The sequence below is a fragment of the Streptomyces sp. BK340 genome (assembly GCF_007827595.1).
In the GTDB taxonomy this organism is placed as follows: Bacteria; Actinomycetota; Actinomycetes; order Streptomycetales; family Streptomycetaceae; genus Streptomyces.
Genome location: NZ_VISR01000018.1, coordinates 1 through 205277, shown reverse-complemented (window position 1 = coordinate 205277; position 205277 = coordinate 1). Strand labels below are relative to the sequence as shown.

The window sequence follows — 205277 nt, the reverse complement described above, 5'->3', positions numbered from 1 at the left end:
ACCGACGAGGCCGTCCTGCCCACCGAACTCACCGCATAGCCTCAAAACGAGATCGCCGAGTGGCCGTCGATACACCACTCCAGCGGACGTGACCCGAAGACCCGCCGCCTCGCACGCGGTGCCCACTCGAGCACCCCTGAAGCACTCGCACCACCGGCCTGCCCGTCTTGGGGCCCTGCTATCCGCCCGCGCTGTGCGACCGGCGGTGCCGCGAGTGTGAGGCGGCGCTTCGGAGCGCCCGAACATCCTTGCTGCTGAGTCCTCGTGGCTCCCGCCTCCGAGTACTCGGACGGTTCAGCAGTCTGAGCCTTGGACGGAAACGTTGTGGGGAGCGGATAAGGCCTCCTTGGCGCCGGTGGACATCCGCGAGTGGGGCCAAGTGCGGCCGGACGCCTTTGGACGAGGTAACACGGGGTGTCATGACGGAACCCTTCGCACATCTCTGATCAGGCAAAATGGCGCCACTGATCACGAGGCGGAACGAGCCATCAAGAACCCTCACGGTCTCGTAATGCGTAGGTCTCGCTACCTGGCGTATACGGATCCGCTCCACAACACGAGATGGTCTCAGGACAGTCCCGGTCGGGCGTGAGCCGACCGGTGCCCAACGCCGCTGAAGGGCGTTTGGCCGGGGACATCCCGGGGACTTTTCACCGCCTAAGCAGGAAGGGCCCTGACAGTGCTGAAAGAAGCGAACGCACTGGGCAGAGCCTGTTTCCTCAGCACTCGATGATGTTGACGGCCAGCCCGCCCCGGGCCGTCTCCTTGTACTTCACGCTCATGTCCGCGCCGGTGTCCTTCATGGTCTTGATGACCTTGTCCAGGGACACCTTGTGGGAGCCGTCGCCGCGCATCGCCATCTTCGCGGCCGTGACCGCCTTCACCGCGGCCATGCCGTTGCGCTCGATGCAGGGGATCTGGACCAGGCCGCCGACGGGGTCGCAGGTGAGGCCGAGGTTGTGCTCCATGCCGATCTCGGCCGCGTTCTCGACCTGCTCCGGGCTGCCGCCGAGGACCTCGGCGAGGGCACCGGCAGCCATCGAGCAGGCGGAGCCGACCTCGCCCTGGCAGCCGACCTCGGCGCCGGAGATGGAGGCGTTCTCCTTGAAGAGCATGCCGATCGCACCGGCGGCCAGGAGAAAGCGGACCACGCCGTCCTCGTCGGCGCCGGGCACGAAGTTGATGTAGTAGTGCAGGACCGCCGGGATGATGCCGGCCGCGCCGTTCGTGGGGGCCGTGACCACGCGGCCGCCCGCCGCGTTCTCCTCGTTCACCGCCATCGCGTAGAGCGTGAGCCACTCCATGGCGTGCGCCAGCGGGTCGCCCTCGGCGCGCAACTGGCGGGCCGTGACGGACGCGCGGCGGCGGACCTTCAGACCGCCGGGCAGGATGCCCTCGCGGGACATGCCGCGCTGCACGCACTCGCGCATCACGCGCCAGATCTCCAGCAGGCCGGTCCGGATCTCCTCCTCCGTGCGCCAGGCCCGCTCGTTCTCCAGCATCAGCGAGGAGATCGACAGACCCGTCTCCTTCGTGAGGCGGAGCAGCTCGTCGCCGGTGCGGAAGGGGTACTTCAGGACGGTGTCGTCCAGCACGATGCGGTCCGCGCCGACCGCGTCCTCGTCCACGACGAAGCCGCCGCCGACCGAGTAGTACGTCTTGGAGAGCAGTTCCGTGCCCGCGGCGTCGTACGCCCACAACGTCATGCCGTTGGCGTGGTACGGGAGCGCCTTGCGCCGGTGCAGCTTCAGGTCGGCGTCGAAGTCGAACGCGATCTCGTGCTCGCCGAGCAGGTTCAGCCGCTTGGTCGCCTTGATGTCCTCCACCCGCTGGTCCGCGGTCTCCACGTCCACGGTGCGCGGCGAGGCGCCCTCCAGGCCGAGCAGCACCGCCTTGGGCGTGCCGTGGCCGTGGCCGGTCGCGCCGAGTGAGCCGTACAGCTCGGAGCGTATCGACGTGACGGATTCCAGCACTTCTTCGTTGCGCAGTCGCCGGGCGAACATGCGCGCCGCACGCATCGGGCCGACCGTGTGGGAGCTGGACGGGCCGATGCCGATCGAGAACAGGTCGAAGACCGAGATGGCCACGGGGAACTCCTCAATACGGGGGGTGTTGCTCAGGGTGTGGTGCGGGGTGGGCACCGCCCGGCACCGCGCGCGTCTTCTGTGTCCAGTGTGCGCGGTGCCGGGGTACTTCGGACTTACTTGTTCAGACCGGGGTACAGCGGGTGCTTGTCGGCCAGGGCCTTGACCCGGGCCTTCAGGGCCTCCGCCTCGGCCTCGCCGAAGGGGGAAGGCGCCTTCAGTGCCTCGGCGATCACGTCCGCGACCTCGGCGAAGTCCTCGGCCGTGAAGCCGCGGGTCGCCAGGGCGGGCGTGCCGATCCGCAGACCCGACGTGACCATCGGGGGGCGCGGGTCGTTCGGGACGGCGTTGCGGTTGACCGTGATGCCGACCTCGTGGAGGCGGTCCTCGGCCTGCTGGCCGTCCAGCTCGGACTCGCGCAGGTCCACCAGGATCAGGTGCACGTCGGTGCCGCCGGACAGGACGTTCACACCGGCCTGGCGGGCGTCGGCCGCGGTCAGCCGCTCGGCGAGGATCCGCGCGCCCTCCACCGTACGGCGCTGGCGCTCCTTGAACTCCTCCGAGGCGGCGACCTTGAAGGAGACCGCCTTGGCCGCGATCACGTGCTCCAGGGGGCCGCCCTGGAAGCCCGGGAAGACGGACGAGTTCAGCTTCTTCGCGAAGGCCTGCTTCGCGAGGATGATGCCTCCGCGCGGGCCGCCGAGCGTCTTGTGGGTCGTGGAGGTGACCACGTCCGCGTACTCGACCGGGTTCGGGTGGAGACCGGCGGCGACCAGGCCCGCGAAGTGCGCCATGTCGACCCACAGGTAGGCCTCGACCTCGTCGGCGATCCGGCGGAACTCGGCGAAGTCCAGCTGACGCGGGTACGCCGACCAGCCCGCGATGATCACCTTGGGGCGGTGCTCCTTGGCCAGGCGCTCGACCTCGGCCATGTCGACCAGACCGGTCTCGACGTCCACGTGGTACGCGACCACGTTGAACTGCTTGCCGGAGAAGTTCAGCCGCATCCCGTGGGTCAGGTGGCCGCCGTGCGCCAGGTCCAGGCCGAGGATGGTGTCCCCGGGCTGGGCCAGCGCGAACAGGGCCGCCTGGTTCGCGGAGGCGCCGGAGTGGGGCTGCACGTTGGCGTACTCGGCGCCGAACAGCTCCTTGATCCGGTCGATGGCGATCTGCTCGGCGACGTCGACGTGCTCGCAGCCGCCGTAGTACCGGCGGCCCGGGTAGCCCTCGGCGTACTTGTTGGTGAGGACCGAGCCCTGGGCCTCCATCACCGCGAGCGGTGCGAAGTTCTCGGAGGCGATCATCTCCAGGGTCGACTGCTGGCGGTTCAGCTCGGCGTCGACCGCCGCGGCGATCTCCGGGTCCAGCTCGTGCAGGGACGTGTTCAGGACAGTCATACGGCTACGACTCCTCAGCCGGCGGTGAAGGCGGTGTACTCGTCGGCGGAGAGCAGCTCGGCCGGCTCGTCCGTGATGCGTACCTTGAACAGCCAGCCGCCCTCGAAGGGGGCCGAGTTCACCAGCGACGGGTCGTCGACGACGTCCTGGTTGACCGCGGTGATCTCACCGGTCACGGGGGCGTACAGGTCGCTGACCGACTTGGTCGACTCCAGCTCACCGCAGGACTCGCCCGCGGACACCGTGTCACCGACCTCCGGGAGCTGGACGAAGACGACATCGCCGAGCGCGTTGGCCGCGTGCTCCGTGATGCCGACCGTCGACACGCCGTCCTCGGCGGCCGACAGCCACTCGTGCTCCTTGCTGTAGCGCAGCTGCTGGGGGTTGCTCATGGCCTGAATTCTCCTGTACGCGCGGGAGTGCTGATGAATGGGGGACTGCTGGGACTGCTGAGGAGCAGTGAATGTGCGCAGCGTCACGTCCTCGGGACGGACCGCGCTCAGTGTCTACTTCTGGCGCTTGTAGAACGGCAGCGCCACGACCTCGTACGGCTCGTGGCTCCCGCGGATGTCCACACCGACGCCGTCGGTGCCCGGCGCAGCGTGCGCCGCGTCGACGTACGCGATGGCGATGGGCTTGCCCAGGGTGGGGGAGGGGGCGCCGGAGGTCACCTCGCCGACCACCTCGCCGCCCACGACGACGGAGTACCCGGCGCGCGGCACGCGGCGGCCCTCGGCGATCAGGCCGACGAGCACCCGGGGCGGGTTCTGCTCGGCCTTGGCGGCGGCCTCGGTGAGCGCCTCGCGGCCCACGAAGTCGCCCTCCTTCTCGAACTTGACCACCCGGCCGAGCCCGGCGTCGAACGGGGTCAGGGAGGTGGTCAGCTCGTGCCCGTACAGCGGCATGCCCGCCTCCAGGCGCAGCGTGTCCCGGCAGGACAGGCCGCAGGGCACCAGGCCGACGCCCTCGCCGGCCTCGGTCAGCGCCTGCCACAGCTCCACGGCGTGCTCGGGCTTCACGAACAGCTCGAAGCCGTCCTCGCCGGTGTAGCCGGTGCGGGCGATCAGTGCGGGGACGCCGGCCACCGTGCCGGGCAGGCCCGCGTAGTACTTCAGACCGTCGAGGTCGGCGTCCGTGAGGGACTTCAGGATGCCGGGGGACTCGGGGCCCTGGACCGCGATCAGCGCGTACGCGTCACGGTCGTCGCGGACCTCGGCGTCGAAGCCCTCGGCGCGCTCGGTCAGCGCGTCCAGCACCACCTGGGCGTTGGAGGCGTTGGCGACGACCATGTACTCGGTCTCGGCGAGGCGGTAGACGATCAGGTCGTCCAGGATGCCGCCGTCGGCCTGGCAGATCATGGTGTAGCGGGCGCGGCCGACACCGACGGAGGCGATGTTGCCGACCAGGGCGAAGTTCAGCAGGGCCGCCGCCTCGGCGCCGGTCACGGTGATCTCGCCCATGTGGGACAGGTCGAAGAGGCCGGCCCTGGTACGCACGGCCACGTGCTCGTCGCGCTCGGAGCCGTAGCGCAGGGGCATGTCCCAGCCCGCGAAGTCGGTCATCGTCGCACCGAGCGAGCGGTGGAGGGCATCCAGCGCGGTGTGACGGAGTTCGGTACTGCTCATCGGTCGGTCGTCTCCCAAGGCATGACTGGCGAGGTCGTTCCTCCCCATCTGTCATCGGAACCTGAGAGGTTCGCCGAGACCGCCACAGGGACGACCACGGCTTGCACCTTGGGTGGAGCCACTGACACAGCGGCCCGCTTTTCAGATGTGCCTCGCCCGCGCGGTAACGGGGCCTGAGAGATTCAAGGGAGGGACTTGCTCCTTCGGCGTCCCAGCGAAGGCTGCTGGGAACTCTCCCGCGCGGATTCAAGCGGCCGGTATGCAGTTGGCGGGCACATCATTGCACGCCTCGCCCCCACCCGTCAGGGCCCGCATCTGTAACCGGACTGTGGCAGTACGCGCACCGAACCACTGGGCGCGGCGCATTACCTTCTCTTTACGCGTGATGGGCATGGGATTACCAAGCACACAGGGGAGGACGATCACGGTGAACAGGACCTCGGCCTACGCCACCACCACCGGCATCGCGGTGCCCGGGCAGCCCTCCGCCCCGGCCCGCGAGCGCTGCGCCGACCGCCCGGCCCCGGTCGTCCGTGACCTGCGCGACCGCGGGGGCCGCAGCCCGCACGCCCTGCTCTTCGGGCCCGGCGACCTGGTGGTGATCACCGGCCTGCCCGGCAGCGGCAAGTCCACGCTGATGCACCGCGCGGTCCCCGGCCACCGCATCGACTCCCAGGACGCCCGCGACCGCTGGGACGCCCGCATGCCCCGCTTCCTTCCCTACGCGCTCTACCGCCCGCTGGTACGCCTCGCCCACTACGCCGGACTGCGCCGCGCCCTGCGCACCGGCGAGGGAGTCGTCGTGCACGACTGCGGCACCCAGTCCTGGGTGCGCTCCTGGCTGGCCCGCGAGGCCCGCCGCCGCGGCGGCACCCTGCACCTGCTCCTTCTCGACGTCACCCCCGGCACGGCCCGTCAGGGCCAGCGCGAGCGCGGCCGCGGCGTGTCCCGGTACGCCTTCGGCCGCCACCGCCGTACGACCGCCCGGCTGCTGCGCGCGGTGGAGCGCGGCGAGCTGCCCGCCGGCTGCGGCTCCGCGGTGGTGCTGGACCGGGACGCGGCGGACGTCCTGCACCGCATAGCCTTCACCGGCTGATCGGACCGGTCGCCGTCACAGGCACCCGCTAGCCTTTTGCTCCACAGCATGGTTCCCAGCAGGCGGTAGGCAGATGGACTTCCCGGCGGACATTCCCGCGGACTTCCCGGCACAGACGCACCCCCACCCGCACGGCGGTTGGCCCGGCAACGAGCTGGAGGAGGTGCTCTCGGCCTCCCTCGGCATACCCTCCGCGGGCGGCCGGATCATCGAGGTGCTGGGCCGGAGCTTCCTCTGGATCCCCCTGCCGAACGGCGGCGGCCCGCAGAGCGGCCCCCTGGACCTGCCCACGATGGAGATCGAGGGCCAGGTGTACGTCCCGGTCTTCAGCTCCGAGGAGCAGCTCCGCCAGGCGGCCGGCCCCCACATGTCGTACACCATCGCCCCGGCGGTGGAGTTCGCCCGCGGCCTGCCCCCGCAGGTCGGCATCGCCGTCAACCCCGACGGCGTGGTCGGCATCCCGCTGCCGCCCGAGGCGGTGGCCGAGCTGTGCCGCGCGGGCCGCACCCCGCTCGACGGCCCCGGTTCCGGCGGCCGGGTCCGTCTCTTCGAGCCCGACTGGCAGGACGACCCGGTCGACTTCCTGGCCGCCGCCTCCGCGGAGTTCACCGCGACCGGCGTGGTCGTCACCGCCCGCCGCTGCCTCGCCGCCATCGAGACGGCCGACCCCGTCATGTTCGTGGGCGTGGAACTCTCCCAGTGGGAAGGCGATCTGCGCGCCCTCCCCCTGGACGCCCTCGGCAAGGCCCTCGGCAAAGTCCCGGTCAAGTGGCCCGTCAACCTGGTCCTCCTCGACGTGGCCCAGGACCCGGTGGCCGACTGGCTCCGGGCGAACGTGCGCCCGTTCTACCAGTCCGGGCACTAGAAGCCGACGCAGGGGCAGCCGACCCAGGGGCGCGGGGCCGTGTCCGTTTTGCGGCTCCGCCGCGGACCGCGAGAACCCACCACGCACCCGCACCCGCGAACGGACACAAGGCCCCGAGCTACTGGGCGCTTAAGCTGTCTCCAAAAGCGGAGCACTCCACAAGAAGGGCAAGACAGGTGAGCGCGAGCCCAAGCGGCAGCGTCGAGCACATGCTGCGCCAGGTCACCCCCGGGCGCTACGACGCCTACGAGGCACTGCTGCGCGCCCTCGCCACCCCCTCCTCCGGCCAGATCTGGATGCTCCTGTGGCACGGCCAGGCCGGCTCGCCCGACGCCCAGTACGGAAACATGGAGGTCGACGGCTTCAGCTACGCCCCCTGTGTGACCTCCGCCCAGGAGCTCTCGGCGAGCGGCTGGAACCGCTCCTACGAGGTGGTCGACGGACTGGACGTGGCCCGCACCCTCTATCCCGACCACTTCGGGCTCTGGCTCAACCCGCACGCCCAGGGCGGCGGCGTCGGCATCCCCTGGCTGGACCTGCGGCGCATCGCCACCGGCCTGGACCGTCAGCCGGCCGGCCCCCTGCGGCTGTCCGAACCCGGCATCGAGATCTCGCAGTTCTACGCCCTGCTCGCGCAGAACGCCCACCGCACCCCGGCCCTGCGCTCCCTGCGCCGCGCCTGGGTGCAGCCCGCGCTCGGGGCGCCCTACCTCGCCATCGGCCTGGACGTGTACGACACCTCGCCGGCCGCGGTGGACTCGGTGCGCGCGATGATGCAGCAGTCGGTCGGCGCGGTCCCGGACGGGCTGCCGGTGTCCACGGTCGCCATGACCGACGACTACGACCCGGTCGTGATCTGGATGCGGGCCAACGCCCGCCCGTTCTACGACCGTGAGGCCCACGCGGCCGCCCCGCAGCCCCAGCCGCAGTCCCCGGCTGCCGGCTACGGATATCCGCCCGTGCACGGCGCCTACTGAGCGCCGCCACCCCGCCCCACCGGGGCGTTTTCTGTCCTTCGGGATGCCCGTCGCCTACGTCGGGCGTCCCGGCCCGAGCGTGTGCGCGACGGGTCGAGGGCGACGACTGACTGGTCATCGGGTGTGGTGAGCGCGTTCGCGGGTCGGTTCCGTAGGTTCGGATAACGGAACCCCCATGGCCGCATCACGGTTATGCATACTTTCGCCTTGGACTCTGGCGGGTGATCGCGGCCACGCTGAAGACTCCCCACTCAAGACACGAGGTGCTCACCTCGTGGTCGAGTGCAAGTCGATAAAGCCGCAAACCTTCGCGGCAGACGTGGGCCGGGCAACAACCGGCTAGAGGGGTCGGGTTCACAGTGACCGCACCGATCGAGACCACCGGAGCCGAGGCCGAGACCCCGCCCGAGGCTGTGCTCGCCGGGGTCAAGAAGGCTCAGATCGAAGGGCGTTCTCTCACACAGATCGCCTGGACCCGTTTCAAGCGGGACAAACTGGCCGTGGCGGGCGGTGTCATCGTCATCCTGCTCGTGCTGATGGCGGTGCTCGCGAAGCCGATCGAGTGGGCTTTCGGGCTGGACCCCAACCAGTTCCACCAGGACCTCATCGACCCGGCTCTGCTGGCCCCCAAGGGCAGCTGGGGCGGCATGAGCTGGGACCACCCGCTGGGCGTCGAGCCGCAGTACGGCCGTGACATGCTCTCCCGCATCATCGAGGGCTCCTGGGTCTCGCTGCTGGTCGCCGGCGGAGCCACGCTGCTGTCCGTGATCATCGGTACCGTGCTCGGCGTCGTCGCCGGCTACTACGGCGGCTGGGTCGACAGCGTCATCAGCCGGCTGATGGACACCTTCCTGGCCTTCCCGCTGCTGCTGTTCGCCATCGCCATCTCGGCCTCTGTGCAGGACGGTTTCTTCGGGTTCAACGGTCTGTCGCTGCGCATCGGCGTGCTGATCTTCGTGATCGGCTTCTTCAGCTGGCCGTACATCGGCCGTATCGTGCGCGCCCAGACGATGAGCCTCGCACGGCGCGAGTTCGTGGAGGCCGCCACCAGCCTGGGCGCCCGCGGCCCGTACATCCTGTTCCGCGAGCTGCTCCCCAACCTCGTCGCGCCGATCCTCGTCTACTCGACGCTGATCATCCCGACGAACATCCTCTTCGAGGCCGCGCTGAGCTTCCTCGGAGTCGGTATCGCTCCGCCGCAGGCTTCTTGGGGCGGAATGCTCAGCAATGCAGTGGATCTCTACACAGCAGATCCGCAGTTCATGTTCGTGCCCGGACTGGCGATCTTCATCACCGTCCTGGCATTCAACCTGCTGGGTGACGGGCTGCGTGACGCGCTCGACCCTCGCAGCAAGTGATCCAACGATCGAGGGGGCATTCCTCACGTGAAGACGAGAAGGGTTACCGCCGCCGTGGCGACGGTCCTGGCGGTCTCGCTCGGCGCTGCCGCGTGCGGCGGCGGTAAAGACAGCAACGACAACAGCGGTGGTGGCGCCGGCTCGAAGGACGCGGCGCTGAACTCCATCGTCAACGCGTCGAGCAAGAAGGGGGGGACGGTCAATCTTGAGGACTCCGACGTTCCGGACTCCCTGGACCCGGGCAACACGTACTACGGCTTCGTGCAGAACTTCTCGCGTCTGTACGCCCGTACGCTCGTCACCTTCAAGCCGGCTGCTGGCAAGGACGGCCTGACCGTCGTCCCCGACCTCGCCGACTCCCTCGGCAAGGCCAGCGCCGACGCCAAGACGTGGACGTACCACCTGCGTTCGGGCCTGAAGTTCGACGACGGCACGCCGATCACGTCCAAGGACGTGAAGTACGCGGTCGAGCGCTCCAACTTCGCGCCGGAGGCCCTGTCCAACGGCCCCACGTACTTCAAGGCGTACCTGAAGGGCGGCGACAAGTACAAGGGCCCCTACAAGGACAAGAAGGGGATCGACTCGATCGAGACCCCGGACGACCAGACGATCGTCTTCCACCTGGCCAAGCCCTTCGCCGACTTCGACTACCTGGCGACCTTCTCCCAGACGGCCCCCGTGCCGCAGGCGAAGGACGACGGCGCGAAGTACGTCCAGCACATCGTGTCCTCCGGCCCCTACAAGTTCGCCTCGTACGAGGAGGGCGCCAGCGCCTCCCTCGTCCGCAACCCGAACTGGGACCCGAAGACGGACCCGATCCGCAAGGCGCTGCCGGACAAGATCAACGTCAAGTTCAAGGTCAACCCGGTCACGGTCGACAACGACCTGCTCGCCGACAAGATCACGGCGGACATCACCGGCGCCGGTGTGCAGCCGCAGACCCAGCCGAAGGTCCTGAGCGGCAAGTACGCCAAGCAGACGGACAACTCGTACGCGGGTGCCACGGGCTACATGGCCCTGAACCAGCACGTCGCCCCGTTCGACAACGCCCACTGCCGCAAGGCCGTCCAGTGGGCCCTCGACAAGCAGTCGGTCATCGACGCCATGGGCGGTGCGCCCAAGGGCGACGTGGCCACCACGCTGCTGCCGCCGTCGGTCAACGGCTACACCAAGTTCGACACCTACGCCACGCCGGGTCACAAGGGTGACGCGGCCAAGGCCAAGGACGAGCTGAAGCAGTGCGGCAAGCCGAGCGGCTTCTCCACCGTGCTGACGGCCCGCGCCGACCGCCCCGCCGAGGTCGCGGCCGCCACGGCCATCCAGAACTCGCTCAAGGGCGTCGGCATCAAGGTCGACATCAAGCAGTTCCCCTCCGGTAAGTACTTCTCCAACTTCGCCGGTGTCCCGAGCTACGTCCACTCGCACAAGCTCGGCATGATGATGATGGCGTGGGGCGCCGACTGGCCGACCGGCTACGGCTTCCTGGACCAGATCATCGACGGTTCGGCCATCAAGCCCTCGGGCGGCAACAACCTGATGGAGCTGAACGACCCGAAGATCAACAAGGCTCTGTCGGACGCCATCTCCAACACCGACTCCGCGGCCCGCACCAAGGCCTGGGGCGACATCGACAAGATGGTCCTGGACAACGCCTCGGTCGTCCCGCTGATCTACCGCAAGAACCTGCTGATCAGGCCTACGTCCGCGACCAACGTCACGGTCACGCAGGCGTACCTCGGCATGTACGACTACACGCTGCTGGGCTCCTCCAAGTAACAGCAGGCCGGATACCCCTGAAAGGCAGGTGAAGGCACCGGGCGGCCGGGACGGACACACTCCGTCCCGGCCCCCCGGAGCCGGACAGCTGTGGCTGCGTACATCATCCGACGCGTCTTCGGCGCTTTGGTGCTGCTGCTGGTGGTCAGCGCAGTCACCTTCGCAATCTTCTTCCTGGTCCCCCGCCTGGGCGGCCAGACGGCCACCCAGCTGGCCACCCAGTACGTCGGCAAGGACGCCAACCCCGAGTCCATCGCCGCGATCAAGAAGAACCTGGGCTTCGACCAGCCCATCTACATCCAGTACTGGGACTACCTCAAGGGCCTGTTCGTAGGCGCGGACTACAAGTTCGGTCCCGACGCCACGCACTGCAGCGCCCCCTGCTTCGGGTACTCCTTCAAGAGTCACGTCGAGGTGTGGCCGCAGCTCACGCAGCGCATCCCGGTCTCCTTCTCGCTGGCCGTCGGCGCGGCCGTGATCTGGCTGATCTTCGGTGTCACCACCGGTGTCATCTCCGCACTGCGCAAGGGCAAGCCGGTCGACCGCATCTCGATGTTCATCGCGCTCGCCGGCGTCTCGCTCCCGATCTTCTTCACCGGACAGGTCATCAACGTCCTGTTCATCTACCAGTGGCCCATCTGGGACAGCACCGACTACGTGCCCTTCACCCAGAACCCGGGTGAGTGGGCCTGGCACCTGTTCCTGCCCTGGGTCAGCCTCGCGTTCCTCTTCTCCGCCACCTACGCCCGGCTCACCCGGGCGGGCATGCTCGAGACGATGAGCGAGGACTACATCCGGACGGCCCGGGCCAAGGGTCTGCGGGAGAGCACGGTCGTCACCAAGCACGGCCTGCGCGCGACCCTCACCCCGATCGTCACCATCTTCGGCATCGACTTCGGCACCCTCATCGGCACCGCGGTGCTCACCGAGACGGTCTTCTCCCTGCAGGGCATCGGCGCATACTCGATCCAGGCCATCAAGGACAACGACCTGCCCATCGTGATGGCCGTGACCCTGGTCGCCGCCTTCTTCATCGTCTTCTCCAATCTGGTCGTCGACCTGGTGTACGCAGCCATCGACCCCCGCGTGAGGTACTCGTGAGCAAGCTCGAAAAGGCGGCACTGGGCGAACCGGCCACGGACGTCGCCGCCCCTTCCGATGCCGACGACGCGTTCCTCTCCGTTCGCGATCTGCGCATCCACTTCAACACCGACGACGGCCTGGTCAAGTCGGTGGACGGCGTCAGCTTCGACGTGCGGCGGGGCCAGACCCTGGGCATCGTGGGCGAGTCGGGCTCCGGCAAGTCCGTGACGTCCCTCGGCCTCATGGGTCTGCACCGCGCGGCGAACGCCAAGGTCTCCGGCGAGGTGTGGCTGGACGGCCAGGAGCTGATCGGCGCCGACCCGGACGAGGTGCGCCGGCTGCGCGGCCGCAAGATGGCGATGATCTTCCAGGACCCGCTGTCCGCGATGCACCCGTACTACAAGGTCGGGACGCAGATCGTCGAGGCCTACCGGGTCCACAACAAGGTCAGCAAGAAGGTGGCCCGCACGCGCGCCATCGAGATGCTCGACCGGGTCGGCATCCCCGAGCCCGCCAAGCGCATCGACGGCTACCCGCACGAGTTCTCCGGCGGTATGCGCCAGCGCGCCATGATCGCGATGGCGCTGGTCAACAACCCCGAACTGCTCATCGCGGACGAGCCGACCACCGCCCTCGACGTCACCGTCCAGGCGCAGATCCTCGACCTGATCCGGGACCTGCAGAAGGAGTTCGGCTCCGCGGTCATCATGATCACGCACGACCTCGGCGTGGTCGCCGAGATCGCCGACGACGTCCTGGTGATGTACGGCGGCCGGTGCGTGGAGCGCGGACCGGTCGGGGAGATCTTCGACCAGCCGCAGCACCCGTACACCTGGGGCCTGCTCGGCTCGATGCCGCGCATCGACCGTGAGACGGCCGAACGGCTCACCCCGGTCAAGGGCCAGCCGCCGAGCCTCATCAACGTCCCCTCGGGTTGTGCCTTCCACCCGCGCTGCCCGTACGCGGACCTTCCCAAGGGGAACGTCACCCGCACGGTGCGCCCCGAGCTGCAGCAGGTGGAGGGCGGCCACTGGTCCGCCTGTCACCTCTCGGCCGAGGACCGCACGCGGATCTGGACCGAAGAGATTGCGCCGAAGCTGTGAGTGAGACGAACAAGACAGACAACGTCGAGGACGCCGCCGGAAAGGCCGCGATCCCGCAGCAGGCGTCGGCTCCCGAGGACGGTTCCGACGAGCGTGAGGTGCTGCTCCGGGTCAAGGGCCTGACGAAGCACTTCCCGATCAAGAAGGGCCTCCTGCAGCGCCAGGTCGGCGCCGTGAAGGCCGTCGACGGCATCGACTTCGAGGTGCGCAAGGGCGAGACCCTGGGCGTCGTCGGCGAGTCGGGCTGCGGCAAGTCGACCATGGGCCGGGTCATCACCCGGCTCCAGGACCCGACCAGCGGCACGATCGAGTTCGAGGGCCGGGACATCACGCGGCTGAGCACCGGGAAGATGCGCCCGATGCGCCGCGACGTCCAGATGATCTTCCAGGACCCGTACGGCTCCCTGAACCCCCGGCACACCATCGGCTCGATCGTCTCGGCGCCCTTCCGGCTCCAGGGCGTCGAGCCCGAGGGCGGGGTGAAGAAGGAGGTCCAGCGGCTCCTGGAGCTGGTCGGCCTCAACCCCGAGCACTACAACCGCTATCCGCACGAGTTCTCCGGCGGTCAGCGCCAGCGCATCGGCATCGCCCGCGCGCTCGCCCTGAAGCCGAAGCTGGTCGTCGCCGATGAGCCGGTGTCCGCGCTGGACGTGTCGATCCAGGCCCAGGTCGTCAACCTCATGGACGACCTCCAGGAGGAGCTGGGCCTGACCTACGTGATCATCGCGCACGACCTGTCCGTCGTCCGGCACGTCTCGGACCGGATCGCGGTGATGTACCTCGGCAAGATCGTCGAGCTGGCCGACCGCAACTCGCTGTACGAGGCGCCGATGCACCCGTACACCAAGGCGCTGATGTCGGCCGTGCCGGTTCCCGACCCGAAGCGGCGGGGCACCAAGAGCGAGCGCATCCTGCTGCGCGGTGACGTCCCGTCGCCGATCGCGCCGCCCTCCGGCTGCCGTTTCCACACCCGGTGCTGGAAGGCGACGCAGATCTGCAAGACGACCGAGCCGCAGCTGCTGGAGCTGAAGCCCGGTCAGCGGGTCGCCTGCCACCACCCGGAGAACTTCGCCGACCAGGCCCCCCAGGACACGGTCCTGCTCTCGGCGGCGAAGGAGGCCTCCGAGCTGGTCGGTGAAGCGGTCCTGGAGGAGTCGGCGGAGACGTCGGCGGCGGTCGCCGCCGAGGTCGCGGCGGCCGAGGCCGAAGAGACCGAGGAGGCGCCGGCCTCGGCCGAGGAGGCGCCGGCCGAGGCCGAGCCGTCCGGGGCCGAGGCTGAGTCCGAGGCCGCTGAGGAGCCCGCGTCGGAGGAGTCGGAGTCCGCTGGCGAATCCGAGGCCGCGGCCCCCAAGTCCCAGGAGTCAACCGACAAGTAGCACATGACAACTGGGCAAAGTCATGTACATGCATGAACGGGAGAGTGCAGAGTCGTCCGTGTCCGTCCACCGACAGGCACACGCTCGAAAGGGACGACCATGGCACTCTCCCGTTCGGCACGCTTAGGGACCCTCGCCACCGCGGCGGCCTCCTTCCTGGTCATCGCCGCCGCTCCAGCCCCCACCGCGGGCGCACCCGGCATCGGCGACCCCTACTTCCCACAGCTCGGCAACGGCGGCTTCGACGCCCGCCACTACGACCTGGACATCGCCTACGACCCGGGCACCGGCCGCCTGGACGGCCGTACGACCCTCACCGCGCGCGCCACCCAGGACCTCTCCTCCTTCGACCTCGACCTGCAGCAGCTGGAGATCACGAAGGTCGAGGTCGACGGCAGACGCGCGCAGTTCACACGCGACGGCGACGAGGTCACCGTCACCCCGCGCCGAGCCCTCGCCGAGGGCCGCGAGTTCACCGTGTCCGTCACCTACGGCGGCATACCCGAGCCGCTCGGCGGCCCCATCGTCTTCGGCTCGAAGTACGGCTGGATGAAGACCGCCGACGGCGTCTTCGTCGCCTGTGAGCCCAACGCCGCCTCCACCTGGTTCCCGTCCAGCGACCACCCCGCCGACAAGGCCACCTACGACATCCGGATCAAGTCGCCCCAGGGCCTGACCGGCGTCTCCAACGGGCGGCTCGTGTCGACGTACGACCGGGGCGACTCGACGTACACGCACTGGCGCGAGAGCCGGCCCATGGCCACCTACCTCGCCACCGCCACCATCGGGAAGTTCGACGTGCAGACCGGCCGCACCCCGGGCGGCACCCCGATCTACGTCGCCATCGACCCCGTCCTGAAGAACAGCAACAACGTCGACGTGTACGCCGTCACGGCCGCCGCCACCGACTACTGGTCGCAGGTCTTCGGGCCGTACCCCTTCGAGGAGACCGGCGCGATCGTCGACGACATGCCCGAGGCGGGGTTCTCGCTGGAGGTGCAGAGCAAGCCCGCCTACTCGGCCGTGCGCAACGAGACGACCATCGTGCACGAGCTGGCCCACCAGTGGTTCGGCGACTCGGTGAGCGTGGACCGGTGGAAGGACATCTGGCTCAACGAGGGCTTCGCCACCTACGCCCAGTGGCTGTGGGCGGAGCACCAGGGCACCCGCTCGGCCCACGACTCCTTCCTCGCCGCGTACAACGCCCGCCCCGCCGACGCGGCCTTCTGGCAGATCAAGGTGGCCGACCCGCAGCGCGACACGATGTTCGCCTCCGCCGTGTACCAGCGCGGCGCGATGACCCTGCAGGCGCTGCGGGAGCGGATCGGCGACAAGGCGTTCTTCCGGCTGCTGCCCGCCTGGACCCGGCTCCACCGGTACGGCAACGCGGACACGGCCGACTTCGTCCGCCTCGCCGAGCGGATCAGTGGGCAGCAGCTGGACGATCTCTTCGACACCTGGCTGTTCACGACAGGCAAGCCGACCCTCTAGGCCTGGCTTTGTAAGGTTCACGCCCTCTGACAGGTAAGAATGTCAGGGTGCAGCTGCAGCAACTCTTCAGTCCCTCCGTCCAGCACACGCTCGATGTCATCGGCATCTTCGTGTTCGCGATCTCCGGCGCCCTGCTGGCCGTCCGGAAGAACTTCGACGTGTTCGGCATCGCCGTGCTCGCCGAGGTCACCGCGCTGGGCGGAGGGCTGTTCCGCGACGTGGTCATCGGGGCCGTGCCCCCGGCCGCCTTCACGGACCTCGGGTACTTCTTCACCCCGCTCTTCGCCGCGCTCGTGGTCTTCTTCCTGCATCCGCACGTGGAGCGCATCCAGTCGGCGGTGCTCGTCTTCGACGCGGCCGGCCTCGGTCTGTTCTCGGTCTCCGGTACGACGAAGGCGTACTCCTACGGCCTCAACCTGACCGCGTCCGCGACCCTGGGCCTCGCCACCGCGGTCGGCGGTGGCGTGCTCAGGGACGTGCTCGCCAACGAGGTTCCCTCGCTGCTGCGCTGGGACCGCGACCTGTACGCGGTCCCGGCGATCGTCGGCTCCAGCATGGTGGTGCTGTGCATCCACTACGACGTCCTGACCTCGTTCACCAGCGGGCTCGCGGTGGTCACCGCTTTCGTGCTGCGCCTGCTGGCGATGAGGTACCACTGGCGAGCGCCGCGCGCGTGGAACCGTCGCTCGACGGTGTCGGAGGAGTAGACCCGGCGGACCGGCCGGTCCCGGTGAGGGACCGGTCCGCGCCCCTGGCGCGGTTCTGGCCCATCTCCAGGGTCAGCCAGCGGAACACCGTGGTGACCTGCGGCCGCCACAGCGCCATGGTGTGCCCGCCCGCGCTGCGCGGCAGGAACACCACGTGCACGGTCGTCGGAGCCTTGGCGACGGACTCCAGTGCCACGCCCGCCTGGTAGCCGTCGCCGGACTCGCCGGAGAAGTACAGCGCGATCCGGGGTGGTGCGGCCGCCTTCTTGAGAAGCAGGTAAGGATTGTTCTCGGCGCGCAGCGTGGGGTTCTGGGCGGCGAGGGAGTTGCGCTCGCCTATCGGGTCGTTGTAGCCCGACATGCTCACCGCGGCCCGGTACCGGTCCGGGTGCGCCACGGCCAGCTTGACCGCGCAGTGCGCGCCCGCCGAGTACCCGGCCACCGCCCAGCCCTGCGGGGCCGGCTGGGCCCGGAAGTTGTCCGTGACCATCTTCGGCACGTCGATGCTGAGCCAGCTGTCGGCGTTGACCTGGCCGGGGATGTTCGCGCAGCCCGTGTCCACACCGGCCAGCAGGTTGGTGCGCGGGGCGACCAGGATGAAGGGCGCCACCTGGCCGCTCCTCATCAGCGGCAGCAGCTGCTCGTGCGTCTTCATCGACCCGAACCAGGCCTTCGCCGAGCCGGGGTAGCCCGGCAGCAGCTCCACGACCGGGAACTTCTTGTTGCGGTAGGCCGGCTCGTTGTACTGGGGCGGCAGCCAGACGTAGACCTCTGCGTTCACGCCGGAGACCCGGCCCTTGAGCTGGGTGACGCGCACCCCGCCGGCCGCGCGCATGCCCGGGCCGTCGGCCCGCGTGAAGTTCTGCCTGACCTTGGGCAACCGTTTCAGCGCTATGCCGCCGGTACCGTCCCGGCCGAGGTCGGCGGCCTGCTGGACGTGATTGCCGGTGCCGAGCAGGTCGGCCCAGTTGTCGTACAGGTTGTTCTGGTTGTTGACCAGTACGAACACCAGCGTGACGGCCGTGCCCTGGGCGAACAGCAGCATCAGCACCCGGGCGGCGGCGCGCAGGGCCCTCGGCCCCCGCATCCTCGACCACAGGACGAGCGGCAATATGACGGCGACCACGGAGAGCACGATGGTCGTGTAGAGGAACGGAGTCCCGGTGAGGCTCATGTCCCCATAGAGGGGAATCGGGGGCCCGGGGTTGTGGACGTGTCGGGACACTTACCTAGAAATTGCCGGAACCTCACCCGGCAGGGGGGCCTCACCCCATCCTGCCATCCGCCCGGCGGGATCATGTCACCTGTCCGCAACATACAAAGCTACCGCTTAGTAATTTCCTGTTGTACGGTTCAGTCATGCCAGAAGCAGCTTCCGCACCCGCTCTCGGCTTCGCTCGAGCGGGGGGACCCTCATCGTCGCGGGCCGTGATCGGCGACAGCGAGTTCGACCGCGACACCGCGGTCACCCGGCGCGAGCCCGGGGTCTACGACATCGACCTCTCCGCCGGCTGGACCATCATCAACGCCGTCAACGGCGGCTATCTGCTGGCCGTGCTCGGCCGGGCCCTCGCGGACGCCCTCCCGCACCCGGACCCCTTCACCATCTCGGCGCACTACCTGACCGCGTCCCAGCCGGGCCCGGCGGTCGTCCGCACCGAGCCGGTCCGCACCGGCCGCACCCTCTCCACCGGCCAGGCCTCGCTCTTCCAGTACGACGACCAGGGCAACGAGGTCGAGCGCATCCGCGTCCTCGCCTCCTACGGCGACCTCGCCGCCCTCCCCGACGACGTCCGTACGACGGCGATCCCGCCCGCGATGCCGCCCATGGAGCAGTGCTTCGGCCCGGACGACTCCCCGGCTCCGGTCCCGGGCAGCTCGGCCATCGCCGACCGGCTGATGCTCAAGCTGGACCCCGCCACCCTCGGCTGGGCGCTGGGCGCGCCCTCCGGCAAGGGTGAGATGCGAGCCTGGTTCGGCCTCGCCGACGGCCGTGACGCCGACCCGCTCTCGCTGCTCCTCGCGGTGGACGCCCTTCCGCCCACCGCCTTCGAGATCGGCATCAAGGGCTGGGTGCCCACGGTCGAACTCACCGTCCACGTCCGCCACCGCCCGGCCCCCGGCCCGCTGCGTGTGTCGATCACCACGCGCAACCTGGCCGGCGGCTTCCTGGAGGAGGACGCGGAGGTCTGGGACAGCCAGGACCGCCTGGTCGCCCAGTCCCGCCAGCTCGCCCGAGCCCGGCTCACCTGACCGGGACGGCCCGGTCAGGCCCGGTCGAGGGGCCGGCGGCCCATCCAGGCCGCCAGCTGCTCGTAGACGCCCGCACCCTCGGCTGCCCGGTGGCGGGCGTCGAAGGGGGTGTTCTCGTCGCGCGGACGGGAGTCGGGCAGTACCTGGCGGGCGGTGGCCAGCGCGAACTCGGCCAGCTCCGGGTCGAGTTCCGCGGGGTGGCCGAGGGCCTCGGAGAGGTCCCAGGTGTGGGTCACGATCTCCATGACGTAGCCGGAGAGCGCCGCGTGGCCGGGGACCTCGCCCCAGGGCACGCGCACCGGGCTCGTCATCCGCTCGTCAGCCTCCCAGGCCTTCAGGACACGGACGCGCACCTCGTCGTAGGCGGCCGCCCAGCCGTCGTCCGCGACGCCGTCGGCGAACGGGTGCATCGCGAGCCCGTCGCCGCCCTCGCCGACCACGGCGATCCGCCGGGTGCCGCCGACGATGTGGCTCAGCAGGGCCCGTACGTCGAACTCGGTACAGGGCGTGGGGCCGTCGAGCTGATCGGGACGCACCGTCTTGATGAGCGCGGCCGCCTGCTCGGTGGCGCGGGTGTAGACGGGGCGCGGGTCGATGGTGTTCATGGGATGCCTCTCCGTAGGTCGGTGCAGTGAGGTTCCCTCGATAACCTGACAGTTTCCGTCAGGTTTTTTCGGGTCGGGATTTTGTCGGGTCCCGCGGCTGCCGCCGGTCGGCCGCCGGCCGCCTCAAGCCCCGGCCGGTGCCGACGAGAGGGCTCCCCGTACGGTCCGGCACCGCCGCCGTGAATTGCTCCGGCCGCCCGCCCGGCGGGATCCTGTCGGCGTGAAGTCCGACCGGCTGCTGTCGATCCTGCTGCTCCTGCAGACCCGGGGCCGCGTCCCCGCGCACGAACTCGCCGACCGGCTGGAGGTGTCGGTCCGCACCATCTACCGGGACGTCGAGGCCCTGTCGGCCTCCGGCGTCCCCGTGTACGCCGAGCGCGGCCGGCACGGCGGCATCGAACTCCTCGCCGGTTTCCGCACGGACGTCACCGGCCTCACCGCGGACGAGTCCCGCGCCCTGTTCATCCTCGCCGCCCAGGGCGCCCACGCCGCACTCGGCCTCGACGCGGCACTCGGCTCGGCCCTGCGCAAGGTGATGGCCGCTCTGCCCGCGCCGCACCGGCCCGCCGCCGAGGTCACCAGCCGCCGCATCCTGGTCGACGCCACCCGCTGGCGCAGCGGCCCGCAGCGGGCCGTCGACCTGGAGGTGCTCCAGGATGCGGTGTTCTGCGACCGGCGGCTCAGGCTGCGCTACCGGCACAGCGGGGAGCGGGAGCCGCGGACGTACACCGTGGACCCGTACGGCCTGGTCGCCAAGGCCGGGGTCTGGTACCTGGTCGCCGACCGGCGCGGCGCACCCCGGCTGTTCCGCGCCGACCGGGTGCGCTCGGCACGCCTGCTGGACGACCCGGTGCGGCGCCGGCCCGGTGTCGAACTCGCCGATGTCTGGGAGGTGCTGCGCCGGCAGGTGGAGGAGCGCCCGGAGGACGGGATCGACGTCACGGTACGGATCCGACGCGAGCGGCTCGACATGTTCCAGCGCATGGCCGCCGGGCAGCTGACCGGACTCCCCGACGACGACGGGGAGAGCGACTGGGTCACCGCGCTGCTGTCGTACCCGGTGCTGCGCGCCGTGCGCCAACTGCTCGCGTTCTCCGACCAGGTGGAGATACTCGACCCGCCCGAGGCGCGCGCGGAGCTGCTGCGGGCGGTCCGCTCTGTCACGGCCGTGTACCAGGGGGCGGACCGGGGCGAGGAGTGAAATCCCAGGTGAGTGGCGGTACTTGGGGTGTGCTTTACCCGGTTGACAGGCGTCGGACAGGGCGGCCCCAAGAACGCCCCAGCCGCCGTTGGTTGAGTGCCCGCCTCAGGATTCCCTCATCTTCCGCGGAGCTGACTCTCATGAAGCGTGCACGCCTCGTCCCCGCCGCAGCCCTGCTGGCGCTGTCCCCGCTGCTGCTCACCGCGTGCGGCTCGGGCGACTCCTCGTCGACCAGCGGCGACCCCGGCGGGCAGTCCTGCCAGGCGCCGTCCGGCATGCCGACCGGCGGCACGGGCCGCCGGCCGAGCGGGGCACCGTCCGGCGCACCTTCGGGTGCCTCCACGGCCGGGCCGACCGGGTCGCCGTCGGCCCCGCCGAGCGGTGCGCCCTCGGGCATGCCGAGCGGCGCCCCAGGCGGTGGCCAGGGCGCTCCCGGGGGCGGGCAGGGCGGCGGCTGCGGCGGTCCCGGCGGTGGTCGGGCCGCAGGGCAGGGCGGGGCACAGGCCGGGGGACAGGCTCAGCAGGGCTGATCGACGGGGTCGTGCGGCAGTACGGCCGGCCGGCGGCAGGGGGGCGGTGCGCTCGGCGGGACGGGCGCACCGCCCCCCTGCGCGTGTGCCGCGGCCGGTGGCCGGTCAGTCCAGCCAGTGCCGGCGGCCGATGCTGATGAGCCGCATCTGCCGGATGGCGAGCTGGGCGACGCGCTCCCGCTCGTCCGTGGATCCCTCCAGGGTCTCCAGGAAGAGCGACGCGGTGATGAGCATCTGATCGACGTAGAGATGCGCGAGCATCAGCACGTCGTCGTCGCTCCAGCCTTCGGCCTGCGGGTCCTTGGCCAGCTCGGCCTTCACCTCCTCGGCGAACCGGGCCAGTTGGGACTGGATGGCCTCGCGCACGGGCTGCACCCCGCCGTGCCGCTCGCGGGCGATGAAACGGACGTGGGCGGGATGGGCGTCCACGTGGTGCGCGATCAACTCGATCGCGCGCGTGATGCGCTCCTCGCTGTCGCCCGCCGTGGACACCGTCGTCCGCACCATCGGGTGCAGGCTGCCCAGAGCCTCGTCGACCAGGGCGACGCCGAGGTCGGCGGTGGAGCGGAAGTGCCGGTAAAAGGCGGTCGGGGCGACACCGACGGCGCGGGTGACCTCGCGCAGACCGAGGCTGCTCAGGCTCTGCTCCTCCAGCAGCGCGAGCGCCGCGTCCAGGAAAGCCTGCCGGGTCTTCTGCTTCTGGGCCTGCCGGATGCCGAGGGTGTGACTCATGTCATCCAGTTAACAACTGTTCTCTGGAATTTTAAAGCCGCCGGAGGCGCTAGACTCAAAGTCAGTGAACAACTGTTACTACAACTGTTCACCGAAACTTCACAGGAGCCAGACCCAAGGCATCTCGGAGGGGGGATCTGATCCCATGTTGTTCCTCGTCGTCGCACTCATGCTGCTCGGCGTCGTACTGGGCACCGTCGCTCACGTACCGCTGACCGTCACCGTCACCGCGGCCGCTTTCATCGCCGCCTGGCTCGCCGTCTTCGCGATCCGCGAGCGCCACAGCCGCCGCCGCGGCACCTCGGTCGACTGACCTTCCGGAACGATTTCCAGGAGCTGAGCACCATGCAACTCACTGCACCGGCCACCGGCCGCACCGACACCCGCCCGCAGGCGCGGGACGCCGACGGGATGGCCGTGGCGTCCTTCATCCTCGGCCTTCTCGGCCTGCTCGTCCTCAACCTCTTCCTCGGCCCGATCGCCATCGCCCTGGCCGCGGTCGCCCTCTGGCGCGGCACGACCCGACGCGGCCGCGCCTACCTGGGCCTGACCCTGGGCATCGCGGACCTGGCAGTCCTGGCGATCGCCATGGAGATGTCCCACACGGTGTCCTGGAGCCTCTGAGCCCGACCGGCAACACCCGAAGAAGCCAGGGCCCCGAGGACGACGGGGCACTGCCGCACAGCAGCGCAGGTCGTCGCGCCGTCGACCGCCGTGGCGAATCACCGCGAGCCGCTGTATCGCCGACCTCGTGGCGACGCATCGCCGCACCATCGACCGCATCGCCGTCCCCGGTACCGCCGACCGCCGCAGCGAGGCACCCGCCGCACCGCCGCACCGCCGACTGCGCTGGGGCGACCCACCACCGACCGCCGGACTTCCGGCCGCTGTGGGGTGACGTATCGCCGACTGCCGGACTTCTGGCTGCCGTGTCGCCGACCGTCGTGGCCACGCACTGTCGACCGCCGACCGTTGTACCGCCGACCTCGTGGCGACGCATCGCCGACCGCTGTGCCGTCGGCCGCCGTGGCGACGATCGCCGTCCGCCGGACCCCCGGCCGCCATGTCGCCGACCGCCGTGGGCAGACGTTCCGCGGGGCGGAACGGGTGGGCACGGCCGACAGTGCCGGGCATGCCATCACCGACGCCAGGTGCAGCCCACGCCAGGTGCACCCGCAGCCCACGCGAGCCGCACCCGCAGCCGACGTAGGCCGCACTTGCAGCCCAGGCGCCGCGCCCGCAGCCGGTATGAGCCGAACCCGCAACCGACATGAGCCGAGCCCGAAGCCGAGGCGAGCCGCGCTCGTCCCCCCCGCAAGGCGCCGCACGGCACTCCGTGGGCAAGCCCCACCGCAAGGGCTCGTAGAATCGGGCTCACCATGGCTTACCTCGACCACGCCGCCACGACACCGATGCTCCCGGAGGCGGCAGAGGCCCTGACCGCCCAGCTGAGCATCACCGGCAACGCGTCCTCCCTGCACGCCTCCGGCCGCCGGGCCCGCCGCACGGTCGAGGAGTCCCGCGAAACCCTTGCCGAAGCACTGGGCGCCCGCCCCAGCGAGGTGGTCCTCACCTCGGGCGGCACCGAGGCCGACAACCTCGCGGTGAAGGGCCTGTACTGGTCCCGCCGCCAGGCCGACCCGGCCCGCACCCGCGTCCTGGCCAGCCCCGTCGAGCACCACGCCGTACTCGACGCCGTGCACTGGCTCGGCGAACACGAGGGCGCCACCGTCGAGTACCTCCCCGTCGACTCCTACGGCCGCGTCCACCCCGAGGCCCTGCGCGAGGCCATCGCCCGCAACCCCGAGGACGTCGCCCTGGCCACCGTGATGTGGGCCAACAACGAGATCGGCACCATCCTGCCGGTCCGTGAACTCGCCGACGTCGCGGGCGAGTTCGGCATCCCCCTGCATGCCGACGCGGTCCAGGCCTTCGGGCAGCTCCCGGTCGACTTCGGCACCTCCGGCCTCGCCGCGATGACGGTGTCGGCCCACAAGATCGGCGGCCCGTACGGCATCGGGGCGCTGCTTCTCGGCCGCGAGCACACCCCCGTACCCGTCCTGCACGGTGGCGGCCAGGAACGCCACGTCCGCTCCGGCACCCTCGACGTCCCCGCCGTCGCCTCGTTCGCGGTGGCCGCCCGCGTCGCCGCCGGGCAACAGGAGCGGTTCGCCCGCGAGATCGGCGCCCTGCGGGACCGGCTGGTCGACGCCGTCCGCGCGGCGGTGCCGGACGCCATCCTCGGCGGCGACCCGGCACCCGGGGGCCGCCTCCCGGCCAACGCCCACTTCACCTTCCCGGGCTGCGAGGGCGACTCCCTGCTGCTCCTGCTGGACGCCCAGGGCATCGAGTGCTCCACCGGCTCCGCCTGCACCGCGGGCGTCGCCCAGCCCAGCCACGTCCTGCTGGCCACCGGCACCGACCCGGACCTGGCCCGCGGCACCCTGCGCTTCTCCCTCGGCCACACCTCCACGGACGCCGACGTCGACGCCCTCGCCAAGGCGATCGGGCCGGCCGTGGAGCGGGCCCGCGCGGCGGGGCTGACGTAGCGGCGGCGCAGCCGGTGCGGGCCCGGCGTGACGCCTCAGGCCCGCGCCCGCCGGACCAACCCCAGGTAGCGGTCCCAGTCCCAGTGGCGCCCGGGGTCCGTGTGGTCCGTCCCCGGCACCTCCACGTGCCCGATGACGTGCTCCCGGTCGACGGGTATGCCGTAACGCCCGCATATCGCCGCCGTCAGCCGCGCAGAGGCCGCGTACATCGCGTCCGTGAAGGAGGAGGGGTCCTCCACGAAGCCCTCGTGCTCGATGCCGACGCTGCGCTCGTTGTACTCCCGGTTGCCCGCGTGGAAGGCCACGTCCAGCTCCCGGATCAGCTGGGTGATCCGGCCGTCCTCGCGCACGATGTAGTGCGCCGCCGCACCGTGCGCGGGGTCCTGGAAGACCTGCACCGCCGACGAGTACCCGCCCTGGGTGACATGGATGACCACCCGGTCGATGCGGTAGTCGTCCGGCCGGTCCGCCCGCCGGTAGTTCGCCGCCGAGGCCGGCACCCAGCGCGCGCCCCGGAAGTCGACGGCCCCGGCCACCCGCCGCTTCTCCACCCCGGGCAGCCGCCACCACAGCCGGGACAGCTCGTCCCGGGCCAGCACGGCCGTACCCACGGCGGCCGCGGCCCCGCCGATGAGCAGGGCACGCCGCCCCAGCCGCCGGTCCCCGTCCTTCGCCGGCACCCCGGTCGTCTCCTCAGGCGTCACCCCCATGTGATCGTCAACGGATATCCGGCGGCCGCGGTTCCCGCGCCCCGTACTCTGGAAGGGCTATGACTGACACCCCGCAGCGCCCCCGCCCCCTCCGCGTCCTCGCCGCCATGTCCGGTGGGGTCGACTCCGCCGTCGCCGCCGCGCGGGCCGCGGAAGCCGGCCACGACGTCACCGGCGTCCATCTCGCGCTCTCCGCGAACCCCCAGTCCTTCCGCACCGGCGCGCGGGGCTGCTGCACCATCGAGGACTCGCGCGACGCCCGCCGCGCCGCCGACGTCATCGGCATCCCGTTCTACGTCTGGGACCTCGCCGACCGCTTCCGCGAGGACGTCGTCGAGGACTTCATCGCCGAGTACGAGGCCGGCCGCACCCCGAACCCCTGCCTGCGCTGCAACGAGAAGATCAAGTTCGCCGCGCTGCTGGACAAGGCGCTGGCCCTCGGTTTCGACGCCGTCTGCACCGGCCACTACGCGCAGGTGATCGTCAAGGAGGACGGCTCCCGCGAGCTGCACCGCGCCTCCGACATGGCCAAGGACCAGTCGTACGTCCTCGGCGTCCTGGACGAGAAGCAGCTCGCCCACGCGCTGTTCCCGCTCGGCGACACGGTCACCACCAAGGAGGAGATCCGCGCGGAGGCCGAGCGCCGGGGCCTGGCGGTCGCCAAGAAGCCCGACTCGCACGACATCTGCTTCATCGCCGACGGCGACACCCAGGGCTTCCTGGCCCAGCGGCTCGGCAAGGCCGAGGGCGACATCGTCGACGAGTCCGGCGCCAAGGTGGGCACGCACGAGGGCGCGTACGGCTTCACGATCGGCCAGCGCAAGGGGCTGCGCATCGGCAACCCGGCCGCCGACGGCAAGCCGCGCTACGTCCTCGACATCTCCCCGGTGAACAACACCGTGACCGTGGGCCCGGCCGCCGCCCTGGACGTCACCGCGCTGACGGCGATCAAGCCGCGCTGGTGCGGCGGCGCCCCGTCCGGCCCCGGCACCTACACCGCCCAGCTCCGTGCCCACGGCGGCGAGACCGAGGTCACCGCGGAACTCGTCGACGGCGAACTGCGCGTCAGCTTCACCGAGCCGGTCCGGGGCGTCGCCCCGGGCCAGGCGATCGTCCTGTACGACGGCACGCGCGTCGTCGGCTCGGCGACGATCGCGTCGACCGTACGGGCCGCGGCAGCGGCGGTCTGAGCGGCCCGCTCACCGGGTGAGGAACTCGGCCAGCACCGGGCCGAGGACCGCCGGTTCCACCATGTGGGTCTGCCCCTCCAGCACCTGGTACGTGCTCTGGGGCAGCGCCTGCGCGAGCGCGCGGTTCGCTTCGAGCATCCACGCGGGGCTCGCCCCGCCCGCGGCCACGAGGACCGGCACGGAGATCCCGGACAGCCGCTCGCGCGGCAGCAGGCCGTCGCCCATGACCGCGTCGTCGTACGCCAGGCTCGGTGCGACGGCCTCCATGCCGGCCCACATGGGCGACTGACGCGCGCCCCGGATCATCTCCTCGCCCAGGCCCGTCAGCCGCAGGAACAGCTCCACCGCGTCCCCGCGCCGGCCCTCGGCGAGCGCCTGGTTCAGGTTCTCCTTGTACGCGGCCTCCCGCTCGGCGCCGCCGTCCAGGAAGTCCGCGAACGGCACCTCGTACACGGCGGCCTGACGCACCGGCAGGCCGCTCGCCGCCGCCTCCAGCACCAGCGCACCACCCGAGGAGACCCCGAACAGCGCCTGCGCACCGCCCACCGCCTCGATCAGCGCGGCCAGGTCCTCGACCTCGCGCTGCACCGCGTACGGCGTGGTGTCACCGCTCTCGCCGCGGCCCCTGCGGTCGTAGACGACGGCCGTGCAGCGGTCCGCCAGACGGTGCGCCAGGGGCGTCACGGTGCCGCCTGTGGACATCGCGCCGCTCACCAGGATCACCGTCGGCCCCTGGCCGATCACTCCGTACGCGAGGGAGGTGCCGTCGCGGGAAGTCGTCATCTTGTCCATGCCGGTGCAGACTGCCGTACGGCACGGATTTCAGCGGTCACGACACGTCGGCCTCGTAGAAGCAGTAGTGGTCCCTGATCTCCGCCACGCCGGGCTTCGGGTCCGGGTACGCCCACACCAGGTCGGGCGCGTCCGGCAGCGACCAGTAGGACGCGGTGCCCTTGAAGGGGCAGACGGTGTGGGTGTCGGAGGGCGTGAGCAGGTCGAGGCGGACGTCCTCGGCGGGAATGTAGTACCGCACCGGTGAGCCGGTCTCGCGCAGTACGAGGGGACGGTCGGTCTCCGCGAGCACCTGGTCGCCGTGCACCACGCGCACGTGCTGTCCGCCCTTTTCGATGGTGATCGTGTGTCCTGTGGTCATGTCCGAACAGCGCGCGCGGGCCCGTACTTCTTCCCGCGTACGGTGGGGGACATGAACATCTGCGTCTTCCTCTCCGCCGCCGACCTCGACGAGCGCTACACGGGCCCCGCGCGCGACTTCGCGAAGCTGCTCGGCAAGGGCGGGCACACCCTGGTCTGGGGCGGATCCGACGTCGGCCTGATGAAGGTGGTCGCCGACGGGGTGCACGAGGCGGGCGGCAGGCTGGTGGGCGTGTCCGTGGAGTTCCTGGCGGCGAAGGCGCGGCCCGGCGTGGACGAGATGGTCATCGCCGCCGACCTCGCCGAACGCAAGAAGCTGCTTCTGGAGAAGGCCGACGCCGTGGTGATCATGGTGGGCGGCACCGGGACGCTCGACGAGGCCACCGAGATCCTGGAGCTGAAGAAGCACGGCCGCACCGAGAAGCCGGTGGTGCTGCTGAACACGGCCGGTTTCTACGACGGCCTCCAGCTGCAGTTCCGCCGCATGGAGGACGAGGGTTTCCTGCCCCGCCCGCTGTCCGAGCTGGTCTTCTTCGCCGAGGAGCCGGCCGCCGCACTGGCCTACCTGGAAGCTGTGACATCAGCGGCTGCCGCCGCGGGTCCGCACTCCGGATGATGCGAACATGGCGGGCATGGCTACACATGTGATCACCGGGGCCGGTTCCGGCATCGGCGCGGCCGTCGCCCGCCGTCTGCACGCGCGCGGGGACGAGATCGTCCTGCACGCGCGCGACGCAGGCCGCGCGAAGGAGCTGGCCGCCGAGTACCCCGGGGCGCGCACCCTGGTGGGCGACCTGGCCGACCCCGACAAGCTCTCCTGGGCGTTCTCCCACCAGACGCTCCCGGACCGGGTCGACTCGCTGCTGCACATCGCCGGCGTCGTGGACCTCGGCGAGGTCGGCGAGCTGACCCCCAAGACCTGGCGCCACCAGCTCAACGTCAACCTGGTCTCCCCGGCCGAGCTGACCCGGCACTTCCTGCCCCAGCTCCGCGCCGCCCGCGGCCATGTGATCTTCGTCAACTCCGGTGCCGGCCTGAGCGCCCACGCCGGCTGGTCCGCGTACGCCGCCTCCAAACACGGTCTGAAGGCCCTGGCCGACTCCCTGCGCCATGAGGAGCACGGCAACGGCGTCCGTGTGACCTCCGTCTACCCCGGCCGCACGGCCAGCCCCATGCAGGCGAAGGTCCACCAGCAGGAGGGCAAGGACTACGACCCCGCCCGGTGGATCGACCCCGAGTCGGTCGCGACGACGATCCTGATGGCCCTGGACCTGCCGGGGGACGCGGAGGTCAACGACCTGACGGTGCGACCGGGGCGGTGACAGGGGATGACGGCGGGAGGACCTCGCCCCCCGCCACCCCTGCTCTCGCTTCCCGGCTGACCTGGCCCGATGCTGCGGCCACTTCTCGGCCTACCGAGTCGGGTGGTGGGCGGGCACAGGCAGGGGGTCCGGGGGGCGGAGCCCCCTCGTGCGTCGGACGGCTTACGCTTCCGGGGTGAGCGAGACCAGCCATTTCACCTTCAGCTCCGCCACCGGCATCGGGTCCATGCCCGGAGGGGACGCGCGGGAGGCCGCCAAGACCGTCACCGGCAGTGTCGAGGACTTTCCGTTCCTGGCCGAGCTGCCCGCCCGAGGCCCCGGCGCCGACATGATCGGACGGACCGCCGGCATGCTGGTCGAGCTGTACGCGCGCGTGGAGCCCAGCGGCTGGCGGATCGGTGACCGGCCGGGCCGCGACACCAAGCGGGCCCGGTCCTGGCTGGGGGAAGACCTCGACGCCCTGGAGGAGTTCACCCAGGGCTACGAGGGCGACCTCAAGGTCCAGGCGGTCGGACCGTGGACGCTGGCCGCCGCCCTGGAACTGAGGAACGGCGAGTCCGCCCTGTCCGACCCCGGCGCCTGCCGCGACCTCGCCGGCTCGCTGGCGGAGGGCCTGCGGCTGCACCTCGGCGAGATGCGGCGCCGCGTCCCCGGTGCCCGGCTGGTCCTCCAGCTGGACGAGCCCTCCCTCACCGCCGTGCTGCGCGGACAGGTCCGCACCGCCAGCGGCTACCGCACGCACCGGGCCGTGGACCGGCAGGTCGTGGAGGCCACCCTGCGGGACGTCATCGGGGTGCACGAGGGCGGACCCGTCGTCGTCCACTCCTGTGCGCCCGACGTCCCGTTCGCCCTGCTGCGCCGGGCCGGAGCCGACGCGCTCTCCTTCGACTTCTCGCTCCTCACCGAACGTGACGACGACGCCATCGGCGAGGCCGTGGAAGGCGGTACACGGTTGTTCGCCGGTGTCGTCCCGGGCACGGACGGCCCATTGTCAGACCCTGCCGGTAGCGTCATGGGTGTCAGGACGTTGTGGCGCAGGCTGGGGCTGCATCCGGGGTTGCTCGCGGAGGCGGTCACGGTCACCCCGGCGTGCGGTCTCGCGGGCGCTTCCCCCGCCTGGGCACGCCAGGTGCTCGCCCACTGCGTCCGAGCGGCGAGATCACTCGCGGACAACCCAGAGTAACGGGAGGACCACACGGTGGCCGGCGACAAGCAAGCGGAGACGACGACGGTGCCCGCAGAGGCCCGCGAGAAGCACGCCCTGCTCGCGGAGCAGGTCGAGGAGCACCGCTTCCGGTACTACGTGAAGGACGCTCCCGTCGTCAGCGACGCGGAATTCGACCAGCTCCTCAAGACGCTCGAGGCGCTGGAGGAGCAGTACCCGGAGCTGCGCACGCCGGACTCGCCGACCCAGAAGGTCGCGGGGTCGTACGAGACGGAGTTCACGGCGGTCGAGCACCGCCAGCGGATGCTCTCCCTGGACAACACCTTCAACGACGAGGAACTGGCCGCCTGGGCCGACCGCATCGCCAGGGAGCTGGGCGACCAGGAGTACCACTTCCTGTGCGAGCTGAAGGTGGACGGCCTCGCCGTCAACCTCACCTACGAGCGCGGCCGTCTCACGCGCGCCGCCACCCGCGGCGACGGCCGCACCGGCGAGGACATCACCCCGAACGTCCGCACGATCGCGGAGATCCCGGACCGCCTCCGGGGCGACGACGTCCCCGACCTCGTGGAGATCCGCGGCGAGGTCTACTTCCCGATGGAGAAGTTCGAGGAGCTGAACGCCAGGCTGGTCGCCGCTGGCGACAAGCCGTTCGCCAATCCCCGCAACGCCGCCGCCGGTTCGCTGCGCCAGAAGGACCCGCGGGTCACCGCCACCCGCCCGCTGCACATGGTCGTCCACGGCATCGGCGCCCTGGAGGGCTTCACGGGCATGACCCGTCTCTCCCAGGCCTACGACCTGCTCAAGACCTGGGGCCTGCCCACCTCCACGCACAACCGGGTGGTCGACGACCTGGACGGCGTACGGGAGTTCATCGCCCACTACGACGGCGAGAACCGCCACTCCGTGGAGCACGAGATCGACGGCGCCGTCATCAAGCTGGACGAGATCCGGCTCCAGGGCCGACTCGGGTCCACCGCCCGGGCCCCGCGCTGGGCGATCGCGTACAAGTACGCGCCGGAAGAGGTCAACACCAAGCTCATCGACATCAAGGTGGGCGTCGGCCGCACCGGCCGCGTCACGCCGTACGCGCAGGTCGAGCCGGTCACGGTCGCGGGCAGCGAGGTCGAGTTCGCCACCCTGCACAACCAGGAGGTCGTCAAGGCCAAGGGCGTGCTCATCGGCGACACCGTGGTGATCCGCAAGGCCGGTGACGTCATCCCGGAGATCCTCGGTCCGGTGGTCGACCTGCGGGACGGCGCCGAGCGGGAGTTCGTGATGCCGAGCGAGTGCCCCGAGTGCGGGACGCCGCTGCGGCCCATGAAGGAGGGCGACATCGACCTCCGCTGCCCCAACGCGCGTACCTGCCCGGCCCAGTTGCGCGAGCGCGTCTCCTACCTCGCGGGCCGTGAGTGCCTGGACATCGAGAACTTCGGTGCGGTGGCCGCCGCAGCGCTGACCCGCCCGCTGGAGCCGGCCGACCCGCCCCTGGTGGACGAGGGCGACCTGTTCGACCTGACGGTGGATAAGCTGCTGCCCATCAAGGCCTACGTCCTCGACCCGGACAGCGGCCTGCCCAAGCGTGACCCCAAGACGGGCGAGGAGAAGGTCGTCACGGTCTTCGCCAACCAGAAGGGCGAGCCGAAGAAGAACACCCTCGCACTGCTGGAGAACATCGAGGCGGCCAAGGCCCGCCCGCTGGCCCGCTTCCTGAACGGACTGTCCATCCGGCACGTCGGCCCGGTGGCGGCGCAGGCCCTCGCGCGCGAGTTCCGCTCCATCGACCGCATCGAACAGGCCACCGAGCAGGAGCTGGCCACCACCGACGGCGTCGGTCCCATCATCGCCGCCGCCCTCAAGGAGTGGTTCGCCGAGGACTGGCACCGCGAGATCGTCCGCAAGTGGAAGGCGGCCGGAGTCCCGCTGGAGGACGAAACGTCCGGCGAGGACGAGGGGCCGCGCCCGCTGGAGGGTCTCACCGTCGTCGTGACCGGCACGCTGGAGAACTTCACCCGGGACGGCGCCAAGGAGGCGCTGCAGAGCCGCGGTGCGAAGGTGACCGGTTCGGTTTCGAAGAAGACCTCGTTCGTCGTGGTGGGCGACAACCCGGGATCGAAGTACGACAAGGCCATGCAGCTCAAGGTTCCGGTTCTGAACGAGGACGGTTTCGGCGTCCTGTTGGAGCAGGGTCCCGAGGCGGCGACGGAAGTCGCGCTTCCGACCGGGGAGTAGCGGTTGAAGGCCACCCGTTCGGCGCATATCAGTTGCATACGGGTGGCCCGGGCTCATTCGGGCAACCGTCGACGACCGCTGCCCGAGGAAGCCTTCCGCGGCCTACTGTTGAGGTGTGCACCTGCCGTGCCCAGCTGCGGCTGGGGCATCCCCCTGCCCGTGAAGGGCACGAGGAAGGTTTCTTCGACGCGGAGCCGCTGATGGTTGTCGGGCATCGGGCCGCGTGGCGTGTGCACCGCCGGCTGTGAGAGGGACGGGAATGGAACCGACCGAGAGCGCCGCCCCGGACTCACGGCTGCGCCTGCGCCGCCGTGCGGTCGCCTGGCGGGGGATCCGGTGGACCGGGTGGGGCGCCGAGCGCACGGGCACTCGGGCGCGTCCGGCCGGACCGGGCACCGCGACCGAGGCACACGCACCGGTTCCGCCGGCCATCGAGGCCGCCCCCGTGCTGCCCGGCACCGACCCCGAACGGCATCTGTCCTGGCCCGCGTTGCCCGCGGGCCTCGTGGCGGCCGCCGGATTCGCCCTGGGCGCGGGCTTCTACGGTGCCTTCAGCGGCAACCACGCCCTCTTCCCGGGCGGCACGCTCGGCTGGTCGCTGGCCGTGCTCACCGGCACCATCGTCGGCCACCTCGTGATGCTCGGCCGCGCCCGCTGGTGGGGCGGCACGGGCTCCGGCGCGGCCCTCACCCTCGCCGTCCTGCTGCTGTACGGCTGGGTGCCCGCCGGGATGGTCAGCCTCACCGTCGTCGTCCTGGTCGGCATAGCCAGGCGGAACCGCTGGCGGCAGGGCGTGCTGCACGGCGCCGTGGACATCCTCGGGATCAGCGCCGGCGCCCTGGTGCTCGGCTCGTTCGGGCGCGTACCGACGGTCGAGGATCCCTGGAGCCCGGACAGCTGGAGCATCACCACCGTGCCCGAGGTGGTGCTCGTCGCCGCCGCCTATCTCCTGGTCAGCCGTGGCCTGCTGTGGTACCTGCACGCGCCGCGCGGCGGCGGACTGCCCACCGTCGCCCGTACCGCCCTGGTCAGGCAGGGCCTGGTCGCCGTCGCGCTGCTCGGCATCGCCCCGCTGGTGTGCGTGGTCGCCGACGCCCAGCCGATCCTGCTGCCGCTGTTCGCCATCCCGCTGATAGCCCTCGACTCCACGCTGTGGATGGCCCGGGCCCGGGCCGAGGAGCAGCTCCGCGACCCGCTGACCGGACTGCCCAACCGGCAGTGGCTGCTGGAGCGGATCTGGACCGCCCTCGACGACGCCGAGCGCATCGGCGCCCGCACCGCCCTCATGCTGATCGACCTCGATCGTTTCCGGTCGGTGAACGACACCCTCGGTCATCTCGCCGGTGACCGGCTGCTGCTGCAGATAGCCGACCGGCTGCGGATCGCCCTCCCGCGCGGCGCGGAGGCGGCCCGGCTCGGCGGTGACGAGTTCGCCGTCTTACTGCCCGTCGCCGACTCCACCACGTCGGCCACGCGGGTCGCCCGCGGCCTCGTCGCCGCCCTCAGCTCCCCGCTCGACCTCGACGGGCTCACCCTCGTCCTGGAGGCCAGCGCGGGCGTCGCCGTCTTCCCGGACCACGCGCTGGACGCCGAGGGGCTGCTGCGGAGGGCGGACGTGGCGATGTACCAGGCGAAGCGGGACCGTACGGGCGTCGAGGTCTACGAGTCCAAGCGCGACTCCAACACCCCGGACCGGCTGGGCCTGCTGGGCGATCTGCGCCGGGCGCTGGACGCGCAGGAGGTGCAGTTGCACTACCAGCCGAAGGTCCGCTTCGACGGACAGGTCGCCGGCCTCGAGGCCCTGGTGCGGTGGGTGCATCCCGAGCGCGGGAAGGTGCCGCCGGACGAGTTCATAGCGATAGCCGAGTCCTCGGGGCTGATGCCCCATCTGACGGAGTACGTGCTGGAGACCGCGCTCGCGCAGGTCGCCCGCTGGCGGGCCCAGGGGCTGCGGGTGCCGGTGGCCGTGAACGTCTCCCCGCGCGACGTCCACACGCCCGGCTTCGCGGGCTCCGTCGCCGCCCGGCTGGCCCGGCACGGAGTGCCCGCGGGAGCGCTCCAGCTGGAGATAACCGAGCACGTGCTGCTGGAGGACCCGCAGCGGGCCGCCGACACGCTCGCCGGGCTCACGGGGCACGGCGTGAAGATGTCCCTGGACGACTTCGGCACCGGGTACTCCTCACTGGTGCATCTGCGGCGGCTGCCCGTGAGCGAGCTGAAGATCGACCGGTCCTTCGTGGCCCGGCTGGCCGTGGACACGGAGGACGCGGAGATCGTGCGCTGCACGGTCGACCTGGCGCACTCGCTGGGGCTGCTGGTCGTCGCCGAGGGGGTGGAGGACGACGAGACCTGGGAGCGGCTGCGGGATCTCGGGTGTGACGCGGTGCAGGGGTGGCTGGTAGCCGCGGCGATGCCTCCGGACGAGACGACGGCCTGGCTGCGGGCGCGTGGGTCCCGCGGGTGGCAGCGGCCGCGTGCCGCGCTTCCGGCAGCCGAATAACTTCTCCCACCCGCCTGTCCGTCACAGCCCGGTCGCGCGGTGCCGTCTCCCGTGGGGCCGACCGCCGTCGGCGGCTGCCGGTGCTCCGCCGCCCGCGAAGCGGCCGATCAGCAATGCCAACCGCCTTTCGTGCGCGTGCTCCGGCAGCCGGCCACTGCGCATCGGCGTCGCCGGCCCGTGCAGCCCCGTCCAGAACGTCTCCGTCAGCAGGTCGGGGTCGTCGCCCTCGGCCGCGATCGGCTGCACGGCGGCGAACAGCTCGCCGAACGCCGCCCGCACCGGCTCCGGCGCCTCCTCCGTGGCGAACGGCAGGTTCACGAGGGGGGTGCACATCGCGGCGTAGAGGGCCGACCGGCGCCGCGCGAAGGACATGTACGTCTCCGCCACCGCCGCCGGCGACTCCCGCACGCCCCGTGCCTCGGCGCGCGCCGAGGCCGGCTCGGCCGCCAGGTCCGCGCAGCCCTGCACCACGACCGCCGCCGCGATCGCGCTCTTGCCCTTGAAGTGGCTGTAGAGGACCGGCTGGCTGTACTCGATCTCGGCGGCCAGCCGTCGTGTGGTCACCGCGTCCCAGCCCTCCGCCTCCGCCAGTTCCCGTGCGGCCGTCATGATCAGCCGCTCGCGTTCCGCTCGTTCGCGCTCCCGGCGCGTCTGGATCGGCATGGCCGTGATTCTAGCGCCGCTAGCACTTCTGTCGACGCTCTGGTAGCTTCACTCTTGTCCCTAGCGCTGCTAGCAAGGAGAAGGCACGTGACCGTCACCGCATACACCCTGGCCGTCGTGCTCGACCTGTTCTGCGTCTTCCTCGGATATCGATTCCTGTTCCAGCCCGCCTCCGCCGCGGCCGGCTACGGCGCCCCCGCCCGGCCGGACGGCGACGCCGGCCCCTACCTCACGATCAAGGGCATGCGGGACGGCACCTTCGGACTCGTCGGCCTTGCGCTGCTGGCCTTCGCCGGGGCGCAGGCCGAGGCCTGGTTCATGGTCTGCGTGGCCCTTGTCCCGCTCAGCGACACGCTGATAGTCCTGCGCAGCGGCGGTACGAAGGCCGTCGCCTTCGGGATCCACTTCGCCACCGCGGTCGTTGTACTGATCAGCGCCGTGCTGCTCTTCCTCGTCTGACCACGGCACCATCGTCACCAGGGGGTTTCCGGATGTCGCTGTTCGTTCCGAAGTTCGACGAGTCCGTGATCGTCCGAGACGCCGAGGCCGAGGTCGTCGGCCGAGCGCCCACCACCGTGCGCCTGCTGGCCGACAGCAGCCGGACCGGCGGCGCGCTGTCCACCCAGCGCGTCACCCTCACGGCGGGCGCCGACGGTGCCAGGCCGCACTGGCACGACAACTCCGCCGAGATGTTCTTCCTGCTGGACGGCGCCGCCGACATCCTCTCCGGCGAGGACGTCGTCACCGCCGGCCCGGGCGACCTCGTCATCGTCCCGCCCGGCAAGCCGCACGCCTTCGCCGCCGTACCCGGCGCCGACGCCGACCTGCTCATCGTCATCACACCGGGCGTCGAGCGCTTCGAGTACTTCCGCCACCTGCAGCGCATAGCCCTCGGCGAGGTCCCTCCGGAGAGCCTCCTGGACGTGCAGGAGCTGTACGACAACCACTTCCTGAAGAGTGAGATCTGGGACGCGAGGCGGCGCTGACGGAGTGCTCTCGGAGGGGCCCCGGCAAACCGTTTCACGGGCACCGGGGCCCGCCCCATAGGATTGGGCCCTAACCACACACACTCACCCCAGAGGATCGCTGCATGCCTGGCATCACGCGCGAGGAGGTCGCCCACCTCGCCCGGCTGGCGCGTCTGGAGCTGAAGCCCGAAGAACTCGACCACTTCGCAGGCCAGCTCGACGACATCATCGGCGCGGTCGCCCGCGTCAGCGAGGTCGCCGACCAAGACGTACCGCCGACCTCGCACCCGCTCCCGCTGACGAACGTCATGCGGCCGGACGAGGTCCGTCCCTCGCTCACCCCCGAGCAGGCGCTCTCCGGCGCCCCGGCCCAGGAGCAGCAGCGTTTCAAGGTGCCGCAGATCCTGGGGGAGGACTGACCATGACGGACAGCATCATCAAGCTCACCGCGGCCCGGACCGCCGAGAAGATCGCCTCCGGCGAGCTGACGGCCGTCGAGGTCACCGAGGCCCACCTGGCCCGCATCGAGGCGGTGGACGAGAAGGTCCACGCCTTCCTGCACGTCGACCGTGAGGGCGCGCTCGCGCAGGCCCGCGCCGTCGACGAGAAGCGGGCCCGCGGCGAGAAGCTCGGCCCGCTGGCCGGCGTCCCGCTCGCACTCAAGGACATCTTCACCACCGAGGGCGTGCCGACGACCGTCGGCTCGAAGATCCTCGAGGGCTGGATCCCGCCGTACGACGCGACGCTCACCAAGCGGCTGAAGGCCGCCGACGTCGTCATCCTCGGCAAGACCAACATGGACGAGTTCGCCATGGGCTCCTCCACCGAGAACAGCGCCTACGGCCCGACCGGCAACCCCTGGGACCTCACCAAGATCCCCGGCGGCTCCGGCGGCGGCTCCAGCGCCGCTCTCGCCTCCTTCCAGGCCCCGCTGGCCATCGGCACCGACACCGGCGGCTCCATCCGCCAGCCGGCCGCCGTCACCGGCACCGTCGGCGTGAAGCCGACGTACGGCGCGGTCTCCCGCTTCGGCATGGTGGCCTTCTCGTCCTCCCTGGACCAGGGCGGCCCCTGCGCCCGTACGGTCCTGGACGCGGCCCTGCTGCACGAGGTCATCGCCGGGCACGACCCGCTCGACTCCACCTCCATCGACGCCCCCGTCCCGCCGGTGGTCGAGGCCGCGCGCAACGGCAGCGTCGAGGGCATGCGGGTCGGCGTGGTCAAGCAGTTCCGCGGCGAGGGCTACCAGGCCGGCGTCATCCAGCGCTTCGACGAGTCGGTCGCGCTGCTCAAGGAGCTGGGCGCCGAGATCGTCGAGCTGGACTGCCCGTCCTTCGACCTCGCGCTGTCGGCGTACTACCTGATCGCCCCGTCCGAGTGCTCCTCCAACCTCGCCCGCTTCGACGGCCTGCGCTACGGCCTGCGGACCGGCGACGACGGCAGCCACTCGGCCGAGGAGGTCACCTCCCTCACCCGGGAGGCGGGCTTCGGCCCCGAGGTCAAGCGCCGCATCATGCTCGGCACGTACGCGCTGTCGAGCGGCTACTACGACGCCTACTACGGCTCGGCGCAGAAGGTTCGCACGCTCATCACGCGCGACTTCGAGAAGGCCTTCGAGCAGGTCGACGTGATCGTCTCCCCGACGACCCCGACCACCGCCTTCGCGATCGGCGAGCGCGCCGACGACCCGATGGCGATGTACCTCGCGGACCTGTGCACCATCCCGACCAACCTGGCGGGCAACGCGGCAATGTCGCTGCCCTGCGGTCTCGCCCCGGAGGACAACCTCCCGGTCGGCCTGCAGATCATCGCCCCGGCGCTGAAGGACGACCGTCTTTACAAGGTCGGCGCCGCCGTCGAGGCCGCCTTCGTGGAAAAGTGGGGGCACCCGTTGCTCGAGGAGGCTCCGTCGCTGTGAGTGCACTGAACAAGGCCAAGGGCTTCAAGAAGTCGAAGTCCGGCACGTACCTGTCGATGGCCGGGACCGCGTTCGGCGCGTTCGGTGTGGCCAAGCAGATCAAGAAGGCGCGCGCCGAGCACGACACGCTGCGGCTGATCGACGCCACCGTGTCCGCCGTCGCGATCGTCACCGGCCTCGCCATCCTCTACCGCGAGCTGAAGCGGCTGGGCGACGACGACGTCCTGCTGGGCTGAGAGGGAAGTTTTCACCGTGACCACCACGACCGACCTGGTGTCGTACGAGGACGCGCTGGCGTCGTACGACCCCGTCATGGGCCTCGAGGTCCATGTCGAACTCGGCACCAAGACCAAGATGTTCTGCGGGTGTTCGACCGAGCTGGGCGCCGAGCCCAACTCGCAGACCTGCCCGACCTGCCTCGGCCTGCCCGGCGCGCTCCCGGTCGTCAACGCGACCGGCGTCGAGTCCGCGATCAAGATCGGTCTCGCGCTCCACTGCGAGATCGCCGAGTGGTGCCGCTTCGCCCGGAAGAACTACTTCTATCCGGACATGCCGAAGAACTTCCAGACCTCCCAGTACGACGAGCCCATCGCCTTCAACGGCTACCTCGACGTGCAGCTGGAGGACGGCGAGTCCTTCCGCGTGGAGATCGAGCGCGCCCACATGGAGGAGGACACCGGCAAGTCGACGCACGTCGGCGGTGCCACGGGCCGTATCCACGGCGCCCAGCACTCCCTCCTCGACTACAACCGCGCGGGCATCCCGCTCATCGAGATCGTCACCAAGCCGATCGTCGGTGCCGGCGACCGTGCCCCCGAGGTGGCGAAGGCGTACGTCCGTGAGCTGCGCGAGGTCATCCGTGCCCTCGGCGTCTCCGAGGCCCGCATGGAGATGGGCCAGATGCGCTGCGACGTCAACCTGTCGCTGATGCCCAAGGGCAGCGAGAAGTTCGGCACGCGCTCCGAGACGAAGAACGTCAACTCGCTGCGCTCCGTGGAGCGTGCGGCCCGGTTCGAGATCATGCGCCACGCGGCCGTGCTCTCCTCCGGCGGCACGATCGTCCAGGAGACCCGCCACTTCCACGAGGACACCGGGTCGACGACCTCGGGCCGAGTGAAGGAGGAGGCCGAGGACTACCGGTACTTCCCGGAGCCCGACCTCGTCCCGGTGGCGCCCTCGCGCGAGTGGGTCGAGGAGATCCGCGCCGCGCTGCCGGAGATGCCGCTGGCCCGCCGCACCCGCCTGCTGGCGGAGTGGGGCATCTCGGCCACCGACATGCAGGCGATCCTGAACGCCGGCGCGCTGGACCCGATCGTCGCCACGATCGAGGCCGGTGCCGACGCGGCCTCCGCCCGCAAGTGGTGGATGGGCGAACTGGCGCGCAGCGCCAACGAGTCGGGCAAGTCGCTGGACGAGCTGCCCATCACGCCGGCGCAGGTCGCCCGGGTCACCGAGCTGGTCAGCTCCGGCGACCTGAACGACAAGCTGGCCCGCCAGGTCATCGAGGGCGTCCTCGCGGGCGAGGGCACCCCGGACGAGGTCGTCGACAAGCGCGGCCTGAAGGTCGTCTCCGACGACTCGGCCCTCGGCACGGCCGTCGACGAGGCCATCGCCGGCAACCCGGGCATCGCGGACAAGATCCGCGGTGGCAAGGTGGCCGCGGCCGGCGCCCTGGTCGGCGCGGTCATGAAGGCGACCCGGGGTCAGGCCGACGCGGCCCGCGTCAAGGAACTGATCCTGGAGAGGCTGGGCGTCAGCGAGGGCTGACGTTCGTTCACTCCCTGGGGGGACACACCGGAACCGGCGTGTCCCCCCAGGCATGTGTCTACGGGCGGCGCCCGACGACCCGTACGAACCCGAGGGCGCGCCCCTGGTCCGCGCGGAGCATCTCCGCGCACCGGCCGGCCATCCGGACGTGGAAGTCGTCCGTGCTCTCCTCCGCGACCACCTCGCACCACAGCAGCCAGTCCCGCCAGCCGTGCGGCTGCCAGTCGGCCGCCTCGACCTCGACGGCCCCGCTGCGGGTCCAGTGGCGCCGCCACCAGCCGGGGGAGTGGAAGCACCAGAAGTCGGGCTCCCACCAGGGCTTCAGGTGCTCCGGCGGCTCGGTGCCCGTCGGCTCCTCCCGAAGTGCCGGCACGACGACGCCGATCCGCCCGCCCGGCTTCAGCAGCCGGGTCAGCGTGGGCAGGTACAGATCGTCGGTGCCGAAGTACTGGTAGGCGTCGACGGACACGATCGCGTCGAAGCCGCCCTCGCCGAACGGCAGGGCGTGGGCCTCGGCGTGCACGGGCAGCACGCGGTCGGCCACGCCCGCCTCGGCGATGCGTACGGCGTTCTCGTCGGGCTTCACCCACAGGTCGGCGGCGGTGACCTGGACGCCGTACTCCCTGGCCAGGAAGACGGAGGTCATCGCGCGGCCGCAGCCGAGGTCGAGCACCCGGGCGCCGGGCCGCAGTTGGTCCAGCCCGAGCGTGGGTGCCAGCCACTCCAGCAGCCACAGCGCGTGCGGACCCATCTGGTTCTCGATGGCCCAGCGGGCGTCGTAACGGCTGCTGCGGGGACGGCGGGGGTGGGTGAGGCGGCTGGTGAGTTCGTCCGGTGTGTTCGCTGTCTCGGTCACAAGCGACCATGGGTAGCAGCCGGGGGCACAGCCCCGCATCAGGTTTCCCGGGCCGGACGCGCTACGCTCGCCCGCCATGAGTGGACGCACCGATTCCGACACCGCTACCGACGCCGAACCCGTCATATCCGACGTGGAGGAGCCGGCGGACGACGTCTCGGACGCCCGCCGGGCCCGCTGGATCGCCTCCGGCACCGGTGTGCTGCTGTGTCTGGCCGGGCTGGCCGCCGCGGTGTTGCGGCTCACCGGCTCCGCCCCGGCCCTCGTACCGGCCGCGTACGCCCTCGGCGCCGCCGTCTGCGCCTTCGCCGCGGTCCTCGGTGCCAGGGGCCGTACCCGCCGTGCGCTGTGGCTGCTGATCCTGGGGACGATGGTCATGGCACTGGGCGACCAGTTCGACTGAGACGTCGCGCGCAGCGGCGTCGCGAAGCGCGCCAAGGTACCCGCAGGGACGACAGAGTTCACCTGATTGTCCTGTGACGTCCCTCCCACTCCTGTGAATAAACCCACGAACGCGGCAAACGATCACTTTCGCCTGCAAGAGTGTCCCGCGTTGCTCATTCGTTCTTTGCGGGCTGTTCAGTTTATGGACGATGGTTCCCTGCCAAAGATCCACAAATCGTCCCCCGGGAGCACGTCCGTGGCAGCCCTCGCGCGGTGGTGTGTCCGCCACCGCCTGATCACCGTCCTGCTGTGGCTGCTCGCCTTCGGCGGGGTCAGTGCGGCCGCCGCCGCGGCCGGTTCTGCGTACTCGAACGACTACGAGGTCCCCGGCACCGAGTCGGGACGCGCCACGCGGCTGCTCGAGGAGGGCTTCCCGGGCCTGGGCGGCGACAGCGACACCGTCGTGTGGCACACCACCGACGGCACCGTCCGCTCGCACGCCGTACGGCGGACCATGACGCGCACCCTCGACCGGATCGCCGACCTGCCGGGAGTGGCCTCCGTGTCCGGGCCGTACGGCCGTCACGGCGCCCACCGGATCAGCGCCGACGGACACACGGCCTACGGCACCGTCACCTTCGCCCAGCAGGCCGAGCACATCGGCAAGTCCGAGGCCGAGGCGGTCGTGCGCACCGCCAGGGCCGCCGAACGGGACGGGCTGCGGGTGGAGCTGGGCGGCAGCGCCATCGGGCTCACCGAGTCCGCGCGCGGGCACACGGCCGAGGTGGTCGGCGTGGCGGTCGCGGCCGTGGTGCTGTTCCTCGCCTTCGGCTCGCTCGCCGCCTCGCTGCTCCCGATCGCCACCGCGCTGGTCGGCGTCGGCACGGCGTACGCCGGCATCGGGCTGCTCGGACACGCCATGACCGTCGCCGACTTCGCGCCCATGCTCGGCCTGCTGATCGGGCTCGGCGTCGGCATCGACTACGCGCTGTTCATCGTGACCAGGCACCGGCGCGGTCTGAAACGCGGTCTGAGCGTCACCGAGGCCGCCACGAACGCCGTGGCCACCACCGGACGCGCGGTCGTGTTCGCGGGTGCGACCGTGTGCATCGCCCTGCTGGGCATGCTGATACTGCGCCTGGGCTTCCTCGACGGGGTGGCCGTCGCCGCGTCGCTGACCGTCGTCCTCACCGTCGCGGCCTCAGTCACCCTGCTGCCCGCCCTGCTGGCCTGTATCGGACCGCGCGCGCTCAGCCGCCGTGAGCGGCGCCGGCTGGCCCGGCGCGGGCCGCGGCCCGAGCTGCCCACCGGTCTCGCCGCCCGCTGGTCCGCGTTCGTGGAGCGCCGGCCCAAGCTGCTCGGCTCCCTCGCCGTCGCCGTCATCGCCCTGCTCGCGCTGCCCACGCTCTCCCTCCACCTCGGCACCTCCGACCAGGGCGACGACCCCCGTTCGTCCACCACACGGCAGGCCTACGACCTCCTCGCGCAGGGCTTCGGCCCCGGCGTGAACGGTCCGCTGACCCTGGTGACCCGGGTGGACGGCGGCGACGACAAGCTCGTCCTGGACGGCCTCGACACCACCCTGCGCTCCACCCGGGGCGTCGCCCAGGTCACCCCGGTGACGTACGACTCCGGCGGCGACACCGCCTACCTCACCGTGGTCCCCGACTCCGCGCCCCAGTCGCAGCGCACCAGCGACCTCGTCGACCGGCTGCGCACCGAGGTGCTCCCGCGCGCGGAGACCGGAACCTCGCTCGACGTGCACGTCGGCGGAGTGACGGCGAGCTACGACGACTTCGCTGATGTGATCGTGGGCAAACTGCCGTTGTTCATCGGCGTGGTGATCGGGCTCGGCTGTCTGCTGCTGCTGGTCGCCTTCCGTTCGCTCGGCATCCCGCTGAAGGCCGCCGCGATGAACATCGCCGCCGTGGCCGCCGCCTTCGGCATCGTCGTCGCCGTCTTCCAGTGGGGCTGGGGCAGCGAACCGCTCGGTCTCGGCCGGGAGGGCCCCATCGAGCCGTTCCTGCCCGTGATCATGGTCTCGGTGCTGTTCGGGCTGTCCATGGACTACCAGGTCTTCCTGGTCAGCCGGATGTACGAGGAGTGGCTGGAGACCGGTGACAACCGGCGGGCCGTGCGCGTCGGACTCGCCGAGACCAGCCGGGTGATCAACTCGGCCGCGGTCATCATGATCTCGGTCTTCCTCGCCTTCGTGCTCAGCGGGGACCGCGTGATCGCCATGTTCGGCATCGCGCTCGCCTCCGCCGTGGCCCTCGACGCCTTCGTCCTGCGCACCCTGCTCGTGCCCGCCCTGATGCACCTGCTCGGTGCCGCCAACTGGTGGCTGCCCGGCTGGCTGGAGCGCAGGCTGCCGCGTATCAGCATCGAGCCGCCCGAGTGCCGTGCCGCGCATGAGAGGCTCAGCAGGGTGTCCATGGAGGAACTGCGGGAGGAGCAGCAGCGCGATGTACGCGACATCCCTGGGTGAGGACGGCGCCGAACTGCGCCCCCTGGAGGTCTGGCACGCCGAGGAGGTCCTCGCGAACATCGACCGGGGGCGGGAGTACATAGGCCGGCACATCGGTCTGGCGGACGCGGTGTCCGACCTGGCGGGTGCCAGGTCCTGGGTGAAGTCGTACGCCGACAAGCGCGCCGCCGACGCGGGCAGCCTGCACGGGATCTGGCTGGACGGAAAGCTCGTCGGCGGCTTGCTGTTCCGCGTCTGGGACACCCCGGGCGGGGTCTGCGAGGCCGGCTGCTGGCTGGAACCGGCGGCGGCCGGGCGCGGCCTCGTCACGCGCGGCATGCGGGTGCTGCTGGACTGGGCGTTCGACGAGCGCGGCATGCACCGCGTGGAGTGGTACGCCTCCGCCGCCAACGAGGGCAGCCTCAACGTGGCCAGGCGCCTCGGCATGAGCCGCGAGGGCGTCCTGCGGGAGAACTACCCGCACCGGGGCGTGCGCGCGAACACCGAGCTCTGGGCGGTGCTGGCCCCGGAGTGGCGGGCCGCACGCGCGCGTGGCGCGCACGACGATCATTAAGAGACCTCTCAGACTGCGTCCGTACGGTGCCGGGCATGGCAACGAAGACTGAGGACCTCACCAAGACCGACGACGAGCAGGCACCGCAGGAGACGGCCGCGGCTGCCGAGGCGGTGGCCGGGACGGACACCGCGGAACCGGACGGGCAGCTGACCGGCGAGAGCACCGACGAGAGCACCGGGGAAGACACCGGGGAGGGCGGGGAGCCCGAGCCGGCGCCTCAGGAGAAGACCCCCGCCGGGGTCGGCCAGGGCGCCGGTGCCGTCGTCTCCGCCGCACTGGGCCTGGTCTCGCTCAGCGGCGGCTGGATCGGCACGGTCGCGGCCGCCCGCGAGACCCTCGTCGGCCAGCTCCGGACCTCGTCCTCGGCGAGCGTCGCCAAGCAGGTCAAGGAGGTCTACGGCGACGCCTGGCACACCACCGCCCTGTGGGCCGGCCTGTTCGCGCTGGCCGCGCTGATCACCGGCGTGGTCGTGCTCGCCCGGCCCGCGTTCGGCGTCCCCGGCCGCCCGCAGGCCGCCTGGATCAAGTCGGTCGCCTGGGCGGGTGTCTCGCTCGGCGTCATCGGCCTGCTCCTGGCCATCCTGAAGTACTCCGACGCGCTGCTCGCCCTGCCCTCGACGGGCTGAGAAACCGCAGGTCCCAAGGGGCCTTAGGGAATCCGTAGGTACCTTACGGAGTCTCTGAGGCCCCTTACGCGCGTCAACGGCCACCCGCGCGCGCGAAGATGCGGAACTCTCCCGATGTGGCGCACCCCCCTGGGAGACGAAGGTGGAGACATCGCAGAAAGCGAAGCACGAAACCACCTCTCCCGAAGGACAGATCATGTACGAGTACGAACTCCACCGGGTGCGTTCCACCGAGCTGCTGCGGGCGGCCGCACAGGAGCGCCTCGCCCGCGAGGTCCGGCGCTCCCGTCGCACCGCCCGCCGCGAGGAGGCCGCACTGCACAGCACCGCGGATGCCGAGACCCATACCGACCGTCGTCGCAGGCACCGGCTCGCGCGCACCGCGTGAGCGCGGGCAGGGTGGAGGGCGGCCGCACGGGGGTCGGCCGTCCTCCGCCCCAGATTCGTACGACGATCGCACCGGAGCTGTGGAAAACGGGTGCACCGCCGTCCGGACCTCGTGCGATGCTCGGGCCCGTGGAGACCAGGTCCGTGAGTCCCGTGTTCGTCGGCCGCACCGACGAGTTGGACACCTTGAACGACGCGCTCGCCCGTGCCGCCGCGGGCGAGCCGCAGGCGCTGCTGCTCGGCGGAGAGGCGGGGGTCGGCAAGACCCGCCTCGTCGAGGAGTTCGCCGCGGCCGCCTGCCGCCGTGCCGCCGTCGTCGCCGTCGGCGGCTGTGTGGAGATCGGCGCCGACGGACTGCCCTTCGCCCCCTTCTCCACCGCGCTGCGCGCCCTGCGCGAAGCCCTGCCCGAGGAGTTCGCCGCCGCCGGCGCCGGACAGGAGGAGGAACTGGCCCGGCTGCTGCCCGAGCTGGGCGAGGCCACCTCCAGCCGCCACGACGAGCAGGGCATGGCCCGCCTGTTCGAACTCACCGCCCGGCTGCTGGAGCGGGTCGCCGCCGCGCACACCGTCGTGCTCGTCCTGGAGGACCTGCACTGGGCCGACGCCTCCACCCGCCACCTCCTCGCCTATCTCTTCCGCACCCTGCGCGCCGGCCGCCTCCTCGTCCTCGCCACCTACCGCGCCGACGACATCCACCGCCGCCACCCGCTGCGCCCCCTGCTCGCCGAACTCGACCGGCTGCGCACCGTCCGCCGCATCGAACTCGCCCGCTTCACCCGCGAGGAGGTCGGCCGCCAGATCGCCGGCATCCGCGCCGCCGAACCCGATCCCGCCCAGGTCGACGAGATCTTCGAGCGGTCCGACGGCAACGCCTTCTTCGTCGAGGAACTCGCCGTCGCCGCCATCGAGGGCTGCTGCACCGGGCTCACGGACTCCCTGCGCGACCTGCTCCTGGTCCGGGTCGAGGCGCTGCCCGAGAGCGCCCAGGGGGTCGCCCGGATCGTCGCCGAGGGCGGCTCCACCGTCGAGTACCGGCTGCTCGCCGCCGTGGCCCGGCTGGTCGAGGACGACCTCATCGAGGCGCTGCGGGCCGCCGTCGGCGCCAACATCCTCACCGCCACCCCCGGCGGCGACGGCTACCGCTTCCGGCACTCCCTGGTCCGCGAGGCCGTCGCCGACGACCTGCTCCCCGGCGAACGCTCCCGGCTCAACCGGCGCTACGCCGAGGCCGTCGAGACCGACCCCACGCTCGTCCCCGCCGACGCCCGCGTGATGCGCCTGGCCAGCTACTGGTACCACGCCCACGACGCCGCCCGGGCCCTGCCCGCCGTCCTGGACGCCTCCGTCGTGGCCCGCCGCCGGCACGCCTACACCGAGCAACTGCGGCTCCTGGAGCGGGCGATGGAGCTGTGGGACGCCGCCCCCGAGGAGGTCCGTGCCGCCCTGCGCCCGGTCGACTACACCGACGTCTACCCGCCGTGCGGCTGCGACCCGGCCACCACCCCGCTGCGCTATCTCGACCTGATGGCGGAGGCGGCGGTCGCCGGCCGTTTCTGCGGGGAGCGCGAACGCGCCCTGAAGATCGCCAAGAAGGCCCTGCGGCTCCTCCAGGACGAGCACGACCCGCTGCGCGCGGCCTGGTTCTGGGTGCAGCGGTCCCGGCTGGTCCAGGCCCTGGCCCGGGGCGACGGCTGGCAGGAACTCGCCAATGCCCAGGACCTGGTGCGCGGCCTGCCGCCCTCGGAGGTGCACGCCGACGTGCTGGCCAACGTGGCCAGCTGGTCCATGCTCCATCAGCCCGGCTCCGAGGCCTTCGCCGCCGCCGAGCGGGCCGTGGAGTACGCGCGGATGGTGGACGCCCGTGAGATCGAGCTCAACGCGCAGCTGACCCTCGGCGCCCTCATGGTCGACTCGGGTGACGTCGAGACCGGACTGGCGGAGATGGCCCGGGTCAAGCAGGCTGCGCTCCAGGAGGGCGTGGCCCACGTCGTGGGCCGGGCGTATGTGAACCTGCCTTCCGAGCTGGATTCGGTCGGCCGCTCCCGGGAAGCCGTGCCGATCCTGCGCGAGGGGCTCGTCTTCGCCCGCAGGTTCGGCCTGCTGGACTCCGAGGCGTGGATCTACGGCAACCTTTCCGACTCGCTGTACGCGCTGGGCAAGTGGGACGAGGCCGCCGAAGCCGCCGCGGGCGCCCTCGGTTCCGCGGCCAGCGCCAAACCCCGGGGCGCCGGCGCCCTGCGCCTCGCCCACATCGCCCTCGCCCGGGGCGACGCCGCCGAGGCCGCCCGCCAGCTGTCCATCGCGCTCACCCACTACGGTTCCCACGATCCGATGCCCCAGGTGCTGCTGCCCGTGGGCCGCATCACCATCGGCGTCGCCGCCGAGGAGGGCCGGCTCCTCGACGCCCGCGTCGAGCTGGACCGCGCCCTGGCGGCGGGCTTCCCACCAGGCACCCAGCGCTACGGCTGGCCCCTGCTGCTGGCCGCCGCCACCACCGAGGCCGACGGCCGCGCCCTGCCCGCGGCGGCCGACGGCCGCGCCGCCGTCCTCGACAAGCTCGCCGAAGCCGCACGGAAGCTCACCACCGGAGCACCCGTCTGGGACGCCTACGAGCGCTGGACACGCGCCGAACTGCACCGCGCCCGTGGCACCGACACCGCCGCGGTCTGGTCGGACGTGGTCACCGACTTCGAGTGCCTGGACCGCCCCTACGACCTGGCCCGGGTCCGCCGCCGACTCGCCCAGGCCCTGCTCGAAGAGGCCGCCGGGGACGACGAGCGCCACCGCGCCACGGAACTGCTCCGTCTGGCCGGTGCCGTGGCCGGCCACCTCGGCGCCCGCCCGCTCGCCGACGCCGTCGGCCGCCTCGCCCAGCGCGCCCGCCTCACCCTCGGCCACACGCCCCCCGGGGCCCTCGACCCCGCCGAGAGCCTCGGCCTCACCAGCCGCGAGCGGGACGTCCTGCGCCTGGTCTCGGCCGGCCGCACCAACCGTCAGATAGCCGAGGAACTCTTCATCTCCCCGAAGACCGCGAGCGTCCACGTCTCCAACATCCTGTCCAAGCTCGGCGTCGCGGGCCGGGGCGAGGCTGCGGCCGTGGCGCACCGGCTGGGGCTGTTCCCGGCCGAACCGCTCACCGCGGAAGCGCCGGGCTGACCGTACGCTGGAGGAAACCGGCAAGGGGGAGAAGCCGTGTTCAACGCCTTCGAGGAACTGTTCGCACCCAGTCGCAAGCACACCCATGACGAAGAGAAGCGCCTGGAGCTGACCCGGGAGGACGTCGGGGACAACGATCCGAGCCGGGGACCCATAGACCTCGCCTCGGGGAAGGTCGTCGTCCGCGGGTCCAAGCCGCCCTCCCCGGAAGCCGAGGCGGAGGACGACGAGTGACCCACGGATGAGCCGGGAGGCTACTTCACCTCCACCTCCAGCACCCGGTCGTCGCCCTTCTTCGGCGTCCCCCGCCCGTCCGTGTTGCTCGTGACCAGCCACACCTTGTCGCCGCCCGCCGCGACCACCGTGCGCAGACGGCCGTACTCGCCGGTGAGGAAGGCCTGGGGAGCCGCCGCGGCCCCGGTGCCCCGCAGGGGGACGCGCCACAGGCGCCGGCCCTTGAGGGCGGCCGTCCAGATGACGCCGTCGACGTAGGCGATCCCACTGGGGGAGGCCTCGTCGGTGTGCCACTGGGCGATCGGGTCGTGGAAGCCGGCCCGTGACGACCTGCCCTCCGCCTGAGGCCAGCCGTAGTTGTCGCCCGGCTTGATCGCGTTCAGCTCGTCCCAGGTGTCCTGGCCGAACTCCGAGGCGAACAGGCGCTGCCTGGAGTCCCAGGCCAGACCCTGGACGTTCCGGTGGCCGTACGAGTACACGGGGGAGCCGGGGAACGGGTCGCCCGGGGCCGGCTCGCCCTCGGGGGTCAGCCGCAGGATCTTGCCGCCCAGGGACTTCTTGTCCTGGGCCAGACCGCGGTTGCCGCTCTCGCCGGTGCCCGCGTAGAGCATCCCGTCGGGGCCGAAGGCGATCCTTCCGCCGTTGTGGATGATTCCCTTGGGGATGCCCTTGAAGATCGTGTCGGGGGCGCCGAGCTGCTCGCCGGCCGGCTTCTGCTCGTCGTACAGCATCCGGACGATGCGGTTGTCCGAGGCCGAGGTGAAGTAGGCGTAGATCATGTGGTCCGAGGCGTAGTCGGGCGACAGGGCGATGCCCAGCAGGCCGCCCTCCCCCGCCGGGGAGACCCCGGAGACCTTGCCCAGCTCGGTCTTCCGGCCCGTCCTCTCGTCGATCCGGGTGATCGTGCCCTCGTCACGGGAGGAGACCAGCAGCCCGCCGCCGGGCAGCGGAGCCAGACCCCACGGCGTCTTCAGCCCCTCGGCCACCGTGCGCAGCACCCGCACCGAGCCCTTGGCCGGAGCGGCCGACTCCGTGGCCCGGGCGGAGGAGGCGGCGGCCCCCGGTGAGGTCGCGCTCCCGCTGCCGTTCGGCCCGCCGCCACCACCGTCGGAGGAGCAGCCCGCCGTGAGCAGGAGCGCGGTCGCGGCCAACACGGCCGTCACGACTCGACGTTGCACGATCATGGTCCCTTCGGGGCGGTGATCCAGCGGCAGCTGCTCCCATCTCACCACTGCGGGCCCCGCCAGGGCGCTCAGTCCCAGGAACCCCGTGCGGCCGGCAGCCGGGACACCTCCGCCAGGTCCTGCGCGGTCAGCCGCAGCGCGGCCGCCGCCGCGTTCTCCTCGGCCCAGCGCTCCTGCTTGGTGCCGGGCAGCGCGATCACCTGGCCTCCCTGGGCGAGCACCCAGGCCAGTGCCACCTGCGCCGCGGTGACGCCCTCGCCGTGCCGGCGGGCGACACGGCGCAGTCCGGCGACGATCGGCTGGTTGGCCGCCATCATCTCGGCCGTGAAGCGGGGGTGGCGGGCGCGCAGGTCGTCCGGTTCGAAGCCCTCGCCCGGGGTGAGGGTGCCGGTCAGGAAGCCGTTGCCCAGCGGCATCGCCGCCAGGAAGCCCACACCCCGCGCCGCGCACCACGGCAGCAGCCCGTCCAGCGCCTCCGGCGACCACACCGACAGCTCCGCCTGCACCGCGCTCACCGGGAAGACCTGCTGCATCCGCTGGAGCTGGCGCAGCGTCGGGTCGTACAGCCGGGACCCGGAGCGGCGCCCGCCGCGCGCACCCACCGCGCACACACCCAGCGCCCGTACCTTCCCCGCCTGCACCAGCTCGGCCATCGCGCCCCACGTCTCCTCGACCGGGACCTCGGGATCCGCGCGGTGCAGCTGGTAGAGGTCGATCACGTCCGTCTGCAGGCGCCGCAGCGAGGCGTCGCAGGCCCGCCGCACATATCCCGGGCGGCCGTTGGCCACGATGTGCTGCTCGCCCACGAGCAGCCCGACCTTCGTCGACACGAAGGCGTCCTCGCGCCGCTCCTTCAGCACCCGACCCAGCAGCAGCTCATTGGTGAACGGGCCGTACATGTCCGCCGTGTCCAGGAGGGTCGAGCCCAGATCCAACGCCCGGTGAACAGCTCTGAGCGATGCGTCGCCCCGCTGCCGGGATCCGTTGTACGCCCAGCTCATCGGCATGCACCCGAGTCCGACGGCCCCCACCGCGAGCGCCCCCGCGCCGATCGTCCTGCGCTCCACCTGCTCGTGAACCTCCCTGTGCCGGACCCCAACCTAACCTCTGCACACCTGTACGACTGACATAGCCTCCTGGCATGAGTGCAGACGTGTGGCTTCCCGTCCCGCCGGACGAGATCGAAGGGCTTCCCGAGGGGCTCCGGTACCTGTTCTGGGACGGGGGCGAGAACGGCGACCAGGGGTTTCCGGGCGACCCCGCGGACTGTGTCGTGTACGTGGTGCCGTACATGAAGCGGTGGCCGGTCAAGGTGCGCCCCCTGGAACATCTGACCGGTGTTCAGGTCATCCAGACGCTCACCGCGGGCGTGGACGACGTCACCGCCCGGCTGTCGGCGATCGTGCCCGGCGTACAGCTGTGCAACGCGCGCGGTGTGCACGAGGCGAGCACGGCGGAACTCGCGCTGACCCTGACCCTGGCCTCCCTGCGCGGCATCCCCGGGTTCGTCCGGGCGCAGCAGGAGGAGCGCTGGCAGAGCGCGTTCCACCCCGCCCTCGCGGACAAGAGCGTCCTCATCGTCGGGTACGGCGCCATCGGCTCGGCCGTGGAGGACCGGCTCGTGCCCTTTGAAGTAGCGCGGGTGGCGCGCGTCGCGCGCTCCAGGCGCACCACGGCGCGCGGTCTGGTGCACCCGCTCACCGAATTGCCCTCACTGCTTCCGGAAGCCGATGTCGTGATCCTCTGCACGCCCTTGACGGCGGAGACCCAGGGTCTGGTGGACGCGGAATTCCTGGCCCGCATGAAGGACGGAGCGCTGCTCGTCAATGTCGCCCGGGGAGGGGTCGTCGACACCAAGGCGCTGCTCACGGAGCTGGAGAACGGGCGCATCACGGCGGCCCTCGACGTGACCGACCCGGAGCCGCTGCCGCCCGGACACCCCTTGTGGCAGGCGCCCGGCGTGCTCATCAGCCCCCATGTGGGCGGGCCCACGTCGGCCTTCCTGCCACGCGCGAAGCGGCTGCTCGTGGACCAGTTGAACCGTTTCGTGAACCAGGAGCCCCTGCGGAACGTGATCCTCACAACAGGGGCGTAATCCGCTTCCGGTACCCTCCGCAATCTTCCGGACGCAGACCGTGCCGGCATGTCCGTTGATCGTCACGGAGCGTAGAGAAGCTATGTCCCTGAGTGACGATACTGGTGTATCGTCCCGACAGGGGCTGCGCCGGGGACGTACGGCGCCGGGGACGGACATTTCAGATTTGTGAGGGGGGCGACGGGCGATGCACGGCCTATGGACGAACGATCCGACGCGGCGGAGCCGCCGACGGCGACCCTGGCGCACGGCGGCGCGCAGACGCGGCCACCACATGAGCCATCACAGCCACCACCGCAGGCCGGGCGGCCGCAGGAGGAATGCGCACCGGGACCCACGGGGCCCGGGAGCGGCGCGGACCGGGAGGCCCCGGTGAACGCGCCGCCCTCCGTGACGACCACCCTCGACGGCGCGCTGCGCACACCGCACCCGCCGGGGGCCTCGCTGCCGCCCCGCCGGCCGGCCGCCGGTGACGGGAGGCGGCTGGTCCTTCAGCTCGCCCTCGCCCTGGTCTGCGGCGCCTATGTCATCGGCTCCATGTTCGACTGGGGTTCGGGCAAACTCGCGCTGATCATGGGCGACTTCGGGCTGACCGCCGCGGCGGGCACCGCCGCAGTTTCCTGTTTCTTCTACGCACGCAGCCCGCGGGTCCGATTCCGCCCCGCCTGGCTGCTGTTCGCGCTCTCGTCGGCGATGGCCGCCCTGGGCAACGCCGTCTGGGGGTGGTACGAGGTGGTCCTCGGACGACCCGTGCCCAGCCCCAGCTACGCCGACCTGTTCTTCCTGTGCTTCGCGCCGCCCGCCATCGTGGGCCTGCTGGTCCTCGCCAAACGGCCGGTCACACGGGCGGGCTGGATCTGCCTGGCGCTGGACGCCTGGCTGATCGGCGGCTCCCTGCTCACCCTGTCGTGGAGCCTCGCGCTCGCCCAGGCGGCCCGGTTCGACGGCCCGAGCGTCGCGCACACCGCGCTGTCCCTGGCGTACCCGCTGCTCGACATCGCGCTCGTCAGCATGGTCCTCGCCCTGCACTTCCGCCGCACCCCCGGCAACCGCACGGCGGTGAACACCGCGATCGGCGCGCTCGCCCTGACCGTGATGTGCGACGCGCTGTTCACCTCGCCGCTGCTGCACAGCAGCTACCACTCCGGACAGCTGCTGGACGCGGGCTGGTTCGCCGGTTCGCTGCTGCTCGCCTACGCCCCCTGGGCCGCCCCCCGGCGCCCCGGAGCGCAGGACGGCGAACGGCACGTGCCGGACGGGCACACGCGCGTCGTCCACGAGCACGTGCCCGGCCAGCGCGGCACCGGCCACCCCCACGTGCCCGCGCCGGGCGGCGAGCACACCCGGTACCCGGCCGGCCGGCCGCTCACCGGCTCCCTCGCCGCGCTCACGCCGTACCTCGCCGCCGCGGTCTGCACCCTGGGCATCCTGTACAACGTCCTCAACGGCCGCCGGCCCGACCACGTCGTGCTGATCACCGCGGGCGGCGTCGTGCTGGCGCTCGTCATGCGCCAGGGCATCATGCTGCTGGACAACATCTCCCTCACCCAGGAACTGGCGCAGAAGGAGAACCACTTCCGCTCCCTGGTGCAGGGCTCCAGCGACGTCATCATGATCGCCGCGCCCAACGGCATCCTCCGGTACGTCTCCCCGGCCGCCGCCGGGGTCTACGGACGGCCCGCCGAGGATCTGGTGGGCACCGAACTGGCGGCCCTGATCCACGCGGAGGACCTGGGCTGCGTGGTGCACGAGGTGCGCCGCTTCCTCGCCGCCAGCCCGCTGGAGGAACCCACCACACGCATCGAGTGCCGCTTCCGCTCGGGCGAGGGCGGCTGGCTCAACGTCGAGTCGACCGTCAACCGGCATCACGGCGGCCTGATCTTCAACAGCCGGGACGTGACCGAACGGGTACGGCTGCAGGCCCAGTTGCAGCACAACGCCGAGCACGACCCGCTCACCGACCTGCCCAATCGCGCGCTGTTCACCAGGCGCGTCCAGCAGGCCGTGTCCGGCCGCCGGGCCACCGACCGGGGCGCCGCCCTGAGGGGCACGGCCGTGCTCTTCATCGACCTGGACGGCTTCAAGGCCGTCAACGACACGATCGGGCACCAGGCGGGGGACGAGCTGCTCGTCCAGGCCGCCCGCAGGCTCCAGGACGCGGTCCGGCACGGGGACACCGCGTCCCGGCTGGGCGGCGACGAGTTCGCGGCCCTGATCGTCGGGGACGGCACCCGTGACCGTGCCGCCCGGGAGCGGAACATCCTGGAGCTCGCCGACCGCCTCAGGGTGACCCTCTCCCAGCCGTACGCGATCGACGGCAACGATGTCCGTGTCAACGCCTCCATCGGGGTCGCCTTCGCCGAACCAGGCCTCGGCGCGGGCGAGCTGCTGCGCAACGCCGACCTCGCGATGTACCGCGCGAAGTCGGCCGGAAAGGGCCGTGTCGAGCTGTACAAACCGCAGATGCAGCAGGACGTCGTACGCAAGGCGGAGCTGGCCACCCGGCTGCGCGCCGCGCTGCACGACGGCGAGTTCGCGCTACTGCACCAGCCGGTGGTCTGTCTGGAGAACGGCCGGATCACATCGGTCTCCGCGCAGGCGCGCTGGCGTTCCTCCCAGGGGGTGCTGTTCACCCCGGCCGAGTTCCTGCGGGTGGCCGAGGACGGCGACAAGACCGCCGAGCTGGAGCGCTGGATCCTGGAGGAGGCCGTGGAGCAGGCGGCCGAGCGGGCCGCCACCGGGAGCGTGGTGCCGGTGGCCGTCCGGACGAGCGCCCGGCGGCTGCTGGACCGCTCGACACCGCTCGGCCCCCTGGAGGCGCTGCTGACCCGGCACGGGCTGCCGCCCGGCGCGCTGGTCATCGAGCTGTCCGACACCGACCCCAGGACCTCGCTGGACGAGCTGGAGCGGCGCCTGGCCGCGCTCAGCCGGCTCGGGGTGCGGATCGCGCTCGACGGCTTCGGCAGCGGCTACGCGGCGATCACGGCCCTCAGAAGGCTCCCCGTCGACATCCTCAAACTCGACCGCAGCCTGGTCGACGGTGTAGTGGAGTCCGCGCGGCTGCACAAGATCACCAGCGGGCTGCTGCGCATCGCCGGCGATCTCGGGCTGCAGTCCGTCGCCGAGGGCGTCGACCTGCCGGAGCAGGTGGTCGCGCTGCGCGCGATGGGCTGCACCCATGGGCAGGGCATGGCCTTCGCGGGACCGCTGGACGAGTACCGGCTGCGCCGGGCGCTCGGATCAGGCCATTATCCCGTTCCGCACGCCCCGGCCGAGCCGGCGTTCGCGGGCGGGGGAGCGGGGGTGTACACCGGAGGTGTGTCCGCCGTCTTCGGAGGTGGCAGTGCCCTTCGCTCACATAATGAGACTCCCGTCCCACCCACTTGACACGTGGTGCGCGTCGGGGGGAGGGTCAGTGCCATGCGCACCCGAATTCTCGTACTTGGACAGCGCGTCGGCTGAGCTGGGAACGACCGGAGGACGATCCGGAATCCCCAGCGACCACACCGGCGCGCTCCCCTCGCTTGCCCTACGGCACGAGGGGTTTTTTGTTGCACAGGCACCTGTCGTACCGCAGTCGTACATCGTACAAACCTCGCAAAAACCCTCAGCATCGAGAAGAGAATGCCGATGACCGAGCAGGCCACCGGGGCCCATCCGCAGCCGCGGCCCCGATCCGGAGGACAGCAGTCCGCCCCCGTCGAGCACGTCACGGGTGCGCAGTCCCTCATCCGCTCCCTCGAGGAGGTCGGCGCTGAGACGGTATTCGGCATTCCCGGCGGCGCGATCCTGCCGGCGTACGACCCGCTGATGGACTCCACCCGGGTGCGCCACGTCCTGGTCCGCCATGAGCAGGGCGCCGGCCACGCGGCCACCGGTTACGCGCAGGCCACCGGCAAGGTCGGCGTCTGCATGGCGACCAGCGGCCCCGGCGCCACCAACCTGGTCACGCCGATCGCCGACGCGCACATGGACTCGGTGCCGCTGGTCGCGATCACCGGCCAGGTCGCCTCGAAGTCGATCGGCACGGACGCCTTCCAGGAGGCGGACATCGTCGGCATCACCATGCCGATCACCAAGCACAACTTCCTCGTCACCAAGGCCGAGGACATCCCGCAGGTCATCGCGCAGGCGTTCCACATCGCCTCCACCGGCCGCCCGGGCCCGGTCCTGGTCGACATCGCCAAGGACGCACTCCAGGCGAAGACCACCTTCTCCTGGCCGCCCACCATGGACCTGCCCGGCTACCGCCCGGTGACCAAGCCGCACGCCAAGCAGATCCGCGAGGCCGCCAAGCTGATCACCGCCGCCAAGCGGCCCGTCCTCTACGTCGGCGGCGGCGTCATCAAGGCGCAGGCCACCGCCGAGCTGAAGGTCCTCGCCGAACTCACCGGAGCGCCCGTCACCACCACCCTGATGGCGCTCGGCGCATTCCCCGACAGCCACCCGCTGCACGTGGGAATGCCGGGCATGCACGGTGCGGTCACCGCCGTCACCGCGCTGCAGAAGGCCGACCTGATCGTCGCCCTCGGAGCCCGCTTCGACGACCGCGTCACCGGCAAGCTGGACAGTTTCGCCCCGTACGCCAAGATCGTCCACGCCGACATCGACCCGGCCGAGATCGGCAAGAACCGCGCCGCCGACGTGCCGATCGTCGGCGACGCCCGCGAGGTCATCGCCGACCTGGTCCAGGCCGTGCAGAAGGAGCACAGCGAGGGCCACAAGGGCGACTACACCGCCTGGTGGAGCGACCTCAACCGCTGGCGCGAGACGTACCCGCTCGGCTACGACCAGCCCGAGGACGGCTCCCTGGCCCCGCAGCAGGTCATCGAGCGCATCGGGCAGCTCGCCCCGGAGGGCACGATCTTCGCCGCGGGCGTCGGCCAGCACCAGATGTGGTCCGCGCACTTCGTCCAGTACGAGAAGCCCGCCACCTGGCTGAACTCCGGTGGCGCGGGCACGATGGGCTACGCGGTCCCGGCCGCCATGGGCGCCAAGGCCGGCCGGCCGGACCGTACGGTCTGGGCGATCGACGGCGACGGCTGCTTCCAGATGACCAATCAGGAACTGACCACCTGCGCCCTGAACAACATCCCGATCAAGGTCGCCATCATCAACAACGGCGCCCTCGGGATGGTCCGCCAGTGGCAGACCCTCTTCTACAACCAGCGCTACTCCAACACCGTGCTGCACTCCGGCCCGGAGGCCACCGGCAAGGAGCCGAGCGCCGGCACCCGCGTCCCCGACTTCGTGAAGCTGTCCGAGGCCATGGGGTGTTACGCGATCCGCTGCGAGCGCCCCGAGGACCTGGACAAGGTCATCGAAGAGGCGAACTCCATCAACGACCGTCCGGTCGTCATCGACTTCATCGTCCACGAGGACGCGATGGTCTGGCCGATGGTCGCCGCCGGCACCTCCAACGACGAGATCCTGGCCGCCCGGGACGTCCGCCCCGACTTCGGCGACAACGAAGACGACTGAGCGAGAGAGACGCAGAAGAAAATGTCCAAGCACACGCTCTCCGTCCTGGTGGAGAACAAGCCGGGCATCCTGGCCCGGATCGCCGCCCTCTTCTCCCGCCGCGGCTTCAACATCGACTCCCTCGCCGTCGGCGTCACCGAGCACGCCGACATCTCCCGCATCACGATCGTGGTGAGCGTCGAAGCCCTGCCGCTGGAGCAGGTCACCAAGCAGCTCAACAAGCTCGTCGAAGTCCTGAAGATCGTCGAACTGGAGCCGGGTTCGGCCGTTCAGCGCGAACTCGTTCTGGTGAAGGTGCGCGCCGACAACGAGACCCGCTCCCAGATCGTGGAGATCGTCCAGCTGTTCCGCGCCAAGACCGTCGACGTCTCCCCGGAGGCCGTCACCATCGAGGCCACCGGGTCCAGCGACAAGCTGTCCGCCATGCTCAAGATGCTGGAGCCGTTCGGCATCAAGGAGCTGGTGCAGTCCGGCACGATCGCGATCGGCCGCGGCGCCCGTTCGATCACGGACCGCTCGCTGCGCGCCCTCGACCGATCCGCGTAAGGCTGGATACGGGCGGTCGGCGCATCGCCGGTCGCCCGTATGCCGAGACCCCGAGACTTTCCGTCCGCTCACCGGCATACGGTGGGACGCACAACCTGCACACCAAGGAGAGAACCCAAAGTGGCCGAGCTGTTCTACGACGCTGACGCCGACCTGTCCATCATCCAGGGCCGCAAGGTCGCGGTCATCGGCTACGGCAGCCAGGGCCACGCGCACGCCCTGTCGCTGCGCGACTCCGGTGTCGACGTCCGTGTCGGTCTGCACGAGGGCTCCAAGTCCAAGGCCAAGGCCGAGGAGCAGGGCCTGCGCGTGGTGAGCCCGGCCGAGGCCGCCGCCGAGGCCGACGTCATCATGATCCTCATCCCGGACCCGATCCAGGCCCAGGTCTACGAGGAGTCCATCGCCCCGAACCTGAAGGACGGCGACGCGCTGTTCTTCGCCCACGGCTTCAACATCCGCTTCGGCTTCATCAAGCCCCCGGCCGGCGTCGACGTCGCCCTGGTCGCCCCGAAGGGCCCGGGCCACCTGGTCCGCCGCCAGTACGAGGAGGGCCGCGGCGTTCCGGCGATCGCCGCCGTCGAGCAGGACGCCACGGGCAACGCCTTCCCGCTGGCCCTGTCGTACGCCAAGGCCATCGGCGGCACCCGCGCCGGTGTCATCAAGACGACCTTCACCGAGGAGACCGAGACCGACCTGTTCGGCGAGCAGGCCGTGCTGTGCGGCGGCACCTCCGCCCTGGTCAAGGCCGGCTTCGAGACCCTGGTCGAGGCGGGCTACCAGCCGGAGATCGCCTACTTCGAGTGCCTCCACGAGCTGAAGCTGATCGTCGACCTCATGTACGAGGGCGGCCTGGAGAAGATGCGCTGGTCCGTCTCCGAGACCGCCGAGTGGGGCGACTACGTCACCGGCCCGCGCATCATCACCGACGCCACCAAGGCCGAGATGAAGCAGGTCCTCGCCGAGATCCAGGACGGCACCTTCGCCCAGACCTGGATGGACGAGTACCACGGCGGTCTGAAGAAGTACAACGAGTACAAGCAGCAGGACGCCGAGCACCTGCTGGAGACCACCGGCAAGCAGCTCCGCAAGCTGATGAGCTGGGTGAACGAGGAGGCGTAAGCCTCACGTCAGGGGGTCGGGGCAGACTGCTCCGGCCCCCTTTGTCCACCCCGTCCAGCCACGGACGGGTGATCCTTCCGCAGAGGCGCAAGACGCCCTCCGGCACGCCACTACACTGCTGCACAACATACGCGTCAGGCCCACAGCGTCGTGCGTCTTCCGCGGCTAAGCGACACCGAGGAATTGCAGGCACGCCCCGCGCCGCCCGGCACGCACTCTCGCCGCACCGGCCAAAGGGCCTGGTAGCTCCGCTACGAGGACCTTCGCCCGGCACGCCGAGAGCACGCACCGAACGACGCGGGAACGCACCCGCCCTTCCCCGGTGCCACTCCCCTCCACCGCCAGCGGCCGTCGGGACGGCCGTCCGCATTGGACTTGTGAGGACTCACGTGAGCTCGAAACCCGTCGTACTCATCGCTGAAGAGCTGTCGCCCGCGACCGTCGACGCGCTCGGCCCCGACTTCGAGATCCGGCACTGCAACGGCGCCGACCGAGCCGAGCTGCTCCCCGCCATCGCCGACGTCGACGCGATCCTGATCCGTTCCGCCACCAAGGTCGACGCCGAGGCCATCGCCGCCGCGAAGAAGCTCAAGGTCGTCGCGCGCGCCGGCGTCGGCCTGGACAACGTCGACGTCTCCGCCTCCACCAAGGCCGGCGTGATGGTCGTCAACGCCCCGACCTCCAACATCGTCACCGCCGCCGAGCTGGCCTGTGGTCTGCTGCTCGCCACCGCGCGCAACATCCCGCAGGCGAACGCCGCGCTGAAGGTCGGCGAGTGGAAGCGCAGCAAGTACACGGGTGTCGAGCTGGCCGAGAAGACGCTGGGTGTCGTGGGCCTGGGCCGCATCGGTGCCCTCGTCGCGCAGCGCATGTCCGCCTTCGGCATGAAGGTCGTCGCCTACGACCCCTACGTGCAGCCCGCGCGCGCCGCGCAGATGGGCGTCAAGGTGCTGTCCCTGGACGAGCTGCTCGAGGTCTCCGACTTCATCACCGTCCACCTGCCCAAGACCCCCGAGACCCTCGGCCTGATCGGTGACGAGGCGCTGCGCAAGGTCAAGCCGAGCGTGCGCATCGTCAACGCGGCCCGCGGCGGCATCGTCGACGAGGAGGCGCTGTACTCGGCGCTCAAGGAGGGCCGCGTCGCGGGCGCGGGGCTGGACGTGTACGCCAAGGAGCCCTGCACGGATTCCCCGCTGTTCGAGTTCGACCAGGTCGTGGCCACCCCGCACCTCGGCGCCTCGACCGACGAGGCCCAGGAGAAGGCCGGTATCGCCGTCGCCAAGTCGGTGCGCCTCGCGCTCGCCGGTGAGCTGGTGCCGGACGCGGTGAACGTCCAGGGCGGTGTCATCGCCGAGGACGTCAAGCCGGGTCTGCCGCTCGCCGAGCGCCTCGGCCGCATCTTCACCGCGCTCGCGGGCGAGGTCGCGGTCCGTCTCGACGTCGAGGTCTACGGCGAGATCACCCAGCACGACGTGAAGGTGCTGGAGCTGTCCGCGCTCAAGGGCGTCTTCGAGGACGTCGTCGACGAGACGGTGTCGTACGTCAACGCGCCGCTGTTCGCGCAGGAGCGTGGCGTCGAGGTGCGGCTGACCACCAGCTCCGAGTCCGCCGACCACCGCAACGTGGTGACCGTGCGCGGCACGCTCGGCAGCGGCGAGGAGGTGTCGGTCTCCGGCACGCTGGCCGGCCCGAAGCACGTGCAGAAGATCGTCGCGGTCGGCGACTTCGACGTCGACCTCGCGCTCGCCGACCACATGGTCGTCCTGCGCTACGAGGACCGCCCGGGTGTCGTCGGCACCGTCGGCCGCATCCTCGGCGAGGCGGGCATCAACATCGCCGGCATGCAGGTCGCCCGCGCGGCGGTCGGCGGAGAGGCGCTGGCCGTGCTGACCGTGGACGACACGGTGGGCACCGCGGTTCTGGCCGAGGTCGCGTCGGAGATCGGGGCGACGTCCGCCCGCTCGGTGAACCTGGTCTGAGTCTCCGTCGCACAAAGCGCCGGGCGGGCTGAGGAGTTCTCAGCCCGCCCGGCGCTGTCGTGCCTGGGAGGGTCCCCGTTCCTACGGGCCCCGGTCGCCCGGGGGTGTGAGGCTCAGGCCGCGGTCCGAGGAGCCGTGACGCTCTCCGGTGCCGGAGTCTCCCGGACGTGGATCCGGCGCAGGGTGGCCGCCGCCCCGACGGCCGCGAGAGCCAGCAGCACCGCCCCCGCGATCGCCGCGCTGTGCATGCCGGTGGTGAACGCCTCCCGGGCCGCCGTCGCCAGGGCGTCACCCGTGCGCCCCGGCAGCCGGCCGGCGACCGCGAGCGCGCCGCCCAGGGTCTCGTGGGCCTCGGCCGGCGCCGAGGACGGCATCTCGTGGCGGTAGACCGCCGTACCGATGGAGCCGAGGACCGCCATGCCCAGCGCGCCGCCGAACTCCGTTCCCGTCTCCAGCAGCGAGGAGGCGGCGCCCGCCTGCTCCACCGGGGCCGCGCCCATGGCCAGGTCGGTCATCTGCGACATCACCATGACGATGCCGGAGGCCAGGACGCCGCAGGCGGCGAGGACGAGCCAGAGGGAGTCCGTGCCGGTCAGGGCCAGCATGCCGTAGCCCGCCGCGGCGATCGCGAAGCCCGCGGTGACCACGTAGGCGCGGTTGACGCCCTTCTGGACCAGGGCGGTCGCGATCGGGGCCGCCATGCCGATCGGCACCGAGGGCAGCAGCGACCACAGGGCCGCCTCCAGCGCGCTCTTGTCGAGCACCGACTGCAGGTACTGCGTGGTGAAGAACGCGGAACCCATCATCGCGAGCGCGGAGACGAGGTTCAGGACCACCGCGGGGGCGAAGCCCCGGCCGCGGAACAGGGCCGGCGAGATCATCGGCGAGGCCGCCGTGCGCTGGCGGTGGACGAAGAGGGCCGCGAAGAGCAGGCCGACGGTGACCGAGACGACGTACTGCGGGTGCCAGCCCTCGGACGGGATCTCCTTGAGGCCGTAGATCACGGGGAGCACAGCCGCCATCGACAGCGGCACGCTCACGAAGTCGAAGCGGCCGGGCTCCGGGTTCTTCGACTCCGGCAGCAGGATCGGGCCGAGGACCAGCAGCAGGACCATCGCGGGCAGGTTGACCAGGAAGACCGAGCCCCACCAGAAGTACTGGACCAGCACTCCGCTCAGCACGGAGCCCAGCGCGATGCCGCCGGTCATGACGCCGGACCAGATACCGATCGCCTTCGCCCGCTGTCCGGGGTCGGTGAACATCGTGCGGACCAGCGCCATGGTCGACGGCATGAGGGTCGCGCCGCCGATACCGAGGACCGCGCGGGCCGCGATCAGGGTCTCGGCGCTGTTCGCGTAGGCCGCGACGAGGGACGCGGTCCCGAAGGCGGCCGCGCCGAGCAGGAGCAGTCGGCGGCGGCCGATGCGGTCGCCCAGCGAGCCCATCGTCATCAGCAGACCGGCCAGGACGAAGCCGTAGATGTCGAAGATCCACAGCTGCTGGGTGCCGCTCGGCTCCAGGTCGGCGCTGATCGAGGGGATCGCGAAGTAGAGGACCGAGACGTCCATGGAGACCAGCAGCAGCGGCAGCATCAGCACGCTGAGCGCGGTCCATTCGCGCCGGCCGGCGCGTCCGGTGGGGGAGTCGGTGCTCGTCGAGTTCGTCATGCCGATGACTGTACAAGCGTCTTAAACGCTTGTCTAGAACGCTTGTATAAGTCGTGCGTCTAGGACGGTTGTATGAATCTTCGGTAGGGTGGTCCGCATGGGACATCGTGAGGATCTGCTCGAAGGCGCCAAGCGCTGCCTGCTGGAGAAGGGCTTCCTGCGCACGACCGCGCGGGACATCGTCAAGGAGTCGGGCACCAACCTGGCGTCGATCGGCTACCACTACGGGTCGAAGGACGCGCTGCTGGTGCAGGCGTACGTCTCGCTGATCGAGGGTGTGGGGGAGAGCTTCGACCCCGGTCTGGGCGGCGAGGTGACGCAGCCCCCGGGATCGCTGGAGCGGTTCCACGAGGTGTGGGCGAGCATCATCCGGGCGGTTCCCGGGTCGCGGGCGATCTGGCTGCTGAGCTTCGAACTCATCCTCCAGGGCGACCGGATCCCGCAGGTGCGCAAGCTGCTGTCCGAGGCGCAGGAGGAGGGCCGCTCGGGCCTCGTGTCCCTGTTCAGCGGGGTTCCGGAGTCCGACCTCGACAAGGAGACCGTCGAGAGCGAGGGCCGCTTCTACCAGACCCTCCTCAACGGCCTGATGGTCCAGTGGCTCTTCGACCCGGACTCGGCGACCACCGCGGAGCAGCTCACGGAGGGGCTGCGGCGGACGATCGCGGGTGCCGCGACGAGCTGACCCTGCCGTCCCGCGGCTGCGGCACCCGGTCCGCGAAGTGCCGTACGACGGCCGGGCCGGGGCAGCCGCCCGGCGCCGGCGGCTACAGCCGGGACCTCTTCAGCGCCATGTGCAGCAGCAGCCGGTCCTCGCCGTCGTCCAGGTCCAGGCCCGTCAGCTGTTCCACGCGGGACAGGCGGTAGTAGAGGGTCTGGCGGTGGATGCCCAGCTCCGCCGCGGCGCGGCCGGCCTGGCCCGCTCGGTCCAGGTAGACCTCGGCCGTGCGGGCCAGGTCCTGGTGGGCGGGGGAGAGGAGGGGTGCGACGGCCGGGTCGTGGGTGGCCTCCGCGGGCAGCGCGGTCAGCAGGCGGTACGGGCCGATGCCCCGCCACTCGGCCACGGGCCCGAACCTCGGCTCGGCCAGTGCGGCGCGGGCGGCGGCGGAGGCCTCCTGCCAGACCGTGCCCAGTTCGGCGAGTCCGCCGCGGGGTTCGCCGACACCGGCCGCGGCCCTGCCCCCGCCCGACCGCGTTCCCTCCGCCTCCTTCAGCAGCCGGGAGGCCGCCGTCAGCGCGGGTGCCGCCACATCGGTCGAGCGCAGCCGCACCAGGACCGCGAGGCTCTGACCGGCCGTCCCCCACGGCACCGTGCACAGGGCCGTGGCGTGCGGGACCGTACGCGGTGACGGGGCCTGCTCCGGGTCGGCCGAGGGCCACGGCGCGATGCAGACCACCGTGTGGGGGGCGTCGGCGCGGGTCCCGAGGGCGGTGCGGAGTTCCATCACCGCCGAGTCCCGCTGCCACCCGCTCTCCGCGGTCAGCACGGCCCGCAGCTCCCGGCCCAGACCGGCTCCCGCCTGCGCCTCGTCGGCGAGCAGGGCGCCGATCCGGCCCGTCACCTGCATGGCGGCGGTCAGCTGCGCGTCCGTCGGACCCGGGTCGTAGTCCAGCAGCCAGACATAGCCGAGGACGACACCTCGATGGCGTACCGGCAGACAGATGCGGCCGCGGTAGACGCCGGCCTCCGGGGTCGGCGGGATCCGCACCGGCCCCGTCGCGCGCGTGATGCCGAAGCCCTCGAACCACGCCCGCACCGTCGCCGTGGAGCGCCGGGTCAGGATCGAGCGGGTGCGCACCGGGTCCAGCGCCGAGGGATCCAGGTCGCCCTCACTGTCGTACGCGCCGAAGGCGATCAGCTCGAAGTCCCGGTTCTCCAGGGTCGCGGGCGCCCCCAGCAGTTCCGAGATCTCGTCCACCAGCTCCTGATAATCGCCCACGCTTCCAAAGGATGCTGCATCCGCTGCCACGCAGGCATCTTCGCGCATTTCCGCGCCGCCTTCATACATATGTCTGAGATCCGGTGCACGGATGCGTGACAGCTGTCGATGGCCGACGATCGAAGAGATCCTTAGGTTTCACGGTGGTTCTCCGTGCCGTACCCGAATCGTCGGGTGGCGGCCGTTTGGTGCTTGTCTGTGGAGGTGCCCCGTGCTGGGTCCCGTGATTCTCGCCGCGTCGCGCAGCGACCGGATGCGACGCCTTATCTCGGCGGCCCCGGTGACCAAGCAGGTCGTCGACCGCTTCATCCCGGGCGAGACCGTCGACGACATCGTCCCGATCATCAGCGACCTGACGGCCAAGGGCCTGGAGCTGACGATGGACGTCGTCGGCGAGGACATCACCACCCCCGAGCAGGCCACCGCCGCCCGGGACGCCTATCTGCTGCTGATCGACCGGCTGCGCGAGCTGGAGCTCGGCGAGAAGGTCGAGATGTCGGTCAAGCTGTCGATGTTCGGGCAGGCCCTGGAGGGCGGCCACGAGCTGGCGCTCGCCAACGTCCGCCCCGTCGTCGTGGCCGCCGCGGCCATCGGTACGACCGTCACGCTCGACGCCGAGGACCACACCACCCTGGACTCGATGTTCGCCATCCACGAGGAGCTGCGGAAGGACTTCCCGCAGACCGGCTGCGTCATCCAGGCCTACCTCTTCCGCACCGAGGCCGACGCCCGTCGCCTCGCCGAGGCCGGCAGCCGTGTCCGCCTCGTGAAGGGCGCCTACAAGGAGCCCGCCGAGGTCGCCTACCAGCAGAAGCACGAGATCGACAAGGCCTACGTGCGCATCCTGAAGACGCTGATGGAGGGCGAGGGCTACCCGATGATCGGGTCCCACGACCCGCGCCTCATAGCCATCGCGCAGGAGCTGGCGCACCAGGCCGGGCGCAAACTGGACGAGTACGAGTTCCAGATGCTCTACGGCATCCGCGGCGACGAGCACCTGCGGCTGGCCGCCGAGGGCCACCGCATGCGCGTCTACACCGCCTACGGCACCGACTGGTACGGCTACTTCATGCGCCGTCTCGCGGAGAAGCCGGCCAACCTGCGCTTCTTCCTCCGGTCGATGGTCAGCAAGGGCTAGCCCGAACACCCGCTCACGTACAAGGAGTTACGGATCTCATGGACGCTGTGACCCAGGTCCCCACCCCCGTCAACGAGCCGGTGCACGGCTACGCCCCCGGCTCGCCCGAGCGCGCCCGTCTGGAGGTCAAGCTCAAGGAGCTGGCCGAGAACCCGATCGACCTGCCGATGACCATCGGCGGCGAGCGGCGGATGGGCGGCGGCGAGACCATCCAGGTGGTCCAGCCGCACAACCACAAGGCCGTCATCGGCACCCTGCGCAACGCCACCCAGCAGGACGCCCAGGACGCCGTCGACGCGGCCCTGGCCGCCGCGCCGGCCTGGCGTGCGATGTCCTTCGACGACCGCGCGGCGATCATCCTGCGCGCCGCCGAGCTGCTGTCCGGCCCCTGGCGCGAGACCATCGCCGCCTCCACCATGCTCGGCCAGTCCAAGACCGCCCAGCAGGCCGAGATCGACACCCCCTGCGAGCTGGTCGACTTCTGGCGCTTCAACGTCCACTACGCCCGCCAGATCCTCGCCGAGCAGCCCCCGGCGAACTCCCCGGGCGTGTGGAACCGCATGGACCACCGCCCGCTGGAGGGCTTCGTCTACGCGATCACGCCCTTCAACTTCAGCGCCATCGCGGGCAACCTGCCCACCGCGCCCGCGCTGATGGGCAACGTGGTCGTGTGGAAGCCGTCGCCCACCCAGACCCACGCCGCCGTGCTCCTCATGCAGCTGCTGGAGGAGGCCGGTCTGCCCAAGGGCGTCATCAACCTCGTCACCGGTGACGGCATCGAGGTCTCCAAGGTCGCCCTGGTCCACCGCGACCTCGCCGGCATCCACTTCACCGGCTCGACCAAGACCTTCCAGTACCTGTGGAAGACGGTCGGCAACAACATCGAGAAGTACCGCTCCTACCCGCGTCTGGTCGGCGAGACCGGCGGCAAGGACTTCCTCGTCGCCCACCCGAGCGCGGACCGTGCCGTCCTGAAGACCGCCCTCACCCGCGGTGCCTTCGAGTACCAGGGCCAGAAGTGCAGCGCGACCTCCCGCGCCTACATCCCGGCCTCCATCTGGAACTCGGGCTTCAAGGAGGAGTTCGCGGCCGAGGTCGACTACCTGACCATGGGTGACGTCACCGACCTGTCGAACTTCATCGGCGCCGTGATCGACGACCGTGCCTTCGCCAAGAACAAGGCCGCGATCGACCGCGCCAAGGAGGACCCGACCTGCACGATCGTCGCGGGCGGCACCTACGACGACTCGGTCGGCTACTTCGTCCGCCCGACGGTCATCGAGTCCACCGACCCGGAGAACGAGATCTTCCGCACCGAGTACTTCGGTCCGGTCCTCGGCATCCACGTCTACGAGGACGACAAGTACGACGAGATGCTGGAGCAGATGGAGTCGGTCTCCGACTACGCCCTGACCGGCTCGGTCATCTCCAACGACCGCGCGGCCGCCGCGTACACGATGGAGAAGCTGCGCTACGCGGCCGGCAACTTCTACATCAACGACAAGTCGACCGGCGCCGTCGTCGGCCAGCAGCCCTTCGGCGGCGGCCGTGCCTCCGGCACCAACGACAAGGCCGGTGCCCCGCAGAACCTGATGCGCTGGACCCTGACCCGCGCCATCAAGGAGACGCTGGTCGCGCCGACCGACTACACGTACCCGCACATGGGCTGATCCTCAGCCCCCCGAACGACGGGCCGGGAAACCTGACATCCGAGCAGGCTTCCCGGCCCGTTTCCAATTCCCCCGTCCCGCCTCCCCGCCCCGTCACACTGGACACATGACGGTCATGACGGACGACGGAGTACGGCTGTGGGCCCGGCGGTCGGGCGGTGCGGGCGATCCACTGGTCCTGTGCCACGGCGGGCCGGGCCTGTGGGACATGTTCGGTGACGTGGCCGGGCTGCTCGCGGACGTGACCCCGGTGATCCGCTGGGACCAGCGCGGCTGCGGGCGGTCGGAGCGCTGCGACGGTCCGTGGACGAGCGAGCGGTTCGTCGCGGACCTGGACGCCGTACGACGGCACTTCGGGCTGGAGCGGATGGCTCTGCTCGGCCACTCCTGGGGTGCGCAGCTGGCGCTGAGCTACGCCCTGGCGCATCCGGACCGGGTGGGCTCGCTGGTGTACGTCGCGGGCACGGGCATCGGCCCGGACTCCGACTGGTACGGCGCCTACCACCACACCTTCCTCAACCGCCTCGCCGACCACCCCGAACGCCTGGCCCGCTGGCGGGAGCTGACGGCCCGCGCGCAGCGCACGGAGGAGGAGGAGCGGGAGCGCGCGGTCCTGCAGTGGTCCGTGGAGTTCGAGGACCGGGACGGGGCCCTGGAGCCCGCCGGGCGCATGGCCGAGCCGTGGTTCGGGATCAACTCCGAGTCCAACACGGTGCTGGGCGAGGAGCGCAAGCGCCTCTGGGGCACCCCGGAGCTGTACACCGCCTGCCAGAAGCTCGACGTGCCGGTGCTGATCATCGACGGCGCCCGGGACATCCGGCCGCGCGCGGCCGTCGACTCCCTCGCCGAGGCCCTGCCCCACGCCCGGCGGGTGATCCTCCCGGACGCCGGGCACCTGCCGTGGGCGGAGGACCCGAACGGCTTCCGGGAGACGCTCAGGCAGTGGCGGCAGCGGGCAGATGCCGGCCGAGAAAGTCCCGCATGAGCGCGGCGATCTGGTCCGCGTGCGTCTCCAGGGCGAAGTGCCCGGCCGGCAGGAGATGCACCTCGGCCCTCGGCAGGTCCCGCTGGAAGGCGAGCGCGCCCGCGGGCACGAAGATCGCGTCGTGCGCGCCCCAGGCGGCGAGCAGTGGCACCTGGCTGGTGCGGAAGTACTCGTGGAAGGCCGGGTACAGGGTGATGTTGGAGCCGTAGTCGGAGATCAGGTCGAGCTGGATCTCCGACTGACCGGGCCGGGCCATCCGTGCCGTGTCGTGCTCGTACGCGTCGGGGCTGACCAGTGACGGGTCCGGCACCCCGTGCACGTACTGCCACTTGATCCCCTCCGGGCTGATCAGCTCCCGGACCGGCTCCTCGGTCAGCGGCGTCCGCTCCGCGATCAGCGCGAGCACCGGCGCCCAGGCCTGCTCGCCGAGCCCCTCCTCGTAGGCGTTGCCGTTCTGCGTGACGATCGCCGTCACGCGCTCGGGGTGGGCGAGGGCCAGGCGCAGGCCGATCGGGGCGCCGTAGTCCTGGATGTACAGGGCGAACTCCTTCAGCCCCAGTTGCTCGGTGAACTCCCCGGTGATCGCGGCCAGCTCGTCGAAGCGGTACGTGAACTCCGTGGCCGCCGGCGCGGCCGACCGGCCGAAGCCGATGTGGTCGGGGGCGATCACCCGGTAGTGGTCGGCGAGCAGCGGGATCAGCTCGCGGAACATGTGCGAGCTGCTCGGGAAGCCGTGCAGGAGCAGCAGGACCGGTGCGTCTTCCGGGCCCGCCTCGCGGTAGTACACGTCGAGGCCGCGGACGGTGACGGTGCGGTGGTGAACCTGGTGAATCGACATGACAGCAGTGCATCACGCCTCCATCTAACCAGTCAAGAGACTTTTAGCGGTTAGATGCGATCCTTGCTCCATGACCCTTCGCCTGCGTACCGCCCACACGGCCGACCTCGACCCCGCCGACCTCCGCGCCGCCCGCGCCCTCCTGGACGAGGCCTTCGACGGGGACTTCGCCGACCAGGACTGGGACCACGGCCTCGGCGGCATGCACGCCCTCGTCCACGACACTGCCGGTCTCGCCGCGCACGGCTCGGTCGTGATGCGCCGGATACGGCACCAGGGGCGCTGGCTGCGCGCCGGATACGTGGAGGCGGTCGCCGTACGGGCCGACGTACGCCGCACCGGGCTCGGCGGGCGGGTGATGGCCGAGCTGGAACGGATCGTCGACCGGGCCTACGACCTCGGAGCGCTCTCCGCGAGCGAGGACGGCGCCCCGCTGTACACCGCCCGCGGCTGGCAGCGGTGGAGCGGTCACGTCTGCGCCCTCTCGCCGGACGGCATCGTCCGTCTGCCGGAGGAGGAAGGGGGCCTCCACGTCAGGCCCGGGCTCGCCGGCTCCCTGGACCCGGCCCATGCGCTCGTCCTCGACTGGCGTGACGGGGACGTCGCCTGACGGCACGTCACGCCTTGCGGACCAGGATCTTCCCCGTGTTGCCGCCCCGCAGCATCAGCAGGAACGCCTCCACGATCAGCTCGAACCCGTCCACCACCGTCTCGTCGGCCGCGAGCGCCCCGCTGCGCAGATGCGGTACGGCGAAGTCGTACAGCTCTTCCTGCACATCCCGGTAGCCGCTCACCAGGAAGCCCTCGATGCGCAGACTCTTCTCCACGACGTCCGAGTGGTTGAAGACGACCGGTGGTGCGTCCGGGGTGTTGTACCTGCTGATCGTGCCGACCCGCACCACCCGGCCTCGCTCCCGCAGGGCGTCGATCGCCGCGCCGAGGTGGTCGCCGCCGACGTTGTCGACGAACAGGTCGATGCCGTCCGGGGCGGCCGCCGCGAGGAGTTCGGCGACGGGGGCGCGGTGGTAGTCGAAGGCGGCGTCGTAACCGACCTCCTCCGTCAGGTACTTGACCTTCTCCGCCGATCCCGCGCTGCCGATCAGCCGGCCCGCGCCCAGCAGCCGGGCGAAGCGGCCGGTGGCCGTGCCGACCCCGCCCGCCGCGCCGGAGACGAACACGTCGGCGCCCGGACGCAGTTGCGCGATCCGGGTGAGACCGACATAGGCGGTCAGGCCCGTGCCGCCCAGCACGCTCAGGTACGCCGACAGCGGTACGCCCGCGTGGTGGGGCAGCCGCCTGACCTCCTCGGGGCGGACCACGGAGTGGGTGCGCCAGCCCTGCCGGTGGAAGACGATCTCCCCCTCGGGGAGCGCCGGGGTGCGGGAGGCGACGACCCGGCCGAGGGTGCGGCCCTCCAGCGGTGCGTTCAACTCGAAGTCCCCGTCCATCATTTCGCGGTGGTAGGGATCCACGGACCAGTACAGGTTCTCCAGCAGGGCCGTGCCCGGAGCCGGCTCGGGCACGGGGGACTCGACGAAGCGGAAGTGGTCTGCGGTCGGGAAGCCGGCCGGACGGGCGGTCTGCTGCACGGTGAGTGCGATCTCGGTCATGCCAGGGACCGTAGGAAGGAATGCCGGGGCCGGGCAGAGGGTTGCGCTCATGGAACGCGGTGATCCATGAACCGCCCTCATAGACGCAGGTGGGAGCCCCGAGTGACAGCAGCCGACCTTACCCCGCAGGAGCTGAGGATCCTCGTCGCCGTCGCCGACGAGGGCGGCTTCTCGGCCGCGGCCGGCCGGCTCGGGGCCACCCAGTCCGCCGTCTCCCACGCCGTGCGCGGCATCGAGCGCAAGCTGGGCGTCGTCCTCTTCGAGCGCGGCCGGTTCGGCGCCCGGCCGACGCCCGGCGGGGAGCGGGCGGCGGCCCACGCCCGGCGCGTGCTGCGGATGCTCCGGGCGCTGGCCGCCGACGCCCGGGGCGCGGGCACCGCCGAGGCCACCGGTGCACTGCGCGTCGCCGCCTTCCGCAGCGCCGCCCTGCATCTGCTGCCGCCGGCCCTGGAGCGGCTCGCCGAACGGCACCCGGGCATCGAGGTGACCGTCACCGTCGTACGGGAACTGGGCCCCGGCACCGCGGGCGCCGTCGCCGAAGGGCGGGCCGACCTCGGGATCGCCACCCTCGGCGGCTCGCCCCTGCCCGCCGGGCTGGTCGGCGACGTGCTGCTGGAGGAGCCGTACTCCCTGGTCCACCCCGCGGGACACCCGGCGCCGCGCACCCTCCCGCTGGTCGACTGGATGGAGAACTGCGGCTCCTACACCCGCGACTGGTGGGCCGCCCAGGACTGGATCCCGGCCGCGACCGTGCGCGCCGAGGACGACGGGGCGGTGCTGTCGATGGTGGGCAGCGGTCTCGGCATGGCCATCATGCCCGCGCTCTCCCTCACCGGGGCCCCGCCCGCGGTGGCCGTCACCGACCTCGGACCCGAGCGGCCGTCCCGCTCCGTCGGCTACGTCACCACCCCGGAACTGGCCGCCACCTCCGCCGTTCGGGCGCTCGTCCGGGAGCTGCGCTCACTCCATCCGCGGACGACAAAAGCGCAGGTCGCAGCGGTGTGACCCAGTCCACCGTCTCAGATAGTAGGAAGTCCGAGTAATTGTGCAGACAGGTTCGGCCGGCTCCCTTACTTTTGTAGGAGCCGAACGTCTCGCTCGATCAAGCGAATGGCGGTCGTGAGCCGGGCCCCGTGCAGGCAACCCCTGCGGCACCGCTCCCCGCCCATCCGGCGTCTCGCAACCCCTCTTGCCGCACTCCGGTTTGCCGAAGGAGTCGATTTCCATGGCCGAGACGACCGTCCGCCGCCGAGTCCGCCACGTGTCCCGCACGAGCGAGTCCGAGCGCCAGAACGCCGCCGCCGCCCTCCAGCGTGCCCTCGACCGCCGCGACAACGGCGGCGAGACCGGCCACTGAGCCGCCTGGGCCGCCGAAGCCGCCGGTGAGCCGTCACTGATCCGGGAGCCGCACCCTCCCCCGCTCTCGGCTTCGCTCGAGCGGGGGGGGACCCCCATGGTGCGGCGCGGCCTCACGGCCGCGCCGCACCTCGGATCTCATCCGCCGCGCCGCACCTCGAAGTGGTCGATCCGCCGTCCGTCCTCGGCCAGCGCCGACACCGTGAGCCGCGGTGACGGGCCCGGCCGTGCCTCCACCGCGAGCAGCGAGAAGCCGGTGTAGCGCACCCGCGACCACTGGGCCGTCTCCCCCGCGTGCTCCTTGTCCTTGGTCCAGTGGAAGGTCTGCACGGCGTCGTGCCGGGTGACATGACCCTCGTAGCTGTCCTTGACGCCCGAGGGGAAGGAGTACAGGTCCCTGCCCCCGCCGCCCGCGGTGACGTACACGATCCCGTCCCGCGTCGGATCGGTCGACGCGCCGATCGGCACGGACCTGCCGACCTCGCCGCCCTTGATCGCGTCCGTCCGCTCGTACACGTGGTTGTGCCCGTTGACCACCAGGTCCACCTGGTGCTTCGCGAACAGCGGCAGCCACTCCTTGCGGACACCGCCGTCGGAGGCGTGCTGGGACGTCGAGTAGGCGCAGTGGTGGAAGAAGACGACGAGGAAGTCCACGCCCTTCGTCGCGCGCAGCTCGCCCAGCGTCGCGTCCAGCCACTTGGTCTGCCGGCCGCCGCTGTGCCCGAAGTTGGCCGGGATCTCGTACGACACGTCGTTGGCGTCCAGCGCGACGAAGCCGGCGTTGCCGTAGGTGAACGCGTAGGCGCCCGGCGTCCCGTGCGGGTCGAAGCCGCTGTCCGGCAGGGAGAACCGGGCCAGCTGTCCGCCGTAGCCGTCCGGTGAGTACCAGGCCTCCATGTCGTGGTTGCCGGTGGTCACCATCCACGGCACCGACTTGGCGACCGGGTCGTTCTGCTTCAGGAACTGGTCCCAGAACGTGGGGTCGTAGCCGTCCGAGGTCTGTCCGGCGCCGTTGACGTCCGCGTAGCAGATGTCGCCCGCGTGCAGGTGGAAGGCGGGGTTCTGGCGCCCCACGAGGTGGTCGTTGGCGTTCGCGGCCTGCCCCACGCCCTGGTCGCCGAAGGCCGTGAACACGAAGCGCTCCGGGGTCGCGGGCGCCGTGCGGAAGGAGGCGAGGCCGCTGCGGTGGGCGGGAGCGGCCGGGTCCCAGCCGTCGTGGCCGACGCCGTAGTAGTACGTCGTGCCGGGCTTGAGGCCGTCCAGGGCCGCGTGCAGGTAGTACTGCTCGACCGCGGGCCGCACGCCCTGCACCCCGGGGGTGTGCAGGTTGCGCACCTCGGCCTCGATCCGGCGGCCGAGGTCGTCGGGGCGCAGCCCGACGCGCACGTACGGCCGTTTCACCGCGAGCGGCACCTGCCAGGAGACCCGCATCTGTGTCTTCGGGTCGGCACCGAAGGCCAGATGGCGACCGAACGGGCGGACCACCGAACCGGACACCCGCGAGGCGGCCGGGGCCGGGTGCGCCGCGGCACCGGAGCCGGAGGAGCAGGCGGTCAGCAGGCCGCCCGCGACCGCACCCGCCGTCACCAGGGTGCGGCGGCGGACCATTCGGGTGCGCAGGTACTCGTACTGTTCGGCCATGCTCATCCGCTCCGCGAGCGGGCGCGGGATACCGAAGTCGGGGACGGGGGGTCCGGGGGGTGTCCCCCTGGAAAGGGCAGCCATGACAGGGAAGATTCCACCGGGGACCAACACCCGTGCCACACAGGGGTGAACGACAGCCGACGGGAGGACACCTGCAACCCATACGGGTGTCCGTATGACGGACAGGGCATGTCATCACCTGGGACGAGGAGTAGGGTGCCGGCATGTCTCGCAGCATCAATCTCGCAGTGATCCCCGGTGACGGCATCGGCCAGGAGGTCGTGGCCGAGGGTCTCAAGGTCCTCTCCGCCGTCCTGCCGCAGGATGTGAAGCTGGAGACCAAGGAGTACGACTTCGGCGCCAAGCGTTACCACGCCACCGGTGAGACCCTCACCGACGCCGACCTCGCCGCCCTCAAGCAGCACGACGTCATCCTGCTCGGCGCGATCGGCGACCCGAGCGTCCCGTCCGGCGTCCTGGAGCGCGGCTTCCTGCTCAAGCTCCGCTTCGCCTTCGACCACCACGTCAACCTGCGCCCGTCGAAGCTGCTCCCCGGTGTCGCGACCCCGCTGGCCGGCCAGCCGGAGATCGACTTCGTCGTCGTCCGCGAGGGCACCGAGGGCCCCTACACGGGCAACGGCGGCACCATCCGCAAGGGCACCGAGCACGAGGTGGCCACCGAGGTCTCCGTCAACACGGCCTTCGGTGTCGAGCGTGTGGTCCGCGACGCCTTCGCCCGTGCCCAGGCCCGCCCGCGCAAGAAGCTCACGCTGGTCCACAAGAACAACGTGCTGACCTTCGCCGGGCACCTGTGGACCAACATCTTCAACAAGGTCGCCGCGGAGTTCCCCGAGGTCGAGACCGACTACATCCACGTCGACGCGGCGACCATCTACCTGGTCACCCAGCCCGAGCGGTTCGACGTGATCGTCACCGACAACCTGTTCGGCGACATCATCACCGACCTCGCCGCGGCCGTCTCCGGCGGCATCGGTGTGGCCGCCTCCGGCAACATCAACCCGAGCCGCGAGTTCCCGTCCATGTTCGAGCCGGTCCACGGCTCGGCCCCGGACATCGCCGGCCAGGGCAAGGCCGACCCCACCGCCACGGTCCTGTCCGTCGCCCTGCTGCTGCGCCACCTCGGCTACGACGCCGAGGCCGACCGCATCGACACCGCGGTCGCCGCCGACCTCACCGAACGCGTCGGCAAGCCCGCCCGCAGTACGTCGGAGATCGGTGACGCGCTTGCCGTACGAGTAGCCGGCTGACGCCCAGCGCTACATCGAGCCGCCGGGTCGCATCAGCACCCGGCGGCTTTTCCTATGCGGTCGCCGGGTGCCACCATCAACCCCTGGGCCGCATTCACCCCGATTCCTTCCGACCACGGCCCCGCGCGATAATCGAACGCGGAGCCGCGGTATGAGGGAAAGCTCGGACGTCCTAACACCGGCGCAAGCCGGTGACGGGAGTGAGCGCGGCTCGTTCACTACAACCGGTGAAGGACACCCACTCATGACGACGCCCACGATCGAGCTCAAGCCCTCCGCCCATCCGCTCGCCGCCGCGGAGCGCGAGGCGATCCTGGCCAGCCCCGGATTCGGCCGCCACTTCACCGACCACATGGTGACGATCAAGTGGACCGAGGGCCGCGGCTGGCACGACGGCCAGCTCGTTCCGTACGCGCCGATCCCCCTCGACCCGGCCACCAACGTCCTGCACTACGCCCAGGAGATCTTCGAAGGCCTGAAGGCCTACCGCCAGCCCGACGGCTCGGTCGCCACCTTCCGCCCCGACCAGAACGCCAAGCGCTTCCAGCGCTCCGCCAAGCGCCTCGCCATGCCCGAGCTGCCGGTCGAGACGTTCGTCGAGGCCTGTGACGCCCTGGTCCGGCAGGACCAGGACTGGGTGCCCGCGCACGGCGGCGAGGAGTCCCTCTACCTGCGTCCGTTCATGATCGCCACCGAGGTCGGTCTCGGCGTCAAGCCGGCCAACGAGTACCTGTTCATCGTCATCGCCTCCCCGGCCGGCGCGTACTTCCCGGGCGGCGTGAAGCCGGTCTCCATCTGGGCGTCCGAGGACCGCGTCCGCGCCGTCCCCGGCGGCATGGGCGACGCGAAGACCGGCGGCAACTACGCGGCCTCCCTGCTCGCCCAGGCCGAGGCCGCCGCCCAGGGCTGCGACCAGGTCTGCTACCTCGACGCGGTCGAGCACAAGTGGGTCGAGGAGCTCGGCGGCATGAACCTGTACTTCGTGTACGGCGACAGGATCGTCACGCCCACGCTGACCGGCTCCATCCTGGAGGGCGTCACCCGTGACTCCCTGCTGGCCGTCGCCCGCGACCTCGGCTACGAGTCCGAGGAGGGCCGCGTCTCCATCGAGCAGTGGCAGGCCGACTCGGAGAACGGCACCCTCACCGAGGTCTTCGCCTGCGGCACCGCGGCCGTCATCACGCCGGTCGGCACGGTGAAGCGTGCCTCTGCCGAGTGGAAGCAGGGTGGCGGAGAGCCGGGTGAGGTGACTCTCCGCCTGCGCCAGGCCCTCCTCGACATCCAGCGCGGCAAGTCCGAGGACAAGCACGGCTGGATGCATCGCATCGGCTGATGGCCCGGCGGGAACCGACGCGATCGGCCGTCGTTCGTCTCTTGCGTCGTTGTGGCTGGTCGCGCAGTTCCCCGCGCCCCTTTGGGGCGCTGACGCTCAGCTCCTTGCGGACGTGCTCAGGGCCGCCGTGGACTCCACGATGTCCGCGGCGGCCCCCTTGTGTTCCGGGCGGGACGTCAGCAGCAGGTACACCAGTCCGCCGACCGCGCCCGACAGCAGGAAGCTGCAGTCCACCCCGCCGGTGAGCCGCAGCAGCGGGCCCTCGTACGACGGCAGGGACACCGCGAGCAGGCCGACCGCCGCGCCGGCCGCCCAGGACACGGCGGCCCGGACGTTCCAGCCGGCCCGGTACCAGTAGATACCGCCCCGCGAGCGGCGGTTGAAGACCTGCAGGGCGTCGGCGTCGTACACGCCGCGGCAGCGGACGAAGCCGATCAGGGTGATGACCGCCCACGGGGTGCCGATGGCGGTGAGCAGCAGGACGAAGGACGTCATCGCCGACTGCGCGTTCCAGGCGTAGTGGCCGACGAAGACACAGGCCGTGGCCACGACGGCGACCGTGTAGGTGGCGCGGGCACGGGAGGCGCGGGGCAGGATCGCGTCCAGGTCGAGGCCCATCGAGTACAGCATCAGGCCCGCGTTGCCGACCGAGCCCGCGGAGGCGGACAGCAGCAGCGGGACCAGGTACCAGGTGGGAGAGGCGGACACCAGGGGCCCGGCGTAGTCGGTGGCCGCGCGGGCCGCGTACGCCGTGAAGGTGCCGAACAGCTGGGGCACCAGGAGCCCCAGGATCAGGCCGAGCCAGGTGGCGTGCAGGACGCGGCGGCCGGAGTGGCGGACCGGGGAGATGTAGCGCGTGTAGTCGCCAAGCAGGGTGATGAAGGCGATCGGTCCGGACAGGCCCGCCGCGACGGCCGCCAGGAGCCAGGTCGGCCAGAAGGAGCCCAGCAGATAGCCGCCCGCCCCGGGCAGGGCCGTGGTCGTGAAGTGCGGGGCGTAGGCGAAGATCCCGAGGGCCAGCAGGGCGGTCATGCCGAAGGCCAGCACCCGGGACATGGCGAGCAGCACCCGGTAGCCGTAGACCGCGCCCGCGACCGTGGCCGCGGCGAGCACCGCGTAGACGACGGCGTACGACGCCCCGTCCGCGGGCAGCCCGAACAGCCTGCCGAGCACGCTCACCATCACGTCGCCGCCGATCCACACGGTCAGGGCGGTGTAGCCGAGGGCCAGCAGCAGGCCGACGACCGAGCCGACCAGCCGGCCGCGCACACCGAACTGGGCGCCGGAGGAGGTCGAGAGGTTGGTCGCGGTGCGCAGGGAGACCAGCGCCAGCGGGGCCGTGAACACCGTGCCGATCACCGTGCCCGCCACCACCGAGCTCACCGACGCCCACCAGCCGAGCCCGAAGGACGGCGGCAGCCAGCCGAAGATGATCACTCCGAGGCAGAGGTTGGACCCGAGCAGGATCGAGACCAGGTCCCGTGGACCGCTGGTCCGTTCCTCGTCCGGGATGGTGTCGACTCCGTGCTGTTCGATCGGCATGGCTGGGTCTCCTTCGACTGCCGCCTCTTTGGGTTTGAGCGACGTTCAATGTGACGTGAACAGTGGCCGCCGGTCAATGCTTCAGTTTCCTGAATAGTGTGTTTAGAGTGTTGCTCAAACATGTGGATGGCAAGGAGGTGCCGCGTCGTGAGACTGACCCCCACGGAACGTGACCGGCTGCTGCTCTTCGGAGCCGCGGAGCTGGCCCGGGCCCGCCGGGCACGGGGTCTCAGGCTCAACGTGCCGGAGGCCACCGCGCTGATCGCGGACACCGTCTGCGAAGCCGCGCGGGACGGCAGGCGGCTCGCTGAGGCCATCGAGGCCGCCCGGTCGGTCCTCGGTCCCGAGGACGTGCTGCCGGGCGTCGCCGACGTCGTCACCGAGGTGATGGTCGAAGCCGTCTTCGACGACGGCTCCCGGCTCGCGGTGGTCTCCGACCCGATCGGCAACGGTGCCGGAGCCGAGGGTCCGGGCGCGCTGCTGCCGGGCCCCCTGCACGCGGAGCCCGAGCCCGCCGTCCGGCTGACGGTCACCAACACCGCGACCGTGCCGGTCTCCGTCACCTCCCACTTCCACTTCTTCGAGGCCAACCCGCGGCTGGACTTCGTACGCGAGCGGGCCTACGGCATGCGGCTCGCCGTGCCCGCCGGGTCCTCCGTGCGGTTCGGGCCCGGGGAGAGCGCCGAGGTCGGGCTGGTCCCGATCGGCGGCGAGCGGATCGCGATCGGCTTCGCCGGTCTGGTCGACGGGCCGCTGGACGCGCCCGGAGCCAGGGAAGAAGCCCTGCGCAGGGCCGCTGCCTGCGGCTATCTGGGAGTCGCGCCGGAAGGAGGCGAGCGATGAGCCGCTCGAAGGGACGCGAGATCGACGAGTCGATCCACATCGACCCGCACGCCTACGCGGCCACCCACGGCCCCCGCGCCGGTGACCGTGTCCGGCTCGGCGACTCGGGCCTGGTGATCCGGGTCGAGTCCGACTCGCAGAAGTACGGCGACGAGTTCCTCGCCGGCTTCGGCAAGACCGCCCGCGACGGGCTGCACCTGAAGGCCGCCGCCGTCCGCGAGACCTGCGACGTCGTGATCAGCAACGTCGTCGTGATCGACGCGGCGCAGGGCATCCGCAAGGTGTCCATCGGCATCCGCGAGGGCCGTATCTGCGGGATCGGGCGGGCCGGCAACCCGGACACCCTCGACGGGGTCGACGTCGTCGTCGGCACGGGTACGTCCATCGTGTCCGGCGAGGGGCTCATCGCCACCGCCGGTGCCGTCGACACCCATGTCCACCTGCTGTCGCCGCGGATCATGGAGGCCTCCCTCGCCTCCGGCGTGACCACGGTCATCGGCCAGGAGTTCGGCCCGGTGTGGGGCGTCGGCGTCAATTCGCCCTGGGCGCTCAAGCACGCCTTCAACGCCTTCGACGCCTGGCCGGTCAACATCGGCTTCCTGGGCCGGGGTTCGTCCTCGCACGGCGCTCCGCTGGTCGAGGCCCTCGCCGAGGGCGGTGCCTCCGGTTTCAAGGTGCACGAGGACATGGGCGCCCACACCCGCGCGCTCGACACGGCCCTGCGGGTCGCCGAGGAGCACGACGTCCAGGTCGCCCTGCACAGTGACGGGCTGAACGAGTGCCTGTCGGTGGAGGACACCCTGAAGGTGCTGGAGGGCCGGACCATCCACGCCTTCCACATCGAGGGCTGCGGCGGCGGACACGTGCCCAACGTCCTGAAGATGGCCGGCGTCCCGAACGTCATCGGCTCCTCCACCAATCCGACCCTGCCCTTCGGCCGGGACGCGGTCGCCGAGCACTACGGCATGATCGTCTCCGTCCACGACCTGAAGACCGACCTGCCCGGCGACGCCGCCATGGCCCGCGACCGCATCCGGGCCGGCACGATGGGCGCCGAGGACGTGCTGCACGACCTGGGCGCGATCGGCATCACCTCGTCCGACGCGCAGGGCATGGGCCGCGCGGGGGAGACGGTCCGCCGTACCTTCGCCATGGCCGGGAAGATGAAGGCCGAGCTGGGCCCGCTGGAGGGCGACGGCGAGGGCGACGACAACGCCCGCGTCCTGCGCTACCTGGCCAAGCTCACCATCAACCCCGCCATCGCGCACGGCCTCTCCCACGAGGTCGGCTCGATCGAGGTCGGCAAGCTCGCCGACATCGTGCTGTGGCGCCCGGAGTACTTCGGCGCCAAGCCGCAGCTGGTCCTCAAGTCCGGCTTCCCGGCGTACGGCGTGGTCGGCGACCCCAACGCGGCCACCGACACCTGCGAACCCCTCGTCCTGGGCCCGCAGTTCGGTGCGCACGGCGGTACCCCTGCGGACATCTCGGTCGCGTTCGTCGCACAGGCCGCCCTCGACCAGGGCAACGACCGGATGCCCACCCGGCGCCGCCGGGTCGCCGTACGGGGCACCCGGGGCATCGGCCCCGCCGACCTGCGGCTGAACGCCCGCATCGGAGCGGTCGACGTCGACCGGCGCACCGGCCTGGTCACCCTCGACGGCGACCCGCTGCGCTCCGAGCCCGCCGACTCCGTCTCCCTCAACCGCCTCTACTTCCTGTAAGGACCCGCGACATGACCACCCCCGCAGCCGACGGTTTCCGCATGCCCGCCGAGTGGACCCCGCACGAGCGCACCTGGATGGCGTGGCCGGGCCCCAACCCCACCTTCGACGACCCGGACGACCTCCGTCTCTCCCGCATGGCCTGGGCCGCGGTGGCCCGCACCGTCCTCCGCTTCGAGCCGGTGACGGTCGTGTGCGGCCCCGGCGAGGCGGCGGAAGCGCGCGTGCTGCTCGGCCCCGGCGTCGACACGGTCGAGCGCGAACTGGACGACGCCTGGATGCGGGACATCGGCCCCACCTTCCTCACCAACGGCAAGGGCGAACTGGCCGCCGTGGACTGGACGTTCAATGGCTGGGGCGCCCAGGACTGGGCCCGTTGGGAGCACGACTCGAAGATCGGCGCGTACGTCTCGGACCTCGCGGGCGCGAAGACGTACGCCTCGAAGCTGGTCAACGAGGGCGGCGCGATCCATGTCGACGGCGAGGGCACCGTGCTGCTCACCGAGACCGTGCAGCTCGGCCCCGAGCGCAACCCGGACTGGACGAAGGAGCAGGTCGAGGCGGAGATCCACGCCCACCTCGGCACCAGCAAGGCGATCTGGCTGCCCCGCGGCCTGACCGGCGACTACCCTCCCCCAAGCTCTCGGCTTCGCTCGACCAGGGGGTACCCCCATCCCGGCTTCGGCACCCTCGGCCACGTCGACATCGTCGCGGCCTTCGCCCGCCCCGGTGTCGTCGTCGCCCACCACCAGCCGGACCCGGCCCACCCCGACCACGAGGTCACCAAGGAGGTCATCGGCCTCCTGAAGTCGGCGACCGACGCGCGCGGCCGCAGGCTGGAGGTGGTCGAGGTGCCCGCCCCGACCGCCCTGGAGGCCGACGGCCACTGGGCCGACTACTCCTACATCAACCACTACCTCTGCAACGGCGGGGTCGTGCTGTGCGGCTTCGACGACCCGCGCGACGAGATCGCAGCCGGGATCTTCCGCCGTCTCTTCCCCGAGCGGACGGTCACCCTGGTGGACGCCCGTACGATCTTCTCCGGTGGTGGTGGCATCCACTGCATCACCCAGCAGCAGCCGAAGGTCTGACACACACAGGAGCAGCAGATGGCCGGTGCGGCCCGTGCGCGCAGGAACGCGCCGCCGCGCGAGGAGGTTCTCGTCGCCGCCATGGACATGATCGCCGAGCGCGGTCTGGAGAAGCTCACCATGGCGGGGCTCGGCCGTGAGGTCGGGATGAGCAGCGGCCATCTGCTGTACTACTTCCGCTCCAAGGACGAGCTGCTGCTGCGGACCCTGGAGTGGAGCGAGGGCAGGCTCGGCGCCGAGCGCAGCCGCCTGCTCACCCGCCCCGGCACCGCCCGGGAGCGCCTGGAGGCGTACGTCGAGCTGTACGTCCCCGACGGCCACCGCGACCCGCACTGGACGCTCTGGCTGGAGGTCTGGAACCGCTCGCAGAACGCCGATGACGACGCCCGCGAGCGGCAGGCCGCCATCGAGGGCGCCTGGCACCGCGACCTGGTCGCGCTGCTCGCCGAGGGCGTCTCGCGCGGCGAGTTCCGCCCGGTCGACGCCGACCGCTTCGCCGCCCGGCTGCGCGCCCTGCTGGACGGCTTCTCCATCCATGTCGCCATCGGTCTGCGCGGCACGGGACGGGAACAAGTGATCTCCCATGTGCGGGAGTTCCTCGCGGAGACACTCCTCACGCCGGACACCTGACGACCGCATCCTGAGACGGTCCGTGAGCCGGGGGCGGGGCTGTGCCAGACTTCCTCCGTGCTCTCGTTCGCCATGATTATTGGCAGCAGGCGCGCCGGTCCGCTGTGACCACCACGTACGACCAGGTACGGGTGGCCACCGTCGTCCTCGACCCGCGCGCAGACCTCTCGCACCCGCGAGGGGTTTTTTGGTTTTCCGGCCCACCTTCAGCCGGGAGCGGAGCGCGAGGGACTATTGGGGGGACGGTGGAGCCGGTCATTCCGGTAAGACCGAAGATCCACAATCAGGAGCCTTGAGACCATGACCGAGACGGCAACCAGCGAGCTCGACGACTCGTTCCACGTCTTCGACACCACGCTGCGCGACGGCGCGCAGCGCGAGGGCATCAACCTCACCGTCGCGGACAAGCTCGCCATCGCACGGCACCTGGACGACTTCGGCGTGGGCTTCATCGAGGGCGGCTGGCCCGGCGCGAACCCGCGGGACACCGAGTTCTTCGCCCGCGCCCGGCAGGAGATCGACTTCCGGCACGCCCAGCTGGTCGCCTTCGGCGCCACCCGCCGCGCCGGTGCCAGGGCCGCCGACGACCCGCAGGTCAACGCGCTCCTCGACTCGGGTGCCCCGGTGATCACGCTGGTCGCCAAGTCGCACGACCGGCACGTGGAGCTGGCGCTGCGCACCACGCTGGACGAGAACCTGGAGATGGTCCGGGACACCGTGTCCTACCTGCGTGAGCAGGGCCGCCGGGTGTTCGTCGACTGCGAGCACTTCTTCGACGGCTACCGCGCGAACCCGGAGTACGCGAAGGCGGTCGTACGCACCGCGTCGGAGGCCGGAGCCGACGTCGTCATCCTCTGCGACACCAACGGCGGCATGCTCCCCGCCCAGGTCCAGGCGGTCGTCGCCACGGTCCTCGCCGACACCGGCGCCCGGCTCGGCATCCACGCCCAGGACGACACCGGCTGCGCCGTCGCCAACACCCTGGCCGCGGTGGACGCCGGCGCGACCCACGTCCAGTGCACGGCCAACGGCTACGGCGAGCGCGTCGGCAACGCCAACCTCTTCCCGGTGGTCGCGGCCCTGGAGCTGAAGTACGGCAAGAAGGTGCTGCCCGACGGCCACCTGCGCGAGATGACGCGCATCTCGCACGCCATCGCCGAGGTCGTGAACCTCACCCCGTCGACCCACCAGCCCTACGTCGGCGTCTCCGCCTTCGCGCACAAGGCGGGCCTGCACGCCTCCGCGATCAAGGTCGACCCGGACCTGTACCAGCACATCGACCCCGAGCAGGTCGGCAACACGATGCGGATGCTGGTCTCCGACATGGCGGGCCGCGCCTCCATCGAGCTGAAGGGCAAGGAGCTCGGCATCGACCTGGGCGGCGACCGTGAACTGGTCGGCCGGGTGGTCGAGCGGGTCAAGGAGCGCGAGCTCAAGGGCTACACCTACGAGGCCGCGGACGCCTCCTTCGAGCTGCTGCTGCGCGCCGAGGTCGAGGGCAGGCCCCTGAAGTACTTCGACGTCGAGTCCTGGCGGGCCATCGTCGAGGACCGCCCCGACGGCACCCACGCCAACGAGGCCACGGTCAAGCTGTGGGCCAAGAGCGAGCGGATCGTCGCCACCGCGGAGGGCAACGGCCCGGTCAACGCCCTGGACCGGGCGCTGCGCGTCGCCCTGGAGAAGATCTACCCGCAGCTCGCCAAGCTGGAGCTGGTGGACTACAAGGTCCGCATCCTGGAGGGCAAGCACGGCACGTCCTCCACCACCCGCGTGTTGATCTCCACCTCCGACGGCACGGGCGAGTGGTCCACGGTCGGCGTGGCGGACAACGTCATCGCCGCCTCCTGGCAGGCCCTGGAGGACGCCTGCGCCTACGGCCTGCTGCGGGCCGGCGTCCAGCCGGCGGAGTGACCCGGGTCAGGGGGCACGCCACACGTTGTCGAAGGCGTCCTCCTCGATGCGCCGCCGCTGCCGCACGGCCTCCAGCTCCGTCAGCGCGTCGTTGACGGCCGCGAGGACGGTCACCACCGCGTCGCCGGGCAGGTCCTCCGGAGCCTGTTCCGGCGCGCCCTCGGGGATCCCCAGGGCGGCCGCGAGACCGACGAGGACGGGCTCGCGGGAGGTCCAGCGGTCGGAGGCGTGCCGTCGCTCCGGCGAGTCGGCCGGGGCGCCGGACGGTGTGTCGTCCCCGCTCCGCCAGGGCAGCCAGTGGTGCCGGGCCCCGGCGGCCGGCCGCCCCCGCCCCTGCAGATCGTCCGCGTAGGCGGCGGCCAGACCGCGCCCGCGGCGCCACAGCCAGTCCTCCACGGACTCGTACGGCGTCTGCCGGGTGAGCGCGGCCTCCGCCGCGTCCAGCAGCCGGTCACCCGTGGCCGGCTGCAGGCCGGGCACGATGCGCACGTCGTCCAGGGTGACGGCCTCGGCGTCGATCAGATCGACCAGCTCGGCTCCCGCCAGGGCGAGCGAGAGGTCCCCCTGTTCGACGGGCCGGCCGGACGGGACGTCCAGAGCGACGATCAACAGGTCCCGCGCTGTGCTCATGCCGTCCTCCAGGTCGGAAACGTCAGGCGTGGCCCCGGGACGATCGGGTCCGGCTCCCCGCCCGTCTTCATCGTCCCCCACCCGCTGGGCGCCCGCTCCTCAGCACGAGTCCCGGGCGAGTCTCTCGAACGCCCCCGGGCTCATGGCCCGGCCGTCGGCCCAGACCTGCCCGGGCCCGAGCCGCTCGATCCGCTCTCCGGTGAAGGTCACGATCGCGTTGTACGAGTCGCCGGTCACGTAGTGCCCGAAGCCCAGCACGTACCGATGGCCGGGCAGGAGCCGCTGCGCGCCGCGGTGCCGCGCCTTCCAGCGCCCGGGCGGTGCGAACAGGGGGAACTCGGCAGCCCCGTGCAGCCCCTCCTTCCGCACGTCCCACCCGGTGGTGACGGGCCCCGCACCGCCTCCCCGTGCCCGCCCGTCGAGGTAGGGCCCCTGATAGCCGTCGTCACCACACGGCCGGAACAGCGCGTACGCCACCCCGTCCGCCCCGACCCGCACCCCGGCGAGCGGCAGATCGACCGCCGCGCAGCCGCTGAGCACAAGCACCCCGCCCACGACACCGAAAACGCCGGCCGCCCGTCGCCTCAGTACGTCCCCGCGTCTCACGTCCCGCCCCCCTCCGAGGGCGGGACGCGACCCGCCCTACTGCAAGTGCCACTTCTGGTTGGCGGCCCCGGTGCACGACCAGATCTGCGCCCTCGCCCCGTTCGCCGACGAGTCGTCCGTCACGTCCAGGCACTTGTTCGCCGCCGTGTTCACCACATCACCGGTGGAGGGGTTGTACGACCACTGCTGGGCACCGGTTCCGTTGCAGTCGTACAACTGCACCTTGGCCCCGTCCGCCGCCGAACCCGAGGTCACGTCAAGACACTTGCCGAGCGCCCGGACCGAACCGTCGGTCTGCACGGTCCACTGCTGCGCGCCGCTGCCGTTGCAGTCGTAGAGCTGGACGGCCGTGCCGTCGGCGCTGGAACCGCCCGCCACGTCGAGGCACTTGCCGGCCAGACCCACGAAGGCCCCCGACCGGCCGCCGCCGCCCGACTGGGTGCCGGACCAGGTGAAGGTCGCCGAGGTGTGGCCCGGGAGCGAGTAAGTGGCGTGCTGGGAGCCCCAGTCGATCGTCACGGTCCGGGCGGAGGAGGCGTCGTTGTACGCGATCAGCGCCTTGCTGCCGTCAGGGTTGCGCCACGCCACGTTCGGCACCGCGGTCGACGCCGTGGACGCGATCCGCTGGGCGCCCGGGCGGACGAACTTCGTCAGGTGGCCCATGTCGTAGTACTCGACCGTGTAGTCGACCGTCCCGCTCGCGCCGTCCCCGTTGTGCACGGTGACCAGACCGGTGCAGGTGCCGCAACCCCCGTTGTGCGGACCCATGTTCTGGTCCACCGCGAGCGACCACTTGGTCACCGACTTCGCCCAGTTGCGCGTGTAGTCGATGATGTCGGACATGTCCTCGCGCTGCTGGTCGGCGATCCAGGTGCCACCGGAGTGCTCGGTGCCGAAGGCGTCCAGCGTCGGGTACTGGTTGTGCACCGAGGTCTGCTCGCCGATGTCACCGCCGTAGCCGTGCCAGGCGATCCCGCCGAAGTTGGGGTGGTTGCGGACCGCCGCGTCGTCCACCGTTCGGGCCGCGTAGGAGTCGTAGACGTCCCAGTTCCAGTCGTGCGCCAGCACCTTCGTCGACAGGCCCGCCGCCTGCAGCTTCGGCAGCAGCTCGGTCTTGGTGAAGTAGGCGAGACCGCTCGCGTTCCAGCTCATCGACGGGTAGCCCGAACAGCAGGTCGGCTCGTTCTGCGCGGTGACGTACGAGACGTCGACTCCCTGGTCCCGGTACGCCTGGAGGTACTTCACGAAGTAGGAGGCGTACGCCCCGTAGTCCTCCGCCTTCAGCCAGCCCCCGCTCAGCGAGCCGCTGTCCTTCATCCAGGCCGGCGCGGTCCACGGCGAGGCCATCACGGTCAGGGAGGGGTTGAGCTGCAGTGCCTGCCTCGTCAGCGGGAGGACGTCCGCGAGATCGTGCGCGATCGAGAACTCGGACAGCGACGGGTCCGTCTGGCCGGCCGGTACGTCGTCGTACGTGTAGCCGTACCGGGCCAGGTCCGAGGCGCCCATCGGATTGCGCAGGAACGACAGCCCGATCCCGTCCGACGGCGAGAACAGCTTGCGCATGGTCGCGTCCCGCGTGCTCTGCGACAGCGCCCCGCTGCTGTTCATCAGCCAGGCCGCGGTGTCCGTGAAGGACGCTCCGCCGCCGGTGAAGGTCTGGTAGCGGGTGTTCTCGTCGACGGTGATGTTCTCACCGCCGCCGCCGGTCCCGGACTGGAAGGCGAACGGCGTCTGCGCCTGGAGCCCGCGCACGACGTGCCGTCCGGCGGAGTCGTCGGTCGTGGTGAGCCAGGCCGTGACCTGCTCGCCGGAGGCGTGCGCGGAGGTGGTGGCCGCGGTGAGGCCGGCCGTGGAGAGCAGTCCGGCCAGCAGCAGCCGGACCGCGCGGGGGGATCTCCTCATGGGGCGTCGCCCTTCCCGAATGTCTGACGTGACGTCTTGACGGGTCTGTGGGCCGTTAGTTAACTCACGGCATGATCTAAGTCCTGAGTGAACCACGAGAGTCGAGGATGGTCTATGCCAAGAACCGCCCTGCTCGTGTCCGCCGCGTTGCTCGCAGCTCTGCTCTCGCCGGCCGTGTCCCACGCGGCCGCCGACCCCGCACCCGTCCCCGTCGACCGCTTCGAGGGCGAGGTCCCCTTCGCCTCCCAGCCCGCCGAGGGCATCTTCACCTGGGGGAGCGACACGGACGACCCGCCGGCCCTGCAACTGACCGCCCGCTCCGACGCCCCCGAAGGTGCCGAGGTCCTCACCGGCAGCTACGACATCAGCGGCTACGGCGGCTTCACCCACGACTTCGCCGCGACCGGACCCGCCCACGACTGGTCCGCCCACAAGGGCATCCGTTTCTGGTGGGACGGCCAGGGCAACGGGAAGAAGATCGCCTTCGAGATCAAGGACGGCGGTGCGAACGGCGAGGCCTCCGAGCTGTGGACGACCTCGTTCACCGACGACCGGACCGGCTGGAGACAGGTCGAGATCCCCTTCACCGACTTCGTCTACCGCACGGACTACCAGCCCGTCGGCGGCATCGACCACGTCCTCGGGCTGACCGGGATGTGGGGGTACGCCGTCACGCTCCCGCCAGGGGTCAAGGGCCGGTTCGCCATGGACGACGTCGAGCTGTACGGCAGGGCCGATCAGTCCCTGCGGGCGAGCGTCACCACGGACTCCGCCGTGTACCCCGTCGAGGAGGGCGGCACGGCGGCCGTCAAGGTCACCGTCGCCACCACCGGCTCCGCGCCGATCGACGACCCGGTGAGCGTCACCTACGAGACCGCCGGCGGCACCGCCGAGCCCGGCAAGGACTACACCCCGGTCTCCGGCACGCTCACCTTCCCGGCCGGCACCGCCTCCGGCACCTCGACGACCATCGAGGTGCCCACCCTCCGGGACAAGTCCGCAGAGCCCGCCGAGACCGTCCCCCTCAAGCTCACGGTGACCGGCGCCAAGGCACCCGCCGAGACGCCGCAGGTCGTCGTCGACGCCCACGGACTGCCGTACCTGGACGCGAAGTTGCCGGTCCGCAAGCGCGTCGCCGATCTCGTGTCCCGCATGTCCCTGGCGGAGAAGGCCGGCCAGATGACCCAGGCCGAGCGCGGGGCAGTCGGGGGCGGCGGCGACATCGCGACGTACGCCCTCGGGTCGCTCCTCTCCGGCGGCGGCTCGACGCCCACGCCCAACACCCCCGGGGCGTGGGCGAAGATGATCGACGCCTTCCAGCTGCGGGCCCGGGCGACCCGCTTCCAGATCCCGCTGATCTACGGCGTCGACGCGGTCCACGGCCACAACAACCTGTCCGGAGCCACGGTGATGCCGCACAACATAGGCATCGGCGCCACCCGTGACCCCCGGCTCGCCGAGCGGGCGGGCGCGGTGACCGCCGCCGAGGTGCGGGCCACCGGCATCCCCTGGGACTTCGCACCCTGCCTGTGCGTGAGCCGCGACGAACGCTGGGGCCGTTCCTACGAGTCCTTCGGTGAGGACCCGGCGCTGGTCCAGTCCATGGAGACCGTCATCCAGGGCCTCCAGGGCCGCGCGAACGGCAGGGACCTGAGCCGGAACGACAAGGTCCTCGCCACCGCCAAGCACTTCGTCGGTGACGGCGGCACCGAGTACGGCTCCTCGACCACCGGGACGTACAAGATCGACCAGGGCGTCACCAAGGTCACCCGGCAGCAGCTGGAAGCCGTCCATCTGGCCCCGTTCCGGACCGCCGTCGACCGGGGCGTCGGCACGGTCATGCCGTCGTACTCCTCCCTGGACGTGCTCGGCGACGGGCAGGGCCCGGTGAAGATGCACGCCCGGGCCGACATGATCAACGGAGTGCTCAAGGACCGCATGGGCTTCGACGGCTTCGTCATCAGCGACTGGAACGCCATCGACCAGCTCCCCGGCGACTACGCGTCGCACGTCCGCACCTCGGTCGACGCCGGCCTGGACATGATGATGGTGCCGTACGCGTACAAGGACTTCACCGCCACGCTGATCGACGAGGTGAAGGCAGGCCGGATCAGCGAGCGGCGGATCGACGACGCCGTCTCCCGCATCCTGACCCAGAAGTTCAGGCTGGGCCTGTTCGAGCACCCCTACGCCGACACCGCCGGTGCCGCCGCGATCGGCTCCCCGGAACACCGGGCCGTGGCCCGCCGGGCCGCCGCCGAGTCCCAGGTGCTGCTGAAGAACGCCGGCGGGCTGCTGCCCCTGAAGAAGAGCGAGAAGGTGTACGTCGCCGGGTCCAACGCCGACGACATCGGCAACCAGTCCGGCGGCTGGACCCTCACCTGGCAGGGCTCCTCCGGGAACATCACCAAGGGCACGACCGTCCTCCAGGGCATGCGCGAGGCCGGCGGGAACGTCACCTACTCCAAGGACGCCTCCGCACCGACCGACGGCTACGACGCCGGCGTGGTCGTCGTCGGCGAGACCCCGTACGCCGAGGGCGTCGGCGACGTCGGCAACGGCCACTCCCTGCAGCTGTCCGCCGCCGACCGGGCAGCGGTGGACAAGGTGTGCGCGGCCATGAAGTGCGCGGTGCTGATCGTCTCCGGGCGCCCGCAGCTGATCGGTGACCGGCTCGACGGGATCGACGCGCTCGTGGCCTCCTGGCTGCCGGGCACGGAGGGCGAGGGCGTCGCCGACGTCCTCTACGGCAGGCTCCCCTTCACCGGACAGCTCCCGGTCACCTGGCCCAGGTCCGAGTCCCAGCTGCCGATCAACGTCGGCGACACGTCGTACGACCCGCAGTTTCCCTACGGCTGGGGCCTGACCACGCTCACCCGGGTCCCGCAGGGCGGCACCGCCACCCTGCGCGCGCTCGCCGTCGCGGCGACGGCGGCCGAGCGGGCGGGTGCCGGCCGGACCGGACGCGAGCTGGTCGCCCGGGCACGGCTGCTGGTGCAGCAGAAGGTGGGACAGCGGATCACCCAGGCCGTGGCGAAGCCCTTCGCCGACGCGGACCATCTGCTGCTGACCGGCAGGTACGGAAAGGCGGTGCAGAAGCTGACGGAGGCGTACCGGGCCGCGTGAGCCCGAGGGATGCCCAATTTTGGGAGGCTTCGGGTAGCTTCGAAGGATGAAGGCCGTCCTGCGGACCCGAAGCCTCCCAGCGCTGCTGCTGGCCGTCCTCACCCTGGTGATCGTGACCGCGCTGACCCCTGGCGCGATGGCGGCCACCAGCATCAACACCATCGCCGAGGCCCTCCGCAAGAGCCCGGTCTACGTCGACCCGGCGGCCTCCGCCCAGCTGTCCGCCACCGACGCAGGCGCACTCGCCAAACAGATCAAGGGCGCGAACAAACCCCTGTTCATCGCGGTCCTGCCGGCCGGCTACCCCACTCGGAACCTCTTCTCCGGCCTGCGCACCGCCACCGGTGTCACGGGCCTGTACGCCATCCGTCTCGGCGACCGCTTCGACGCCCGCGCCGACTCCTCGGTGCTCCCGCGCAGCGCCGTGCAGAACCTCGTCGCCAGCGTCCAGGGCGAGGACGCCAGGACCCAGCTCACCGACTTCACCGACCGTGCCCTGGCCAACATGGGCGGCCACGCCCCGGCGTCCTGGGGCTCCTCCGGCAGGAGCGGCGGGGTGTCCACCACGGCACTGGTCACCACGGCCGCGGTCCTGGTGGCCGGCGGCGCGGGCGCCTTCGCCCTGGTCCGCCGCAACCGCCGCCGCCGCGCCGAGGAGCAGCGGGCCGCCCTGGACCGCCTGCGGGTCGTCGTCGACGAGGACATCACCGCCTTCGGCGAGGAACTCGACCGGCTGGACTTCCATCCGGCCGAGGCGGGCGCCGACGACGCCATGCGCGGCGACTACGAACGGGCCCTGGACGCCTACGACAAGGCCAAGCAGTACATGGCCGACGCCCGAAGACCAGAGGACGTCCGCGCGGTCACCGAGGCCCTGGAGGACGGCCGCTTCTCCCTGGCCCAACTGGCCGCCCGCCGCGAGGGACGCCCCCTCCCGGAGCGCCGTCCGCCCTGCTTCTTCGACCCGCGGCACGGCCCCTCGGTCACCGATGCCGCCTGGACCCCGCCCGGCGGGGCACCCCGCGAGGTCCCGGTCTGCGCGGCCGACGCCACTCGTCTGGCCGACGGCCGCGACCCCGTGATCCGCGAGGTCGACACCGACTACGGCCGCCGCCCCTACTGGGACGCGGGCCCGGCCTACGGCCCCTGGGCGGGCGGCTACTTCGGCGGCGGCATCCTCCCCGGTCTGCTCGTCGGCACCCTGCTCGGCAGCGTGATGGCCACACCGTCGTACGCGGCCGACTACGGCACCGGGTACGGCGACTTCGGCGGCGCGGACTTCGGCGGCGGCTACGAAGGCGGCGACGTGTCCGGCGCGGACTTCGACCCCGGCGACTTCGGCGGCGGCTTCGGCGACGGCGGGGGCTTCGACGGTGGAGGGGGCGGGGGAGGGGACTTCGGCGGGGGCTTCTGAGCGCGTCAGCCGTGCCGCGCGGACACGTCCATCGTGCCCAGCCGGTCCATCACCGTCGCGGCCAGCGCCAGCACCCCGCGCTCCGTCTCGCCCAGCGCCCCGAGCGCCTCGGCCAGCCAGGCGTCCCGCTCGGCCATGTCCCGCTCCAGCGCCCGCCGCCCCGGGTCGGTGAGCGTGAGCACGGCCTGACGCCGGTCGGCCGTGCCCGTCTCCCGCGCGATCAGCCCATCGGCCTCCAGTTCGGCGAAGACCCGGGTGAGCGACTGCGGCCGCTGCCGCTCCTCCGCCGCGATCTCGCCGGGCGTGGCCGACCCGCGCCGGTGCAGGTGCCCGAGCACCGCGAGCCGGTTGGGGCTGAGGCCGCCGTCCCCGCGTTCCTGCCGGAGCCGCCGGTTCAGCCGGACGACGGCACGCCGGAGGACGGCGGCCTCGGAAAGGTGATCCGTGACGGCGCTCATCGGCGTACTGGCGTGGGCGAGCGTGTGGCTGGTGCAGACGGCCGCCGACCGGTACGGCCCCTGGCCGGCCGAGGCCGCTCCGGACATCCCGCACCGGCCCTCCCGGCTGCGCCCTCGCCCCAGTACCCGGATGGCCGTACAGATGGCGGCGGGGGTGGCCGCGTCCTTCGCGCTCGGCCGGCTGCTCCACGACGACCACTGGCCGTGGCTGGTCCTGACGGCGCACGTCGTCCCAAGCGGCAACCGGGGCCGGACCGACGTGCTGCGCAAGGGAGTCGAGCGCTTCCTGGGTGCCTGCGCCGGCACCCTGCTCGCCACGGGCGTGGCGGCGGCCGGCATCACGGGTCACACGGCGATGGTCGTGCTGTTCGCCGTACTGGCCCTGGCCCTGTGGCTGCGCCCACTCGCCTACGCCTGCTGGGCGGCGGGAATGACCACGGCCCTCTCCCTGCTCCTCGGCTGCTTCGGCCAGGACGCGCAGAGCCTGCTGCCCACGCGTCTGGCCGCGATCGCCGTCGGCGCGGTGCTGTCCGTCGGGGCGTCCTGGTTCCTGCTGCCGGTTCAGCGGAAGCCGTGGCGTCGGCGCACGGCCTGACGGGACGCGTAACGCTCACCGGCGGCGTGCCACCAGGCGGGCGGGGAGGGCCCGTCGACGACGGAGGTCGGCTGAGCGGGATGCAGCCCGAGCCGCCACAGTGCCCCGGCGTCCACGTTCACACCGTGCGTGCCGTGCCAGTGCCCGTCCTCGTCCATGCGGCACATGAGGTCGACCCGTATCTCCTCCTGCGCGAACGGCATCCAGTCGATGCCGCGCTCACGCAGTCAACCGAGCAGGAACCGGCCCGGGTTGGGATGCCCCGGCAGGTTCTCGAACGAGGCTATGTGGACCCATTCGGCTTCAGCGGGCGATGCCGTCAAGGAACTCGCTCCAAGTGGTGGGGGAGAGGGTGAGGATGGGGCCGTCCGTGGTTTTGGAGTCGCGGACGTGGATGGCGGAGGGACGGGTGGCGACCTCGACACAGTCGCCGCCCTCGTTGCTGCTGTAGCTGGACTTGAACCATGCCAATGCTGCGTTGTTCATGACTCTCCAAGCAGTCCGTTCAAGAGGCGCACGCTCTCGTCGGGTGAGAGGGCCTGTGACCGCAGCATTCCATACTTGTGGTGATAGTCGCTGACCTCGTCGGGGTCGTCGACCAGGAAGCTGGCGCGCTGCACCTCCAGGTAGACCAGCCGCTCGTGCTCGGGAGTTTCCAGCAGTGTCATGGGCCCCGCAAGTCCCGCGTGCGGCATGCGGTCCATGGGCATGATCTGCACGCTCATGTGAACGGGCTCGGTGTACTCCAGGATCTGCCGGACCTGCTCCCGCATGACCTCAGGGCCGCCGACCTGGCGCCGCAGGATGCTCTCTTCCAGGACGAAGTGGCCGACGGGCGGCCGATCGCGCTGCCAGATCAACTGGCGTTCCATGCGGGCGTTCACCCACTGCTGGGCCGTCTCGCTTCCCAGTGCGGGATAGCGTGAATCGAAGGCGGCGAGACAGTACTCCTTGGTCTGAAGCAGTCCCGGCACCATCTGGGTCTGGTACGAGTAGACGCTCACCGCTTCTTGCTCGTGATCGACGAGACCCTGAGCGAACTGAACAATCCGCTCCCTGATGGGCAGCTTGGCCACGAGCACCGCCAACACCCCACCGGTCCCCAGAAGTTCATCGAACTGCTGTGCCCGATCCGGCTGAAGCGCCAACCTTCCCTGCTCGATCGACCCCACCGTGTCCACATGGATGGCCGCCAGCTCGGCGAACTGTTCCTGCGTGAACCTCGCCTGTTTCCGGCAGTGCGCCAGCACCGCCCCGACCGCCTGCCACGAACCGACCTTCTTGGGCTTCTTCGCCAGGTGCATGCGTGTCCCTTTCCCCCGTGCGCACCCGAAGTCCTCGTAGTGGAGTCGTAGTAATCAGGACTACGACTTCACTCACTGAACGACTGTAGTGACGCATGGTGACACTGGCCTCATGGACGCAGAACCCCAACACCCCCACATCCGCCAGGTGTTCTACCGCCGGGACCGCAGGTCGGTACGGCACGCAAGAGAGTTCGCCCACGAGGCGCTGACGGGCTGGGCCATCGCTGAGCGCAGCGACGACGTACTGCTCTGCGTGAGCGAGTTGGCCACCAACGCCCTCCTCCACGGCGTCCCCGTGGGTCGCGGCTTCGTCCTCCGCCTGACCCTGCACACCGACGGCGCCCTTCGCGTGGAGGTGCATGACAGCGGCCCGGGCGAAGTCCGCGCACCGGACGTGTCCCCGGAGTCGGAACACGGCCGAGGGCTGCTCCTTGTCGCCGCCGTCGCGGACAAGTGGGGCGTGGGAGAGCGGAACCCGGGCAAGATCGTGTGGTGTGAGTTCAGGGTGCGGGAGTAACTACAGCTGGGCGTTCCGACGGGCTTTTGCGGCCTCTTCGGAGGCCTGGGCCCGCTCGTATGCCTCGGCGCTGGCGATCCAGGCTGCACGCGCCTCGAGACGTTTGCCCTGCTGCTCATGGAGAAGTGCGATGTTCCAGCGAACCCTGCCCACGTCGAACCACTCACCGAGGGCTTCGTATGCTGTCTCGCATCTGAGGAGTCCCTCTGCGGCCAGTTCGAACTCCTGGAGGTCGGTGAGGAGCGAGCCGACCTGGCTCCAGGCCGTGGCTTCTCCGTGCCGATCGCCTTGTTCTGCGAAGAGTTCGGCTGCGTTCATGTAGGCGTTGGCAGCGGCGTCGAAATCGAGACCTTCCTTCAGCGTCGCCCCTAAATTGAGCCACGCCGTTGCCTCGCGCTGCCGATCCCCCAGTCGGGCGTATGCCTGCTGGGCACTCCCGAGCGCCCGACCGGCTTCCTCGAAGCGATGTAGCTCTGTGAGGGGCATACCCAGGTTGTTCCAGGCCATCGCCTCTCGGTGGTGGTCACCCAGCCGGGAGAACAACTTCCGAGCGTGGCTGTGCATCTGCGCGGCAATGCTGAACTGCCCCCACCGGTGCATGCAACGGCCCAGGTTGGACCAGCCAGTTGCCTGGCCGCTCAGGTCTTCGAGTGAGTAGGCCAGACGCAGGGCCTTGGTGTGAGCGATGGCGGCTTCACGATACTGACGCAATTCATGTCGGTGGTTTCCCGAAGCGCTCAAGGCGAACATCTCCAGGACTTGATCCCGGTCCCGCCTTGCCGCGGCCAGCAGGGCATCGAAGACGAGCGCGCCGTCAGTGAAATGCCGTTGTACATGCAGGTACCTGTCGATACAGACACCCAGGGCTGTGGCGATTCTGCTGTGCTCTGCCTGCTCTGCCCACAACGCAGCATGCACGAGGGAGGCGTGTTCGGCGTCCAGCCATGTCAGCGCTGCTTCCCGATTCGCGAAGAGATCGGGGGTGTTCTCCACCAGTTGGCCGTGGAGCTGCCGGTCGGCGGAGGCCGCCAGCAGGAAGAGACGCCGCAGCAGCCGGGTCCTGCCCTCCGTGGCCTCCTCGACGAGGGACTGCTCGCTGGTGCTGATCGAGGAGGCGTAGGCGCGCAGCAGGTCGTGCATGTCCCATCGGTCACCGTCGGGCGAGGGGGTGATCAGGGAGGCCGCCACCAGATCGTCCAGCCCCTGCAGCAATTCCTCCGAAGGTACGTTGCTCATGGCGAGCGCGGTTTCGAATCCGAAGTCCGAGGTGGGGGTCTGGGCGAGCAACCGGAACAGCCTGCCCTGCTCCGGGCCCAGGCGCTGATAAGTGACCTCGAACACCGGGCGCAGGGCGAGCTGCGTGCCGTACTGGTCCTGGCCCGGTGCCGCCAGCATGCGCACGCGGTCGGCCGCTGCCTGGAGTTCGTCGGCCAGCATGGAGATGGGGCGTGGCCTGCGCCGATGGAGCAGTGCCGCGGCGATGAGCAGGGCCAGGGGCAGGCAACCGCACAGTGCGACGAGGCGTCGTACGGAATCGGGCTCGTCGCGGACCCGGGAGTCGGACGGGTTCCTGGCGCGCAGAGACTGCTCGACCAGACCGACCGCTTCGTCCGGAGAGAGTGCACCGAGCTGGATCGAGCGTGCGGTGAGTGAGTCGAGCGAGTCTCTGGTGGTCACCAGCACGCGATGCCTCGTGCTGCCAGGCAACAGCGGGGTCACCTGTGCAGCCGTCGAGACATTGTCCAGGACGATCAACACCGATTCGTGCGTGTCGAGCACGGAGCGGTAGAGGGCGTACCGCTCCTCCGATACGGCAGGCAGATGCTCGTCTCGAACTCCGAAGGCGCGGAGGAATGACAGCGCCACCTCCTCGGGGGCTGCCGGGGCGTCGTCGTATCCACGCATGTTGACGAACAACGTTCCGCCCGGGAAGCGGGCGCGGACGGCATGGGCGGCGTGCAGGGCCAGTGCCGTCTTGCCCACGCCGCCGAGCCCACCGACGGCGCAGATCAGCACGGCCCCATGACTATCGGATGTGGTGGGGTCGAGTGCCTTCAACAGGTCTTCGACGTACTCGTCCCGGCCGGTGAAGGTTGCCGGCGGTGCTGGTAGCGCGGATGTGGCAGTGGGCGTCGAAGCCGGGATGTGGTGGTGGTGCTCCACCTTCCCCGTCACACGCTCGTGGAACGTACTGCCACGAAAGTCGACGTGGTCCTGACTCTCCACCGGATTCCCCATCGCGTCCTGCCAGCCTCAGCGCCGCTCACCCATCCTGGTCCACTGCGCATGACGAGCGGGACGGAACGCCCAGAAAGAGGTGGGATCAGGGCATGGGGATGGCCGACCTGGAACGACTCCGTCACGTCACAGCCGTGCTCGCCGGACGCGCAGGCTCCGAGCACGCTGAGCGCCCGCCCTCTCTTTTCGGGGGGAGTGGAGGGCGGGCGCGCTCAGGGTGCGGAGGTCTCGGGGGCGGCTGAACCGCCGGAGGCTCACGCGTTCTTGATCGCCGAGATGTCGAAGTTCAGCTTGATCTTGTCGGAGACCAGGAAGCCGCCGGTCTCCAGCGCCGCGTTCCAGGTCAGGCCCCACTCGGAGCGCAGGATCTCGGTCTTGCCCTCGAAGCCGACGCGCTCGTTGCCGAACGGGTCCTTCGCGGCGCCGTTGAACTCCAGGTCGATGGTGATCGGCTTGGTCACGCCGAGGATGGAGAGGTCGCCGGTGATGCGGTAGTCGTCGCCGCCCAGGGCCTCGGCCTTGGTGGAGCGGAAGGTCATCGTCGGGAACTCGTCGGTCTTGAAGAAGTCCGAGGACTTCAGGTGGCCGTCACGGTCGGCGTTGCCGGTCTCGATGCTCTCCATCCGGACGTCGATCGTGGCGGTGGACTTGGCGGGGTCGGCGCCGTCCAGGTGCAGGGTGCCCGTGAAGTCCAGGAAGCTGCCCTTGACGTTGGTGACCATCGCGTGGCGGGCCACGAAGCCGATCGTGGTGTGCGCGGGGTCGAGCGAGTAGTCACCGGTCAGCGCGACCAGGTCGGGGTTGACGGTGGCGGGCGCCGAGGCGGGGGCGGGGGTGCTTTCCTTGCGACCGAAGAGGCCCATGACGTGCTCCTTGGGGACGGGCGCGGTCGGTGGAGCCGATACCGCGAGCTTTCTGTTTAACGTTCAACGAACCTGACCACACCGACGGTAGACCCATTCCGTTCAGTTTTCAACATCCTCCGTAGCGTGTTTTCACGGTAACCGGGAGTCACCGCGTTCGCCCTCTGGTGGACCCGCGCGGTGCTCGGGCACCATCGGCGTGCACCACCTGCACAGCCGCCCCACAGGAAGCACGGCCATCCGCAGGAAGGGTCCCCATGAAGGTCCGCTCCGTCCTGACCGCGCTCGCCCTCGTCGTCGCCCCCGGTGCCGCCGTCGTCGGCACCGCCACCGACGCCTTCGCCGTCACCAAGATCAGCCACGCGACCGCCACCCAGATGTTCCGTGACGCCGGCATCACCTGGTCCTCCTCGGGCAACTGCTCCGACCGCAACAACCCCACCTGTACGTCCTTCGAGCAGCTCAACCTCGCCACCGCGCAGGGTGCCCAGACCCTCAAGCGGGCCAGCGGCTGCGGCCTCGACATCACCGGCGGCACCGAGACCGGCCACGCCTCCGGCACCTACTCCCACTGGAACGGCTACAAGCTCGACTACGGCAAGAACACCTGCGTCACGTCGTACATCAAGGGCAATTTCACCTACATCGGTCTGCGCGGGGACGGCGCCCCGCAGTACCGGTCCGGCTCCGGAAACATCTACGCCGACGAGGGCAGCCACTGGGACGTCCTCTACTACAACTGCGGCGGCTGCTGAGCAGGGGCGGTGACCACCGGCATGGGTACGACCGGACCGACGCGGCGCGCCCTGCTGCTGGCCGCCGCCCTCGCCGCCGGCCTGGTGCCCCGGGCCCACGCGGCACCCGCCGCCGACCCCTACGACGCCCTTCGCCGCCGCTGGCTCGACATCGCCCTCGGCACCGGTTACGACCCGGCCGCCGAGCCGTACGCCTCCCGGCTCGCCCAACTCGGGTCACTGGCCCAGGACTTCCGGGGCAGCATGGCCCCTGCCCCGGGCTCCCTCTGGCCCGGCCACCCCTTCGACCCGCCCGCAGGCATCACCTTCAGCTACGGCCGGCTGTGGACCATGGCCCAGGCCTACGTCCAGCCCGGCACCGGCTCCACCGGCGACGACACCCTCCTCGCCGACGTGCTGCGCGGACTGGACCACCTCTCCGCCACCGTCTACAACCCGGCCACCAGCCGCTACGGCAACTGGTGGGAATGGCAGATCGGCAGCCCCCGGCTCCTCATGGACCTCACGGCCGCCCTGTACGACCACCTCGGCGAGACCCGGGTCGCGGCCGCCTGTGCCGCCGTCGGCCACTTCGTCCCCGACGCGACGCTCGGCGACTACTCCGGCACCTCCACCGGCGCCAACCGCGTCGACCTGTGCCGCTCCGTCGCCCTGCGCGGCATCCTCGGCCGGTCCGGCGACCGTGTCGCGCTCGCCCGGGACGCCCTCTCGCCGGTCTTCCCGTACGTCACCCGGGGCGACGGCCTCTATGCCGACGGCTCCTTCGTCCAGCACACCTGGGTCGCCTACGCCGGGACGTACGGCCAGGTGCTGCTCGACGGCCTGGGGCGGCTGTTCACGCTGCTCGCCGGGTCGCCGTGGGAGGTCACGGACCCCGCCCGGCAGCACGTCCTGGACGGCGTCGAGCACGCCTACGCCCCGCTGATCCACGACGGGTTGGTGATGGACTGTGTCAACGGCCGTGCCATCAGCCGGGGTTATCTGCTCAGTGACGACCTGCGCATCATGCGCAGCGACCATTTCCACGGCCAGGCCCTGATCGCGGCCATCACCCTGCTCGCGGGCGGCGCGAGCGAGGCGGAGCGGGAGCGGTGGCACGGCCGGATCAAGGGCTGGATCCAACGGGACACCGTCACCCCGATCCTGACGGCAGGCCAATTCGAGGTGGCCGACCTCGCCCGGCTGCACGCCGTAGCCGACGCGGCCGTACCCGCGAGCCCGGAACCCGTCGGGCACCGGCTCTTTCCGGCCATGGACCGGGCCGTCCACCGCCGCCCCCGCTTCACCGCGGCACTCTCCATGGCCTCCGACCGCATCGCGCACTACGAGTGCGGCAACGGCGAGAACCCGCGCGGCTGGCACACCGGTGCCGGGATGCTCTCCTGGTGGCCGGCCGGGCGCGGAGACCGGTCCGATCGGTCCGACCGGGCCGCTCAGTACACAGACTGGTTCTGGCCGACCGTGGACTGGTACCGCCTGCCCGGCACGACCGTGTCGACCCGGCGCCTGGCCGACCGCGCCGGCGGCGAGTGGGGTGCCCCCAGGCCGGACGTCCGCTGGGTCGGCGGCGTGACCGACGGCGAGTACGCGGCCGTCGGCCAGCACCTCAAGGGGCTCGGGTCGACGCTCCAGGCCCGCAAGTCCTGGTTCTTCCTCGACGCCGCCGTGGTCTGCCTGGGCGCCGGGATCACCTGCGCCGACGGCACCCCAGTGGAGACGGTCGTGGACAACCGCAATCTCGGCGAGAACGGCACCCAGACCTTCGTGCGCGGCCCCGGCTGGGCCCATCTGGAGGGTCACGGCGGCTGGATCCTGCCCTGCGGCGGCGAGCTGCGCACTCTGCGCGAGGACCGCACCGGCTCCTGGTCCGACATCAACACCACCAGTACGGCCGAGCGGCGCACCCGCCGCTGGCAGACCCTCTGGCTCGATCACGGCACCGACCCGGCCGACGCCACGTACGCCTACGTCCTGCTGCCGGGCGCCTCCCGCGACGAGGTCGCCGCCCGGGCCGCCGACCGTCACTGGCTGTGCGTCCTCGCCAACGACGCCCGCCGCCAGGCCGTGGCCGTGCCCGCGCTCGGCCTGACCGCCGTGAACCTGTGGGAAGCCGGTACGGTGGGCGGTCTGACCGTCTCCGCGGGCGCGAGCGTGCTCGTCCGGCGCCGGGGCGGGACCGCTACCCTCTGTGTCAGCGAGCCGCCCCGCACGGGCGCTCCGCTGGAGATCGTCTGGGACCACCCCGTGCGCTCGGTCGTCCGGGCGGACGACACCGTGGAAATCCTCTCGACGGTCCCCCGTCCGAGGCTCCGTGTCACTCCAGGGATGGCATGCTCCACACACGAATGTGAGCTGGCTCTCAGGTGACACCTTTGTGGCTTCCCCACAACGCCGACGCCCTCTGAGCAGTCGGAACGGCTGCATGCCGCTCGGGTTCTGTTTGGTGGCACCAGGAAAACGGGCTGGAGACTGTACGGAGTCGACGGCTCGCTTTCCTTGGTGTCCTTCGTAAGGTCGCTACATGACCGTTTTGGAAGAGACGACGGGTGAGCCGACCGGCGAGCCGACGGACGCGCGCGGACGGGTCGCCGAGCTGCACGAGATCCGTGCGCAGGCCGTGGCAGGCCCCAGCGAGAAGGCGACCGAGGCGCAGCACGCCAAGGGCAAGCTGACGGCGCGGGAGCGCATCGAGCTGCTCCTCGACCCGGGGTCCTTCCAGGAGGTCGAGCAGCTGCGCCGGCACCGGGCGACCGGTTTCGGCCTGGAGGCGAAGAAGCCGTACACCGACGGTGTCATCACCGGCTGGGGCACGGTCGAGGGCCGCACGGTCTTCGTGTACGCCCATGACTTCCGGATCTTCGGCGGTGCGCTGGGCGAGGCCCACGCCACCAAGATCCACAAGATCATGGACATGGCCATCGCGGCCGGTGCGCCGCTGGTCTCCCTGAACGACGGCGCGGGCGCCCGTATCCAGGAGGGCGTCTCGGCCCTCGCCGGCTACGGCGGCATCTTCCAGCGCAACACGAAGGCCTCGGGTGTCATCCCGCAGATCTCCGTGATGCTGGGCCCGTGCGCGGGCGGCGCCGCCTACTCCCCGGCGCTGACGGACTTCGTGTTCATGGTCCGCGAGACCTCCCAGATGTTCATCACCGGCCCGGACGTGGTCAAGGCGGTGACGGGCGAGGAGATCACCCAGAACGGCCTGGGCGGCGCGGACGTGCACGCCGAGACGAGCGGTGTCTGCCACTTCGCGTACGACGACGAGGAGACCTGCATCGCCGAGGTGCGCTACCTCCTCTCGCTGCTCCCGCAGAACAACCGAGAGAACCCGCCGCGCGTGGAGTCCGGCGACCCGGTGGACCGCCGCAGCGACGTCCTGCTCGACCTGGTCCCGGCGGACGGCAACCGGCCGTACGACATGGCCAAGGTCATCGAGGAGATCGTCGACGACGGCGAGTACCTGGAGGTCCACGAGCGCTGGGCGCGGAACATCATCTGCGCGCTGGCCCGGCTGGACGGCCAGGTCGTCGGCATCATCGCCAACCAGCCCCAGGTCCTGGCCGGCGTCCTGGACATCGAGGCCAGCGAAAAAGCTGCGCGCTTTGTCCAGATGTGTGACGCTTTCAATGTCCCGATCGTGACCTTCCTGGACGTACCGGGGTTCCTGCCCGGTGTCGACCAGGAGCACGGCGGAATCATCCGTCACGGCGCGAAGCTGCTGTACGCCTACTGCAACGCGACCGTGCCGAGGATTTCGCTCATCCTGCGCAAGGCGTACGGAGGTGCCTACATCGTCATGGACTCCCAGTCGATCGGCGCCGACCTCACCTACGCCTGGCCCACCAACGAGATCGCCGTGATGGGCGCGGAGGGCGCGGCCAACGTCATCTTCCGCCGTCAGATCGCCGACGCCGAGGACCCCGAGGCCATGCGGCAGAAGATGGTCAAGGAGTACAAGGCCGAGCTGATGCACCCGTACTACGCGGCCGAGCGCGGCCTCGTGGACGACGTCATCGACCCCGCCGAGACCCGCGAGGTCCTGGTCAAGTCCCTGGCGATGCTGCAGTCCAAGCACGCCGACCTGCCCTCCCGCAAGCACGGCAACCCCCCGCAGTAACCGAGCGGACCCGTCGCGGCAACCCCGCGGACCTCTCTCTCACGGAGACTGACATCCATGAACACGCCTGACATCCGCGTCGAGAAGGGCCACGCCGAGCCCGAGGAAGTCGCCGCCATCACGGCCGTCCTCCTGGCCCGTGCGGCCGCCCAGCCGGCGGCTTCGTCCCAGACCCACCGAGGCCGTGCGAAGGCCGGCTGGCGCCGCCTGGAGCGCGAGCCCGGCTTCCGGGCGCCGCACAGCTGGCACTGAGTTTCTGCGCGTGGCCTGGGCCCCGCCTCTCCTCCGGGAGAGGCGGGGCCCAGGTGCGTTCCGGACACACCGGTGCGCCCGGCCCGCACGGAGAAGTACGCACAGGGAAGTACGCACACGACAAAGGCCCCTGTCCCTCGCGAGGAGGAACAGGGGCCGAAGTCTGTGGTGCCGAGCGGCAGTCCTAGCGAAGGCGCGCCATGAGCGCGTGCTCCACGAGGGTGATCAGCGCCGACTTGGCGTCCGCGCGGTGGCGGGCGTCGGTCGTGATGATCGGGGTGTCGGGGCCGATCTGCAGCGCCTCGCGGACCTCGTCCGGGTTGTACGGCTGGTTGCCGTCGAAGCCGTTGAGGGCGATGACGAAGGGCAGGCCCGAGTTCTCGAAGTAGTCGACCGCGGGGAAGCAGTCGGCGAGGCGGCGGGTGTCGACCAGGACGATCGCGCCGATGGCGCCGCGCACCAGGTCGTCCCACATGAACCAGAAGCGGTCCTGACCGGGCGTACCGAAGAGGTACAGGATCAGGTCCTGGTCCAGGGTGATACGGCCGAAGTCCATGGCGACCGTGGTGGTCGTCTTGTCTCCGGTGTGGGTGAGGTCGTCGATGCCTGCCGAAGCGGACGTCATGACGGCCTCTGTGCGCAGCGGGTTGATCTCCGAGACGGCGCCGACGAACGTGGTCTTGCCCACGCCGAAGCCGCCCGCCACCACGATCTTCGCGGAGGTGGTGGAGCGGGAAGGACCGCCGCTAGAGCTTGCGAAGTCCACTGAGCACCCTTTCGAGCAGTGTCACGTCTGGCTGGCCACCGGCGTTCTCGTCGCCGCCGGGCTGATGGATGGCGACCAGGCCCGCCTCCGCCAAGTCGGCGACGAGGATCCTGGCCACGCCGAGGGGAATCGACAGCAGGGCCGAGACCTCGGCCACCGACTTGATCTCCCGGCACAGGTTGCAGATCCGCTGATGCTCGGGCAGCTGGCCCTGCATCTGGTGCGGCTGCGCGGTGGTGTGCACCAGTGCCTCGATGGCGAGCTGGTAGCGCGGGCGGGTCCGGCCGCCGGTCATGGCGTACGGACGCACCAGGGGGTTGTTGGAAGCCGAGGCCGGCGCCGGCTCGGGGCGGCGCTGGGGCTGTACCGGCTGGATACGCGGGGCCGGCGGCTGGTCGTACGGCGACGGACCGGGTCCCTGCGGCGCGTACGGCTGCCGGTGGCTCGGGGCGGAGGGGAAGTTGTACCGGTTCGCGGAACCGTCGCCCTGGCCCTGGGCAGGGCCGTACGACCAGTTGCCGTTATTCGAACCGCCTGGGGGTGTTGCCACTTTCTCTCCTCCTCCGACCGTGCCGGGCACCCATCCCTGTGGAGCCGCGTCCCGAAACCTTACGGCCCCGGGACGCGTATACGCACCGTTCGTCTGTTAGTTGAGAAGGCTTCCCTGGAGTTCTGCACGGAGATCCGGGGTGAGGACCGTGCCCGCGCGGTCCACCAGAAGGGCCATCTCGTACCCGATGAGGCCGATGTCCGCCTCCGGGTGGGCCAGAACGGCCAGTGACGAACCGTCGGATACGGACATGATGAACAGGAATCCCCGCTCCATCTCCACAACCGTCTGGTTCACTGCGCCCCCTTCGAAGATCCGGGAGGCGCCTGCCGTCAGGGACGTCAGACCGGAGGCGACAGCCGCAAGCTGGTCGGCGCGGTCGCGGGGGAAGCCTTCGGACATCGCCAGAAGGAGTCCGTCGGCGGAGACCACCACCGTGTGGGACACCCCCGGGGTGTTGTCCACGAAGTTGGTGATCAACCAGTTCAGGTTCTGTGCCGCCTGGCTCATCGGGCTCACACTAACGCTCCTGGTTGTAGGTGCTGTCAGGACCGAAGCCCTGGCCGTTCGTTTCACTGCCTGCGCTGCGTCCGCGCTGGACGCCCCTACGCAGGTTGCTCAGCCTGCCCCGGACGTCCTCCGGGGCGCGGGAGACCTGTGGGCCTCCCTGAGGGGTGCTCTCGGCGGTGCCCTCGACCAGGTTGGCCTTGGGTACCCGCCGCGGCAGACCGGAGGAGGTGACCCCGCCCGCCTTGGGCTTCCGGAGCTGTGAGGCCTGCTGCCAGCGCTCGTCGTTCGCCGAACGCCAGCCGCTGTCGCCGCTCTGCCCCGGGGAGTTGCCCGGTGTGGGAGCCGGCGCTTCCTGCTGCACGCGTGCCGTGCCGTTTGCGGCGCTCGAACCGTTGGAGCCGCTCGGGACGGATCCGCGGCGGGGCAGCCCGGCGTCGGTCAGCGAGTGGGAGGCGGGAGTGGCCGTTCCCGGACGGTCGAAGCCTACGCGGTTCCGCTCATCTGCGTCACCGGCCTGCGCGGATTCCGTTTCCGGAGCGTACTGGGCCTGATAGCCGTTCTGGTAACCGTCCTGCTGCGGCCAGTCGTCCTGGTAGGACTGGCTCTCGTAGGAGCCGAACCCGTCGGAGGCGGAGGCGTGCGCGGGCGCGTGCTCTTCCTGAGCGGGCTCCGAATACGCGGGCTCGGGGTAGCCGCCGCCGTTCTGGGCGAAGCCGTCGCGCTGCGGCAGACCACCGTTCGGAGCGTAGTACTGCTCGTCGTACGGCTTCTCGTACGAGGTGTGCTGCTGCTCCTCGTACGTCTGCTCCTGGTACGGCTGCTGCGGCTGCTCCGGGTACGACGACTGCCCGGTGTACCCCGTGCCGCTGCCGTCGAAGCCCTGCTGCGCGTCGAACTCGTCCCGGTACGCGGACTGCTCGGCGGTTTCCTGCGGCTGCTCGTTCTGGACTTCCAGGGCCGCCCGGCGCCCCTCACGCATCAGGGAGCGGCCGACGGGGTCGAGACCGCGGATGTCGTCGGGGACCTCGGTGTAGGCGCTGTCGTCGAAGCCCAGCTCGGCGGCGGTGCGCATGGGCGCCACCTGGCCGAAGCTCTCACCCTGGAAGTTCTGCTCGGGGATGATCTGGGAGACCGTGAACTCCTCGCGGTCCAGCGGCGTCTCGCCGCCACCACCGTGCGTGATCGCGTCCGGCAGCATGACCAGGGAGGTGGTACCCGCCTGCTCGCCCGAGGGGCGCAGCTGGACGCGGATGCCGTGCCGGTCGGACAGCCGGCCGACCACGAAGAGGCCCATGCGCTGGGAGATCGCGGCGTCCACGGTCGGCGGGTTGGCCAGCTTGTGGTTGATGTCCGCGAAGTCCTCGGCGGTGAGGCCGATGCCCTTGTCATGGATCTCGATCATCACGCGGCCGTCGGGGAGACGGGTCGCGGTGACGCGGACCTTGGTCTGCGGGGAGGAGAACGTCGTGGCGTTCTCCAGCAGCTCGGCGAGCAGGTGCACGAGGTCGGTCACGGCACGGCCGTGGATCTCGGCCTCGGGGACACCGGACAGCTCGATGCGCTCGTACTGCTCCACCTCGGAGGAGGCGGCGCGCAGGACGTCGACCAGCGGGACCGGCTGGTCCCAGCGGCGGCCCGGCTCCTCGCCGGCGAGGACCAGGAGGTTCTCGCCGTTGCGGCGCATACGGGTCGCGAGGTGGTCCAGGCGGAAGAGGTTCTCCAGCTGGTCCGGGTCGGCCTCGTTGTTCTCCAGGTCGGTGATCAGGGTCAGCTGGCCCTCGATCAGCGACTGGTTGCGGCGCGACAGGTTGGTGAAGATCGCGTTGATGTTGCCCCGCAGCAGGGCCTGCTCGGCGGCGAGCCGGACGGCCTCGCGGTGGACCTGGTCGAAGGCCCGGGCGACCTCGCCGATCTCGTCCGTCGAGTTGATCGGGATCGGTGCGACGCGGGTGTCGACCCGGCCGGGGTCGGTGCGCGAGAGCTGGTCGACCAGCATCGGCAGGCGCTGCTCGGCGATACCGAAGGCCGCGTTGCGCAGCTGGCGCATCGAGCGGCTCATCTGGCGGGCGACGGTACCGGCCAGGATGAACGCCAGGAGCAGGGCGACGACGACCACGGCGCCGGTGATGATCGCGGAGGTCTTGGCGTCGTCGGCGATGCTCGACGCCTCGTTCACGGCCTTGTCGGCCATGTCCGACTCGATCGTGCGGTAGGCGTTGAACTTGAGGGTGTTGACCGCCCACCAGTTCGGCGCGCTGATGCCGTTCTGAGCGAGCTGCTGGCGCGCGGCGGGAGCCGTGGAGTCCAGCGTGGCGAGCGCCGAGACCATCTTCTTCGAGTCCGGCGGGACCACGTAGTTCGGGTCCTTGGCCTTGGCCTGCTGAGCCATGCTCGCGGCCTTGGTCTGGATGTCCTTCTTCAGCTGGTCGAGCTTGTCCGCGTCGGCCTGGGTGCCACCGCCCTCGTACTCCTCGACGGCGATGCCCTCGAGGTAGGCGTACGACAGCAGGGCCACACGCTGGCTCGCCAGGTTCGGGGCGTCCGGACCCGGCTTCTCCAGGATGTGCATGCCGATGGAGCGCTCCAGCGACAGTGCCGCCTTGGTGAGCGAGATGGCGTAGACGGTACGGCCGTAGGAGGTGATGTTTCCGGTGCCGAGACCCAGCTCGTTGGCGAACTCCATGAGCGGGTGGGCGACCTTGACGTAGCCCTCCTCGGTCTGCACACCGGTGAACTTGGAGGTGTACGCACCGGCGCGCAGCGTCTGCAGGAAGGGCTCGGCCTGGCGGAACAGCGTCAGCCGGCGCTTGAGGCCGGACTTGTCCGGCATGTCCTGCGCCGCGTCGGTGAAGGCCTGGGCGGCGCGGTCCGTGGCGGCGCGGGCCTGCTTGACGGTGAGCTTGTCCTCGGGGGTCTGGCTCTTGCCCTTCAGCAGGGGCGTGGCCGTGATGTCCCGCTCGTTGTAGAGGGCGTCGGCGTAGGACAACGAGGCCCGGACCAGACGGGCGGTGTTCTCCGCGTCCTGAGCGTCCTGCCAGGTGTCGATCGAGTTCTTCACCTGGAAGCCGCCCATGACGAGACCCACCGCCACGGGTATGAGCAGAATCGCGTTCAGCCTGGTCGGCACGCGCCAGTTGCGCGGGGAGAAGCGGCCGCCGCTCTTCGCGGGAGTGGCCGCCGGCTCCGAGCCGGGCACAGGGGTGGGCGCCGCAGCGCGCGGCGGCGGGGTGAAGTTGCCCCGCGCCGACGGCTCGGGACCGTTCTTGCTTCGCCTCACTCGACCAACAACCTCTCGGCGGTCGGCACCTTCGTCGTGCCGCAGTCTCTCAGAGCCCCGTTCGTCATCGACCACTAGGTACGTCTTTGACTATTGGGCAGTTCAGGCATTCCAGCACGTGGACCAGCGCACTTCCAAACAGTGGAAACCCCGGACGGTGCGCTTGTAAGCCCTAGATAAATCGGTCATAAAGAGCGAGCCCCGCCAAAAGGCGGGGCCTTTGTGAGCGCAGCGGTACCGCTCGACCGCGTCGCGTGGTGATACCGGGGGATTCCTCTGCCGAACTGTTATGAACAGCGGAGCCGACCGTGTCAAAGGCCACAGTCGGCTCCGATGGCTTTACGGCAACTGCCGTACGGCACGTTGCACTTGGGTGCTACCGCAGGCGGGCCATCAGGGCGTGCTCCACGAGCGTGATCAGCGCACTCTTGGCGTCCGCGCGGTGGCGGGCGTCGGTCGTGATGATCGGCGCGTCCGGCCCGATCTGCAGGGCTTCCCGCACCTCGTCGGGCGTGTACGGCTGATGGCCGTCGAAGCCGTTGAGGGCGATGACGAACGGCAGACCGCTGTTCTCGAAGTAGTCCACGGCCGGGAAGCAGTCCGCGAGGCGCCGGGTGTCCACGAGCACCACCGCGCCGATGGCGCCGCGCACCAGGTCGTCCCACATGAACCAGAAGCGGTCCTGACCGGGCGTACCGAAGAGGTACAGGATCAGGTCCTGGTCCAGGGTGATACGGCCGAAGTCCATGGCCACCGTGGTGGTGGTCTTGTCCCCGGTGTGGGTCAGGTCGTCGATGCCCGCCGAGGCGGACGTCATGACGGCCTCCGTGCGCAGCGGGTTGATCTCCGAGACGGCGCCGACGAACGTGGTCTTGCCCACGCCGAAGCCGCCCGCCACCACGATCTTCGCCGAGGTGGTGGCCCGGCCCGCGTCAGAGCTTGCGAAGTCCACTGAGCACCCTTTCGAGCAGCGTCACGTCCGGAGCGCCGCCGTTGTTCTCGTCGCCACCCGGCTGGTGAATGGCGACCAGGCCGGCCTCGGCGAGGTCGGCCACCAGGATCCGGGCCACGCCGAGCGGCATGGCCAGCAGCGCCGACACCTCCGCGACCGACTTGACCTCACGGCACAGGTGGCAGATGCGCTGGTGCTCCGGGAGCAGCCCCATGAGCGCTGCCGGGTCGGCCGTGGTGCTGATCAGCGCCTCGATGGCGAGCTGGTAGCGCGGCCGGGTCCGGCCGCCGGTCATCGCGTACGGACGTACCAGCGGCTGGTCGCCCTCATCCCCGTACGGCTCCGCGTACGGATCATGAGAGGCGGTGGGCGGGGTCATGAATCCTCCGGGCGGGACAGCAAGTCGGTCAGTCAAGCCGTCTTATGGGGCCGGTGGGGGGATTGTGACGGCCGGACGGTGTTTTCGTGAGGTGGGTGGTGCCGGGGCGGGTCAGTGGAGCAGACTGCCCTGAAGTTCGGCGCGCAGGTCCGGGGTGAGTACCGCACCCGCGCGGTCGACGAGCAGCGCCATCTCGTAGCCGACAAGGCCGATGTCGCACTCCGGGTGGGCCAGGACCGCGAGGGACGACCCGTCGGAGACCGACATCAGGAAGAGGAAGCCGCGCTCCATCTCGACGACCGTCTGTGCCACGTTGCCGCCCTCGAAGATCCGGGACGCCCCGGCCGTGAGGGAGGTCAACCCGGAGGCGACGGCCGCGAGCTGGTCGGCGCGGTCCCGCGGGAAACCTTCGGACATCGCCAGCAGAAGGCCGTCGGCGGAGACCACCACTGTGTGCGACACCCCGGGGGTGTTGTCCACGAAGTTGGTGATCAACCAGTTCAGGTTCTGTGCCGCCTGGCTCATCGGACTCAACTAACGCTCCTGCTGGTGAGTGGGGTTCGGGTAGCTGCCGGTCTGGCCGTTGCCGACCTGACGACCCTGTGCGATACCCCGACGGAGATTGGTCAGCCGGCCGCGTACGTCGTCAGGCGCACGCGAGACCTGCGGACCGGCTTGGTGCTGTTGCTGCTGAGCCGTGCCCGGGACGAGGTTCGCCCGGGGCACCCGGCGCGGCAGGCCGGAGGTGGTGATGCCACCCGCCGCGGGCTGCCGGACGCGCTCCGCCTGCCGAACGAGTTCGTCGTTGGGCGAGGTGCGCCAGGAGCCGGTGGCGGGAGAGCGCTGCGGAGCGGGCGCGGGCGCCTGCTGCTGCGGTGCCGGGGACGGAGCCGGGGGATTCTCCGGCTGCCGCTCCGGCTGGGTGCCGTGGAACCAGTTGGTTTCCAGCGTGTCGTACAGCGGGGTACGGCCGTCGACCGGACCGGTGGCCGGCGGCAGCGCCTCCGGCTCACGGCGGGCCGGACGCTGCTGCGGGGCCGGCGGGCGCGAGGCGCCGCGGTTGCCCTGCTGGGGCTGCTCGAACTGGCCGGTGCTCGCCGGGCTCTGGCCCGGGCGGCCGGGCAGCGCGTGCTGGCCGGTGGAGCCGGTGTCGTAGGCCTGCGGGGCCGGGAACTGGCCGGTGCTCTGCGGGTCCTGCTGCCCGGTCGCCGACGTGCCGTACACATCGGGGCGGACGAACCCGTTGCTGTCCTGCTGGCCGTACTGGCCGTTGCCCTGCTGGCCGTACTGGCCATTGCCCTGCTGGGTGCCGGGATGCTGGAACTGGCCCGTCGAGCTGCTCGTGCCGTTCAGGTCCGGGCGCGGGAACTGGCCCGTGGAGCCGTTGGCGGCGAAGTCCGGTCGCGGGAACTGGCCCGTGGCGGCCGGTCCCTGAGCGTCGATGCGGGGCATCTCGGCGGTCGCGCCCGGGCCCTGCCGGTCGTCGACGCGCGGTATGCGCGAGGTCTGCGCCGGGTCCCGCTCGTCATGGCCGCGCGGGGTGTCCAGCGAGGCGCGTGACAGCGGGGCCTGGGCGTTGTCGCTCCAGTCCTGGTTGCGCGAGGGCGGGTTGCTGCCGGGCAGCTCGGCCCGCGGACCGCCGCGCGGCGGCAGCTGCGGCTGACGGCCCTGGTCGGCAGCGCCCGCGCCACCGCGCGGCTGCGCCGGACCACGACCACCGAAGGCGTCCTGCTGCGATCCGCCGAGGCCACCGGACTGCAGGCCCTGCGTGGCACCCGGACCGCCGAAGCCGCCCGCACCCGCACCGGCCGGCGCCTGCCGGCCCTGCTGCGGGGCGCCCGGGCCCTGCGGACCACGCGCACCACCCGGCGCACCGGGACGGCCGCCCTGGCCGGTGCCGGGCAGCGCGGCCCGGGGACCCTGGGCGGAGCCGACCTGGCCACGCGGGGACGGACCGGCGCCGAGCAGGCCGCCGCCGGACGGGGCACCACCGAGGGCACCGCCCGAGCCGTTGCCGCCGTTGTTGCGGCGGGCGGCGGCAGCGCCGGCCGCCGCCTGCGCGGCGGCCGGACCACCGGTCGGCGCGGGGGCGCCGGGCTTGCCCGCGGGCTTCTTGCCGCCCTGGGCGACGTCGACGGGCAGCATGACCAGCGCGGTCGTACCACCGGAGTCGGAGGGGCGCAGCTGGATGCGGATGCCGTGGCGCTGGGACAGCCGGCCGACCACGAACAGACCCATGCGGCGGGACACCGAGACGTCCACGGTGGGCGGCGAGGCGAGCCGCTCGTTGATCGCCGCGAGGTCCTCGGGGGAGAGGCCGATACCGGTGTCGTGGATCTCGATCAGCACCCGGCCGTCGGGCAGGGCGTGACCGGTGACCTTGACCTTGGTCTGCGGCGAGGAGAAGGAGGTGGCGTTCTCGAGCAGCTCGGCGAGGAGGTGCACGAGGTCGTTGACGACGCGGCCGGCGACCTCGGTGGTCGGGACCGCGGCCAGCTCGATGCGCTCGTACTGCTCCACCTCGGACGCGGCGGCGCGGAGCACGTCGACCAGCGGGACCGGGCGGGTCCAGCGGCGGCCGGGCTCTTCACCGGCGAGAACGAGGAGGTTTTCACCGTTACGGCGCATACGCGTCGCGAGGTGGTCGAGCTTGAAGAGGGAGGACAGCTGGTCCGGGTCGGCCTCGCGGGACTCCAGTTCGGAGATGAGCGAGAGCTGACGCTGGATGAGGCCCTGGGAGCGGCGCGAGAGGTTGGTGAACATCGCGTTGACGTTGCCCCGCAGAAGAGCCTGCTCGGCGGCGAGGCGGACCGCCTCGCGGTGCACGTCGTCGAAGGCCGCGGCCACCTGGCCGATCTCGTCCCGGGAGTGCACACCGACCGACTCCACGGACGTGTCGACGTCCTGCGGGTCGGACTCGGACAGCTGCTTGACCAGCTCGGGCAGGCGGTCCTGGGCGACCTTGGTGGCGGTCTCCTGCAGACGGCGCAGCGAGCGGATCATGGAGCGGGCCACGACGAACGCGCCGACGAGCGAGATGCCGAGGACGATCAGGATCAGCGCACCGGAGTTGATCGCGTCGCGCTCGGAGGCGCTGCGCAGCTCGCGGGCCTTCTGCTCCATGTCCTCGAGCAGCGTGTGCTCGATCTTCTTCATCTGATCGATCTTGGTGGTGCTGTCGTCCACCCAGTCGCGGTACGAGCGGGGCGGCAGACCGTCCAGGCCGGTGGGGGACTCGAAGGTCCGCTTGGCGTAGAGGTCGGCGCCCTGGATCGTCGGGTTGTTCTCCTCGATCGGCTTCAGCAGCTCGTCCGGGTTCTGGCTGCTGTAGATCTTCCGGAAGATCGCGATCTCGGAGTTCTCGCTCTCGTACGCCGACTGGCCGTAGAGGCGGTCGTTCGAGGAGAGCGTTCCCTTGGTGTTGCCACTGGTGGTCAGCGCCGCGGCGATGACGGCACGCTGCACGGAGGCGTACTCCTTGGCGCTGGAGAAGGCCGCCAGGGCGCGGGTGCGCGTGATCATCTCGGGGTTGCTGGACGCCTCGGCCATGGCCTGGGAGAGGTCGACCAGCTGGGTGATCAGCCGGTGGTACGACTCGACGGTCTGCGTCGAGTTGCCCTTCGCCTGGTAGGCGGACCGGCGGATCTTGGCCAGGTCGTCCAGCTGGTTGGCGAGGCTCACCAGGGTGTCGCGGACGCCCTGGAGGTTGCCGCTCTTGCTCGCCGCGTCGATCTCCTCGGAGGCGTTGAGGAAGTTCTCGCGGGCCCGGTCGGTCTTGTCCTGGAAGCCCTTGATCTGGTAGTCGGTCGACTTCAGGCCGTGGGACAGGGGGCCGGCCGACTGGTCGCGCTCGTCCTGGAGCGCCTGGGCCAGCTCGGTGGCCTGCTTGGTCATCTCCGTCAGCAGCTTCATGTTGTCGAGCTGCTGGATGTCGGTGATGTTCTGGTCGATGCGCAGCGCACCCAGCGAGGTCGCTGCCACCACGGGGAGCGCGAGCAGCGAGACCAGACGCGTGGAGATGCGCCAGTTGCGCAGGGCCACGCGTGAACCGGGGCCCGTCGGCCCCTGGGTGGACTTCACGGTCGGGGTGGGGTTCCCGGTCTTCGTGGGGCCCGCCGAGGAGGACGCGCCGGGGCGCCCGGGGCGCTCACCGCTGTCTCCGGACGGGGCCGGGCCCGGGATCTGGGCGTGCTGGGGCGTGGAGCCGCGGTCGGTCCCGCCGTGCGCCTCCGGCTCCGCCGAAGCGCTGCCATCCCTCTTGAAACGTCCCTGCACTAGCGTCGCAACCTCTGGACCAGGCGCCCCTCCGCTTGAACGGACGGACACGGTGTCGGCGTATTGGAGAACGCCCTGAATGCGCTCTCCGAGTGGTCTGGAGTGACCGGCGCAGGTTCCCCCCTATCTGGCCGCCACTCGGCGCTGCGTTGCGCCCCTGCGCGCCGGCTCGATCCCGCGGCGGTCCGTGGAATTCCAGCACAGTGCCGGATCTCCAACAAGAGCCGTGTCCCGAGCTGTGACCTACGTGACGGGCTGTGAGGCCTGGGTTACCAACTGTGGAGCGCGATCCAGGCCAAAGCGGGCGTATGCGCGCGAGTCGCCCCCTGGTGTCACGTGTCCCAGTCGCCATGATCAGGAGCGGAATGACAGCTTCAGGGGGTCAATGTCCGTTTCGGTGGGGCGGGTTGTCGGCCGGAATTGACCGGTTTGCCCCTGGATTCGTGAGCAAACTCACATGCAGATCATGGGGAGTTCATGTCTGAGGCGGGGAATCGCATGTTTAGCCTGGCGCTTTACATGACAGGCGACTCTGCCAACTCCGACACGAGGCCACAGGACGTACAACGGTGAAGACGACGATGATGTTCCGCAACATAGCCAACCCGCGGCGCACGACTCTGGCGCACCTCGAGGACGCCGACGAACTGCAGACGCCCGAGCTGCCGGAGCACTCCGTCGACCTCCCTGCCCAGACGGCGAATCCGAGGCGCACGGTTCTCATGGAGATCCCGGTGACCGCGGGGGTCGCGGCCGGCGAGTAGCCGAGCGGGCACCGCACACGCACATCGAGCGCGGCCCGGAAGATCGTCGCAGGTACGACGATCTTCCGGGCCGCGCTCGTCCCCGGTGTCCGTCGCCTTCCCGAACGCGGGAGGCCCGACCGGTTAACCTGGGGCGTCAGTACGCCGGTACTCAGTGAGGGGCGCAGGATCCCGTGCGCATCGCCAGGTTCTCCATCGACGGGAACGTAGCCTTCGGCGCGGTCGAGGGCGAGAAGCAGGACGAACTCGTCCTCGACATCATCAAGGGCATCCCGTTCGCGGACTACGAGCTGTCCGGGACGAAGGTGCCGCTGAGCAAGGTCAGACTGCTCCCGCCGGTCCTCCCCAACAAGGTCGTGGCGTTCGGCCGCAACTACGCCGACCACGCCAAGGAGCTGGGCAACGAGGTGCCCGAGGCGCCGTTCGCCTTCTTCAAGCCGTCCACCTCGGTGATCGGCCCCGGGGACGAGATCCAGTACCCGTCCTTCTCGCAGGAGCTGCACCACGAGGCCGAGCTGGCCGTCGTCATCGGCCGCATGTGCCGCGAGGTGCCGCGCGAGCGGGTCAAGGACGTGATCTTCGGCTACACCTGCGCCAACGACGTCACCGCCCGCGACGTGCAGAAGCGCGAGAAGCAGTGGGCCCGGGCCAAGGGGTTCGACACCTCCTGCCCGCTCGGCCCCTGGGTGGAGACGGGCCTGGACCTCGACCGCGCGAACGACCTGACGGTCCAGCTCACGGTCAACGGCGAACAGCGTCAGCTGGGCCGTACGAGCGAGATGATCCACTCCATCGAGGACCTGATCGTCAACATCTCCGAGGCCATGACCCTGCTGCCCGGCGACGTCATCCTCACCGGCACCCCCGCGGGGGTCGGCCCCCTGAACGTCGGCGACGAGGTCGCCGTCACCATCGAAGGCATCGGCACTCTCACCAACAAGGTTGTCAAGCGTGGCTAGCGCACCAGTTCGCGTCCGATTCTGCCCCTCGCCCACCGGTAACCCCCACGTGGGCCTGGTCCGCACCGCCCTGTTCAACTGGGCGTTCGCCCGGCACCACCAGGGCACCCTGGTCTTCCGCATCGAGGACACCGACGTGGCCCGCGACTCGGAGGAGTCGTACAACCAGCTGCTGGACGCGATGCGCTGGCTGGGCTTCGACTGGGACGAGGGCCCCGAGGTCGGCGGCCCGCACGCGCCGTACCGCCAGTCGCAGCGCATGGACCTCTACAAGGACGTCGCTCAGCAGCTCCTCGACGCCGGCCACGCCTACCACTGCTACTGCTCCCAGGAGGAGCTGGACACCCGCCGCGAGGCCGCCCGCGCCGCCGGCAAGCCGTCCGGCTACGACGGCCACTGCCGCGACCTGAGCGCCGAGCAGGTCGAGCAGTACAAGGCCCAGGGCCGCACCCCGATCGTCCGCTTCCGGATGCCCGACGAGACGATCACCTTCACGGACCTGGTCCGCGGCGAGCTGACCTTCACCCCGGAGAACGTCCCGGACTACGGCATCGTGCGCGCCAACGGCGCCCCGCTGTACACGCTGGTCAACCCGGTCGACGACGCCCTGATGGAGATCACCCACGTCCTGCGCGGCGAGGACCTGCTCTCCTCCACCCCCCGCCAGATCGCCCTCTACAAGGCGCTGACCGAGCTGGGCATCGCCAAGCGGACCCCGGACTTCGGCCACCTGCCGTACGTGATGGGCGAGGGCAACAAGAAGCTCTCCAAGCGCGACCCGGAGTCGTCCCTCAACCTCTACCGCGACCGCGGCTTCCTCCCCGAGGGCCTGCTCAACTATCTGTCGCTGCTCGGCTGGTCGCTCTCGGCCGACAAGGACATCTTCGGCATCGACGAGATGGTCGCCGCCTTCGACATCGCCGACGTGAACCCCAACCCGGCGCGCTTCGACCTCAAGAAGTGCGAGGCGATCAACGCCGACCACATCCGCATGCTGGATGTGAAGGAGTTCACGGAGCGCTGCCGCACCTGGCTGAAGGCGCCGTTCGCCCCCTGGGCGCCGGAGGACTTCGACGAGGCCAAGTGGCAGGCGATCGCCCCGCACGCCCAGACCCGGCTGAAGGTGCTCTCCGAGATCACCGACAACGTCGACTTCCTCTTCCTCGCCGAGCCGGTCTTCGACGAGGCGAGCTGGACGAAGGCGATGAAGGAGGGCTCGGACGCCCTGCTGCGCACGGCCCGCGAGAAGCTGGAGCCGGCGGACTGGACGTCGGCCGAGGCCCTCAAGGAGGCCGTCCTGGCCGCCGGCGAGGCCCACGGCCTCAAGCTCGGCAAGGCCCAGGCCCCGGTCCGCGTGGCCGTCACCGGGCGCACGGTCGGCCTGCCCCTGTTCGAGTCCCTCCAGGTCCTCGGCAAGGAGAAGACGCTGGCCCGCATCGACGCGGCGCTGGCCAAGCTCTCCGCGTAGCGACGTGTTCACGGAACACGGCTGAGACAGGGCGGCGTCCGGTTCGGGCGCCGCCCTTCGCACGTCCAACGAGCGGACTCCTCCGGAGGGATGGCGGCGACCCCGGACGGCGGCGCGCTCGCCACCGCCGGACCGTCCAGCTTCGACTGGAACGTCCACCGCATCACCCCCACCGCGGACGGCGGGACCGCCACCGAGAAGGTGGCCCGGATCCAGGCCGACCCGATCCGGGTGGAGGGGTTGGCCCTCGCAGGGGGGGTGAGCTGTTCCTGGACGGCCGGCAGGGGACCGGCCACCGGCTCTGCGGCTTCGCGCTGGACGCTGCCGGGCGGCCGGCCGGACCGCAGACCCGGCGCAGCCCCGGCCTGGCCGGGTCCGACCTGCCTCACGGGTGACTCGGCCTGCCCCCAGCCGGAAGCCCTCGGCGACGGACGTGTCGCCCACCTGTTCACCGACTCCGCCGGCCACGAGTACGTGATCGAGACCGGCCTCGACACCGGCTCCCTGCCGAGCGTGCCGACGGGCGACGCCCGCGGCCGCATCGCCGGTGGCACCGGCAGCTACGTGCTCTACAACGGCGGTACGCCCGGCGTGCAGAAGATCGCCGACTTCCCGAGCGGCGCCACGTCCGGCACGGTCGCGCTCAGCCGCCACCGCACCACCGCCGCCGTCCGGGGGCAGAACCTGTGGACGCCCGGCAGCGCCAAGGGGTCGGTCACCGGCTGCGATCTGCGGAGCCCTGACCGGCACGATGACCCTCCGCTGACGGCGCGCGAAAGGCACGGTCGCTGTCATGACGATCAGAGCTGTCGTATGGGACGTGGACGACACCCTCTTCGACGCGGCATCCGTCGGGGGATAACCCCCGAACCCCCAGCCGTCTGGCGGTACGGTCGCTGTCATGACGATCAGAGCTGTCGTATGGGACGTGGACGACACCCTCTTCGACGCGGCATCCGTCGGGGGATAACCCCCGAACCCCCAGCCGTCTGGCGGTACGGTCGCTGTCATGACGATCAGAGCTGTCGTGTGGGACGTGGACGACACCCTCTTCGACTACACGACCGCGGACCGCGAGGGGATGCGGGCCCATCTGGTGGCGGAGGGCCTGCTCTCCGGGTACGGCAGTCCGGAGCAGGCGCTCGTGCGGTGGCGGCAGGTCACCGATCAGCAGTGGGCGCGGTTCTCGGCGGGGGAGGTGTCCTTCGAGGGGCAGCGGCGCGACCGGGTACGGGTCTTCCTGGAGCAGGAGCTGTCCGACGCCGAGGCCGACGTCTGGTTCCGGCGTTACATCGCTCACTACGAGGCCGCCTGGAGTCTGTTCCCGGACGTGCTGCCCACCCTGGACGCCCTCGCCGCCAGCCACCGGCACGGGGTGCTGTCCAACTCCAGCCTCACGGTCCAGGAGCACAAGCTGCGCACCCTCGGCGTGCGCGACCGCTTCGAGAGCTTGCTGTGCGCCGCCGAGCTGGGCGTCTCCAAGCCGGAGGCCGGCGCGTTCCTCGCGGCCTGCGCGGCCCTCGGCCTGCCCCCGCACGAGGTGGCGTACGTCGGCGATCACCCGGAGATCGACGGGCGGGGCGCGGCCGAGGCCGGGCTGCTGTCCGTCTGGATCGACCGCGGCGGGGTCTACGCGCAGGGTCCGGACACCGTGGCCGCACACCGGATCTCGACCCTCGCCGAACTCCCCGCGCTCGTCCGCGCGGATACCCGTTTTGGAGCCCCGTCCACCTTCGGGTAATGTTCTTCCTGCGCCGAGGGGAGCAGGCCGAAAGGCCGGAGCCCCGAGGAGCACGCTAGAACGAGAACCCCGCAGGGGGTTGAGTTCCAGTGGCCTATGGTGTAATTGGCAGCACGACTGATTCTGGTTCAGTTAGTCTTGGTTCGAGTCCAGGTAGGCCAGCTCGCAGAGCTCATCTGCAAAGCCCCCGTTGTGTAGCGGCCTAGCACGCTGCCCTCTCAAGGCAGTAGCGCCGGTTCGAATCCGGTCGGGGGTACTGATCTCGATCAACTCGAGATCGCTAGGGCCCCCGTTGTGTAGCGGCCTAGCACGCCGCCCTCTCAAGGCGGTAGCGCCGGTTCGAATCCGGTCGGGGGTACTGACTGGTCTAAACCATCATTGGTCTATGGTGTAATTGGCAGCACGACTGATTCTGGTTCAGTTAGTCTTGGTTCGAGTCCAGGTAGACCAGCTCGGGCCTGCGGAAACGCAGAGTCCACGCCCCCGTTGTGTAGCGGCCTAGCACGCCGCCCTCTCAAGGCGGTAGCGCCGGTTCGAATCCGGTCGGGGGTACAAGAGGAAGGCCCTTCGCTTCGGCGGAGGGCCTTCGTCGTGCCCGGCGCCGGCTACTCCAGGCCGTACCGCCGGATCGACTCCTCCTCCTGGGCCATCCGGTGCAGTGCCTGCTTCACCGGCTCGTTGAGGATCGCCCCCAGGATCGCGAACTCGACCTGCTCCGGCTCCGACGGATACGTCTCCATGTTGTCCAGGTCGAGGACGGCCGTCCGGTACATCAACTCGGCGTACGGCGCGAGCAGTTCCGCCCCCCACTCGTAGCCGAGCCGGCGGAACGCGGCCACCGCCACCACCAGCGAGCGGTACGCGGGGGAGACGGTCGTGAGCTGCTTGGCGTTCTCCCAGCCGAGCTCGTCCAGGAGCTTGTCGACCTCCTGGTGCGCGGCCCGGACGTACTCGTCGTCCTCGTCCGGCTCGGGCACCTGCGGCAGCGCCCACAGCGCCGCGCCCAGGCGGATCGACCGGCCGAGGGAGTCGTCGTCCACGTGCCCGAGCACCTCGCGCACCTTCGTCACCGGCACCCGGCCGACCTGGATCATCGCCCGCACCAGCCGCAGCCGGCGCAGATGCTCCTCGTCGTACTCGGCCGTCGTCGTGTTGACCTGGCGGCCCGGCGGCAACAGCCCCTCGCGCAGGTAGTACTTGATCGTCGCGGTGGACACACCGCTGCGCTCGCTCAGCTCGGCCAGCCGCATCTCTTGCGCTCCTTCTCGGATAACGGCACTATCCAAGCATCACTACTTGGATAGCTTTGCTCACCAATGAGGGGGCAGTGTCATGGTGACCCGTACGACTGCCGGCGCGGAGGGCGACGTCGTCGTCCTGCTGATCGGCATGCGCATCAACCGCTTCTGGGCGGTGCACCTGTGGCTGCCGGTGATGCTCGGGATGCTCCGCATGCTGCGGGACCTGCGGAAGGAACCCGAGCGGGGTCTGCTCAGTCATGTCCTGCTGACGGCCTCGCCGCGGACGTACTACGTCGTGCAGTACTGGGAGTCCAAGGACAAGCTGTACGCCTACGCGACGGCGTCGGACGCCTTCCACCACAAGGCCTGGGCGCGCCTCAACCGCAAGGAGCGGGCCGGGAAGCTGCGCGGGCAGGTCGGCATCTGGCACGAGTCGTACGTCGTGCCCGAGGGGTCGTACGAGGCGATCTACGGCGACATGCCCGCGTTCGGGCTGGCCGCGGCGCACGGGCAGATCCCGCTGGAGCAGCGGGGCCGGTACGCGAAGGACCGGCTCGCCCACCGCACGCAGCGGGCACCGGTGGCCGAGAAGTCCGGCTGAACAGGGTGATCGGAGGATCGAGGAGGGCCTGCCGCGGCGTTGGGGCGGGCCCTCCTCGGTGTTCCCGGAAGGCTGCCGCTCAGCCCGAGCGGCGCAGGGCCTCCGACAGGCGGCCCGCCGCGTCGATGACCGCCTGGGCGTGCATGCGGCCCGGGTGCCGCGTCAGGCGCTCGATGGGACCGGAGACGGACACCGCGGCCACCACGCGGTTGGAGGGGCCGCGCACCGGCGCCGAGACGGACGCCACGCCCGGCTCGCGCTCGCCGATGGACTGGGCCCAGCCGCGACGTCGTACGCCCGACAGGGCCGTCGCCGTGAAGCGGGCCCCCTGGAGGCCGCGGTGCAGGCGCTCGGGCTCCTCCCAGGCCATCAGGATCTGAGCCGAGGAGCCCGCCTTCATGGTCAGCGTGGAGCCGACCGGGACCGTGTCCCGCAGGCCGGACAGGCGTTCCGCCGCGGCCACACAGATCCGCATGTCGCCCTGGCGTCGGTAGAGCTGTGCGCTCTCGCCGGTGACATCGCGGAGGTGGGTGAGCACGGGGCCCGCCGTCGCGAGCAGGCGGTCCTCGCCGGCCGCCGCAGCCAGTTCCGCGAGGCGCGGGCCGAGGATGAACCGGCCCTGCATGTCGCGTGCCACCATGCGGTGGTGTTCCAGGGCCACGGCCAGGCGGTGGGCCGTGGGTCTTGCCAGTCCGGTGGCTCCGACCAGACCCGCGAGGGTGGCCGGACCGGACTCCAGAGCGCTCAGGACGAGGGCCGCCTTGTCCAGAACGCCGACGCCGCTACTGTTGTCCATGCAACGATACTCACGTCTCACTCTGTGAAACGCAAGTTCAATTTTCCGTGGAACGCGCCACCCTGGAATCACACAGCGGCCCGCAGACCAACGGGCCTGGCGGTGGACGCCCGGAATCACCACTTCAGGGGCCTCTGAAAAGGCACAGTCGCCGCTGCCTCAAGATCTCTAGTTGGGCCGGTGGACGTTTGCCGGCCGGAGGGAAAGCGATGGGTAGGACACTCGCGGAGAAGGTCTGGGACGACCACGTCGTCCGGCGCGCCGAGGGCGAGCCCGACCTCCTCTACATCGATCTGCACCTGCTGCACGAGGTGACCAGCCCGCAGGCCTTCGACGGTCTGCGTCAGAACGGTCGCCAGGTGCGCCGTCTCGACCTCACCATCGCGACCGAGGACCACAACACCCCGACCCTCGACATCGACAAGCCCATCGCCGACCCGGTCTCCCGCGCTCAGCTGGAGACGCTGCGCAAGAACTGCGCCGAGTTCGGGGTGCGCCTGCACCCTCTGGGCGACGTCGAGCAGGGTGTCGTGCACGTCGTGGGTCCGCAGCTGGGTCTGACCCAGCCCGGCACGACGGTCGTCTGCGGTGACTCGCACACCTCCACGCACGGTGCCTTCGGCGCGCTGGCGTTCGGCATCGGCACCTCCCAGGTGGAGCACGTGCTGGCCACCCAGACGCTGCCGCTGGCCCGCCCGAAGACCATGGCCATCACGGTCGAGGGCGAGCTGCCCGAAGGCGTCACCGCCAAGGACCTGATCCTCGCGATCATCGCCAGGATCGGTACCGGCGGCGGCCAGGGCTACATCCTGGAGTACCGCGGCTCCGCCATCGAGAAGCTCTCGATGGAGGCCCGGATGACCGTCTGCAACATGTCGATCGAGGCCGGTGCCCGCGCGGGCATGATCGCCCCCGACGAGACCACCTTCGAGTACCTCAAGGGCCGTCCGCACGCCCCCGAGGGCGCCGACTGGGACGCCGCGGTCGAGTACTGGAAGACCCTGAGGACGGACGAGGACGCGGTCTTCGACGCCGAGGTCGTCATCAAGGCCGAGGAACTGTCGCCGTTCGTCACCTGGGGCACCAACCCCGGCCAGGGCGCGCCGCTTTCGTCGTCCGTCCCCGACCCGGCTTCGTACGAAGACGCTTCGGAGCGCCTGGCCGCCGAAAAGGCCCTGGAGTACATGGGGTTGGAGGCCGGTCAGCCGCTGCGTTCCATCAAGGTGGACACCGTCTTCGTAGGCTCCTGCACCAACGGCCGCATCGAGGACCTGCGCGCCGCCGCGGACCTGCTGCGCGGTCGTAAAGTCGCCGACGGCGTACGGATGCTGGTCGTCCCGGGCTCCGCGCGGGTCGGTCTGCAGGCCGTCTCCGAGGGCCTGGACGTGGTCTTCAAGGAGGCCGGCGCCGAATGGCGGCACGCGGGCTGCTCGATGTGCCTCGGCATGAACCCCGACCAGCTGGCCCCGGGTGAGCGCTCCGCGTCCACCTCCAACCGCAACTTCGAGGGCCGGCAGGGCAAGGGCGGTCGCACCCACCTGGTGTCGCCGCAGGTCGCGGCCTCGACCGCCGTCCTGGGCCACCTGGGCTCGCCCGCCGACCTGTCCGACGCCCCTGCGCCCGCTGGAGTCTGAGAACCATGGAAGCCTTCACCACCCACACCGGCCGGGCCGTCCCGCTGCGCCGCAGCAACGTCGACACCGACCAGATCATCCCTGCTCACTGGCTCAAGAAGGTGACCCGGGACGGCTTCGAGGACGGGCTCTTCGAGGCCTGGCGCAAGGACGAGTCCTTCATCCTCAACCGGCCCGAGCGACAGGGCGCCACCGTCCTGGTCGCCGGCCCCGACTTCGGCACCGGCTCCTCCCGTGAGCACGCCGTCTGGGCGCTGCAGAACTACGGCTTCAAGACCGTGATCTCCTCCCGCTTCGCGGACATCTTCCGGGGCAACTCGCTGAAGAACGGCCTGCTCACCGTGGTTCTCGACCAGAAGGTCGTGGACGCGCTGTGGGAGCTGACCGAGCGGGACTCGCAGGCCGAGATCACCGTCGACCTGGAGGCCCGTGAGGTGCGCGCCGAGGGCGTCACCGCCTCCTTCGAGCTGGACGAGAACTCCCGCTGGCGGTTGCTGAACGGCCTGGACGACATCTCCATCACCCTCCAGAACGAGGGCGACATCGCCGCCTACGAGGCCAAGCGGCCGGGCTACAAGCCGCGCACGCTCCAGATCTGATCCGGATCCCCGCCCGGGTCGAGATCCGGCCACCTCAACACCCTCTCCGTACCCCCGATCGCCCCGATCGGGGGTACGGGCGTTTCTGCTCTCGAACGGCTCCGCACGTTCTCGCAGGTCCGGTCAACTCCCCACGTTACGAAGGCTGTTGCCTGGGTACGCGAGTGCTGTGAACGCGGCTTTGGCAAGTGCCCGGAAGGCCGTTTGAGGCGGCAGTTACACCCTGCGCAGGCGACAACTCGCCCCAGATGGCACAATCTGTGCATGGAACGTGACGGCCAACTCGAGCTCTATGCGGCAGTCGCGGACCAGCTGAAGGAAGCGCACACAAGAGTGCGCGCACTGCAAGTCCCGGAGGGCGTACGGATGGCGCTGAACCGGAAGCTGCTGGTCATTACGGCCGCGGCCAAGCACGACATCGCCGATGCGGCAAGGCGGCTCGAGCGGTTCACCAAGGACCTCGACGAGGGTCGGATCCCCGACGAGGACCGCTGAACAGCCCGGGACAACCGAGTCCGTTGCGGCACAAGGGTGATAAGCCCGTTTCGTGTTTGATTTGCGGTATATATCTGCCTAACGTGCGAAAAAGCTTGAACACTTTCGTTCTGGCGATGTCTCCGAAGGGGAAGACGTGAACAAGGCGCAGCTCGTAGAAGCGATTGCCGACAAGATGGGCGGCCGCCAGCAGGCCGCCGATGCTGTCGATCATGTCCTGGACGCCATCGTCCGCGCGGTCGTCGCGGGCGAGCGGGTCTCGGTCACCGGCTTCGGGTCCTTCGAGAAGGTGGACCGCCCCGCCCGCTACGCCCGTAACCCCCAGACGGGCGAGCGGGTTCGGGTCAAGAAGACATCCGTGCCGCGCTTCCGCGCGGGCCAGGGCTTCAAGGACCTGGTCAGCGGCTCGAAGAAGCTCCCGCGCGGCGGCGAGGTCGCCGTCAAGAAGGCGCCCAAGGGCAGCCTGACCGGCGGCGCTGCCGCCACGGTCAAGAAGGCCGCGGCCAAGAAGACCACCAAGGCGGCCGCGAAGAAGGTCACCGCCAAGAAGGCGGCGCCCGCGAAGAAGGTCACGGCGAAGAAGGTCACGGCGAAGAAGACCACCGCCAAGAAGACGACGGCCGCCGCGAAGAAGACCACGGCGAAGGCCGCCGCGAAGAAGACGACGGCCAAGAAGGCCCCGGCGAAGAAGGTCACCGCCAAGAAGGCCCCGGCCAAGAAGTCGACGGCCCGCAAGACCACCGCGAAGAAGGCCACTGCCCGCAAGGCGTCGTAAGTCGCCAGGGCATTCACGCGCCGGGCCGGACTCCCCTGGGGAGCCCGGCCCGCGGCGTTCTCGGGAGCCTCAGAGCGTCTGCAGGGTCACCAGCGTGATCCGCAGGCCGTCCCCGGAACCCTCCGTCTCGATCCGCACCCGCTGCCCGGGGCGCAGCAGCCGCAGCCCGCCCGCGTCGAAGGCCGCCGCGTCGAAGGGGACCGGGGTGCCGTCGTCGAGGAGCACCTGTCCGGCGCGGGTTTCGGGGTCGTACGTGTATGCGGTCGCCTGCATGACGGCCAGCGTAGTGCCTATGGCGGATCGCCGTCGGGCTGGAGGCCGTCCGTCGACCGCGGGCTCGTCGTGGCTGGTCGCGCGGTTCCCGGCGCCCCTGGGGAGTCGCGGTCCCGCCGGTTGCACGGTTGCCGCAGGCGAGCGGAACCCGCCCCCACCAGGCCCCCCGTACCGGGCACCTCACGCCCCCGGAATCAATAACCCTGCCGACGCCGCCGCCGTGTGCCTGCCCACGCCCAGGGCCAGCGCCGCGCGCAGGTCCTCACCGGTGTCCACGTCCTGGCGTACCGAATCGACCTCGGTGAGGTCGAGTTCCCGCGCGCCCGAGGTGCGGTGGCGGGCCCGGGAATCCGTGCCGAAAGCGGGCCGCAATTCCTGGTCGGGGGTCGCGGCCAGCAGCGTGGTGCCGAGGGCGGCGGCGTCCGCGAGAAAGGCGCGCGGGAATTCGGCCGCGGCACTCAGCACCCGGGACAATTCCAGCGGGCGCAGAGCCGGAAGATCGGCGTTCAGGGCCGCCACCGCGGCACCGGGTCGCATTTCCCTTACGGTGGCCGCCCCGTGCGCCAGAGCGGCGTTCAGGCCGCTTGCCGGTGCGTCCGGGACGATCCGGGCGCCCAGTGCCGCCAGCTCCCGGCCGGCCAGCGCGTCGTCCGTGACGACCACCACATCCGAGACCGCCGGACACGCCAGCGCCGCGGACACCGTGTCCTGCGCGAACGCGAGGGCCAGCCCGGGGCGCACCTCGTCGCCGGCGGTGTCGGAGAGCCTGCTCTTGGCCCGCGCCAGAGGCTTCAGGGGGATGACCAAGGTCCAGTGCACCGGCGTACCGCCCCTCTCTTGTCGCGTTCATTGTCCCCCGTGGCATCCGGCACTCCGGGATCGGGGAGGGGCGCGAAGCGCCTGGGAAGGGCGGTGGTCGGTGACAGGCGGGCGTACGGTGTTCTCGACAGACCGGCGGCCTGGGGCGACACTTGTGCGGCCCCCGGGCCCCGAGCAAGTCCTAGAGGAAGGTGTCCGCGTGTCCCGCCGCAGAATCGGGTTCTGGTACCGCTTCGCAGCGGTCCTCTGCAAACCGCCGCTGGTGGTTCTGATCAAGCGGGACTGGCATGGAATGGAACACATTCCGGCCGACGGCGGATTTATCACCGCGGTCAACCACAATTCCCACGTGGATCCCTTCGCGTACGCGCACTATCAGTACAACACCGGACGGGTTCCGCGTTTCCTGGCGAAGAGCGGACTTTTCAAGAAGGGATTCGTCGGCGCCGCGATGCGCGGCACCGGGCAGATCCCGGTCTACCGCGAGAGCACGGACGCGCTCAGTGCCTTCCGGGCCGCCATCGAGGCCGTGGAGCGCGGCGAGTGCGTCGCGTTCTACCCCGAGGGAACCCTGACCCGCGACCCGGACGGCTGGCCGATGACCGCCAAGACCGGTGCCGCCCGGGTGGCACTGCAGACCAAGTGCCCGGTGATCCCCGTCGCCCAGTGGGGCTGCAACGAACTGCTGCCGCCCTACGCCAAGAAGCCCCACCTCCTCCCGCGCAAGACCCACCACGTCCTCGCGGGCCCGCCGGTGGACCTCTCGCGCTTCTACGACCAGGAGATGACCCCGGAACTCCTCAAGGAGGCCACCGAGGTCATCATGGCCGCCATCACCCGCCAGCTGGAGGAGATCCGCGGCGAGAAGGCCCCCGCGACGCCGTACGACCCGCGCCGGGAGCGGCTGGAGCAGCGGCGCCGCACCCATGCGCAGGTGAAGCCGCAGGCGCAGGAGAACACGCAGGACAAGCAGACAGAAGGGCACGGCAAGTGAGCAAGCCTGTCCGGGCCGCCGTCATGGGTACCGGCTCGTGGGGCACCGCCTTCGGCATGGTCCTCGCCGACGCGGGCTGCGAGGTCACCCTGTGGGCCCGCCGTCCCGAGCTGGCCGAGGCGGTCAACTCGACGCGGACCAACCCCGACTACCTGCCAGGTGTCGAACTCCCGGAGAACCTGCGCGCCACCGCGGACGCCGCAGAGGCCCTGCGGGACGCGGACTTCACCGTCCTCGCCGTGCCCTCCCAGACCCTGCGCGCCAACCTCGCCGAGTGGACCCCGCTGCTCGCGCCCGGCACCGTGCTCGTCTCCCTGATGAAGGGCGTCGAACTCGGCTCCACCATGCGCATGAGCGAGGTCATCGACGACGTCGCCAAGGTCGGCGCCGACCGCATCGCCGTGGTCACCGGCCCCAACCTGGCCCGGGAGATCGCCGCCCGCATGCCGGCCGCCGCCGTGGTCGCCTGCACCGACGAGACGGTCGCCCAGCGGCTCCAGGCCGCCTGCCACACGCCGTACTTCCGGCCGTACACCAACACCGACGTGGTCGGCTGCGAACTCGGCGGCGCGGTCAAGAACGTCATCGGCCTCGCGGTCGGCATCGCCGACGGCATGGGCCTGGGCGACAACGCCAAGGGCTCGCTCATCACCCGCGGCCTCGCCGAGACCACCCGGCTCGGCATGGCGCTCGGCGCCGACCCGCTGACCTTCTCCGGCCTCGCGGGCCTCGGTGACCTGGTGGCCACCTGCTCCTCGCCGCTGTCCCGCAACCACACCTTCGGCACCAATCTCGGCAAGGGCATGACCCTCGAGGAGACCATCGCGGTCACCAAGCAGACCGCCGAGGGCGTCAAGTCCTGCGAGTCCGTGGCCGATCTGGCCCGCAGGCACGGTGTGGAGATGCCGATCGCCGAGACGGTCGTGGACATCGTGCACGAGGGCAAGCCGCCGGTGGTCGCCCTGAAGGAGCTGATGTCGCGCAGCGCGAAGCCCGAGCGACGCTGAGCGAACCCCCTGAGTCGACGCTGTATCGGGGCTCTACCAACGGGTACTCTCAACGCGATATGAGCACCGAGAACCTCCCCCAGAGCCCTGAGCAGCCGTCCCGCAAGCCTCGCGTGGCCGTCGTGTTCGGCGGGCGCAGCTCCGAACACGGGATCTCCGTGGTCACCGCCGGCGCCGTCCTCAAGGCCATCGACCGGACGAAGTACGACGTCCTGCCGATCGGTATCACCGCGGACGGCCGCTGGGCCCTGACGGCGGACGAGCCGGAGCGGATGGCCATCACCGACCGCCGTACCCCCAATGTGGCGGAACTGGCGGAGTCGGACGAGGGCGGCGTGGTGCTCCCCGTCGACCCCGCCAGCCGCGAGGTCGTCTACAGCGAGCCCGGTTCCGTGCCCAAGGCCCTCGGCGAGGTCGACGTGGTCTTCCCGGTGCTGCACGGCCCGTACGGCGAGGACGGCACCCTCCAGGGCCTTCTGGAGCTCTCCGGGATCCCGTACGTGGGCGCGGGTGTGCTCGCCTCGGCCGTCGGCCAGGACAAGGAGTACATGAAGCGGGTGTTCACCTCCTTCGGGCTCAAGGTCGGCCCGTACGTGGTGATCCGGCCGCGCGAGTGGGCGCAGGACGAGTCCGCGGCCCGCAAGAAGATCGTCGACTTCGCCGGCGAGCACGGCTGGCCGCTGTTCGTGAAGCCCGCGCGCGCGGGTTCGTCGATCGGCATCACCAAGGTCGACGACCTCTCCGGCCTGGACGAGGCGATCGCCGAGGCGCAGCGGCACGACCCGAAGATCCTGGTGGAGGCCGCGCTGCGCGGCCGCGAGATCGAGTGCGGCGTCCTGGAGTTCGAGGACGGGCCGCGCGCCTCCGTCCCGGCCGAGATCCCGCCGCCGGACGCGCACGCGTACTACGACTTCGAGGCCAAGTACATCGACTCCACGCCCGGCATCGTCCCGGCGCCGCTCACCGACGAGGAGACCGCCGAGGTGCGGCGTCTCGCGGTCGAGGCGTTCGACGCGGCCTCCTGCGAGGGTCTGGTCCGCGCGGACTTCTTCCTCACCGAGGACGGCGAGTTCGTGATCAACGAGATCAACACCATGCCCGGCTTCACGCCCATCTCGATGTACCCGCAGATGTGGCAGGCCACCGGCATCGGCTACCCGGAGCTGGTGGACCGCCTGGTGCAGGCCGCGCTGCGCCGCTCGACCGGGCTGCGCTGACCCGCACCACCGCTGTCATCGCATGGAGGCGATCCCCTCGGGGATCGCCTTCTTCACGGCCGAAGCGAGTCCGGTGAGCACCGGAGTGGCGTCCGGCCCGGACATCCCCTCGGGCAGGCTCACCTGCACATAGGCCACGCGGCTCGCGGTGGTGAACCGCCAGGTGCCGTCGCCCTGCTTCTCCATCAGCCAGTCGACGCCGTCCACCCCGCCGGCCACTGCGTCCCGGTCCCCGCCCTCGGCCACCTTCGGGTCGACCATCTTCGGCGGCCGTGCGACACCGCAGCGCAGTATGATCGCCGGGCTTCCCCAGCCCGCCGTGTAGGCGGACCGGGGCTCGGGGTCGTGACGTCCCCGTCCGTCCAGCTTCTCGGGCAGCACCCGGTGCAGATCCCGGCACACCTTCGCCGTCTTCGCGTCGGGGCTGGGAACCGCCACCGTGGCGCTGTCGTCTGCGCTTGAGCAGCCCGCGGCCGCGATCAGCAGCGCGGGCGCGAGCAGGCCGAGAGGCCGGTGACGGAAGATGTTCACCGGCCAAGCGTAGACGGGGGCTACAGATGCACGACCGGGCAGGTCAGGGTGCGGGTGATGCCGTCCACTTGCTGGACCTTCGCGACCACCATGCGACCGAGGTCGTCGACGGTGTCTGCCTGAGCGCGCACGATGACGTCGTACGGACCCGTCACGTCCTCGGCCTGGATCACTCCAGGGATCTTGGTGATCGTCTCGGCGACGGTCGACGCCTTGCCGACCTCCGTCTGGATCAGGATGTACGCCTGTACCACGGAACCTCCAGGGCGGCCACGAGGATCATGTGGGGAAAAGGAACGCCACGGTATCGCGTCGCCGCTCCTCGCGGGGAGACCTGCGGGAACCGGGCTTGCGCGCCAGGGTGCAGGCACGACAGAAGTTGACGGTCACCTCGACCGTATCGGGGACACTGATGACGCGCGACCGGGCACATGGCAAGGGACAGAAGGGGAGCAAGGGTCATGAAGGGCACTGTCGGTGAGCTAGGGGAGTTCGGGCTCATCAGGGAGCTCACCTCCCGTCTCACCACCACCCCGGCGGTCCGGATCGGCCCCGGCGACGACGCCGCGGTGATCGCCGCGCCCGACCGCCGGGTGGTGGCGAGCACCGACATCCTGCTGGAGGGGCGGCACTTCCGCCGCGACTGGTCCACGGCCTACGACGTCGGCCGCAAGGCCGCGGCGCAGAACCTCGCGGACATCGCCGCGATGGGCGCCGTCCCGACCGCGCTGCTGCTCGGCCTGGTCGTCCCGGCCGAACTCCCGGTCACCTGGCCCAGCGAGCTGATGGACGGACTGCGCGACGAGTGCCAGGTCGCCGGGGCCTCCGTGGTCGGCGGTGACGTCGTACGCGGGGACACGATCACGGTGTCGATCACCGCGCTCGGCGATCTGCGCAACCAGGAGCCGGTGACCCGCGCCGGAGCCCAGCCCGGCGACCTCGTGGCCGTCACGGGCTGGCTGGGCTGGTCAGCGGCCGGCTATGCGGTGCTCTCCCGCGGCTTCCGCTCCCCGCGCGCCTTCGTCGAGGCCCACCGCCGCCCCGAGCCGCCGTACCACGCGGGTCCGGCCGCCGCCGCGCTCGGCGCGACCGCGATGTGCGACGTGAGCGACGGACTGATCGCCGACCTCGGGCACATCGCCGAGGCCAGCAAGGTCCGTATCGACATCCGCTCCGGGGCGATCGACATTCCCACGCAGATGAACGACATCGGGCAGGCCGTGGGCGTGGACCCGCTGCAGTGGGTGCTGACCGGGGGAGAGGACCACGCGATCGTGGCCACCTTCCCGCCGGACGCCAAGCTGCCGGCCCGCTGGAAGGTCATCGGCGAGGTCCTCAACCCCTCGGCGCTGCCCCAGGTGACGGTCGACGGGGCGCCCTGGACCAGCAAGGGCGGCTGGGACCACTTCGGGGACATAGAGTCGTGATTCCCCGGGTTCTCACGGTGGCCGGCTCCGACTCCGGCGGCGGCGCGGGCATCCAGGCCGACCTGAAGACCATGCTGGCGCTCGGCGTGCACGGGATGAGCGTGATCACGGCCGTGACCGCGCAGAACTCCGTGGGGGTGCAGGGCGCCTGGGAGCTGCCGGCTCAGGCCGTGCGGGCCCAGTACCGCAGTGTCGTGGACGACATCGGCGTACAGGCCGTGAAGACCGGGATGCTGGCCTCGGCCGAACTGGTCGAGGCGGTCGCCGAATTGATCTCCGGCACGAACGCGCCGGCCGTGGTGGACCCGGTCGGCGTCTCCAAGCACGGCGACCCGCTGCTGGCCGCCTCCGCGCTGGACTCGGTCCGCACGAAGCTCCTCCCGGCGGCGACCGTGGCGACGCCGAACCTCGACGAGGTGGCCCAACTCACGGGGGTCCACGTCGAGTCCGAGGACGACATGCGACGCGCCGCGGCGGCCGTGCTGGAGTACGGGCCGCGGTGGGTGCTGATCAAGGGCGGTCATCTGTCCGCGGACGCGGGGCGGACGGGCCGGAACGAGGCAGTGGACCTGCTGACGGACGGCTCCGCGGAGCACTGGCTGCGAGCACCCCGCCACGACAACCGGCACACGCACGGCACGGGCTGCACACTCGCCTCGGCGGTCGCCTCGGGACTGGCGAAGGGGCTGGCCGTGCCGGAGGCGGTCACGGCGGCCAAGGAGTACGTCACCGGGGCGATCGCCGCCGGGTTCGCGCTGGGAGCGGGGATCGGGCCGGTGGATCACGGGTGGCGGTTCAGGAACTGAGCCGTTCAAGGACTGAGTCGTTCGGCGCCCGGGCGGTTCAGGAACGGAAGCGGGCGCGGGTACGGCAAAAAGCCGGTCCACCCTCAGGTGGACCGGCTCTGTGCAGCGGACCAGGCAGTGGCCGCGCGCGGATGGGGTCCCCCAGCCCGAGCGAACTCGAGAGTGGGGGATGTAGCGTCAGCGCGAGACCTTGCCGGCCTTGATGCACGAGGTGCAAGCGTTCACGCGCTTCGGCGTCCCGCCGACCACGGTACGCACACGCTGGATGTTCGGGTTCCAGCGACGGGACGTACGGCGGTGCGAAAACGAGATGTTGTTGCCGAAGCCCGGCCCCTTGCCGCAGACGTCGCAGTTGGCAGCCACGGGTCACTCCAAAGACTTCAGATGCACTTACGGATAATCCCGGCTTGCCGGGATCGAGATCGTAGGATCAGAGATCTTGGTGGCGTTGCCAGGGGAACGGCCCGATGTGGATCGGGCAACCGGAGCAGCATACAACGACTGCGCCAGCACAACGAAACTACCATGGCAGCTCAGGGGCCCGCTCCCGGCCCTCTTCCGGAGCACACCACTGCGGGGTCTACGCTGCGTCCACGTCCAGCGAGTCAGGGAGGCGCAGGTGGCGCAGGTGCCGCAGACATTCTTCGATGCTCTCGCGGTGCGCGCCTGGTGCGGTCTGGCGCTGGGGGCGCTGGGACGGGCGCGCGAGGAGATCGACGCGATCAATGTCTATCCCGTGGCCGACGGGGACACCGGGACCAACCTCTACCTGACCCTGGAGTCGGCGGCGACCGCCGTGGAAGCCGTGTTCGCCGGGTACGGGACGGGGACGCAGGAGCCCTCGCTCGCGGACGCCGTGCACGCGATGGCCCACGGCGCGCTCATCGGGGCTCAGGGCAACTCCGGGACGATCCTCGCCCAGCTGCTGCGCGGCATGGCCCAGGTCCTTGCCGAGGCGAAGTCCGGTGACGGGTCCCGCATCGACGGCGCGGGGCTGCGGCTCGCCCTGCGGCAGGCCGCCGACTCCGCCCGCGAGGCCGTGGCCCACCCGGTCGAGGGCACCGTGCTGACGGTCGCCTCGGCCGCGGCGGACGCCGCCGAGGGAGCCGAGGGCGACTGCGGGACGGTCGCGAGGGCCGCCTACGAGGGCGCCAGGGCGGCCCTGGCGGCGACTCCGGGGCAGCTGGCCGTGCTGGAGCGGGCCGGGGTGGTCGACGCGGGCGGCCGGGGGCTCGTGGCCGTGCTGGGGGCGCTGGTGGAGGCGTGCACGGGGGAGCCGGTGCGCGAGGCCCCCAAGGCACCGGAGGCCGTCCCCGTGGCCGCGGCCGTCTCCGACGCACCCGCGCGCGCGGGTGCCGTCTGCGCGGCGGACCTGTGCGCCGAGGGCGCCGAGGACGGCGGACCGGCCTACGAGGTGATCTATCTCCTGGAGGCCGGCGACGAGGCCGTGGCCCGGCTGCGGGAGCGGCTCGACCCCCTCGGGGACTCCCTCGTCGTGGTCGGCGGCGACGGGCTGTGGAACGTCCACGTGCACGTCGACGACGCGGGCGCCGCCGTGGAGGCGGGCGTCGAGGCCGGCCGGCCGTACCGGATCCGGATCACGCACTTCGGGCTCGGCGACGTGCACACCGGCGGCGAGCGGCCGCCGCGGGAGCGGGCCCAGCGGGCGGTCGTCGCCGTCGTGCCCGGTGAGGGCCTGGCGGGCCTGTACAGCGAGGCCGGCGCCACCGCCGTCCTCGCGCGCCCCGGGGAGCCGCCCGCCAGCGGGGAGCTGGTGCAGGCCGTACGGCGGGCCCACGCGCGCGAGGTCGTGCTGCTGCCCAACGATGCCGAGCTGCGGCACACGGCCGCCGCGGCCGCCGAGCAGGCCCGCACCGAGGGCATCCGGGTCGCTCTGATCCCGACCCGCTCGGCCGTGCAGGGCATCGCCGCGCTCGCCGTGCACGAGCCGGAGCGCCGCTTCGACGAGGACGTCGTCCAGATGACCTCGGCGGCGGGCGCCACCCGGTACGCCGAGGTCGTCGTCGCGGAACGGCAGTCCTGGACGACGGCCGGCATCTGCCAGGCCGGGGACGTCCTGGGCCTGATCGACGGGGACGTGGCGGTGATCGGGCCGGACGTCACCGCCACCGCCGAGACCGTCCTGGACCGCATGCTCCAGGCCGGCGGCGAGCTGGTCACCCTCGTCGTGGGCGACGAGGCGCCCGAGAGCGTCGCCGACCGCCTGGAGGCACGCGTGCGCGATGCCTACCTCGCGGTGGACACGGTGGTGTACCGGGGCGGCCGGCAGGGGGCGCTGCTGCTCATCGGCGTGGAGTGATCCGGCCGCGGGTCAGTCCCCGGCCCGGTCCAGCCGGAGCATCCGCGCAGCCTCCGCCCGCCGCTCCTGCACGGTCTCGTCCGTGTCGTCCGCGCCTTCACAGGCCGCGAGCACGACGCGCGCGCGTGCCACCGCCTCGGCGCGGCGGCCGAGCTCGGCCGCCAGCCGGCCCGCGGCCAGCTCGGCACCGGTACGGCCGTGCAGCCCCTGCGCGCCGAGCGTGCCGAACACCGCCGACGCGCGGTCCAGCTGGGCCACCGCGGCCTCGTACGCGTCCTGGATCACCCCGGCTTCCCCTTCGTCCTCCTCGGCCGCCGAGCGGGCCAGCAGGTCGCCGAACTGGCGGTGGGTGTTGCCGAGTTCCGCGGAGAGCTGCTCCCGGACCGCCGGGTCCGCCGCGCTCTCCCGCGCGCGCTCGCAGGCGAGCACCGCCTCCGTCATCAGCTCCCGCGCACCCTCCGCCCCGGCCTCGCCGCGCAGCGCCAGCCAGCCGCGGGCGCGCAGCGAGCGGACGAGGAAGTGCGGGTTGCCGAGCGAGCGCCACAGCTCGCCCGCGCGTGCGTAGGCCTGATCGGCCTCCTCCAGCAGCCCGGCGTTGCTCAGGGACTCCGCGGCGAGATGGGCGAGCGTGGCGTGGTCCTGCTGCTCGGGCCAGTCCCGGGCGATCTCGGCGGCCCGCAGCCGGTGTCCGGCCGCCTCCCGGTGCTCACCCAGCTCGCTCAGGCAGTCCCCGAGCCACCACCGCGCCTGTACGACGGCCCCGTCGCCGTGCGTCTCGGCGGACAGGTCGGGCAGTACCGACTCCAGCACCTCGGCGGCCTCGGCGCACCGCCCCCGGCGCAGCAGGAAGCCGCCCAGCTGGTGCCGCGCCCAGGCGCCCAGCGTGGCGCTCTCGCCCGCCTCGTCGGCCCAGTGCGCTGCCTCCAGGGCCTGCTCGGCCGCCTCCACGACCTCGTCCCGGAGGCCGAGCACCTCGGCGAGCTGGAGATGCAGCTGGGCCCGCCCGGCGGGCTCCACGTACGGCCCCCCGTGCTCCAGGGCGGCCCGCAGCGCCCGCTCGGCCCCGGCCGCGTCGCCGAGCTGATGCGCCAGCGCCGCGATCTGCACCTCGTACTCCACCGCGAACCACGGCAGCCCGGCGCCCACGTACTCGGCGGCGGCCTGCCGGAACAGGTCCGCCGTCCGCTCGACGTCACCGGACTCCCCGGCCAGCTCGGCCAGCATCGTCCGTGCCTCGGCGGCCCGCGCGGCCAGGCGTATGTCGTCGCCCGCCCGCCCGTCCACGAGCGCCAGCACCTCGAGCACGGCCCGCTCCGCCGCGGCCCGGACCTCCCGGCCCGCCGTGCCCTCGGTGCCCTCGTGCACCCTCCGCATCAGGATGCGCGCCCGGCTCATCACCACCGACGCCGTCTGCCGCACTCCGGTGGCGTCCTCGGCGTACAGCGCGAGGGCCTCGTCGTACAGCGCGGCGACCGTGGCCAGGGCCTCGTCCACCTCGCCCGTCAGCGCGCGGAAGTACGCCCCGCGCGCGCGTGCCGCCAGGGCCTCGCCGGGGTCGCCCGCCTCCGCGTACAGCGCGGCGGCCCGTTCGAACAGGGCGATGCCCTCGGGGCCCTGGGCCATCGCCTCGTGGTCGGCTATCTCGGCGCGGTCCCGGGCGTCCAGCGCGGTCCCCTCGGCGGCCCGTGCGACCGCCGCCCAGGCCTCCAGGGCGTGCGGCTGCAGGGTGTCCGACGCCCGGCGTGCCTCGGTGAGCAGGGCGGACAGGTCCGGCTGCCCGGGAACCGCGGACTCCTCGGGCGCCGGTGGCGGGACCACGGGCCGCGGCGTGGTGCGCGCCGTGCGCACGCCCAGCGGCAGCCGGTCCACCAGCGGGCGCTGGGCCATGCGCGCGCGGACGCGGTCGCCGACGTACGACGTGCCGTTGCGCTCGTCGAACCGCCCGGCCAGTTCCAGTGCCTCCGCGCGCGCGTGGGCGGCCAGTTCCCGCGCCGTCCAGGACCGTCCGGCGGGCCCCGGTACCTGCCGCTCGCCGAACCCCAGCTCGGTCAGCCGGTCCGTCAGCAGCGTCACCACGGCCATGAAGTCCAGCCGGCTGCGCGGCTGCCCGGTGTCCGTGAAGTACGCCGGCCGCTGCGCGAGAAGCTCCAGACCGCGCGCCTCGTTGCCGGTGAGCGCACAGAACTCCACGTGGTCCGCGTAGGCGCCCCGCATGCTCTCCATGGGGCGTACGAGGCGGAAGCCCCGCAGATGGTGGGCGCGGGCCTCGTCCGGGCGGCCCAGGCGCAGCAGGGGAGCCAGCGAGGAGGCGAGGACCGTGTGCGGCTCGTGGGCGCAGCTGTACTCGCCCTCCAGCACCGGCCGCCACAGACCCAGTGCGTCCTCGTCCCGGCCGCGCCTGACCTGCCAGGTGCCCTGCCCGTGCAGCTCGCAGGCGTGGCAGTCGGCCATCCGGTCCCGGTCCGCGGCCAGCCAGGCCCCGTACGCCCGCTCCGCGCGCTCCAGGTCGCCCACGTGCGCCGCGACACTGAACTCGGCGCTGCGCACCGCCCGTTCGGAGTGACCGGCGAGGCGGTAGCGGCGCTCCATCTCGCCGAGCCACTTCTCGATCGAGGCGAGCGGGATGTGCGGCTGGTCCAGCATCCCCGCCGTCACCCACTTGAAGACCCAGTGCAGCGAGTGCGCCTCGTACTCGTCGAAGTCCTCGGGCCGTTCGTCCCACAGGCGCAGCAGCCGCGCGAACGGGACGAACATCCGGTCCTTCTCGGAGCTGTAGTTGTAGACCTTCAGCTGGTGCCCGAGCGCCTCGATCACGGCGAGCGGGATGTTCAGCCGCTCGGCCTCGGCGAGCAGCTGTTCCGCGCGCGCGTTGCGCGCGGGACCCTCCGGCTGCTCGGAGTTCTCCGCAATCGCCCGGCGCAGCGCGTCGAAGTCGGTGCCTCCGTCGATCTCACCCATCAGCGACCGTTCTCCCCGTGTGTGGCCCACTCCAGGAGGCCGATGAACGCCCGGTTGAGCAGCGCCGAGTCGGCGGGCCTCAGCGGCCGCTGCGCCATCAGCAGCGCCTGCCCGTACAGCGACTCGGTGGCGGTGCCGATCAGCTCCGGGTCCCGCAGCGAACTGATCCTGCGGATCAGCGGGTTGAGATGGTTGAGCACCAGACGCGCGCGCGGAGCGCTGCCGCGCAGCGAGCCCAGGATGCCCGCCCACAGGTCGTCGGCCTGCTCCTCGGCCTCGGCCCGCGCCTGCTCGTGCCGGGCCGCCCGGTCGTCCAGGTGCAGCGCGGGCACGGACAGCGGGTGGAACGCGCGCAGCACGACGTCACAGCCCAGCGGGTCGAGCTTCGCGCGCGCGGCCGCCAGGAAGCCGGACAGCGCCAGCTCCTCGGCCGGGTCCACCGCGTCGAGGTGCGCGGTCACGGTGTCCGCGTCCAGCTCGGCGACCACCGTCCCCGGCCGCACCGACGGCAGCGCCTCGACCAGCTCGCTGTCGTACGTGTAACCGCCGTTGACCACCCCGACGCCCTGCGCCGAGGCGATCGGCGCCACCTGCCGGTACTCCTCGACCGTCCGCGTGAAGTGCACCACCGGGTGCCGCTGCGCGAACTCCTCCAGGGACAGCTGCCCGTCGGTCGTCTCGAACGGCAGCCACGGCAGCATCGTGCGCAGCATGTCGCCGTCGTGCCGGGCCAGCGACTTCACCCCCAGGTGGTGCACGGCGAGGAACGCGGCCAGCCGCTCCGGATCGCCTGCCGCGAGCCCCGTGAGCCAGGACCGGATCCGCTCGCCGAGCGCCTCCCGCACCGCCGCCAGCGTCTCGTCCTCGTACAGCGACTCGCGCGAGGCCGTGGGCCGCAGGCTGTCGGTGTCCAGGACGCAGCGCACGAAGAACGCCCAGTCGGGCAGCAGCTGTTCGGCCCGCTCGGTCAGCAGCATGCCCTTCAGGTGCACGCGGTGGGTGGCCCGCTGGGCCGGGCTGACCGCCGACGGCAGCACGTACGCCACCCCGCGGATCCCGGCCAGCGGCACATCCAGATCGATCGAGTCCAGCGGGGTGAAACCGAAGAGTTCGTGGCAGTGCCGGGCCAGCGCCACCTTTCGCGTCGCGGGACTCGGATAGGCGCGGTCCCAGGGCGCCGGGAGGTCCGTGACCGCCTCCTCGCCCACCCGGACGTCGTACGGCAGCAGCGAGCCGAAGTCCCGGGCGAGGGCGCGGACCCGCTCGGGCGCCAGCCACTCGGCCGCGCCGGCCCGGGCCACCAGGTGCACGGTGGTGCCCGGCTCGGGCCGCTCGGCGTCGGGCAGCGTCCGCACGGTGTACGAGCCGTCGTCGCCGGCCGTCCACTCCACGGGCGGGGCCTCGGGCGTACGGGCGCTGCGGCTGACCACCCGGATCCGCTCGGCGACCACGAAACAGGCCAGCAGGCCGATGCCGAACTGGCCGAGGAAGCCGGACCGGGCCGCCTCCAGACCGTCCGCCCGCTTGGAGCTGCGGCCGATCGTCGCCAGCAGGCTGTGCACGTCCGACTCGGTCAGCCCGATGCCGCTGTCCTCCACCCGCAGGGCGCCGTCCGCGGCGTGCAGGCGCACCCGGGCCGGGGCATCCGGATCCTCGGCCCGGCGGGCGGTGATCGCGTCCACCGCGTTCTGCAGCAGCTCGCGCAGGTAGACCTTGGGGCTGGAGTAGAGGTGATGGGAGAGCAGGTCCACCAGACCACGCAGGTCGACCTGGAACGTGTGAGGTGACTGGGATACCTGGGATGACTGTGAGGTCTGGGAGTCCATCGTCGCAGCGCCGGTGGGGGGAGCCTGCCTTCGGCGCGGGGTCGGGCGGTCCCGGATGGGGCGGTGACCGCGGGGGATGGCCGGAGCGCGTCATCCTAGGCCCGGAACAGCACCCCTGACCAGCGCTTCCGGGGACGTATCCGGCACGAGGGCGTGGACCCGAGGGGGCACGTCTTCGGCATTGTCAGTGCCGTGGTGTGCAATGGATCTCGTGCCCGCACTGGAAGAACCACTGAAGAAGGTGCTCGGCCCCGCCACCGCGAAGGTGATGGCCGAGCACCTCGGCCTGCAGACCGTCGGCGACCTGCTGCACCACTACCCGCGCAGATACGAGGAGCGCGGCCAGCTCACACACCTCGCCGACCTCCCCATGGACGAACACGTCACGGTGGTCGCCCAGGTCGCCGACGCCCGCCTGCACTCCTTCGCCTCCGCCAAGGCCCCGCGCGGCAAGGGCCAGCGCCTGGAGGTCACCATCACGGACGGCAGCGGCCGGCTGCAACTGGTCTTCTTCGGCAACGGCGTTCACAAGCCCCACAAGGAGCTGCTGCCGGGCACCCGCGCGCTGTTCGCGGGCAAGGTCTCCGTCTTCAACCGCCGTCTCCAACTCGCCCACCCCGCCTACGAGCTGCTGCGCGGCGAGGGCGACGAGACCGTCGAGACCTGGGCCGGCGCCCTGATCCCCATCTATCCGGCGACCGCCAAGCTGGAGTCCTGGAAGATCGGCAAGGCCGTCCAGACGGTGCTGCCCAGCGCCCAGGAGGCCCTCGACCCGCTGCCGCCCGCCCTGCGGGAGGGCCGGGGCCTGGTCGCCCTCCCCGAGGCCCTGCTCAAGATCCACCGCCCGCACACCAAGGCCGACATCGCCGACGCCCGCGCCCGGCTGAAGTGGGACGAGGCCTTCGTCCTCCAGGTCGCCCTGGCCCGCCGCCGCCACGCCGACGCCCAGCTCCCGGCCGTGCCGCGCAGACCGAAGCCCGACGGCATCCTCACGGCCTTCGACGACCGGCTGCCCTTCACCCTCACCGAGGGCCAGCAGAAGGTCTCCAGGGAGATCTTCGACGATCTGGCGACGGAGCATCCGATGCACCGGCTGCTCCAGGGAGAAGTCGGCTCCGGAAAGGCACAGCCGCTGGACTCGCTTGTGCTGACACCGTCGGGTTTCCGGCGGATGGGCGACATGCAGGTGGGGGACGAGGTCGTCGTGCCCGCCGGAGAGATCGCCCTCGTCGATGGAGTCTTTCCGCAAGGCGAGCGAGATGTGTGGCGCATCGTGCTGTCCGATGACAGCGCCGTGGAATGCGACGATGAACACCTCTGGATCGTCGGCACGAGTTGTGCCCGGCATCGCGGTCAGCCGCCCAAGGTGATGACCACACGGGAAATCCGTCACGACCTGTTCAACGCCAACGGATCGTCGAAGTGGTACCTCCCGGCGGCGACTCCCGTGGACCTGGGCGACGACTCCGCACTTCCCCTCGACCCCTATCTGTTCGGGCTCCTGCTCGGTGACGGCTCATTCCGGCACAACCTGCGGATTTCCACCATCGACACGGAGATCCGTGACGCGGTGGGAGCTTCTGTGGGGCCTGAATGTCAGCTCGTTCCGGTAACTGGTTCCCGATGTGACTACACGATTCAGCTGACTCAGCGGTCGGGTGGAGTCCGCAATCCCGTCATTCAGATCCTGCGCGACCTGGGACTGTGGGGCCGGACTTCGCACGGCAAGTTCATCCCCGAGGAATTCAAGAACACATCGATCAAGAACCGTCTCGCTCTCCTTCAGGGCCTCCTGGACGCCGACGGCACCGTTGACGCAAACGGCATGAGTATTTCCCTGTGCTCGGCCTCGGCGAAGCTGGCGGAGGACGTCGCCTGGCTTGTGCGGTCGCTGGGCGGCCGGGCGCGCATTCTGCCCAAGAAGTCCGCCTTCAACGTCTCTGTTGCACTGCCGGACGACTACGCCCCCTTCAGGCTCACCCGCAAGGCAGAGCGCGTCGGCCCGCGGCCGAAGTACAACAGTTTCCGGCGGGGGATCCGAGCGGTCGAGTACGTGGGGCGCAAGCCGGTCCAGTGCATCAGCGTCGCGCACCCCAGCCATGCCTATGTCACCGACCACTTCGCGGTGACGCACAACACGATGGTGGCCCTCCGTGCCATGCTCGCCGTCGTGGACGCGGGCGGGCAGGCCGCCATGCTCGCGCCCACCGAGGTCCTCGCCCAGCAGCACCACCGGTCGGTCGTCGAGATGATGGGCGAGCTGGCCGAGGGCGGCATGCTGGGCGGCGCCGAGCACGCCACCAAGGTCGTGCTCCTCACCGGCTCCATGGGGGCCGCCGCACGCCGTCAGGCGCTGCTCGATCTCGTCACCGCGGACGCCGGGATCGTGATCGGCACACACGCCCTGATCGAGGACAAGGTGCAGTTCCACGACCTCGGCCTGGTCGTCGTCGACGAACAGCACCGCTTCGGCGTGGAACAGCGCGACGCCCTGCGCGGCAAGGGCAAGCAGCCCCCGCATCTGCTGGTCATGACGGCCACCCCCATCCCGCGCACGGTCGCGATGACCGTCTTCGGCGACCTGGAGACCTCCGTCCTGGACCAGCTCCCGGCCGGCCGCTCCCCGATCGCCACCCATGTGGTCCCCGCCGCCGACAAGCCGCACTTCCTGGCCCGCGCCTGGGAGCGGGTGCGCGAGGAGGTGGAGAACGGGCATCAGGCGTACGTCGTCTGCCCCCGGATCGGCGACGACATCGACGAGGCGGCAGACTCGAAGAAGGTGAAGAAGTCCCCGGAGGACGAGGCCGAGAAGCGCCCGCCCCTGGCCGTCCTCGACGTGGCCGACCACCTGGCCAAGGGCCCCCTCCAGGGCCTCGGGGTGGAGGTCCTGCACGGCCGCATGCACCCCGACGACAAGGACGCGGTCATGCGCCGCTTCGCCGCGGGCGAGACCGACGTCCTGGTGGCCACCACGGTCATCGAGGTCGGCGTGAACGTCCCCAACGCCACCGCCATGGTGATCATGGACGCCGACCGCTTCGGCGTCTCCCAGCTCCACCAGCTCCGCGGCCGCGTGGGCCGGGGCTCGGCCCCTGGCCTGTGCCTGCTGGTCACCGAGATGCCCGAGGCCAGCGCCGCCCGCCAGCGCCTGAACGCCGTGGCCTCCACCCTCGACGGCTTCGAACTCTCCCGCATCGACCTGGAACAGCGCCGCGAGGGCGACGTCCTCGGCCAGGCCCAGTCGGGCGCCCGCACCAGCCTCCGCGTCCTGGCGGTCATCGAGGACGAGGAGGTCATCGCCGAGGCGAGGGGAGAGGCGGCGGCAGTCGTGGCCGCAGACCCGGAGCTGACCGGCCTCCCCGCCCTGCGCACGGCCCTGGACGCCCTTCTGGACGAGGAGCGGGAGCAGTACCTGGAAAAGGGCTAGAGGCGAGCACTCAGGGGCGCGGGCCGTATCGGTGTGGGGGTCCGCCGCGGGGCGCGATCAGCCCCCACGGACCGTCAGCGCCCGACGGCGACAGGGCTCCACCCTCTTTCGCCTGCCAGACTGAACCGTAAAGAAGCCCATACAGAAGGACCCCCAATGACCCGCGTGATCGCCGGCGCAGCCGGCGGACGCCGCCTGGCCGTCCCGCCAGGGACAGGCACCCGGCCGACATCAGACCGCGCACGCGAGGGCCTCTTCTCCACCTGGCAGTCCCTCCTCGGCGGCCCCCTGGACGGCGAACGGGTCCTCGACCTCTACGCCGGCTCCGGCGCCGTGGGCCTGGAGGCGCTGTCCCGGGGCGCGAGTCACACCCTCCTGGTCGAGGCGGACGCCCGCGCAGCGAAGATCGTCCGCGAGAACGTGAAGAACCTGGGCCTTCCCGGCGCAGAGGTGAGGGCGGGCAAAGCGGAACAGATCATCAGGACCGCACCCCCGGCGGAGCCGTACGACCTCGTCTTCCTGGACCCCCCGTACGCCGTCGGGGACGACGATCTTCGGGAGATTCTGCTCACACTCCGCTCGGAGGGCTGGCTCGCAGGGGAAGCCCTCGTCACCGTGGAGCGCAGCACCAGAGGCGGTGAATTCCACTGGCCGGACGGCTTCGAGGCCCTCCGGTCCCGTCGCTACGGCGAGGGAACGTTTTGGTACGGTCGCGCCGCCTCTACGTGCGAAGACGCACGATGACCGGACCGGAGAGCGAGGGATCACAAGTGCGCCGCGCCGTCTGTCCCGGGTCGTTCGACCCGATCACCAACGGACACCTCGACATCATCGCCCGCGCTTCCCGTCTGTATGACGAGGTCTACGTCGCGGTGATGATCAACAAGTCCAAGAAGGGCCTGTTCGAGATCGACGAGCGGATCGAGCTGATCCGCGAGGTCACGGCCGAGTACGGCAACGTGATCGTCGAGTCCTTCCACGGCCTCCTCGTCGACTACTGCAAGCAGCGCGACATCCCGGCCATCGTCAAGGGCCTGCGTGCGGTCAGCGACTTCGACTACGAGCTCCAGATGGCCCAGATGAACATCGGCCTCACGGGAGTCGAGACGCTGTTCGTGCCGACCAACCCGACCTACAGCTTCCTGTCCTCCTCGCTCGTCAAGGAGGTCGCGGCCTGGGGCGGAGACGTCTCCCACCTGGTGCCGCCCCCCGTCCTCGAGGCCCTCAACGCGCGTCTGCGCAAGGACTGAACGGGCTACAGTCGTCCCGTCCGTCTCCAACACAGCTGTAGAGAGTGGCGAGCACAGGTGGACGTCCAGAAGAAGCTCGACGAGATCGTCTCCATGGTCTCCGGCGCCCGGTCCATGCCCATGTCGGCGTCATGCGTGGTCAATCGCGCCGAGCTGCTCGCGATGCTCGAAGAGGTGCGCCAGGCCCTGCCCGGCTCCCTCGCCCAGGCACAGGAGCTGATCGGCGACCGCGAGCAGATGGTCGAGCAGGCTCGCCAGGAGGCCGAGCGGATCATCGGGAACGCGCACGCCGAACGCGGCTCGCTGATCTCCGACACCGAGATCGCCCGGCGCTCCCAGGCCGAGGGCGACCGGATCCTCGCCGAGGCCCGCACGGAGGCCGAGGAGGTCCGCGCCGAGGCCGACGACTACGTCGACTCCAAGCTCGCCAACTTCGAGGTCGTCCTCACCAAGACCCTCGGCTCGGTCGGCCGCGGCCGCGAGAAACTGCTCGGCACCGGGCCCGGCCTGGACGAGAACGGCTACGAGGACGAGGACGCCCCCGAGCGCAGCCAGGACCCCGAGACCCTGCGCCACAACGCGGACGCCTACGTCGACGCCAAGCTGGGCGCCTTCGAGGCGGTCCTCGCCAAGACCCTGGAGGCCGTCGGCCGCGGCCGGCAGAAGCTGCACGGCCGGATCGCCACGGACGACCTCGGCGCGCTCGCCGACGACAACACGACGTTCCAGCACTCCAGCGACGCCGACTACCTCGCCGACCTCGCGGCCCTCGCCGACACCCCGGCCGAGCGCCCGGCCCAGCCCCAGCCGGCCCAGCCCGTCCAGCCGCCGCAGCCGTCGTACGAGCCGCAGCCGGCCTACGGCTACCAGCAGCAGCCGGACCCGTACGCGGGCTTCCCGCAGCAGCCCGACTACGCCCAGCAGGACCCGTACGGCTACCAGCAGGCCGATCCCTACGCCGCCGCCTCCGGCTACGCTCCGGCGGACGGCGCCCCCTACCAGGGCTACGACGCCCAGCAGGCCGCCTACGAGCCTCAGCAGCACCCCCAGTCGCAGCAGGGCTACGCTCTCGACGAGACGAGCCTCTTCGACACGAGCATGATCAGTGCGGAGCAGCTGCGCGCCTACGAGCAGGGCCGGGGCCTGTAGGGTCTGTCCGCCGGACCATGGCGAGGCACCGGATTGGGCCCTGAGCGAAAGGTCCAGTATCCTGGCTCTTCGGTCGCGCGTACGTCCGCGATCGACGCTGCCCGAGAACACCGACGGGTGGCGTCCCTCCGAGTTCGAAGATCGAAAGCAGGAATGGCTTCCAACGCCCGCCTCGACCACCGCAACCCCCTCGTGTTCGACACGCACGAGCTGGGTCGGCGTCCTGGCGCGCTGCAGCGCCTGACCCGCGAGATCGACGCTCCCGCGGATCTCGGTATCCCGGGAGTCATCGGAGTGCCGGAAGGCGCCCCGCTGGAACTCGAACTCCGACTCGAGTCGGTCATGGAAGGGGTGCTCGTCACAGGCACCGCCCGTGCACAGGCCGAGGGGGAGTGCGTAAGGTGTCTGGAGCCGGTCGGGCTGGAGCTCGAAGCGGACTTCCAGGAGCTGTTCTCGTACCCTGACGCCGACGACCGGGGCCGTGTGATCGCGGAACCGGGCGACGACGCCGAGGACGACGAGGACAGGTTCTTCCTCGAGGACGGACTTTTCGACCTCGAACCTCTGCTGCGCGATGCGGTGGTGCTCGCACTGCCGATGCAGCCGGTGTGCCAGGACGACTGCCCCGGTCTGTGCTCCGAGTGCGGAGCGCGGCTCGTGGACGACCCGGACCACCACCACGACGCCGTCGACATCCGTTGGGCGGCTTTGCAGGGACTCGCCGGTTCACTCGGAGACGGCGAGAAGGACGAGATGAGCGGCGGCGCGCTTCCTTCAGCGCACGCCGACGAGAAGCAGGAGAAGTAGCCGTGGCTGTTCCGAAGCGGAAGATGTCGCGCAGCAACACGCGCCACCGCCGGTCGCAGTGGAAGGCTGCGGTCCCCACCCTGGTTGCGTGCGAGCGCTGCCACGAGCCCAAGCAGCAGCACATTGCGTGCCCGTCTTGCGGCACCTACAACAAGCGCCAGGTCCTCGAAGTCTGAGCGGGCTGGTGAGAGGCACTGTGTCCAGTCCCAAGAAGGCGGAAGACGCCAAGGCGGACGCACCCGCCAAGAAGAAGGCGGACAACACGGCCTCGTCCCACACGCTTCTGGAAGGGCGGCTCGGCTACCAGCTCGAGTCCGCCCTTCTGGTGCGTGCGCTGACCCACCGTTCCTACGCGTACGAGAACGGCGGTCTGCCGACGAACGAGCGGCTGGAGTTCCTCGGGGACTCCGTGCTCGGCCTCGTCGTCACGGACACGCTGTACCGCATCCACCCCGACCTGCCGGAGGGCCAGCTGGCCAAGCTCCGGGCCGCGGTGGTCAACTCGCGTGCGCTGGCGGAAGTGGGCCGCGGCCTCGACCTGGGCGCCTTCATCCGGCTCGGCCGGGGTGAAGAGGGCACGGGCGGCCGGGACAAGGCGTCCATTCTCGCCGACACCCTTGAAGCGGTGATCGGCGCGGTCTATCTCGATCAGGGCCTCGACGCGGCGTCCGAGCTGGTTCACCGGCTCTTCGACCCGCTGATCGAGAAGTCCTCGAACCTCGGAGCCGGCCTGGACTGGAAGACCAGTCTCCAGGAGCTCACCGCGATCGAGGGGCTCGGCGTGCCCGAGTACCTGGTCACGGAGACCGGCCCCGACCACGAGAAGACCTTCACTGCTGCTGCCCGCGTCGGAGGCGTCTCGTACGGCACCGGCACCGGCCGCAGCAAGAAGGAGGCGGAGCAGCAGGCCGCCGAGTCCGCCTGGCGGTCCATCCGGGCCGCGGCGGACGAGCGTGCCAAGGAGGCTGCGAAGGACGACGCGTCGTCCACCACCGCCTGACGTACAAGAGCACAGCACCGAGCGCCCGTCCGAAGCCTGTCTCCGGGCGGGCGCTCGGTTCGTCCACTGTCCGTACGGGGGGTCCAGATGCCCGAGTTGCCCGAGGTCGAGGTCGTCCGGCGGGGTCTTGCGCGGTGGGTCGCCCATCGCACCGTCGCCGATGTCGAGGTGCTTCACCCGCGCGCCGTGCGCCGGCACATCGCGGGCGGTGACGACTTCGCGCACCGCCTCAAGGGCCAGCACATCGGCACCCCCAGCCGGCGCGGCAAGTATCTGTGGCTGCCGCTGGAGGAGACGAACCAGTCCGTCCTGGCCCACCTCGGCATGAGCGGCCAGTTGCTGGTGCAGCCGCACGAGGCACCGGACGAGAAGCATCTGCGCATCCGCGTCCGCTTCGCCGACTCCCTGGGCACCGAGCTGCGCTTCGTGGACCAGCGCACCTTCGGCGGCCTCTCGCTGCACGACAACACCCCCGAGGGACTGCCCGACGTCATCGCGCACATCGCCCGAGACCCCCTCGACCCGCTGTTCGACGACGAGGCCTTCCATCTGGCCCTGCGGCGCAAGCGGACCACCATCAAGCGGGCCCTGCTGGACCAGTCGCTGATCAGCGGCGTCGGGAACATCTACGCGGACGAGGCCCTGTGGCGCGCCCGCATCCACTACGAGCGCCCCACGGCCAACTTCACCCGCCCGGTCACGACGGAACTGCTCGGCCACGTCCGCGACGTGATGAACGCGGCCCTCGCCGTCGGCGGCACCAGCTTCGACAGCCTGTACGTCAACGTCAACGGCGAGTCGGGCTACTTCGACCGGTCCCTGGACGCGTACGGCCGTGAGGGCCTGCCCTGCAAACGATGCGGCACCCCCATGCGCCGCCGCCCCTGGATGAACCGGTCCAGCTACTTCTGCCCGAAGTGCCAGCGGCCCCCGCGCACGGGCTGAACGAAACCCGGTGTCGCTGCCCGACGGCGGCGACGAGGACTGAATCCCGGTCGGGCTACGACGGCTGCCGGGTGTCGTACGCCTCGCGGGCCGCGAGGACGTCGTCCATCGAGCCCTCCACACAGTGGATGAGGGCGAGCAGCCGCTCGGCGACCCGGTGGCCCAGGGGCGTCAGGTAGTAGTCCACGCGGGGCGGGTTGGTCGGCTGGGCCTCACGGTGCACCAGGCCGTCGCGCTCCAGCGCGTGCAGGGTCTGGGACAGCATCTTCTCGCTCACGCCGTCGACGCGGCGGCGCAGCTCGTTGAAGCGCAGCGAGCCCTCTTGCAGCGCGCCGAGCGTCAGGCCGCCCCAGCGGCCCGTGACGTGCTCCAGCGTGCCGCGCGACGGGCAGGCCTTGGCGAACACGTTGTACGCGAGGTCGTCCTGCTCCTGGGTCATGCCTGTCATGGAGCAAGCGTACGCGAGCGCAGCGCTAACCACCAGGTTGCACTATCTGGAAGTTAGTGCTTTCCTGTGGTTACCGCTTATGAACTGCCTGTTCGGGCTGTTCGAGCGCTTGGCTTGCCTAAGAGGAGCAATCATCGTGACCACCCCCGTTGTGTCCATCGCTTACCACTCCGGCTACGGCCACACCGCCGTGCTCGCCGAGGCCGTCCGCGCCGGTGCCGCCGAGGCCGGTGCCGAGGTGCACCTGATCAAGGTGGACGAGATCACCGACGAGCAGTGGGAGACCCTGGACCGTTCCGACGCGATCGTCTTCGGTTCGCCCACCTACATGGGTACCGCCTCCGGCGCCTTCCACGTCTTCGCCGAGGCGTCCTCCAAGCGCTGGTTCGGCCAGGACTGGAAGGACAAGCTGGCGGCCGGCTTCACCAACTCCGGCTCCAAGAGCGGCGACAAGCTGCACACCCTGCAGTTCTTCCAGATCCTCGCGGCCCAGCACGGCATGAACTGGGTCAACCTCGGCCTGCACCCGGGCTGGAACAACAGCGAGGGCTCCGAGCACGACCTCAACCGCCTCGGCGTCTTCGCGGGCGCGGCCGCCCAGACCAACGTGGACGAGGGCCCCGAGGGCGTGCACAAGGCCGACGTGGCCACGGCCGAGCACCTGGGTCGCCGGGTGACGGAGACGGCGAAGGTGTTCGCACTGGGCCGCGCCGCCGCGTAAGGGCTCGGCGCAGTAGCCGAAGAAATGCAGGGCCGGGGCTCTGACCTGCGGCCGTGCCATCGATCAACGCTGCGACCTGCGACTTGGCTGTCGGTGGTTGTCAGCGTTGGTCGTCGTTGGCGGCTGGGGCCGCTCAGCCGACGACATACTGGCCGTGCCGGTCGTCTCGTCCCTGGGTTCGCCGACATCCGGCGCGGGGCCGGCCCGGCAGGATGCGCGCGTTGATCTCGCCTCCATCACCGAAATACACCTGCTTCGGGTACGACATGTACCCCATCCCCTCAGGCGCTCCCGAGATCGGAGCCAGAGGCCGCGCCCACCTCTCCCTCCTCTGCACGGAATCCGGGGTGTGCCATTCAGGGGGCGGCCGGGGTGGGTCGGCGATCATCGGCCGTGGCGTGTTCCGCCGTGCCGGCGGTGGCTTGATCCGGGTTCTCGGGCTCCGGCGGTCTGCGGATGTCGAGAACGTGCCACCGGCTCCGTCCCGGGGGCGTCATCGGCCACCACCGGCCGCACGAGGGCGAAGGAGAAGCCGGCATGGCGATTCAGCGGATGGACAACGTCGGCATCGTCGTCGAGGACATGGAGGCCGCCATCGCGTTCTTCGTGGAACTCGGTATGGAACTGGAGGGCAGGGCGGAGGTCGAGGGCCCCTTCGCGGACCAGTGCACCGGACTCGACGGCGTCCGCTGTGACATCGCGATGGTCCGGACCCCGGACGGTCACGGCCGGCTCGAGCTGGCGAAGTACCGCAGCCCCGCGGTGATCAGCGCGGGGCCGCGCGACCGGCCGCACAACATTCTGGGCACGCACCGCGTCATGTTCGCCGTCGACGACATCGAGGACACCGTTGCCCGCCTGCGCCCTCACGGTGCCGAACTCGTCGGCGAGATCGCCCGGTTCGAGGACAGCTTTCTGCTCTGCTACCTCCGCGGCCCGGAGGGCATCATCGTCGGCCTGGCCGAGCAGCTGCGCTGAGAAAGGTTTCTCAGTAGCCGAAGTCCTGCGTCCACCAGGGGCCGTCCGACCCGAAGTGCACGCCGACTCCGAGGGTCTTGAAGTCGCAGTTCAGGATGTTGGCGCGGTGGCCGGGGCTGTCCATCCAGGCCTGCATCACGGCCGCCGCGTCCGCCTGGCCGCGGGCTATGTTCTCGCCGCCGAGGCCGGTGATGCCCGCCTTCGCGGCCCGGTCCCACGGGGTGGCCCCGTCCGGGTCCGTGTGGTCGAAGAAGTCGCGTGCGGCCATGTCGCCGCTGAACGCCTCGGCCAGCCCGGTCAGCGAGGAGTTCGCCGCCAGCGCGCTGCACCCGACCTTCGCCCGCTCCTCGTTGACGAGCTTCAGCACCTCCGCCTCGGCGGCGGCCTGGGCCGACACCGTCACGGGCGCGGAGGACGCCGTCGGCGCCTTGGGCTCCTTGTGCGAGGGGGTGTGCTGCGGCTTGCCGGCCGGCTTCGGCTTCTTCGACGGCTTCTTCGTCGGGGCGGCGGAGGCCGAGGCGGACTCGGTGGCGGAGGCCGACGCGGACGGGGTCGGCGACGTCGAGGGCGCGGTGCCACGGCCGGCGGGCGCGCCGCCGACCGGGCTGTCCGCGCTGCCCGAGGTGCCGCCCTGCTCGGTGGTGGTGTTGCTGGGGGAGTCCGCGGCCTGTACCCGCTCGCCGCCGGTGGTGTGCGAGCCGCCGCCGAGCTGGTAGTGCTGCAGCCCCGGCACCGCACCCGTGGTCACCGCGACCGTGCCGAGGGCGACGGCGGCGGAGACTCCGAGCAGTCCCGTGCGCACCGGCTTCGCGACCCTCTTGCGGTGCCGGTGGCCCTGGGGCGGACCGCCGGCCGGGGTGAACCCGCTGCCGCCGGCGGCGTCCCACGACGGTTCGCCGTACAGATAGGCCGTGCTCCTGGCGTTGGCCTCGGCGTAAGCCTCCGGGTTCAGGTACGGCGCGATACCCATGGGGGCGCGGTCGCCCGCGTACGAGTTCAGCGGGTCTTCGCCGCCCGTGACGGGGCGGTTCGGGTGGATGACCCCCGTGGCGCGGCCCGGGGCGGCGTGGCCGGCGGCGGAGCGTCGGTGGCGTCCCATGTCCTTGCCCTCTTCTCGTCTCGCGGGGTCGACCCGGTGCCCGGCGCCGCAAGTGGCGATTGACCTCCGGTCAACCCAACTCACTCGATCTAGTGAGTTTCATATGAGATTCATTGGGTCGGGACGGTACCCCATACGGGTGGGACGGGAAGTGTTCCGAGTGACTTTGGCCCGTTAGGTTGCACTCATGAGCGAGGATGTTCGACTGGTTGCCTGGGTCCGTGGACGCGTCCAAGGTGTGGGTTTTCGCTGGTTCACCCGGGCCAAGGCGCTGGAGATCGGCGGCCTGAGTGGTTTTGCTCTCAATCTGGGCGACGGCCGCGTCCAGGTGGTCGCGGAAGGGCCGCGCCCGGGTTGCGAGGGGCTGCTGGACTGGCTGGGGGGCGGCGACACGCCCGGACACGTGGACGGTGTCACCGAGATCTGGGACACACCCCGCGGCGGCTACGACGGCTTCGCCATCCGCTGACCCGATTCTGTAAAGCCCCGCAGGCCGGCCCGCGGCGATCTGCCCCGGGCACATGCCCGAAGCAGAAATGAGCTGGTGGTTGCCAAGAAGGGCGAGGCGTGGCAGGCTCCCCCGGTACAGCTGATCGTCACGCCCTGAGGGCCCCGCAGGAGCAGCAGCGCCGCCGTTCGAAGGCCGCGCGCCCCGGGTTTGCCCGCCAATGCAGGGCGTGATCGTGTTGACCGTCAAACTTTTTGGTGAGACGCTGAAAGCCCCGCGCACCTTAGCTGTTTGGCATGTAAGAACGGCAGAGCAACACTCGAGTGTGTCAAGCACCGCGGGTGCGAATCCCTCACGACCCACACCGCATCGGTCGGTCACTCAGTGTGGAGGACCATCCATCATGGCAAAGGCGCTTCTCGGTTACGTCGGCGGCTCCGACCCTCGACTCCTCGCCGAGATGCGACGGCTGCAGCAGCGTGTCCAGGACCTGGAGTCCGAGCTCGGACGCATCCAGGCGGAGAACGACGCGCTGACGGCTGCCGCCTCTCAGGACAGGATCATGGAGAGCATCGACGCACACCAGGCGGAGCCTGCGCTCACCTGATCGCTGCATCAGCTCCACAACAGCAGTCGCAGCGGTTGGGCTGCCCGTAATCAACCGCACAGTTGTCAGACGACTGAGACCCGGTCGTCAGAGTTGCAAGGGACGCTTCGGCGTCCCTTCTTTCTTGCTCTTTCTCTCCCCCGCGCATCCTTTCACTGTCTTTAACGTCTGGTGTGCCCTGCATGTTCATTGGCGAAACCGTGGGGTTGCGAGTGTTCGTGGAGTGAGATAGCGGCGGAAGGTAGAGTCCAGCGGCGTGCACCTCAAGGCCCTGACCCTCCGTGGCTTCAAGTCGTTCGCCTCGGCGACCACGCTCCGGTTCGAACCGGGTATCACGTGTGTCGTCGGCCCGAACGGCTCGGGCAAGTCCAATGTCGTGGACGCGCTCAGCTGGGTCATGGGCGAGCAGGGCGCCAAGTCGCTGCGCGGCGGCAAGATGGAGGACGTCATCTTCGCCGGCACCACCGGCCGTCCGCCGCTGGGCCGCGCCGAGGTGTCCCTGACCATCGACAACTCCGACGGGGCGCTGCCCATCGAGTACGCCGAGGTCACCATCACGCGGATCATGTTCCGCAACGGCGGCAGCGAGTACCAGATCAACGGCGACACCTGCCGTCTCCTGGACATCCAGGACCTCCTCTCCGACTCCGGCATCGGCCGCGAGATGCACGTCATCGTCGGCCAGGGCCAGCTCGACTCCGTCCTGCACGCGGACCCGATGGGCCGCCGCGCCTTCATCGAGGAGGCCGCGGGTGTGCTCAAGCACCGCAAGCGCAAGGAGAAGGCGCTGCGGAAGCTGGACGCGATGCAGGCCAACCTCGCGCGCGTCCAGGACCTCACCGACGAACTGCGCCGCCAGCTCAAGCCGCTCGGCCGCCAGGCCGCGGTGGCCCGCAGGGCCGCCGTCATCCAGGCCGACCTCCGCGACGCGCGTCTGCGGCTGCTCGCCGACGACCTCGTACGACTGCGCGAGGCCCTGAAGACCGAGATCGCCGACGAGGCGGCCCTGAAGGAGCGCAAGGAAGCCGCCGAGCAGGAGCTGAGGAAGGCGCTCCAGCGGGAGGCCCTGCTGGAGGACGAGGTACGGCAGCTCACGCCGCGCCTCCAGCGCGCCCAGCAGACCTGGTACGAGCTCTCCCAGCTGGCCGAGCGGGTGCGCGGCACGATCTCGCTGGCCGACGCGCGGGTGAAGAGTGCCACCTCCGCACCCCCCGAGGAGCGGCGCGGCCGCGACCCCGAGGACATGGAGCGCGAGGCCGCCCGCATCCGCGAGCAGGAGGCCGAGCTGGAGGCGGCCCTGGAAGCGGCCGAGCGGGCCCTGGAGGACACGGTCGCGCACCGCGCCGAACTGGAGCGGGAACTGGCCGTCGAGGAGCGGCGCCTGAAGGACGTGGCCCGCGCGATCGCCGACCGCCGTGAGGGTCTGGCCCGGCTCAACGGCCAGGTCAACGCGGCCCGTTCGCGAGCCGCCGCCGCCCAGTCCGAGATCGACCGTCTGGCCGCCGCCCGCGACGAGGCACAGGAGCGTGCCGTCGCCGCCCAGGAGGAGTACGAGGCCCTCAAGGCCGAGGTCGACGGCCTCGACGCCGGCGACGCGGACCTCGCCGAGCAGCACGAGGCGGCGAAGCGGCAGCTCGCCGAGGCCGAGTCCGCGTCGAGCGCGGCTCGCGAGGCGGCCACCGCGGCCGAACGCAGGCGCGCCGCGACCCAGGCCCGCCACGAGGCGCTGGCGCTGGGCCTCAGGCGCAAGGACGGCACCGGGATACTGCTGGGCGCCCGGGACCGCCTGGCCGGACTCCTGGGCCCGGCAGCGGAACTGCTGACGGTGACCCCGGGCTACGAGGTTCCCCTGGCCGCGGCCTTCGGTGCGGCGGCCGACGCCATCGCCGTGACGACACCGGCGTCCGCGGCCGAGGCGATCCGGCTCCTGCGCAAACAGGACGGCGGCCGCGCGGCGCTGCTGCTGGCGGGGGCGCCGGAGGGCAGCGCTTCGAGCGAGCACGGCCCGGATGGCGTCACCCCGGGCAGCCCCGGCCCCGAGGGACACCCCTTCGCCGCCGACCTGGTCCGCGGCCCCGCCGAACTCATGCCCGCCGTACGCCGCCTGCTGCGCGGCATCGTCGTCGTGGGCACGCTCGAGGACGCCGAGGACCTCGTCTACGCCCACCCCGGGCTGACCGCCGTCACCGCCGAGGGCGACCTGCTCGGCGCGCACTTCGCGCACGGCGGATCGGCCGGGGCACCCAGTCTGCTGGAGGTACAGGCCTCCGTGGACGAGGCCGCCGCGGAGCTGGAAGAGCTGGCGGTGCGGTGCGAGCAGCTGGGCGAGGCGCAGCAAGCGGCGGCCGCGCGGCGCACCGAGGCCGCCGCGCTCGTGGAGGAGCTGGGGGAGCGGCGCAGGGCCGCCGACCGGGAGAAGTCGGCCGTGGCCCAGCAGCTGGGGCGGCTCGCGGGGCAGGCGCGCGGTGCGGCCGGGGAGGCCGAGCGGTCCACGGCGGCTGCGGCACGCGCGCAGGAGGCGCTCGACAAGGCCGTACAGGACGCCGAGGAACTGGCCGAACGGCTGGCCGTCGCCGAGGAGATGCCGGTCGAGGAGGAGCCGGACACCTCGGTGCGGGACCGGCTCGCAGCCGACGGCGCCAACGCGCGGCAGACCGAGATGGAGGCCCGGCTCCAGGTCCGTACCCACGAGGAGCGGGTGAAGGGGCTCGCCGGGCGGGCCGATTCGCTGGACCGCGCAGCCCGCGCGGAGCGCGAGGCACGCGTGCGTGCCGAGCAGCGGCGGGCGAGGCTGCGGCACGAGGCGGCCGTCGCGGAGGCCGTCGCCTCCGGTGCACGCCAGCTGCTCGCGCATGTCGAGGTGTCCGTGGCCCGTGCCGAGCAGGAGCGGGCCGCGGCCGAGGCCGCCAAGGCCGCGCGGGAGCGGGAGCTGACCGCCGCGCGTACCGCCGGCCGCGACCTCAAGGCCGAGCTCGACAAGCTCACCGACTTCGTCCACCGCGGCGAGGTCCTCGGCGCCGAGAAGCGGCTGCGGATCGAGCAGCTGGAGACCAGGGCGCTGGAGGAGCTGGGCGTGGAGCCCGCGGGGCTCATGTCCGAGTACGGCCCCCATCAGCTCGTACCGCCGTCCCCGCCCGCCGAGGGCGAGGAGCTGCCGGAGGACCCCGAGCACCCGCGCAACCGGCCGAGGCCGTTCGTGCGCGGTGAGCAGGAGAAGCGGCTCAAGGCCGCCGAGCGCGCCTACCAGCAGCTCGGCAAGGTGAACCCGCTCGCCCTGGAGGAGTTCGCCGCGCTGGAGGAGCGCCACAAGTTCCTCAGTGAGCAGCTGGAAGACCTGAAGAAGACCCGCGCCGACCTGCTCCAGGTGGTGAAGGAGGTCGATGAGCGCGTCGAGCAGGTCTTCACCGAGGCCTACCGGGACACCGCCCGCGAGTTCGAGGGCGTCTTCAGCCGGCTGTTCCCGGGCGGTGAGGGCCGGCTGATCCTGACCGACCCCGACAACATGCTCACCACGGGCGTCGACGTCGAGGCCCGCCCGCCGGGCAAGAAGGTCAAGCGGCTCTCCCTGCTGTCGGGCGGCGAGCGGTCGCTGACCGCGGTGGCGATGCTGGTGTCGATCTTCAAGGCCCGGCCGAGCCCGTTCTACGTCATGGACGAGGTCGAGGCCGCCCTGGACGACACCAACCTCCAGCGGCTGATCCGGATCATGCAGGAGCTGCAGGAGTCCTCGCAGCTGATCGTGATCACGCACCAGAAGCGCACGATGGAGGTCGCCGACGCGCTCTACGGCGTGTCCATGCAGGGCGACGGCGTGTCGAAGGTCATCTCTCAGCGCCTCCGTTAGACAAGCCCCTCAAGATCAACTGACTCTATGTTCACTTCTTGAACACAGGGCTCCTCAGGGCTCTCTCAAAACTCACAGCAATTGAACTATTGACTTCGAAACTTGAAGGCATAGTCTCTGCAACGTTGCTTTTACCTTCAGGTGTCACCACCTGAGAGGGCTCACCCCCCCACCCGGCAGCGTTGCCGTGGCCCGAGGAGTTTTTCCGTGACCAGCACAGCGCAGGCACCTCAGCAAGGAGCCAGGACGGCTCACCCCGAGCATCTCGGGCACGTCATCTTCATCGCGGCGGCGGCCGCGATGGGCGGCTTCCTGTTCGGTTACGACAGCTCCGTGATCAACGGCGCCGTCGAGGCCATCCGCGACCGCTACGGCATCGGCTCCGCGGCCCTCGCCCAGGTCATCGCCATCGCCCTGATCGGCTGTGCCGTCGGCGCCGCGACCGCCGGCCGCATCGCCGACCGGATCGGCCGTATCCGCGTGATGCAGATCGCCGCCCTGCTGTTCACGGTCAGCGCCGTCGGCTCGGCCCTGCCCTTCTCGCTGTGGGACTTCGCCCTCTGGCGCGTCGTCGGCGGCTTCGCCATCGGTATGGCCTCGGTCATCGGCCCCGCCTACATAGCCGAGGTCGCCCCGCCGGCGTACCGCGGCCGCCTCGGCTCCTTCCAGCAGGCCGCGATCGTCATCGGCATCGCCATCTCGCAGCTGGTCAACTGGGGCCTGCTCAACGCCGCCGGCGGCGACCAGCGCGGCAAGCTGATGGGCTTGGAGGCCTGGCAGGTCATGCTCGGTGTGATGGTCGTACCGGCCGTGCTGTACGGCCTGCTCTCCTTCGCGATCCCCGAGTCCCCGCGCTTCCTCATCTCCGTCGGCAAGCGTGACCGCGCCCGCGAGATCCTCGCCGAGGTCGAGGGTGAGCACCGCGACCTGGACGCCCGTGTCGCCGAGATCGAGCAGGCGATGAACAGCGAGCACAAGTCCACCTTCAAGGACCTGCTCGGCGGTGGCTTCTTCTTCAAGCCGATCGTCTGGATCGGCATCGGCCTCTCGGTCTTCCAGCAGTTCGTCGGCATCAACGTCGCGTTCTACTACTCCTCGACGCTGTGGCAGTCGGTCGGTGTCGACCCGACGGACTCGTTCTTCTACTCCTTCACTACGTCGATCATCAACATCGTCGGCACCGTGATCGCGATGATCTTCGTGGACCGCGTCGGCCGCAGGCCGCTCGCGCTCATCGGCTCGGTCGGCATGGCCGTCGGCCTCGCCCTGGAGGCCTGGGCGTTCTCCCACCACCTGGTCGACGGCAAGCTGCCCGCGACGCAGGGCTGGATCGCCCTGGTCGCCGCCCACGTCTTCGTCCTCTTCTTCGCCCTGTCCTGGGGTGTGGTCGTCTGGGTCATGCTCGGCGAGATGTTCCCGAACAAGATCCGCGCCGCCGCCCTGGGTGTGGCAGCCGCCGCGCAGTGGATCGCCAACTGGGCCATCACCGCGAGCTTCCCGTCGCTGGCCGACTGGAACCTGGCCGGCACCTACGTGATCTACACGGTCTTCGCCGCGCTCTCCATCCCGTTCGTCCTGAAGTTCGTCAAGGAGACGAAGGGCAAGGCGCTGGAGGAGATGGGCTAGGGGGTTTCGTTCGGATCAGGTCGGATCAGGCCGCGGTGTCCGGTGCGGTGCATCGCAAGGCGGAGGATCACCCGCGTACTGGGCGTACTCGGGTGGTCCGACAACGCGGCGAGGTGCCGTGCCGGGCGTCGCGGACCCGGGCTGATCCGAAGGAAACCCCCTAGGCCCCACAGTCCCGAGGAGACGGGCCAAGTCCCCGCTGCCCGGCTCCTCGTACCGTCCGTCGCCCCCGCTCGGCCACTGCCCGAGCGGGGGCGACGGTGTCATGTCCGCACGTCCTCGGCCGGCACGGGCAGGAAGCGCGGGCCGAGCGACCGCACGAACGGGGAACCCCCGCGCCGTCGTACGCCACGACTCGAAGCCGCCGGACCGACCGCGCCGGACCACCGCTTGTCGCCCGGAGCTCAGCCCCCCAACTCCGGAAGCACCCGCTCGGCGAACAACCGCAGGCTGCGCCACCCCTCCTCCACCGGCATCCCGCCCGCCAGCGGATGCAGGACGAGACTGTCCAGACCCTGCGCCACGCACTGCTCCGGCGTGAGGATCCGGTACACACCCTCGGCGCGCAGCTCCTCGACCGTCGTGGCCGCCGACCGCACCGCCGAGCGGATGTCGCCGGACTGCCAGGAGGCGTAGGTGCGGGCCTCGTGCAGGAAGTGCCCGCCGTACTCGGACCACGCGCGGTCCGGGTCCTCGGCGAGGTGCAGCAGCGGGGTCTCGGCCGCCGGCATCATCGTCCAGCCCTCGGTGCCGAACACGGTGAGCTGCTCCTTGTAGTACGCCTCCAGCTCCGGCAGATGCGCGCTCGGGAAGAACGGCAGACCGAGCCGGGCGGCCCGGCGGGCGGCGGCCTTCGAGGAGCCGCCGACCAGCAGCAGGGGGTGCGGATCGGTGTACGGGCGCGGGGTGAGCCGTACCGTACGGCCCCGGTACGTGAACTCCTCGCCAGTCCACGCCTTCAGCAGGGTCTCCAGCAACTCGTCCTGCAGCCGGCCGCGCCGCTTCCAGTCCACGTCGAACAGGGCGTACTCCTCGGGCCGGTAGCCGATCCCGGCCACCGTCACCAGCCTTCCGCCGCTGAGCAGATCCAGTACGGCGATCTCCTCGGCCAGCCGCAGCGGATCGTGCAGCGGGCCGATCACCGCAGACACCGTCACCGCGATGTTCCGGGTCGCCCCGAACACCGCGCCCGCGAAGGCGAACGGCGACGGCAGCCAGTTGTTGTCGGCGCCGTGGTGCTCCTCGGTCTGGACGGTGGTGATCCCGTGCTCGTCCGCGTACGCGGCCATCTCCAGGGCGGCCCGGTAGCGGGCGGCGAGGGAGGCGGGGGCGGCGCCGGGAGCGACGAGGTTGAAACGCACGACCGTGACGGGCATGGGAAGTCCCCCTCCGGTACTGCTCGGTGGAGGGGGACGTTAGCTGACGGAGCGTCAGACGGCCAGAGTCTCGGCCTTCTCGGCCTCCACGGTCGCCTCCGCCGTCCGCGGTGTGACCACGGCCGGCTTCGGCAGGGCCAGGTACAGCAGGCCGGAGATCACGATCGTGGCGACCCAGCCGAGGCCGTACTCGCCGATGACGTTGTTCTTCGCCAGCGGGCCGGTGAACCAGTCCGAGGTGGTGAACATCAGGCCCGCCGCCAGGCCGGTCGCCCAGGCGGCCACCGCGGCCGGGGAGAAACCGCCCCGGTACCAGTAGGCGCTGGTGCGGGTGGTGTCCGTCATGGCCGCGCCGTCGTACTCGGTCCGGCGGAGCATGTCCGCGCCGAACACGCCGACCCATGCGGAGAACGCCACCGCGAGCAGGGAGAGGAAGGCGATGAAGGAACCCAGGAAGCTGGTCGCCACCAGCATCAGCACCCCGCCGAAGACCAGCGAGATCACCGCGTTGACCGAGACCGCCCAGTGCCGGGGCACCTTGATGCCGAGGGTCTGCGCGGTGAAGCCCGCCGAGTACATCGACATGGAGTTGATCAGCAGCATGCCGATCAGCGCGATCAGCAGGTACGGCACCGCGATCCAGGTCGGCAGGATCTCGCCGAGGAAGGAGACGGGGTCGGAGGCCGAGGCCAGGTCGGGGGTGGAGACCGCCATCACCGCGCCCATCAGCACCATCGGCAGCACGACGATGCCGGCGCCGCCCACCGCCGTGCCCACGATCGCCTTCGACGACGCCGTGCGCGGCAGGTAGCGGGTGAAGTCGGGTGCCGACGGGATCCAGCTGACGCCGCCCGCCGCGATCATGCCGATACCGGTGATCACCGCGGCCGTGGGACCGGCGCTGTGGTCCATCACCTTCGACCAGTCGGTGTTCACGGCCAGGTACACCAGCACCAGCACCGAGAAGACGCCGAAGAAGTAGGTCGCGTACTTGTTGCACTTCTGGACGGCGTTGATGCCCAGCCCGGAGATCGCGAAGGTGGTGACCACGAACGCCAGCAGCATCACCATGTCCAGCACGCTGTTGGCCTTGATGCCGAACCCGATGTCCAGGATGGTGAGCATCGCGTAGGCGCCGGTCACCGCGTTGATCGTCTCCCAGCCCCAGCGGGCGACCCAGATCAGCGAACCGGGCAGCAGATTGCCGCGCTGCCCGAACACCGCGCGCGACAGCGCCATGCCCGGCGCCCCGCCGCGCTTGCCCGCGATGCCGATCAGCCCGACCAGCCCGTACGAGACGACCGGCGCCGCGACCGCGACGACGAGCGCCTGCCAGATGTTCAGGTGGTACGCCACCACCAGGCTCGCGCCCATGGTGAGCAGCAGCACGCTGATGTTGGCGCCGACCCAGGTCGGGAACAGCTCCCGGGTTCTCGCGGTGCGCTCGTGGTCGGGTACCTGCTCGATGCCACGGGTCTCGAGAGCGCCTTCGGTCTCGGCTGTCTTGCTCATGAAAGACGGTGCCCTAGGGGTGGGGGGACTGGGGACGTGGGGACTCTACGCGCGTTGATAGAGTCGGTGCCATCGTACTTTGATCTGAGTCATGCCTGAAAGGGGCCTTTGTCCCTCGGAGGAAGCGACAAGCAGGGGTTCGTCGTAACCCATGGCTGATACTGGACGGGTTATGGAAACCGTCATCCTTGCTGTAGTCATCGCCGTGGTCGTGCTCGGCGCGCTCGGCGGGCTCATCGTCGGCAGCCGGCGCAGGAAGCCGCTGCCCCCGCCACCGCCCGCCGCGCCCGACATCACCGCGCCACCGGCCGAGCCGCACGTCGGCGACGAGGCCGAGACGCCGCGCGACGAACCGCGCCGGACGATCGAGGAGGTGGATCTCCCCGGCGGCTCGGCACCGGTCGCCGTGGAGGAGCCCCCCACTGTCGAGGCTCCCGAGATCGAGATCCCGGAGCCCACCGCCGGGCGGCTGGTCCGCCTGCGCACCCGCCTGTCCCGCTCGCAGAACGCCCTCGGCAAGGGCCTGCTCACGCTGCTGTCCCGCGAGCACCTCGACGAGGACACCTGGGAGGAGGTCGAGGACACGCTGCTCACCGCCGATGTCGGCGTGCAGCCCACGCAGGAGCTGGTCGAGCGGCTGCGCGAGCGCGTGAAGGTGCTCGGCACCCGCACCCCCGAGGAGCTGCGCGGCCTGCTGCGCGAAGAGCTGCTCAAGCTCGTCGGCACCGACGTCGACCGCACGGTCAAGACCGAGCCCGAGGACCGCAAGCCCGGCATCGTGATGGTCGTCGGTGTCAACGGCACCGGCAAGACCACCACCACCGGCAAACTCGCCCGCGTCCTGGTCGCCGACGGCCGTACCGTCGTCCTCGGCGCCGCCGACACCTTCCGTGCCGCCGCCGCCGACCAGCTGCAGACCTGGGGCGAGCGCGTCGGCGCGTACACCGTGCGCGGGCCGGAGGCCGGTGACCCCGCCTCCGTCGCCTTCGACGCGGTCAAGGAGGGCAAGGAGATGGGGGTCGACGTCGTCCTCATCGACACCGCAGGTCGCCTGCACACCAAGACCGGCCTCATGGACGAGCTGGGCAAGGTCAAGCGCGTGGTCGAGAAGCACGCGCCGCTGGACGAGGTGCTGCTCGTCCTCGACGCCACCACCGGCCAGAACGGTCTGGTGCAGGCCCGGGTGTTCGCCGAGGTCGTCGACATCACCGGCATCGTGCTGACCAAGCTGGACGGCACGGCCAAGGGCGGCATCGTGGTCGCGGTCCAGCGCGAGCTGGGTGTGCCGGTCAAGCTGATCGGCCTCGGCGAGGGCGCCGACGACCTGGCGCCGTTCGAGCCGGAGGCGTTCGTGGATGCCCTCATCGGTGACTGACCGCAGGGGGTGAAAATACCCCCGGCGCAAAGAAGCGCCCGCTCCCAAGGTGCAGTTGGGGACGGGCGCTTCGCCTTGTACGGCTCGCTAGGCCCGCGCCCGCGACCGGTGCGCCACATACGCCAGCGTGCCCAGCAGCAGCCGTGCCGCCGGTGGCCGGGTCGCCGAGTCCAGGGCCGGCGGGCGCAGCCAGCGCACCGGGCCGAGGCCGCCCCGGTCGGAGGGCGGGGCGGTGATGTACGTGCCCGGGCCGAGGCCGCGCAGGTCCAGGGCGGACGGGTCGTCCCAGCCCATGCGGTAGAGCAGCTGGGGCAGCTCGGCCGCGGCACCGGGAGCGACGAAGAAGTGGGCGCGGCCGTCCGGGGTCGCGGCGACCGGGCCGAGCGGAAGGCCCATGCGTTCGAGACGGACCAGGGCGCGGCGCCCGGCGGGCTCGGCGACCTCGACGACGTCGAACGCACGGCCGACGGGCAGCATCACGGACGCGCCCGGGAACTCGGCCCAGGCCTTGAACGCCTCGTCGAGCGTGGCCCCGGCCGGCACCTGCGGCGCGAAGTCCAGCGGGTGTGCGCCCGGCGCCGGACAGTCCGGGTGCCCGCAGGAGCAGGTGCCCGCCGCGGCTCGTGCGCCCGGCACCACGTCCCAGCCCCACAGTCCGGTGAACTCGGCGACGGCGGTGCACTCCGACGTGCGGCCGCGTCGACGCGCGCCGGAGCGGATCTCGCGAATGCCGCCGATCGTGAAGCCCATGCCCCCTCCAACGGGTCCAGCGCGCCGGTGGTTACGACACGGAGCGAGACGGAAGCGGAACGTGACGCTACGGCTCCGACTTCCCTCACCCCTGCGAGGCCAAGGCGGCGCTTTGTAGCGTCGCGGGGGGTGCATGGGAGTTCGCGCGCCCCTGTGTGCACCACTCCGCCCACTTCCGGCCGTCCTATGTCAAGTGAATCGCGAGGAGGCCATCGTGAGTTCATTCGAAGGGGTGGCGAATGGTGGCGTTTCAGGGATCGCCATGGCTGGGACGGTGATCGTAGGATTACTGTGAGTGCGCGAGTCCTGGGGGCATATGCATCCGTGGGTATGCCGGAGGCGAGTCGTCAGCTCGTTCGAAGGGTGAGAACCGGCGGACGAGAGGCCGTATTTACCGGCATTCTGATAGGGCTTGGCGCATTCGGCGACAAGTGGTCTCAGGGATGGGGGCGTTCCAGTGGGCGGCAACGGCGGTAGCGAGATGAACGCTGACAAGCGCCCCAACGAGCTGCTCGGTTCGTGGTTCGTGCGCAGCGGCTGGTCCAAGGGCGAGCTGGCCCGTCAGGTGAACCGCAGAGCACGCCAGTTGGGTGCCAACCACATCTCCACCGACACCTCACGGGTGCGCCGCTGGCTGGACGGGGAGAACCCGCGCGAGCCGATCCCGCGGATCCTCTCCGAGCTGTTCTCGGAGCGCTTCGGCTGTGTCGTCTCCATCGAGGACCTCGGTCTGCGCGCCGCACGTCAGTCACCCTCCGCGTCCGGCGTCGACCTGCCCTGGACGGGTCCGCAGACGGTGGCCCTCCTCAGCGAGTTCTCGCGCAGCGACCTGATGCTCGCGCGGCGCGGCTTCCTCGGGACCTCGCTGGCCCTGTCCGCGGGCCCGTCCCTCATCGAGCCCATGCAGCGCTGGCTCGTGCCTGCCCCTTCCTCGCCGGTCCCGTCCGATGCCGACTTCGAGCCCGTCTTCGAGTCCCGCAGGCCCGGCCGGCTGTCCAAGCCCGAGCTGGACCTGCTGGAGTCCACCACCCGGATGTTCCGCCAGTGGGACGCCCAGTGCGGCGGCGGCCTGCGCCGCAAGGCGGTCGTGGGTCAGCTGCACGAGGTCACCGACCTCCTCCAGGAACCCCAGCCCGAGGCCACGGCCCGCAAGCTCTTCAAGGTCGCCGCCGAGCTGGCCGAGCTGGCCGGCTGGATGTCGTACGACGTCGGGCTCCAGCCCACCGCGCAGAAGTACTTCGTCCTCGCCCTGCACGCCGCCAAGGAGGCCGGCGACAAGCCGCTCGGCTCCTACATCCTCTCCAGCATGAGCCGCCAGATGATCCATCTCGGCCGGCCCGACGACGCCCTGGAGCTGATCCACCTCGCCCAGTACGGCAGCCGCGACTGCGCGAGCCCGCGCACCCAGGCGATGCTGTATGCGATGGAGGCCCGCGCCTACGCCAACATGGGCCAGCCCGGCAAGTGCAAGCGGGCGGTCCGGATGGCCGAGGACACCTTCACCGAGGCCGACGAGTGGGACGAGCCCGACCCCGACTGGATCCGCTTCTTCTCCAAGGCCGAGCTGTACGGGGAGAACTCCCACTCCTTCCGCGACCTCGCCTACGTCGCCGGCCGCAGCCCCACCTATGCCTCGCTGGCCGAGCCGCTGATGCAGCAGGCGGTGGACCGGTTCGCCAAGGACAGCGAGCACCAGCGGTCCTACGCGCTGAACCTGATCGGCATGGCCACCGTGCACCTGCTCCGGCGCGAGCCCGAGCGCAGCACGGAGTTCGCCTCGCAGGCCATGGACATCGCCAAGAAGGTCCGTTCGGAGCGGGTGAACACTCGTATTCGAAAGACGGTCGACACGGCCGTGCGCGACTTCGGTGATCTCAGCGCCGTCGTCGACCTCACCGACCAGCTCGCCGTCGACCTCCCGGAGACCGCCGAGGCCGTCTGACACCGCAGGACACGCATGCCCCGGCCGCGGCCGGTCCTCCCGAACTGCCCGACTCGGCTCCCCCATGCCAGGTCATCGGAAGGCCCGCCGCGGCCGGCCCTTTTCCGCCGGAAGGATCTCCCGGAGAAGGTTGCGCCACGATAACGATCCCGCGGCCGGACATCTTGCACTTCATCTATGCGTAACACGCCAGGCACCTTCGTCACCCCGGCGAAACAACGAGGGGCTTCCACCGAAACCGCGCTGCGCCAATCTCGTGGCGCATAACCGGCCCACCCCTCAATTGCCCGGACCGCTCAGGCACCGCCCGCACGGGGCCGTACCAACCGACGAGGAGACGCCGATGGCACCAGCCATCACGCTTGCCGCGGAGGCACCCAAGCTGTCGTCCGCGAACACAGGCTTCATGCTCATCTGTTCCGCCCTGGTGCTGCTCATGACCCCGGGCCTGGCCTTCTTCTACGGAGGCATGGTCCGCGTCAAGAGCACCCTCAACATGCTGATGATGAGCTTCATCAGCATGGGCATCGTCACCATTCTGTGGGTGCTCTACGGCTTCTCCCTCGCCTTCGGCACGAACAACAGCCTCATCGGCTGGAACTCCGACTGGTTCGGGCTCAGCAACATCGGACTGACCCAGCTGTGGGACGGCTACAGCATCCCGATCTTCGTCTTCATGGTCTTCCAGATGATGTTCGCGATCATCACGCCGGCCCTGATAAGCGGCGCCCTCGCGGACCGCGTCAAGTTCTCGGCCTGGTCGCTCTTCATCGCCCTGTGGCTCACCCTCGTCTACGTACCGGTCGCCCACTGGGTCTGGGGCGCCGACGGCTGGGCCTACAAGCTCGGCGTGATCGACTTCGCCGGTGGTACGGCGGTCCACATCAACGCGGGTGCCGGGGCGCTCGGCGTGATCCTGGTCATCGGCAAGCGCGTCGGCTTCAAGAAGGACCCGATGCGCCCGCACAGCCTCCCGCTGGTCATGCTCGGTGCCGGTCTGCTGTGGTTCGGCTGGTTCGGCTTCAACGCCGGCTCGTGGCTCGGCAACGACGACGGCGTCGGCGCGCTGATGTTCGTCAACACGCAGGTCGCGACGGCCGCCGCCATGCTGGCCTGGCTCGCCTACGAGAAGATCCGGCACGGCGCGTTCACCACGCTGGGTGCTGCCTCCGGCGCGGTCGCCGGTCTGGTCGCGATCACTCCGTCCGGTGGCGCGGTCTCCCCCCTCGGTGCGATCGCCGTCGGCGCCATCGCCGGTGTCGCCTGCGCCGCGGCCGTCGGTCTGAAGTTCAGGTTCGGCTACGACGACTCGCTCGACGTCGTCGGTGTCCACATGGTCGGCGGCATCCTCGGCTCCCTGCTGATCGGCTTCTTCGCCACCGGCAAGGGCCAGTCCACCGCGACCGGTGTCTTCTACGGCGACCACAGCTGGACCCAGCTGTGGAAGCAGTGCGCCGGTGTCGGCGCGGTCCTCGCCTACTCCCTGATCGTCTCCGCGGTCCTCGCCTTCCTCCTCGACAAGACCATCGGAATGCGGGTCACCGAGGACGAGGAGATCTCGGGCATCGACCAGGCGGAGCACGCCGAGACCGCGTACGACTTCAGCGGGGCCGGCGGCGGTGTCATCGGATCCGCACACGCCCCGGCCATGGCCGCCGCGCAGACCAAGAAGGTGGACGCATGAAGCTCATCACCGCCGTCGTCAAGCCCCACCGGCTGGACGAGATCAAGGAGGCCCTGCAGGCCTTCGGCGTCCACGGGCTGACGGTCACCGAGGCAAGCGGTTACGGTCGTCAGCGGGGTCACACCGAGGTCTACCGCGGTGCGGAGTACACCGTCGACCTGGTCCCCAAGATCCGCATCGAGGTGCTGGCCGAGGACGACGACGCCGAGCAGCTGATCGAGGTCGTCGTCAAGGCGGCCCGCACCGGCAAGATCGGTGACGGCAAGGTCTGGTCCCAGCCGGTCGAGACGGCCGTACGAGTCCGTACCGGCGAGCGCGGCCCGGACGCGCTCTGACACGACACAAGACAGGAGTCGCTGGGTGACGGGTACGGATGTGCGGAACGAAGCGGATGACTCGGGACCCAGCGGCTACGCGGCGGCCCGGCTGCGCCTCCTCACCGAGGGGGCGCGGTCCGGGCCGCCGCGCCGTGCCGCCCTCGCCGAACTGACCGACGGCTGGCTCGCCGGGCTCTTCACGGCGGCGGCCGGAGCGGACGAGGAAGCGGAGCAGCGTTCACCGAAGGGCGGCGGCGGGCGACGGGAGGGCCTGAAGGGCATCTCGCTCGTCGCTGTCGGCGGTTACGGCCGCGGCGAGCTTTCCCCGCGCAGCGATCTCGACCTCCTCCTGCTGCACGACGGGAGCGACCCCGGTGCGGTCGCCGCCCTGGCCGACCGCCTCTGGTACCCCGTCTGGGACCTCGGCCTCGCCCTCGACCACTCCGTGCGCACGCCCGCGGAGGCCCGCAAGACGGCCGGGGAGGATTTGAAAGTCCAACTCGGCCTCCTGGACGCCCGTCACCTTGCCGGCGACCTCGGCTTCACCGCCGCACTGCGCACGGCCGTCCTGGCCGACTGGCGCAACCAGGCGCCCAAGCGCCTGCCCGAGCTCCAGGAACTCTGTGCCGACCGCGCCGAGCGCCAGGGCGAGCTGCAGTACCTCCTGGAGCCCGACCTCAAGGAGGCCCGCGGCGGCCTCAGGGACGCCACCGCCCTGCGCGCCGTGGCCGCCTCCTGGCTGGCCGACGCCCCGCGTGAGGGCCTCGCCGAGGCACGCCGGCGCCTGCTCGACGTCCGGGACGCCCTGCACCTGGCCACCGGCCGGGCCACCGACCGGCTCGCACTGCAGGAACAGGACCAGGTCGCGGCCGAGCTGGGCCTGCTGGACGCCGACACCCTGCTGCGGCAGGTCTACGAATCGGCGCGCGTGATCTCGTACGCCAGCGACGTCACCTGGCGCGAAGTGGGGCGTGTGCTGCGCTCGCGCGCCGTCCGCCCGCGTCTGCGCGCCATGCTGGGCGGCGGCAAACCGGTCGCCGAACGCTCCCCGCTGGCCGAAGGGGTGGTGGAACAGGACGGCGAGGTGGTGCTCGCCCGGACCGCACGCCCCGAACGCGACCCCGTGCTCCCGCTGCGCGCCGCGGCCGCCGCCGCGCAGGCCGGACTTCCGCTCTCCCTGCACGCCGTACGACGCATGGCCGCCACCGCGCGCCCCCTGCCCACGCCCTGGCCCGCCGAGGCCCGCGAACAGCTGGTGACCCTGCTCGGCTCCGGCCGCCCCACCGTCGACGTCTGGGAGGCCCTGGAGGCGGAGGGCCTGATCAGCCACCTCCTGCCGGACTGGGAGCGGGTCCGCTGCCGCCCGCAGCGCAACGCCGTCCACATCTGGACCGTGGACCGGCACCTGATCGAGACGGCGGTCCGCGCCTCCGAGCTGACCCGCCGGGTCAGCCGCCCCGACCTGCTCCTCGTCTCCGCCCTACTGCACGACATCGGCAAGGGCTGGCCCGGCGACCACTCCGTGGCCGGCGAGATCATCGCCAAGGACATGGCCGTCCGGATCGGCTTCGACCGCGCGGACGTGGCGGTGCTGTCGACGCTCGTACGACACCACCTCCTGCTCATCGAGACGGCCACCCGGCGCGACCTGGAGGACCCCGCGACCGTCCGCTCGGTCGCCGAGGCCGTCGGCACCCAGAGCACGCTGGAGCTCCTGCACGCCCTCACCGAGGCGGACGCCCTGGCCACCGGCCCGGCCGCCTGGTCGTCCTGGCGCGGTTCCCTCGTCGCCGACCTCGTACGGCGCGTCTCCGCCGTCCTCGCCGGGGACCTCCCCGAGGAACCCGAGCCCGCCGCGCCCACGGCCGAGCAGGAACGCCTCGCCATCGAGGCCTTCCGCACCGGCAGCCCGGTGCTCGCCCTGCGCGCACAGAAGGAGCCGCTACCCGGGGAGGAGGCCTCCGGCGCGCCCGAGCCGCTCGGCGTGGAGCTGGTCATCGCCGTACCGGACCAGCCCGCCGTGCTGCCCGCGGTCGCCGGTGTCCTCGCCGTCCACCGCCTGACCGTCCGCACGGCCGAGCTGAGCGCCCTCAGCCTGCCCGACGACGTCGACGACGGCTCGGTCCTGCTGCTGAACTGGCGGGTCGCGGCCGAGTACGGCTCCCTGCCGCAGGCCGCCCGGCTGCGCGCCGATCTCGTCCGCGCCCTCGACGGCTCCCTCGACATCGCGGGCCGTCTCGCAGAGCGGGACGCGGCCTACCCGCGCCGCCGCGGCTGGGTGGCCCCGCCGCCCCGGGTGCGGGTGGCCCCGGCCGCCTCCCACCACGCCACCGTGATCGAGGTGCGGACCCAGGACGCCCCCGGACTGCTGCACCGGATCGGGATGGCCCTGGAGAAGGCCGGAGTGCGGGTGCGCAGCATGCACGTCAGCACCCTGGGCGCCAACGCGGTCGACGCGTTCTACGTCACCACCGGAGCGGGCGCACCCCTGCCGGGACCGGACGCGAACTCGCTGGCCCGGGTGCTCGAGGAGACCCTGAGGGGATGACCCTTCCCCGATGAGTTCGCCGCCGGGATACCCTGGAGGGCGATTCCCAGCAGCCACCACCGACCCCGAGGACCGCGAGCGCCGTGTTCGACACTCTCTCCGATCGCCTGTCAGCGACTTTCAAGAACCTGCGCGGCAAGGGACGGCTCTCCGAGGCGGACATCGACGCCACCGCGCGCGAGATCCGGATCGCGCTCCTCGAGGCGGACGTGGCCCTGCCCGTCGTGCGCACGTTCATCAAGAACGTCAAGGAGCGCGCGCTCGGCGCCGAGGTCTCCAAGGCGCTGAACCCGGCCCAGCAGGTTCTGAAGATCGTCAACGACGAACTCGTCACCATCCTCGGTGGCGAGACCCGGCGGCTGCGCTTCGCCAAGCAGCCCCCGACCGTGATCATGCTGGCCGGTCTGCAGGGTGCCGGTAAGACCACCCTCGCGGGCAAGCTCGCCAAGTGGCTCAAGGAGCAGGGCCACTCGCCGCTGCTCGTCGCCGCCGACCTCCAGCGCCCCAACGCCGTCAACCAGCTGAGCGTCGTCGCCGAGCGCGCCGGTGTCGCGGTCTACGCCCCGGAGCCGGGCAACGGCGTCGGCGACCCGGTCAAGGTCGCCAAGGACTCCATCGAGCACGCGCGGACCAAGGTCCACGACATCGTGATCGTGGACACCGCCGGCCGCCTCGGTATCGACCAGGAGATGATGCAGCAGGCCGCGGACATCCGCGACGCCGTCTCCCCGGACGAGATCCTGTTCGTCGTCGACGCGATGATCGGTCAGGACGCCGTCAACACCGCCGAGGCCTTCCGCGACGGCGTCGGCTTCGACGGTGTGGTGCTCTCCAAGCTCGACGGCGACGCCCGCGGTGGTGCCGCCCTGTCGATCCGCCAGGTCACCGGCAAGCCGATCATGTTCGCGTCGAACGGCGAGAAGCTCGAGGACTTCGACGCGTTCCACCCGGACCGCATGGCCTCCCGCATCCTCGACCTGGGTGACCTGCTCACCCTGATCGAGCAGGCGGAGAAGACGTTCAGCCAGGAAGAGGCCGCCAAGATGGCCTCCAAGCTGGCGTCGAAGAAGGGCCAGGACTTCACCCTGGACGACTTCCTGTCCCAGATGGAACAGGTCAGGAAGATGGGCTCCATCTCCAAGCTGCTCGGCATGCTCCCGGGCATGGGCCAGATCAAGGACCAGATCAACAACCTGGACGAGCGGGACGTCGACCGCACGGCCGCGATCATCAAGTCGATGACCCCGGGCGAGCGCCAGGACCCGACGATCATCAACGGCTCGCGCCGCGCCCGTATCGCCAAGGGTTCCGGCGTCGAGGTCAGCGCGGTGAAGGGGCTCGTGGAGCGGTTCTTCGAGGCCCGCAAGATGATGTCCCGCATGGCCCAGGGCGGCGGCATGCCCGGCATGCCGGGGATCCCGGGCATGGGCGGCGGCGCAGGCCGGCAGAAGAAGCAGCCGAAGCAGGCCAAGGGCAAGCAGCGCTCGGGCAACCCGATGAAGCGCAAGCAGCAGGAGCTGGAGGCGGCCCAGCGCCGCGAGGCCGCCGCCCAGGGCGGCGCCTTCGGGCTGCCGGAGCAGGGCGGTCAGGACTTCGAGCTCCCCGACGAGTTCAAGAAGTTCATGGGCTGAGTGCCGTGGTACGTCCCTGGGGGCGCCCCTCTCCGGAGCGGCGCCCCCAGGCGTATCTGCGTGTGCCACGGCCGGATCGGTGTCGTAATGTCGCGATATGGCCAACTCTGCGCCGCCGCGCAAGTCGCCCGACCAGCCCTGGCGCACCGAGGGTGCTCCCGAGGAGCCGTCGAAGCAGCCGCCCGGCGGACCGAGACTGCGTGGCGGCTGGTGGCGGCTGATCCTCACCGCGTTGGTCGTGTACCTGACCGCCAACCTGGTGCTGTCCTTCTTCGACCGGGCCAACGAGCCGACGATCTCGTACACCGAGTTCAGCAAGCAGGTGAACGACGGCAACGTCAGCAAGATCTACGCCAAGGGCGACGCGATCCAGGGCCGGCTCAAGAAGGAGCAGGACAACCCGAGCGGTGGCGGGAAGTACACCGACTTCAACACCCAGCGGCCGTCCTTCGCCGACGACCAGCTGTGGGCCAACCTCACCAAGCACGACGTCACCGTCACGGCCGAGCCCGTCGTCCAGCACCGCAGTTTTCTCGCCAACCTGCTGATCTCACTGGCGCCCATGCTGCTGCTGATCGCGGTGTGGGTGTTCATCGCGCGGCGCATGCGTGCCGGGATGGGCGGTGCGGGCGGCATGCTCGGCCGCAAGGCATCGCCGAAACCGGTGGAGCTGGTGCCGGGGGAGAAGCGCACCACCTTCGCCGACGTGGCCGGCATCGACGAGGTCGAGGGCGAGCTGAACGACGTCGTGGACTTCCTGAAGAATCCCGACGCCTACCGCCGCATGGGTGCCAGGATGCCCCGCGGTGTGCTGCTCGCCGGCCCGCCCGGCACCGGCAAGACCCTGCTCGCGCGGGCGGTCGCGGGGGAGGCGGGCGTGCCCTTCTTCTCGGCCTCCGCCTCCGAGTTCATCGAGATGATCGTCGGCGTCGGCGCCTCCCGGGTACGGGAGCTGTTCGCGGAGGCCCGCAAGGTCGCCCCGTCCATCATCTTCATCGACGAGATCGACACCATCGGCCGGGCCCGGGCCGGCGGCTCCGGGGTGGGCGGGCACGACGAGCGCGAGCAGACCCTGAACCAGATCCTCACCGAGATGGACGGCTTCTCCGGCTCGGAGGGTGTCATCGTCATCGCGGCCACCAACCGCGCCGACATCCTCGACCCCGCGCTCACCCGCCCCGGCCGCTTCGACCGGGTCGTCCAGGTCTCGCCCCCGGACCGCGGCGGCCGCGAGGCCATCCTGGAGATCCACACCCGTGACATCCCGCTCGACCCGGGTGTCGACCTCGCCCACGTCGCCCGGACGACCCCGGGCATGACGGGCGCGGAACTGGCCAACCTCGCCAACGAGGCCGCGCTGCTCGCCGTGAAGCGCAAGCAGCAGCAGGTGACGCAGACCGACCTCTCGGAGGCCCTGGAGAAGGTCCAGCTGGGTGCCGAACGCCCGCTGGTGATGCCCGAGGAAGAACGCCGGCGCACCGCCTACCACGAGAGCGGCCACGCGCTGCTGGGCATGCTCCAGCCCGGCGCCGACCCGGTCCGCAAGATCACCATCGTGCCGCGCGGCCGTGCGCTGGGCGTCACGCTGTCCACACCGGAGGCGGACCGGTACGCGTACACCGAGGACTACCTGCGCGGCCGGATCATCGGCGCGCTCGGCGGCATGGCGGCCGAGCAGGTCGTCTACGGCGTGGTCACCACCGGCTCCGAGAGCGATCTGGAACAGGTCACCGACGTCGCGCGCGGAATGGTGTCCCGCTGGGGCATGAGCCGGGAGGTCGGCCGCCTCTCCGCCCTGCCCAACGACGCCCAGCAGGCCTACGGCCTCGCCGCCGCCCCGCAGACCCTCGACGTGATCGACACCGAGATGCGCCGGATCGTCGACGAATGCTACGAGGAGGCGTGCCGCAAGCTCCGCGACCACCGCGGGCAGCTGGACGCCCTGGCCCAGGCCCTGCTGGAGAACGAGACGCTGGAGGAGGCCGACGCCTACCGGATCGCCGGCATCACACGCCTCACCAAGGACATCGACGACTAGGACCCGTCGACCTGTCCGGCGGGCCCTTTAGGGCACGCGGGCGATCAGGTACCGGAAGACGTTCGGCATCCAGACGGTGCCGTCCGGACGCCGGTACGGGTGCAGCGCCTCCGTCAGCTCCTTGTCCACCTGCTTGCGGTCGGTCGCCGCGACCGCCGCGTCGAACAGGCCCGTGGACAGCAGGCCGCGTACGGCGCTGTCGAGGTCGGCGTACCCGAACGGGCAGGCCACCCGCCCCGAGCCGTCCGGCTTCAGACCGGCCCGCTGGGCGACCTCCTCCAGGTCGTCGCGCCGGGCGGGGCGCCAGCTGCCCGCGCTGCGCAGGGGATCGGCCAGCTTCGTCGCCACCCGCAGCACCGAGGAGGTCGCGCAGCGCTCGGGCGGACCCCAGCCGGCCAGCACCACGGCCGCGCCGTGCCCGGCCGACGGCAGCGCGGCCGCCAGCAGCTCGCCGAGCCCCTCGGAGTCGCCCGCCAGGCAGCCGACCGGCTCGAAGACGGTCACCAGGGTGTACGGGGGCGTCTCCGGGTCGGCCGTGTCCTCGGGAGTGCCCTCGACGAGTCTCGTACCGGCACGCGCGCGCGTACCGCGCGGATCGTCCGGCAGCAGGCGCTCGCGTGCGAGGGCGAGCCGCTCGGGGGAGGGGTCGACACCGGTGACCGCGGCCCCTCTGGAGGCCGCCATCAGCAGGGCGAGCCCGGAACCGCAGCGCAGGCCCAGCAGCCTCGTGGCAGGGCCGACCTCAAGTCGCTCGTAGACGGTCTCGTAGAGCGGCACCAGCATCCGCTCCTGGATCTCGGACCAGTCACGCGCGCGTGCGCACAGGTTCACCCGGGGCGGTGCGGAGCCCGGGTGAGACAGGTGTTCCCGCACGAGCGTAGGTGTCATAGGTAAGCGCCCCATTCCGCCGACAGTTCGCCGCAGTGCCCGATTGCGTGGCCCCCGTGCCGTGCGCTCGCACTATCCACGTATGCCAGGTAACTCCCGGCTCGCGGTGCCGTCCAGGGGTCGTGGGCCCCGGCTTGGAGCCCGGTGCCGAGTGTGGCGAGATTTCACATCCACGCAATCTGGGCGACCGTTCGGTGTCCACCCGCCCGGGACGGGCCGGTGGCCGGGGGCGCCTGCGGACCCGGTAACGTCACGGGCGTCGCGGACGCTGACAGAGGTGACGGCCTCGTGCGAGAGCGTCCGAAACACATCTTGCGCATCCGCCGCCCCCCGTCGCCCCGCCGCTACAGGGTGGTTCGTACGTCAGACTACGCACCGGCTTGGTATGAGCTGCGCGGCTTCTCCGCAGATCAGCGCACCCGCCCTCGTCAGGACGCATCAGTGCCAACTGACGGGTAAGTGCAAATTATTTGGGATGGCCCGGAATAGGAACACAGCGGTACCCCCGCTCGTTGTCATTACGTGAGCACGACACAGACACCACCTGTTCTCGCCGCAGAGCTGGCGCAGGCGTGGGCCGACATTCAGCGGTACCACCCCGAGCTGCCGGACCTTGCCGCGCCAGAGTCCCTGATCGGGGAGTCGTCGTCCGCGTGCGGTCACGAACTCTCCTTCGAGCGACTGCTCCATGAGGCAGTCCACGGCATCGCCGCCGCGCGCGGCGTACGCGACACATCCCGGGCCGGCCGCTACCACAACCGCAGATTCCTCGCGATCGCCGAGGAGCTGGGCCTGGACCACCCCGAGGAACCGCACCCCAGCAGCGGCTTCTCCCTGGTCACGCTCAACCCCGAGGCCAAGCGCCGCTACCGCCCGACCATCGAGCGGCTCCAGCGCGCGCTGAAGGCCCACACGGTGGCCACCTCCGCCGACACCTCCCGCACCTTCCGCGGTCCGGCAGCCCGGCACGGCTCCTCCGGCGGCGGTGTCCGCGTGAAGGCCGTCTGCGACTGCGGGCGCAACGTCCGGGTGGTCCCGTCGGTCCTGGCCCAGGCTCCCATCGTGTGCGGCGGCTGCGGCAAGCCGTTCCGCATCCCGGAGATCGTGGGGGCGGCGGCGAGCTGAGACTGCGACTGCTCGTGGCAGCCGCATTCCACTCGGGCACGGCAACTTCACAGCACCGGGCGGTGCACCCGACGTGACCTCACCTCCACGCCGGGTGCCGCCGGTCCGTGCCCGGCCGCACCCCGCCCCCCTCGGCCGGAGGTGACCCGCGGGGTATGGCACAATGGCTAGCTGTACTCGACAGTCGCACAGGACCCCTCTCTCCTCCGGCTGACGCGTCCATCGGGCATTCGGGTACCGCATCCCCACGCGGCAGCTCGCCGTGCCCAACCACGTCAAAACCAGGAGAATCCACTCCCGTGGCAGTCAAGATCAAGCTGAAGCGTCTGGGCAAGATCCGTTCGCCTCACTACCGCATCGTCGTCGCCGACTCCCGCACCCGCCGTGACGGCCGTGCGATCGAGGAGATCGGCAAGTACCACCCGACCTACAACCCGTCGGTCATCGAGGTGGACGCCGACCGCGTGGCGTACTGGCTGGGTGTCGGCGCGCAGCCGACCGAGCCCGTCCTCGCCATCCTGAAGAAGACCGGCGACTGGCAGAAGTTCAAGGGCGAGCCGGCTCCCGCGCCGCTGCTCGTCGCCGAGCCGAAGCCGGCCCGTCCGTCGTTCGAGGCTCTCGGCGGTGACGACGAGGGCAAGGGTGAGGCGATCACCCAGAAGAAGAAGGCTGAGAAGAAGGACGAGGCGGCTGCCGAGTCCGAGTCGACCGAGGCCTGAGCAGCATGCTCGAAGAGGCGCTTGAGCACCTCGTGAAGGGCATCGTCGACAACCCTGACGATGTGCAGGTCGCCTCGCGCAACCTGCGCCGCGGGCGCGTGCTGGAGGTCCGGGTCCACCCCGACGACCTCGGCAAGGTGATCGGCCGCAACGGTCGCACCGCGCGCGCTCTGCGTACCGTCGTGGGCGCCATCGGCGGCCGCGGTGTCCGCGTCGACCTCGTCGACGTGGACCACGTCCGCTGACGCTTCATCGCAACCGGCTCGGGCCGGGGAGGGCCACTGGGCCGTCCCCGGCCCGCAGTCGTCTGACAGGAGATCTGTACACGTGCAGCTGGTAGTCGCGCGGATCGGCCGCGCCCACGGCATCAAGGGCGAGGTCACCGTCGAGGTGCGTACCGACGAGCCGGAGCTGCGGCTCGCCCCGGGCGCCGTTCTGGCCACGGACCCGGCCTCCACCGGGCCCCTCACCATCGCCACCGGCCGCGTCCACAGCGGCCGCCTGCTCCTGCGCTTCGAGGGCGTCAGCGACCGCAGCGCCGCCGAGGCCCTGCGCAACACCCTGCTGATCGCCGAGATCGACCCCGAGGTACTCCCCGAGGACGAGGACGAGTACTACGACCACCAGCTCATCGACCTGGACGTGGTCACCGAGGACGGCACGGAGGTCGGCCGGATCACGGAGATCTCGCACCTGCCCTCCCAGGACCTCTTCATCGTGGAGCGCCCGGACGGCAGCGAGGTGATGATCCCCTTCGTGGAGGAGATCGTCACCGAGATCGACCTGGAGGAGCAGAAGGCGGTCATCTCCCCTCCGCCCGGCCTGATCGACGACCGTGCGGTGATCGACTCGACCCGGGACGAGTCCTGATGCGCCTCGACGTCGTCACGATCTTCCCCGAGTACCTGGAGCCGCTGAACGTCTCCCTGGTCGGCAAGGCACGCGCGCGCGGACAACTGAACGTGCACGTGCACGACCTGCGGTCCTGGACGTACGACCGGCACAACACCGTCGACGACACCCCGTACGGCGGCGGCCCGGGCATGGTCATGAAGACCGACCCCTGGGGCGACGCCCTGGACACCGTCCTCGCCGACGGCTACGAGTCGGGCGCGCAGGCTCCCGCGCTGATCGTGCCCACCCCGAGCGGCCGCCCCTTCACCCAGGAACTCGCGGTCGAGCTCTCCGAGCGCCCCTGGCTGATCTTCACCCCGGCCCGCTACGAGGGCATCGACCGGCGCGTCATGGACGAGTACGCCACCCGGATGCCCGTCTACGAGGTCTCCATCGGCGACTACGTGCTCGCCGGCGGCGAAGCGGCCGTCCTGGTCGTCACGGAGGCCGTGGCCCGGCTGCTGCCCGGCGTCCTCGGCAACGCCGAGTCCCACCGGGACGACTCCTTCGCGCCCGGCGCGATGGCCAACCTCCTGGAAGGCCCCGTCCACACCAAGCCGCCCGTCTGGCGCGGCCGGGACATCCCCGAGGTGCTGCTCAGCGGTCATCACGGCAGGATCGCCCGCTGGCGCCGCGACGAGGCCCTGAAGCGCACGACGGCCAACCGGCCCGACCTGATCGAGCGCTGCGACCCCAAGGCCTTCGACAAGAAGGACCGCGAGATGCTCTCCATCCTGGGCTGGGAACCCGACCCGGACGGGAAGCCGTACGGCCGATTTTGGCGCCGGGCCGAGGGCGTGGAAGAATAGACCGCTGTTGTGCGTCCGTCCGGCGTGCGCCCCTGCCGCAGGGGGACACGACGCCCGTCCCGACCCGCACACGGCTTCATGCAAACACCTAGCTCCCGTTGATGACCTGTGGCATCAGCGAAGAAAGCAGACGAAATGTCTCACCTGCTCGACTCCGTCGACGTCGCGTCGCTGCGCAGCGACATCCCGGCCTTCCGCCCGGGTGACACCGTCAACGTCCACGTCCGCGTCATCGAGGGCAACCGCTCCCGTGTGCAGCAGTTCAAGGGCGTTGTGATCCGTCGCCAGGGCAGCGGTGTCCGCGAGACCTTCACGGTCCGCAAGGTCTCGTTCTCCGTCGGCGTCGAGCGCACCTTCCCGGTGCACACCCCGATCGTCGAGAAGATCGAGCTCGTCACCCGTGGTGACGTGCGCCGCGCCAAGCTGTACTACCTCCGTGACCTGCGCGGCAAGGCCGCGAAGATCAAGGAGAAGCGCGACAGCTGAGCGCCTTCCCGGGGTCACAGCGGGGCCGGATAACATCTGGCTCCGATGGACACCGAAGCACAGCCGACGGAACGCGACCGCTCCTCCCACCCCGGTACCACGGGGCCGGAGGGCCGGTCGCGTTTCTCGTTGGTGCCGCGGCTCGCCGAGTGGCTGCCGGGCGGCAGGATCACCCTCACCCTCTTCGCCTGCCTGGCGTTTTTGCTGCTCCTCAACGCTTTCGTGGTGCAACCGTTCCAGATTCCGAGCGGATCCATGGAACAGGGATTGAGGATCGGCGACCGCGTTCTCGTAAATAAGTTGGCGTACCGTTTCGGTGCCGGGCCGCACCGTGGTGACGTGGTTGTCTTCGACGGGACCGGGTATTTCGGGGACGCCGACTACGTCAAGCGCGTTGTAGGGGTGGGCGGAGACCATGTGGTCTGCTGCGACAAGGAGGGGAGGCTCGAGGTGAACGGCCGGCCGGTCGACGAGACGGCGTTCCTCTATCCCGGGGACAGCCCGTCCTCCGTCCCCTTCGACGTCGTCGTGCCCGCGGGCCGCCTGTTCGTCCTCGGGGACCACCGCAGCGACTCCAGCGACTCCCGCGACCACCTCGGCTCGCCCGGCGGCGGCATGATCCCCGTCGGCGACGTCATCGGCCGGGCCGACTGGATCGCCTGGCCGTACGCCCACTGGACGCACCTGACGCGGCCGTCCGCGTACGCGCGCGTGCCCGCTTCGGACGGTGCGCATGGGTAACCGCGGAAAACCGCGCGGGGTGCCCAGCACGCCCGCCGAGGACCTGCTGCCCACCGGGTCGCGGCGCACCTCCACGTCCGGCGGTGGCCGCACGCGCGCGGAGCGGCGCAAGCTGCAGCGCAAGGTGAAGCGCAAGCGCAGGCGGTCAGCCGTTCGGGAGATCCCCCTTCTGGTCGGCGTCGCCGTCCTCATAGCGCTGGTCCTGAAGACCTTCCTCGTCCAGGCGTTCGTGATCCCGTCGGGCTCCATGGAGCAGACGATCCGGATCGGCGACCGCGTCCTGGTCGACAAGTTCACCCCCTGGTTCGGCTCGAAGCCGCAGCGCGGGGACGTCGTCGTCTTCCACGACCCGGGTGGCTGGCTGGCCGACGAGCAGACCGCCAAGAAGCACGACCCGGTCGTCGTCAAGCAGTTCAAGGAAGGCCTCACCTTCATCGGCCTGCTGCCCTCGGACAACGAGAAGGACCTGATCAAACGGGTCATCGGGGTCGGCGGCGACCACGTCAAGTGCTGTGACGCGCAGGGCCGGGTCACCGTCAACGGCGTTCCGCTGACCGAGGCGGACTACCTGTACCCGGGCAACTCGCCCTCCTCCACGCCCTTCGACATCACCGTGCCCAAGGGCCGTCTGTGGGTGATGGGTGACCACCGGGACAACTCCGCGGACTCCCGCGCCCACCAGAACACCTCGTACGGCGGCACGGTCTCAGAGGACTCCGTGGTCGGCCGCGCCATGGTCATCGGCTGGCCCGTCGGGCACTGGACCAGCCTCGACGAACCTAAAACCTTCGCAAGCGTTTCCAACTCCGTGTCGGGGTCGTCCGCGGCCCCTCCGCCGTCGCATAGGGTTGCCTCCGACGATCCGAACGCATTGACCCGACTCCCGACCCCTGCGGAACTCCCGCTCGTTATGGGAGTGGTGGGCCTGCACCGCGGATGGCGCAGGCGGCGGCACAGAGTAAGGAGTTGGCGTGGGGGATGTGGCGGTTGGCGCACGGTCGGGACACGACGGCGAGGAGCACCGCGGTCACCCCGTGGACGGGAACGTCCCGGCTCCCGACGGGTCCGTGACCTCCGGGACCTCCGAGTTCTCGGCGGCCGACGACGGCACGCCCGAGGAGCGGGAGCCTCGGACCGGGAGTGACGGTTCGGACGAGGCCGCACGCCCGCCGAAGAAGCCGCGCTCCTTCTGGAAGGAGCTGCCGATCCTGATCGGCATCGCGCTGGTCCTGGCGCTGCTGATCAAGACGTTCCTGGTGCAGGCGTTCTCGATCCCGTCCGACTCGATGCAGAACACCCTCCAGCAGGGTGACCGCGTCCTGGTCGACAAGCTCACCCCGTGGTTCGGCTCCGAGCCCGACCGCGGCGAGGTCGTCGTCTTCCACGACCCGGACAACTGGCTGGCGGGTGAGCCGGCGCCCAACCCGAACGCGGTGCAGAAGGTGCTCAGCTGGATCGGCCTGATGCCGTCCGCGGAGGAGAAGGACCTGATCAAGCGTGTGATCGGAGTCGGCGGCGACACGATCCAGTGCAAGGGCACCGGCCCGCTGACGGTCAACGGCAAGGCGCTGAACGAGCCGTACGTCTACCCCGGCAACACACCGTGCAGCCAGGACGACCAGGGCGGTCAGTTCAAGGTGACGGTCCCCAAGGGCTACATCTGGGTGATGGGCGACCACCGCCAGAACTCCCGTGACTCCCGTTACAACCAGTCCGACAAGAACCACGGCATGGTCCCCGTCGACAAGGTCGTCGGCCGTGCCATCGTCAAGGCCTGGCCGATCAACCGCTGGGGCACCCTGCCGGTCCCGGACACCTTCGACCAGGGCCTGGACCAGAAGTCCTCCGCCTCGGCGTCGCTGTCGGTGGCGCCCGCGGGCGTCGCGGTGGCCGCGGTCCTGCCGGTGGCGGTGTGGCGGCGCAGGCGGTCGGACCGCCTGGAGTCCAAGAACAGGTAAGCAGTGGCCCGGGCCGCGAAAGAGGGGCTGCCCCTGCTCGGTACCGCCGGGTAGGGTGCGGGTCCATGGGTGGCGAGAGCACGACGCGTACGGCCCCGCGCAGCGCGGGCGCAGGCACGGCACAGGCCGGTGGCAGCCGGATCGGGAACCGGCTGTCCGGGGTGGCCATGGCGCTGGGCCTGGTGCTGTTCCTGGCGGGCTTCGGCTGGGCGGCACTGGTCTACCGGCCGTACACCGTGCCCACCAGCTCGATGAGCCCGACGATCGCCATCGGCGACCGGGTGCTGGCCCAGCGCGTCGACGGCAACGAGGTCAGGCGCGGTGACGTGGTCGTCTTCCGCGACAAGAGCTGGGTCACCAACGCCAACGTGGTCAAGCGGGTCGTCGCGGTCGGCGGCGACACCGTCTCCTGCTGCACGAACGGCAAGCTCACCGTCAACGGCAAGCAGATCGATGAGCCGTACCTGCCCGCCGGCAGCCTGGCAGAGAACCAGAACTTCCCGACCGTGACCGTCCCCAAGGGCCGCCTCTTCCTCCTCGGTGACGAACGCCAGGGCTCCCTGGACTCCACCGCCCACCTCACCGACGCCGCCAAGGGCACGGTGTCCCGGGACGCCGTCGCCGCCCGCGTCGACTCCGTCGTCTGGCCCATGAAGGGCCTGCTCAAGCGCCCCACCGGCTTCGAGGCCCTGGGCAGCCTGTCCCAGCCGGGCCCGCTCCGGACCATCGAACTCATGATCGTCGCCGGTGCCGTCCTGGTGCTGGGCGGCGGTGCCTACGGCCCGATCGCCAAGCGGCTGGGCCGCGCCCGCACCGGCGTGGAGACCGCCGGTGCCCGCTGAGACCACGCGGACCGGCGAGGACACCTACGAGGGCGGGCTGCGCAAGGTCGCCCGGGTGGTCCTGCTCGACCCCCGGGACCGCATCCTCCTGCTGCACGGCCATGAGCCGGAGGATCCGGCCGACGACTGGTGGTTCACCCCCGGCGGCGGCCTGGAGGGCGCCGAGACGCGCGAGGAGGCGGCGCTCAGGGAACTCGCCGAGGAGACCGGCATCACCGATGTCGAACTCGGGCCCGTGCTGTGGCGCCGGCAGTGCTCCTTCCCGTTCGCGGGCCGACGCTGGGACCAGGACGAGTGGTACTACCTGGCCCGTACGGCCCAGACGGAGACCGAGGCCCAGGGCCTGACGGATCTTGAGCGGCGCAGCGTCGCCGGAGCGCGCTGGTGGACGTGTCAGGAACTGACCCGGGCACATGAGACGGTGTATCCGACCAGACTCGCCGAGCTGCTGCGCACGCTGCTCGACGAAGGTCCCCCGGCCAGGCCCGTGACCCTTGACACGGAAATCGTCTGAAGGCTCGTCGGACTGGCGCACAATGGTGGGATCGCACGGCTGAAGGGGAACATGCCATGAGCGCCGAGGACCTCGAGAAGTACGAGACCGAGATGGAGCTGAAGCTCTACCGGGAGTATCGAGACGTCGTCGGTCTGTTCAAATACGTGATCGAGACCGAGCGGCGCTTCTACCTCACCAACGACTACGAGATGCAGGTGCACTCGGTCCAGGGAGAGGTGTTCTTCGAGGTGTCGATGGCGGACGCCTGGGTCTGGGACATGTATCGGCCGGCCCGTTTCGTGAAGCAGGTCCGCGTCCTCACGTTCAAGGACGTGAACATTGAGGAGCTGAACAAGAGCGACCTGGAGCTCCCGGGCGGGTGACGGAGTTTTCCACAACCGCCGAGTGGTCCACCAAGATCCACTTCTCGGGGCCGGATGCGTGACGGTTGGCGCCGGAGGTGGTGCCGACATGAGCAAGGCACGCAGTGGACTCGGCAGGTACGGCGAGGATCTGGCCGCGCGGCGGCTGACCGAGGCCGGGATGACGATCCTGCAGCGCAACTGGCGCTGCGGACGGTCCGGCGAGATCGACATCGTGGCCCGGGACGGGAGCACGCTGGTCGTCTGCGAGGTGAAGACGCGCAGGGGCGGCGCCTTCCAGCACCCGATGGCCGCCGTCACGGCCGAGAAGGCACAACGGCTGCTGACCCTGGCCGAACGCTGGATCCAGACCCACGGAGGAGCCCCGCCCGGAGGCGTCCGCATCGACCTGATCGGCGTTCTCCTGCCCCGCCGGGGCGCCCCGTCCGTCGAGCACGCGCGGGGGGTGGCCTGAGATGGGATTCGCCCGTACGTGCTCCGTGGCCCTGGTCGGCGTCGAGGGCGTGGTCGTCGAGGTCCAGGCCGACCTGGAACCGGGAGTGGCCGCCTTCACCCTGGTGGGCCTCCCGGACAAGAGCCTGACGGAGAGCAGGGACCGGGTTCGGGCGGCGGTGGTGAACTCGGGCGGCGAATGGCCGCAGAAGAAGCTCACCGTCGGACTCAGCCCGGCGTCCGTGCCCAAGGCCGGCTCCGGCTTCGACCTGGCCGTCGCCTGCGCGGTGCTCGGCGCCGCCGAGCGCATCGACCCCCGGGTCCTCGCCGACATCGTCATGATCGGAGAACTCGGACTGGACGGCCGGGTGCGGCCGGTGCGGGGCATCCTGCCCGCGGTCCTCGCGGCCGCCGACGCGGGCTACGAACAGGTGGTCGTACCGGAGTGCGCCGCCGCCGAGGCCTCGCTCGTGCCCGGCGTGTCGGTGCTCGGCATCCGCAGCCTTCGGCAGCTGATCGCCGTGCTGACCGACGAGCCCGTGCCCGTGGAGGAACCGGACGACCAGGGGCGCCCGGACCCCCTGCTGGCCGGCCTCCGCATGCCGGGCACGGGCGCCGCCACCGGCATGCGCAGCGTCGGTGCGGCACAGCACGACCGGGACCACGACCTGGCCGATGTCGTGGGCCAGACCTCGGCGCGCACGGCCGTGGAGGTGGCCGCGGCCGGAGGGCACCATCTGTTCCTGGAGGGCCCGCCGGGCGCGGGCAAGACCATGCTGGCCGAGCGCCTGCCCGCCGTGCTTCCCCGGCTCACCCGGGAGGAGTCACTGGAGGTCACCGCGGTCCACTCGGTGGCCGGGCTGCTGCCTCCGGGCAAGCCGCTCATCGACGTCGCCCCCTACTGCGCCCCGCACCACTCGGCCACGATGCAGTCACTCGTCGGCGGCGGCCCGGGCGTCGCACGGCCCGGCGCGGTCTCCCTCGCCCACCGGGGCGTGCTGTTCCTGGACGAGGCACCCGAGTTCCACAGCCAGACGCTGGACGCGCTGCGGCAGCCCCTGGAGTCCGGACACGTGGTGATCGCGCGCAGCGCGGGCGTGGTCCGGTTCCCGGCGAGGTTCCTCATGATCCTGGCGGCCAACCCCTGCCCCTGCGGACGCTTCTCGCAGCGGGACTCCCTGTGCGACTGCCCGCCGTCCGCGATCCGCCGCTACCAGGCCCGGCTGTCCGGCCCGCTGCTGGACCGGGTCGACCTGCGGGTCGAGGTCGACCCGGTCACCCGCGCCCAGCTCACCGAACCCGGCGCCTGCGGCGAGTCCAGCGCGACCGTCGCCGACCGGGTCAGGGCGGCCCGGGAGCGGGCGGCCGTCCGGCTCACCGGCACCCCCTGGCGCACCAACAGCGAGGTGCCCGGACGGGAGCTGCGCAGCCGATTCCATGCCGCCGCCGGCGCGATGGACGAGGCCGAACGCAACCTCGAGCGGGGCGTGCTCACGGCCCGCGGCATCGACCGGGTGCTGCGCGTCGCCTGGACGGTGGCGGACCTCGTCGGTCACGACCGCCCGGACGCCACCGACGTCTGCCTCGCTCTGCAACTGCGCACCGGAGTGCCGCGCGGCGTGCCCATGGCCCTCGGGGCCCTGACGTGACCACAGGACCCGACCCGGACGGGGAACTGCTCGACCGGGTCTTTCTCGCCCGGGTCATCGAGCCCGGGGACGAGGTCGGCGGGCGGTGGCTGCGGGAGTTCGGCGTGGGGGAGGTGGTACGGCGGTTGCGCGACGGCGGGGAGCCGCTGCCGGGGGTGAGCGGAACTCGGTGGGGAGGGCTGGTCGGGCGGGCCCGGCGGGCCGAGCCGGAGCGGGACCTGCAGGTGGCGCGGGCCGCCGGAACACGGTTCGTCTGTCCGGGGGACGCCGAGTGGCCGGGGCAGCTCGATGACCTCGGGGACGGGCGGCCCACGGGGCTGTGGGTGCGGGGGCGGGCCGGTCTGCGGATGTGGGCGCTCAGGTCCGTGGCCGTCGTGGGAGCACGCGCCTGCACCGAGTACGGCGCCCATGCCGCGGCCACCCTCGCCTCGGGCCTGGCCGAGCGCGGCTGGGTCGTCGTGTCGGGCGGTGCCTACGGGATCGACGGCGCCGCCCACAGAGGCACCCTCGCCGCAGGCGGAGCCACCGTCGCCGTCCTGGCCTGCGGCGTCGACCGGCCCTACCCCCGCGGCCACACCGCCCTGATCGACAGGATCGCGGAACAGGGTCTGGTGGTGGGGGAGTTGCCGCCCGGAGATCATCCGACTCCGAGCCGGTTCATCCTGCGGAACAGAGTGATCGCGGCGCTCACCAGGGGCACCGTCGTCGTGGAGGCGGCCTGCCGCAGCGGTTCGCTGGCCACGGCCCGTGCGGCGGCCCGGCTCGGGAGGTTCACCATGGGTGTGCCCGGGCCCGTCACCAGCGGACTCTCCGCCGGCGTGCACGAACTGCTGCGCGGCGAGGCCGTCCTGGTCACCGACGCCGCGGACGTCGTCGAACTCGTGGGCGACATCGGCGAGCTGGCCCCGCCCCGGAGAGGTCCCGTACTCCCGCGTGACCTGCTGGAACCGGACGCCCGGGCCGTCCTCGCCGCCCTGCCCGGAAGCCGCGCGGCCCCCGTCGGGGAGATCGCCTGCGGTGCGCGCACCACGCCGGACGACGCGATCGCGAGGCTGTACGAACTCCGAGCACTTGGATACGTCGAACGACACGGCGACGGCTGGAAGTTGACACGCCAGGCGATGATCTCGGCCCGGAGCTGTCACGGTCCGTGCTGACCGAGGGTGTTCGGCCGTCCGAGGGAATCCCCTACGCCCTTGGGATTTCGCGGAGTTGACCCCTTTGCCCGGTCACGCAGAGCGAGCTGCCGGGCGCGGTGGCGCGGACGGCGGGAGAGGCCCGCGCAGGGGTGGACCGTCCTTGTTCGCACACCGCGACTCCTCAGTCACGCTACGCTCACGAAAGCCCGGGCGCAGACCGCGCCATCTCGACATCAGACCGACAGCTCACCCAGGTACGGCAGAACGGCACAAGGCGACGAATGCCCCAGCACACCTCCGGGTCCGACCGGACGGCGATCCCCGCGGCCGCCCGCGACGGTGGCAGCGTGCGACCGCCCGCTCCCTCGACGCTCGACGAGCTGTGGCGGTCGTACAAGGAGACGGGGGACGACCGGCTGCGGGAGCAGCTGATCCTGCACTACTCGCCGCTGGTCAAGTACGTGGCGGGCCGGGTGAGCGTCGGCCTGCCGCCCAACGTGGAGCAGGCCGACTTCGTCTCCTCCGGCGTGTTCGGGCTGATCGACGCGATCGAGAAGTTCGACATCGACCGGGAGATCAAGTTCGAGACGTACGCGATCACCCGGATCCGGGGCGCGATGATCGACGAACTGCGGGCGCTGGACTGGATCCCCCGGTCCGTCCGGCAGAAGGCGCGCAACGTCGAGCGGGCCTACGCCACCCTGGAGGCGCGGCTGCGGAGGACGCCGACGGAAGGAGAGGTCGCCACCGAACTGGGCATGGAGGTCGACGAACTCCACGCGGTGTTCAGCCAGTTGTCGCTGGCCAACGTGGTCGCCCTGGAGGAGCTGCTGCACGTCGGCGGCGAGGGCGGGGACCGGCTCAGCCTCATGGACACGCTGGAGGACACCGCCGCCGACAATCCGGTGGAGGTGGCCGAGGACCGGGAGCTGCGGCGGTTCCTGGCGCGGGCGATCAACACGCTGCCCGAGCGGGAGAAGACCGTCGTCACGCTCTACTACTACGAGGGGCTCACCCTCGCCGAGATCGGCAATGTGCTCGGGGTCACCGAGAGCCGGGTCAGCCAGATCCACACCAAGTCGGTGCTGCAGCTGCGGGCCAAGCTGGCGAGCTTCGGGCGCTGAGTCCTCCCTTCCGGGGTGGGGTGTCCGTAAAGTGGTTGACGTGCCAAGGATTCGAGCGGCCTCCGTGGCCGAGCACCGGTCGATGCAGCGAGCCGCCCTGCTGGACGCGGCTCGGTCCCTGCTGTCCGAGGGCGGGACGGAGGCGCTGACCTTCCCGGCCCTCGCCGAGCGGACGGGGCTGGCGCGGTCGTCCGTGTACGAGTACTTCCGCTCGCGGGCCGCCGTGGTCGAGGAGCTGTGCGAGGTCGACTTCCCCGTGTGGGCGGCGGAGGTCGCGGCGGCGATGGAGCGTGCGTCGTCGGCCGAGGACAAGGTCGAGGCGTACGTGCGGCAGCAGCTGGCGCTGGTCGGGGACCGCCGGCACCGGGCTGTCGTGGCGATCTCGGCGAGTGAGCTGGATGCGGGGGCGCGCGAGAAGATCCGGGCCGCGCACGGCGAGCTGGTCGCGATGGTCGTCGAGGCGTTGGGGGAGATGGGACACGGGCAGCCGCGGCTGGCGGCGATGCTGCTGCAGGGAGTCGTGGACGCGGCTGTGCGGCGGATCGAGCTCGGCGCCGCCGAGGATCCCTCCGTGGTGACGGATGCCGCGGTGGCCATGGCGCTACGGGGTGTGACGGGCTGAGTTCCCTGCTGCCGGGCGGGGTGGGTTTTCGGTCGCCCGGCGGGATGCCCGCAGTCACGGCCGGTGCGTGTGCGGCCGGCAGTGTCGCAACTTCCCGGGAGCGCGGGGAACTGCGCGACCGGCCCCACGCACCCGCGGCTACGCAGGCACTCCCAGTACCGGCAGCAGTCTCGACGGCCCCCTGTGCAGCAGCCAGGGCGGCAGCAGGGACAGCGGGTCCAGGTACGTCTCGTCTCTCAGCAGGCCCCAGTGCACGCACGTGCCCGAGCAGTGCGACCCCGTCGCCTCGACCGTGCCCACCACCTCGGCCGTCCCCACCGTGTCCCCCTTCCGCACCGAGGGGCTGACCGGCTCGTACGTCGTGCGCAGGTCCGTGCCCGCCAATTGGACGGACACCACGCCACGCCCGGCCACGCGGCCCGCGAAGGTCACCCGCCCGGGCGCCACCGCCCGTACCGGGGCGCCGGGGGGCGCGGCCAGGTCCACGCCCCGGTGGCCGGGGCCGTAGACCGTCGCCGGGGGCTCCCAGCCCCGCAGCACCAGCGGGCGGACGCCCACCGGCCAGGCCCGGGCGATGGCCGGAACCCGCTCCTCCTGGGCAGGTGGGGGCAGGGACGCCCAGGCCACGGGAGTCTGCGCCGTCGCCGCCGAGGCCAGCAGCAATCCCGCCCACACGCCCACGCACCGCATCACTCGTCGCATGCGAAGACCCTCCCGCACCCCCGCCGATCATGGCCGGGATCTGTGGACTACTCCCCGGTTGTGGAGAGCGGCGTCACCCGACGCTCCCACGGTCCCGTACACTTCTTCTGGCGATCCGGGTCACCGGGTCGACTTCGCACGCCCCGACACCTGGTGATCACAAGCCGGTGTCAGCGCTCCTCGGTCCTTCGTGGCACGGCGCAGGTGGGCGTCAGGCGCGGGAGCCGTCCGGCATCCGCGGCACAACCGAGAAATTCAAGGAGATACGGCCATGGCCGTCGTCACGATGCGGGAGCTGCTGGAGAGCGGCGTCCACTTCGGTCACCAGACCCGTCGCTGGAACCCGAAGATGAAGCGCTTCATCTTCACCGAGCGCAACGGCATCTACATCATCGACCTGCTCCAGTCGCTGTCGTACATCGACCGCGCCTACGAGTTCGTCAAGGAGACCGTCGCCCACGGCGGCACGGTCATGTTCGTCGGCACGAAGAAGCAGGCGCAGGAGGCCATCGCCGAGCAGGCCACCCGCGTCGGCATGCCCTACGTCAACCAGCGCTGGCTGGGCGGCATGCTCACCAACTTCTCGACCGTCTACAAGCGTCTGCAGCGCCTCAAGGAGCTCGAGCAGATCGACTTCGAGGACGTCGCCGCCTCCGGTCTGACCAAGAAGGAGCTTCTCGTGCTCTCGCGCGAGAAGGCCAAGCTGGAGAAGACCCTCGGTGGTATCCGCGAGATGCAGAAGGTGCCCAGCGCCGTCTGGATCGTGGACACCAAGAAGGAGCACATCGCGGTCGGTGAGGCCCGGAAGCTCAACATCCCGGTCGTCGCCATCCTCGACACCAACTGCGACCCCGACGAGGTCGACTACAAGATCCCGGGCAACGACGACGCGATCCGCTCCGTCACCCTGCTCACCCGTGTGATCGCCGACGCCGTCGCCGAGGGCCTCATCGCCCGCTCCGGCGTCGCCACCGGCGACAAGGGTGAGAAGGCTGCCGGCGAGCCGCTCGCCGAGTGGGAGCGCGACCTGCTCGAGGGTGAGAAGAAGGACGAGGCTCCGGCCGCCGAGGCTGCTCCGGCCGCCGAGGCCGAGGCCGCTCCGGTCGAGGCTGAGGCCGCTCCGGTCGAGGAGAAGGCCGCCGAGGGCGAGCAGGCCTGACGTCAGCGTTGACGGCGGGGGCGGTGACATGAAGTCCGCCCCCGCTGTTCACCTGTAGGTCGGCGCGCAGTCCGTGATCCGCGTTCACATGTGGATCGCAGACCGTACCGATCTCCGATCTTCCAAGACTTCGAGAAAGACTCACAGACTCATGGCGAACTACACCGCCGCCGACGTCAAGAAGCTCCGTGAGCTCACCGGCGCCGGCATGATGGACTGCAAGAAGGCGCTTGACGAGGCCGAGGGCAACGTCGAGAAGGCCGTCGAGGCGCTGCGCATCAAGGGCCAGAAGGGCGTCGCCAAGCGTGAGGGCCGCTCCGCCGAGAACGGCGCCGTGGTCTCCATCATCGCCGACGACAACTCCTCCGGCGTCCTCGTCGAGCTGAAGTGCGAGACGGACTTCGTCGCCAAGGGCGACAAGTTCCAGGCCGTCGCCACCGCGATCGCCGAGCACGTCGCCAAGACCTCCCCGGCCGACCTCGAGGCCCTGCTCGCCTCCGAGATCGAGGCCGGCAAGACCGTCCAGGCGTTCGTGGACGAGGCCAACGCCAACCTCGGCGAGAAGATCGTCCTGGACCGCTTCGCGCAGTTCGCGGACGGCTTCGTGCTCGCCTACATGCACCGCACCATGCCCGACCTGCCCCCGCAGATCGGTGTCCTGGTCGAGCTGGACAAGCCGAACGCCGAGGTCGCCAAGGGCATCGCCCAGCACATCGCCGCCTTCGCGCCGAAGTACCTCTCCAAGGATGACGTGCCCGCCGAGGTCGTCGAGTCCGAGCGCCGCGTCGCCGAGGAGACCACCCGCGCCGAGGGCAAGCCCGAGGCCGCCCTGCCGAAGATCGTCGAGGGTCGCCTCAACGGCTTCTTCAAGGACGCCACGCTGCTCGGCCAGCCGTACGCGCTGGACAACAAGAAGTCGGTCCAGAAGGTCCTGGACGAGGCCGGTGTCACCCTGAAGCGCTTCACGCGCATCAAGGTCGGCATCTGAGTCCGTACCGCGATCGACGCGCGACCCGAGGAGAATTCTCGATAGGGTCGAAAGCAGTCGTCCGCGCACACCGCCACACCCAGGCACGTGGCGGACGGCAGCAGATCTGACGAGGAGGCCATTGCCGCGCATGGGAGCGAAAAGCGACCCCACCGGCAATGGCCTTCTTCGTATGTGCAACACGTGAAAGAGGCGGGATCTCCATGACCACCAAGGCCCAGAAGAGCGACGACGGCAAAGTACGCGGCCGGTTTCTGCTGAAGCTGTCCGGAGAGGCCTTCTCCGGTGGCGGGGGCCTGGGCGTGGACCCGGACGTGGTGCACAAGATCGCCCGTGAGATCGCCGCCGTCGTCCGCGACGGCGCCGAGATCGCGGTCGTCATCGGCGGCGGAAACTTCTTCCGGGGCGCCGAACTGCAGCAGCGCGGCATGGACCGCGCCCGCTCCGACTACATGGGCATGCTCGGCACCGTGATGAACTGCCTCGCCCTCCAGGACTTCCTGGAGAAGGAGGGCATCGACAGCCGGGTGCAGACCGCCATCACGATGGGCCAGGTCGCCGAGCCGTACATCCCGCTGCGCGCCGTGCGCCACCTGGAGAAGGGCCGCGTGGTCATCTTCGGCGCCGGTATGGGCATGCCGTACTTCTCCACCGACACCACCGCCGCCCAGCGCGCCCTGGAGATCGACGCCGAGGCGCTGCTCATGGGCAAGAACGGTGTGGACGGGGTCTACGACTCCGACCCCAAGACCAACCCCGACGCCGTCAAGTTCGACGCCCTCGGCTACGGCGAGGTCATCACCCGCGACCTCAAGGTCGCCGACGCCACCGCCATCACGCTGTGCCGTGACAACAAGCTGCCGATCCTCGTCTTCGAGCTGCTCGCGGAGGGCAATATCGCCCGAGCGGTCAAGGGTGAGAAGATCGGCACGCTGGTGGGTGACCAGGGCAGCCGGGCCTGACCGGCACACCCCCGTCACCCGGGGTACGCCACCTGTCCGGGGGACGGACGGGACGCACCCTGGCCGGGGGATGGACAATGTCCTGCCGGTCGGGAACCGTGCAGGAAGAAGACGCGACGCAGCCGGCCGCCGCCCCGACGAGGAACCGCAGCCGGGCCTTACTCAAGACACGCAGGAGCAAGTGGTGATCGAAGAGACCCTCCTCGAGGCCGAGGAGAAGATGGAGAAGGCCGTCGTGGTCGCCAAGGAGGACTTCGCCGCGATCCGCACGGGCCGTGCGCACCCGGCGATGTTCAACAAGATCGTGGCCGACTACTACGGCGCGCTGACGCCGATCAACCAGCTGGCCTCGTTCTCCGTGCCGGAGCCGCGCATGGCGGTCGTGACCCCGTTCGACAAGAGCGCCCTGCGCAACATCGAGCAGGCGATCCGCGACTCCGACCTGGGCGTCAACCCGAGCAACGACGGCAACATCATCCGTGTGGTGTTCCCGGAGCTCACCGAGGAGCGTCGCCGCGACTACATCAAGGTCGCCAAGGGCAAGGCCGAGGACTCCCGGGTCTCCATCCGCTCCGTGCGCCGCAAGGCCAAGGACGCCCTCGACAAGGCGATCAAGGACGGCGACATCGGCGAGGACGAGGGCCGCCGTGCGGAGAAGGAGCTGGACGACACCACCCACAAGTACGTGGCTCAGGTCGACGAGCTCCTGAAGCACAAGGAAGCGGAGCTGCTCGAAGTCTGATGAGCGACTCTTCCTGGGGGGCACCGCCGACGGCGGGGCAGGCCGGGTACTGGGGGCCCACCGAGGGTGGGCCTGTCCAGGGGGCTGCCCCGGCGGGTCCCGCGTACGATGCGCCTGAGGCGCAGCACACTCGCCCCATGCCCATCGTGCCCGACGTACCCGCGTATGGCGGAGACCAGGACGACGACCGGGGGGCTGCTCGCCTGAACGGCCACGGCCCCTTGTTCCGAGACGAGACGTTCCAGGACAGCGCGTTCCAAGGCAACACGTTCCACGGCAACACGTTCGAACACGACACGCAGAATCCGGAGCCCATGCCCGACGCCCCGCAGCCGGCGCCCGCGCCGCAGAAGAAGAGCGCGGGCCGTGACCTGAGCGCGGCCATAGGGGTCGGTGTCGGGCTCGGCGTGGTGATCATCGCGTCCTTGTTCATCTACAAGGCCGTGTTCGTCGGTGTGGTCGCGGTCGCGGTGGTCGTGGGTCTGTGGGAGCTGACCAGCAGGCTGCAGGAGCGCAAGGCCATCAAGGCGCCGCTCGTGCCGCTCGCGCTCGGCGGTGCGGCGATGGTGGTCGCCGGGTACGTGCGGGGTGCCGAGGGTGCCTGGGTCGCCATGGCCCTGACGGCGCTGGCCGTCCTGGTCTGGCGTATGACCGAGCCACCGGAGGGCTATCTCAAGGACGTCACGGCCGGCGTCTTCGCCGCGTTCTACGTGCCGTTCCTGGCGACGTTCGTCGCCATGATGCTCACCGCCGACGACGGCTCCTGGCGCGTTCTGACCTTCCTGCTCCTGACAGTGGTCAGCGACACCGGCGCGTACGCGGTCGGCTGGCGCTTCGGCAAGCACAGGCTCGCCCCGCGCATCAGCCCCGGCAAGACCCGTGAGGGCCTGCTCGGCGCGGTGCTGTTCGCCATGGTCGCGGGCGCGCTGTGCATGCAGTTCCTGATCGACGGCGGCAGCTGGTGGCAGGGCCTGCTGCTGGGCCTCGCGGTCGCGGCCAGCGCCACCCTGGGCGACCTCGGCGAGTCCATGATCAAGCGTGACCTGGGCATCAAGGACATGGGCACCTTGCTCCCCGGGCACGGCGGCATCATGGACCGCCTGGACTCCCTGCTGCCGACCGCTCCGGTGGTGTGGCTGCTGATGGTGCTGTTCGTCGGCTCCGCGTGAGTCCTGCTCGTCACGGCTTCCGGGCCCCGTCCTGAACGCAGGACGGGGCCCGTCGTCGTACCGGGGCGGCTGCTCAAGGAGCGGCTGGAGATTCCGGCTTCCGCAGCCACGTGCGTGATCGGAGGTCGGGCGTCGATCCGCAGGCGCGTGAGCGGCTTTGCGTGGCGTCAGCGTGCGAACTTTTCGATGGCCGCCGGGGTGACGGGGGTGAAGAAGTTGACGAGGTTGCCGTCGGGGTCGCGGAACAGCAGCGACCGGTTGCCCCAGGGCATCGTGGTGGGCCCGGTGACGAAGCCGGTGACGAAGCCGGTCAGGTTCTGGTGAACGCGGTCCACGTCGTCGACGAGGAACTCGATGATCACGCTGTGGTTGTCCGCCGGGCGGGCGGAGCCCGGGGCGAACAACGGGACGGTGCGGGTGCCGGCGATCGCGAGGGTGGCGCACGCGGTCCTGAGTTCGGCGAAGTCCTCGGTGGCCCACGTCGCCCGCGCCCCTGTGGCTCGCTCGTAGAACTCGACGAGGCGCGCTACGTCGCTGGTGATGATGCGGATCGAGACGAAGTCCATGGGAATCTCCTTGGCTGTGCTGGAGGCGGGCACGTCGCAGGCTAGGAGAAATAGCGGACAGAATCGGTCCTGTATTCGCGTTACGCTGCGACCATGCCCCGACCCACCGGCCGTGTGCTGACACTCCTGGAGCTGCTGCAGTCGGGCGGCACCCGGACTGTGGCCGAACTCGCCGACCGGCTCGGCGTCGAAGGGCGCACCGTGCGGCGGTATGTGGACCAGCTGGTCGACCTGGACGTGCCCGTGGAATCGGTGCGCGGCCGCTACGGCGGGTACCGGCTCGCTCCCGGGTACCGCTTGCCTCCGCTCATGCTCAGCGACGACGAGGCGCTGGCCGTGCTGCTCGGCCTGGTCGCCGGCCGCCGAGCAGGGCTGACGACGACGGAGCACACGGCAAGCGAGACGGCATCGGCGAAGATCCGGCGGGTACTGCCCAAGCACATCGCCCGCCGGCTCGACACACTCCTGGAAGCTCTCGCCTTCACGGATCAGCCCGGTGATTTCGACACCCCGGACGCCGGGGTCCTGCTCACCCTCGCCGATGCGGTGCGCCACCGCCGACCGGTCTCGATGCGCTACACCGACCGCGACGGACGGCGCAGCGAACGCACGCTGCACGCATACGGGATCGTCGCCCATGCGGGCCGTTGGTACGTCACGGGCAAGGACGCCCGGATCGGCGAGGACCGGACCTTCCGGCTCGATCGCATCGCAGACGCGCGGACCCTGCCCGGCTCATTCGAAGCGCCCGTGGGTCCCGGTCCGGCACAGCGCGTGTTGTCGGCGTTCGCCACGGCCGAGTACCGGCATGAGGTGACCTTGCGGATCCACGGGACAGTCGGGCAGATCCGCGCCCACCTTCCCGTCAGCGTCGCGAGCCTGGAGGAGTACGCGCCCGTGGCAGGCCAGGACCGGGCGACCGAGCGCTGGCTGCGCGTCGAGCTGCGGGCGGAGCGGCTCGACTGGTTGCCTCCGGTACTCGCCTCACTCGACCGGCCGTTCGTCATCGAGCGCCCCGATGAACTGCGCGACCTCGTCACCGCGCTCGCCGATCGCCTTGCGTCCTACGCCCGCCAAGTCTGACCGCGGGGAACCGGTGTCATGAGATGGCGCACCTAGGGGGTTTCGTTTGGATCAGCCCGGGTCCGTGACGCCCGGCACGGCACCTCGCCGCGTTGTCGGACCACCCGAGTGCGCCCGGTACGCGGGTGCTCCTCCGCCTTGCGATGCACCGCACCGGACGCCGCGGCCTGATCCGACCTGATCCAGACGAAACCCCCTAGGCGTCGTCGGCGCTCCAGTCCGGCAGCGGCAGTCCATCGGCCGTGGTGATCTCCAGGACCGTGCAGCTCATGAGGCGTACGGCGGCGAAGAGACGGTCGCGAGCCGCCACACGGTCCGCGGGCGGGAAGGAGATCCGGATCTGGTGCGGGCGCGAGCGGTCGTAGGTGAGGAGCCAGTCCGTGTCGGCGGTCGCGAAGTGGTCCTGGCCGTGCGTACCGTCGTCCGACTGCCACGATCCCCGGTCCGTGGTCGGCGTCAGCACGTCCCGGAGTATCCGCAGCCGTTCGGCGTACGGCCGTGGGCCCTCGGACAGCCGCAGACACCGGTGCAGCCGGGGCCGGAAGGCGTTGAACCAGGGCGCCAGGCCGGGCTCCATGTCGGCCAGGACGGCGGAGCTCACCCGTCCGGTCACCCACCCCTCGACGAACCCGGCCGCGCCCGGCGCGAACTCCTCCTGCCCGATGCTCCGGCCCCGCACCACCACCGGCCACTCCTCCGGGTCTCCCTCGGTGCGCCAGCACAGCCGGTCGCCGTCGGTCGTGGCACCCCAGACCAGCAGGCCGTCGTGCCGCTCCAGGCGGTTGTACGGGCTCGTGCCGAAGGGCGTGCGCAGGTACAGGTAGTCGCAGAACTCACCCCACCCGTACGTCTCGACCAGCTGCTTGTAGTCGCCGGGCAACCGCACCCCGAGCCGTGCCTCCGCCTCGGCCCAGTCCCCGCGGGCGTCGACCGGGCCGGCCGGCGGGGAGACTGCCCGGACCAGGGCGTCCGGACCCGTCACGGCAGATCGACCCGGCGCAGCGCCGTCGCGGCCGGCTCCCCGGTACGGCGGGCGTACGCCATCCGCTCCCGCACCTCGCGCAGCGTCCGCGGCCGGTAGCCCGGCCCACCGCAGCAGCTCTTGTGGAAGCCGACGCCCGCGTTCAACAGCACGGTGAGCGCCCGCCAGGCGGCTCTGTCCCGCTTCGGGGGCGCCGCGAAGGCCGAGCCCGCGTACATCAGCGCACCCGCACAGCGCGGGCAGGTCCGCTCCCGCCACGGGTCGTAGCACTGCTTGTACGACACCCGGCAGGACAGACAGACGTACGAGGTCTTGGCGGCAGGCATGCGGCCAGATTAGGGAGCACCGTGACCCCGGCCAAGCGGGTTTCCGGTTCGGCCGGGAGGCGGCCCAGGCAGTCGCCGGGCTCCCGAGCGAATCCTTCGGCCGGCCGGCATCAGTGCTGTTGAGGCAAGGACCGCCGGTCGGCGCACAGAATCGGGACGCTCATTCCTGCAGGCAGTGCCCACCGTGATCTCGAACGCCGGGTGCAGTCGGCTCCGGGGTGTGCCATCCGGGTTCCAGGCTGTCGAGAAGGGCGCGGAAGGCCGTGTCGGCGTGGTCCCAGTGGTCGTCTGCCAGTGGGGCGATCAAGAGGCCGACGGTGGCGTCGGTCAGGAGGGTGGCCTGGTTCCGGGCTCGGTCCTGGCCCATGCCGAGGTCACGGAAGACGGAGGTGAGCAGGGCCGTCCACTCGGTGACGATGTCGTGCATGACGGGCCCGTAGCGGTCCGGGTGGAACACGCTGACGCTCATGATCTCGAGAAACAGAGGAAGGGTGGCGCGTACGTCGGGGTCTTTGAACTGCCGCCACACCTCTTCGATGAAGCGGCGCAGCCCCGCCGGGGTCGTGGGCCGGCCGACGGTCTTCAGCAGTTCGCGGGCGCGCAGGAGGGGGCGGCGCTCGTAGATGGCGAGGGCCTCGGCGATCATCCGCTCCTTGGTGCCGAAGTAGTACAGGAGCATGCGGTCGCTGGTGCCCAGGGCCTTGGCCAGCGGGCGCAGGGACAGATCCGCGAGGCCGTTGCGCATCACGTACTCGCGGACCCGGTCGAGAAGATCGCGCCGCTTGGCCGGATCAGGCGGGCGAGGCATGCGGGCTCCTGGGGGTGTGAGGGCTACGACTCTCGTCGTCCGTTATGTCGTGTTTGGGCAGGTCTTTACTGTAGCAACCGCTTCGTATATATTTTAGGTGTAGCGACTGCTACATGCAGCTCCTGGCGCATATGCCGGGCGCGCTCACCGGCGGACCCTCCGCCACCTGCAAGAAAGGACAGATCTCATGGTCATCCAGGCCATCGGTCACGCCATCGGCTCTCGCCGGGGGGATCGGGCCTCTCGTGTCACTGCATCCTCGCGGCTCGCCAGGCAGTGGGCCCTCTGGTCCCGCACGCTCGCGCCGCTGCGACCGCTGGATGCGCCACGCGGCCGCGCCACCGTCTGGGACGCCTCCTGGCCCCTGCAACGGGAACTGACCTCGGCCCGCCGGGCCCGCCGTCTGGTGACCGCGCAACTGAGCGACTGGGCGCTGGACGACCTGGCCGACACCGCCGAGCTTCTGGTCAGCGAACTGGTCACCAACGCCCTGCGGCATACGCGTGGCCCGCTCAGGCTCAACCTGCGGCTGCGTCACTCGCGCCTGCTGTGCGAGGTCGAGGACACCGAGTCCGCCGGTCCTGTGCTCACCGCGGTCGACTCGGACGCGGAGGGTGGCCGCGGCACCGAACTCCTCGACCTGCTCGCCGATGACTGGGGCAGCGTTCGGACGGGGACGGGCAAGACCATCTGGTTCGAGCTGGACGCCGGGGGCCACTCGGCGAGTGGCGCGAACACCGTGACGACGGTGACCTGAGGCACGACCGCCCCAGGTCACCCAAGTGGATCTGCGACACTGACAGGGCCATGCCTAAGCCCGGAGAACTGACCGTGATTGCGCGCAGGTAGGCCCCCTACCTGCATGTTTGGTGCGGGTGGAGCGCCTACCCGCGCCCGTGGGGCCGTCGCTGGGCCGTGGCGACCAAGCGCGCATGCCTGGTCTGGCGCGCCCAGCGACAGCTCGGCGCGTTGGCTACCGCCCGGACAGGAGCAGGTATGCGATGACGAAGGCCACCAAAGCATGGCCGCTCACGGTCAGCCGCATCCCCCACGTGTAGTCCTGACGCCGTCGCTTCCACACACCCGTCTCTCCGGCCCACAACTCGCGGGCATGCTTTGCGTTGCCGGAGGCTAGACAGCGCACGATTCCCATACGTGTTCTGTGCAGGGCTTGCACGTACTTGAAGAACAATGCGCTTCCCGTCATCGCTATGGCGACGCCTAGGATCAGGGTGATCCGGAGGAGCAGAGGAAGTCCAAGGAGTCTAGGGAACGGGATTTGCGTCAGTGTTACGAGAACACCCGTGAGTGAGACGGTTACGTAGAGATTGACGTGCTTTGCGTCCTCGCTCGCTGTGTCTGCGAGTGCGGAGATGTACTGCATCCTCCGCTCTTCTGGGCCGTCTAAATCTGACTGATCTTCCGGGAAAGAGTGATCCGTCACTTGCCCCCCTTGGCGAATCTGTGACTCCTTCGAGGACACCGCCTTCAGAGAGGAGCGACAAGAGGCCGGAGCGCTTCCCATCGCTGCAAATTAGTTCTGCATCACGGAGTCGATTGCACGTCGAGTGCGCTCCTGGCTCGACGGCATCAGGTGCGCGTACACCCGCAGCGTCAACGCCGGGTCGGTGTGCCCCAGGTACTGGCTGACCGCCTTGATGCTCTCTCCGGCGTCCAGCAGGACGGACGCGTAGAAGTGCCTCAGCGCGTGCATGCCGTGTTCGCGGGCGGACTCGTACTTGCCGTCTTCACTGGCGTCCGGGATGAGGCCAGCTACCGTCAACGCGGGCTTCCACTCTTGGATGTTGAAGTTGCTCCGCCAGACGATCCAGCCCGCTGTGTTCGTGAACAGGAGCCGGGCCGACACCTTGGGACCGTCCGGCTTCCGCCACGGGAGCGTGATCTCCACGGGCTTGAAGGTGTCCATGTGCACGCGCAGGGCCTCAGTCACGGACGACGGTAAGGGCACGTCCCGCTCCTTGCTGCACTTCGGCGGGGCGAACATTGCCTTGCCTCGGACGGCCAGCTCGGGGCGGTGGCAGCAGCCGACCGAGGCCGAGACGGGCAGGCGTGTCCGTTGTGGTCCACCGGATCGTCCAAGGCGTCCTGGAGGGCGTGGAGTCCGGCCGTGTGGTCGGGGGTGGTGACGATCGCGGCGAATTCGTCTCCGCCGAGGCGGGCGGCGATGCCGTTGCCTCCGCACCAGGTGCTCAGGCGGCGGGCGGTCGCCGTGAGCACGACGTCTCCGGCGGCGTGGCCGTGGGTGTCGTTGATCGCCTTGAAGTCGTCCAGGGCGGAAACGCGCGGGTTCGCGGATTCCGGGACTGGTGTGCCGACGAACCCGGCCGCCTCCCACCGTTGGAGGCGGCTCGGGGAGCGGGTTCCAACGGTCATGAAGCACTGGGCCGGTCAGATGAAGATCCGTATCTTGGCCACATGGTGGATGAGGGAGAACCGAGGCTCTTTGTGAACCGGTGGGGCGACACAGCGGACCCGGCATCTGTGGGACGCGCTTCCTACCGGGATGAATGCGCCTGCTTCGACCAGAACAAGCCGCATCCCCGAGCCCGCGTCGGCTTCCACGCCGAGCGCCAGGACACCTCGGCCGCTGGGTGGCGACATCTGCTGGAGTTGATCGACGAGGCCGCGGAGGACGGGCGGGAGGAGTTCCGACCCCTGGTCGAACTCAGCACCGAGGAGCGCCGGGAGGTCATCACCCTGCCGCCGAGCATCGCCAAACTGACGGCGGTCAAGCACTTCGTGCTCTACGGCAGCAACCTGGTCCGAATACCGCCCGAGATTGGTGCGATGACCAGCCTGGAGGAGCTCACCCCCTACACGTCGTACCGGCTGCACTGGTTCCCGTACGAGATCACCAGATGCTCAAAGCTGGTCCGGAGCACGGTGAGCACCCGGGCACTGTTCGGGAACTACAAGCTCCGTCCTCCTTTCCCTCAACTACAGCCGCCGCGAGTCTCCGTTGCTGATCTCGACCCGTCAGCGCTTGATGCCCGGCGCTGGGGTACCACGGCCATCCGTGGATGCAGTGTCTGCGATCGGCCGATCAAGCAGGCTGGGCTCCACCAAGTGTGGATCTCCCTACGGGTGGCCACCGATGTCCTGCCTCTCCTGGTCAACGCCTGCTCAGCGGCTTGCGTTTCCGCCCTGCCCTCCGGCGCCGAGGACTACGTGCAGCCGCCGCACACAGGCGGCAGGGTCAAGCAGCCGCCGTCCGACTGGGATTAATCGGACGGTCAGCGGGGCAGCCGGGCTGTCCGCTCTGGATACGCTGCGGCGACGAGCGCATGGCGGTCTGCGCGGTGATCCCGAAGAGCCGCATCAGTTTGAGGGGATCACCGGTGGCAAACGCCTCATTGAGGATGCGGTCTTGGCGCAGACCGACGAGTGTGACGTCCTTGGGCAAGGTCTTGCGGAGCAATGTCCTGCTGACCACCGGATGATCCGGGTCGAGGGCCGTCTTCTGGCTGACGAGGAAGTAGGGGTTGGTTGAAGCTGGCCAGCGGTGGTGGCGGTAGGCGAGCCAGTCGCTGGCAACCCGGTGGGTGAATTCCTCCAGGTAGAGGGTGTGCCGCAGCATCCCGTGGCGGACTTCGAGAGTGCCGCGGGCAAGGTTGAGATCGGTGGTCCGAATCGTGCGAAGCTCTTCACCTGGCAGCGCGTGAATGGCTACCAGGACGATGACGAGGCGGCTGAGCGGAGTCTTCGCCTGATCCATCAATCCGGCCAGGAGATCGCTGCGCACGGACTGCGGGAGTCCTTTGAGGTGACCGACCGACAGTTGGCGGGTCGGATCCCGGAAGACCATCCGTTCCCGCTTGAGCGCCTTGAACAGGCTGCGCAGGCTCACCGCGGCCCTCTGGCGCTCTTGTCCGGACAGCCCCGAAACCGCTGCCTCAATGTGGTCAGTCGTGATCTTTCGCAGAGTGGTCACGCCGGCAGCTGTCCACGTGGCGAGGACGGGCTCGATGTGGGCGAGGTAACGGCGGATGCTGCGGTAATCGCGGACGTCGCCTTCATGGCGGCCCTGGCCCCGTAGCAGGGTCACCCACGCGCGGATCTCGCCGGCGAGGGGAACCGGGAGGACACTGATCGCGGTTCGGATCCATACGAGATTCACGTGCCTCCGGCGGGGGATCGGCCGGCACCGGGATGGAGGGGGGCGCCGTCGCCGACTGCGGGCCCGTCGTGGCGTACGGGATGGGACCTGGGGAGAGTGGTGGGTGAGGTAGCAGCAGGTCCGCAGGGGATTCACGGGTGGACCTACAGAGCCCATGCCGCCAGGTATCCCGGGAGCTCGAGTCCTCTCATAGCGAGGTAGGGTCCCACCACACTTCAGCAGATGGGGGCCCGGTGGCACAGATGATGGCATCGCCCCGGCGTCGGATACGCGCCGTGGTTGCTCTGGCCGGGGTGATGGCTATTGGGGCTGTGCTGTGGGCGCGGCCCTTTGAGTGGTTTCGCACTCCGCCGCGGCCATTGCCCGAGGTACTGCACAGTTTTGGGCTCAAGATTCCCGAAGGTGCCCATGAGGTGTCGTATAAGGACTTCGGTGCTTACCAGGGGGACGAAGCGATGTTCCGCTTCACCGTCACGAAGCAGCAGCTCACGCAGTTCACCTCAACCCTGCGGAGTGGATCGGATGGACCGGTCAAGCTCGAAGAGAAGGGGATTCGCTACATTGACACCGACGACGTGAAGAGGGCCGGGTGGCATCTTGACCAGCTGAGCAAGTACTCAAGCGCCTATGCGTATGCAGGTGAGAGTGGCAATTACTACAGCGGGCAGGTCTCGGTGCTCGTCGATGAGCGCGAAGGTCCCTCACGTCTGGTGGTCTACCTCTGGGCGCTCAAGTCGTCGTGAGCGCCTGACACCAACGGTTGACACCAACAGCGGCGAACGCAACCGCACGAAAGCGGCCCCCAACGGTCGCTAGACCGTCGACAGGCCAGGAACCATCCCCCCCCAGGGCTCCGTGATCGACCTGATAGGGATGCGGCCGGATCTCAGACTCTGCTTCCAGTGCCAGCGCTCCAGGTGCGATCCCAGAGCCACCCGGAGCGGCGCTAGTATCCCGCATGCCCATTCCATGGAGATCTAGCGTGGACGCATTCGCGCGCATCTTGAGACAGCGTGCGGTCGACCCCGATGCAGTACGCGACGTCGCTGCCGCCTGGGATGCCTTCGGCGAGTTCCTCCAGATCGAGGTCGAAGGGATCGAGCGGTCTGAGAACGACAGTGACGGCTTCATCGTCGAGTGGGGCAAGTGGGGATGGAACGACAACCATCCTGCGCTCTCCTTCAGTCGCCTATTCGCGGTCAGTGAATCCGACGACCGAGATGACCCCGACTGGCAGCCGAAGTACTGGAAGGTGGAACTGCAACTCGTCTTCGCCGAGGACCCAGCATGGACAGATCTCGACCGCCTCGGACACCAAGACACCGGGTTCGACTACGACGAGATCGGCGCGCCGAGGATCGCCGCGCTGGGAGAGATGCGCCAATTCATCGAGTCCTACCCCCCAGCTGGCGGCCATGTGGCGAGCCGAGCCCACGCGCAGTGGCCTAGCCCTTGAACGAGCGGGTTAGCCGAGCGACCGTGGCGGTCTCCCCAGCCCGTGCCACTCTCGTGCCAGAACGGGCGGGGACTCACGGGGAACCGGGGTTCGGAACGACACTTCCGCCGAGAGTTGATCAGGCCGGAGAATCCGCAGGTCACGCAAGCTTCTGCCCCACCTCGCTCCTAAAGCGGGTGTCGCAGGTTCGAATCCTGCCGGGGGCACAAGGGAAAAAGGCCCCGGACCGATCATGGTCCGGGGCCTTTGACATCCAGTTTTGACATCAACACGGGTGGTCACTGACGACCGGGGGCGCGCCTCCCAGCAGCCGATCCATGTCGATCATGGCTTCGCGCTGGGTGTCCTGGACGACGTGCGTGTACACGTCCATGGTGATGCTGATCTGGGAGTGCCCGAGGATCTCCATCACCACTCGGGGCGCGACTCCGGCCGCCCGGTGACCTACCTGCCGCTCGCCCACCGTGAGGCCACCGAACTCCCAGCCTGCGCCTACGACTTCAACCCCCGTCCAGCAGCGTGAGTCACAATTTTCTCTACTAGTTCAAGCCCCGCCGTTCCGGCGGGGAAGGTGATCCCTCCACCACAGCCCGCAGGGTCCGGCGGAGTCCCGAGCCTTCGCGCACTTGGGGGAACAAGACTCGACACCTCCCCCACGGGAAACCTCAGCTCCTCTGTGCTTCACAGCCTCCAGGACTATCGCCTCACCCCCTCGGCCACCGGCCTACAGCGTCGGCGGTCCAAGGGGCGGGGGCTCTCAGCCTTCGACCATCCGGACGCGCTGACCCAATGGCTTCCCGGCCGTCGCTACGCAGGATCACACCCCACAGGCCCGCACTGCGGGCCGGCGCCGGGCTCGGGACTCGGGGCTCTGCTCCTGCCTTCGGCCCGCGCCGCCCCGGCCCCGGCCCCGCGCCACTCACGATGCCCCGGGACGATCCGCGTTTCACACTCCGGCCCACCAAGGGCCGATGCACCGGACCGAGCCTGATTCCCCACCCATGTCCCACACCGCCAGGTCCGACCTGGAGATACGGCGCTGCACCCAGGGCCGTCCGCATGATCCGCCACGGACCCAAAAGACGCTTTGATCCAAAAGCAGGTGCGCGACGGCTCGGGACTCCGCCGAACCATGCAGGCCGTCGTGGGCGGGTTCGTGGGAGCTGAGTGCTATCGAGCAGGTGAACGCCAGAACAGTGCCTCCGGCGGGGGATCGGCCGGCACCGGGATGGAGGGGGCGCCGTTGCCGCCCGCGGGTCCGTTGTGGCGTGCGTGGGGTGCTCCCATCCCGTACGCCATCGACCCAGGCAGAGCCGAGCAGACGCGGCCCCTGGCGTCCAGGTCGTTCGTACAGTGGCGCGCTCCACCTGGACGCCATGAGCCACGCCCGCTCCACGGTGTGTGGGTCGACGGCGTACGGGATGGGAGCTGGGGTGGGAGGTGGCTGAGGCGAAGCGGAGGACGCACGCATCGGGACCCAGAGCCCGCTGCCTCCAGTGATCGGCATGGTAGGCGGACCCTGGGCCCCAATCAGGCAGATCACAGGTTGGCGTACGCGGGTCTGGGCTGTGACCTACCAGTAAGGAGGGGGCTGTTCGTCCGCAACAACCCCCTGAGGTAGGACACCAGGCAGCCCTACTCACCCGCGCACTCCGGTTCTCAGAACCCTGGGCTCACCCAGTGGGCCATGACTCCGGTTCGTCCGTCGCTGCCGCTGCTGATGCTGGCAGCAGCGGGGGCGGGCCCTTGGCGGTGCGCATAGAGGGCCACTTGGTCCTGGGCGGCGAAGGTGTGCAGGAGCGTCTGCCCGAAGGTGTTCTGGAAGCCGAAGCCCGTGGCCGATTGAATGCCGGACACCGCCTCACTGCCAGCAATGATCACACCGTTGTTGTACAGCGCTGTGCGGATCAGCACGACCGCGCCGTTCGCGGGTAAAGAGAGGCTTCCGTGCGCGTTGTAGGCGATCTCCCACACCCCAGCGTAGGGAATGGTGAGTGTCGGGACCTCGGAGATCTGCTCGAAGACGCCGTCGGCGCCGCTGAGGGTGTGGCCGAAGGAGAGTGGACCAGTCTGGACCCAAGAGCCGCCCTGCTGGGGGACCGCAGTGTTTGAGGTGGTCATGCCTGTCACGCTAGCTCCGACAGCAGGAGCCTCGGGGCGGAGTACTCACACCTATTGGCCATAAATTCGCCGTTTGCGGAAGAACCCACCAATCCGGCTGGGCGCAAAGCGGCGAGGCAGGGCTGAAGACATGACGCGAACCACGCTCAACCGTGTGGGTGACTGGCGATATCGCCATGCCGTATGCGCCACCAGTGAGCGGAGTTGCCCGGATCTGTGCATCAGTCCTCTGGGTGCAGCCCGCGGCCACAGCGGCCCGGCGCCGGCCCGCGCGGTATAGCAACGAAGTACAGCAACCATCGCGACCAGCCCCGCCCACCACCGGCCCTGAGCGACCGCCTGACGTGCCTGGCAGACCTCAGCGACCACCGTGCCCATAGTTCGCATCGAGAGGGTAGGTCGGTGGAGCACCATGACTCGCCGTTGAAGCGCTCCACCGACCTCGTGAGCATGTGATCGCCAAATGAGGCTAAATCGCGACCTACTGGGACCCCATCAGGTTCGCCCACACTCGAGTACATGGGGGCGACGCGGGATGGTGACCAGTCCATATGTCTTCGCTGCGGGGAGGCCGGCGGATCCGTACGCGAGCGCGGGCGGATCAGCCTCATGGCGAGATACTGCGAGAAGTGCTGGAACACCCTCGCCAACGAGATGGCCGAGGCCGACGGGGCCACAGCCGCCCCTAGGCTCGAACTCGACCCCGACGACGTTGCATGGATCGAGCCACCGGTTTGCCCTGGGTCACGTCCGCTGGAGTGGTGTATCGACGGCCACTCGGCGATCTCGTTTTGAGGCTATGCGGTGAGTTCGGTGGGCAGGACGGCCTCGTCGGT

The 205277-nt window shown here is 70.6% G+C and carries 190 protein-coding genes, 5 tRNA genes, 1 pseudogene and 1 riboswitch; of the genes and pseudogenes, 132 read left to right on the top strand and 64 right to left on the bottom strand.

Going from position 1 to position 205277, the window contains the following annotated elements:
* Positions 1 to 719 precede the first annotated feature (719 nt).
* The 4 genes from FB157_RS28755 to gcvT all read right to left on the bottom strand — a co-directional run bounded on the left by FB157_RS28755 (position 720) and on the right by gcvT (position 5106).
* The gene (locus FB157_RS28755) at positions 720 to 2087 is read right to left on the bottom strand and encodes an L-serine ammonia-lyase (RefSeq protein ID WP_145883565.1); all 1368 of its coding nucleotides are present in this window, start codon (positions 2085 to 2087) and stop codon (positions 720 to 722) included.
* A 113-nt stretch (positions 2088 to 2200) separates the two neighbouring features.
* Entirely contained in the window at positions 2201 to 3481 is a 1281-nt protein-coding gene (gene glyA, locus FB157_RS28750) for a serine hydroxymethyltransferase (RefSeq protein WP_145883564.1), read from the bottom strand.
* A gap of 14 nt (positions 3482 to 3495) precedes the next feature.
* On the bottom strand, positions 3496 to 3873 hold the full coding sequence (gcvH, locus tag FB157_RS28745; protein WP_145883563.1) for a glycine cleavage system protein GcvH: 378 nt from the start codon (positions 3871 to 3873) through the stop codon (positions 3496 to 3498).
* A 114-nt stretch (positions 3874 to 3987) separates the two neighbouring features.
* Positions 3988 to 5106 (bottom strand): glycine cleavage system aminomethyltransferase GcvT, encoded by a 1119-nt coding sequence (gene gcvT, locus FB157_RS28740; protein WP_145883562.1) that lies wholly within the window; start codon positions 5104 to 5106, stop codon positions 3988 to 3990.
* A 151-nt stretch (positions 5107 to 5257) separates the two neighbouring features.
* A riboswitch (glycine riboswitch) is annotated at positions 5258 to 5355 on the bottom strand.
* A 178-nt stretch (positions 5356 to 5533) separates the two neighbouring features.
* Between gcvT and FB157_RS28735 the strand changes: the two genes are divergently transcribed.
* The 10 genes from FB157_RS28735 to FB157_RS28690 all read left to right on the top strand — a co-directional run bounded on the left by FB157_RS28735 (position 5534) and on the right by FB157_RS28690 (position 16938).
* Positions 5534 to 6202: an AAA family ATPase gene (locus tag FB157_RS28735; RefSeq protein WP_145883561.1), complete on the top strand. Its 669-nt coding sequence runs from the start codon at positions 5534 to 5536 to the stop codon at positions 6200 to 6202.
* 73 nt (positions 6203 to 6275) lie between these two features.
* Entirely contained in the window at positions 6276 to 7067 is a 792-nt protein-coding gene (locus tag FB157_RS28730; RefSeq protein ID WP_145883560.1) for an enhanced serine sensitivity protein SseB, read from the top strand.
* 209 nt (positions 7068 to 7276) lie between these two features.
* On the top strand, positions 7277 to 8044 hold the full coding sequence (locus FB157_RS28725; protein ID WP_385169856.1) for an enhanced serine sensitivity protein SseB C-terminal domain-containing protein: 768 nt from the start codon (positions 7277 to 7279) through the stop codon (positions 8042 to 8044).
* A 359-nt stretch (positions 8045 to 8403) separates the two neighbouring features.
* Positions 8404 to 9402, top strand: coding sequence for an ABC transporter permease (locus tag FB157_RS28720; RefSeq protein WP_145883558.1), 999 nt, complete (start codon positions 8404 to 8406; stop codon positions 9400 to 9402).
* Positions 9403 to 9456: 54 nt separating this feature from the next.
* Entirely contained in the window at positions 9457 to 11178 is a 1722-nt protein-coding gene (locus FB157_RS28715) for an ABC transporter substrate-binding protein (RefSeq protein ID WP_391336365.1), read from the top strand.
* A gap of 90 nt (positions 11179 to 11268) precedes the next feature.
* The gene (locus FB157_RS28710) at positions 11269 to 12279 is read left to right on the top strand and encodes an ABC transporter permease (protein ID WP_145883556.1); all 1011 of its coding nucleotides are present in this window, start codon (positions 11269 to 11271) and stop codon (positions 12277 to 12279) included.
* Positions 12276 to 13364: an ABC transporter ATP-binding protein gene (locus tag FB157_RS28705; RefSeq protein WP_145883555.1), complete on the top strand. Its 1089-nt coding sequence runs from the start codon at positions 12276 to 12278 to the stop codon at positions 13362 to 13364. Before FB157_RS28710 ends, FB157_RS28705 begins: the two co-directional genes overlap by 4 nt.
* Positions 13361 to 14740 carry an ABC transporter ATP-binding protein gene (locus FB157_RS28700; protein ID WP_145883554.1) on the top strand — a complete coding sequence of 460 codons (1380 nt, stop codon included), beginning with the start codon at positions 13361 to 13363 and terminating at the stop codon, positions 14738 to 14740. The genes FB157_RS28705 and FB157_RS28700 overlap by 4 nt, the downstream gene beginning before the upstream one ends.
* Before the next feature lie 99 nt (positions 14741 to 14839).
* Positions 14840 to 16231 carry a M1 family metallopeptidase gene (locus tag FB157_RS28695; protein ID WP_145883553.1) on the top strand — a complete coding sequence of 464 codons (1392 nt, stop codon included), beginning with the start codon at positions 14840 to 14842 and terminating at the stop codon, positions 16229 to 16231.
* A 47-nt stretch (positions 16232 to 16278) separates the two neighbouring features.
* Positions 16279 to 16938 (top strand): trimeric intracellular cation channel family protein, encoded by a 660-nt coding sequence (locus tag FB157_RS28690; RefSeq protein WP_186581721.1) that lies wholly within the window; start codon positions 16279 to 16281, stop codon positions 16936 to 16938.
* Here FB157_RS28690 and FB157_RS28685 read toward each other — a convergent pair.
* The gene (locus FB157_RS28685) at positions 16847 to 18112 is read right to left on the bottom strand and encodes an esterase family protein (RefSeq protein ID WP_145883552.1); all 1266 of its coding nucleotides are present in this window, start codon (positions 18110 to 18112) and stop codon (positions 16847 to 16849) included. The genes FB157_RS28690 and FB157_RS28685 overlap by 92 nt on opposite strands.
* Positions 18113 to 18297: 185 nt before the next feature.
* On the opposite strand from FB157_RS28685, the gene FB157_RS28680 reads away from it, so the two are divergent.
* The gene (locus tag FB157_RS28680; protein ID WP_145883551.1) at positions 18298 to 19191 is read left to right on the top strand and encodes a thioesterase family protein; all 894 of its coding nucleotides are present in this window, start codon (positions 18298 to 18300) and stop codon (positions 19189 to 19191) included.
* Between the two features lie 14 nt (positions 19192 to 19205).
* On the opposite strand, the gene FB157_RS28675 is transcribed toward FB157_RS28680, so the two are convergent.
* Positions 19206 to 19796 (bottom strand): TIGR03086 family metal-binding protein, encoded by a 591-nt coding sequence (locus FB157_RS28675; RefSeq protein ID WP_145883550.1) that lies wholly within the window; start codon positions 19794 to 19796, stop codon positions 19206 to 19208.
* 220 nt (positions 19797 to 20016) lie between these two features.
* On the opposite strand from FB157_RS28675, the gene FB157_RS28670 reads away from it, so the two are divergent.
* On the top strand, positions 20017 to 20997 hold the full coding sequence (locus FB157_RS28670) for a YafY family protein (RefSeq protein ID WP_145883549.1): 981 nt from the start codon (positions 20017 to 20019) through the stop codon (positions 20995 to 20997).
* Between the two features lie 140 nt (positions 20998 to 21137).
* Entirely contained in the window at positions 21138 to 21527 is a 390-nt protein-coding gene (locus tag FB157_RS28665) for a hypothetical protein (RefSeq protein WP_145883548.1), read from the top strand.
* Between the two features lie 105 nt (positions 21528 to 21632).
* Here the strand turns inward: FB157_RS28665 and FB157_RS28660 are convergent, their stop codons facing one another.
* Positions 21633 to 22259, bottom strand: a complete 627-nt coding sequence (locus FB157_RS28660; RefSeq protein WP_145883547.1) for a TetR family transcriptional regulator — start codon at positions 22257 to 22259, stop codon at positions 21633 to 21635.
* Positions 22260 to 22404: 145 nt separating this feature from the next.
* Between FB157_RS28660 and FB157_RS47485 the strand changes: the two genes are divergently transcribed.
* The 4 genes from FB157_RS47485 (at position 22405) to FB157_RS28650 (ending at position 24808) form a co-directional block, all read left to right on the top strand.
* The gene (locus FB157_RS47485; RefSeq protein WP_186581720.1) at positions 22405 to 22572 is read left to right on the top strand and encodes a hypothetical protein; all 168 of its coding nucleotides are present in this window, start codon (positions 22405 to 22407) and stop codon (positions 22570 to 22572) included.
* 32 nt (positions 22573 to 22604) lie between these two features.
* Entirely contained in the window at positions 22605 to 22883 is a 279-nt protein-coding gene (locus FB157_RS28655) for a DUF4190 domain-containing protein (RefSeq protein ID WP_145883546.1), read from the top strand.
* A gap of 127 nt (positions 22884 to 23010) precedes the next feature.
* Positions 23011 to 23157 (top strand): hypothetical protein, encoded by a 147-nt coding sequence (locus FB157_RS47480; protein ID WP_186581719.1) that lies wholly within the window; start codon positions 23011 to 23013, stop codon positions 23155 to 23157.
* Between the two features lie 481 nt (positions 23158 to 23638).
* The gene (locus FB157_RS28650) at positions 23639 to 24808 is read left to right on the top strand and encodes a cysteine desulfurase family protein (protein WP_145883545.1); all 1170 of its coding nucleotides are present in this window, start codon (positions 23639 to 23641) and stop codon (positions 24806 to 24808) included.
* A gap of 35 nt (positions 24809 to 24843) precedes the next feature.
* On the opposite strand, the gene FB157_RS28645 is transcribed toward FB157_RS28650, so the two are convergent.
* Positions 24844 to 25518 (bottom strand): N-acetylmuramoyl-L-alanine amidase, encoded by a 675-nt coding sequence (locus tag FB157_RS28645; protein ID WP_145883544.1) that lies wholly within the window; start codon positions 25516 to 25518, stop codon positions 24844 to 24846.
* A gap of 59 nt (positions 25519 to 25577) precedes the next feature.
* On the opposite strand from FB157_RS28645, the gene mnmA reads away from it, so the two are divergent.
* Positions 25578 to 26708 carry a tRNA 2-thiouridine(34) synthase MnmA gene (gene mnmA, locus FB157_RS28640; RefSeq protein WP_145883543.1) on the top strand — a complete coding sequence of 377 codons (1131 nt, stop codon included), beginning with the start codon at positions 25578 to 25580 and terminating at the stop codon, positions 26706 to 26708.
* A 9-nt stretch (positions 26709 to 26717) separates the two neighbouring features.
* Here the strand turns inward: mnmA and FB157_RS28635 are convergent, their stop codons facing one another.
* Positions 26718 to 27500, bottom strand: a complete 783-nt coding sequence (locus FB157_RS28635) for an alpha/beta fold hydrolase (protein ID WP_145883542.1) — start codon at positions 27498 to 27500, stop codon at positions 26718 to 26720.
* Positions 27501 to 27537: 37 nt separating this feature from the next.
* Positions 27538 to 27861 carry a DUF427 domain-containing protein gene (locus tag FB157_RS28630; protein ID WP_145883541.1) on the bottom strand — a complete coding sequence of 108 codons (324 nt, stop codon included), beginning with the start codon at positions 27859 to 27861 and terminating at the stop codon, positions 27538 to 27540.
* A 51-nt stretch (positions 27862 to 27912) separates the two neighbouring features.
* Here FB157_RS28630 and FB157_RS28625 point away from each other — a divergent pair, with 51 nt between their 5' ends.
* From FB157_RS28625 to FB157_RS28605, 5 genes are all read left to right on the top strand, one after another.
* Positions 27913 to 28476: a TIGR00730 family Rossman fold protein gene (locus FB157_RS28625; protein WP_145883540.1), complete on the top strand. Its 564-nt coding sequence runs from the start codon at positions 27913 to 27915 to the stop codon at positions 28474 to 28476.
* Positions 28477 to 28483: 7 nt separating this feature from the next.
* The gene (locus FB157_RS28620) at positions 28484 to 29182 is read left to right on the top strand and encodes an SDR family oxidoreductase (protein WP_186581718.1); all 699 of its coding nucleotides are present in this window, start codon (positions 28484 to 28486) and stop codon (positions 29180 to 29182) included.
* A 175-nt stretch (positions 29183 to 29357) separates the two neighbouring features.
* Positions 29358 to 30365 (top strand): methionine synthase, encoded by a 1008-nt coding sequence (locus tag FB157_RS28615; RefSeq protein ID WP_145883539.1) that lies wholly within the window; start codon positions 29358 to 29360, stop codon positions 30363 to 30365.
* 15 nt (positions 30366 to 30380) lie between these two features.
* A complete protein-coding gene (ligA, locus tag FB157_RS28610) occupies positions 30381 to 32579 on the top strand; it encodes an NAD-dependent DNA ligase LigA (protein WP_145883538.1) in 2199 nt (732 codons plus the stop codon).
* A 259-nt stretch (positions 32580 to 32838) separates the two neighbouring features.
* A complete protein-coding gene (locus FB157_RS28605) occupies positions 32839 to 35079 on the top strand; it encodes a bifunctional diguanylate cyclase/phosphodiesterase (RefSeq protein WP_145883537.1) in 2241 nt (746 codons plus the stop codon).
* Between the two features lie 21 nt (positions 35080 to 35100).
* Here FB157_RS28605 and FB157_RS28600 read toward each other — a convergent pair whose 3' ends face one another.
* Complete coding sequence (locus FB157_RS28600) at positions 35101 to 35742, bottom strand: TetR/AcrR family transcriptional regulator (RefSeq protein WP_145883536.1); 642 nt, start codon at positions 35740 to 35742, stop codon at positions 35101 to 35103.
* 87 nt (positions 35743 to 35829) lie between these two features.
* On the opposite strand from FB157_RS28600, the gene FB157_RS28595 reads away from it, so the two are divergent.
* The 6 genes from FB157_RS28595 to gatB all read left to right on the top strand — a co-directional run bounded on the left by FB157_RS28595 (position 35830) and on the right by gatB (position 40395).
* Positions 35830 to 36201, top strand: coding sequence for a DUF4267 domain-containing protein (locus FB157_RS28595; RefSeq protein ID WP_145883535.1), 372 nt, complete (start codon positions 35830 to 35832; stop codon positions 36199 to 36201).
* A gap of 32 nt (positions 36202 to 36233) precedes the next feature.
* Positions 36234 to 36728: a cupin domain-containing protein gene (locus FB157_RS28590; protein ID WP_145883534.1), complete on the top strand. Its 495-nt coding sequence runs from the start codon at positions 36234 to 36236 to the stop codon at positions 36726 to 36728.
* A 104-nt stretch (positions 36729 to 36832) separates the two neighbouring features.
* Positions 36833 to 37129 carry an Asp-tRNA(Asn)/Glu-tRNA(Gln) amidotransferase subunit GatC gene (gene gatC, locus FB157_RS28585; RefSeq protein ID WP_031117542.1) on the top strand — a complete coding sequence of 99 codons (297 nt, stop codon included), beginning with the start codon at positions 36833 to 36835 and terminating at the stop codon, positions 37127 to 37129.
* 2 nt (positions 37130 to 37131) lie between these two features.
* Positions 37132 to 38628 carry an Asp-tRNA(Asn)/Glu-tRNA(Gln) amidotransferase subunit GatA gene (gene gatA, locus FB157_RS28580; RefSeq protein WP_145883533.1) on the top strand — a complete coding sequence of 499 codons (1497 nt, stop codon included), beginning with the start codon at positions 37132 to 37134 and terminating at the stop codon, positions 38626 to 38628.
* Positions 38625 to 38864, top strand: coding sequence for a hypothetical protein (locus tag FB157_RS28575; RefSeq protein ID WP_020942391.1), 240 nt, complete (start codon positions 38625 to 38627; stop codon positions 38862 to 38864). Before gatA ends, FB157_RS28575 begins: the two co-directional genes overlap by 4 nt.
* 16 nt (positions 38865 to 38880) lie before the next feature.
* On the top strand, positions 38881 to 40395 hold the full coding sequence (gatB, locus tag FB157_RS28570) for an Asp-tRNA(Asn)/Glu-tRNA(Gln) amidotransferase subunit GatB (RefSeq protein ID WP_145883532.1): 1515 nt from the start codon (positions 38881 to 38883) through the stop codon (positions 40393 to 40395).
* A 58-nt stretch (positions 40396 to 40453) separates the two neighbouring features.
* On the opposite strand, the gene FB157_RS28565 is transcribed toward gatB, so the two are convergent.
* Positions 40454 to 41251 carry a methyltransferase domain-containing protein gene (locus tag FB157_RS28565; RefSeq protein WP_391336373.1) on the bottom strand — a complete coding sequence of 266 codons (798 nt, stop codon included), beginning with the start codon at positions 41249 to 41251 and terminating at the stop codon, positions 40454 to 40456.
* 76 nt (positions 41252 to 41327) lie between these two features.
* Here FB157_RS28565 and FB157_RS28560 point away from each other — a divergent pair, with 76 nt between their 5' ends.
* From FB157_RS28560 to FB157_RS28530, 7 genes are all read left to right on the top strand, one after another.
* Positions 41328 to 41654 carry a hypothetical protein gene (locus FB157_RS28560; protein ID WP_145883531.1) on the top strand — a complete coding sequence of 109 codons (327 nt, stop codon included), beginning with the start codon at positions 41328 to 41330 and terminating at the stop codon, positions 41652 to 41654.
* A gap of 237 nt (positions 41655 to 41891) precedes the next feature.
* A complete protein-coding gene (locus FB157_RS28555) occupies positions 41892 to 44123 on the top strand; it encodes an MMPL family transporter (RefSeq protein WP_145883530.1) in 2232 nt (743 codons plus the stop codon).
* The gene (locus FB157_RS28550) at positions 44101 to 44676 is read left to right on the top strand and encodes a GNAT family N-acetyltransferase (RefSeq protein WP_145883529.1); all 576 of its coding nucleotides are present in this window, start codon (positions 44101 to 44103) and stop codon (positions 44674 to 44676) included. Before FB157_RS28555 ends, FB157_RS28550 begins: the two co-directional genes overlap by 23 nt.
* A 35-nt stretch (positions 44677 to 44711) precedes the next feature.
* Complete coding sequence (locus FB157_RS28545; RefSeq protein WP_145883528.1) at positions 44712 to 45305, top strand: hypothetical protein; 594 nt, start codon at positions 44712 to 44714, stop codon at positions 45303 to 45305.
* 196 nt (positions 45306 to 45501) lie between these two features.
* Complete coding sequence (locus FB157_RS28540) at positions 45502 to 45693, top strand: hypothetical protein (RefSeq protein WP_145883527.1); 192 nt, start codon at positions 45502 to 45504, stop codon at positions 45691 to 45693.
* Between the two features lie 116 nt (positions 45694 to 45809).
* Positions 45810 to 48848 carry a helix-turn-helix transcriptional regulator gene (locus FB157_RS28535; protein ID WP_145883526.1) on the top strand — a complete coding sequence of 1013 codons (3039 nt, stop codon included), beginning with the start codon at positions 45810 to 45812 and terminating at the stop codon, positions 48846 to 48848.
* Positions 48849 to 48884: 36 nt separating this feature from the next.
* Complete coding sequence (locus FB157_RS28530) at positions 48885 to 49082, top strand: DUF6191 domain-containing protein (protein ID WP_145883525.1); 198 nt, start codon at positions 48885 to 48887, stop codon at positions 49080 to 49082.
* 20 nt (positions 49083 to 49102) lie between these two features.
* Here the strand turns inward: FB157_RS28530 and FB157_RS28525 are convergent, their stop codons facing one another.
* Both FB157_RS28525 and FB157_RS28520 read right to left on the bottom strand, forming a co-directional pair.
* A complete protein-coding gene (locus FB157_RS28525) occupies positions 49103 to 50266 on the bottom strand; it encodes a sorbosone dehydrogenase family protein (RefSeq protein WP_145883524.1) in 1164 nt (387 codons plus the stop codon).
* Positions 50267 to 50334: 68 nt separating this feature from the next.
* Positions 50335 to 51333 (bottom strand): aldo/keto reductase, encoded by a 999-nt coding sequence (locus tag FB157_RS28520; RefSeq protein WP_145883523.1) that lies wholly within the window; start codon positions 51331 to 51333, stop codon positions 50335 to 50337.
* 74 nt (positions 51334 to 51407) lie between these two features.
* Here FB157_RS28520 and FB157_RS28515 point away from each other — a divergent pair, with 74 nt between their 5' ends.
* The 6 genes from FB157_RS28515 (at position 51408) to serA (ending at position 61486) form a co-directional block, all read left to right on the top strand.
* Positions 51408 to 52361: a 2-hydroxyacid dehydrogenase gene (locus tag FB157_RS28515; protein WP_186581717.1), complete on the top strand. Its 954-nt coding sequence runs from the start codon at positions 51408 to 51410 to the stop codon at positions 52359 to 52361.
* Positions 52362 to 52733: 372 nt separating this feature from the next.
* Complete coding sequence (locus FB157_RS28510; RefSeq protein ID WP_186581716.1) at positions 52734 to 55748, top strand: bifunctional diguanylate cyclase/phosphodiesterase; 3015 nt, start codon at positions 52734 to 52736, stop codon at positions 55746 to 55748.
* Positions 55749 to 55991: 243 nt separating this feature from the next.
* Complete coding sequence (locus tag FB157_RS28505; RefSeq protein WP_145883521.1) at positions 55992 to 57842, top strand: acetolactate synthase large subunit; 1851 nt, start codon at positions 55992 to 55994, stop codon at positions 57840 to 57842.
* 21 nt (positions 57843 to 57863) lie between these two features.
* The gene (ilvN, locus tag FB157_RS28500; RefSeq protein WP_145883520.1) at positions 57864 to 58388 is read left to right on the top strand and encodes an acetolactate synthase small subunit; all 525 of its coding nucleotides are present in this window, start codon (positions 57864 to 57866) and stop codon (positions 58386 to 58388) included.
* A 120-nt stretch (positions 58389 to 58508) separates the two neighbouring features.
* The gene (gene ilvC / locus FB157_RS28495) at positions 58509 to 59507 is read left to right on the top strand and encodes a ketol-acid reductoisomerase (RefSeq protein ID WP_145883519.1); all 999 of its coding nucleotides are present in this window, start codon (positions 58509 to 58511) and stop codon (positions 59505 to 59507) included.
* A 389-nt stretch (positions 59508 to 59896) separates the two neighbouring features.
* On the top strand, positions 59897 to 61486 hold the full coding sequence (serA, locus tag FB157_RS28485; RefSeq protein ID WP_145883518.1) for a phosphoglycerate dehydrogenase: 1590 nt from the start codon (positions 59897 to 59899) through the stop codon (positions 61484 to 61486).
* A gap of 113 nt (positions 61487 to 61599) precedes the next feature.
* Here serA and FB157_RS28480 read toward each other — a convergent pair whose 3' ends face one another.
* Positions 61600 to 63153: an MFS transporter gene (locus tag FB157_RS28480; RefSeq protein WP_145883517.1), complete on the bottom strand. Its 1554-nt coding sequence runs from the start codon at positions 63151 to 63153 to the stop codon at positions 61600 to 61602.
* A 97-nt stretch (positions 63154 to 63250) separates the two neighbouring features.
* Between FB157_RS28480 and FB157_RS28475 the strand changes: the two genes are divergently transcribed.
* Complete coding sequence (locus FB157_RS28475; RefSeq protein WP_145883516.1) at positions 63251 to 63835, top strand: TetR/AcrR family transcriptional regulator; 585 nt, start codon at positions 63251 to 63253, stop codon at positions 63833 to 63835.
* An 82-nt stretch (positions 63836 to 63917) separates the two neighbouring features.
* On the opposite strand, the gene FB157_RS28470 is transcribed toward FB157_RS28475, so the two are convergent.
* The gene (locus FB157_RS28470; RefSeq protein WP_145883515.1) at positions 63918 to 65138 is read right to left on the bottom strand and encodes a CdaR family transcriptional regulator; all 1221 of its coding nucleotides are present in this window, start codon (positions 65136 to 65138) and stop codon (positions 63918 to 63920) included.
* 163 nt (positions 65139 to 65301) lie between these two features.
* Between FB157_RS28470 and FB157_RS28465 the strand changes: the two genes are divergently transcribed.
* The 3 genes from FB157_RS28465 (at position 65302) to FB157_RS28455 (ending at position 68883) form a co-directional block, all read left to right on the top strand.
* Positions 65302 to 66228: a proline dehydrogenase family protein gene (locus FB157_RS28465; protein ID WP_145883514.1), complete on the top strand. Its 927-nt coding sequence runs from the start codon at positions 65302 to 65304 to the stop codon at positions 66226 to 66228.
* 38 nt (positions 66229 to 66266) lie between these two features.
* Positions 66267 to 67898 carry an L-glutamate gamma-semialdehyde dehydrogenase gene (pruA, locus tag FB157_RS28460; RefSeq protein ID WP_145883513.1) on the top strand — a complete coding sequence of 544 codons (1632 nt, stop codon included), beginning with the start codon at positions 66267 to 66269 and terminating at the stop codon, positions 67896 to 67898.
* 106 nt (positions 67899 to 68004) lie between these two features.
* Positions 68005 to 68883: an alpha/beta fold hydrolase gene (locus FB157_RS28455; RefSeq protein ID WP_145883512.1), complete on the top strand. Its 879-nt coding sequence runs from the start codon at positions 68005 to 68007 to the stop codon at positions 68881 to 68883.
* Here the strand turns inward: FB157_RS28455 and FB157_RS28450 are convergent.
* A complete protein-coding gene (locus FB157_RS28450; protein ID WP_186581714.1) occupies positions 68834 to 69721 on the bottom strand; it encodes an alpha/beta fold hydrolase in 888 nt (295 codons plus the stop codon). The two genes, FB157_RS28455 and FB157_RS28450, sit on opposite strands and share 50 nt — an antisense overlap.
* A 70-nt stretch (positions 69722 to 69791) precedes the next feature.
* On the opposite strand from FB157_RS28450, the gene FB157_RS28445 reads away from it, so the two are divergent.
* Complete coding sequence (locus FB157_RS28445) at positions 69792 to 70331, top strand: GNAT family N-acetyltransferase (protein WP_145883511.1); 540 nt, start codon at positions 69792 to 69794, stop codon at positions 70329 to 70331.
* Between the two features lie 7 nt (positions 70332 to 70338).
* Here FB157_RS28445 and FB157_RS28440 read toward each other — a convergent pair whose 3' ends face one another.
* A complete protein-coding gene (locus tag FB157_RS28440; protein ID WP_145883510.1) occupies positions 70339 to 71331 on the bottom strand; it encodes an NADP-dependent oxidoreductase in 993 nt (330 codons plus the stop codon).
* Between the two features lie 66 nt (positions 71332 to 71397).
* Between FB157_RS28440 and FB157_RS28435 the strand changes: the two genes are divergently transcribed.
* A complete protein-coding gene (locus FB157_RS28435) occupies positions 71398 to 72336 on the top strand; it encodes a LysR family transcriptional regulator (protein WP_385171992.1) in 939 nt (312 codons plus the stop codon).
* A 220-nt stretch (positions 72337 to 72556) separates the two neighbouring features.
* The gene (locus FB157_RS48700) at positions 72557 to 72688 is read left to right on the top strand and encodes a hypothetical protein (RefSeq protein ID WP_145883508.1); all 132 of its coding nucleotides are present in this window, start codon (positions 72557 to 72559) and stop codon (positions 72686 to 72688) included.
* 137 nt (positions 72689 to 72825) lie between these two features.
* Here the strand turns inward: FB157_RS48700 and FB157_RS28425 are convergent, their stop codons facing one another.
* Complete coding sequence (locus FB157_RS28425) at positions 72826 to 74328, bottom strand: metallophosphoesterase family protein (protein ID WP_261386588.1); 1503 nt, start codon at positions 74326 to 74328, stop codon at positions 72826 to 72828.
* 227 nt (positions 74329 to 74555) lie between these two features.
* On the opposite strand from FB157_RS28425, the gene FB157_RS28420 reads away from it, so the two are divergent.
* Together FB157_RS28420 and FB157_RS28415 are read left to right on the top strand one after the other, a co-directional pair.
* Positions 74556 to 75599, top strand: coding sequence for a 3-isopropylmalate dehydrogenase (locus FB157_RS28420; protein WP_097252242.1), 1044 nt, complete (start codon positions 74556 to 74558; stop codon positions 75597 to 75599).
* A 244-nt stretch (positions 75600 to 75843) separates the two neighbouring features.
* Complete coding sequence (locus tag FB157_RS28415) at positions 75844 to 76932, top strand: branched-chain amino acid aminotransferase (protein ID WP_145883506.1); 1089 nt, start codon at positions 75844 to 75846, stop codon at positions 76930 to 76932.
* Positions 76933 to 77028: 96 nt separating this feature from the next.
* On the opposite strand, the gene FB157_RS28410 is transcribed toward FB157_RS28415, so the two are convergent.
* Entirely contained in the window at positions 77029 to 78474 is a 1446-nt protein-coding gene (locus tag FB157_RS28410; RefSeq protein ID WP_145883505.1) for a cytosine permease, read from the bottom strand.
* A gap of 147 nt (positions 78475 to 78621) precedes the next feature.
* Between FB157_RS28410 and ureA the strand changes: the two genes are divergently transcribed.
* The 5 genes from ureA to cimA all read left to right on the top strand — a co-directional run bounded on the left by ureA (position 78622) and on the right by cimA (position 84670).
* The gene (gene ureA, locus FB157_RS28405) at positions 78622 to 79317 is read left to right on the top strand and encodes an urease subunit gamma (RefSeq protein ID WP_145883504.1); all 696 of its coding nucleotides are present in this window, start codon (positions 78622 to 78624) and stop codon (positions 79315 to 79317) included.
* Positions 79314 to 81038 (top strand): urease subunit alpha, encoded by a 1725-nt coding sequence (locus FB157_RS28400; protein WP_145883503.1) that lies wholly within the window; start codon positions 79314 to 79316, stop codon positions 81036 to 81038. The genes ureA and FB157_RS28400 overlap by 4 nt, the downstream gene beginning before the upstream one ends.
* Before the next feature lie 11 nt (positions 81039 to 81049).
* Complete coding sequence (locus tag FB157_RS28395) at positions 81050 to 82129, top strand: agmatine/peptidylarginine deiminase (RefSeq protein ID WP_145883502.1); 1080 nt, start codon at positions 81050 to 81052, stop codon at positions 82127 to 82129.
* Between the two features lie 18 nt (positions 82130 to 82147).
* Complete coding sequence (locus FB157_RS28390; RefSeq protein ID WP_145883501.1) at positions 82148 to 82759, top strand: TetR/AcrR family transcriptional regulator; 612 nt, start codon at positions 82148 to 82150, stop codon at positions 82757 to 82759.
* Between the two features lie 300 nt (positions 82760 to 83059).
* The gene (gene cimA, locus FB157_RS28380) at positions 83060 to 84670 is read left to right on the top strand and encodes a citramalate synthase (protein WP_145883499.1); all 1611 of its coding nucleotides are present in this window, start codon (positions 83060 to 83062) and stop codon (positions 84668 to 84670) included.
* A 6-nt stretch (positions 84671 to 84676) separates the two neighbouring features.
* Here the strand turns inward: cimA and FB157_RS28375 are convergent, their stop codons facing one another.
* From FB157_RS28375 to FB157_RS28365, 3 genes are all read right to left on the bottom strand, one after another.
* Entirely contained in the window at positions 84677 to 85300 is a 624-nt protein-coding gene (locus tag FB157_RS28375; protein WP_145883498.1) for a GPP34 family phosphoprotein, read from the bottom strand.
* Positions 85301 to 85399: 99 nt separating this feature from the next.
* On the bottom strand, positions 85400 to 85906 hold the full coding sequence (locus tag FB157_RS28370) for a hypothetical protein (protein WP_261386587.1): 507 nt from the start codon (positions 85904 to 85906) through the stop codon (positions 85400 to 85402).
* Positions 85907 to 85942: 36 nt separating this feature from the next.
* Complete coding sequence (locus tag FB157_RS28365) at positions 85943 to 87808, bottom strand: ricin-type beta-trefoil lectin domain protein (RefSeq protein WP_145883497.1); 1866 nt, start codon at positions 87806 to 87808, stop codon at positions 85943 to 85945.
* 114 nt (positions 87809 to 87922) lie between these two features.
* Here FB157_RS28365 and FB157_RS28360 point away from each other — a divergent pair, with 114 nt between their 5' ends.
* Both FB157_RS28360 and FB157_RS28355 read left to right on the top strand, forming a co-directional pair.
* Positions 87923 to 90934, top strand: coding sequence for a CIA30 family protein (locus FB157_RS28360; protein ID WP_145883496.1), 3012 nt, complete (start codon positions 87923 to 87925; stop codon positions 90932 to 90934).
* A gap of 46 nt (positions 90935 to 90980) precedes the next feature.
* Positions 90981 to 92348, top strand: coding sequence for a hypothetical protein (locus tag FB157_RS28355; RefSeq protein ID WP_145883495.1), 1368 nt, complete (start codon positions 90981 to 90983; stop codon positions 92346 to 92348).
* A gap of 5 nt (positions 92349 to 92353) precedes the next feature.
* On the opposite strand, the gene FB157_RS28350 is transcribed toward FB157_RS28355, so the two are convergent.
* Entirely contained in the window at positions 92354 to 92806 is a 453-nt protein-coding gene (locus FB157_RS28350) for a MarR family winged helix-turn-helix transcriptional regulator (RefSeq protein ID WP_145883494.1), read from the bottom strand.
* On the opposite strand from FB157_RS28350, the gene FB157_RS28345 reads away from it, so the two are divergent.
* Complete coding sequence (locus tag FB157_RS28345; protein WP_145883493.1) at positions 92793 to 93401, top strand: FUSC family protein; 609 nt, start codon at positions 92793 to 92795, stop codon at positions 93399 to 93401. The genes FB157_RS28350 and FB157_RS28345 overlap by 14 nt on opposite strands.
* On the opposite strand, the gene FB157_RS28340 is transcribed toward FB157_RS28345, so the two are convergent.
* From FB157_RS28340 to FB157_RS28330, 3 genes are all read right to left on the bottom strand, one after another.
* Positions 93368 to 93604, bottom strand: a complete 237-nt coding sequence (locus FB157_RS28340; RefSeq protein WP_145883492.1) for a hypothetical protein — start codon at positions 93602 to 93604, stop codon at positions 93368 to 93370. The genes FB157_RS28345 and FB157_RS28340 overlap by 34 nt on opposite strands.
* Before the next feature lie 100 nt (positions 93605 to 93704).
* Positions 93705 to 93887, bottom strand: coding sequence for a DUF397 domain-containing protein (locus FB157_RS28335; protein ID WP_145883491.1), 183 nt, complete (start codon positions 93885 to 93887; stop codon positions 93705 to 93707).
* Positions 93884 to 94705 carry a helix-turn-helix transcriptional regulator gene (locus FB157_RS28330; protein ID WP_145883490.1) on the bottom strand — a complete coding sequence of 274 codons (822 nt, stop codon included), beginning with the start codon at positions 94703 to 94705 and terminating at the stop codon, positions 93884 to 93886. Before FB157_RS28330 ends, FB157_RS28335 begins: the two co-directional genes overlap by 4 nt.
* A 112-nt stretch (positions 94706 to 94817) precedes the next feature.
* Between FB157_RS28330 and FB157_RS28325 the strand changes: the two genes are divergently transcribed.
* A complete protein-coding gene (locus FB157_RS28325; protein WP_145883489.1) occupies positions 94818 to 95225 on the top strand; it encodes an ATP-binding protein in 408 nt (135 codons plus the stop codon).
* Here the strand turns inward: FB157_RS28325 and FB157_RS28320 are convergent, their stop codons facing one another.
* Entirely contained in the window at positions 95226 to 97451 is a 2226-nt protein-coding gene (locus FB157_RS28320; protein ID WP_186581713.1) for an NB-ARC domain-containing protein, read from the bottom strand.
* Between the two features lie 266 nt (positions 97452 to 97717).
* The gene (locus FB157_RS28315) at positions 97718 to 98326 is read right to left on the bottom strand and encodes a YceI family protein (protein ID WP_145883487.1); all 609 of its coding nucleotides are present in this window, start codon (positions 98324 to 98326) and stop codon (positions 97718 to 97720) included.
* 257 nt (positions 98327 to 98583) lie between these two features.
* Here FB157_RS28315 and FB157_RS28310 point away from each other — a divergent pair, with 257 nt between their 5' ends.
* The 4 genes from FB157_RS28310 (at position 98584) to FB157_RS28295 (ending at position 103450) form a co-directional block, all read left to right on the top strand.
* Positions 98584 to 99081, top strand: a complete 498-nt coding sequence (locus FB157_RS28310; protein WP_145883486.1) for a hypothetical protein — start codon at positions 98584 to 98586, stop codon at positions 99079 to 99081.
* Positions 99082 to 99102: 21 nt separating this feature from the next.
* A complete protein-coding gene (locus FB157_RS28305; RefSeq protein ID WP_145883569.1) occupies positions 99103 to 101448 on the top strand; it encodes a polysaccharide lyase 8 family protein in 2346 nt (781 codons plus the stop codon).
* A gap of 154 nt (positions 101449 to 101602) precedes the next feature.
* Positions 101603 to 103198: an acyl-CoA carboxylase subunit beta gene (locus tag FB157_RS28300; RefSeq protein WP_145883485.1), complete on the top strand. Its 1596-nt coding sequence runs from the start codon at positions 101603 to 101605 to the stop codon at positions 103196 to 103198.
* 57 nt (positions 103199 to 103255) lie between these two features.
* Positions 103256 to 103450 (top strand): acyl-CoA carboxylase subunit epsilon, encoded by a 195-nt coding sequence (locus FB157_RS28295; protein WP_145883484.1) that lies wholly within the window; start codon positions 103256 to 103258, stop codon positions 103448 to 103450.
* 184 nt (positions 103451 to 103634) lie between these two features.
* Here FB157_RS28295 and FB157_RS28290 read toward each other — a convergent pair whose 3' ends face one another.
* From FB157_RS28290 to FB157_RS28255, 8 genes are all read right to left on the bottom strand, one after another.
* Entirely contained in the window at positions 103635 to 104216 is a 582-nt protein-coding gene (locus FB157_RS28290; protein WP_026248371.1) for an ATP/GTP-binding protein, read from the bottom strand.
* Complete coding sequence (locus tag FB157_RS28285) at positions 104197 to 104766, bottom strand: DUF742 domain-containing protein (protein ID WP_145883483.1); 570 nt, start codon at positions 104764 to 104766, stop codon at positions 104197 to 104199. The genes FB157_RS28290 and FB157_RS28285 overlap by 20 nt, the downstream gene beginning before the upstream one ends.
* Before the next feature lie 96 nt (positions 104767 to 104862).
* Positions 104863 to 105276, bottom strand: coding sequence for a roadblock/LC7 domain-containing protein (locus FB157_RS28280; RefSeq protein WP_003993185.1), 414 nt, complete (start codon positions 105274 to 105276; stop codon positions 104863 to 104865).
* Positions 105277 to 105286: 10 nt separating this feature from the next.
* Positions 105287 to 108553, bottom strand: a complete 3267-nt coding sequence (locus FB157_RS28275) for a nitrate- and nitrite sensing domain-containing protein (RefSeq protein ID WP_186581712.1) — start codon at positions 108551 to 108553, stop codon at positions 105287 to 105289.
* Positions 108554 to 108929: 376 nt separating this feature from the next.
* Positions 108930 to 109505 (bottom strand): ATP/GTP-binding protein, encoded by a 576-nt coding sequence (locus FB157_RS28270; RefSeq protein ID WP_067046109.1) that lies wholly within the window; start codon positions 109503 to 109505, stop codon positions 108930 to 108932.
* A complete protein-coding gene (locus FB157_RS28265) occupies positions 109486 to 109884 on the bottom strand; it encodes a DUF742 domain-containing protein (RefSeq protein WP_019058642.1) in 399 nt (132 codons plus the stop codon). The genes FB157_RS28270 and FB157_RS28265 overlap by 20 nt, the downstream gene beginning before the upstream one ends.
* 111 nt (positions 109885 to 109995) lie before the next feature.
* On the bottom strand, positions 109996 to 110409 hold the full coding sequence (locus tag FB157_RS28260) for a roadblock/LC7 domain-containing protein (protein WP_003973453.1): 414 nt from the start codon (positions 110407 to 110409) through the stop codon (positions 109996 to 109998).
* A gap of 9 nt (positions 110410 to 110418) precedes the next feature.
* Entirely contained in the window at positions 110419 to 114159 is a 3741-nt protein-coding gene (locus FB157_RS28255; protein WP_145883481.1) for a nitrate- and nitrite sensing domain-containing protein, read from the bottom strand.
* Positions 114160 to 114728: 569 nt separating this feature from the next.
* Between FB157_RS28255 and FB157_RS28250 the strand changes: the two genes are divergently transcribed.
* The 3 genes from FB157_RS28250 to gltX all read left to right on the top strand — a co-directional run bounded on the left by FB157_RS28250 (position 114729) and on the right by gltX (position 117350).
* A complete protein-coding gene (locus tag FB157_RS28250; RefSeq protein WP_145883480.1) occupies positions 114729 to 114923 on the top strand; it encodes a hypothetical protein in 195 nt (64 codons plus the stop codon).
* A gap of 173 nt (positions 114924 to 115096) precedes the next feature.
* Positions 115097 to 115882 (top strand): fumarylacetoacetate hydrolase family protein, encoded by a 786-nt coding sequence (locus FB157_RS28245; protein ID WP_145883479.1) that lies wholly within the window; start codon positions 115097 to 115099, stop codon positions 115880 to 115882.
* Positions 115866 to 117350, top strand: a complete 1485-nt coding sequence (gene gltX, locus FB157_RS28240; RefSeq protein WP_145883478.1) for a glutamate--tRNA ligase — start codon at positions 115866 to 115868, stop codon at positions 117348 to 117350. Before FB157_RS28245 ends, gltX begins: the two co-directional genes overlap by 17 nt.
* 569 nt (positions 117351 to 117919) lie before the next feature.
* On the opposite strand, the gene FB157_RS47475 is transcribed toward gltX, so the two are convergent.
* The gene (locus FB157_RS47475; protein WP_186581711.1) at positions 117920 to 118069 is read right to left on the bottom strand and encodes a hypothetical protein; all 150 of its coding nucleotides are present in this window, start codon (positions 118067 to 118069) and stop codon (positions 117920 to 117922) included.
* Between the two features lie 290 nt (positions 118070 to 118359).
* Between FB157_RS47475 and FB157_RS28235 the strand changes: the two genes are divergently transcribed.
* From FB157_RS28235 to FB157_RS28210, 6 genes are all read left to right on the top strand, one after another.
* A complete protein-coding gene (locus tag FB157_RS28235) occupies positions 118360 to 119091 on the top strand; it encodes an HAD family hydrolase (RefSeq protein WP_145883477.1) in 732 nt (243 codons plus the stop codon).
* Between the two features lie 90 nt (positions 119092 to 119181).
* Positions 119182 to 119253 (top strand) — tRNA-Gln (locus tag FB157_RS28230).
* Positions 119254 to 119274: 21 nt separating this feature from the next.
* Positions 119275 to 119347, top strand: a tRNA-Glu gene (locus FB157_RS28225).
* Positions 119348 to 119376: 29 nt separating this feature from the next.
* Positions 119377 to 119449 (top strand) — tRNA-Glu (locus tag FB157_RS28220).
* Positions 119450 to 119470: 21 nt separating this feature from the next.
* Positions 119471 to 119542: transfer RNA gene (locus FB157_RS28215), tRNA-Gln, on the top strand.
* A gap of 28 nt (positions 119543 to 119570) precedes the next feature.
* Positions 119571 to 119643 (top strand) — tRNA-Glu (locus FB157_RS28210).
* A 53-nt stretch (positions 119644 to 119696) separates the two neighbouring features.
* Here the strand turns inward: FB157_RS28210 and FB157_RS28205 are convergent.
* Positions 119697 to 120341 carry a MerR family transcriptional regulator gene (locus FB157_RS28205; protein ID WP_145883476.1) on the bottom strand — a complete coding sequence of 215 codons (645 nt, stop codon included), beginning with the start codon at positions 120339 to 120341 and terminating at the stop codon, positions 119697 to 119699.
* 82 nt (positions 120342 to 120423) lie between these two features.
* Between FB157_RS28205 and FB157_RS28200 the strand changes: the two genes are divergently transcribed.
* Entirely contained in the window at positions 120424 to 120933 is a 510-nt protein-coding gene (locus FB157_RS28200; protein ID WP_145883475.1) for a DUF4188 domain-containing protein, read from the top strand.
* A 79-nt stretch (positions 120934 to 121012) separates the two neighbouring features.
* Here FB157_RS28200 and ndgR read toward each other — a convergent pair whose 3' ends face one another.
* Positions 121013 to 121729 carry an IclR family transcriptional regulator NdgR gene (gene ndgR, locus FB157_RS28195; protein WP_145883474.1) on the bottom strand — a complete coding sequence of 239 codons (717 nt, stop codon included), beginning with the start codon at positions 121727 to 121729 and terminating at the stop codon, positions 121013 to 121015.
* A gap of 209 nt (positions 121730 to 121938) precedes the next feature.
* Between ndgR and leuC the strand changes: the two genes are divergently transcribed.
* The 4 genes from leuC to FB157_RS28175 all read left to right on the top strand — a co-directional run bounded on the left by leuC (position 121939) and on the right by FB157_RS28175 (position 125232).
* A complete protein-coding gene (leuC, locus tag FB157_RS28190) occupies positions 121939 to 123363 on the top strand; it encodes a 3-isopropylmalate dehydratase large subunit (RefSeq protein ID WP_145883473.1) in 1425 nt (474 codons plus the stop codon).
* Positions 123364 to 123368: 5 nt separating this feature from the next.
* Positions 123369 to 123962: a 3-isopropylmalate dehydratase small subunit gene (leuD, locus tag FB157_RS28185; protein ID WP_145883472.1), complete on the top strand. Its 594-nt coding sequence runs from the start codon at positions 123369 to 123371 to the stop codon at positions 123960 to 123962.
* Between the two features lie 264 nt (positions 123963 to 124226).
* The gene (locus tag FB157_RS28180) at positions 124227 to 124457 is read left to right on the top strand and encodes a hypothetical protein (protein ID WP_145883471.1); all 231 of its coding nucleotides are present in this window, start codon (positions 124227 to 124229) and stop codon (positions 124455 to 124457) included.
* A gap of 136 nt (positions 124458 to 124593) precedes the next feature.
* The gene (locus FB157_RS28175) at positions 124594 to 125232 is read left to right on the top strand and encodes an HU family DNA-binding protein (protein ID WP_145883470.1); all 639 of its coding nucleotides are present in this window, start codon (positions 124594 to 124596) and stop codon (positions 125230 to 125232) included.
* A 69-nt stretch (positions 125233 to 125301) separates the two neighbouring features.
* On the opposite strand, the gene FB157_RS28170 is transcribed toward FB157_RS28175, so the two are convergent.
* Positions 125302 to 125505, bottom strand: coding sequence for a hypothetical protein (locus tag FB157_RS28170; protein WP_145883469.1), 204 nt, complete (start codon positions 125503 to 125505; stop codon positions 125302 to 125304).
* A 180-nt stretch (positions 125506 to 125685) separates the two neighbouring features.
* A complete protein-coding gene (gene cofC, locus FB157_RS28165; RefSeq protein ID WP_145883468.1) occupies positions 125686 to 126324 on the bottom strand; it encodes a 2-phospho-L-lactate guanylyltransferase in 639 nt (212 codons plus the stop codon).
* Positions 126325 to 126523: 199 nt separating this feature from the next.
* Here cofC and FB157_RS28160 point away from each other — a divergent pair, with 199 nt between their 5' ends.
* The 3 genes from FB157_RS28160 to FB157_RS28150 are packed head-to-tail and all read left to right on the top strand — an operon-like array spanning position 126524 to position 129542.
* Entirely contained in the window at positions 126524 to 127318 is a 795-nt protein-coding gene (locus tag FB157_RS28160) for a 1-acyl-sn-glycerol-3-phosphate acyltransferase (RefSeq protein ID WP_145883467.1), read from the top strand.
* Positions 127315 to 128325: an NAD(P)H-dependent glycerol-3-phosphate dehydrogenase gene (locus tag FB157_RS28155; protein ID WP_145883466.1), complete on the top strand. Its 1011-nt coding sequence runs from the start codon at positions 127315 to 127317 to the stop codon at positions 128323 to 128325. The genes FB157_RS28160 and FB157_RS28155 overlap by 4 nt, the downstream gene beginning before the upstream one ends.
* Before the next feature lie 59 nt (positions 128326 to 128384).
* The gene (locus FB157_RS28150; RefSeq protein ID WP_145883465.1) at positions 128385 to 129542 is read left to right on the top strand and encodes a D-alanine--D-alanine ligase family protein; all 1158 of its coding nucleotides are present in this window, start codon (positions 128385 to 128387) and stop codon (positions 129540 to 129542) included.
* A 15-nt stretch (positions 129543 to 129557) separates the two neighbouring features.
* Here the strand turns inward: FB157_RS28150 and FB157_RS28145 are convergent, their stop codons facing one another.
* Positions 129558 to 130073, bottom strand: a complete 516-nt coding sequence (locus FB157_RS28145) for a DUF3515 domain-containing protein (protein WP_145883464.1) — start codon at positions 130071 to 130073, stop codon at positions 129558 to 129560.
* 20 nt (positions 130074 to 130093) lie between these two features.
* Positions 130094 to 130327: an Lrp/AsnC family transcriptional regulator gene (locus tag FB157_RS28140; protein WP_031138109.1), complete on the bottom strand. Its 234-nt coding sequence runs from the start codon at positions 130325 to 130327 to the stop codon at positions 130094 to 130096.
* A 207-nt stretch (positions 130328 to 130534) separates the two neighbouring features.
* On the opposite strand from FB157_RS28140, the gene FB157_RS28135 reads away from it, so the two are divergent.
* Together FB157_RS28135 and thiD are read left to right on the top strand one after the other, a co-directional pair.
* The gene (locus tag FB157_RS28135) at positions 130535 to 131500 is read left to right on the top strand and encodes a thiamine-phosphate kinase (protein ID WP_145883463.1); all 966 of its coding nucleotides are present in this window, start codon (positions 130535 to 130537) and stop codon (positions 131498 to 131500) included.
* Positions 131497 to 132306: a bifunctional hydroxymethylpyrimidine kinase/phosphomethylpyrimidine kinase gene (thiD, locus tag FB157_RS28130; protein ID WP_145883462.1), complete on the top strand. Its 810-nt coding sequence runs from the start codon at positions 131497 to 131499 to the stop codon at positions 132304 to 132306. The genes FB157_RS28135 and thiD overlap by 4 nt, the downstream gene beginning before the upstream one ends.
* 177 nt (positions 132307 to 132483) lie before the next feature.
* Here the strand turns inward: thiD and rpmB are convergent, their stop codons facing one another.
* Positions 132484 to 132669, bottom strand: a complete 186-nt coding sequence (gene rpmB, locus FB157_RS28125; protein ID WP_009190838.1) for a 50S ribosomal protein L28 — start codon at positions 132667 to 132669, stop codon at positions 132484 to 132486.
* A gap of 256 nt (positions 132670 to 132925) precedes the next feature.
* Between rpmB and FB157_RS28120 the strand changes: the two genes are divergently transcribed.
* A complete protein-coding gene (locus tag FB157_RS28120; RefSeq protein ID WP_145883461.1) occupies positions 132926 to 134626 on the top strand; it encodes a DAK2 domain-containing protein in 1701 nt (566 codons plus the stop codon).
* A gap of 12 nt (positions 134627 to 134638) precedes the next feature.
* Here FB157_RS28120 and FB157_RS28115 read toward each other — a convergent pair whose 3' ends face one another.
* Together FB157_RS28115 and FB157_RS28110 are read right to left on the bottom strand one after the other, a co-directional pair.
* Entirely contained in the window at positions 134639 to 137584 is a 2946-nt protein-coding gene (locus tag FB157_RS28115) for a tetratricopeptide repeat protein (protein WP_145883460.1), read from the bottom strand.
* Positions 137584 to 139410 carry an HSP90 family protein gene (locus tag FB157_RS28110; protein WP_145883459.1) on the bottom strand — a complete coding sequence of 609 codons (1827 nt, stop codon included), beginning with the start codon at positions 139408 to 139410 and terminating at the stop codon, positions 137584 to 137586. The genes FB157_RS28115 and FB157_RS28110 overlap by 1 nt, the downstream gene beginning before the upstream one ends.
* Before the next feature lie 202 nt (positions 139411 to 139612).
* Between FB157_RS28110 and FB157_RS28105 the strand changes: the two genes are divergently transcribed.
* The 8 genes from FB157_RS28105 (at position 139613) to mutM (ending at position 147988) form a co-directional block, all read left to right on the top strand.
* Positions 139613 to 142837, top strand: a complete 3225-nt coding sequence (locus tag FB157_RS28105; RefSeq protein WP_145883458.1) for a helicase-related protein — start codon at positions 139613 to 139615, stop codon at positions 142835 to 142837.
* Positions 142838 to 142993: 156 nt separating this feature from the next.
* On the top strand, positions 142994 to 143581 hold the full coding sequence (gene rsmD / locus FB157_RS28100; RefSeq protein WP_145883457.1) for a 16S rRNA (guanine(966)-N(2))-methyltransferase RsmD: 588 nt from the start codon (positions 142994 to 142996) through the stop codon (positions 143579 to 143581).
* 26 nt (positions 143582 to 143607) lie between these two features.
* Positions 143608 to 144087 carry a pantetheine-phosphate adenylyltransferase gene (gene coaD / locus FB157_RS28095; RefSeq protein ID WP_186581722.1) on the top strand — a complete coding sequence of 160 codons (480 nt, stop codon included), beginning with the start codon at positions 143608 to 143610 and terminating at the stop codon, positions 144085 to 144087.
* A gap of 57 nt (positions 144088 to 144144) precedes the next feature.
* Positions 144145 to 145236, top strand: a complete 1092-nt coding sequence (locus FB157_RS28090; protein WP_145883455.1) for an ATP synthase F0 subunit B — start codon at positions 144145 to 144147, stop codon at positions 145234 to 145236.
* 153 nt (positions 145237 to 145389) lie between these two features.
* Positions 145390 to 146043: a DUF177 domain-containing protein gene (locus tag FB157_RS28085; RefSeq protein WP_145883454.1), complete on the top strand. Its 654-nt coding sequence runs from the start codon at positions 145390 to 145392 to the stop codon at positions 146041 to 146043.
* 2 nt (positions 146044 to 146045) lie between these two features.
* Entirely contained in the window at positions 146046 to 146219 is a 174-nt protein-coding gene (rpmF, locus tag FB157_RS28080; protein WP_003951102.1) for a 50S ribosomal protein L32, read from the top strand.
* Positions 146220 to 146227: 8 nt separating this feature from the next.
* A complete protein-coding gene (rnc, locus tag FB157_RS28075) occupies positions 146228 to 147043 on the top strand; it encodes a ribonuclease III (RefSeq protein WP_186581710.1) in 816 nt (271 codons plus the stop codon).
* 87 nt (positions 147044 to 147130) lie between these two features.
* Positions 147131 to 147988, top strand: coding sequence for a bifunctional DNA-formamidopyrimidine glycosylase/DNA-(apurinic or apyrimidinic site) lyase (gene mutM, locus FB157_RS28070; RefSeq protein ID WP_145883452.1), 858 nt, complete (start codon positions 147131 to 147133; stop codon positions 147986 to 147988).
* Positions 147989 to 148043: 55 nt separating this feature from the next.
* On the opposite strand, the gene FB157_RS28065 is transcribed toward mutM, so the two are convergent.
* Positions 148044 to 148436: a helix-turn-helix domain-containing protein gene (locus FB157_RS28065; RefSeq protein WP_145883451.1), complete on the bottom strand. Its 393-nt coding sequence runs from the start codon at positions 148434 to 148436 to the stop codon at positions 148044 to 148046.
* Positions 148437 to 148572: 136 nt separating this feature from the next.
* On the opposite strand from FB157_RS28065, the gene FB157_RS28060 reads away from it, so the two are divergent.
* Positions 148573 to 149157 (top strand): flavodoxin family protein, encoded by a 585-nt coding sequence (locus FB157_RS28060; protein ID WP_145883450.1) that lies wholly within the window; start codon positions 148573 to 148575, stop codon positions 149155 to 149157.
* A gap of 537 nt (positions 149158 to 149694) precedes the next feature.
* Entirely contained in the window at positions 149695 to 150135 is a 441-nt protein-coding gene (locus FB157_RS28055) for a VOC family protein (RefSeq protein WP_145883449.1), read from the top strand.
* Between the two features lie 10 nt (positions 150136 to 150145).
* Here FB157_RS28055 and FB157_RS28050 read toward each other — a convergent pair whose 3' ends face one another.
* Entirely contained in the window at positions 150146 to 151234 is a 1089-nt protein-coding gene (locus FB157_RS28050; RefSeq protein ID WP_145883448.1) for a CAP domain-containing protein, read from the bottom strand.
* A 187-nt stretch (positions 151235 to 151421) separates the two neighbouring features.
* Between FB157_RS28050 and FB157_RS28045 the strand changes: the two genes are divergently transcribed.
* The 4 genes from FB157_RS28045 (at position 151422) to FB157_RS28020 (ending at position 157759) form a co-directional block, all read left to right on the top strand.
* Positions 151422 to 151703 (top strand): acylphosphatase, encoded by a 282-nt coding sequence (locus FB157_RS28045; RefSeq protein ID WP_145883447.1) that lies wholly within the window; start codon positions 151422 to 151424, stop codon positions 151701 to 151703.
* A 382-nt stretch (positions 151704 to 152085) separates the two neighbouring features.
* Entirely contained in the window at positions 152086 to 152289 is a 204-nt protein-coding gene (locus tag FB157_RS28035) for a hypothetical protein (RefSeq protein WP_067004905.1), read from the top strand.
* A gap of 256 nt (positions 152290 to 152545) precedes the next feature.
* Positions 152546 to 156133 (top strand): chromosome segregation protein SMC, encoded by a 3588-nt coding sequence (gene smc / locus FB157_RS28025; protein WP_145883446.1) that lies wholly within the window; start codon positions 152546 to 152548, stop codon positions 156131 to 156133.
* 207 nt (positions 156134 to 156340) lie between these two features.
* The gene (locus FB157_RS28020; RefSeq protein ID WP_145883445.1) at positions 156341 to 157759 is read left to right on the top strand and encodes a sugar porter family MFS transporter; all 1419 of its coding nucleotides are present in this window, start codon (positions 156341 to 156343) and stop codon (positions 157757 to 157759) included.
* A gap of 404 nt (positions 157760 to 158163) precedes the next feature.
* On the opposite strand, the gene FB157_RS28015 is transcribed toward FB157_RS28020, so the two are convergent.
* Positions 158164 to 159135, bottom strand: a complete 972-nt coding sequence (locus FB157_RS28015; RefSeq protein WP_145883444.1) for an LLM class flavin-dependent oxidoreductase — start codon at positions 159133 to 159135, stop codon at positions 158164 to 158166.
* Positions 159136 to 159189: 54 nt separating this feature from the next.
* Positions 159190 to 160647, bottom strand: a complete 1458-nt coding sequence (locus FB157_RS28010; protein WP_145883443.1) for a cytosine permease — start codon at positions 160645 to 160647, stop codon at positions 159190 to 159192.
* 172 nt (positions 160648 to 160819) lie between these two features.
* On the opposite strand from FB157_RS28010, the gene ftsY reads away from it, so the two are divergent.
* The gene (gene ftsY / locus FB157_RS28005; protein WP_145883442.1) at positions 160820 to 162022 is read left to right on the top strand and encodes a signal recognition particle-docking protein FtsY; all 1203 of its coding nucleotides are present in this window, start codon (positions 160820 to 160822) and stop codon (positions 162020 to 162022) included.
* An 87-nt stretch (positions 162023 to 162109) separates the two neighbouring features.
* Here ftsY and FB157_RS28000 read toward each other — a convergent pair whose 3' ends face one another.
* Positions 162110 to 162772 carry a bifunctional DNA primase/polymerase gene (locus FB157_RS28000; protein ID WP_145883441.1) on the bottom strand — a complete coding sequence of 221 codons (663 nt, stop codon included), beginning with the start codon at positions 162770 to 162772 and terminating at the stop codon, positions 162110 to 162112.
* Between the two features lie 457 nt (positions 162773 to 163229).
* On the opposite strand from FB157_RS28000, the gene FB157_RS27995 reads away from it, so the two are divergent.
* From FB157_RS27995 to ftsH, 6 genes are all read left to right on the top strand, one after another.
* Positions 163230 to 164714: a hypothetical protein gene (locus tag FB157_RS27995; RefSeq protein WP_145883440.1), complete on the top strand. Its 1485-nt coding sequence runs from the start codon at positions 163230 to 163232 to the stop codon at positions 164712 to 164714.
* Between the two features lie 343 nt (positions 164715 to 165057).
* Positions 165058 to 166398, top strand: coding sequence for an ammonium transporter (locus tag FB157_RS27990; protein ID WP_145883439.1), 1341 nt, complete (start codon positions 165058 to 165060; stop codon positions 166396 to 166398).
* The gene (locus FB157_RS27985; protein ID WP_145883438.1) at positions 166395 to 166733 is read left to right on the top strand and encodes a P-II family nitrogen regulator; all 339 of its coding nucleotides are present in this window, start codon (positions 166395 to 166397) and stop codon (positions 166731 to 166733) included. Before FB157_RS27990 ends, FB157_RS27985 begins: the two co-directional genes overlap by 4 nt.
* A gap of 25 nt (positions 166734 to 166758) precedes the next feature.
* Positions 166759 to 169263, top strand: a complete 2505-nt coding sequence (locus FB157_RS27980) for a [protein-PII] uridylyltransferase (RefSeq protein WP_145883437.1) — start codon at positions 166759 to 166761, stop codon at positions 169261 to 169263.
* Between the two features lie 83 nt (positions 169264 to 169346).
* Entirely contained in the window at positions 169347 to 170894 is a 1548-nt protein-coding gene (gene ffh, locus FB157_RS27975) for a signal recognition particle protein (RefSeq protein ID WP_145883436.1), read from the top strand.
* 97 nt (positions 170895 to 170991) lie between these two features.
* Entirely contained in the window at positions 170992 to 172932 is a 1941-nt protein-coding gene (gene ftsH / locus FB157_RS27970; protein ID WP_145883435.1) for an ATP-dependent zinc metalloprotease FtsH, read from the top strand.
* Positions 172933 to 172959: 27 nt separating this feature from the next.
* On the opposite strand, the gene FB157_RS27965 is transcribed toward ftsH, so the two are convergent.
* The gene (locus FB157_RS27965; protein WP_145883434.1) at positions 172960 to 173820 is read right to left on the bottom strand and encodes a class I SAM-dependent methyltransferase; all 861 of its coding nucleotides are present in this window, start codon (positions 173818 to 173820) and stop codon (positions 172960 to 172962) included.
* Positions 173821 to 174342: 522 nt separating this feature from the next.
* Here FB157_RS27965 and FB157_RS27960 point away from each other — a divergent pair.
* From FB157_RS27960 to FB157_RS27880, 17 genes are all read left to right on the top strand, one after another.
* Positions 174343 to 174945: a hypothetical protein gene (locus FB157_RS27960; RefSeq protein ID WP_145883433.1), complete on the top strand. Its 603-nt coding sequence runs from the start codon at positions 174343 to 174345 to the stop codon at positions 174943 to 174945.
* A gap of 299 nt (positions 174946 to 175244) precedes the next feature.
* Positions 175245 to 175664, top strand: a complete 420-nt coding sequence (gene rpsP, locus FB157_RS27955) for a 30S ribosomal protein S16 (RefSeq protein ID WP_023546467.1) — start codon at positions 175245 to 175247, stop codon at positions 175662 to 175664.
* A gap of 5 nt (positions 175665 to 175669) precedes the next feature.
* Positions 175670 to 175909 carry an RNA-binding protein gene (locus tag FB157_RS27950; protein ID WP_003973401.1) on the top strand — a complete coding sequence of 80 codons (240 nt, stop codon included), beginning with the start codon at positions 175670 to 175672 and terminating at the stop codon, positions 175907 to 175909.
* 82 nt (positions 175910 to 175991) lie between these two features.
* Positions 175992 to 176534, top strand: a complete 543-nt coding sequence (gene rimM, locus FB157_RS27945; protein ID WP_145883432.1) for a ribosome maturation factor RimM — start codon at positions 175992 to 175994, stop codon at positions 176532 to 176534.
* Entirely contained in the window at positions 176534 to 177367 is an 834-nt protein-coding gene (trmD, locus tag FB157_RS27940; protein WP_145883431.1) for a tRNA (guanosine(37)-N1)-methyltransferase TrmD, read from the top strand. The genes rimM and trmD overlap by 1 nt, the downstream gene beginning before the upstream one ends.
* A 135-nt stretch (positions 177368 to 177502) precedes the next feature.
* The gene (gene rplS / locus FB157_RS27935; RefSeq protein WP_145883430.1) at positions 177503 to 177853 is read left to right on the top strand and encodes a 50S ribosomal protein L19; all 351 of its coding nucleotides are present in this window, start codon (positions 177503 to 177505) and stop codon (positions 177851 to 177853) included.
* Positions 177854 to 177898: 45 nt separating this feature from the next.
* Complete coding sequence (gene lepB, locus FB157_RS27930; RefSeq protein ID WP_145883429.1) at positions 177899 to 178594, top strand: signal peptidase I; 696 nt, start codon at positions 177899 to 177901, stop codon at positions 178592 to 178594.
* Positions 178587 to 179738 carry a signal peptidase I gene (gene lepB, locus FB157_RS27925; protein ID WP_145883428.1) on the top strand — a complete coding sequence of 384 codons (1152 nt, stop codon included), beginning with the start codon at positions 178587 to 178589 and terminating at the stop codon, positions 179736 to 179738. The genes lepB (FB157_RS27930) and lepB (FB157_RS27925) overlap by 8 nt, the downstream gene beginning before the upstream one ends.
* Positions 179662 to 180552 (top strand): signal peptidase I, encoded by an 891-nt coding sequence (gene lepB, locus FB157_RS27920; protein WP_391336397.1) that lies wholly within the window; start codon positions 179662 to 179664, stop codon positions 180550 to 180552. The genes lepB (FB157_RS27925) and lepB (FB157_RS27920) overlap by 77 nt, the downstream gene beginning before the upstream one ends.
* A 65-nt stretch (positions 180553 to 180617) precedes the next feature.
* Positions 180618 to 181394 (top strand): signal peptidase I, encoded by a 777-nt coding sequence (gene lepB, locus FB157_RS27915; RefSeq protein WP_145883426.1) that lies wholly within the window; start codon positions 180618 to 180620, stop codon positions 181392 to 181394.
* Positions 181384 to 181908, top strand: coding sequence for an NUDIX hydrolase (locus FB157_RS27910; RefSeq protein ID WP_145883425.1), 525 nt, complete (start codon positions 181384 to 181386; stop codon positions 181906 to 181908). Before lepB (FB157_RS27915) ends, FB157_RS27910 begins: the two co-directional genes overlap by 11 nt.
* 56 nt (positions 181909 to 181964) lie before the next feature.
* On the top strand, positions 181965 to 182273 hold the full coding sequence (locus FB157_RS27905) for a DUF2469 domain-containing protein (protein ID WP_003965949.1): 309 nt from the start codon (positions 181965 to 181967) through the stop codon (positions 182271 to 182273).
* A 58-nt stretch (positions 182274 to 182331) separates the two neighbouring features.
* Positions 182332 to 182727, top strand: coding sequence for a YraN family protein (locus FB157_RS27900; RefSeq protein ID WP_145883424.1), 396 nt, complete (start codon positions 182332 to 182334; stop codon positions 182725 to 182727).
* Position 182728: 1 nt separating this feature from the next.
* Entirely contained in the window at positions 182729 to 184354 is a 1626-nt protein-coding gene (locus tag FB157_RS27895; protein WP_145883423.1) for a YifB family Mg chelatase-like AAA ATPase, read from the top strand.
* Positions 184351 to 185511: a DNA-processing protein DprA gene (gene dprA / locus FB157_RS27890; protein ID WP_145883422.1), complete on the top strand. Its 1161-nt coding sequence runs from the start codon at positions 184351 to 184353 to the stop codon at positions 185509 to 185511. The genes FB157_RS27895 and dprA overlap by 4 nt, the downstream gene beginning before the upstream one ends.
* A gap of 263 nt (positions 185512 to 185774) precedes the next feature.
* Positions 185775 to 186617, top strand: coding sequence for an RNA polymerase sigma factor WhiG (gene whiG / locus FB157_RS27885; RefSeq protein WP_145883421.1), 843 nt, complete (start codon positions 185775 to 185777; stop codon positions 186615 to 186617).
* Positions 186618 to 186681: 64 nt separating this feature from the next.
* Complete coding sequence (locus tag FB157_RS27880) at positions 186682 to 187239, top strand: TetR/AcrR family transcriptional regulator (protein ID WP_145883568.1); 558 nt, start codon at positions 186682 to 186684, stop codon at positions 187237 to 187239.
* A 138-nt stretch (positions 187240 to 187377) separates the two neighbouring features.
* Here FB157_RS27880 and FB157_RS27875 read toward each other — a convergent pair whose 3' ends face one another.
* Positions 187378 to 187941 (bottom strand): murein hydrolase activator EnvC, encoded by a 564-nt coding sequence (locus tag FB157_RS27875; RefSeq protein WP_261386574.1) that lies wholly within the window; start codon positions 187939 to 187941, stop codon positions 187378 to 187380.
* A gap of 271 nt (positions 187942 to 188212) precedes the next feature.
* Here FB157_RS27875 and rpsB point away from each other — a divergent pair, with 271 nt between their 5' ends.
* The 5 genes from rpsB to FB157_RS27850 all read left to right on the top strand — a co-directional run bounded on the left by rpsB (position 188213) and on the right by FB157_RS27850 (position 192961).
* Positions 188213 to 189100 (top strand): 30S ribosomal protein S2, encoded by an 888-nt coding sequence (rpsB, locus tag FB157_RS27870; protein ID WP_145883420.1) that lies wholly within the window; start codon positions 188213 to 188215, stop codon positions 189098 to 189100.
* 151 nt (positions 189101 to 189251) lie between these two features.
* Positions 189252 to 190088: a translation elongation factor Ts gene (tsf, locus tag FB157_RS27865; protein ID WP_145883419.1), complete on the top strand. Its 837-nt coding sequence runs from the start codon at positions 189252 to 189254 to the stop codon at positions 190086 to 190088.
* A gap of 203 nt (positions 190089 to 190291) precedes the next feature.
* Complete coding sequence (gene pyrH, locus FB157_RS27860) at positions 190292 to 191050, top strand: UMP kinase (protein WP_067010707.1); 759 nt, start codon at positions 190292 to 190294, stop codon at positions 191048 to 191050.
* 184 nt (positions 191051 to 191234) lie between these two features.
* Positions 191235 to 191792, top strand: a complete 558-nt coding sequence (gene frr, locus FB157_RS27855; protein WP_145883418.1) for a ribosome recycling factor — start codon at positions 191235 to 191237, stop codon at positions 191790 to 191792.
* Positions 191792 to 192961 (top strand): phosphatidate cytidylyltransferase, encoded by a 1170-nt coding sequence (locus tag FB157_RS27850; protein ID WP_145883417.1) that lies wholly within the window; start codon positions 191792 to 191794, stop codon positions 192959 to 192961. Before frr ends, FB157_RS27850 begins: the two co-directional genes overlap by 1 nt.
* 167 nt (positions 192962 to 193128) lie before the next feature.
* On the opposite strand, the gene FB157_RS27845 is transcribed toward FB157_RS27850, so the two are convergent.
* Positions 193129 to 193527, bottom strand: a complete 399-nt coding sequence (locus FB157_RS27845; protein WP_145883416.1) for a VOC family protein — start codon at positions 193525 to 193527, stop codon at positions 193129 to 193131.
* Positions 193528 to 193620: 93 nt separating this feature from the next.
* Between FB157_RS27845 and FB157_RS27840 the strand changes: the two genes are divergently transcribed.
* Positions 193621 to 194610 carry a YafY family protein gene (locus tag FB157_RS27840; RefSeq protein ID WP_145883415.1) on the top strand — a complete coding sequence of 330 codons (990 nt, stop codon included), beginning with the start codon at positions 193621 to 193623 and terminating at the stop codon, positions 194608 to 194610.
* 196 nt (positions 194611 to 194806) lie between these two features.
* On the opposite strand, the gene FB157_RS27835 is transcribed toward FB157_RS27840, so the two are convergent.
* The 3 genes from FB157_RS27835 to FB157_RS27825 form a co-directional block, all read right to left on the bottom strand.
* Positions 194807 to 195592, bottom strand: coding sequence for an SMI1/KNR4 family protein (locus FB157_RS27835; RefSeq protein ID WP_222440963.1), 786 nt, complete (start codon positions 195590 to 195592; stop codon positions 194807 to 194809).
* Positions 195589 to 195918, bottom strand: coding sequence for a deoxyxylulose-5-phosphate synthase (locus FB157_RS27830; RefSeq protein WP_145883414.1), 330 nt, complete (start codon positions 195916 to 195918; stop codon positions 195589 to 195591). The genes FB157_RS27835 and FB157_RS27830 overlap by 4 nt, the downstream gene beginning before the upstream one ends.
* 160 nt (positions 195919 to 196078) lie before the next feature.
* Positions 196079 to 196726 (bottom strand): TetR/AcrR family transcriptional regulator, encoded by a 648-nt coding sequence (locus FB157_RS27825; protein ID WP_145883413.1) that lies wholly within the window; start codon positions 196724 to 196726, stop codon positions 196079 to 196081.
* A gap of 187 nt (positions 196727 to 196913) precedes the next feature.
* Here FB157_RS27825 and FB157_RS27820 point away from each other — a divergent pair, with 187 nt between their 5' ends.
* A complete protein-coding gene (locus FB157_RS27820; RefSeq protein ID WP_145883412.1) occupies positions 196914 to 197483 on the top strand; it encodes an ATP-binding protein in 570 nt (189 codons plus the stop codon).
* A gap of 216 nt (positions 197484 to 197699) precedes the next feature.
* On the opposite strand, the gene FB157_RS27815 is transcribed toward FB157_RS27820, so the two are convergent.
* From FB157_RS27815 to FB157_RS48690, 3 genes are all read right to left on the bottom strand, one after another.
* On the bottom strand, positions 197700 to 198110 hold the full coding sequence (locus FB157_RS27815) for a hypothetical protein (protein ID WP_145883411.1): 411 nt from the start codon (positions 198108 to 198110) through the stop codon (positions 197700 to 197702).
* A 150-nt stretch (positions 198111 to 198260) separates the two neighbouring features.
* Positions 198261 to 198731, bottom strand: coding sequence for a tyrosine-type recombinase/integrase (locus FB157_RS48695; protein WP_398947362.1), 471 nt, complete (start codon positions 198729 to 198731; stop codon positions 198261 to 198263).
* Complete coding sequence (locus tag FB157_RS48690; RefSeq protein WP_145883410.1) at positions 198674 to 199120, bottom strand: diguanylate cyclase domain-containing protein; 447 nt, start codon at positions 199118 to 199120, stop codon at positions 198674 to 198676. The genes FB157_RS48695 and FB157_RS48690 overlap by 58 nt, the downstream gene beginning before the upstream one ends.
* Positions 199121 to 199162: 42 nt before the next feature.
* On the opposite strand from FB157_RS48690, the gene FB157_RS27800 reads away from it, so the two are divergent.
* Positions 199163 to 199972, top strand: coding sequence for a leucine-rich repeat domain-containing protein (locus tag FB157_RS27800; protein ID WP_261386573.1), 810 nt, complete (start codon positions 199163 to 199165; stop codon positions 199970 to 199972).
* Here the strand turns inward: FB157_RS27800 and FB157_RS27795 are convergent.
* The gene (locus FB157_RS27795; RefSeq protein ID WP_186581709.1) at positions 199944 to 200864 is read right to left on the bottom strand and encodes a hypothetical protein; all 921 of its coding nucleotides are present in this window, start codon (positions 200862 to 200864) and stop codon (positions 199944 to 199946) included. The two genes, FB157_RS27800 and FB157_RS27795, sit on opposite strands and share 29 nt — an antisense overlap.
* 233 nt (positions 200865 to 201097) lie before the next feature.
* Between FB157_RS27795 and FB157_RS27790 the strand changes: the two genes are divergently transcribed.
* Together FB157_RS27790 and FB157_RS27785 are read left to right on the top strand one after the other, a co-directional pair.
* Entirely contained in the window at positions 201098 to 201607 is a 510-nt protein-coding gene (locus tag FB157_RS27790; RefSeq protein ID WP_145883408.1) for a hypothetical protein, read from the top strand.
* A gap of 239 nt (positions 201608 to 201846) precedes the next feature.
* Complete coding sequence (locus FB157_RS27785) at positions 201847 to 202320, top strand: hypothetical protein (RefSeq protein ID WP_145883407.1); 474 nt, start codon at positions 201847 to 201849, stop codon at positions 202318 to 202320.
* Positions 202321 to 202585: 265 nt separating this feature from the next.
* On the opposite strand, the pseudogene FB157_RS48685 reads toward FB157_RS27785, so the two are convergent.
* A pseudogene (locus FB157_RS48685) lies at positions 202586 to 202756 on the bottom strand (oxidoreductase); the annotation flags it as partial.
* Between the two features lie 1223 nt (positions 202757 to 203979).
* On the bottom strand, positions 203980 to 204441 hold the full coding sequence (locus tag FB157_RS27775; protein WP_145883406.1) for a hypothetical protein: 462 nt from the start codon (positions 204439 to 204441) through the stop codon (positions 203980 to 203982).
* Positions 204442 to 205277 lie beyond the last annotated feature (836 nt).

What these genes read in the sequence shown, in the direction of transcription:
- glyA (WP_145883564.1), bottom strand. Translation starts at nt 3,481, where the DNA reads ATGACTGTCCTGAACACGTCCCTGCACGAGCTGGACCCGGAGATCGCC.
- gcvH (WP_145883563.1), bottom strand. Translation starts at nt 3,873, where the DNA reads ATGAGCAACCCCCAGCAGCTGCGCTACAGCAAGGAGCACGAGTGGCTG.
- gcvT (WP_145883562.1), bottom strand. Translation starts at nt 5,106, where the DNA reads ATGAGCAGTACCGAACTCCGTCACACCGCGCTGGATGCCCTCCACCGC.
- FB157_RS28730 (WP_145883560.1), top strand. Translation starts at nt 6,276, where the DNA reads ATGGACTTCCCGGCGGACATTCCCGCGGACTTCCCGGCACAGACGCAC.
- FB157_RS28725 (WP_385169856.1), top strand. Translation starts at nt 7,277, where the DNA reads ATGCTGCGCCAGGTCACCCCCGGGCGCTACGACGCCTACGAGGCACTG.
- FB157_RS28695 (WP_145883553.1), top strand. Translation starts at nt 14,840, where the DNA reads ATGGCACTCTCCCGTTCGGCACGCTTAGGGACCCTCGCCACCGCGGCG.
- FB157_RS28685 (WP_145883552.1), bottom strand. Translation starts at nt 18,112, where the DNA reads ATGAGCCTCACCGGGACTCCGTTCCTCTACACGACCATCGTGCTCTCC.
- FB157_RS28680 (WP_145883551.1), top strand. Translation starts at nt 18,298, where the DNA reads ATGCCAGAAGCAGCTTCCGCACCCGCTCTCGGCTTCGCTCGAGCGGGG.
- FB157_RS28675 (WP_145883550.1), bottom strand. Translation starts at nt 19,796, where the DNA reads ATGAACACCATCGACCCGCGCCCCGTCTACACCCGCGCCACCGAGCAG.
- FB157_RS28665 (WP_145883548.1), top strand. Translation starts at nt 21,138, where the DNA reads ATGAAGCGTGCACGCCTCGTCCCCGCCGCAGCCCTGCTGGCGCTGTCC.
- FB157_RS28660 (WP_145883547.1), bottom strand. Translation starts at nt 22,259, where the DNA reads ATGAGTCACACCCTCGGCATCCGGCAGGCCCAGAAGCAGAAGACCCGG.
- FB157_RS47485 (WP_186581720.1), top strand. Translation starts at nt 22,405, where the DNA reads ATGTTGTTCCTCGTCGTCGCACTCATGCTGCTCGGCGTCGTACTGGGC.
- FB157_RS28655 (WP_145883546.1), top strand. Translation starts at nt 22,605, where the DNA reads ATGCAACTCACTGCACCGGCCACCGGCCGCACCGACACCCGCCCGCAG.
- FB157_RS28650 (WP_145883545.1), top strand. Translation starts at nt 23,639, where the DNA reads ATGGCTTACCTCGACCACGCCGCCACGACACCGATGCTCCCGGAGGCG.
- FB157_RS28645 (WP_145883544.1), bottom strand. Translation starts at nt 25,518, where the DNA reads ATGGGGGTGACGCCTGAGGAGACGACCGGGGTGCCGGCGAAGGACGGG.
- mnmA (WP_145883543.1), top strand. Translation starts at nt 25,578, where the DNA reads ATGACTGACACCCCGCAGCGCCCCCGCCCCCTCCGCGTCCTCGCCGCC.
- FB157_RS28635 (WP_145883542.1), bottom strand. Translation starts at nt 27,500, where the DNA reads ATGGACAAGATGACGACTTCCCGCGACGGCACCTCCCTCGCGTACGGA.
- FB157_RS28630 (WP_145883541.1), bottom strand. Translation starts at nt 27,861, where the DNA reads ATGACCACAGGACACACGATCACCATCGAAAAGGGCGGACAGCACGTG.
- FB157_RS28625 (WP_145883540.1), top strand. Translation starts at nt 27,913, where the DNA reads ATGAACATCTGCGTCTTCCTCTCCGCCGCCGACCTCGACGAGCGCTAC.
- FB157_RS28620 (WP_186581718.1), top strand. Translation starts at nt 28,484, where the DNA reads ATGGCGGGCATGGCTACACATGTGATCACCGGGGCCGGTTCCGGCATC.
- FB157_RS28605 (WP_145883537.1), top strand. Translation starts at nt 32,839, where the DNA reads ATGGAACCGACCGAGAGCGCCGCCCCGGACTCACGGCTGCGCCTGCGC.
- FB157_RS28600 (WP_145883536.1), bottom strand. Translation starts at nt 35,742, where the DNA reads ATGCCGATCCAGACGCGCCGGGAGCGCGAACGAGCGGAACGCGAGCGG.
- FB157_RS28590 (WP_145883534.1), top strand. Translation starts at nt 36,234, where the DNA reads ATGTCGCTGTTCGTTCCGAAGTTCGACGAGTCCGTGATCGTCCGAGAC.
- gatC (WP_031117542.1), top strand. Translation starts at nt 36,833, where the DNA reads ATGCCTGGCATCACGCGCGAGGAGGTCGCCCACCTCGCCCGGCTGGCG.
- gatA (WP_145883533.1), top strand. Translation starts at nt 37,132, where the DNA reads ATGACGGACAGCATCATCAAGCTCACCGCGGCCCGGACCGCCGAGAAG.
- FB157_RS28560 (WP_145883531.1), top strand. Translation starts at nt 41,328, where the DNA reads ATGAGTGGACGCACCGATTCCGACACCGCTACCGACGCCGAACCCGTC.
- FB157_RS28550 (WP_145883529.1), top strand. Translation starts at nt 44,101, where the DNA reads ATGTACGCGACATCCCTGGGTGAGGACGGCGCCGAACTGCGCCCCCTG.
- FB157_RS28545 (WP_145883528.1), top strand. Translation starts at nt 44,712, where the DNA reads ATGGCAACGAAGACTGAGGACCTCACCAAGACCGACGACGAGCAGGCA.
- FB157_RS28540 (WP_145883527.1), top strand. Translation starts at nt 45,502, where the DNA reads ATGTACGAGTACGAACTCCACCGGGTGCGTTCCACCGAGCTGCTGCGG.
- FB157_RS28535 (WP_145883526.1), top strand. Translation starts at nt 45,810, where the DNA reads ATGCTCGGGCCCGTGGAGACCAGGTCCGTGAGTCCCGTGTTCGTCGGC.
- FB157_RS28525 (WP_145883524.1), bottom strand. Translation starts at nt 50,266, where the DNA reads ATGATCGTGCAACGTCGAGTCGTGACGGCCGTGTTGGCCGCGACCGCG.
- FB157_RS28515 (WP_186581717.1), top strand. Translation starts at nt 51,408, where the DNA reads ATGAGTGCAGACGTGTGGCTTCCCGTCCCGCCGGACGAGATCGAAGGG.
- FB157_RS28505 (WP_145883521.1), top strand. Translation starts at nt 55,992, where the DNA reads ATGACCGAGCAGGCCACCGGGGCCCATCCGCAGCCGCGGCCCCGATCC.
- ilvN (WP_145883520.1), top strand. Translation starts at nt 57,864, where the DNA reads ATGTCCAAGCACACGCTCTCCGTCCTGGTGGAGAACAAGCCGGGCATC.
- FB157_RS28480 (WP_145883517.1), bottom strand. Translation starts at nt 63,153, where the DNA reads ATGACGAACTCGACGAGCACCGACTCCCCCACCGGACGCGCCGGCCGG.
- FB157_RS28475 (WP_145883516.1), top strand. Translation starts at nt 63,251, where the DNA reads ATGGGACATCGTGAGGATCTGCTCGAAGGCGCCAAGCGCTGCCTGCTG.
- FB157_RS28470 (WP_145883515.1), bottom strand. Translation starts at nt 65,138, where the DNA reads ATGCGCGAAGATGCCTGCGTGGCAGCGGATGCAGCATCCTTTGGAAGC.
- pruA (WP_145883513.1), top strand. Translation starts at nt 66,267, where the DNA reads ATGGACGCTGTGACCCAGGTCCCCACCCCCGTCAACGAGCCGGTGCAC.
- FB157_RS28455 (WP_145883512.1), top strand. Translation starts at nt 68,005, where the DNA reads ATGACGGTCATGACGGACGACGGAGTACGGCTGTGGGCCCGGCGGTCG.
- FB157_RS28450 (WP_186581714.1), bottom strand. Translation starts at nt 69,721, where the DNA reads ATGTCGATTCACCAGGTTCACCACCGCACCGTCACCGTCCGCGGCCTC.
- FB157_RS28445 (WP_145883511.1), top strand. Translation starts at nt 69,792, where the DNA reads ATGACCCTTCGCCTGCGTACCGCCCACACGGCCGACCTCGACCCCGCC.
- FB157_RS28440 (WP_145883510.1), bottom strand. Translation starts at nt 71,331, where the DNA reads ATGACCGAGATCGCACTCACCGTGCAGCAGACCGCCCGTCCGGCCGGC.
- FB157_RS28435 (WP_385171992.1), top strand. Translation starts at nt 71,398, where the DNA reads ATGAACCGCCCTCATAGACGCAGGTGGGAGCCCCGAGTGACAGCAGCC.
- FB157_RS48700 (WP_145883508.1), top strand. Translation starts at nt 72,557, where the DNA reads ATGGCCGAGACGACCGTCCGCCGCCGAGTCCGCCACGTGTCCCGCACG.
- FB157_RS28425 (WP_261386588.1), bottom strand. Translation starts at nt 74,328, where the DNA reads ATGGCCGAACAGTACGAGTACCTGCGCACCCGAATGGTCCGCCGCCGC.
- FB157_RS28420 (WP_097252242.1), top strand. Translation starts at nt 74,556, where the DNA reads ATGTCTCGCAGCATCAATCTCGCAGTGATCCCCGGTGACGGCATCGGC.
- FB157_RS28415 (WP_145883506.1), top strand. Translation starts at nt 75,844, where the DNA reads ATGACGACGCCCACGATCGAGCTCAAGCCCTCCGCCCATCCGCTCGCC.
- FB157_RS28410 (WP_145883505.1), bottom strand. Translation starts at nt 78,474, where the DNA reads ATGCCGATCGAACAGCACGGAGTCGACACCATCCCGGACGAGGAACGG.
- FB157_RS28400 (WP_145883503.1), top strand. Translation starts at nt 79,314, where the DNA reads ATGAGCCGCTCGAAGGGACGCGAGATCGACGAGTCGATCCACATCGAC.
- FB157_RS28395 (WP_145883502.1), top strand. Translation starts at nt 81,050, where the DNA reads ATGACCACCCCCGCAGCCGACGGTTTCCGCATGCCCGCCGAGTGGACC.
- FB157_RS28390 (WP_145883501.1), top strand. Translation starts at nt 82,148, where the DNA reads ATGGCCGGTGCGGCCCGTGCGCGCAGGAACGCGCCGCCGCGCGAGGAG.
- cimA (WP_145883499.1), top strand. Translation starts at nt 83,060, where the DNA reads ATGACCGAGACGGCAACCAGCGAGCTCGACGACTCGTTCCACGTCTTC.
- FB157_RS28375 (WP_145883498.1), bottom strand. Translation starts at nt 85,300, where the DNA reads ATGAGCACAGCGCGGGACCTGTTGATCGTCGCTCTGGACGTCCCGTCC.
- FB157_RS28365 (WP_145883497.1), bottom strand. Translation starts at nt 87,808, where the DNA reads ATGAGGAGATCCCCCCGCGCGGTCCGGCTGCTGCTGGCCGGACTGCTC.
- FB157_RS28360 (WP_145883496.1), top strand. Translation starts at nt 87,923, where the DNA reads ATGCCAAGAACCGCCCTGCTCGTGTCCGCCGCGTTGCTCGCAGCTCTG.
- FB157_RS28355 (WP_145883495.1), top strand. Translation starts at nt 90,981, where the DNA reads ATGAAGGCCGTCCTGCGGACCCGAAGCCTCCCAGCGCTGCTGCTGGCC.
- FB157_RS28350 (WP_145883494.1), bottom strand. Translation starts at nt 92,806, where the DNA reads ATGAGCGCCGTCACGGATCACCTTTCCGAGGCCGCCGTCCTCCGGCGT.
- FB157_RS28340 (WP_145883492.1), bottom strand. Translation starts at nt 93,604, where the DNA reads ATGCCGTTCGCGCAGGAGGAGATACGGGTCGACCTCATGTGCCGCATG.
- FB157_RS28335 (WP_145883491.1), bottom strand. Translation starts at nt 93,887, where the DNA reads ATGAACAACGCAGCATTGGCATGGTTCAAGTCCAGCTACAGCAGCAAC.
- FB157_RS28330 (WP_145883490.1), bottom strand. Translation starts at nt 94,705, where the DNA reads ATGCACCTGGCGAAGAAGCCCAAGAAGGTCGGTTCGTGGCAGGCGGTC.
- FB157_RS28325 (WP_145883489.1), top strand. Translation starts at nt 94,818, where the DNA reads ATGGACGCAGAACCCCAACACCCCCACATCCGCCAGGTGTTCTACCGC.
- FB157_RS28315 (WP_145883487.1), bottom strand. Translation starts at nt 98,326, where the DNA reads ATGGGCCTCTTCGGTCGCAAGGAAAGCACCCCCGCCCCCGCCTCGGCG.
- FB157_RS28310 (WP_145883486.1), top strand. Translation starts at nt 98,584, where the DNA reads ATGAAGGTCCGCTCCGTCCTGACCGCGCTCGCCCTCGTCGTCGCCCCC.
- FB157_RS28305 (WP_145883569.1), top strand. Translation starts at nt 99,103, where the DNA reads ATGGGTACGACCGGACCGACGCGGCGCGCCCTGCTGCTGGCCGCCGCC.
- FB157_RS28300 (WP_145883485.1), top strand. Translation starts at nt 101,603, where the DNA reads ATGACCGTTTTGGAAGAGACGACGGGTGAGCCGACCGGCGAGCCGACG.
- FB157_RS28295 (WP_145883484.1), top strand. Translation starts at nt 103,256, where the DNA reads ATGAACACGCCTGACATCCGCGTCGAGAAGGGCCACGCCGAGCCCGAG.
- FB157_RS28280 (WP_003993185.1), bottom strand. Translation starts at nt 105,276, where the DNA reads ATGAGCCAGGCGGCACAGAACCTGAACTGGTTGATCACCAACTTCGTG.
- FB157_RS28265 (WP_019058642.1), bottom strand. Translation starts at nt 109,884, where the DNA reads ATGACCCCGCCCACCGCCTCTCATGATCCGTACGCGGAGCCGTACGGG.
- FB157_RS28260 (WP_003973453.1), bottom strand. Translation starts at nt 110,409, where the DNA reads ATGAGCCAGGCGGCACAGAACCTGAACTGGTTGATCACCAACTTCGTG.
- FB157_RS28235 (WP_145883477.1), top strand. Translation starts at nt 118,360, where the DNA reads ATGACGATCAGAGCTGTCGTGTGGGACGTGGACGACACCCTCTTCGAC.
- FB157_RS28205 (WP_145883476.1), bottom strand. Translation starts at nt 120,341, where the DNA reads ATGCGGCTGGCCGAGCTGAGCGAGCGCAGCGGTGTGTCCACCGCGACG.
- FB157_RS28200 (WP_145883475.1), top strand. Translation starts at nt 120,424, where the DNA reads ATGGTGACCCGTACGACTGCCGGCGCGGAGGGCGACGTCGTCGTCCTG.
- ndgR (WP_145883474.1), bottom strand. Translation starts at nt 121,729, where the DNA reads ATGGACAACAGTAGCGGCGTCGGCGTTCTGGACAAGGCGGCCCTCGTC.
- leuC (WP_145883473.1), top strand. Translation starts at nt 121,939, where the DNA reads ATGGGTAGGACACTCGCGGAGAAGGTCTGGGACGACCACGTCGTCCGG.
- leuD (WP_145883472.1), top strand. Translation starts at nt 123,369, where the DNA reads ATGGAAGCCTTCACCACCCACACCGGCCGGGCCGTCCCGCTGCGCCGC.
- FB157_RS28180 (WP_145883471.1), top strand. Translation starts at nt 124,227, where the DNA reads ATGGAACGTGACGGCCAACTCGAGCTCTATGCGGCAGTCGCGGACCAG.
- FB157_RS28170 (WP_145883469.1), bottom strand. Translation starts at nt 125,505, where the DNA reads ATGCAGGCGACCGCATACACGTACGACCCCGAAACCCGCGCCGGACAG.
- FB157_RS28150 (WP_145883465.1), top strand. Translation starts at nt 128,385, where the DNA reads ATGAGCACCGAGAACCTCCCCCAGAGCCCTGAGCAGCCGTCCCGCAAG.
- FB157_RS28135 (WP_145883463.1), top strand. Translation starts at nt 130,535, where the DNA reads ATGAAGGGCACTGTCGGTGAGCTAGGGGAGTTCGGGCTCATCAGGGAG.
- FB157_RS28115 (WP_145883460.1), bottom strand. Translation starts at nt 137,584, where the DNA reads ATGGGTGAGATCGACGGAGGCACCGACTTCGACGCGCTGCGCCGGGCG.
- FB157_RS28110 (WP_145883459.1), bottom strand. Translation starts at nt 139,410, where the DNA reads ATGGACTCCCAGACCTCACAGTCATCCCAGGTATCCCAGTCACCTCAC.
- FB157_RS28105 (WP_145883458.1), top strand. Translation starts at nt 139,613, where the DNA reads ATGGATCTCGTGCCCGCACTGGAAGAACCACTGAAGAAGGTGCTCGGC.
- rsmD (WP_145883457.1), top strand. Translation starts at nt 142,994, where the DNA reads ATGACCCGCGTGATCGCCGGCGCAGCCGGCGGACGCCGCCTGGCCGTC.
- FB157_RS28085 (WP_145883454.1), top strand. Translation starts at nt 145,390, where the DNA reads ATGGCTTCCAACGCCCGCCTCGACCACCGCAACCCCCTCGTGTTCGAC.
- mutM (WP_145883452.1), top strand. Translation starts at nt 147,131, where the DNA reads ATGCCCGAGTTGCCCGAGGTCGAGGTCGTCCGGCGGGGTCTTGCGCGG.
- FB157_RS28065 (WP_145883451.1), bottom strand. Translation starts at nt 148,436, where the DNA reads ATGACAGGCATGACCCAGGAGCAGGACGACCTCGCGTACAACGTGTTC.
- FB157_RS28055 (WP_145883449.1), top strand. Translation starts at nt 149,695, where the DNA reads ATGGCGATTCAGCGGATGGACAACGTCGGCATCGTCGTCGAGGACATG.
- FB157_RS28050 (WP_145883448.1), bottom strand. Translation starts at nt 151,234, where the DNA reads ATGGGACGCCACCGACGCTCCGCCGCCGGCCACGCCGCCCCGGGCCGC.
- FB157_RS28045 (WP_145883447.1), top strand. Translation starts at nt 151,422, where the DNA reads ATGAGCGAGGATGTTCGACTGGTTGCCTGGGTCCGTGGACGCGTCCAA.
- FB157_RS28035 (WP_067004905.1), top strand. Translation starts at nt 152,086, where the DNA reads ATGGCAAAGGCGCTTCTCGGTTACGTCGGCGGCTCCGACCCTCGACTC.
- FB157_RS28015 (WP_145883444.1), bottom strand. Translation starts at nt 159,135, where the DNA reads ATGCCCGTCACGGTCGTGCGTTTCAACCTCGTCGCTCCCGGCGCCGCC.
- FB157_RS28010 (WP_145883443.1), bottom strand. Translation starts at nt 160,647, where the DNA reads ATGAGCAAGACAGCCGAGACCGAAGGCGCTCTCGAGACCCGTGGCATC.
- ftsY (WP_145883442.1), top strand. Translation starts at nt 160,820, where the DNA reads ATGGAAACCGTCATCCTTGCTGTAGTCATCGCCGTGGTCGTGCTCGGC.
- FB157_RS28000 (WP_145883441.1), bottom strand. Translation starts at nt 162,772, where the DNA reads ATGGGCTTCACGATCGGCGGCATTCGCGAGATCCGCTCCGGCGCGCGT.
- FB157_RS27990 (WP_145883439.1), top strand. Translation starts at nt 165,058, where the DNA reads ATGGCACCAGCCATCACGCTTGCCGCGGAGGCACCCAAGCTGTCGTCC.
- FB157_RS27985 (WP_145883438.1), top strand. Translation starts at nt 166,395, where the DNA reads ATGAAGCTCATCACCGCCGTCGTCAAGCCCCACCGGCTGGACGAGATC.
- ftsH (WP_145883435.1), top strand. Translation starts at nt 170,992, where the DNA reads ATGGCCAACTCTGCGCCGCCGCGCAAGTCGCCCGACCAGCCCTGGCGC.
- FB157_RS27965 (WP_145883434.1), bottom strand. Translation starts at nt 173,820, where the DNA reads ATGACACCTACGCTCGTGCGGGAACACCTGTCTCACCCGGGCTCCGCA.
- FB157_RS27950 (WP_003973401.1), top strand. Translation starts at nt 175,670, where the DNA reads ATGCTCGAAGAGGCGCTTGAGCACCTCGTGAAGGGCATCGTCGACAAC.
- trmD (WP_145883431.1), top strand. Translation starts at nt 176,534, where the DNA reads ATGCGCCTCGACGTCGTCACGATCTTCCCCGAGTACCTGGAGCCGCTG.
- rplS (WP_145883430.1), top strand. Translation starts at nt 177,503, where the DNA reads ATGTCTCACCTGCTCGACTCCGTCGACGTCGCGTCGCTGCGCAGCGAC.
- lepB (WP_145883429.1), top strand. Translation starts at nt 177,899, where the DNA reads ATGGACACCGAAGCACAGCCGACGGAACGCGACCGCTCCTCCCACCCC.
- lepB (WP_145883428.1), top strand. Translation starts at nt 178,587, where the DNA reads ATGGGTAACCGCGGAAAACCGCGCGGGGTGCCCAGCACGCCCGCCGAG.
- lepB (WP_145883426.1), top strand. Translation starts at nt 180,618, where the DNA reads ATGGGTGGCGAGAGCACGACGCGTACGGCCCCGCGCAGCGCGGGCGCA.
- FB157_RS27905 (WP_003965949.1), top strand. Translation starts at nt 181,965, where the DNA reads ATGAGCGCCGAGGACCTCGAGAAGTACGAGACCGAGATGGAGCTGAAG.
- FB157_RS27895 (WP_145883423.1), top strand. Translation starts at nt 182,729, where the DNA reads ATGGGATTCGCCCGTACGTGCTCCGTGGCCCTGGTCGGCGTCGAGGGC.
- whiG (WP_145883421.1), top strand. Translation starts at nt 185,775, where the DNA reads ATGCCCCAGCACACCTCCGGGTCCGACCGGACGGCGATCCCCGCGGCC.
- FB157_RS27875 (WP_261386574.1), bottom strand. Translation starts at nt 187,941, where the DNA reads ATGCGACGAGTGATGCGGTGCGTGGGCGTGTGGGCGGGATTGCTGCTG.
- rpsB (WP_145883420.1), top strand. Translation starts at nt 188,213, where the DNA reads ATGGCCGTCGTCACGATGCGGGAGCTGCTGGAGAGCGGCGTCCACTTC.
- tsf (WP_145883419.1), top strand. Translation starts at nt 189,252, where the DNA reads ATGGCGAACTACACCGCCGCCGACGTCAAGAAGCTCCGTGAGCTCACC.
- pyrH (WP_067010707.1), top strand. Translation starts at nt 190,292, where the DNA reads ATGACCACCAAGGCCCAGAAGAGCGACGACGGCAAAGTACGCGGCCGG.
- FB157_RS27850 (WP_145883417.1), top strand. Translation starts at nt 191,792, where the DNA reads ATGAGCGACTCTTCCTGGGGGGCACCGCCGACGGCGGGGCAGGCCGGG.
- FB157_RS27845 (WP_145883416.1), bottom strand. Translation starts at nt 193,527, where the DNA reads ATGGACTTCGTCTCGATCCGCATCATCACCAGCGACGTAGCGCGCCTC.
- FB157_RS27840 (WP_145883415.1), top strand. Translation starts at nt 193,621, where the DNA reads ATGCCCCGACCCACCGGCCGTGTGCTGACACTCCTGGAGCTGCTGCAG.
- FB157_RS27830 (WP_145883414.1), bottom strand. Translation starts at nt 195,918, where the DNA reads ATGCCTGCCGCCAAGACCTCGTACGTCTGTCTGTCCTGCCGGGTGTCG.
- FB157_RS27825 (WP_145883413.1), bottom strand. Translation starts at nt 196,726, where the DNA reads ATGCCTCGCCCGCCTGATCCGGCCAAGCGGCGCGATCTTCTCGACCGG.
- FB157_RS27820 (WP_145883412.1), top strand. Translation starts at nt 196,914, where the DNA reads ATGGTCATCCAGGCCATCGGTCACGCCATCGGCTCTCGCCGGGGGGAT.
- FB157_RS27815 (WP_145883411.1), bottom strand. Translation starts at nt 198,110, where the DNA reads ATGCAGTACATCTCCGCACTCGCAGACACAGCGAGCGAGGACGCAAAG.
- FB157_RS48695 (WP_398947362.1), bottom strand. Translation starts at nt 198,731, where the DNA reads ATGTTCGCCCCGCCGAAGTGCAGCAAGGAGCGGGACGTGCCCTTACCG.
- FB157_RS48690 (WP_145883410.1), bottom strand. Translation starts at nt 199,120, where the DNA reads ATGACCGTTGGAACCCGCTCCCCGAGCCGCCTCCAACGGTGGGAGGCG.
- FB157_RS27800 (WP_261386573.1), top strand. Translation starts at nt 199,163, where the DNA reads ATGGTGGATGAGGGAGAACCGAGGCTCTTTGTGAACCGGTGGGGCGAC.
- FB157_RS27775 (WP_145883406.1), bottom strand. Translation starts at nt 204,441, where the DNA reads ATGACCACCTCAAACACTGCGGTCCCCCAGCAGGGCGGCTCTTGGGTC.